Here is a 230,686-nt window from a genome sequence, read left to right on the forward strand (position 1 = left end):
TGCGTTGGCGATCCGGTTCGACCATGGGATCAGCGGGAAGCAGCCGAGCTTACCGGGCAGGCCGTTTTCCACGGCCTGGGGCGCGGGCGGGCGCAACAGCGGCTGGCCGCTGCCGCGCAACGTCCAACTGACCAGGCTGGCACCCAGGTGCGGGGCCAGGGTCAGGCGAGTCTGTTCGTCTTCGAGTTGGAGAAGAGGCGGGGTCATGTTGGCTTGTCTGCTGGGTTGGAAAAAACTTCGGGACGACTCTTGTGTGCATGCTTTTGTGGCGAGGGAGCTTGCTCCCGCTCGGCTGCGCAGCAGACGCACGGAGTCAAAAACCTATGGGCCTGCTTCGCAGTCCAGCGGGAGCAAGCTCCCTCGCCACAAGGGGGCTTGCTCATTTATAGGGTTACAACACCAGACGCGGCAACCACAGCGAGATCGCCGGAATGTAGGTCACGGCCAGCAACACCAGGAACAGCACGCCGTAGAACGGCAACAGGGCCTTGACGGTGCTTTCGATACTGACCTTGCCAATGGCGGAGCCGACGAACAGCACTGCCCCCACCGGCGGTGTAATGAGCCCGATACCCAGGTTCACCAGCATGATCATGCCGAACTGCACAGGGTCCACGCCGATGCCCATGATCACCGGCATCAGGATCGGGGTCAGGATCAGGATCAGCGGCGCCATGTCCATCACCGTACCCAGGACCAGCAGCATCGCGTTGATGCACATCAGGATCACGTAGCGGTTGTCGGAGATGGTCAGGAACAGGGTGGTGATTTTCGCCGGGATCTGCATCAGCGTCATGATGTAGCCGAAGCTGGCGGCGAAGCCGATCAGGATCATCACGATCGAGATAGTACGCACCGTGCGATGCATCAGTTTCGGCAACTCACTCCACTTGTAGTCGCGGTAAATGCACATGGTCACGAAGAATGCCCAGAGCACAGCGATGGCGGCCGATTCGGTGGCGGTGAAAACACCCGAGAGGATGCCGCCGAGGATGATGAACATGGTCATCATGCCCCACATGGCTTCCCGGCAGATTTTCAGCGCTTGCTTGAGGGGAATCACTTCGCCCTTGGGGTAGTTGCGCTTCTTCGCGAAGATCAGGCACAGCACCATCAGGCAGGCGTTCATCAGCAGACCCGGCACGATGCCGGCCATGAACAGCGCACCGATGGAAACCGTACCGCCGGCTGCCAGGGAGTACAGCACCGCGTTATGGCTGGGCGGGGTCAGCAGGGCTTGTACCGAACCACTGACGGTCACTGCGGTGGAGAACTCCCGCGGGTAGCCGCGGCGTTCCATCTCCGGGATCAGTACCGAACCCACCGAGGCGGTGTCGGCCACCGAGGAACCGGAAATGGCACCGAAGAACGTCGAGGCCATGAGGTTGACCAGTGACAGACCGCCGCGCACGAAACCCACCAGCACACCGGCGAAGGCCACCAGCCGGCGAGACATACCACCCTCGGCCATGATTGCACCGGCCAGGACGAAGAACGGAATGGCCAGCAACGAAAATTTATTCACCCCGCCCGCGACCTGGATCATCACGGCCTGGAATGGAATATCGATCCACCACGCGCCGATCAGCGCAGCGGCACCCAGGGCGTAGGCGACCGGCATGCCGATCAGGATCAACAGGAAAAAACTGCCCAGCAGAATCAGAGCGTCCATTAAGCGGCACCTTCACTTTCTTCGACCAGGTCGAACTGCACGACCCGGCGCTTGCTCTGATCACCGAGCAAGAGTTTTTCCAGGACAAAAATCAGGGTCAGAAAACCACCGACCGGTATGGGCATGTACGTGATGCCGACCCGCAGTGTGGGCAGGGCGCTCATGTACTGATTCCAGGTGGACAGGCAGAGTTTGGTGCCGCCGCTGATCATGAAGATGCAGATCACCGCCATCAGCAGTTGGGAAAACACCGATGCCGCGGTTTTCAAGTGAGGGGGCAGGCGGTTGGTGAGCATGTCCACAGCCATGTGCGCACCAGCGCGGTAACTGGCGGCGGCGCCGATGAACGTGAACACGATCATCAGCAAAATCGCGGTGGGCTCCGGCCAGCTTGAGCCGGTACCCAGCACGTAGCGGGCGAACACGCCCCAGGGAATCATCAGAGCAATTGCCAGGACAGAGAGGCCGGCGACCCAGATGCAAGTCATGTAAATCTTGTCGTTGATGCGCAGCAGCAAATTCTTCATCGGGTTCCACCGTAACCGGGCGCGCCCGTGACATCGGGCGCACCTGGCCTTTTCAAGTACAGATTGAGAGGTGTTACTGAACGGCTTCGATACGCTTGATCAGGTCGGCGTACGGAGCACCGTATTTGGCCCGGATCGGTGCGGTGGCGTCATAGAAGGGTTTCTTGTCGACGGTGATGAACTCAACGCCCGCGGCCTTGAGTTTCTCTTCACTGGCGGCAGTCTTCTTGTCCCACAATTCGCGCTCGTCCAGCTGGGATTGCTTGGCCGCTTTTTTCACCAGGGCTTGCTGCTCGGGGGTGAGTTTTTCCCAGGTGAACTTGGACATCACCACCGGCTCCGGCAGGATCAGGTGGCCGGTCAAGCTGTAGTACTTGGCGTTCTGGTAGTGGTTGTGCTCGAGCATGGTCGGCGGGTTGTTTTCCGCACCGTCGATCACGCCGGTCTGCAGAGCACTGAAGATTTCACCGGTGTCCATGGCAATCCCGTTACCGCCCATGGCGTTGAGGGTCTCGATGAACATCGGGTTGCCCATGACGCGAATTTTCATGCCATGCATGTCTTCGGGCTTGTGCACGGGTTTCTTGGTGTAGAGGTTGCGAGTACCGCCGTCCATCCAGGCCAGGGCCACGAGGTTGAATTCGGAGTTGGTGATCTTGTCGAGGATTTCCTGGCCGATTTCACCGTCGATGATCTTGCGCATGTGTGCCTGGTCACGGAACACGAATGGCATGTTGAAGACGTTTACGTCCGGCACCACCGGCCCAACGATGCCCAGGCTGACGCGGGCCATCTGGACGGCACCGACCTGAAGCTGCTCGATGACTTCTTTTTCCGAGCCCAACACACCGCCGGAATACATCTTGAAGGTGAACGGGTCTTTCTGGCCTTTGCTTTCCTCGACCAGCGTCTTGCCGAGGATTTTTTCCGCTTCCACGGTTGGATAGCCATCGGGGTGGATATCGGCAAACTTGATCTCAAGAGCCTGTGCCGCTTGCGCAAGGAAGGCCAGGGGGAGGGCTGCGATCAGAAGCGTGCGTTTGAAATTCATGGTCAATCTCCAGTGTTGTTGTTTTTATGTCTATCGAATGAAGCGGCAATGCAGGTCAGTTGGCGGCGGGTTTCGATCCTCCGAAAGCCGTTTCAGCAAGGCCCTTGACGCCGGGGTTGAGGGCAAACACGCCCCCGGCCAGGGACTGCGGATCAGTGTCGTCGCCAGGTCGGATCGAGGTGACGAACAGGGTGTCCAGACGGCTGCCGCCAAAGGCGCACATCGTCGGTTTCTTCACCGGCACCGCCAAAGAGCGATCCAGTCGGCCATCCGGGGTGAAACGATGGATGAGGCCGGCATCGTTGGCGCAGATCCAATAGCAACCTTCTGCGTCCACCGCCGCGCCGTCCGGGCGTCCGGCCAGGGGCATCATGTCGACGAACAGCCGTCGGTTGGAGGGCGTGCCGCTGTCGATGTCGTAATCGAAAGCCCAGATCTGCTGGATCAACGGATGTGAGTCGGAGAGGTACATCGTGCGCCCATCGGGGCTGAAGCCCAGGCCATTGGGCACGATGAACCCGCTCAGTTGTGCCTCGACCGGCCCGCGCTGTCCGCCATCGAAGCGGTACATCCGCCCCTGGTCGGCGTTGGCCCCCATGTTCAGCACCATGCTGCCGGCCCAGAAACGGCCCTGGCGGTCGCAACGGCCATCGTTGAGGCGCATGTCGGTGCGGGCGTGCTCGACGCTGGCGCACAATTCGCTGTCCAGGCTGCCGTCATCAAAGGGGTGCAGGCGAAAGAAACCACTCTCCATGCCGGCGATCCAACCCCCGTCCTGGTGACGGGCGATGCAGGCGAGCATTTCGGGGGTTTCCCAGCCTTTGAGCTGTCCGGTTCCGGCATTCCAGCACTGCAACCCACCGCTGGGAATGTCCACCCAGTACAGGGCGTTCTCCTCGGGAACCCACACTGGGCTCTCACCGACGGCGTTGCGTGCATCGACAATCAATTCGGCTTGCATGGCGATTCCTTGGTTCGTTCGTATCCCATGAAAAACAGGCGAATCAGTCGTCGAACGGGCCGGCTGCGACAAAGGCGCCACCCTGGTAGACCCTGGCGGGGTCATCGGCGGCCGGCATCGGTTGCGCTTCGACCTTGTCACGGAAGACTTCGGAGCTGTCCTTAGGCTGGTAGCCCAGGTGCGCGGCCTGGCTGTTGTCCCACCAGACGTCGCGGTTGGCGGACATGCCATACACCACGGTGTGGCCGACTTTCGGGGTATAGAGCGAGCATTCGATCAGTTGGGTGAGGTCGTCGAAGCTCAGCCAGGTGCTCATCATCCGGCGGTTTTGTGGCTCGGGGAACGACGAGCCAATGCGGATGCTCACGGTTTCGATGCCGTAGCGATCGAAGTAAAAACTGGCCATGTCTTCGCCGTAGGACTTGGACAAGCCGTAGTAGCCATCCGGACGGCGAGGGGATAGGGCGTCGAGGGCCTCGTCCTGCTTGTAGAAACCGATGACGTGGTTGGAACTGGCGAAGATCACGCGCTTGACGCCATGCTTGCGGGCGGCTTCATAGATGTGGAACACGCCGCTGATGTTGGCGCCGAGGATTTCTTCGAACGGACGCTCTACCGAAACACCGCCGAAATGCAAAATGGCATCGACGCCTTCCACCAGTTGATGCACCGCCTGTTTATCAGACAGGTCGCACGGCACCACTTCTTCACTTTCATCAATGGCCGGGGCCATGTTGGCGATGTCCGACAGGCGAATGTGGCGGGCGAAAGGCTTGAGGCGTTCACGCAAGACTTTGCCCAGGCCGCCGGCAGCACCGGTCAGCAGCAGACGATTGAAGGGGTGGCGAATGTGTGTCGTAGTCATGAAATTACCTGAGCAAACGGTGAGAGGTATCAGTTGTTATAAGTTGTCGTACGACCGAGAGGGAATATCCTTATCCTACCGCTACCTTGTCAACGTTTGATCGACGAATCGCTCTACAACGGCGTCCCTGCCTTTGGCTGTCGCGTCGCCATGGCCCTTTTGAAAAGCGGCCATGGCGACCGATCCCGGCTTAAAGAAGCGAGATCGGGTAGCTGACGATCAAGCGGTTTTCATCGAACTCGTTGTTACTGAAGTCTCGACGAATCGACGCGTTACGCCATTTCACATTGAGGCTCTTCAACGCACCGCTTTGTACGGTGTAGGCCAGTTCGCTTTCGCGACCCCATTCCTTACCGTCGGTGATGGTGCCGGTGTGTACGTTGTCACCGCTGATGTAGCGGTTCATCAGGGTCAGGCCCGGTACGCCGACGGCGGCAAAGTTGAAGTCGTGGCGCACTTGCCAGGATTTTTCCTGGGCGTTGTCGTAGCTGGAGTTGTAGCTGTCGTTGGCCAGGGTGCCGCCGCTGGTGCCGTTGACGCGCATCCAGCCATCGTCGCCGCTGAGTTTTTGCAGGCCGACGTAGAAGGTGTTGCCACCGTATTTGGCCGAGAGCATGGCGAAGGCGGTCTTGTTGTCCAGGTCGCCCGCCAGGGCACTGCCTTCTTCCTTGCCGATGAAGTAGCCCAGGTTGGCGCCCAGGGTCCAGTCACCGATGGGCTGGCTGTGGGTCAGGTTGAAATATTTTTGCTGGTAGATGTCCGACAGTTCCGCGTACCAGACGCCGACCTGAGTGCGCTTGTCGTTGAAAGCGTATTCGCCGCCGCCGAAATTGAAGCGGTCGGACGTGAACGCGCCGCGGCCGTTCATCGACATGTCTTCCATGCTCGCGTCGTTACGCGGGCTGTTGGCGCGGAACTGGCCGCCGTACAGGCTCAGGCCGTTGATCTCGGTGGAGGTGACCTGACCACCGCGGAAAGTCTGCGGCAGGGACCGGCCATCGTCAGAGCGCAGGATCGGCAGCACCGGCATCCATTCGCCCACTTTCAGCTCAGTTTTCGACACCTTGGCCTTGAGTGCGACACCCAGGCGACCAAAGTCATCGGCCGGGCGGCCATCGTCATGCACCGGCAACAAGGCGGTATTGGCCGTGCCGCGACCACCGTCGAGCTTGAGCGAGTACATGCCCAGCACGTCTACACCGAAACCGACTGTGCCCTGGGTGAAGCCGGACTTGGCGTCGAGAATGAAACTCTGGGTCCATTCCTCGGCTTTGCCTTGGGCGTTAGCCGGGTTGGTGAAGTTGCGGTTGATGTAGAAGTTGCGCAGGTTGAGATTGACCTTGGCGTCATCGACGAAGCCTTCGGCGCTGGCGGACATTGGCAGGAACGCGGCAAGGCTGCTGCAACCGAGAAGGACCAGGGCGGGGCTGGCGTTGAGAAAGGTACGGCGATTTTGACGGTGGTTGGGCGAAAAACGGACACGTGTGCTCACTATGACGCTCCCTACTTTTTTGTTGTTTTTATTTGTCATACGTCGTCGTACAACATGAGGTGGATTATTTGGAAGCTGCTCCTCGTTGTCAACTGGCCATTATCGGAATTGTCCAACTCGGGTGTGCTCAAAATGAGACGTTTCAATGGCTGGCGCTGGCCGAGCTCAAGATTGCAGGCCGTGGCGCCGTGTCGAAGCGTGGTTTGAGAGTAGCGGGGAGGGTGCTTGGTTGTGCGATGACTGGTCTAAGACATTAGTCGAATGCGCACGATCCAACGGACGGTGAAGTCCTTTGTGGCGAGGGGATAAATCCCCTCGCCACAAGGGTGTGTTGTTTAACCCTATGCCGGGTCCAAACGGGTTTGTGTTTATCCAGATGTAGGATCGTTCGGGGTCGGGCTACGTTGTCTTGCGCCGTTGCCTACAACTGCGCCAGAATCCGCCGGCTTGTGCGTCTGGGGGGCAGGGCTCTATCGTTTCCGGGTCGCTGATTGAATCAGTGATCGGGTTTGGTAGCCCGGCTTTTGACTTGACGCATAGCCCCTGTCATACAGTCCGTTTTGGTATCTGTTTTATGGCGGTCATGCGCAGGGCGTTTTCGGACGCGCCGGTTCTCCAAGTCACCGGTCTACCAACCCGCGTATGGCCGCCACCCTTCGTTTGGTAGCGAGAGTGATGGCTCCATTTTTCGATTTGGAGATTCACCAATGTTCAAAGTAACCCCCAACCCACCCGGTACAGATCCATCCAATTCCAAGGCGTTCGACAAAGCCGCCGACCGCATCCTCGACCACTACCTCAAGCCCAAACCCAGCAAATCCGAGGCCGATCCCGGCCAACTGTTCACCGTCGCCAATGGCGTCGACACCGAAACCCTGCTCGCCAACCTCAGCGAAAACCTGGCCTCGGCCAATGCCATGGTCAGCGACTTGGCCTTCGACCTGGAAGGTCCCAGGCGCCACATCGCCCTGGGCATCCAGCAATTGATCGAATTGAGCGGATTGCTGGCGAACCGTGCGCTGGATAACGTCGAAGCGCACTAGCTGACTCACCCCTTGAAACTGGCCTTTGAAGAACACCCCCAGAGGCCAACCCGAACCTGCTTTTGTGGCGAGGGAGCTTGCTCCCGCTGGGCTGCGCAGCAGCCCCAAAATGAACTGGCGCGGTTTTCCAGGGATACCGCGCCAGCCGGTTTTACGACTGCTGCGCAGCCGAGCGGGAGCAAGCTCCCTCGCCACAGAAGCTTTCCCACAAGCAGCGCCGGTGTTTTCAGAAGTGGGTGAATGCTAGTCTTGACCAACGCTGTCGTCAGGGAGCCCTCATGGGCAATCACAAGATCGAGATTCGTCGCAGTAACGTCGAGAAAATCCTGCTGGCCGCCGAAAAGGTCTTTGCCGAAAAGGGCTTCGGCGGCACCGCCATGGCCGACATCGCTGCCGAGGTGCAACTGCCCCGATCCAACCTGCATTATTACTTCAGCACCAAGAGCGAGCTGTACAGCGCCGTGCTGTTCGATCTGTTGGAGGTCTGGAAGCAGGATGCCTTGTGCTTCGAGATGTTCGATGACCCGCGGGTGGTGCTCAGCAGTTACATCCGCGCCAAGATGAACCACTCCCGTAGCCGGCCCTACGGCTCGAAGGTCTGGGCCAACGAAATCATCCACGGCGCCCCGACCCTGGGCCAGGCGCTGGATGCCAGCCTCTATGACTGGGCCAAGATGAAAGAGGCAAAAATTCGCCAGTGGGTGGAGGACAAACGCATCCTCCCCGTAGAGCCTTCAAGCCTGCTCTACATGATCTGGGCCTCGACCCAGCACTACGCCGACTTCGACCACCAGATCAACATTCTCAATGATCACCAGCCACTGTCCGACATGCAGTTCGAACGGGCGGTGCAGACGGTGACTAGTGTGATTTTGCGGGGGATTGGGTTGGAGCCCTGAGATCTGTGTTGAGGCTGATGGCCCTATCGCGAGCAGGCTCGCTCCCACAGTGGATTTCTGGCGTACACAAAATCTGTGAACGACACGATCCTCTGTGGGAGCGAGCTTGCTCGCGATGGCGCCCGGCCAGACACCGCAAATTTCAGACCGCTACATGATAGAGATTACGCGGATCATGGTTCCAATCCAGGAACGGCTTGCCCGTTTCCACCGTCACCATCTCGATGCAGTCCTGCACCGGGCAGGTGATCTGGCAGAGGTTGCAGCCTACGCACTCTTCATCGATCACTTCATATTTGTGCGTCCCGTCCGCTTGCTTGAGGCTGGCGATGGCCTGGTGGGACGTGTCTTCACAGGCGATGTGGCAGCGACCGCAGCCGATGCAGGCCGCTTGGTCGATCTTCGCGATGACTTGATAGTTGATGTCCAGGTACTTCCAGTCGGTGGTGTTGCCCACCGCGCGACCGGAAAATGCCTGCAGGTTGGCGTGGCCGTGGTCGTCCATCCAGCGTGACAGACCGTCCTTCATCTCTTCGACAATACGAAAACCGTGGAGCATCGCCGCCGTGCACACTTGCACGGCGCCACTGCCCAGGGCGATGAATTCCGCCGCGTCGCGCCAACTGCCGATGCCACCGATGCCGCAGATCGGCAAGCCCTGGGTCTGCGGGTCACGGGCGATTTCCGCGACCATGTTCAGCGCGATCGGCTTGACCGCCGAGCCGCAGTAGCCGCCGTGGGTGCTCTGGCTGCCGACGATGGGCAGGGCGACCATGCGGTCCAGGTCGACGCTGGTGATGGAGTTGATGGTGTTGATCAACGACACTGCATCGGCGCCGCCCCGATGGGCCGCGCGGGCAGCGACGCGGATGTCGGTGATGTTCGGCGTCAGCTTGACGATCACCGGCAGCGAGCAATAGGTCTTGCACCAGCGCGTGACTTGCTCGACGTACTCCGGCACCTGGCCGACGGCCGCGCCCATGCCCCGCTCGGGCATGCCGTGGGGGCAGCCGAAGTTCAGCTCGATACCGTCGGCACCCGTGGCTTCAACCAGGGGCAGGATGCGTTTCCAGGATTCTTCCACGCACGGCACCATCAACGACACGATCAGCGCCCGGTCCGGCCAGTCCTTTTTCACCTGGGTGATTTCCCGCAGGTTGATCTCCAGCGAACGGTCGGTGATCAGCTCAATATTATTGATGCCCAGCACCTCGCGATTGGCGCCGAAGTGGGCCGAGTAACGCGACGACACGTTCACGGCCGCCGGATCCTCTCCAAGGGTTTTCCAGACCACGCCACCCCAACCGGCCTCGAAGGCACGTACCACGTTGTAGGCCTTGTCGGTCGGCGGCGCGGAGGCCAGCCAGAACGGATTGGGGGCTTTGATGCCGGCGAAGACAATCGACAGATCGGCCATTTACGCAGCCTCCACGTTGAGCATGAGTTGAGCGTTGATCGCCTCGGCGGCAAGCTTGCCGTGCTGCACGGCCTGCACCGTCAGGTCCTGGTCCAGGCTGGTGCAGTCACCGCCGGCATACACGCCGGCGATGCTGGTGCGCAAATGCTCGTCTACCAGGATCCGTCCATCCTGGCGTTTGAGTTCACGGGCCAGCGGGTCCGCCAGCGCGTGGTCATCGAAGGCCTGGCCAATGGCTTTGAAAATCCCGTCAGCGGGCAGGTCGAAGGTGTCGGCGCCGGTGACCAACCGACCGTTCTCCAGGTGGGTGCGGGAGAAACGCATGCCCCGCACATTCCCGGCCTCGTCCAGCAGCACTTGTTGCGGTTGGGCCCAGGTCAGCAGACGCACCTGATTGGCCTTGGCGATGTCTTGCTCATGGACGGTGGCGCCCATGTCCTCAAGGCCGCGCCGGTACACCAGGCTGACGTCCCGAGCACCGAGACGGGCCATCTGCACGGCCATGTCGATGGCGGTGTTGCCGGCACCGAGGACGATGCAGCGGTCGGCCAGCGGCAACTGGCTAAGGTCGTTAGCCTGGCGCAGTTCGCGGATGTACTCGGTGGCGGCCAGCAGCCCCGGCGCCTGTTCATCGCTCAGGCCCAGTTGTTTGCTGGCGGCCAGGCCGAGGCCGAGGAACACAGCGTCGAATTGCTGATGCAAGTCGCTCAAGCTGAGGTTCTCGCCCAGCTTTTGCCCATGGCGGATTTCGATGCCGCCGATGCCCAGCAGAAAGTCCAGTTCGCGCTGGGCATAATCGTCCACCAGCTTGTATTTGGCGATTCCGTATTCGTTGAGGCCGCCGGCCTTTTCCCGGGCTTCGAACACCACCACATCGTGGCCGTGCATCGCACTGCGGTGAGCGCAGGACAACCCCGCAGGACCCGCGCCGACCACGGCAATGCGCTTGCCGGTGGCGGCGGCACGTTTGAACGGGTGCTCGCTGAAGTGGGCGTTGTCCACGGCGTAGCGTTGCAACAGGCCGATCAGTACCGGCGCGCACTCTTGAGCGTTGTTGCGCACGCAGGCTTGCTGACAAAGGATCTCCGTGGGGCAGACCCGGGCACAACTGCCGCCGAGGATATTGGCCGAGAGAATCTTCTGCGCCGCGCCCTGAACGTTGTCCTGATGGATGTTGCGGATGAACGAAGGGATGTCGATCTCGCTCGGACAGGCGTTCACGCACGGCGCGTCGTAGCAGTACAGGCAACGGGATGCTTCCAGGTGCGCCTGTCGTGGGTTGAGCGGCGGCGCCAGGTCGCTGAAACGCGCGGCCAGGGTGGTCGGGTCTTCCTGGGAATGGGGGAGGTGACTCAAGGGCTGGATCATGGAATTGGCCTCACGGTGTTTGAGGTGCTGCCTCTGGTGGGCAGTGTTTTTTGTGTCCGGACTGGCCTCATCGCGAGCAGGCTCGCTCCCACAGGGATCTGCGGTGCACACAGATTTTGTATCCATTCAAAATCCAGTGTGGGAGCGAGCCTGCTCGCGATAGGCCGTAGGCCGCTATCAGCGTTTCACTGCAACCGGCCGGTGCAACTCCGCCCGCTTGCTCAACAAATCGAACACCGCCGGGTAAGCCGGTCGTTCGATGTAGCGTCCCGCTCCGCGTTCGGCCCGCAGGTCGCCATCGACCCAGACCAGCCGGCCCTGGCTGATGGTGTGGCTGGGCACGCCGCGCACGGTTTTGCCTTCGAAGATGTTGAAGTCCACCTGTTGATGGTGGGTCTTGGCCGAAATCGTGCGGCTGCCTTGCGGGTCCCAGAGCACCAGGTCGGCGTCGGCGCCGACGCGAATGGCGCCTTTGCGCGGGTAAAGGTTGAAGATCTTCGCCGTGTTGGTGGAGGTGAGGGCGACGAAATCATGCATCGACAATTTGCCGCTGTTGACCCCTTCATCCCACAGCACCGCCATACGATCTTCGATACCGGCGGTGCCGTTGGGAATCTTGCTGAAGTCTTCGCGGCCGGCGGCTTTCTGCTCGGCGCAGAAACAGCAATGGTCGGTGGCGGTGGTGTGCAGGTTGCCTGACTGCAAGCCATGCCAGAGCGCCTCCTGGTGCCCGCGAGGGCGGAAGGGCGGGCTCATCACGTAACCGGCGGCGGTCTGCCAGTCGGGGTGGCGATAAACGCTATCGTCGAGCAGCAGATGCCCGGCCAGTACTTCACCGTAGACCGGCTGGCCCTGGCTGCGGGCATAGGTGATTTCATCCAGGGCTTCCTTGGTCGACACATGCACCAGGTACAGCGGCGTGCCCAGGGTCTGGGCAATACGGATGGCCCGGCTCGCAGCTTCACCTTCCACTTGCGATGGTCGCGACAGCGGATGGGCTTCGGGACCGGTAATGCCCTGGGCCAGTAACTTGCGCTGCAGGTGATCAACCAGCTCGCCGTTCTCGGCATGCACCGTGGGCACGGCGCCCAGTTCCAGGCAGCGCTCGAAGCTTGCCACCAAGGTGTCGTCGGCCGCCATGATCGCGTTCTTGTAGGCCATGAAGTGCTTGAAGCTGTTTACCCCGTGATGGCTGACGAGCTCGGCCATCTCTTCACGAACCTGTTCACTCCACCAGGTGATCGCCACGTGAAAGCCGTAGTCACTGGCGCTTTTTTCCGCCCAGCCGCGCCACTGGTGGAAGGCTTCCATCAGCGATTGCTGGGGATTGGGAATGACAAAGTCGATGATCGACGTCGTGCCTCCCGCCAGGCCTGCTGCCGTGCCACTGAAAAAATCTTCGCTGGCGACGGTGCCCATGAACGGCAACTGCATATGGGTATGCGGGTCGATGCCGCCCGGCATCAGGTATTGGCCACTGCCATCGAGTACTTCGACATCGGCGGGCACATCCAGGTTTTCACCAATGGCCTTGATCACACCTTCGGCACACAACACATCGGCGCGATAACGTTCATCATGGGTTATTACGGTGGCGCCACGGATCAACAAAGACATTCCGAGTTCCTCGCAGGCATGACCGACTGATGCCGGTTCTTTATGTTGTATAGATCATGATGGGGAAGTGATGAAGTCGTGCAGAGTTCTAATCCTGTCACAGCTGTCAGGATTAGAAGCTAGCTGGAGTTTTACGAATCGGCAAGATTATTTTTAATGGGTTGTTTGAATATATAACTCATTGAAAAATATCAATTTAATCTATAAATCACCAAAATGGTGAGCCGCCTCACCATTTTGACGCACTTGACAGGATCATTATTTGAGCGAGATTTATCATGCTAAATCAGCAGCTTGAAAGGCGTTAAAGTACGGTTTAGACGCTTCGCAATATTGTGGGGTGCACCACTTTGAATCTCGGACTCGACAGAACGTGCAGGTCATCTAGCCTCAAGGGCACTGGCGCGCAGTGCGAGCGGACAATGAAATTAAATTAAAGCGTTAAATATCATAAAGTTGTCAGTGTTATATCGTTCAACCGGTCAACCCGGCGAGGCAATCGGCACAGTTATTGAGTGCTGTCGCTGCCAGGCAGGGCCGCCGGTAGAACGCGCGCTTTACATGCAAGTACTCCGGCCATCGCCAGTCGATGAGCAAAAATAATGAAAACAGTGGAGCGGACATGACCAGATCAACAGTGACCGAGCGCGACGGGTTATTCGAGCTTGAAGCCGGCAGCGACGTTCTCGACAGCCCTCGTTACAACCATGACATCGCGCCAACCCAGGTGCACGAGCGAACCTGGAATAAATGGCACATCACTGCGTTATGGGTCGGCATGTCGATCTGTGTGCCGACCTACACCCTGGGCGGCGTGCTCACGGCCTATTTCGGGTTGTCGGTGGGTGAAGCGTTGCTGGCCATCCTGTTCGCCAACATCATCGTGCTGATTCCCCTGACCCTGAACGCCTTTGCCGGGACCAAATACGGCATTCCGTTCCCGGTGCTGTTGCGTTCGTCCTTCGGCGTCATCGGCTCCAACGTTCCCTGCCTGATCCGCGCACTGGTGGCGTGTGGCTGGTTCGGAATCCAGACGATGTTCGGCGGGTTGGCGATTCACCTGTTTCTCGGCTCGGTGTTCGAAGGCTGGAAGAGCCTGGGCGGCACCGGCGAAGTGATTGGTTTCATGGTGTTTTGGGTCCTGAACCTGTGGGTGGTGCTGCGCGGTGCCGAGTCGATCAAATGGCTGGAAACCCTGTCCGCGCCGCTGCTGGTGCTGGTGGGAGTCGGGCTGCTGATGTGGGCGTTGCCCAACGTCTCCCTGACCGAACTGATGGCGCAGCCGGCCAAGCGGCCCGAAGGTGCCGGCGTGACCAGTTATTTCCTGGCAGGGCTCACAGCGATGGTGGGTTTCTGGGCCACGCTGTCGCTGAACATTCCTGACTTCAGTCGTTATGCCAAGAGCCAGAAAGACCAGATCGTGGGGCAGATCATCGGCCTGCCGCTGACCATGTTCCTGTTCGCCGCCCTCGGCGTGGTGATGACGGCGGCCTCGGCGAAACTGGTGGGCGTGACCGTCTCTGACCCGGTGACCCTGATCGGACACATTCAGAGCCCGCTGTGGGTGGCCCTGGCCATGGTGCTGATCATCATCGCCACGCTCTCGACCAACACCGCCGCCAACATCGTCTCACCCACCAACGACTTCCAGAACCTGGCGCCAAAACTGATCGGCCGTACCAAGGCGGTGATGCTGACCGGGCTGGTAGGGCTGGCGCTGATGGCCCACGAACTGCTCAAGAAACTCGGTCTGATCGTTTCCGAGGTCAGCCTTGAGTCGGTCTATTCCAACTGGCTGCTGGGCTATTCGAGCCTGCTGGGGCCGATTGCCGGAATCATGGTGGTGGACTATTTCCTGATCAAGAAACAACAACTGGACCTGGCCGGGCTGTACCGCGACGACGTCTACCCGGCCTGGAACTGGAACGGCTTCATCGCCTTTGGCGTGCCCGTGGTGCTGACGCTGCTGTCGCTGGGCAGCGACGCATTCAGCTGGTTCTACAGCTACGGCTGGTTCACCGGCTCGGCACTGGGCGGGGTGATTTATTACGGGTTGTGCAGTATGCGGGCTAGCCCGTCCATCGCTAAAACTGCGGTGTAAAGGAGGGCCTCATCGCGAGCAGGCTCGCTCCCACACTGGATTGGGGGGAATGCAAGCCTGTGTGCACAGCAGATCCCCTGTGGGAGCGAGCCTGCTCGCGATAGCGGCCTCAAGTACAACGAGAAAATGCCTGAAAAAACTGGAGATCCCCCATGAACGCAGCCGTCGACGTTCTACAGTCCACCCAACAGCACATCAATCGCGACCGCTTGTGGCAGTCGCTCATGGACCTGGCGCAGCTCGGTGCCACGGTCAAGGGTGGGGTGTGCAGGCTGGCCCTGACCGATCTGGACCGCCAAGCCCGGGACTTGTTCGTGCAATGGACCGAGGCGGCCGGCTGCACCGTCAGCATTGACGCGGTGGGCAATATTTTCGCCCGTCGGCCGGGGCGCAATCCGAACCTGCCACCGGTGATGACCGGCAGCCACATCGACACCCAGCCTACCGGTGGCAAGTTCGACGGATGCTTCGGTGTGCTGTCCGGCCTGGAAGTGCTGCGCACCCTCAATGACTTGAAAATAGAAACCGAAGCACCGTTGGAGGTGGTGGTCTGGACCAACGAAGAAGGTTCGCGCTTCGCCCCGTGCATGATGGGCTCCGGCGTATTCGCCGAGAAGTTCACCCTCGAAGAAACCCTGGCCAAGACCGACGCCGAGGGCATTACCGTCGGCCAGGCACTCAATGCCATCGGCTACGCCGGGCCACGCCAGGTCAGCGGGCATCCGGTGGGGGCGTATTTCGAGGCGCACATCGAGCAGGGGCCGATCCTGGAGGACGAACGCAAGACCATCGGTGTGGTGATGGGGGCACTGGGGCAGAAGTGGTTCGATCTGACCTTGCGGGGCGTCGAAGCCCACGCCGGCCCGACCCCGATGCACTTGCGCAAGGACGCTTTGGTCGGCGCTTCGATCATCGTCGGTGCGCTCAACCGCGCGGCCCTCGGCCATCAACCCCATGCCTGCGGCACGGTTGGCTGCCTGCAAGCCTATCCCGGTTCGCGCAATGTCATCCCCGGCGAAGTGCGCATGACCCTGGATTTTCGTCACCTGGAGCCGGCACGCCTGGATTCGATGATCGCCGAGGTCAGGCAAGTCATTGATGACACCTGTCAGCAACACGGCCTGACGTATGAACTGACCCCTACGGCTGACTTTCCGCCACTGTACTTCGACAAGGGTTGTGTCGAAGCTGTGCGCGGTGCTGCCCAAGGGCTGGGCCTGTCCCATATGGACATCGTCAGCGGCGCAGGCCACGACGCGATCTTCCTCGCCGAACTGGGGCCGGCCGGGATGATCTTCGTGCCGTGCGAAGGCGGCATCAGCCACAACGAAATCGAAAACGCCGCCCCGGATGATCTGGCTGCCGGGTGTGCGGTGCTGCTGCGAGCGATGCTCGCCGCCTCACAGGCAATTGCCGAGGGACGCATGGCGGCTTGAAGCAGCTTGAGGATTAAAAGATCGCAGCCTCGTTGCACTCGACAGTTCCTATAGGGGAACGTGTCATCGCCGCGGATGGTCGTAATCTCCATGCTCCTCTGACCACATGGAGACCCGATGAGCCAGGATGTCCCGACTACCGATACCAATCGTCGTCAACTGCTGCAAATCATCGCCGGGCTGTCTGACGGGGTGATGTTGATCGAAGTCGATCAGACCATTGCCTGGGCCAACGAAGCGGCGTTGACCATGCACGGGGTCACTGACCTCAAGGAACTGGGGGCCAACGCCGAGGAATACGCCCAGCGGTTCAATTTGCGTTATCGCAACAACCACCCGCTGACCGCGGACAACTACCCCATTGCCCGGGTCGCCCGTGGCGATGAGTTCAGCGACGTATTGGTGGAGGTCACGCCCGAGGCCGATCCGGACCGCACCTGGGTTCATCGGATTCGCAGCATGGTGCTGACCGACCGTAGCGGCCAGGCGGAATTGCTGGTGCTGATTCTCAGCGATGCCACCGAGTGGGCCAGCGCCGAGCAGCGTTTTGAAAGAACCTTCGGTGCCAACCCGGCGCCGGCGGTAATCTGCCGCCTCAGTGACTTGCGCTATATCAAGGTCAACCAAGGCTTTCTGGAAATGACCGGCTACAGCCGCGAGCAGGTGATCGGGCGTTCGGTGTATGAGCTGGACGTGCTCGAGGCCGCCGAGAAACGTGACTTGGCCATTGAGCGCCTGGGGCAGGGCGCGACCATTCCGCAAATGCAGGCTGAGTTGAAACTGCCAGGGGGCGGCAGCAAGCAAGTGATTGTCGCGGGCCAGCCGCTGGATGACCTGCATGACGAAGACTGCATGCTGTTTTCCTTCATGGACATGGAGCCGCGCCGCAAGGCCGAAACGGCGTTGCGCCAGAGCGAGGAGCGCTTTGCCAAATCTTTCCGTCTCACGCCCGTGCCAACCCTGGTGTGCAGCGCCGAACAGCAACTGCTCGAGATCAACGAAGCCTTTCTTCAGACCACCGGTTATGCCAGTGAAGAGCTGCTGGGCAAAACCGTGGAGGAAATCGGCTTTCTCGACGCGGATGCCTGCGCCGCACTGTTTGCCACGCTGGAAAAAACCGCAACCGTGTCCAGTGTCGACGTCAAGGTTCACAAAAAAGGTGGGGAACAGATCGACTGCGAGATGGCAGCCGATACTGTCGTCATTCAGGATAAGCCGTGTTATTTGCTGGTGTTGATGAACATCACCGAACGCAAACGCTCGGAGTTGGAACTGGTGGCGGCTATCGAAGAGGTGATGAAAGATGCCTCCTGGTTCAGTCGGACCCTGATCGAAAAACTGGCCAATGTGAAGAGCATCAACGCCCAGTTGCCCAGCACTTCATTTACCGAGCTCACAGCCCGGGAGCGTGATGTGCTGGGGCTGATCTGTCAGGGCCTGGCCGACAAGGAAATCGCCGCGCGCTTGAAGCTGGCCCCCAATACCGTGCGCAATCATGTGGCGACGCTGTACTCCAAACTCGATGTTCACAGCCGCAGCGAGGCAATCGTCTGGGCGCGCGAACGTGGCTTGTTCGCCAACGAGTGGCGAATGAAGGCACCATGATGGCCAGTGCAAATGCACCGGGCGTGCTGGTGCAAATTCGGGTTTTGCCCGCGCCGTTGGCTCCTTAGGCTGTGAGGGTGCGGCATTCTCTGCGCAATGCCGCGTCCCCCACGAAACAGTCAAGGAACACGCCACAATGAGCAGTGAACGAATCAATCGTGCAATCGCCAGGACGCTTGCCGGGCCTATGAGCCCGCAGCTGCCCGCCGGTCGCTCGCGGCTACAGCGCTGAGGAGCAACGGATGACCCTACTGGCCCCCCTGCGCGCCCGACTCGAAGAAAGCTTCAAGCCACTGGCCTGCGAATGCAGCCTCAACGGCGACGGGACCCTTACCGTACGCCTGTATCACCGCGAAAGCGGGGAGGTGGATCTGGTGGTGAGCGGCATGAGCGTCGACAGCGTCCGCTCGGAAGAAAGCCTGGCAAAGCTGATCGATGAGTTGCGGTATGAGCTTGAAAACACCCCGCTGTATCGAAGTGACCCCGCCTGAGTGATCCGCTGAACTTTTCCGCTGAACTTGGCAGCCGCTACCTACAGCAGCGTCGCCCGGCAATCGAGTGCCAACCGAGCGCCGCCTTGCTCGCTGCTGCCCACTTCCAGCGTGAACCCGTGCAAGTTGACAATCGCCGCGACGATTGACAGTCCCAGGCCAAAGCCGCTCTGCTGGCTGCTGCCCTCGGCGCGGTAGAAGCGGCGAAACACAGCCTTGCGCTCCGCCTCGGGGATTCCGGGCCCGGAGTCGAGTACTTCGATGCGGCTGCTGTCGCCCTGATCAACGCCACGCAGGATCACCTCACCGCCCGGCGGGGTGAATTTGATCGAGTTGCTCAGCAGGTTGGACACCGCCTCGAACAGCAATGCCCGGTCGCCGTTGAGCAAGGGCAGGGCATCGGGTACTTGGAGGGTGAAGGTCAGTTCCCGCTCCTCGGCCAGCGGCAGATAAAAATCGTGCAGTTCCTGCAACAACTGCAACGGATCGAGGCGCACGAACCCTGAGCGTCGTTGCTGGTCTTCCAGCTCGGAAATCCGCAACAAGCCCCGAAACCTCGCCATCAGGGTGTCAGTCTCGGCAATCACCTGATCCATCTGCAACGCCTCGGGCGAGCCGTCCGGGGCTTGCTGCTGGATGCGATAAAGCTGGGCGCGCAGGCGAGTCAGCGGGGTGCGCAGGTCATGGGCGATGTTGTCGCACACGCCCTTGACCTCGTTCATCAAGCGTTCGATACGATCGAGCATGGCGTTGACGATTGCCGCCAGCATGTCCAGCTCATCGCGACGGCTCGACAGCGGCAGGCGATGGGTCAGGTCACCGGCCACGATGGCCTCGGCACTGGCCTGCAGTTTGCGGATGCGTTGCAACGGTCGCCGACGCAACAGATGCCAGCCGGCAATGCCCGGCAAAATGGTCAGGGACACGCCCCAGAACAACGCGTGCAGAATGATGCGCGTGACAGCGAACAGCGAGCCGTTGTCCCGCGCCAGGACCAACCAGCGGCCGTCCTGGGTCCGGGTCGCCACCGCGTCGCAACTGTCGGAAGGAATACCTGGATCCCTGGAATCGACGCAGCCGCCGAGCATATGAATATTGCCGTCCAGGGGCAGATCGGGGGGGACGTGCCGGATCGGTCCGCTCAAGTGGCGCAATTGCGGATCGAACAGGCCGTAGGCGTCGACGCCGCGTTCATCCAGGGTCAGGCTGGCCATGAGAGCATCTTCCAACTGATCGCCATGGATACGTGCGAACAGGTGCTGACGCTGCATCAGGGAGTGCTTGGCAAGGCTGTCGAGGTAACCGAACACTTCGTAATACATCACCCCCATCAGGACCGCGCTCCAGAGCACGAACAGCGAACTGTACAGCGCCAGCAGGCGACTGCTGGAGGAGCGCCAGCCCTTAGCGGGGTTCAGCAATGACATAGCCGGAACCTCGTACCGTGCGAATCAGCGGTTCCAGGCCCGGCGGGTCGATTTTCTTGCGCAGGCGGCCGATATGGACGTCGATCAGGTTGGTGCCGGGATCGAAGTGATAGCCCCAGACCTCTTCGAAAATCATCATGCGCGAGAGGATCTGGCCGCTGTTGCGCATCAGGAACTCCAGCAGCTTGTATTCGGTGGGCAGCAGGCTGAGCAGTTGCCCGTTGCGGCTGGCTTCGCGGCTGATCAGGTTGAGTTCCAGGTCGGCCACCCGCAGTGCGGTTTCCGGCTCGCGGGCACCGTTGTTGCGTCGTAGCAGGACTTCGACCCGGGCGGCCATCTCGTCGGTGGCGAACGGCTTGGTCAGATAATCGTCGCCACCGGCCCGCAGGCCGCGTACCCGCTCGTCCACATCGGAGAGGGCGCTGATCATTAGGATGGGCGTGGCCACGCCCATGGTGCGCAAGGTCGTCACGATCACCAGCCCGTCGAGTTCGGGCAGCATGCGGTCCAGGGTGATCAGGTCGTAATCGCCGCTCACCGCCCGTTCCAGGCCCTCGCGGCCGTTGTCGACCCAGTCGACATCCAGGCCATTGCGGGTTAGTTCGGCGACGATTTCACGGGCGGTCACGGCGTCGTCTTCGATGGTCAAAATGCGGTTCATGGGCGGTACCGGGTGAGAAATTGAAGCCATTGCGCAGCATTCTGCCAAAAAATAGCTGTCGGCTTTCTGAAAAAATGTTCATGGACGCCGACAGCGGTATTCACTGGCCTGGATCAACACTTGGTCACAAATAATCCCTAACATAAATTTAGTGCGCACCATCATGCTGCGTCCGTTGCCCTGCTTTGGCGCGCTGTCGCTGATGGGCACTGACACGAACCGGTGATGGTGTGCCGCAAGGAGCCGAGACCTCACTGAACCTTCAAGGAAGAGCAACATGATGCAACCTCAAGACCTTCTACGCCGAAAATTTGATATCCAGCCGCTGCAGCAGGCCGACATGACGGTGCACCTGGACGGGCAGTCCGTCAGCGCAGCGCAAGGTGAAACCGTCCTCAGCGTCATTCAGGCCCTGGGCCAGCGCCAGGTAGCACGCAACGATCACGACCAACTCAGTGGCGCATACTGTGGCATGGGCGTGTGCCAATGTTGCCTGGTCAAGATCGACGGCCGCCACAAGCGCCGCGCCTGCCAGACCCAAGTGCGTCCCGGCATGCAAATCGAAACCCGGGCCAATCGCATCGCCGAAAGGGAGGCACCATGAACCTCCATCCGGTGATTGTCGGCGGCGGGCCGGCGGGTATGGCCGCGGCCATCGAGCTGGCCACCCACGGGGTGCATTGCACCCTGCTCGAAGAAGCGCCGCGCCTGGGTGGCGTGGTCTACCGCGGGCCGCTGCGCGACGGGGTGAGCCTGGATTACCTCGGGCCGCGCTACAGCGAAGCCCTGAACAAACTCCACGGTGAGTTCCAGCGCTACGCCGGGCTGATCGATGTGCGACTCAACCACCGCGTCATCGGCGCCGAAGGGTTCAAGGCGCTGATGCTGCTGAACGCCGATGAACTACTGCGTCAGGTCAGCTATTCCCACCTGGTGCTGGCGGCCGGTTGTCACGAGCGCAGCGTGCCGTTCCCTGGCTGGACACTGCCGGGGGTGATGCTGCTCGGTGGCCTGCAATTGCAGATCAAGAGCGGAGCGGTCAAGCCGCCGGGGCCGGTGGTGATCGCCGGTACAGGCCCGTTGCTGCCGCTGGTGGCCTGTCAACTTCACGCTTCGGGCGTGGCCGTGGCGGGCGTCTATGAGGCTTGTGCCTTCGGCAAGATCGCCAGGGAAAGCCTGGCATTGCTGAACAAACCGCAATTGTTCCTCGACGGCCTGAGCATGCTGGCTTATCTCAAACTGCATCGCATCCCCGTGCGTTATGGCTGGGGAGTGGTGCAGGCCAACGGCGAGGGCGAGCTGGACATCGTCACCGTCGCACCGTATTCCAGTACCTGGGAGCCCGACCTCGAACGAGCCGAACAGGTCCCGGCCCAGACGCTGGCGGTCGGCTATGGTTTCATCCCGCGCACCCAATTGAGCCAGCAGATCGGCCTGGAGCATGGCTTCAGCGATGACGGTTATTTGCGGGCGGTGTCCGATGCCTGGCAACAAAGCAGCGAGGCGCACATTCACCTGGCCGGCGACGTGGGCGGGATTCGCGGTGGTGAAGCCGCCATGTTGAGCGGGCGCATCGCCGCACTGTCGATCCTGATGCAGGCCGACCTGCTGGACTCGTCCACTGCCCTGGAGTACCGCGACCGGTATAGGGCGCAACTGGAGCGGATCATTCGCTTTCGCGCCGCCGTGGACCGCTACACGCAACGCGGCGCCGGACAAACCGCGTTGCCGACCGCCGACACGGTCATTTGTCGCTGCGAACACGCGACCCGCGCCGACATCGACCGCGCCCTGGAGCAGGGTGTGCAAGACATGGCCAGCCTGAAAATGCGCACCCGCGTGAGCATGGGTGACTGTCAGGGACGGATGTGCGTGGGCTATTGCAGTGATCGCCTGCGCCAGGCCACCGGGCGTGCCGACGTTGGCTGGCTGCGGCCGCGTTTCCCCATCGACCCGATTCCCTTTTCAGCCTTTCAGAGCGTCGGCACGGAGGCCCTCCGGCATGACTGAGCATTCAGACCTCAAGCACTATGATGTCGTTATCGTCGGCGGGGGCGTGATCGGTGCGTCCTGTGCCTATCAACTGTCCAAACGCAAGCATTTGAAGATCGCCTTGATCGACGCCAAGCGCCCCGGCAACGCCACCCGCGCTTCGGCCGGCGGCCTGTGGGCCATCGGTGAATCCGTGGGCCTGGGCTGCGGGGTGATTTTCTTTCGGATGATGTCGGCCAACCGCAAGCGCCAGGCCCAGGGTGCCGCCGTGGCGGTTGATGCCAGCACGCCGCACATCCTGCCCCAGTCGTTCTTCGATTTCGCCTTGCAGTCCAACGCGATGTATCCCCGACTGCACCGCGAGCTGATGGACAACCACGGCATGGACTTCAAGTTCGAGGAGACCGGGCTCAAGTTCGTGATCTACGACGATGAAGACCGTTTGTATGCCGAGCACATCGTCGCCTGCATTCCCCACCTGGCCGATCAGGTACGCTGGCTCAACCAGGCCGCCCTGCGCGAGGCCGAGCCGAATGTCAGCCATGAGGCCCGCGGCGCGCTGGAGTTTCTGTGCGACCATCAGGTCAGCCCGTTCCGGCTGGCCGATGCCTACACCGAGGGCGCCCGGCAGAACGGCGTCGATATGTTCTTCAACACCAACGTGGCGCAGGTGCTTCGAGACGGGGCGCGGGTGACAGGGGTGAGAACCGCCGAAGCCGGGACGTTCAACTGCCGGACGCTGATCAATGCCGCCGGTGCCTGGGCGGCGGACCTGAGCGAGCAAGCCACCGGTGTGCGGATCCCGGTCAAGCCGGTCAAGGGGCAAATCCTGCTGACCGAGCGCATGCCGAAGATCCTCAACGGGTGCCTGACCACCAGCGACTGCTATGTCGCGCAAAAGGACAACGGCGAAATCCTCATCGGCAGTACCACCGAGGACAAGGGTTTCGACGTGACCACCACCTACCCGGAAATCGAGGGGCTGGTGCAGGGCGCGATGCGGTGCATACCGCAGTTGGCCGACATCAACCTGAAACGCACCTGGGCCGGTTTGCGCCCCGGCTCACCTGATGAGTTGCCCATCCTGGGCCCGATGCGCGGCGTGGAGGGGTACCTAAATGCCTGTGGGCACTTTCGCACCGGCATCCTGACCTCGGCCATCACCGGAGTGTTGCTGGACAAACTGGTGAACAACGAGCCCTTGCCGCTGGACATCACGCCGTTCCTGGCGGATCGCTTCGAGGTGGCGCCGGTGGTAAAGCCAAAGGAAATGGAGCTGACTTGAAGCAACTCTTTGTGCCGAACACAAATTTTGCAGTCCCCCGGCCCCAAACTGTGGGAGCGAGCCTGCTCGCGATGGCGTCGGATCAGTGCCATTGATGTTGATTGACCCACCGCTATCGCGAGCAGGCTCGCTCCCACATAGATCTGGGGGGGCCTCATCCGATGGTCGCTCAGGAACCAACTGTGGGAGCGAGCCTGCTCGCGATAGCGGTCTATCTGAGACGATGATGTTGAGTCTGCCACCGTCTTCGCGAGCAAGCCCGCTCCCACACAAGCCGCGCTCGTCCGCTATACCATCGGCGTGCTGACAAACGCCTCCAACCCTTCGGCATAGGCGGTAAACGCGCTGATCGACGGAAATGACTTGCCCTGCACCTGATCCGGCACCACCAGGTTGGTGAAGCTCCAGGCCACTGCCACGGTGATGCCCGCCTGATCGAGGGTGCCATCGGTGGTCAGGGGCTGTTTCACCAGTTCCTGTTCGAGCATGTCATAGGCCGCCGCCAGTTGGCCTTCCACGCGTTCGACCCAGGGGGCGTGTTGGATTTCTGTCGGCCGAAGGTTGCGTTCGTAGTAGATCTGCACCGACTTCTCGCACGCCGCCAGGGCCAGGCCAATCACGCGCAATGCGCGCAGCCGTTGCCCACTGTCGACCGGCATCAGGCTTTTGCCCGGCGCGGCCAAGGCTTCGAGGTAGTCGATGATCAACGTGGAATCCATCAGCACGTTGCCATCGTTGAGCACCAGGGTCGGTGCCTTGACCACCGGGTTGATGCGCTGGAACTGTTCGAAATGCCTGAACACCGAAACGGACTCGTGTTCCAGGGCAACCCCCAGGCACTTGGCGGAAATGGCGACGCGTCGCACGTAGGGCGAGTCCAGCATGCCGATCAGTTTCATGACGTCTCCTTCAGAAGAATCTTGCGGGGTTAATCCTCGAACCCGACCTGTTCATGGATTTCATCGACCTTGAGTTCCAGTCGGTAAGCCACGGCGATGAACAACGCCTGGCACAGGCACAACGTGGCACTCAACGAGCGGAAGGCGAAAGAGCTGCCTTCGTTCACCAACAGTACCGCATTGGCCCGTTTGGCCAGGGGCGACAGGTTGCTGTCGGTGATGATCAGCGTCTTGGCCTGATGATGCTGGGCAATGCGCAGGCAGTGCTGGGTTTCCTTGCCGTAGGGCGTAAAGCTGATCGCGATCACCAGGTCGTTGGCCCGCACGCTGCGCATTTGCTCGCGATAACTGCCCCCCAGGCCGGACACCAGATGGATGCGCTTGTTGGTGTGTTGCAGGTTATAGACCAGGTAATCGGCCACCGCGAACGAGCGTCGCACGCCGACCACATAGATGTTGTCGGCGTTGACCACCAGGTCTACGGCTTTGTCGAAGGCTTGATCGTCCAGCTCCAGGCCCAGACGCTCGATGCCCGAGAGGGTGGCGTTGACGCATTCGCGCGCCAGGTCGCCGCCGCTGGCTTTCTGCGACTTGTTGGCGATCATGCTGCGGATGCGCTGCTGGTAGTTCTGCACCGGCGTGGTCTTGTGGGTATAGGCCTCGCGAAACAAGGCCTGCATTTCGCTGAACCCGCTGAAGCCGAAGCGCTGGGAAAACCGCACGATGGCCGAGGGATGCACTTCGCATTCGCGCGCAATGTCGCTGATGCGATCGACCATGATCCGGTCGCTTTGCTGGCTCATGTAGCTGGCGATGCGTTTGAGCTGTCGCGGCAGGCTTTCATACTCGTCGGTAATCAGTTGCAGCAGGCGCTCGGCATTGATCGGTGGGCTTGAAAGGGCGGGTTCGGACGCGCTCTCGGACGGCGCCGGCAGATCGGGGCGGGTCATAGAAAATCCTTCTGGCTTGTTCTTATAGGGCGGCCCGGGAAAAGGGCCTGCCCTCGACAATAGGTTGGCTGATCGCAGTCTACAGCGTAGGCGCGGGGAAAATCATGAGCAGACAACGTTGCGACACCTGCTGAAACGATGCACCGCGTCTGGCGCGCTTCAGTGATAGCGTATTGGAAAAAATATTCCACGTAAAAAATTTATAGAATAATTATTGATTATTGGCCGCTGCTCGTTTTAGTCTGCATCCACCAAGAGCGTTGGCGCCGGTTTCGGTGGCAAGCGCGGGCTGATAAAAATAACAGGAGCCAGCATGGGCCAGACTCGTTTTGCCAGTGGGCGTCAATTGGATGTGATCTGCCTGGGACGCCTGGGCGTCGACCTCTACGCGCAGCAAGTCGGAGCGCGCCTGGAAGATGTCGCAAGCTTCGCCAAATACCTGGGTGGCTCGTCGGCCAACATCGCCTTCGGCACCGCGCGGTTAGGGCTCAGGTCGGCGATGCTGAGCCGGGTAGGGGACGATCATATGGGCCGTTTCCTGGTGGAGTCCCTGGCCCGCGAAGGCTGCGACGTCAGCGGCATCAAGGTCGACCCTGAACGCCTGACGGCCATGGTCCTGCTGGGTATCAAGGACCGGGAAACCTTTCCCCTGGTGTTCTACCGGGAAAACTGCGCCGACATGGCGCTGCGCGCCGTGGACATCAATGAAACGTTCATTGCCTCCAGCAAGGCGCTGCTGATCACCGGCACGCATTTCTCTACCGAAAGTGTCTACAAGGCCAGCACCCAGGCGTTGGATTACGCCGAGAGACACAACGTCAAACGCGTCTTGGACATCGATTATCGCCCGGTGCTCTGGGGCCTGGCGGGCAAGGCCGATGGGGAAACCCGTTTCGTCGCCGACCAGAAAGTCAGCCAGCATGTGCAAAGCATCCTGCCGCGTTTCGACCTGATCGTCGGCACCGAAGAAGAATTCCTGATCGCCGGCGGCAGCGAAGATCTGCTGAGCGCGTTGCGTACCGTGCGCTCGCTGACGGCGGCGACCTTGGTGGTCAAGCTCGGCCCGCAAGGTTGCACGGTGATCCACGGCGCCATCCCTAACCGACTTGAAGACGGCGCCATTTATCCCGGGGTTCGTGTCGAAGTCCTGAATGTATTAGGTGCAGGTGATGCGTTCATGTCGGGCTTTCTCGCCGGTTGGCTGGAGGACGCCAGTGATGAACGCTGCTGCCAGCTGGCCAATGCCTGCGGTGGCCTGGTGGTGTCGCGCCATGCCTGTGCCCCAGCGATGCCGACCCGGGCTGAACTCGACTATCTGTTCAATAGCCCGGTGCCGATTACCCGGCCGGATCGAGACGTGGCATTGCAACGTCTGCATCAGGTCAGCGTGCCGCGCAAACAGTGGAAGCAACTGTTCATCTTTGCCTTCGATCATCGCTGGCAACTGGTGGAACTGGCCCATAAAGGCGGGCGTGAGCTGGGCGCTATCAGCGAACTCAAGCAACTGTTCATCCAGGCCGTGGAACGGGTCGAAGCCGACCTGAAACGTCAGGGCATCGAGGCCGATGTCGGTCTGCTGGCCGACCAACGTTTCGGCCAGGACTCGCTGAACGCCGCCACTGGACGTGACTGGTGGGTTGCCCGACCAGTGGAGGTGCAGGGTTCACGGCCGCTGGCGTTCGAACATGGGCGCTCTATCGGCAGCAACCTGATCGCCTGGCCACAGGAACAGATCATCAAGTGCCTGGTGCAATTTCACCCCGACGACGAACCGCTGCTGCGCCTGGAACAGGAGGCGCAACTCATGGCGCTGTATCAGGCGTCCCAGGTCAGCGGCCATGAACTGCTGCTGGAAGTCATTCCACCCAAGGATCATCCGTCGCCGCACCCGGACGTGCTGTATCGCGCCCTCAAACGCCTCTACAACCTGGGCATCTTTCCGGCCTGGTGGAAAATCGAAGCCCAGACGGCAGACGAATGGAAGCAACTTGATGAGCTGATTCAACAGCGTGATCCCTATTGCCGAGGTGTGGTACTGCTGGGCCTCAACGCCCCGGCCGCCGTGCTGGCCGAGGGTTTCCGCCAGGCCAGCCAGAGCACAACCTGCCGTGGATTTGCCGTCGGACGGACAATCTTCCAGGAACCGAGTCGTGCCTGGCTGGCCGGGGAAATCGACGATGAAACGTTGATCCGGCAGGTGCAGGGTAGGTTTGTGGAGTTGATCGAAGCGTGGCGTGCTGCGCGAAGTTAGAAGCTGTGAACACTGATCCTGTGGGAGCGAGCCTGCTCGCGATAGCGGACTGATAGTCAACATTAAGTCGCCTGACACACCGCTATCGCGAGCAGGCTCGCTCCCACAGGGTTCATCGCCGCCTTCAATGGTTAGGTAAAAACAATAAAAGGTGCAGCCATGCCCGCAATTCGAATTGGCATCAACCCGATTTCCTGGAGCAACGACGATCTGCCATCGTTGGGTGGCGAGACGCCGTTGAGTACGGCGCTGAGCGAAGGCAAGGAAATCGGTTACGAAGGTTTCGAGCTCAACGGCAAATTTCCCAAGGATGCCAAGGGCGTTGGCGATGTGCTGCGGCCCTATGACCTGGCGCTGGTCTCCGGCTGGTATTCCAGTCGTCTGGCCCGGCGCTCGGCGGCCGAAGAGATCGATGCCATCGCCAGCCATGTCGAATTGCTGGCGCAAAACGGTGCGACGGTGCTGGTGTACGGCGAGGTGGCCGATTCCATTCAAGGCCAGCGCATCCCACTGATCGAGCGACCGCGTTTTCACACGGACGAAGCCTGGCAAGACTATGCCGAAAAACTCACCGAACTGGCGCGCTTCACCCTGTCCCGAGGTGTGCGCCTGGCGTATCACCATCATATGGGCGCCTATGTCGAATCGCCTTCGGACATCGACAAACTAATGGCCCTGACCGGCAGTGAGGTTGGCCTGCTGTTTGACTCGGGCCACTGTTACATGGGCGGCGGCGAACCCTTGCAGGTGTTACGCAAGCACATCGAGCGCATTTGCCATGTGCATTTCAAGGACGTGCGCAAGCCTGTGGTGCAACTGGCGCGCAACAACCTCTGGAGTTTCCCCGACTGCATCGTCAACGGCACCTTCACCGTACCGGGTGATGGTGACATCGACTTTGCCGCGTTGCTGGACGTGCTGCTGGCCGCCGACTATCACGGCTGGCTGGTGGTCGAAGCCGAACAGGATCCGGCCGTGGCACCGAGTTATGCCTACGCCAAGAAAGGCTACGACACCCTGCGCGCCTTGCTGCAAGAGAGGACTGCGTCATGAGCCTGTTGATCAAAAGCCAGCCAAGCGGCCAGACCATGGTCCAGCTACCCGCCGGCGAATTGGAGTATGTCGGGTTTGCCGCCTACCGCTTGAGCCTTGGTGAAAAGCTCCCGGTGGCTGCCGCCGACAAGGAACTGTGCCTGGTCTTGCTCAGCGGGCGCATCAGTCTCAAGGGTGAAGCACCGGGGCAGGGTGCCTTCGATTGGGACAACCTCGGTGATCGCCTGTCGGTGTTCGAGGATAAATCGCCCTACGCCGCGTATCTGCCGCCCGGCAGCCAGGCCCAGGTCACCGCCCTGAGCGATGTACAGATTGCCGTGTGTGCTGCGCCGGGTTCTGCGCAAAACAGTTACGGTCCGCGGCTGATCCGCCCGGACAGCATGAAGCGCAGCGTGCGCGGCAAGGGCGCCAACACCCGCTATGTCTGCGACATCCTGCCCGACAGTGAGCCGGCCCACTCGCTGCTGGTGGTGGAAGTGCGCACGCCGTCGGGGCATTCGTCGAGCTACCCACCCCACAAGCACGACACCGACGACCTGCCGCACCAAAGCTTTCTGGAAGAAACCTATTACCACCAGGTCAACCCGTCCCAGGGCTTCGTGTTCCAGCGGGTCTATACCGACGACCGCAGCATCGACCAGGCCATGGCCGTGGAAAACAGCGACCTGGTGGTGGTGCCCAAGGGTTACCACCCGGTCAGCGTGCCCTACGGGTACGAGTCGTATTACCTGAACGTCATGGCCGGCCCGAAGCGGGTCTGGCAGTTCCATAACGATCCGCAGCACAGTTGGCTGCTTGATCTCTGATTTCCACCCTTTGCACGGAGAACAAGAACAATGAGCGATGCCCCGGTAGTAGGCCATTACATCAACGGTCGAGTGCAGGACAGCGACACGGTGCGGTTCAGCAACGTCTTCAACCCGGCCACCGGCGCGATACAGGCCCGGGTGGCGCTGGCCGAACCGGGCACCGTCGAGGCCGCGGTGGCCTCGGCGCTGGCGGCATTCCCGGGCTGGTCCGAGCAATCGTCATTGCGCCGTTCGCGGGTGATGTTCAAGTTCAAGGAATTGCTCGACCGCCATCACGACGAACTGGCGCAGATCATCAGTCGCGAGCACGGCAAGGTGCTGTCCGACGCCCATGGCGAAGTCACCCGCGGCATCGAGATCGTCGAGTACGCCTGCGGCGCGCCGAGCCTGCTCAAGACCGATTTCAGTGACAACATCGGCGGCGGCATCGACAACTGGAACCTGCGCCAACCCTTGGGTGTGTGTGCCGGAGTCACGCCGTTCAATTTTCCGGTGATGGTGCCGCTGTGGATGATTCCCCTGGCACTGGTCGCCGGTAACTGTTTCATCCTCAAGCCTTCGGAGCGTGACCCGTCCGCCAGTTTGCTGATGGCTCGGCTGTTGACGGAGGCCGGGTTGCCGGACGGTGTGTTCAACGTGGTCCAGGGCGACAAAGTGGCGGTAGATGCGCTGTTGCAGCACCCGCACATCGAGGCGATTTCTTTCGTCGGCTCCACGCCGATTGCCGAGTACATCCACCAGCAGGGCACGGCGAACGGCAAGCGCGTGCAGGCGCTTGGCGGGGCGAAAAATCACATGATCGTCATGCCCGACGCCGACCTCGACCAGGCGGCGGACGCATTGATCGGCGCGGCCTACGGCTCGGCCGGTGAACGCTGCATGGCGATTTCCATTGCCGTGGCGGTGGGGGACGTGGGCGATGAATTGATTGCCAAACTGTTGCCGCGCATCGATCAGTTGAAGATCGGCAACGGCCAGCAACCCGGCACCGACATGGGGCCGCTGGTGACCGCCGAGCACAAGGCCAAGGTCGAAGGCTTCATCGACGCCGGGGTCGCCGAGGGCGCGCGCCTGATCGTCGACGGCCGTGGTTTCAAGGTGCCGGGGGCCGAGCAGGGGTTCTTTGTCGGCGCGACGCTGTTCGACCAGGTCAGCGCCCAGATGAGCATCTACCAGCAAGAGATCTTCGGCCCGGTGCTGGGCATCGTTCGCGTGGCGGATTTCGCCAGCGCCGTGGCCTTGATCAATGCTCACGAGTTCGGCAACGGCGTGTCCTGCTTCACCCGTGACGGCGGCATTGCCCGGGCGTTTGCCCGCAGCATCAAGGTCGGCATGGTGGGCATCAACGTGCCGATTCCGGTGCCGATGGCCTGGCATTCCTTTGGCGGCTGGAAGCGCTCGCTGTTTGGCGATCACCATGCCTACGGTGAAGAAGGTTTGCGCTTCTACAGCCGCTACAAAAGCGTGATGCAGCGCTGGCCCGACAGCATCGCCAAGGGCCCCGAGTTCAGCATGCCGACTGCCCAATAACCGTTTATGAATGCCGGAGGGATAACAACAATGAACAAGCCCCTGCGTTTTGCCTTGAACCGAATGGTTGCTCCGCGCCTGTCACTGCCCGATTTCATTGACCTGGCCCTGGCGCTGAAAACCGATGCCATCGAGATCCGTAACGATCTGAAGGGCGTCGAGATCGAAGACGGCATGCCGCCGGCCCGCGTGCGTGAGTTGTGCGAGGCGCGGGGCATCAAGGTGCTGTCGATCAACGCCCTGTACCCCTTCGACGTGTGGAATGAAGAACGCCGCGCCCAAGCCGTGCGCCTGGCTGACTATGCTCGCGAATGCGGCGCCGAGGGGCTGGTGATGTGCCCGCTCAACGAGCGCGACGACCCGCGCGGCGAGGTCGAACGCGCCGCGGGGCTGCGCACGGCCCTCAGTGAACTGGCGCCGATCCTGCGGGCTTTCGGCATCTACGGTTTCATCGAGCCGTTGGGGTTTGAAGAGTGTTCGCTGCGGCGCAAGCGCACGGCAGTGGAAGCGATCAAGGCCATTGGCGGGCTGGATGTGTTCCGTCTGGTGCATGACACCTTTCATCATCACCTGGCCGGTGAGCAGGAATTTTTCCCCGAGCTGACCGGGCTGGTGCACATCTCCGGTGTCGAGGATGCCCAGGCACCCTTGACGACCATCCGCGACGGCCACCGCGTGCTGGTGGGCGAGGCCGATATCCTCGGCAATGCCGCGCAGATCGAGGCGTTGCGGGCCGGTGGTTACGAGGGCTACCTGTCCTTCGAACCCTTTGCCCAGAGCATTCATGAACTGGCCGACATCCGCCAGGCATTGGGGGCGAGCATGAACCATCTGCAAAGCTCCCAGGCCTGACCCGACTTTCAAGTATGACGAAGCCCCCCTGTGGGAGCGAGCTTGCTCGCGATGGCGGCAGCACATTCAACAGATAAGTCGCCTGAAATACTGTTATCGCGAGCAAGCTCGCTCCCACAGTGGACTGAGCCAGCCGCCAAATTTGCATTCCAGACAAGGTGCAAGCATGACCACAACACGACTGACCATGGCCCAGGCCCTGGTGAAATTCCTCGATAACCAGTACGTCGAGGTCGATGGCGTCCAGAGCAAATTCGTCGCCGGGGTCTTTACGATTTTTGGCCACGGCAATGTGCTGGGCCTGGGTCAGGCGCTGGAGCAGGACAGCGGTGACCTGGTGGTCCATCAGGGTCGCAACGAGCAGGGCATGGCCCACGCTGCCATCGGTTTCGCCAAGCAGCATCTGCGCCGCAAAATCTACGCCTGTACTTCGTCGGTCGGCCCCGGCGCGGCGAACATGCTGACCGCCGCCGCCACCGCGACGGCCAATCGCATCCCGTTGCTGCTGTTGCCTGGTGATGTCTACGCCAGTCGCCAGCCGGACCCGGTGCTGCAGCAGATCGAACAGTTCCATGACCTGAGCATCAGCACCAACGATGCGTTCAAGGCCGTGAGCAAATACTGGGATCGCATCAACCGCCCCGAGCAACTGATGAGCGCCGCGATCCACGCCATGCGCGTGCTCACCGACCCGGCCGAAACCGGCGCGGTGACCCTGGCGTTGCCCCAGGACGTGCAGGCCGAAGCCTACGATTACCCCGATTACTTTCTGCAAAAGCGCGTTCACCGCATCGACCGTCGCCCGGCCACCGAAGCCATGCTCGGCGATGCCCAGGCGCTGCTCAAGGGCAAGCGCAAGCCGCTGATCATCTGCGGCGGCGGGGTGAAATACGCCGGAGCCAACGCAGCGTTGCAGGCTTTTGCCGAGCGCTTCGAAATCCCCTTTGCCGAGACCCAGGCTGGCAAGAGCGCGGTGGTGTCCAGTCATCCACTGAACGTCGGAGGCGTCGGTGAAACCGGTTGCCTGGCGGCGAACCTGCTGGCCAAGGAAGCGGACCTGATCATTGGTATCGGCACCCGCTACAGCGATTTCACCACCGGGTCCAAATGGCTGTTCCAGCATCCGGATGTGCAGTTTCTCAACCTCAACATCAGCCCTTGCGATGCCTTGAAGCTTGACGGTGTGCAACTGCTGGCCGACGCGCGCTCAGGCCTGCAGGCTTTGTCCGCCGCGATGGGTGACTATCGTGCCGAATGGGGCGGGCAGATCGCCGATGCCAAAGCCCAACTGGATGCCGAAGTGGACCGGATCTATCAGGCTGACTTCCAGACCCAGGACTTCGTCCCAGAGATCAACGATCACCTGGACCCGGCGGTGTTTCGTGAATTCATCGAACTCACCGGTTCCTGCCTGACCCAGAGCCGCGTGCTGGGCACCCTCAACCAAACCCTGGCCGATGAGGCGATCATCGTTGCCGCCGCCGGCAGCCTGCCCGGCGACTTGCAGCGCAGCTGGCGCAGCAAGGGGGTCAACACCTATCACGTCGAATACGGCTATTCGTGCATGGGTTATGAGGTAAACGCGGCGCTGGGCGTGAAGCTGGCCGAACCCGACAAAGAGGTCTATGCCCTGGTGGGTGACGGCTCCTACATGATGCTGCATTCGGAGCTGGCGACCTCGATCCAGGAGCGTCGCAAGATCAATGTGGTGCTGCTGGACAACATGACGTTCGGTTGCATCAACAATTTGCAGATGGGCAACGGCATGGACAGCTTCGGCACCGAGTTCCGCTTCCGCAACCCGGACACCGGCAAGCTCGATGGCGGCTTCGTGCCGGTGGACTTCGCCATGAGCGCGGCGGCCTACGGCTGCAAGACATACAAGGTCAAGACCCTCGACGAACTCCACGCGGCCCTGGCCGATGCGCGGCTGCAAACGGTCTCGACGCTCATCGATATCAAGGTCTTGCCCAAGACCATGATCCACAGCTACCTGTCCTGGTGGCGGGTCGGCGTGGCGCAAGTCTCCACCAGCGCGCGCACCGATGCGGCCGCCAAAACCCTCAATGAACGACTGGCCGAGGCTCGCCAGTATTAACAGCCCCAACCCTACGAAAGGAGTTTTTCATGTCTTTGAAGCTGGGCGTCATCGGCACCGGGGCCATCGGCCAGGACCATATCCGTCGTTGCAGCCAGACCTTGCTCAACAGCCAGGTGGTGGCGGTGACCGACATCAACCTCGCCCAGGCGGCGAAGGTGCTGGCCGACTTGAAACTGACCGCCGAGGTGTATCCCGACGGGCATGCCTTGATCAGTGCGCCGGACGTGGAGGCGGTCCTGGTCACTTCCTGGGGGCCGAGCCACGAAGAGTTCGTGCTGGCGGCAATCGCGGCGGGTAAACCGGTGTTCTGTGAAAAGCCCCTGGCGGTCACGGCCGAAGGCTGTCGCAAGATCGTCGAAGCCGAAGTCGCCCATGGCAAGCGGCTGGTTCAGGTCGGTTTCATGCGCCCTTACGATGAAGGCTATCGAGCGCTCAAGGCGGTGATCGACAGCGGTCAGATCGGCGAACCGCTGATGCTGCACTGCGCGCATCGCAATCCGAGCGTGGGGGAGAACTACAAGACCGACATGGCGATCACCGACACACTGATCCATGAGCTGGATGTGTTGCGCTGGCTGCTGGCCGATGACTACGTTTCGGTGCAGGTGGTATTCCCGCGCAAGACCAGCAAGGCGCTGGCGCACCTGCGCGATCCGCAGATCGTGTTACTGGAAACCGCCAAGGGCACGCGCATCGATGTGGAGGTTTTCGTCAATTGCCAATATGGCTACGACATCCAGTGCGAAGTGGTGGGGGAGACGGGCATCGCCAAACTCCCAGAGCCGTCCCAGGTGCAACTGCGCAGTGGCGCCAAGCTGTCCAATGCGATCCTGATGGACTGGAAGGATCGTTTCATCGCGGCCTACGACGTCGAATTGCAGGCCTTCATCGACGGCGTGCGCGCCGGACAGGTGGGCGGGCCGTCGGCCTGGGACGGGTTCGCCGCGGCAGTGGCGGCGGATGCCTGTGTTCAAGCGCAGCAGAGTGGGCAGATCGTCAAGGTCGAACTGCCCGAACGCCCGCGTTTCTACGGCTAACCACAATCCGCTGTGGGAGCGGATTGACCTGAAGGTACTCCCACAAGGATTCGGTGGCGGACGCCGAATCTGTGAGCAGCCAAGAGCGCCTGTGGGAGCCGAGCTTGCTCGCGATGACGGCGGCACACTCAGCATCAATGCAAGCTGATCCACCGCCATCGCGAGCAAGCTCAGCTCCCACAGGGGTTGCATTCATTCAGTGATTAACCAGGAGCTTTCATGCGAATCGGACTAGTAGGCTACGGCAAGGGCGGACGGTTTTTCCATGCGCCGCTGATCAGCAGTCTGCCCGGGGCTACGTTTGTCGGCGTGGTGACGCGGTCCGCTGAGCGGCGCCAGCAACTGGCGAGCGAGCACCCGCACGCCCAAGCCTTCGATACCCTCGAACAGTTGGTGGCCGCAGGCGTCGATGCGGTGGTGGTGTCCACGCCGCTGGACGGTCGCCCGGCCGTGGTCATGCAGGCCATTGAACTGGGTATTGCAGTGGTCAGCGACAAACCTTTCGCCCTTGATGCCGCACAGGCCGAGGCGATGGTCCTGGCTGCCGAGCAGCGCAACGTGCCGCTGACCGTGTATCAGAACCGCCGCTGGGATTCGGACTACCTGACCTTGCGCAAACTGTTGGAGTCCGGTGCGCTGGGGCAGGTCATTCGCTTTGAGTCCAGCGTCGAGCGTTATTCGCCAACATCGGTCGGCAAAGGCAGCGGCGGCGGGTTTTTGCGGGACCTGGGCAGCCATCTGGTGGACCAGGCGCTGCAACTGTTCGGCCCGGTGACCAGGGTTTACGCCGAGTTGGATTACCGGCAACCCGGCCAGGCGTTCGACAATGGCTTTTTTATCTCCCTGACCCATGCCAGCGGCGTGCTTTCCCACCTGAGCGGCAGTTGCCTGCAAAACGCACCGCGCCCGCGCTTTCGGGTCAGCGGCACCGGGGGCTGTTACACCGTCGAAGGCCTGGACGGCCAGGAGGCCCAGGCGCTGGCCGGGTTGAGCCCGGCGACCGAGGGTGAGCGCTGGGGGAGCGAAGAGCATCGGCGCTGGGGCTGGTTCGAGCAAGGCAGCGAGCGCGAGCGTGTGGCATCGGAGCGCGGCTGCTGGATGACGTTCTACCAGCGTCTGCAAACCGCGTTGCAAGGCGTTGGTCCTTTGCCGGTGGAGGCCCGTGATGCCCTGGCGACCACTCGCATCCTCGACGCTGCAAGGCTGAGCGCCGAGCAGGGCGAAGTGGTGGTTTTGGCCACGTCTGTCGGCCATGGAATAAAAAACGAATAAAATTCTAAAATTAGTTGATATGGAAAATATTTTCCAATAAAGTCGATTCCAGGTTACCGACACCCCTGTTCGTCTTTTGCCAAGTCAGCCTTGAGCAAATGACGGACAAAACAAAAACAAGAAACACAGCCAGGTACCGTCGATGAAAACCTTCAGCCGTTCTGCGTTTCACCTGCCACGCTCGCTGCGCCTTTGCGCAATCCTTCCCCTGTTCGAATCCCTGTGCATTCAGCGCAACGGCACCGTGGTGTGTTGCATGCCCGGTGCGCCCATCGTGCGTTTGCCCCGTTCCTGAGATCCATCACGCCTTATCCATAAAACCAACAAAAAAGTGGAGAAAGACCGTTCATGAAGACCAAGACCCGTATCGCCTCGCTGGCCCTGTCGTTGATGCTCACCAGCGGCGTCGCCCTGGCGGACCTGAAGATCGGCGTCAGCATGTCCCAGTTCGATGACACCTGGCTGACGTACCTGCGTGAGTCGATGGACAGCAAAGCCAAGTCCCTGCCGGATGGCGTCACCTTGCAGTTCGAAGACGCACGCAGTGATGTGGTCAAGCAACTGAGCCAGGTGGAAAGCTTTATCAGCCAGAAGGTCGACGCAATCATCGTCAACCCGGTGGACACTGCCGCCACCCAGCGCATTACCAAGGCCGCGGTCGCCGCCGGGATCCCGTTGGTGTACGTCAATCGCCGTCCCGACGACCTGAAACTGCCCGCAGGCGTGGTGACCGTGGCGTCCGACGATCTGGAAGCCGGCCGGATGCAAATGCAATACCTGGCCGACAAAATGTCGGGCAAGGGCAACATCGTGATTCTGCTGGGTGACCTGGCGAACAACTCCACCACCAACCGCACCAAGGGTGTCAAGGAAGTGCTGGCCAAGTACCCCGACATCAAGATCGAACAAGAGCAGACCGGTATCTGGTCGCGGGATAAAGGCATGACACTGGTGAACGACTGGCTGACTCAGGGCCGCGAGTTCAATGCCGTGGTCTCCAACAATGACGAAATGGCCATCGGCGCGGCCATGGCACTCAAGGGTGCCGGCAAGGAGAAAGGCAGCGTACTGATCGCCGGGGTCGATGGCACGCCGGACGGCCTGAACGCCGTGAAGAAAGGCGAGATGGCGGTCTCGGTGTTCCAGGACGCCAAGGGCCAGGCCGACGGCTCCATTGATACGGCGGTGAAAATGGTCAAGAAACAGCCGGTCGAGCAGGCCGTATGGGTGCCGTATCGCCTGATCACGCCGGAAAACGTCGATCAGTTCAAGTGACGTTTAACGTACTGCTACCACAACAATAAACAGGCGAGGTCGCCCACTGACCTTGCCGAGGGAGTACCTGATCATGTTCGCTTCAGCGACTGCTTCGAGCGCCCCGGCGATGACTTTCCGGCCGGACGTAATGCCTGATGAACCGTATCTGCTGGAAGTCGTCAACGTCAGCAAAGGCTTTCCCGGCGTGGTGGCCCTGTCGGATGTGCAATTGCGGGTGCGCCCCGGTTCCGTGCTGGCTTTGATGGGCGAGAACGGTGCGGGCAAATCCACCCTGATGAAAATCGTGGCCGGCATCTACCAGCCGGACGCCGGTGAACTGCGCCTGCGGGGCAAGCCGGTGAAGTTCGACACACCTCTGGCAGCCCTGCAGGCCGGCATCGCGATGATCCACCAGGAACTGAACCTGATGCCCCACATGAGCATCGCTGAAAACATCTGGATCGGCCGCGAGCAGCTCAACGGCTTGCATATGGTCGATCACGGGGAAATGCACCGCTGCACCGCCAAGTTGCTGGAGCGCCTGCGTATCAACCTCGATCCTGAAGAGCAGGTGGGCAACCTGAGCATTGCCGAGCGGCAGATGGTCGAGATCGCCAAGGCGGTGTCCTACGACTCTGACATTCTGATCATGGATGAGCCGACCTCGGCCATCACCGAGACGGAGGTCGCCCATCTGTTTTCGATCATCGCCGACCTCAAGTCTCAGGGTAAGGGCATCATCTACATCACCCATAAAATGAACGAAGTGTTCGCCATCGCCGATGAAGTGGCGGTGTTTCGTGACGGCGCCTACATCGGCCTGCAACGGGCCGACAGCATGGACGGCGACAGCCTGATATCAATGATGGTCGGGCGCGAACTGAGCCAGTTGTTCCCGGAACGGGACAAGCCCATCGGCGATCTGGTGCTGTCGGTGCGTGATTTGAGCCTGGAGGGCATTTTCAAGAATGTGTCCTTCGACTTGCATGCCGGAGAAATCCTGGGCATTGCCGGGCTGATGGGCTCGGGCCGGACCAACGTGGCCGAGGCGATCTTCGGCGTGACGCCCAGCACGGGCGGCGAGATCCTGCTCGACGGGCAACCGGTGCGCATCAGCGACCCGCACATGGCCATCGAGAAGGGGTTCGCGCTGTTGACCGAGGATCGCAAGCTCAGTGGCCTGTTCCCGTGCCTGTCGGTGCTGGAAAACATGGAAATGGCCGTGTTGCCCCATTACGTCGGCAACGGCTTCATCCAGCAGAAAGCCTTGCGCGCGTTGTGCGAAGACATGTGCAAGAAGTTGCGGGTCAAGACTCCGTCCCTGGAACAGTGCATCGACACCTTGTCCGGCGGCAACCAACAGAAGGCCCTGCTGGCCCGCTGGCTGATGACCAACCCACGCATCCTGATCCTCGACGAGCCGACCCGTGGCATCGACGTTGGCGCCAAGGCCGAGATCTACCGGCTCATTTCCTACCTCGCCAGCGAAGGCATGGCGGTGATCATGATTTCTTCGGAACTGCCGGAAGTACTGGGCATGAGCGACCGGGTGATGGTGATGCATGAAGGTGACCTGATGGGCACGCTGGACCGTAGCGAGGCGACCCAGGAGCGGGTAATGCAGTTGGCTTCTGGCCTGTCCTGATAATAGAGGGCGCAAGCTCGCCACAGAGAAAAAGGTGAATGCTATGAACGCGATACTGGAAAACAAACCCGCGGCCGCACCGGCCAGGACGCGTCGGCGGCTGCCGACGGAACTGAGTATCTTCCTGGTGCTGATCGGCATCGGCCTGGTGTTCGAAGTGTTTGGCTGGATCATGCGCGACCAGAGTTTCCTGATGAACTCCCAGCGCCTGGTGCTGATGATCCTGCAAGTGTCGATCATCGGTCTGCTGGCCATCGGTGTGACCCAGGTGATCATCACCACCGGTATCGACCTGTCGTCCGGCTCGGTGCTGGCGTTGTCAGCCATGATCGCTGCCAGCCTGGCCCAAACCTCGGATTTCACCCGGGCGGTGTTTCCCTCCCTGACTGACTTACCGGTGTGGATACCGGTGGTGGCGGGGTTGGGCGTTGGGCTGTTGGCCGGAGCGATCAACGGCAGCATCATCGCCATCACGGGTATCCCGCCCTTTATTGCCACCCTCGGCATGATGGTCTCGGCCCGCGGTCTGGCGCGTTACTACACCGAAGGCCAGCCGGTGAGCATGTTGTCCGATTCCTATACCGCCATCGGCCATGGCGCCATGCCGGTGATCATTTTCCTGGTGGTGGCGGTGATCTTCCATATTGCCCTGCGCTACACCAAGTACGGCAAGTACACCTACGCCATCGGCGGCAACATGCAGGCGGCACGCACCTCGGGCATCAACGTCAAACGCCATCTGGTGATCGTCTACAGCATCGCCGGGCTGCTGGCGGGGCTGGCCGGGGTGGTGGCCTCGGCGCGGGCCGCCACCGGGCAGGCCGGCATGGGCATGTCCTATGAGCTGGACGCGATTGCTGCGGCCGTGATCGGCGGCACCAGCCTGGCCGGTGGGGTGGGGCGCATCACCGGAACGGTGATCGGCGCGCTGATCCTCGGGGTCATGGCCAGTGGCTTCACGTTCGTCGGCGTGGATGCCTACATTCAGGACATCATCAAGGGCTTGATCATTGTGGTGGCGGTGGTCATCGACCAGTACCGCAACAAGCGCAAACTCAAACGCTGAAGGTCCTTACGCTGCGACAAAGCGCCACGCCTGACCCGCGTGGCGTTGCCATTTGTCTTCTTGATACAGCTATTGAATCGAATTTCTTGTTATAAACGCACTCCGATGACTGCCAAAAGCTTGTCAGAGAACATTTAGAAGGGTTGTCGGACATTTTCCCTATGTTTTCAGTTGCTGAGGCTTCGACTCGGCCTTAGACTGCCGCCCCTCGTAAATTGAGTGCCGGGTGGCGCTTGGAATAGACGGCGCCTTCCCGATGAGCGTGGCAGCGCGCTGCGGGACGCTTCATAATTCGCCTTAATGCACGTTTTTTTATAGAGAAATCAATGACAAAGGAAAAGTTGCTGGCCATGCCGGCGGATGACTACATGAATGCCGAGCAGCTGGCTTTCTTCACCAAGCTGTTGCAGAACATGAAAGTGGAAACCCACGAGCGCATCGAACAGAACCGAATCGCCATTGAGAGCCTGGATACCCCGGCCGACCCGGCGGACGCTGCTTCCGTAGAAGAAGAGCGGACCTGGCTGGTCAACGCCATCGATCGCGATCAGCGCATGCTGCCTCAACTGGAGCAGGCCCTGGACCGTATCAACGACGACAGCTTCGGCTGGTGTGATGACAGCGGCGAGCCGATCGGCCTCAAGCGCCTGCTGATCAGCCCGACCACCAAGTACTGCATCGAAGCGCAGGAACGTCACGAGCAGATCGACAAGCACCAGCGTCAGGCCTGATCCGCGTTTCAGAAAAGATCGCAGCTTTCTTCGGGAAGCTGCGATCTTTTGCTTTTGTCTGCGCCTGTTCGTCTACTTCCGTTGACCCCCCGCAAGAACGCGACTAATGGACCATGGATAATGGCTCCGTAGTGGCGTTTAATGCAGGCATAACAACGAGAAATGTGGGTGATCAACATGGCGACAGACGGTTCCGTGGCGAATGCGGCGCAGGTGCAGGTGCCTGTAACCAACAGCATGGCGCGCTGGTTGACGCCGACCTTGCAGAGTCTGGCGCTGACATTGCTGCTGTGCGGCATGACGTTGGGCGGCTGGTCGTTGTATCTGGGCCTGCCCCTGGCGATGCTCATCGTCTGGCTGCCGCGCCTGCGCTCGCGCCTGGCCGCCGCGCCTGAGCCGGTAGCCGCGGACAAGTTGGCCGAGCTGACCCGTGATCTGTCCTACACCACCAGCCATAACGCGTTGTCGGCGGCCGGCGTCGCCTATTCGGTCAAGCAACTGGCTGGCAAGGTCCAGTCGCAGCTCGACGCGGCGGCGCAGATCGTCGGTAATGCCGAATCGATGATCACCACTGAACAGGCCACCTCGCAACTCAGCCAGCAGGCCCTGAGTGCCGCCAGTGAGGCCCATCGCAGTAGCGTTGCCGGGCGCAGCGAACTGGTGGAGTCCATCAGCCGGATGCATCAGCTCAGCCAGCGCGCGAACGACAGCCGCGAGTTGATCGAGGCGCTGAGCGTGCGCAGCGATGAAATCCAGCGGGTCAGTCTGGTGATTCAGTCGATCGCCAGCCAGACCAACCTCCTGGCGCTCAACGCGGCCATCGAAGCTGCACGGGCCGGTGAGCACGGTCGCGGCTTCGCGGTGGTGGCGGACGAGGTCCGTGGACTGGCCGGGCGTACGGCCGCGGCAACCGGCGAGGTCGGGGTCATGGTTGCGGATATCCAGCAGCGCACCGCCCAGGTGGTGGAGCAGATCCGGCAACTGGCCAGCGACCTGGACAGTGGCGTGCAGCAGGTCGAGCACACCGGTCAGCACCTGGAAAACATAGCCCGGCTGGCGGCCGGCGTTGAAACCCAGGTCAGTGCCATCGCCCAAGGCACTGACACCAATCGCGAACAACTCGACAGCCTGTTTCACGCCATCGAACAGATGCGCAGTGACCTGTCCATCAGCGACCAGCAGACCCAGCGCCTGGCCCAAGCGGCAGTGCAAATGGAGGGCCAGGCCGAAACCATCAGCGAACGCCTGGCCGAGGTTGGCCTGGACGATTATCACCAACGGGTCTACGACCTGGCGCGCGAAGGGGCGAGCCAGATCGCGGCCCAGTTCGAGGCGGACATTGACCAGGGCCGTGTCAGCCTGGAGGACCTGTTCGACCGCAGCTACCAGCCCATCCCCAATACCCAGCCCGCCAAGTTCCAGACCCGTTTCGACCGCTACACCGATCAGGTCCTGCCAGCTATCCAGGAACCTTTGCTCGCCCGGCACGAAGGCCTGGTATTTGCCATTGCCTGTACCCAGGAAGGTTATGTACCGACCCACAACAAGGTCTTCAGCCAACCCCTGACCGGTGATCCGCAAGTGGACACGGTGAACAATCGCACTAAACGCAAATTCTCCGACCGCACCGGGATTCGTTGCGGTAGCCACCAGCAGCCTGTGCTGTTGCAGACCTACACTCGAGACACGGGTGAGCTGATGCATGACCTTTCCGTGCCGATCATGCTCAAGGGGCGTCATTGGGGTGGTTTGCGGCTGGGTTATAAGCCCGAGAAGCCGCGCTAGGCTGGCCAGCGCTGGGGGGCCTGGGCACGGCTGCTGCGCAGCCGAGCGGAAGCAAGCTCCCTTGTCACAGGGGTTAAAGGGTTGAGGGTTATTTACCGTCGTGCAAGCGGACATTCAATTGATCCACCAGCACTGCCTCCTCGCCGTCAGCGAGCAGCCATTCGCGCAGTAGATCCTTCTGTTGCTCCGACCAGAAGCCGGCCTCCACCAGTTTGATCTCCGGCTCCAGCGGATGGGCCATGATGAAGTCATCAATGGCTTTGTCATCCGAAGGCAGGCCGAGTTGATCGAACAAGGTACTCAGTTCGTGCGAGGGCTGTTCCATGGGGTTCTCCTTTGGGCGGGCGCCGTCATGGCGCCTCGGTTGCTTCCCTTTATCTGAGGCAAACGCCCGTCAGGAGTTCGATCGGGTTCAGGCTTTCAACGCGCCTTCATCCACCGCGAGTTTCAGGGCTTTTGCCGCTGCCCGCGCAGCCTCGGCGGCGAGTTCGGGGGTTTTGAACCAGCGATCCTTTTCCACCTGATGATAACGGGTGGTGGTCAAGGGGGGCTTGGCGCGCATCACGATGACAGCCTGGAATTCGCCTTCGACCTCTCTGGCCTCACCCCGGATGAAAAACTCGCCAATATCAAATTCCGTCACGTCGCGCCTTTCCTTCACAAGTCATAGTATGGGTGCGCGATCGTCAATGGGGGACGGTCTTCGCTGGGCAGGCAGTATGGCAGCAGTTGCCTGTCGTGGCTGAGTTAAGTGATGGGCGTGTGGTATCTCAGGTCAAACGCTTCGTTCCAGACGCCTGGCCAGGTAACAGGCCTCGTTATGATCGGTACGGAAACCTCTTACACGGCCAGTCGAGGTTTCTTCAATATGGAAAAAGCACTTGCCGGCCAGAACCACCCGATAACGCGGTTGAAACAAAGAAACCGGCAGGTAATGGACTTGGTCAAACCCGTCAGGCTTGTCAGCGATGCAAGGGGTGAGGGGTTGGGTCAGGGTTGTGAAAGTGGCCATGTGAATTCCTTTTCTATGGTTTACCGACGAATTACCGAGTGTTTTGAGTAGTCTCCACGCCTGCGGCTGCTCTAGAATCGGCAGCACCGTGTGGATGGCTGTGCCTATCTAAAGCAATTTTTTTTGCCCTCGATGTCAGAAAAATGCTTTTCTAAGTGAGAAATTTCCCTAAAGTTAGTAGTCCCACCTTTTCCGATGCTCAGAGTGGCGTTTTCCTTCAGCCTCTGACGACCCCGCGGGAAAGACGGCGAGAGTGGCAATCCTTTAGTCTTCTCTCGCCCCGGGGCAGGGCACGCCGTTCACTTCGAATTTTCAGTTACAGGTCCACTGCGACACACACAGTCGGCACGGGTTCTCGTGGTCCGTCCTTTTCAGAGGGCGGGCCGTTTACAAAGATGGGGATGTTTCCTTGGCAGTAAGTAATCTCGACATGCATGCGTTATTCGTACTTGGTGATCTGCGGGCAAAGCTGGTCAAGCAGTTCCAGTCGCGCTTCGTCTACATCACCGAGCAAACCGCCGAAGGTATTTATGTTGCCGAAATCGATACTGAATCGGCCCTGGTGGTCGATGACAAACCCAGGCTTGAACTCAAAGTCGGTGATCATTTTCGTGCAGCGGTATTGCCCAGCCGTGAAGGTGGCAAGTTTGAAATCCGCTTTCGCGATATCAAGCTGACGGTCTATGGCCTTGGGGATTACGCCTTCGTGGCCACCCCCGGTGGCCACGCGATCCTGTTCAAGGAAGGGCACAGCGTGCTGACTGTTTTCGCCGCCAACGAGCAGTTGCACGAGGGCCTGACCAAGACCCTCAAGGCCGTGACCGCCAAAGCCGCCAAGTGGCGCAAAGGTGAACTCGTCACCTTCAAGGCCAGCGAGTGATGTGCACCTCGTCTGCCCGATGGATGTGATAGGCGGGCTGACACAGCGTTCGGGTTTTGCGCCCTGCTAACGGTTTTCGCAAGGTCTGCGTGGAACCTCGGCTACAGTGAGTTGACTGAACTAATCAGAGGCTTGCGTCCGGTTACGCAGGACCGTTGAGCTATCGCTGTGTCTGGTACGAGGTGCAACGCATGAAACGAGTTAGACAGTGGCTGGCTGCCTGGGCCACCTGTGCGGTGTTGGTTTCGTCACTTCCGGCATCGGCCGCGCAGGCGCCGATCCATTTTGCCGACCTGAATTGGGAAAGCGGCAGTCTGATCACCGATATCCTGCGGGTCATCGTCGAAAAGGGTTATGGGCTGCCGACCGACACATTGCCGGGCACCACCATTACCCTGGAAACGGCGCTGGCCAACAACGACATCCAGGTGATCGGGGAAGAATGGGCCGGTCGCAGCCCGGTGTGGGTCAAGGCCGAGGCCGAAGGCAAGGTGATCGCCTTGGGCGATACCGTCAAGGGTGCGACCGAAGGCTGGTGGGTCCCGGAGTATGTGATCAAGGGCGACCCGGCCCGGGGCATCAAGCCTCTGGCGCCGGATTTGCGCAGCGTCGAAGACCTGGCGCGCTACAAGCATGTCTTCAAAGACCCGGAAAGCCCCAGCAAGGGTCGCTTCCTCAACAGCCCCATCGGCTGGACCTCCGAAGTGGTCAACAAGCAGAAGCTCAAGGCCTATGGGTTGTCCGACAGCTATGTGAATTTCCGAAGTGGTTCGGGGGCGGCGCTGGATGCGGAGATCAGCTCGTCGATCCGCCGGGGCAAGCCGATCCTGTTTTACTACTGGTCGCCTACACCGCTGCTGGGACGCTTCAAGTTGGTGCAGTTGCAAGAGCCTGCGTTCGATGCCGAGGCCTGGAAAACCCTGACCGATGCCGACAACCCCAACCCCAAGCCAACCCGCTCCCTGGCCTCGAAGCTGTCGATTGGCGTATCCGCGCCGTTTCAGAAGCAACACCCGGACATTGCCGAGTTCTTCAGTAAAGTCGACCTGCCGATCGAGCCGTTGAACAAGGCCCTGGCCGACATGAGCGAAAAGCACACACCGCCGCGTGAAGCCGCCGAGGCGTTCCTCAAGGCCCATCCACAGGTCTGGCAGGCCTGGGTGCCCAAGGAGGTTGCCGACAAAGTCGCCGACGGTCTGTAGCGCGTCAGGTTGAACTCTTGATCTTGAGCAATGCGTCATTCGCCGAAAACCGGCAGTCTGCGCCCGTGCGGCGAAATGCCGAATTCGAGCTAGGATGATTGTTCAACCTTTCAAGGAGGCTGGCGAATGACGCTTTTAGTGGCTCGGTCGCTGGTCGCAGTATTTGCGACCATCAGCTTGATTCATTTGTATTGGGCCCTGGGCGGGCGATGGGCGGCCCTGGCGGTCGTGCCTCAGGTTCCGGTGAGGCAAGGAGAGTCGCTGCGTCCGGCGTTCAACCCATCGGGATGGCTGACGCTGCTGGTGGCCCTCGCGTTGCTGCTGATTGCAGTTCTGGTGTGCCTGCGGGTCGGCTTGCTGGCACCGCCCGTCACCCATCGGGCGTTGCAATGGCTGATCAGCGCGATCGCCTTGCTGATGTTCGCCCGCGCCATTGGCGAATCGAACCTGGTGGGTTTCTTCAAGGAGGTCAAGGGCTCGACGTTCGCCAAGCTCGACACCTGGGTCTATTCACCGTTATGTGTCGTGCTTGGCGCCGGCCTGTTGACGGTTGCCTGGGCCTGAGCGCAGGGCGCTTGTCGTGTCATCAGGTCCCGGATCGAAGAGCCGTCCAGTGTTCCATCTCCTGGGCGATGAAGTGATTCACCAGGTCACTGTACATTTTCTCGATCGCATCCGGGCTAAGGCCCTCGGCCTCGGCCCACTGGCGCCGGGTCGCCAGCATGGCCTGGAAGCGCTCCGGCGCACGCACCGCCGTGGCTGAGGTCTTGAACTTCGACGCTGCCAGTACGTACTGAAAGCGTTGGCCCAGCAGTTTGATAACGGCCTGGTCAAGGGCATCGATCTCGCGGCGGATGTCTTCCATATTCGCGCAATCGCAGGGTTGTAGCTGAGTGTGGACTTCCATGCAGTCACTCCTTGTTGAAGTAGGAACGGCCCAATCCGAGCCGATCTTCGATAAGACAGGAAACACCTTGCGCAAGCAAGGCCCCGTCGCCACAGAGGTAAATTCCTACGAGATTTTCGGATCACCTCTTGCCGCACCGCTGTGAGTGCACGGCTTTCTGTGGGAGCAAAGCTTGCTCGCGATGCAGGCCCCTCGGCCCCCCGGAAGACCGCGTCATCTTCATCGCGGGCAAGCCTTGCTCCCACAGAAGGCTTGCGCTGAGATTTTTCGGAGTTTTTCTAGCGACAGCTGCGAAAACACAACTGTTCGTTTAGCCTTCGAGCCCGCGCTGTTCGATCACACCAAACACATCCGCCACGTCCTGTACCAGAATCCGGGCGACGTTGGTGAGGGTGTTGATGTCGCTCGTCGCTGAATCGCGCAGGCTGGAGCAGGCCACCAGCGTCAGATAGTCGAGCGTGGCGTGCAGGCGTTCGCTGGCGCAGGCATGGAGTTCGGGTAGTGGAGCGTGGGTGTCGATCAGCAGGACGGGGTGAGAGGTGGCGGTTTGGGTGAGTGGGGTGAAGCGTTGATCGTGTTTGCTCATGGCTTTAGTTACTCATCTTCGTATCAAAGAAAAAGCTACTACGATCCGCTGCGAAACGGTTGGGTGGTAGCTGCGCGCGGGTTCGCAGACCGAGGATACGAAGGAACCCGGCAGACCAGAAGGTCTCCCACGCACAGCCACCATAAAAATGACGTCGAACGCCAACGGCGCACATTGTTACTTTTATGATGCTTGGTTGCTACCGTATCCGTAGGGCTGCGAAACCCAACCACTGACCAAAGCCAGCCGAGCCCAACTATAGGAGGCGATTCCGGCAGCAACAACCACCCTGTAGGACGCACATGACCCCTGTGGCGAGGGAGCTTGCTCCCGCTCGGCTGCGCAGCAGCCGCAAAACCGCTGCCTGCGGTGTACCTGGCGAAACGAGGTGGCCAGTTTGGGGCCGCTTCGCAGCCCTGCGGGGATAAATCCCCTCGCCACAGAGGTAAATTCCTACGAGATTTTCGGAAGGCCAGGTCACCGACACAGCGTTCCCAGAAAGCACTCTACATTCCCTCGCGACACATATCTGGCCGTTATCTGGAAACCGCCATCCAACTGGCACAACCGGTGATCAGGCCCGCCGATGTTCGATTCAAACGCCGCATGGCGCTGGGCGACTGAATGGCGCCCTTGATCCTGATGCCAGTGAACACATAGCCCAACTGAATGATCAGGTCGATCGCGATGCCCAGGGCGGTAATCATCAATGCTTGCCCTAGAGTAAGCGACGCCAGGTCGAAAGCATGTGGCAGCACCGCGCCAAAGAAGATAACCGCCTTCGGATTGCTGAGAGTCAGCAGCGCACCGGCAAGTAACCCGCGACTGGCTGAGCGTTCGGCTGGAGCTTCGATAGCATGGCCACTCGCCGACCACAATTTCCAGGCGATGAATAGCAGATAAGCCACGCCGGCCCATTTCACGGCGATAAAAACGTGCTCGTATCTCAGCGCCAGCGCCGACAGGCCAGTGGTCGCCAACAACAGCCACAAGGCATTGCCGCCCACCATGCCGGCCACGAACGGCAGGCAACTCCTGCCCCCACGCGAGACGACCTGACCAATAAGCGCACCCTGCGCCGGGCCAGGAATCGCAGCGGCGATGGCGAAAGGGATGATAAACAACCAGATTGAAGACATGGCAGACATGGTTCGGACGCTCCCGATTAGAATCGGATCAATATGGCATCAAGCCTATGGATGGTCGAGTCTGCATCGCCTTTGGTCCGTGCCCGGTCAACGCCGCCCAGTCCGCGTACTCACATTCACCCTTACCGCCAGCACCAGAAGGTGAGCGTTACCTGGCATCTACAAATGACATGACATGGGTCGCCGTATCATCCTCGACCTGCTGGAATCCGCAGCGCAGGTAAAATTCGGCACCCTGCGGTGTATCCGTGGACAGGCGCACGACTTGGAAATTCAGCGCCGCATAGGCCAGAAGGTGCTGTACCAGTGCCTTCCCTGCGTGCTGGCCTCTGGCGGCGGGCATGATGTATACCCTGCGCAGCCGGCCGATTTCCGCTCCGGCGTAAGGATCATAAGAAAGACCGCCGATGCCGATCAGTTGCCCATTACGGAAGGCGCCAAAAAGGCCTTCACCGGGTTGATTGAATCGGTTGTAACCGTTCTTCCATTCTTCAACCAAGCGCGTAAGAAACCTGAAGCCTTCTGTTATTGCCTGGGCTTCGAGCACCTGGATTTCCTGGGGGAGCGCTGAGATTTGGCGTATCGCCAGTTCGTCCGTTGAATCAATCACTGGGTCTCCTTGGGGCTGAGCCCTTCGGCCGAAAATCGGTCCGGCAACATCAAGGGCAGGTATCCGTTTCTGGCGTCAGAGCCGTCGCATCCTGCCGGATATGAGAGAGCATCCAATCGACGAAAATCTGCGTTTCGGCCATGGCCTGCGGGGAGACGCCGTAATAGTAGCGGGTCAACGGCAGGCGCAAGGATGGCAGTGGACAGGCCAGGCGCCCGGTCAACAAGTCTTTACCCAGCAGCGACGCCGGACACAAGGCCACGCCCAGGCCATCGACGGCGGCTTGCAGCACCAGATGCATGTGATCGAACTGCAGGGTTGGCGGGTTGCCAAATCGTTTGATGCCGACGTGCTTTGCCCACGTCTGCCAGTCGCTGCTGCGGGTTCTTCCTGACAACAGCGTGTGCCGGGCCAGATCGTGGACGTTGTCCAGCGACACGCCTTGCAGCAGCGACGGAGCGGCGACCAGCAGCAGGTCATCCTCCAGCAATACCTGGGGTTGGACGGTGGCCGGCCAGCCGGAATGTCCGCGGCGGATGACCACATCAAACGTTTCTCCCGATTGATCCGGCGGCTGCGTGCGGGTGAGCACTTGGGGCTTGATGTCCGGATGGAGCGTCATGAACTCAGGCAACCGCGGAATCAGCCAGCGCACCGCAAAGGATGGACGCACGTTAATGGTGACCTTGCGCAGGGCAGCACTGCGGCTCAGGGTTGTGGCGGCGTTGGCAATCTGTGTCAGTGCCACGTTGACCTGTTCGTAAAAGCTCTGGCCCGCCGGCGTGAGCACAGACTGCCGGGTTCGACGCTCGAACAGCAGCACGCCCAGGCGTTCTTCAAGCAGCTTGATGTGCCGGCTGACGGCACTGTGACTGACGTGCAGTTCTTCGGCTGCGCGACTGAAACTCTGGTGGCGAGCGGCAGCGGCGAAGGCACGGACGGCATTCAACGGGGGGAGGTCGGCAATCATGCGTCTAATTTAGTCACATCAGCGGTGCAATTAAAGCGTTTGTCAGCGTCGCATCGCCACGCCAATCTGCAGGCCGGTTCAATGCGCCTTTCAACGTGGAGTGATTAATGGCCAGTTACGGGGTTTTTCTGATTCTGGCGACCCTGACCGTGCTCAGCCCAGGTCCGGGCGTGGTGTTGACGATTTCCAATGCCTTGCGCCATGGCTGGAGCGGTTCGCTGCCGGGTATCGTCGGGATCGCCTCCGGCGCTTTTATCGTGGCGGGCATTTGCGCCAGTAGCCTGGGGTTGATCCTGGCTGCCTCGGCGACAGCCTTCACGGTGCTCAAATACATCGGCGCGCTGTACTTGTTGTACCTGGGCATCAAGATGTGGCGTACCCAGCGTTTTATTCCCGAACTCAACGCCACGTCGCCACGTCCTTGGCGGCGTTTTATCGAAGCGTTGTCAATCCAGTTGCTCAACCCCAAGGCGGGTTTCTTTTTCCTGGCTGTATTTCCCCAATTCATCAAGCCGGCGGGTGACTACTACAGCCAGTTCTTCTTGCTGGTGTCGTCTTACAGTTTACTGGTTGTAGTGGTGCATTGCGGGTATGCCCTGATGGCCCAGGCCGCAAGAGGCTGGCTCTCCACAAACAAGGGCGCCAGGCTTGTCGGCAAGCTGTCGGGCGTCACTTTCCTGGGCTTTGGCGTGCTGATGGCTTCCGCCAGCAAGTGACGCATACAGGTCAACGCCGCCCCGTGCGTGTACTCACATCCACCCACACCGCCAGCACCAGAATGCTGCCCTTGACGATCATCTGCCAATAACTGTCGACGTCGAGCATGGACATGCCATTGTCCAGGCTGGTGATCACCAGCGCGCCGAGCAGGGCGCCGTAGACGGTGCCGGAGCCGCCGCGCATGGAGGTGCCGCCGATGAAGCAGGCGGCGATGGCGTCGAGTTCGCCCATGCTGCCGGCCGAGGGTGAGCCCGCGGCCAGGCGCGCGGTGTTGACCACGCCGGCGAGGGCGCACATCACGCCCATGATGCCGAAGATCCACAGCTTCACCGCCTGTACATTGATGCCGGACAGGCGCGTGGCTTCCATGTTGCTGCCCACCGAGTAGACCCGCCGTCCGAACACGGTCTGGCTGGTGACGTAGCTGAACACGCCGAGCAGCATCAGCAGAAGCAGCACGGGAACCGGAATACCGTCGTAGCTGTTGAGGGTATAGACGAACCCGGTCAGCACCGCGCCGATCAGCACCACGCGTAATACGTCACGCATCAGTGAGTGGGCCGCCAGGCCATGCAGGGCGCGATTGCGCCGCTGTTTCCAGGTCAGGAACAGGGTCAAGGCAAACAGCAGCACGCCCAGGCCCGTGCCGACGGAGTGCGGCAAATAACCCTGGCCGATGTAGACCAGCTCCGGTGACACCGGGGCGATGGTGGTGCCGTCGGTAATCCCCAGCAGAATGCCGCGAAAGGCGAGCATGCCGCCCAGGCCGACAATGAACGACGGGATGCGCAGGTAGGCGGTCATGTAGCCGTTACCCAGGCCAATCATCAGGCCGCACAAGGCGACCAGGCTCAGGTTCGCCAGCAGCGGGATGTGATAGATCACGTCGAGAATCGCCGCCAGGCCACCGAGCAATCCAAGCAGTGAACCCACCGACAGATCGATCTCGCCGCTGATGATCACCAGCACCATGCCGCAGGCCAGAATCCCGGTGATGGACATCTGCCGCAGCAGGTTGGAGAGGTTGCGCGGGGTCAGGAACCCGCCCTCGGTCTGCCAACTGAAAAACAGCCAGATCACCGCCACGGCGATCACCAGCGCGAGCATTTTGTAGCGGCTGAAGAGTTGCTTGACCTGATTCATCTACGCGGACTTCCGATCATTATTGTTATGGTCTTCGGGGTGGCTGAGGGCGGCGGCGAGCACCTGTTCCTGGGTGAGTTCGTGGTTGATGAAATCACCGCGCAATTGGCCTTCGCCGATCACCAGCACGCGGTCGGACACCCCCAGCACTTCGGCCAGCTCCGAGGACACCATGATGATCGACACGCCTTCGGCGGCCAGCGCGCCCATCAGCTTGTAGATCTCGTACTTGGCGCCGACATCCACGCCCCGGGTCGGCTCATCGAGAATCAGCACGCGCGGTTGGGTCAGCAGCATTTTGGCTAGCACGGCTTTTTGCTGGTTGCCGCCGGAGAGGCTGGTGATCGGCAGGAACGGGCTCGCGGTCTTGAGGTGCATGCGCGAGATTTCCCGGTCGATGCTGCCCAACTCCGCTTCGGTGTCGATGCGGGTCATTTTCGAGTAGTTGTCCAGCACCGCCAGGGTGATGTTCTGGCCCACCCCCAGGTCGGGAATGATGCCTTGGCGCTTGCGGTCTTCAGGCACCATGCACAGGCCTGCGCGGATTGACTTGAGGGGCGTGCGCGTGTCGATCGGTTGGCCGTCGAGCCAGACTTCGCCTTCATGGCGGCCGGGGTAGGCGCCGAACAGCGCCGACACCAGTTCCGTGCGACCGGCGCCGACCAGCCCGGCGATGCCGAGGATTTCCCCGCGCTTGAGGACGAACGAAATGTCGTCGACCCGTTTGCGTTTGGGGTTGTCGACGTCGTAGCAGGTGATATGGCGCGCCTCGAAAATCACCTCGCCGATGTCATGGGGTTCGGTGGGGTAGAGGTTGCTCATTTCTCGTCCGACCATCTGGGTGATGATCTTCGGGATGTCCATGTCGGTCATGGCGGTGGTGGCGATGTGTTTGCCGTCGCGGATCACCGCAATGGTGTCGCATACGGCGGCCACTTCATCGAGCTTGTGGGAGATGTACACGCAGGCGACGCCCTTGGCCTTGAGGTCGCGGAGGATGTCCAGCAGCACCTCGATTTCCGAGCGGGTCAGGGCCGAGGAGGGTTCATCGAGAATCAGCAGGCGCGCCTGTTTGTTCAGCGCCTTGGCGATTTCCACCAACTGCTGGTAACCCCCGCCGTATTGTGAAACCGGCAGCGAGACGTTCATGTCCGGCACCTTGAGTTCACGCATCAGGGCTTCGGCACGGTGGATCATTGCCGGGTAGTTCATGCGTCCGCCGGGCAGCGTCAGCTCGTGGCCCATGAAGATGTTTTCGGCCACCGACAGGTCGGGGACCAGGGTCAGTTCCTGATGAATGATGACGATCCCGGCAGCTTCGGTTTCGCTGATGGACTGCGCCTTTAGCGGCTGTCCGTCCCAGACAATTTCACCGTCCCAGGTGCCGTACGGGTAGACCGCCGACAGGACTTTCATCAGCGTGGATTTACCGGCGCCGTTCTCACCGCACAGGCCGACGCATTCACCCGGCCTGACCTTGATGTCGATGCCATTGAGGGCTTTGACACCGCCGAAGCTTTTGACGATGCCGTTCATTTGCAGCAGGTAGTCGGACATGGCGAGGGCTCATATGAAAAGGGCTCACACATAGGCAGAGGTGGTGACAGCCCTGGGGCCAGGCATCTCAGATGCAGCTAGCCAAGCAAAGCCCCTGTGGGAGCGAGCCTGCTCGCGATGGCGGCAGCACATACAACATCGATGCAAGCTGAACCACCGCTATCGCGAGCAGGCTCGCTCCCACAGGTCTCATTCACCCAGGGGTTGTCCCAGGATCACTGCCCAGCGATCTGCGCCTTGGTATAGAACCCATCTTTTTCCAGCAGGTCGATGTTGTCCTTGGTCAACGGGGTCGGGGTGAGCAGGATGGTGTCGACTTTCTTGCTGCCATTGTCGTATTGCGAGGTGTAGGTGGGTTTCTCGTTACGCGCCAGTTGCACCGAGAGCTTGGCCGCTTCGGTGGCGATCAGTTTCAGCGGCTTGTAGACGGTCATGGTCTGGGTGCCGTCGATCACTCGCTTGACCGCTGCCAGGTCGGCGTCCTGGCCCGAGATCGGCACCTTGCCGGCCATTTTCTGCGCGGCCAGTGCCTGGATGGCACCACCTGCGGTGGCGTCGTTGGAGGCGACGATGCCATCGATCTTGTTGTCGTTCCGGGTCAGGGCGTTTTCAACGATGCTCAAGGCTTCGGTGGGGTTCCATTCCTTGACCCACTGTTGCCCGACAATCTTGATATCGCCCTTGTCGATGGCCGGTTGCAGCACTTTCATCTGGCCTTCGCGCAGGACCTTGGCGTTGTTGTCCGTGGGCGCGCCGCCGAGCAAGAAGTAGTTGCCCTTGGGCGCGGCTTTCAACACGCCGCTGGCCTGCATCTCGCCGACTTTTTCGTTATCGAAGGAAATGTAGGCGTCGATATCGGCATTGAGGATCAGGCGGTCATAGGACACCACCTTGATCCCGGCCTTCTTGGCTTCGGCCACGGCATTGGTCAACACGGTGGCGTTGAACGGTACGATGACGATCACATCGACGCCCCGGGAGATGAGGTTTTCGATCTGGGAAATCTGTTTCTGCTCGTTGGCATCGGCCGACTGGACGAAGACTTTGGCGTCCATTTTTTCCGCCGCCGCGACGAAGTAGTCACGGTCCCGCGACCAGCGTTCCAGGCGCAGATCATCGATGGAGAAACCGATTTTCGGGTTGGTGGCGTCGGCCATGACCGGAAGCGAGAGCAGGGCGAGGGCGCCGGCGAGCAGCGTGAGTTTCAGTTTTTTCATGGTGGTGCGTCCTTTTATTGTTGTTCGAAAGACACTGCCTGACGATGAACGTGATGCGGGTAGAACTGTAGAGACTCCCGGCGTGCCGCGAGCAGAGATTTGTCGCGAGAATGTAACAACCTCTGCGCAGCGAACGGGGCCTGGTGTCAGGGGTAGATGAACCGGTTGACCACGTTTTCGAGCATCTCTTGCCGACCACTCACAGCCTGTGGATTGAGCTCGTTGTCGAAGGCGTGTTCGGCCAGTGAAGCGAGGCTGAACTCACCCGCCAGCACCGCCTGACCGAACGGTTGCTGCCAGCCGGCGTAGCGTTGGTCCTTGAACTGCTGGAGGCGGTCGTTCTGCACCATCGCCGCTGCACGTTCCAGGGCCAGGGCGAGGACGTCCATGGCCGCGACGTGGCCGTGGAACAGGTCAATCTCGTCCAGGCTCTGACGACGGACCTTGGAGTCGAAGTTGAAGCCGCCATTGCTGAACCCGCCGGCCTTGAGGATTTCATAGGTGGCCAGGGTCATCTCTTCGACGCTGTTGGGGAACTGGTCAGTGTCCCAGCCGTTCTGCGGATCGCCACGGTTGGCGTCGATACTGCCGAAGATCCCCAGGGAGACGGCTGTGGCGATCTCATGATGGAAACTGTGCCCGGCCAGGGTCGCATGGTTGGCCTCGATGTTGACCTTGATCTCCTTTTCCAGGCCGAACTGTTGCAGGAAGCCGAACACCGTGGCGCTGTCGTAATCGTATTGGTGCTTGGTCGGTTCCTGCGGCTTGGGCTCGATCAGCAGATCGCCCTTGAAACCGATCTTGTGCTTGTGCTCGACCACCATGCCCATGAAGCGGCCCAGTTGTTCGCGCTCGCGTTTCAGATCGGTATTGAGCAGGGTCTCGTAACCTTCACGACCGCCCCACAACACGTAGTTGGCCCCCTTGAGACGCTGGGTGGCGTTCATCGCGCTGAACACTTGGGCGGCGGCGCAGGCGAACACTTGCGGGTTCGGGTTGCTGGCGGCGCCTGCGGCAAAGCGCGGGTTGCTGAAGCAGTTGGCGGTGCCCCACAGCAGCTTGATCCCGGTTTGTTCCTGGTGACGCTCCAGGTGGTCGACCATCTGCGCGAAGTGGTTGCGATACTCCTTCAGCGAGTGGCCTTCCGGGGCGACATCGGTGTCATGAAAGCAGTAGTAGTCGATGCCCAGTTTGGAGAAGAACTCGAAGGCCGCTTCGGCCTTGCCGATGGCCAGTTCCATCGGGTCGCCGGCGTGCTGCCACGGGCGTTGGAAGGTGCCGGCGCCGAACACATCGGATCCCGGCCAGACAAAGGTATGCCAGTAGCACACCGCCATGCGCAGATGTTCGCGCATGGGCTTGCCGAGCACGAGTTTGTCGGCGTCGTAGTGGCGAAAAGCAAGAGGCGAGTCGCTGGCAGGGCCTTCGTAGCGAACCTTGTCGATGGCGGGAAAGTACGACATGGGCGATTTCCTTATTGTTCTTGGCGGTGTATCGATACTAACGCCGGCCCGGTGGCCGCTGATTATGAAAATCACCAAGGCACAGTGCGATTTTGAGTATTGAGATCCGACGGTCACGCGCCTAGTCTGTGGTCATCGGCCCAGGGTAAAAACCATGAAAACCGTCCCGCCCGTTCACCGCATTGCGTTGTTGTTCAACGGCAGCAAGATCTACGACCGAGGCATCATCAGCGGCATCGGCAACTACCTGAGCAGCACCCGCGCGTCCTGGGACCTGTTCCTTGAGGAAGATTTTCTCTGTCGGTTGAAAGGCATCGAACGCTGGCAGGGCGACGGGATCATTGCCGACTTCGATGACCCGCTGATCGGCGAAGCGCTGACCGGGATCGGCTTGCCGGTGGTGGCGGTGGGCGGCTCTTACCAGGATGAGCGCGCTTATCCGAAGGGCATTCCCTATGTCGCCACCGACAATGAGGCCTTGATGAAGCTGGCGTACGAGCACTTGATCGAGGCCGGGTTGACGCGCTTTGCCTGCTTCAGCCTGCCGCAAGCACAAGCCAATCGCTGGGCCCAGGAACGGGAAAACGCCTTTCGCCGGCTGCTGCAACGCGATGGTCTGCACGCCGAGGTCTATCGCGGCATGGGCACCAGCGCGCCGCTCTGGGACAGCGCCGTCGAACAACAGATCGCCTGGCTGCAAAGCCTGCCCAAACCCATTGGTATCATCGCCGTCAGTGACGCCCGTGCCCGGCAACTGCTGCAGGCCTGCCTGACCGCCGGAATCGCCGTGCCGGAGCAGGTGGCACTGATCGGCATCGACAACGACCCCCTGACCCGCACCCTGACGCGGGTGCCGCTGAGTTCGGTGATCCAGGGCACCGAAACCATGGGTCGGACCGCCGCGCGCCTGCTCCATCAGATGCTGCACGGCATGCCGTCCACGGGTACGCAGGTGCTGATACCCCCGGATGCGATCAACGTCCAGGCCTCGAGTCTGCACCAACCGTTAGGCAACCCTTACGTCATGCAAGCGCTGCTGTTCATTCGCCAATATGCCTGCCAGGGCATCAAGACCGCTCAGGTGGCGGCCTATGTGGGCGTGTCGCGTTCCTCCCTGGAAGCGCACTTTCGCAAGGCGCGGGGCTGCAGCGTGCACGACGAGATCCTGCGCTTCAAACTGGCCGCCGCCGCCCAGGGCTTGGAAAACACCGACTCGGCGATTGCCGACATCGCCCAGAACTGCGGCTTCAAATCGGCGCAGTACCTGCACACGGTGTTTCGTCGAGAGTTTGGCTGTACGCCCCGCGAATATCAGCAGGGGGGCGGCACAGGCCACTGAACCGGTCTTCACCGCCCGCAACTATTGCTGGAAGCAATAGTGATCATTACGAAACACAAGTTCTGTTTTGTCGGCAATGCCTGGAAAATCCCCCCCCATCGAACAGGTAACTCAAGCAGTTGGGCGATGAGGTTTCACTCATCTGACCGCCACACACCAGATGCACTTGGCAGTGGCGGCAACCCGTAACGCAGTTCCGTTGCCTGATGAACCAACCTTTTATTTTCAGGACCAGACCAATGCGCCTTTTATTTGCGTCTTCCATGGCGTTTGCCTCCTTGTTGCTCGCCGGTTGTGCCAGCGCGCCGAACGACCCGACCCTGACCTTGCAGACCAGCAAGACGCCGGCCCAGTACGCCGACTGTGTCGTGCCGAAATTGCAGGACCACGCGATGAGCCCGACCGTCTCCCAGTCCCAACGCAGCTACCGGATCGTGGTGCCAAGCAAGGTGTCGGCGGACAACGTGCTGGAAGCCTACAAGACCGGGAACGGTGGCAAGGTATTCATCTACGAGCGGCGTCTGTTGGCTTCCAGCTTCCTGCCTTCGAGTTTTGAACGTGCCGCACAGGACTGCATCTGAGGCCGGCCCGTACAGGTTTTTCACCGTGCTCCTTTGGTTGGCCGCAACCAACCATTTTTTTACCCCGCACCGCATTCGGTGGCGGGGTTTTTTTTGCCTGTGGGGAAGAGGGGGCAGATTCACTTGGGTCCGCTGCCCCGGCGTTGAGGTTTGACGAGAGGCTCTGCAATCGGCATATTTGCTCGTTAGTGATAATTAGTGCTCGTTTATGAAGGTTATAGATGCCATGACTTCAACTCACGAAGTGTTCCCCGGTGAACGCCAGCAACGGATCAGCGAGCGTCTGGCCCTGTATGGTCGGGTGATTGCGGCCGATCTGGCCAGCGAATTCAATGTCTCCGAGCACTCGATACGGCGCGATCTTGGCGTATTGGCGGCGGCGGGGTTATGCAAGCGCGTCTATGGCGGCGCGATCCTGTTGCCGGCCGTGGAACGGCCGATGGCCGTTCGAGTACGGCAGAACGTCGAGCGCAAGGACAGTCTCGGCCTGGCGGCGGCCTCGTTGCTGAGGGCGGGCCAGCATGTGTTCATCGATGCCGGCTCGACCAACCTGGCGATTGCCGGCGCCATCGATCCACGCCTTAAGTTGACGCTGAGCACCAATTCGCCGTTGATTGCCGTGCAATTGATGAAGCTGCCCTGCGCCGAGGTGATCCTGTTGGGCGGACGCGTGAACACGGCGTCGGGCGGAGTGATCGGGCTGGCGGCTGTGCAGCAACTGCGGCAGTTCAATGTTGACCTGTGTTTTCTCGGCGCTTGCGCCATCGACCCGGACAATGGCATCACAGCGTTCGGCCTGGATGACGCGGAGTTCAAGCGCGCGGTCGTCGCGGCGAGCGGTCAGGTGGTGGTGGCCGTGACCAATGAAAAACTCTCCAGCATTGCCCACTATCAGGTGGCGTCGTGTGAAGAAGTCACCGCCCTGGTGGTGGAGCACGACGCGCCGGGTGAACGCCTGGAGCCGTTCTTGGGCAGGATTGCCAACGTCATGAGCGCGCCCTGCGAACCTCGGCAGGCGTGAAGCGTGTGCTGTAGCGCCCACGACAATCAAGCGCATGTGTGGCGAGCCATTGTCGGCCACGCGATTTACCGCTAGTTTGCTGGCCCATCAAAAGTACAAAAATAATCAGGAGTCATCGATGCAACCGATTCGTCTCGGTCTGGTGGGCTACGGCAAGATTGCCCAGGATCAACACGTTCCCGCTATCCTCGCCAACCCTGCGTTCCAGTTGGTGTCTGTCGCCACCCAAGGGCAGCCCTGCGCCGGTGTGGAGAATTTCCGGTCCCTGGGCGAGCTGCTTGAAAACGGCCCGCAGGTCGATGCGATTGCGTTTTGCACACCGCCGCAAGGGCGATTCGCATTGGTGCAACAAGCGCTGGCCGCGGGCAAACACGTGCTGGTAGAAAAGCCGCCCTGCGCCACGCTGGGTGAAGCGATGGCGTTGGTGGATCAGGTACGCGAGCAAGGTGTCAGTGGTCTGTTCGCCTGGCATTCACGCTACGCGCCCGGCATCGAGGCGGCCCGTGACTGGCTCGCCAGCCGCACCCTGCAAAGCGTCAAGATCGACTGGAAGGAAGACGTACGCAAGTGGCACCCCGGCCAAGCCTGGATCTGGCAGCCTGGAGGCCTGGGTGTTTTCGATCCCGGCATCAACGCGTTTTCAATCGTGACCCATCTGCTGGCGCTGCCGCTGTTCGTTGAGTCCGCCGAACTGCGCGTGCCGAGTAACTGCCAATCGCCGATCGCCGCCAGCATCAAGATGTCCGATGCGCAACACCTGGATGTCCGCGCGGAGTTCGATTTCGACCACGGTCACGACGAACTCTGGAGCATCGAGATTCGCTGCACCGAAGGCCTCCTGCGTCTGGACAACGGTGGGGCAGTGCTGAGCATCGACGGCGTTCGCCAGACCGTTTCCCAGGAAGGTGAATACGCGGCGGTGTATCGGCATTTCCAGCAGTTGATTGCTGACCAGGCCAGCGACCTGGACCTGCAGCCGTTGCGTCTGGTGGCGGACAGCTTTTTTCTTGGCAGTCGGACCTTGGTTGAGCCGTTTTACGACTAGCCACTGAGGGGGGAGGCGATTCTGGCCGTGCATACCCCATCCGGATCAGATCCCTCTGCCGCAAGTCATCCGAGCAAAATTCCGGCCGCTTCGCACCCGGCAGTCCCAGCTATCATTCACCGATACGAATACTCGGTGTGACCGACATGCCTACCCGCAGTTTTGCCGCAGCGCTCTGGTCGGGATCGATGCGGATGCGCACCGGCAAGCGTTGGACGATCTTGGTGAAGTTGCCCGTGGCATTGTGCGGTGCCACGGTCGAGTAGCTGACGCCGCTGGCCGGTCCCAGGCTTTGTACGGTGCCTTGCAGCGCCTCGCCCGGTAACGCATCCACCTCGATTTCCACGGTTTGACCTGTCTTGACGCGGGCCAGTTGTGTCTCGCGAAAGTTCGCGCTGATGTACACGGCCTCCAGCGGAACGATTGCCAGCAAAGGTTTTCCCGCGTTGACGAAAGCCCCGATGCGCACCGATTTTTGCCCGATCGTGCCGCTGATCGGTGCGGTGATTCGGGTATAGGACAGCTTCAGTCTCGCGAGGTCCAGCGCAGCCTGCGCGTGGGCGAGGGTTGCCTTGGCTTTTTCCAGGTCGGCCTTGAGAACGTCTACCTGCTGGCGAGCCGCCCGAAGACCCGCCTGGCTTTTATCCCGACTGGCCAGTTGCACGCTCAATTGCGCTTCGGCCTGTTGCTGCGCTTGCACGGTTCCCGAGCCGTCGGTGGCCAGGTTGCGATAACGGGCATGATTGACCTTGGCCAACTTGAGCGCAGCCTTGTCCGCGGCGACCGCTGCCTGTGCCTGGCGTATGACGGTGTCCTGTTGGATCAGGTGTGCTTGCAAGCTGGCGACTCCGGCACGGGCGCTGGCGAGCTGGGCTTTGGCGGCGTTCACGGCGGCAACGAAATCACGGTCATCGAGGGTTGCCAGCAGGTCGCCTTTGTTGACCGGCTGATTGTCTTCGACCAGCACCGTCTCAACCGTGCCCGATACCTGTGGCGCGACCGTGGTGAAGTCCGCGTGGACGTACGCATCGTCCGTGGACTGGATCGATGCACTGGATTCGGGACGATTGAAATACAGCACGCCGCCGATTGCCCCGACGAGCAACACGGCACTGATGATCTGGGCTTTCTTTGGTAAGGCCATGGTGGGTTACCCGTGTGAGGAGGAAGGTGACGGGGCTACTTGCGTGACAGGCGGGGGGATGCAGGTCAGCCGCAGCACGAGAGGAATCAGCAACAGCGCGAGCAAACCCAGTACGCGATAGGCGTCGGCGATCGATAGCACCAGCGCCTGCTGGCTGATGATGCCCATCAGCTGTGCCGGCTCAGGCGCAACCGCAGAGATGTTGCTGACCAGGGCGGTTTGGTCCAGCAACATTTCCCCATGGAAACGACTGCGCACGGTGATCAGTTGGGTGACCGCCGCCGCGCCGATCAGCGAGCCGAAGGCGCGTAGCGTATTGATGGTGCCGGACACATAAGGTCCTTCGGAGGGCTGTACCACGCTGGTGATCAGGAACAGCATCGACACCACCGCCATCGGTTGCCCAAGGGCTTGCAGTGTTTGCGCCAGGACGAACTGGTCGCGATTCCATTCGCTGGTCAACTGCGCGCCGCACAGACACGCCAGCGCGATCAGCAGCAGCCCCAACGCGAATACCACGCGGGCATCAACCCACTTCTGGTACAGCAGCATTGCCACCAACGGCCCAAGGATCAGTTGTGGCAGCGCGACGATCAGGCCGATGGACGCCATCTGCAACGGTCGATACTGCTGAAGCGGGGTGAGATAGCTTGCCGGTAACAGTGAACTGGACATCAACACTACCAGCAGGGAAACGAACAGTGTGCAGCCCAGTCCCAGGTTGCGGCGTCCCAGGATTTGCAACTTGATGAACGGTGAAGGGTGATACCACTCGCTCACCAGGTAGATAGCCAACAGGGCCAGGCCAGCCACTAGCGATGAGATGATCAACGGCGAATGAAACCAGTCCAGCCGTACACCTTGATCCAGGGCGATGGCAATCAGGCCGAGCGCCGGTACACCGCAAGCCATGCCGAACCAGTTGGCCTGTGGAAAACGGTGCTGCTGGATGGATTCCTTCGGCAGGCCCCAGGCGATCAGGCATCCCGCGATGAGCGCCAGGGGAATGATTTGCCAATACACCCACCGCCAATCATTCAGACCATCGGTCCAGTGTCCGGTCAACCAGATGGACAGATTGGGCGCGAAGGTCGCGGTCATCGCATACAGCGCCAAACCATATAGGCGGATGGGCGGTGGCAGGAATTTCAGGGCCGCCATCATCAGCAACGGAATCGTCGTGCCGCTGGCAATGCCTTGCACAAAACGCAAGGCCAGCAGCAGGTCCAGGTTATGGATCAAGGGCAGGATTGCCGCCAGCAGTGCACAGATGCCGAGCATCCACAGTTCCAGGCGTCGTACTGAAAGGGTAATGGCGAACCAGGCTGAAAAGGGCATGGCAATCAACTCCCCGGCACTGTACGCCGTGGTTAACCACGAGCCGTCGTCGAAGCCCAGGCCCATGGCCCCCCTGATGTCAGCCAACGCCAATGCGCCGACCCGGATATTCAACCCAGCCATCATCGCGGCGATGAAAATCCCCAGCAGACCCACCAGCGGACGTTTTGAAGGCGTGGCCTGGGGGGCTATGCTGGCCGTGACGGTTGCTGGCAACAATGTGGCGCTATTCATGGGGCGGCCCTTGAGCGAGCTGAGCGAGGCGAGACACGGACCAGCGGGTCATCCGATGAAGACGCGGGCGACTCATCGATGCTCGCTTGCGGCGTGCTCTGCAGTGTCGCCGCCTCCCAACCACCCCCCAGCGACTTGTAGAGATTGACCACGGTGAGGGTGGCGTCGGTTGCGCTGGCATTGAGGCGGGTCTGACTGGCAAGCAGGTTGAGTTGCGCGGTCAGCACGCTCAGATAGTCGGCTGCACCTTGTTCATAGCCTCGTTCGGCGGCACGTAATGCCTGCCGGTTCTGTTCATAGGAAACCAGCAAATCCTCGTGCTGGCGCTGTTGGGCAGCCCAGGCATCCAGGGCATTGTCCACCTCGTGCCAGGCTCGCAATACGGTTTGCCGATAGGTGATCGCCGCCGTTCTTTGCCGTGATTCGTTCAAGGCCAGGCGTTGCGTCAATCGTCCGCCCTGGAAGATCGGCAAGTAGACCGTCGGGCCGATGGAAAAAACACGGGAGTCCCAACTGGAGAGATCACCGCTTTCGAAGGCTTCCACGCCGATTCGACCTTTGAGCCCGATACGCGGGTAAAAGTCAGCCTTGGCGACACCGATGGCTGCGGTAGCGGCATGCAGCTGCGCTTCGGCGCGCTGGATGTCGGGGCGTCGGTGAGCCAATTCGGAAGAGACGCCAACCGGAACGTGGGTTGGAAGCGACGGCAAGGGCATGGCTTGACGCAGTTGTACATCCAGTGCGCGGGGCTGCTCTCCCAGCAGCAACGCCAGTGCGTTCATCTGTGCATTGCGGTGTTGGGTCAGTTCGGGAACCGTGGCCTTGATTGTCGCCAATTGCGCGCGAGCGGACGAGGTTTCGAAGCGCGTGGCAACACCATTGCGCTCACGGCTTTCGGCAAGCCCCAGCGTGCGCTCGGCAATCGTCAGGTTTTGCTGGGCGATGTCCAGTTGCGCCTGGGTTCCGCGCAATTGCAAATAAGTTCTGGCCACTTCGGCGGACAAGGCTACCTGTGCGGCTTCGCGATCATGGATGGTGGCTTGCAGGGTCGCCGCAGCGCCCTCGCGCCCGCGTTGCGCTCGGCCCCAAAGGTCGATTTCCCAACTGGCATCGAAGCCTAGTTGCCAGAAATTGCCGGGGCCCACAGGCGCACCCAGCGCGGCGAACTTGCCATGTTCGCTGAGCCTCTCACGGGCGTAGCTGGCGTTGGCATCCACGCTGGGTAACAGGCGCGAAGAGGCGATGCCCAGTTGCGCTCGGCTTTGTTCAATGCGTTCGCCGGCTATCTGTAAATCAAGATTGCCCGCTTGGGCACGCGATTGCAGTTGGGCGAGTAACGTGTCGTTGAACAGCAACCACCATTGGGAGGGCACTGCCGCATCGGACATGGGGGCGACAATCGCGTGTTCTGGCCGCGGTGCCAGCTCTACGGCCCTCAGCCCGCTTTCCGGTTTCATGAAGTCGGGGCCTGCCGTACAACCGGCCAGGGACAACACGCCAAGCGTTGCGATTGCGCTCGTGAACTTCAGGATGCGTGGGGGTGACTCTCTGAAAGCCGACATTGCCTGTTCCTGAAAGGTTGCAGCGTTGCCCGGCGAGCGTGCGCCATGGCGTCGATAAATCTTCGGCAGCGACATGCTCGCTGTGAATTCATGTTATTGACGCGGGCGTGCAGGCGCACTTCTACATGGGTTCAGCAAAGCCATACCTCAGTGGCGGGGAGATATACGAAGGTATGGTGAGGCGAGGGGCTTACTGGGATCAGTGCCGTTGCAGCACAGCAGTTTCGATGCAGCCTAACAATCGGCCGGCTTCACAGGGTTTGGGCAGGCAGGCAACCAGTCCCGGTGTGTCGGCACCCAGGTGCGGGTAAGCGGTAATGAATATGGTGGGGATCTGAAAACCCATCGCGTTCAGTTTTTCGTGCAACTGCACACCGCTCATTCCCGGCATCTGGATATCGGAAATCAGGCAGTGCGTCTCTGCGAGGGTGTTGGCGTCGAGGAACGCCAGGGCGTTGCGATAGGTTTGGACTTGATAGCCGCTGGAGCGCAACAAGCCTTCCAGAGCTGTCCGAACGGATTCGTCATCATCCACGACGGCTATCGTCGCGGTATTGCGTTTTGGGGTGTCGTGCATAGTGGGTCGCTCGTGACAGCGCCTGTCGTCATTACACGATACGCGGTCTCGAAGGGCGCAAAAGTATACCTACGTATAGCGTGTTAAGACTAAAGGCTCGACGTTGGCCTGATTCGTTCACTCACGGTCGGCGGCGCGTAACCCAGGGGATACTTGCACTGTACCCGGGTACAACTGACCTCGGCTGGTTGCCTGCGTAGACTGGCGCCCATCGCCGGGTGCAGATTCGCCACCGCCGGTCTGCGCGCATTGCCGATTAATCCGCTGTCGCTCAATGAAATCACTTGAAGGGCTTTGATGAGGCGCTAATCTAGGCTTTGACAACACGACCCGTTCTGGATCCCGGTACAGCCTCATCAACGGTCCTCCAGCCAAGCCACGGAAGCCGCCCCACGCGACGACATCGGCACTTGCGATATGACACAGGACGACAGCCCAACGGCAGCGTGCGGCCTATAACACAACTGATTGATCCGTGCCGATGGATAACCACATGCAAGTATTATGGGACGATGGCGAGCGAATTTTCTGTCGCGAATCACGACTGGGCGTAGAGGGCGATCGCAACGTCCTGATAGCGCGGCCTGCCGCCGAACAACCGCCTCCCGGCTGTATTGACCGTCTGGCTCATGAGTTTAGTCTCAAGGATGAACTGAACAGTAGCTGGTCGGTGCGGCCTCTGGAAATGGTGCGCGACGGCACCCGAATGCAGTTGGTGCTCGAGGATCCAGGGGGCGAACCGCTTGTGCAGTTGCTCAACGTCCCCATGGACACGGCAATCTTTTTACCCCTCGCCGTGAGCATCGCCTCGGCGCTGGGCAAGCTCCACCAGTGCGGCCTCGTCCATAAGGACATCAAGCCCAGCCATATCCTGGTGAACTGCACCGACGGGCAAGCCCGGCTTACCGGCTTTGGTCTTGCCTCGCGGCTGCCGCGGGAGCGGCAGGCGCCCGAGACCCTGGCCGGTACGCTCGCCTATATGGCACCGGAGCAGACCGGCAGGATGAATCGCTCGATCGATTCGCGCTGTGATCTCTATTCTTTCGGCGTCACGCTGTACCAGATGTTGACCGCCTCGTTGCCGTTCACGGCAGCCGATCCGATGGAGTGGGTACACTGCCATATCGCCAAAAAGCCCTTGTCACCCCGCGAACGGGTCGCCTCTGTTCCCCAAATGCTTTCTCGGATCGTCATGAAGCTGCTCGCCAAGACCGCCGAGGAACGTTACCAGACGGCCGCCAGTGTCGAGCATGATCTGCGACGGTGCCTGGCAGACTGGCAGCAGTTGTGCCAGATCAATGTCTTCGTCCTGGGCGAGCAGGGGGCATCCGAGCGGCTGCTGATTCCGGAAAAGCTCTACGGGCGTGAGCGTGAGGTCGCTACCCTGGTTGCGGCGTTCTCCCGGGTCGTTGAAAGCAGTGCACCGGAGCTGGTGCTGGTCACGGGTTACTCCGGTATTGGCAAGTCCTCGGTGGTCAATGAGCTGCACAAGGTGCTGGTGCCGCCACGAGGGCTTTTTGCCAGTGGCAAGTTCGATCAGTATCGGCGTGACGTTCCCTATTCAACGCTGGTGCAGGCTTTTCAGAGCCTGGTGCGCACGCTGTTGGGCAAGAACGACACGGAACTGGCGAGCTGGCGTGACGCTTTGCTGCAAGCGCTGGCTGCCAATGCGCGGCTGATGACCGATCTCATTCCCGAGCTCAAGCTGATCATCGGTGAGCCACCGCCGGTGCCGCCGCTTGATCCTCAACAGGAGCAACGCCGTTTTCTTCTGGTGTTCCGGCATTTTATTGGTGTATTTGCCTGCCAGGAGCATCCGCTGGCGCTGTTTCTCGACGATCTGCAATGGCTCGACGCTGCCACGCTCGATCTGCTGGCGGATCTGTTGACCAGTTCGGACGTGCGGCATTTGATGCTGGTAGGGGCATACCGCAGCAACGAGGTGGACGCCTCGCATCCGTTGACTGCCAAACTCGAGGCCATTCGCCGCGCAGGTGGCAAGATCGGTGAGATCTCGCTGGCGCCGCTGGGCAAAGTTCATGTCGAGCAACTGATCGGCGATGCGCTTCATGACGAACCTGAACGCATCGAGCCCTTGGCGCAGTTGGTTCTGGATAAAACCGCCGGCAACCCGTTCTTTGTGATCCAGTTTCTGCAAGCATTGGCCGATGAGCAACTGCTGACTTTCGATCATGAAACTCGGCAGTGGTGGTGGGACCCCGATCGTATTCATGCCAAGGGCTACACGGACAACATTGTGGACTTGATGGTTGGCAAACTGGTTCGCTTGCCGAGCGAAACGCAAGATGCGTTGCAGCAGCTTGCCTGCCTGGGCAGCGTCGCCGGGTTCAAGGCGCTGTCCACCGCTCTGGGCGTGCCCAAGGCTCAGGTCCGCGCGCTTTTTTGGGAGGCGACTCGCCAGGAACTGGTCGAGCGGCGCGACGGTGGTTATGGGTTTGTTCACGATCGTATTCACGAGGCCGCTTACACACTGATCCCCGCCGACTTGCGCGCCGCTGCTCACTTGCGTATCGGTCGGCTGCTGGTGGCGCAAACGTCCGCTCAGGAGCGCGAGGAAGCGATTTTCGAGATCGTCGGCCAGCTTAATCGCGGCGCTGCGTTGCTCACTGACCAGGACGAGCGAGAGCAACTGGCGGCGTTCAACCTGATGGCCGGTCAACGGGCCAAGGCGTCGACAGCCTTTGCTTCAGCGCTCAACTACCTCACCGCCGGGGCGCAGATGCTGGGCGACGATGCCTGGGGGGCTCGCCATGAGTTGATCTTCGCCCTGGAACTCAACAGGGCCGAGTGCGAGTTTCTCTCCGGGCAACTGAGTGTCGCGGACGAGCGCCTGAGTGCGCTGGCCAAGCGTGCTGTGACGGTGATCGAACGCGCCAGCGTCGCTTGTCTGCTAATGGACGTCTACCTGCTTCTGGATCGCAGTGACGGTGCGGTCGCTGTCTGTCTCGACTACCTGCGACATGTGGGGATCGTATGGTCGGCCCATCCGAGCGACGATGACGTGCGCCACGAGTATGATCGAATCGGGACTTTGCTGGGAGAACGGACCATTGAGGAGCTTATCGATTTGCCTCTGATGGAAGACGCGACCGCCCTGGCGACCCTCGACGCGCTGGGCAAGCTCTTCGCGCCAGCCTTGCAGAGCGAAGCGAACCTGGCGGACCTGTTGATCTGCAAGGCGGTCAACCTGAGTCTTGAGCATGGCAACTGCGATGCGTCCTGTGTGCTCTATGCCAATTTGTTCAGGGTCGCTGGTAGACGTTTCGGTGATTACCAAGTGGGTTTGCGGTTTGGTCAGCTGGGCTGCGAACTCGTCGAAAAGCGCGGTCTGACGCGATTCGAGGCCAGCACGTACTTGTGCTTTTCCTGCTTTGCCGTGCGCTGGATGAAGCCTGTGGAGCAGTGCCGAGACCTGTTGCGCCGCTCGTTTGTGGCGGCGAACCGGATCGGTGATCTGCCCTATGGCGCCTACGCGGGCAACAACCTCACCGCTGATCTGCTCTTCGCCGGTGAGCCGCTGGCCGGTGTACAGGACGAGGCCGAACGCGGCCTGGCCTATGCCAGGAAGGTGCGCTTCGGGCTGGTGACCGATTTCATCCTCACGCAACTGGCGTTGATCCGGATGCTGCGAGGGTTGACCCGCGGCTTCGGCCGCCTGGATGGCGGCCCGTCAAACGAAATCGACACCGAAGCCCACTTGTCCAGCAACCCGGATCTGGTATTGGCTGAGTGTCTGTACTGGGTCCGAAAACTGCAGGCCCGCTATCTGGCCGACGATCCTGTATCGGCCCTTGAGGCGGCCACCAAAGCGCAGCGTTTGCTCTGGGTTTGCCAGGCGTTCTTCGAGGAAGCCGAATATCATTTCTATGGCGCCCTGGCGCGGGCCGCCTGCTGTGACAGCGCCCCAATGGATGAGCAGAGGCAGTATCTGGTCGCGATGGCCGCCGATCACCGCCAGCTCCAGACCTGGGCGCAGCAGTGCCCGGAGAACTTCGCGAGTCGCGCCGCGCTGGTCGGCGCCGAAATTGCCCGGGTCGAAGGGCGCGTGATCGACGCCGAGCTACTCTACGAGCAGGCCATCGACGCCGCGCAGCAGAGCGGTTTCGTGCATATCGAGGCGCTGGCCAATGAACTGGCGTCGCGCTTCTACGCGGCGCGCGGCTTTGCCAAGATCGCTCGCGTCTATCTGCAGGACGCCCGTTACGGTTACCTGCGCTGGGGGGCCGAGGGCAAGGTGCGACATCTGGAGAGCAAGTACCCGTCGTTGAGCACTGAAGAACCTGCGCTTGGGCCGACGACGATGACGACTCTCGTCGACCACCTTGATCTGGCCACGGTTCTCAAGGTCTCCCAAGCCGTGTCGGGAGAAATCGTCCTGGAGAAGCTGATCGACAGGATCATGTTCACGGCGATTGAACAGGCTGGTGCCGAGCGTGGGCTGCTGATTCTCCCGGATGGCGGTGAGTACCGGGTAGCGGCGCAGGTCACCACCGGCGGCGACACCACACAATTGCACGACGTTGCGGTGAGCGCGACGCTGTTGCCAGAGTCGATCCTTTATCACGTCCTGCGCACCCAAGAGACCGTTTTTCTTGATGATGCGCTGGTTGCCGGGACGTTTGCCGAAGATCCTTACATCCGTCAGCAACAAGCTCGTTCTATTCTCTGTCTGCCCTTGATGAATCAGGCCAAGCTCGTCGGCGCGCTCTACCTGGAAAACAACCTTGCCGCCCGCGTGTTCAGCCCGACCCGGATCGCCGTGTTGAAACTGGTGGCTTCCCGGGCGGCAATCTCGTTGGAAAATGCCCGGCTTTACCGCGAGGTCGCCGAACGCGAAGCGAAGATCCGGCGCCTGGTGGACGCCAATATCATCGGGATTCTGTTCTGGAATGCCGAGGGCGACATCATTGAGGCCAATGATGCGTTCCTGCGCATGGTGGGCTATGCGCGAGAGGACCTCACCTCGGGCCGTCTGCGCTGGAGAGACCTGACCGTACCGGAGTTTCTCGAACTCAGCGAGCGCTCGTTGGCCCAGGCGCTGCTGACCGGGCAAGCCAGTCCCTATGAGAAGGAATATTTCAGGAAGGATGGCAGCCGCGTGCCGGTCATCGTCGGGCTGGTGACGTTCGAAGCCAGCAGCAGGGAAGGGGTCGCCTTCGTGCTGGACCTGACCGAGCGCAAGCTGGCGGAGGAAAAAATCCGTGAGAGCGAGCGTCGCTATCGCGAGGTGCAAACCGAACTGGCCCACGCGAACCGCGTCGCGACTATGGGGCAGTTGGTTGCCTCGATCGCCCACGAAGTCAATCAGCCGATCGCTGCGGCCATTCTCAACGCTGATGCCGCGCTGCGCTGGTTGAACGCCCAACCACCGGAGATCGAGGAGGTCCGGCAGGTCCTTGGTCGCCTGATCGTCGATGCCAATCGAGCGGCGGATGTGCTTGGCCGCATTCGCGGGCATATCCGCAAGGCGCCGCCGCAGAAGGGGTTGGTGGATATTAACGCTGCGATCAGCGAGATGATCGAATTTACCCGCAGTCAGATCATCAAGAGCGGTGCTTCAATACAGACGCAATTGATGGACGGTATGCCTTTTATCGAAGGCGACCGTGTCGAGCTGCAGCAGGTGTTGCTCAACCTGATCATGAATGCGTTGGAGGCGATGAGTGCTGTCGGCGAAGGTGAACGGCAGTTGCTGATCCGCGCGGCGCCGGGCGATGGTGGAAATGTGGTCGTGAGTGTGAGCGATTCAGGGCCAGGTTTCGCCTCGCAGAGTACCGATCTGGTTTTCACTTCGTTCTATACCACCAAGCCCACCGGTCTGGGGTTGGGATTGTCAATCTGTCGTTCGATCATCGAGGCCCACGGCGGTTGCCTGCGGGCGCACGCAAACCAGCCTCGGGGCGCCACTGTGCAATTCACGCTGCCCATCGCTCAGCAATGAAGGCCATACCCAGCTTTGTCAGCGCCAACATTGGGCTGACAACGGCCTGCCTAACAGGTTATTCATACTTAGGTTTAAAGACCGTATATAAAGAGGTCACTTAAACCAATCGCATGTACAAATGAAGCGCCGCCAGCCCCGCGATAGAGTACCGGTCAAGGGTTGCGGAGTATTCAACATGAATCATTTAACGCTCAACACCGTTGATAAGTTGTCCTCGCTACGCTCGTTAGTACTGATTGGCATGGCACTGTTAACGACGAGCGTTTTCTACCGCTTGAGTGTGCCGCTGCCTGAACGTCATCTGTGTTCCGCAGCCCGTTACGGCAGCAATCTGCCTGGGCGCATGGTAGATGTCCCGTTGAAGCTGGTCGATATCGAGAGGTCCGCAGACAGCATACCCGTCGGTGCGCATTTGATCAGTCCGCGCCGATTCTATATCCACCATGGAATTTATCTGGGCGGCGGAGAGGTGGCTCATTACTCGGGTTTCAGCAGCTCGTTTAGATCGGGTCCTATCGAAGTGACTGATCTGGAACACTTCGCTCTGGGCAAGCCGGTCTGGCGGTTTCAAGAGCAATGCAACTATTCCAGCCGTGAGATCGTTGATCGGGCGCGTTCAAGACTCGGTGAAAACCGCTATCGGGTGTTCTCCAATAACTGCGAACACTTTTGCAGTTGGTGCATCAGTGGAGAAAGTTACAGCGCCCAAGTCAGTGCTTACTTGCGTCGACCCCGAGATGTATTGGCGTTGATTGATGCATTGAAACCACACTTTATTGCATAGTTTATTGCTCTCCGAGCGCACCCGCCGGGGCGAACTCTGCAAGCAAAAACGCTGTGCTACACTTTTTTCGTCCCCTCCCAAGAGGATCGTGCATGAATGGCAATCCCTCGTCAGATGAGCCGGGCAGCCAGGGTTCTGTTGTGTTTGTGGTGGATGACGATGCCTCCATGCGTGAGGCGTTAAGTAATCTTTTGCGCTCCGTCGGCATCCGTGTCGAGACGTTCGCCTCCACGACGGAGTTTCTGCGTCAACCCAGGACAGCGGGCCCCAGTTGCCTGGTGCTGGATGTCCGGCTCCAAGGCAGCAGTGGCCTGGATTTCCAGAGCCAGTTGGCCGCCTCCAACGCCAGTATCCCCATCATTTTCATTACCGGTCACGGTGACATCGAAATGTCGGTCAAGGCCATGAAGGCCGGCGCCGTGGATTTCCTGGCCAAACCCTTTCGCGAACAGGATCTGCTGGACGCTGTAACTGCCGCGCTTGAGGCCGACGTTCGGCGGCGCGAGATCGAACAGCAGTTTGCGGACCTGCACAGTCGCTATGCAACGTTGACCACCCGCGAAAAAGAGGTGATGGCCCTGGCCGCCAAGGGCCTGATGAACAAGCAGATTGCCGGGCAGATGAACCTCAGCGAAATCACCGTGAAAATCCACCGCGCCCATGCCATGAAAAAAATGCAAGCCAAGTCTTTCGCCGACCTCGTTCGGATGGCCGAGTCTTTGGGTACCGCGCAAGGTCATTGACCTGCGCCAGCGCATCCCCCCCTTCGGTGCCGGTTCAAGATCACACGCCGTCTGTCTTGATTGCCCCATCTTGCCCGTATTGAGGTGAAAACACCGGCCCCACGCTGGCACTAACCCGTGGTTACGTTGTCAGTACTTGGCGTCTGTAGCGGCGAGGATCGACCCAGATAGCTGCACGTCAGCGACATGACGCACTTTTTTTGACGCCTTCGGGCAAATAACTCGCGATGGATTGCGCCGGGACCGACTATTCCTTTGCGGGTTGATTCTCTATGCGCTTTCTACTCGATCCGCGTCATGACATTGATGCTGCCTTATTAAGTTACCGCCGGGTGTTCTGGTCGCTGGCGCTGTTCAGCGGCGTGATCAATCTGTTGGTGCTGGTGCCATCGCTGTACATGATGCAGGTGTACGACCGGGTCCTGACCAGCCGCAACGAAACCACCCTGTTCATGCTGACCTTGATCGCCCTGGCGCTGTTTCTGTTCAGTGCCCTGATCGAGTGGGTTCGCGGCGAGGTGATGATTCGCATGAGTGCGGGGCTGGACGACGCCCTGGGCGAGCGTATTTTCGACGCCGCTTTCGCCCGCAGCCTGCGCGAGCACAACGCCAACCCGGCCCAGGTGCTCACTGATTTGGCGACGTTGCGCCAGTTGATCACCGGCCAGGGCCTGATCGCTTTGCTGGACGCGCCGTGGTTGCCGATCTTCCTGCTGGTGGCTTTTATCTTTCACCCATGGTTCGGGGTGTTGACCCTGGTGCTCGCCCTGGTGCTGATCGGCCTGGCGTTGTGGGGGGAGCTGGCGACTCGCGCCCGGTTGGGTGAAGCCAATCGCCTGGGGGTGCAGTCGTCTGTCTATGTCAACAGCACGCTCCACAATGCCGAGGTCATTCAGGCGCTGGGCATGCTCGGGCCGTTGCGCCAGCGCTGGAGCCTGCTGCAACAACGCATCATTGCCGCGCAGGCCCACGCCAGTGATCGTGGTGCCCGTATCACTTCTGCAACCCGTTTCGTGCGCATATCGGGACAGTCGCTGGCTCTGGGCCTGGGGGCGTTGCTGGTGCTCGAGGGGCAGATGTCGGCGGGCATGATGATCGCCATGTCGCTGCTGCTGGGCCGCGCCCTGGCACCGGTGGAAATTGCCATCGGCTCCTGGAAACAATTCAACGCCGGACGCCAGAGCTATCAGCGTCTGAGCCAGCTACTTACCCAGCACCCCCGCGAGCGCCTGCGCATGCCCTTGCCGCCGCCCACCGGCGCGGTGCGCCTGGAGCAACTGTATGTCGGCCCGCCCGGCGCCTCGCAACCGATTGTGCGCGGGATCAATTTCAGCCTGGCCAAGGGCGAAGTGCTTGCCGTAGTCGGTCCCAGCGCCAGTGGCAAGTCGACGCTGGCCAGGGCGCTGGTCGGGGTATGGCCGGCCATCGGCGGTTCGGTGCGCCTGGATGACGCCGAGATCAGCCAGTGGTCCCATGATGCCCTGGGCCCGTACCTGGGTTACTTGCCCCAGGACATCGAGCTGTTCGATGGCAGCGTTGCCGACAACATCGCCCGCTTCGGCGAGCAGGATGCCGACAAAATCATTGCCGCCGCTCGTCACGCCGGCATTCACGAGATGATCCTCAGATTCCCCAAAGGTTATGACACGCCACTGGGCCCCGGTGGGCTGGGTTTGTCTGGCGGGCAGAAGCAACGCCTGGGCCTGGCCCGGGCACTTTACGGGCGCCCGTCGCTGATTGTGCTCGACGAGCCCAACTCCAACCTCGATGAAGCAGGTGAGCTGGCGCTGGTACAAGCGATCAATGCGCTCAAGGCCGCCGGCAGTACCGTGGTGCTGATCACCCATCGACCCAATGTGCTGGCGGTGGTCGATCACATCCTGGTACTCAAGGACGGCGCCCAACAAGCCTTCGGCCCACGGGACCGGGTGCTCAAGGCATTGATGCCGGGGCCCAGGCCCGCTGCGGTGAGGGAGGCTGGCGAAGATGCGTGATCTGACCCCGGCTGCATCGGCGCACAGCGAGCAGCAACTGAGCGTGCTCGACGCCAATACCCTGCCCAGCGCCAGTACTGATGCCAGAGGTGCTGCGCGGTATGGTGTGGGCTTCCTGGTCCTGACGCTGGGAGGCTTTTTGCTCTGGGCCTTCCTGGCACCCCTCGACCAGGGTGTCGTGGGCAGTGGCACCGTGGTGGTGGCGGGCGAGCGCAAGGCAGTGCAGTCGTTGGTCGGCGGGGTAGTGGACCAACTGCTGGTCAGCGATGGCGATCGAGTCAACCAGGGGCAGTTGCTGGTGCAGCTCAATACCGTGCAGGCGCAGTCGCAACTGGACGTGACCCTGGGCAAGTTGCTCAACGATCGCAGCATTGAAGCGCGGTTGATTGCCGAGCGCCTGGGCAGCGCCGAGATCCAATGGCCGGCTGAACTGCTGGCGCGCGCCGACGAGCCGCGGGTCAAGGCCGCCATGGCCTTGCAAAACCAGTTGTTTCTGACCCGCCGCGCGGAGCTGGGCAGCCGTTTGCAGATCATCGAACACGAGGTCGCGGCGCTGCAGCAGCAATTGCAGGGCTATGAAGGCGTCAAGCGTAACTACGACGCGCAGATGCGCTTTCAGCAACAGGAGCTCGAAGGCCTGCGCGAGCTGGCCCGTGAGGGTTATGTTCCGCGCAACAAACTCTTCGAGGCCGAGCGCAACGCCGCTCAACTGGCCGGCCAGATTGCCTCCGGCGTGGGTGATGTCGGGCGGACCCGCCAGGCCATCAACGAAAGCAGGCTCAAGGCGTTGCAAGTGCAGCAGGAGTTTCGTCGCGATGCTGAAACCCAGCTCAGCGAGGTCTCCGCCGAGGCGGCCGGTTATGCCGATCAGATGCGTGCCTTGCAATTTGAAGTCGACAACGGCGCTATCCGTGCGCCAGTGGCCGGGCAGGTCATGGACGTGAGCCTGCATACCGTTGGCGGCGTGGCCCAGGCCGGACAAACCCTGATGCAGGTGGTACCGCTGGATGCGCCAATGGCGATTACCGCGCGTTTCGAGCCGTTGATGGCCAACAAGTTGCGTCCGGGGTTGCCGGTGCATGTGCATTTCACCGCGCTGCAACGGGTGGATACGCCGACGGTAACCGGCACCGTAAGTACGGTGTCGGCCGACCAGTTGATCGATGAACAGACGCACTTGCCGTACTTCTCCGCCAAGGTCGAGATTCCCGCCGACACGGTCGCCTCGTTGCAGGCCGCCGGGTTGTGGGTGCGTCCGGGCATGCTGGCCGATGTGACGGTGGTCACGGGGGAGCGCACCTTCATGAATTACCTGATGAAACCGTTGCGCGAACGCTTGCTGGCAGCCTTCAAAGAGGAATGAGCATGATCGACCGATGCCGTTACAGCGCTCGCGTGCTGCTGAGCCTGTGCTCCAGTTGGGCGATGCTCAATGTCGCCTGGGCCGCCGACGGTGGCCTGAGCCTGACCGCGGCGTACGATGCCTCCCGCCTCAACGACCCGACTTTGCAGTCAGCCACCCATGCTTATGATGCCTCGCGGCAGGAAGAAGCGATTGGCCGTGGCGGCCTCTATCCGCAAGTGTCGCTGACTTCGCGTTATGGCCGCGGTGGGCGGACCGATGGCGGTGACGACAGCGGTTACGTCAACAGCAACGATTACCAGGCCAACAACGTCACCCTGGCGGCGCAGCAAGCGCTCTACGACAAGGCGCGCTGGGCGGCGTATCAGGAAGGCAAGGCACGAGGGCAACTGGGCAGCCAGCTTTTCGACGTCGCCGGCCAGACGCTGTTCGACCGGGTTGCCAAGGGCTACTTCGACGTCGCCCGGGCGGAAAACGAGATCAAGTTGATCGCCCAGCAAAAAGCCGCCATCCACGGGTTGGTCATCCAGAGCAAAAAACTCTTCGAGGGTGGCCAGGGCGCGATCACCGATATCGATGAAGCCCAGGCGCGGCTTGATCTGGTCGAGGCCCAGGAGGCCGAAGCCGAGGCTCGTCGCGTGGCCGCGCTGCGGGCGTTGTCCGGTCGTGCCAATGTGCCCATCGATGACATTGCGCCGATGCGCGAGGAGCTTGCCGCCGGCAGCCCGATCCCACCCGAGCAGGATCTGCCGTACTGGACGGCGATTGCCCGCGAGGCCAGCCCCGAGCTGGCGGCCCGGCTGGCGGCGGTGAAAGTGGCCGAGGCCCAGGCCGACAGCCAGCGCGCCGGGCATTATCCGACCTTGGCACTGACCACTCAGTTGACTCGCCGGGAAACCCGCCAGTACCAGGAACTTGACCCGCGCCAGGACACCTATTACGTGGGGCTGCAGTTGGATATTCCGTTGTATCGCGGTGGGGCGGTGCGAGCGTCGGTGGCCAAGGCCCAGGCGCAACTGGCCGGTGCGCAGTCGGACTATGACGTGCAACGCCAGCAGTTGGCCGAGACGATCGAAACCGATTACCTGGGCGTGGTGGCCGGCTTCGCCAAAAGCAAGGCGATGCAGCGCGCAGTGGAGTCCAACCAGCGGGCACTGGCTTCGACGGAAAAAGGCTTCCAGGGCGGTGTGCGCTCCACGGTGGACATCCTTGATGCGCAACAACGGTTATTCCAGGCCCGTCGGGACCTGCTCAACACCAAGCTGGACATGCTGCAAAGCTATGTGAGCCTGCATACCCACACCGGCCAGATGAACCGCGCAGTCCTGGAGCAGGTGCAAAGCCTGTTTTGAGGTGCGTAGGGGCTCCAGCACTTTTAACGTTGCAACGCACTCCTGCGGCCAAGGAGCAAGTTCCCTGGCCACAAACAGGGGTTATCTGGGCAGCGGCGAGGGGCTGGCCGGGACCGGCGGTCTCTGGGGCTTGACCGAGGTGCCAAACGTATTACCCATGCGCACGCTGGTGGCCGCTGGGGTCGCCAAGCCGATGCTGTTCGGCGCGCGTTTGTTAACGGGCACATTCAAGGCCTCTTGCGTGCGTTGCGCGGCCGCCGCGGCCTGCGGATCATTGCCCATTTGTCGGCTGAGGCAGTTGTAGTCCGCGGTTCTGTAGCCACCCACGGTCACCTCGATACACGCCGGTACCTCTTCGCCATGGGCCCAAGGCTGGGCCATGAGCAGTCCGAGGCCCGCCATCATTTTCATCCACTGTTTCATTGTCGACCTCCTGGCCCGCCCAGAAGGCGGTTCGCTGTCAGAGCACGAGTTTAGTGGGGTCCGAGGGATTTGTATCAGTTGTCATACGACATTCATAAACAGCCCTCAGGATGACGGTTTTCAACGGATACGTCAGTCGTGCAGCAAGGCAGAGCCGGGGGCGGACGCAGGCGTGGATTGGCCAGGTCACCCTTGGGGGGGCTGATGGCGTTGTTGTGGTTGCTGGCCGCGCCGATCCAGGCGAACAGCCTGGTGGAGCTGGACATCGCCCCGCAGGAACTGACCACGGCGCTGGAGCAATTCAGTCGGGCGACGGGTATGGCGGTGCTGGTGGATCAGCAACTATCCAGCCAGCGCCATACGCTGGGCGTCCAGGGACTGTTCACCGCTTCTCAAGGGCTCAATGTGTTGCTTCGCGGCACCGGGCTCGCGGCGCATTACGCCCGAGCGGATGCGTTCACGTTGCAACCGGTGCGGGTCCGCGAGGTACCGCTGCCTTCCGGTGCGGCCCCGGGCTTGAGCGACAGCAACTATGCGGCGGCGATCCAAACGGTCATCCAGCGCAACTTGTGTCGTTCACCACTCACCCGCCCGGGAAGTTTTCGGGCGGTGCTGCAAGTGTGGATCGGCCGGGACGGCGTGGTTCAGCATAGCCGCCTGGTCAGTTCCACGGGCGATCCGATGCGTGACAAGGCCTTGGTCAACAGTTTGCAAAACCTCAGGATCGACCGCCCGGCGCCCAGTTCATTGCGCCAACCGGTAACCCTGCTTTTATTACCCGACTCATCAGGAACAAGCATGGAGTGCACAGCAGGGGAAGGGGTTTTGGGGCGATGAAACACTCTGGCCGCAGCCCGTTGGTCAAGTTGTTCCTCACCTCTTATGAGGATTTCAAGGTGCGCCTGCGCAAGCGCCTGGGCTCCGAGGAACTGGCCAACGATGTGCTGCATGAAACCTACTTGCGGGTCGATCGCATGGTCGAGACGCCGGACATCGCCCAGCCCAGTGCCTATCTCTATCGCATGGCGCTGAACATTGCCGCCGACCGTCGGCAGGCCGATGCTCGCCTGCTCACCGGCAGCGAAATCGAGGACTTGCTGCAGATTTCCGATGAAGCGCTGGATCCGGCCCGGGTGGTGGGGGGGCAGAAGGAGTTGCAGGCCTTGCTCAAGGCCCTGTATGAGCTGCCGGCGCGGCGTCGCAGGATTTTCATTGCCGCGCGTCTGGAGGAAGCGCCGCACCTGGAAATATCCCAACGTTTCGGCATTTCCACGCGCATGGTCGAGAAGGAAATCAAGGCCGCGCTGGGGCATTGCGCCCTGCGCCTGGAAAGAAAAGTGATTCAGCGGTTCGGTCCCGGCGCGGGAAAACAGTCTTGAGAGTAGAGACCAGACCAATTCGTGAGTATGTGTGCGCTTGAACATCTTCAGCATTGCTTCCCCTGATGCCACGCCTCAGGCCCGACTGGCCAGCGAGGCCCAAGACTGGTTGGTCCTGCTGACCTCGGGCCGCGCCACCGTGGCCGATGCCCGGGCCCTGCGCCAATGGTGCGGGCAAAGCCCCGAACACGCTCAGGCGTTCGAGCAAGCCAAGGCGCTGTGGCACGGGCTGCAACCGGCTGCCGAGGCGTTGCAGGCGCCGCGACATTTCGGACGACGGGCGTTGCTCGGCGGCGCGATCGCGGCGTCGGCAGGTTTTCTGTTGATCCGCGCCACGGTGCCCGGTGGGGTTTCCGGACTCGCTGCCGACTACGTCACCGAGGTTGGCGAACAGCGCCGGGTGGAACTGGCCAAGGGTGTCAGTCTTGAGCTGAATACCCAAACCCGCCTCAGCCGCCGTCAGTTGGCCGATGGAGGGGAAGGATTGGAGTTGCTCGGTGGTGAAGTTGAAGTGCTGGGAAGCAGTGCTTCGACGGTCAGTGTCCAGGCCGGCGCGGGCTGGATCAGCGCCGCTCGGGCTCGGTTCAATATCCGCTACATCGACCAGAGTGTCTGCGCGACCTGCCTGGAAGGTGTGGTGCAGGTCCAGGTGCGCGGCCAGAGTTTTCAACTGGAGTCGGGCATGCAACTGACCTACGACAGCGGCCGGGTGGGCACTCCAAAGAACGCAGATGTGTCGGCGGCCACTGCCTGGCGCGAGCAGGTGCTGGTGTTCAACGACGCGACTCTGGCCAGCGTCATCGACGAAATCAACCGCTACCGTCCCGGCATGTTGCTGTTACTCAATCGCGAATTGGGCCAGCGCAAGGTCCAGGCGCGGTTCCGTCTTGATCAACTGGCTGGCGTGGCGCTGTTGATCCGCGATGCCTATGGCGCCAAATGCACCGAGTTGCCGGGCGGGGTGGTGGTGCTGAGCTGATTCAGCGCTATCCGGATGAGCCTCATCGCGAGCAGGCTCGCGGCCACACTGGGTTTGCTCTCACTCCAGCGGCCCCAACACCTGTCGATACTTTTCCATTCCTTGTGGCGTCTGCCGTGTCAGGCTGATTTCGATGCCCAGCGGGTTTTCCTGGCGATTGCCGCTGAGCTTGCGCCAACCTTTTTCCCTGTCCCAGTAACGCAGTCCGGCGTTGCTGACTTCGCTGAGCACCGCCACGCCCGCGCCGGGTGCCGGCAATGGGTAGCGGCTGCGGGCCTGGCCTTGGGCTCGGTAAAGCGTGTCTCCCTCGAGCCACCAGCGCACCCTTTGCAACGTGCCTTCTTGAGCGGCGGCCACCCGGATCACATCCAGGCGAAACCCCCGACCTTCGGTGCTGCGTACGGTGAGGGCGGGTGGTGCGGTCCAGGGCTGGTCATCGACTCCAGGGTTTAACGGTTCGCTCAACTCGATGCTGGCGCGTAATGCTACGTCGCGTTCCAGCTGATTCAACACTCGCAGCAAGGCTTCGGTCTGTTCGGTGCTGGCCTGCAAATGGCTGTCGGCCCGGGTGACGCTGTCCAGTCCGCGCCAGGCAATCAGGCTGACCACCGCCATCAGCAGAATCGCCACCATGACTTCAAGCAGGGTGAAGCCCATCTCCCGGCCGTTCATTGAATCTGCACCCTGCCAGCGGCGCTGCGCTGGACGTTTATGCTGCTCTGGCCGTCCGACAAACGAATGTTCAGGGGCGCGCCGATCCACTCGGCGCTCAACACGACCCGCTGCCTAGGTTCCACATGAACCTCCATGGACGGGCTCTGCCACCGGCGTGGGTGCAATTGTGGATCCTCCTTGAAGCGATCCAGCCCTGGCCCTTGATCCTGCCGACGGCTGAAACCGAACCCCTTGGCATCCCAGCGCCAGCTAATCGGCCGGCCGTCGACGCGGGCTTCGGTTTGAGCGAGCTGTAGCAGTTGCGCCAGCCGCTCGGCGTCCTGGCGCAGCAACTTCAGCGGGTCGGGTTTGATGCTCAAACCTACCGCGGCACTGGCGATGCCGATGATCACCAGTACCACCATCAATTCGATCAGGGTGAAACCGCGTTGCTTGCCAAGGTTCATGCGCGCTCCTTTGCGTCGGTATTCATCCTGCACGGTGAAGATGATAAGGATGTGAAATAAAACGGAGAGAATCGAGGCGTACGCTGGAGACCGGATAAAAAAAGGAGAGCCAGACCATGGTGTTCATCGACCGAGTTTCCCCGGCGCAACTCCTCCAGGCACTCGGTCTGTTGGCGGCATTGGCCGGGGTGGCGACCTGGTCTTCGCTGCTACTGACATCGGCTGAATCCCGCACGCCGGATGTTGCCCCGCAACGATTGGCCGAGCGTTCCGATAACCCTGCACGGCAATGGTTCTCCAACCAGCCGGCGCCGGTGGATATCAAGGTCAGCGGTGTGCTGGCCGGCGCTCGCGGGGCTGTGGCGATCCTCAGTCTCAACGACGGCCCACCTCGTAGTTTCCTGGCTGGAGAGCGGGTGGCTCATGGGGTGCGGCTGGTGTCGATCGAGGCGCAAGCGGTGGTGATCGAGCGGGGCAATCAGCAAACGCGGCTGGCCTTGGCCCGATTGCCGGATTCGGTGGCTTTACCCTCACTCACCCGTCCTTGAGATCACGACGAACCCTTGCGGCGAGGGAACAAGCTCCCTCGACAAAAGGGACCGTGTATAGCCGCTATTTTTCCCGGCTGACCAACGTCTCCAACCGCGCTAACGGCGGTGCTTCGTGGCTGCGATCCGACACGGTCAGTTCAACCCGCAACATGCGGCCATTTTCCGCCGGGCGCAGGTTCTGTTCGCAACGCAGCAGCAACCGTCCCTGATCGCATTCAATGACTTTTGAACCCTGCACAAAACGCCCCTCCAAGTGCAGTTGCGCCAGTTGGCTGCGGGCCGCCAGCAGTGCGATGGACTTGTCTCGCAGCAGCCCATTGCTTTGGGTCATCACCGCAGCCACGCGCACCGCCGCCGACATGGCCACGGCGATGATCGCCAGGGCGACCAGCACTTCGATCAGGGTGAAGCCGGCTTGTGGGGCGTGACGTGGCATCGCGCGAGCTCTATGGGCGGAGGCAGCCCCCGAGCTTAACCGCCATTGTTGACCGATTGACGACGTAAGCTCCTGAGCATTTTCAATATCACTGACATATTTTCTTGCAACACTGCGCCACGAATTGAATCCAGCGAAGGACCGTCGAGATGCAGATCGCCCGTTACAACGCCCGTCTCCAAGGCCCACGCGGGCAGCAGGGTTTCACCCTGATCGAAATCATGGTTGTGGTGGTCATTCTTGGCATTCTGGCGGCGATGGTGGTGCCCAAGGTCCTCGACCGGCCGGACCAGGCTCGGGCGACGGCGGCAAAACAGGACATTGGCGGTTTGATGCAGGCGTTGAAACTCTATCGCCTGGACCACGGCAGCTACCCGAGCATGAACCAGGGGCTCAAGGTGCTGGTGGAACGGCCCGCTGATGCAAAAAACAGCACATGGCGTTCCTACCTGGAGCGCTTGCCCAACGATCCATGGGGCCGTCCCTACAACTACCTCAACCCGGGCGCCAATGGTGAAGTCGATATCTTTTCCCTGGGGGCCGACGGCCAGCCTGACGGCGATGGTGTAAATGCCGACATCGGCTCCTGGCAGTTATAAGGGCCGTGATGCGAACGGATTCGCCCTTCGCGGCGAAGCAGCGGGGCATGGCGGTCATCAGTGCCTTGCTGATCGCCGCCGTGGTGGCGGTCATCGCCGGGGGCATGCTCACCCGCCAAACCCTGTTTACCCGCAGCCTGGAGGCCGAGCAGTTGCGTATCCAGGGCACGGCGCGGTTGCAGGGCGGCCTGCAATTGAGCCGCCAGTTGTTGTGGGATGCACGTCAGCGCGATCCGCTCACGCGCTTCGGTCAGGCTTGGGCCAACCCTTTCGTGATGGCCGGTTCCAGCCTGGCTGACATCCCCTTCGAAGGGCGACTGGAAGATGAGCAAGGCAAATTCAACCTGCGCAATCTGGTCGCCAATGAACGTGTGGATCAGGAACAGGTGCGCACCTTCGAACGGTTGTGCGAGCAACTGGGTATCGCCGCGACGGTACGTGCGCGCATCGTCGCGCGGGTGATTGCCGCGTACCCACGGCTGTTGAACCCAGAGTTGGCGGACAAGGCCGCGGTGAGCAGTACGTTCGACAGCGGTCGCAGCACCTCGCCGGATGCTTCCGGTACGCCGTTGGCGCCGACACGCCCCATGCTGCGCACGTTGCAGGATTTGCGCAGCATCAAGGGTGTCACCCCGCAAGTGCTAGAAACACTGGCGCCTTATGTGACGATTCTGCCGGCCAATACCTGGCTCAACGGCAACACCGCCAGCGCCCCGGTGCTGGCTGCTTACGTGCCGGGGTTGTCGTTGCAACGGGCCCAGACGCTGATCGCTGAGCGAGACGGCGGCCACTGGTTTATCAACCGTGGGGATTTCGTCAATCGTCTGCGCATGCCTGAGCTGGAAATGGCCTCCGTCAAGGTCGGCATTACCAGCGACTGGTTCCGCCTGCGGGGTCAGGCGCGCAGTGGGCAGCGGCGGGTCGTGCTGGATGCTTTGCTGCAACGCAGCCAGGACCGGATGCCTCAGGTGATCTGGTCACGGGTGGGCGTATGACTCGCTTGCGCATAGCGTTGATGCCACTGGGCAGCTTGAGCCTCGACAGCCCGGTGGCATTCGCCTGGCTCGATCGCCAGGGCCAGGTCCGCGACCAGGGGCACAGCAACCTCCGGGACCTCGGTCAGGGTGCAAAGAAGCAGCGGGTCGAATGTTTTCTCCATCCGCGCGACAGCTTGCTCACCCGTCTGGAACTGCCGCAGTTGCCGGCAGCGAAAATCACCGCCGCGGTGAACTGCGCCGCCCAGGCGCTGATGCTCGGTGCCAGCGAGCGCATGCAGGTGGCTCACAGCGCGCGCGGTGCCGACGGGCAGGTGCACATTGCCTGGCTCGACCGAGAGTCACTCGATGCCCTGGGCCGGATGCTGCGCCAGGCCGGCCTGCACTTGCACGGGCTGTACCCGGCGGCCTACGCCCTGCCAGTGTTGTCCGGGCCGGTGGCCTGCGTCGACGACGGCCACCTGCTGGTGCGTTACAGCGTGCAGCACGCGGTGGTGCAGCCGCTGCTGGACGAGGCGTTGGATGAATGGTTATTGGAGGCAGGGGCCGGGCTGCAGTGGGTGGGCGATTCGCCGCCGCAGGTTTCGATCAAAACCTTGCCCGCCCCCCAGCGCTGGACTGGTGCCGCGCCGGGCTGGGGCTTGCATGCTGGCCTGACGCATGGCCCGGCCGAGCGTGGCGGTTGGGGCAGGGCGGCGACGCTTTGCGCGGTGGCGCTGGCGGTGTGGGTGGTCGGCCTCAATCTCTACGCCACCCGTGAGGCCACCCAGGGCCAACGACTCAAGGCGCAGATGAGCCAGCGGGTAAAGCAGGCGTTTCCCGAACTGCCGGTGATTCTCAACCCCTTGCAACAAGCCCGACAGCAAATCGCCGCGCGCCAAAGCGGCACAGCGGCGGACCCGGCGCAACGCTTCGCCAGCCTGGTGCAACAGGCGGGCAGCGCCATGCCGTTCATGAGCGGCAACGTGCAGGAACTGGTGTTTGAAAACGGTGAGTTACGCCTGACGCTCGTGGCCGAGGCACAAAAAGCATCCGCCGCAGACGACTGGAAAATCCCCCTGACCGAGGCCGGCATCGACGTTGCGGCCAATGACCAGGGCTGGACCTTGCGTGCTGCTTTGCCCGGACAGGGCGCGCAGGACACCTCCGAACACCCCCCGGAAGCCGACGATGAATAAGCCATTCCCGGCACGGCTATGGGCGCAGTGGCAAACCCTGCGCGCGCGTGGCCGGACGTCCTGGCAGGGCCTGGCGGTGCGCGAGCAGCGCGCCGTGTCGCTGGCGGCGCTGGTACTCGGCGGGCTGCTGGTCTGGTTGCTGTTGATCCAGCCACCGCTCCAAACCCTTGCGTATTGGCAGGTCGAAACGCCGAAGTTGCGCGCGCAGACCCAGGCCCTCGAAGTGTTGTTGCGGGACGTCGGCGGCCCGGCGCCAGGCCAGCCTCTGGAAGCGGCTCTGCGCCAGGCCCTGGATGCCGGCGGCTTGAGCGAGCACTACCAGTTGCAGGCCGTGGACGCGGCTTGGCAACTCACTTTCAACGACGCGCCGGCCGATGAGGTGATGGGCTGGCTGTTGAGCAGTCCACGGCAATTTTCCCTGCAAGTGCTTGAAGCCCGTTTGCGGCGCACGGCCCCGGCCAACACCGACAACATCGAAAACACTGAAAACACCGCCGGCACCCTGTCCGGAACCGTTCGCATGGATCAGGCGCAAGGCGCTAAGGAAGCTTCATGAAGGGGTCCCGATACCCGCGTCATTGGCGCAAGAGCGTGCCGTTTCTGTTGCTGGCATTGAGCGCCTGCAACAGCACACCGCCAACGTCGCAGCCACCGTTGCTGGTGGACAGTGAACTGGGCATTCCGCTGGGCAGTACTCAGCGCAGCGGCGATGCGCTGCTGGACCGTCAGCGGGCCCAGACCATGCGTGAACAGAAACCGCCGGTGCGACACCCGGTCGATCTCACCGCCCGTGCCCGCGAGCCCCGCAGCAGTACGCCTGCACGCAGCCCGCTGGGTGACCAACCGGTGACCCTGAACTTTGTCGAGGCCGACATTCAGGCGGTGGTGCGGGCCTTGTCCCGTTCCACCGGCCAACAGTTTCTGGTGGACCCTCGGGTCAAGGGCAACCTGACGCTGGTGTCCGAAGGTCAGGTGCCGGCGCACCAGGCCTATGACATGCTGCTGGCCGCGCTGCGCATGCAGGGCTTTAGCGTGGTGGACGTCGGTGGCGTGGCCCAGGTGGTGCCTGAGGCCGACGCCAAGTTGCTGGGCGGGCCGATCTACAGCGCCGACAGACCGGCCGGCAACGGCATGTTGACCCGCACCTTTCGCCTGCAATACGAAAACGCGGTGAACCTGATCCCGGTGTTGCGCCCGATCGTGTCGCCCAACAACCCGATCAATGCCTACCCCGGCAACAACACCATCGTCATCACCGATTACGCCGAGAACCTGTCGCGGGTGGCGCAGCTCATCGAAGGCATCGATACCCCCAGCGCCATCGACACCGATGTGGTGCCGATACACAACGGCATCGCCGTGGACATCGCGCAGATGGTCTCCGAGTTGCTGGAAACCCAGGGCGGAGACCAGACCCAGAAGATCAACGTGATCGGCGACCCGCGCTCCAACGCCATCATCATCCGCGCCGGCAGCCCCGAGCGCACCGAGCTGGCGCGTAACCTGATCTACAAGCTCGACAACGCCCAGAACAACCCGAGCAACCTGCACGTGGTGTACCTGCGCAATGCCCAGGCCGGCAAACTGGCCCAATCCCTGCGCGGCTTGCTCACCGGGGAAAGCGAAGGCGAGGGCAGTGATAACTCGCGCTCGGTGCTCAGCAGCATGGGCGCCAGCACCAACGGCCAGAGCAGCGGCGATGGCGCCAGCACCAGCGGGACCACGGGCGGTAGCGCTTCGACCTCTGGCAATGGTTATGCCCAAGGCAGTAGCGGACAAAGCTCGGCTTCGCCGCAGGACGATCAGAGCACCGCCTTCAGTGCCGGCGGCGTGACCATCCAGGCCGACGCCACCACCAATACCCTGCTGATTTCCGCGCCGGACCCGCTGTACCGCAACCTGCGGGAAGTCATCGACCTGCTCGACCAGCGTCGCGCCCAAGTGGTGATCGAGAGCCTGATCGTTGAGGTCGGCGAGGACGATGCCAGCGAGTTCGGCGTGCAATGGCAGACCGGTAACCTGGGCGGCAGCGGCGTGATCGGCGGCGTCAACCTCGGTGGCACCGGGCTCAACCTCAACGGCAAGACCAGCATCGACGTGTTGCCCCAGGGCTTGAACCTGGGCCTGGTCAACGGCACGGTGGACATTCCCGGCATCGGCAAGATCCTCGACCTCAAGGTCCTGGCCCGGGCGTTGAAGAGCAAGGGCGGCACCAACGTGTTGTCGACGCCGAACCTGCTGACCCTGGACAACGAAGCGGCGAGCATTTTCGTCGGCCAGACCATTCCGTTTGTCAGCGGCAGTTACGTCACCGGCGGCGGTGGCACCAGCAACAACCCGTTCCAGACCGTGACCCGTGAAGAGGTGGGTCTGAAGCTCAACGTCCGCCCGCAGATTTCCGAAGGCGGGACGGTCAAGCTCGACATCTATCAAGAGGTCAGCAGCGTCGACAACCGCGCTTCGAGCGCCAGCGGGATTGTCACCAACAAGCGTGCCATCGACACCAGCATCCTGCTGGACGACGGGCAGATCATGGTCCTTGGCGGGTTGTTGCAGGACGGTTACAGCCAGAGCAACGACGCGGTGCCGTGGCTGTCGACCATCCCCGGTATTGGTGCGCTGTTTCGCAACGAGCGGCGGCAGATCACCAAGACCAACCTGATGGTGTTCCTGCGCCCCTACATCATCCGCGACACGGCGGCGGGGCGCGGCATCACCCTCAACCGCTACGACTTCATGCGCCGCGCCCAGGGCCTGCTGCAACCGGAGCGCAGATGGGCGATGCCGGACATGCAAGCCCCGCAACTGCCGGCCTCGGCCCGGGCAATTCCGGGGGCGGCGCCCGTGAGCCTGCAAACGCCCAGGGCGGCGATCAAGGCAGTGCCGGTCGAAGGAGGCGCTCGCTGATGAACACCCAACCTATGGGAGTTCGCGGTATGCACAATACTGAGGCCACCCCAAGACACTGTGGGAGCGAGCTTGCTCGCGATGACGGCAGTTCGCTCAACATCATTGCAACTGACCCACCGCTATCGCGAGCAAGCTCGCTTCCACAGGGGACATATGTGTTTCTTGGGTCTGAGGTGTCAGCATGAACACCCTCCCATACGCCTGGGCCAAGGCCCAGCGCCTGGTGCTGCGTGAGTCGGATGAAGGCGCGGTGTTGATGGTCTGTCCCTCCACGCCAGGCTGGTCCATCAGTGAAGTGCGCCGCCAGTTCGGCGAGGTGCGGCTGGAGCGGGTGCGTGACGAGGAACTCGACGGGTTGCTCAACAGTGCCTACGCCGACACCGGCAGCGCCGCCGCCGTGGTGGGCGCGGCAGAGAACGAGGTGGACCTCGACCGCCTGATGCAGGACATTCCCGAGATCACCGACCTGCTGGACACCCAGGACGGCGCGCCGGTGATCCGCATGATCAACGCCTTGCTGACCCAGGCCGCGCGGGATGAGGCCAGCGACATCCACATCGAGCCTTACGAAAGCCATTCGGTGGTGCGCTACCGGGTCGACGGCACCCTGCGTGACGTGGTTTCGCCACGCAAGGCCCTGCATGGCGCGCTGGTGTCGCGGATCAAGATCATGGCCCAGCTCGACATCGCCGAAAAACGCCTGCCCCAGGACGGCCGCATTGCCCTGCGTGTGGCCGGGCGCCCGATTGACATCCGGGTTTCGACGGTGCCCACCGGCCATGGCGAACGAGTGGTGATGCGCCTGCTGGATAAACAGGCCGGGCGCCTGCAACTGGAAACCCTGGGCATGGACCCGGACGTACTGGGCAAACTCGATCACCTGATTCGCCAACCCCACGGCATCGTGCTGGTCACCGGCCCCACCGGCAGCGGCAAGACCACCAGCCTCTACGCCGCCCTGGCTCGGCTCGACGCCAGCGTACACAACATTCTCACGGTGGAAGATCCGGTGGAATACGACCTGCCGGGCATCAGCCAGATTCAGGTCAACGCCAAGATCGACATGACCTTCGCCCTGGCCCTGCGAGCGATTCTGCGCCAGGACCCGGACATCATCATGATCGGCGAAATCCGTGACCTGGAAACCGCACAAATTGCCGTACAAGCGTCCCTCACCGGTCACCTGGTGTTGGCGACGCTGCACACCAACGACTCTGTGTCGGCCATCAACCGCTTGATCGACATGGGCGTCGAGCCGTTCCTGCTGGCCTCGTCGATGCTCGGCGTGCTCGCCCAGCGTCTGGTGCGCAGGCTCTGCCCGCAGTGCAAACAAGCTGACCCGGCAACCCCCGGCACCTGGCGCCCGGTGGGCTGCCCGAGCTGTAATCAGACCGGTTACAGCGGTCGCACCGGCATCCATGAATTGTTCTGCATCGACGATGATATCCGCACGCTCATTTACCAAGGGGCAGGGGAGCAGGCACTGCGCGCCGCCGCCCGCCAGGCCGGGATGTTCAGCATGCGCGAGGACGGTGAGCGCTGGGTGCGCAGTGGCGCCACCGCCCCTGAAGAAATCCTGCGCGTGACCCGGGACGCCTGATGAATCGCTACCGTTATGAAGCCGCCGACGCCAACGGCAAGATCGAGGTCGGGCACCTGGAAGCCGACAGCCAGAGTGGCGCCTTCAGCCTGCTGCGCAGTCGCGGGCTGACGGCATTGCAGGTGCAGGTCGAGCGCAACACAACGCAAGCCCATGGCGGCGGCCTGTTCAGCGCCAAACTCTCGGACAACGACCTGGCCTGGGCCACCCGGCAACTGGCGAGCCTGCTGGGAGCCAGCCTGCCATTGGAGGCCGCGTTGAGCGCCACGGTGGAACAGGCTGAGCGCAAACACATCGCCCAGACCCTCAGCGCAGTGCGCGCCGATGTGCGCAGCGGCATGCGCCTGGCCGAAGCCCTGGCGGCGCGACCCCGGGACTTTCCGGACATCTACCGGGCACTGATCGCCGCCGGTGAAGAGTCCGGCGACCTCGCCCAGGTGATGGAGCGGCTGGCGGACTACATCGAGGAGCGCAACAACCTGCGGGGCAAGATCCTTACGGCGTTCATCTATCCGGGCGTGGTGGGGCTGGTGTCGATTGCCATCGTGATTTTCCTGCTCAGCTACGTGGTGCCGCAGGTGGTCAGCGCGTTCTCCCAGGCCCGTCAGGACCTGCCCGGGTTGACCGTGGCGATGCTGACCGCCAGCGATTTCATCCGCGCCTGGGGCTGGTTGTGTTTTGGCATGCTGGCCGGTGGGTTCTGGGGTTGGCGGCTGTATTTGCGCAACCCGCAGGCGCGGTTGAACTGGCACAGTCGCATCCTGCGCCTGCCGCTGATCGGGCGTTTCGTGCTGGGCCTCAACACCGCGCGTTTTGCCTCGACCCTGGCGATTCTCGGCGGCGCCGGGGTGCCCTTGCTGCGAGCCCTGGAGGCGGCGCGCCAGACGCTCTCCAATGATCGCCTGAGCCTGAGCGTCAGCGATGCCACGGCCAAGGTCCGCGAAGGGGTCAACCTGGCGGCGGCGTTGCGGGTGGAAAAAGTCTTCCCGCCGGTGCTGATCCACCTGATCGCCAGCGGCGAAAAAACCGGCTGCCTGCCGCCGATGCTCGAACGCGCCGCGCAAACCCTGTCGCGCGACATCGAACGCCGGGCCATGGGCATGACCGCGCTGCTGGAACCGCTGATGATCGTGATCATGGGCGGCGTGGTGCTGGTGATCGTCATGGCGGTGTTGTTGCCGATTATCGAGATCAATCAGTTGGTTCAATAAACCGCTGGTGAATACCCACCTTGTGGCGAGCACGGCCCCTGTGGCGAGGGAGCTTGCTCCCGCTGGGTTGCGCAGCAGCCCCAAACCCTGCGACCTCGGTGTATCAGGCGGATCGCGTTCGACCTTTTGGGGTCGCTGCGCAACCCAGCGGGAGCAAGCTCCCTCGCCACAAGAGCTGCCTCGCCACATAGAGCAAGCATTTATTTTTGCAACGCCGCAACACCTCCCGACCCTCGCCAACGCCAAACTCGGGTTCCTCGTTCTGTCATCTTCCATCGTCAGACAACCACCCGTCGCCATCTCCACGCCCACCCTGCGCAGCACCGTCACAAAACCCGTCTGAAACCCCAACCCAGAGCCCTCGAACACCCGAGGAAAAACCCAAAAAAACAGCCTCCAGCTCCCGAGGTTTTTTCCTTTATCTGTCACCGGAAACTGCGAGTTTCTAACCCATGGCCTCACCCCATCGCCATCGGCACAGGACCGAGCGCCATGACGGCAAGCACGCGTCACCCAACCTACGTACGAACACGATGAAAGGAGATTCTTCATGTTTAAGCGCAACGTTCTCGCGGTATCCCTGACCCTCGCCGGCCTCTGCGCCGCTCAGGCCGCCATGGCTGATGTCAACGGTGGTGGCGCTACCTTGCCTCAGCCGCTGTACCAGACCCCCGGTGTATTGACTGCCGGCTTCGCCCCTTACCTCGGTGTGGGCAGCGGTAACGGCAAGTCTGCTTTCCTGACCAACGACTACACCAAGATCAAGCCGGGTGACACTAGCAACCCACCGAAGAACGTGCACTGGGCCGGTAGCGATTCGAAGCTCACCCAGGCTGAGTTGGACGCCTACGTCACCAACCACGGCACCGCCTGGGGTCCATTGATCCAGGCGCCTTCGGTCGCCACTTCGGTTGCCATTCCGTTCAACAAGACCGGCACTGCCAACGTCGATCTGAGCGTCAACCAGCTGTGCGGCGTGTTCTCTGGTCGTCTGACTGACTGGAGCCAGATCACCGGTTCTGGCCGTACTGGTGCGATCACTGTGGTTTACCGCAGCGACCTCAGTGGCACCACAGAATTGTTCACTCGCTTCTTGAACGCCAAGTGCGCTGAAACCGGCACCTTTGCCATCACCACCAACTTCGCTAACAGCTACAGCGGTGGCGTACCGGCCGGCGCCGTTTTCGCCTCCGGCAGTGCGAACGTCATGACTGCGCTCAACGCAGCCCAAGGCCGTATCACCTACATGAGCCCGGATTACGCGGCAACTACTCTGGCAGGTCTGGACGACGCCACCAAGGTTGCCCGCGTCGCCGGTGTTTCCCCTGCTCCAGCCAACGTGTCGGCCGCGATTGCAGCTGTTGCCGTGCCTGCTGCTGCCAACCGTGCCAACCCGAATGCCTGGGTACCGGTGTTCGCCGCTACCACCAACCCGAACGACCCAAGTGTCGTGGCTTACCCAACCAGCGGCTATCCAATCCTGGGCTTCACCAACGTGATCTTCAGCCAGTGCTACGCCAACGCCGCGCAGAGCACCCAGGTACGTGATTTCTTCACCCGTCACTACGGCGCTGTCGCTGCCAACAACAACGACGCGGCTATCACCGCCAACCGCTTCGTGCCGCTGCCAACGACCTGGAAAAATGCCATTCGTGGCAGCTTCCTGACCACTTCCAGCGCTCAAAGCATCGGCAACACCAACGTCTGCAACGGCATCGGTCGTCCGCTGTAACACCGCGCCTGAGCGACACGCAGCACCGATCAGCAACGGCGAAAGCCGTTGCTGATTTTTTGCTTTGATGCCGCGACGAACACAGCCACATGAAATTTTCATGACAACCGTTCGGTCCCGTCCCCCTGTAACCGCCTAACCCCTATAACCAACGCTGGCAGCTTGATACCACCGCGTTGCGACCCTTAAGAAGCGAACCCGAAAGGATGAGTAGGATGCTGCGCAGCAAACCCCAGACGAACCTGTATGCTCCACGTCGCGATGGCGAGTTGTCGATGTTGCGGCTCAAACCGCTGGCCCAGGCCATTGCCCTGCTGATGGTGGCCGGCAATGCCCACGCGGCGACGGCATTCAGTTCGGCCTGGTTTGCCGCCAAGGGCGCGTCTCAGGCCGGTGGCGCGGGGCGGCCCGCGACGGCGCAGCCAGGCATGCCGCCACCCTTAGCGCAACAGCAACGGGCCAATGCGCAGTTGCAGCGTTCGTTGACCAACCTCAACAATACTGTGGCCGCCATCGCGGCCCAGCAGGCGGCCCAGGCCGCGGGGCGGCAAGCCGCGTTCGGGCAGGTGCAGACCGTGCCCGACGGTTTGGGCGAGGGCGGGCTCAAGGTCGATAACAGCCTGACCCAGGGCTGGCTCAACGCCAAGGGACCGCAGCAGACCCAGGCCGGTGGCAGGACCACGGTGAAGATCGAGCAGACCGCCGACAAGGCGATTCTCAACTGGGAAACCTTCAACGTCGGCCGCAACACCACGGTGGATTTCCAGCAGCAGTCGGACTGGGCCGTGCTCAACCGGGTCAACGATCCCCAGGCGCGACCGAGCCAGATCCAGGGCCAGATCAAGGGCAATGGCACGGTTATGCTGGTCAACCGCAACGGCATCATTTTCAGCGGCAGCAGCCAGGTCAACGTGCGCAACCTGGCGGCGGTGGCGGCCAACATCAGCGATGAGCAATTCGACAAGCGCGGCTTGTACGTCGATGCCACTGGCACCCAGCCGACCTTCACTGACGCCGCCGGCAAGATCGAAGTGCAGCGCGGTGCGCGGATCGAGACCCACCGCGCCGCCACCTCCACCGCCGGGGGCGGCTATGCCTTGCTGCTGGGTAGCGAAGTGGAGAACGCCGGTTCCATCATCACCGCCAAGGGCCAGACCACCCTGGCAGCGGGCGACAGTTTTTATATTCGCCGGGGTCAGGGCACCAGCGGCAACCCGCGTTCCACCACCCGTGGCAACGAGGTCGCGACGTCCCTCAAGCCGGGCAGCAGCGCCGGCACGGTGATCAACAGCGGCCTGATCCAGGCCAGCACCGGCGACATCACCCTTACCGGGCACAATGTGCAGCAGAACGGCGTGGCCGTGGCCAGCAGTTCGGTGGACACCCGCGGCACCGTGCACCTGCTCAACGCCTTCAGCGACAGCACCGGCAGCGTCACCCTGGGGCAGGGCAGTGCCACGGCGGTGCTGCTTGACGCCGCGGGCGGCAGCGCCCTGGACAGCCAGCGCGATGCCGGACCCGCCGGCCTGGACGGTACGCCGAACAACCTGATCACCGGTCGGTTCAACAACCTCAGCAGTGTGGTCGACCGCACCGACCAGTCGCGGGTCGAGATCGTCAGTGGCGGCAGCGTCGACTTCCAGAACGGCTCCATCACCCTGGCCACCGGCGGTCAGGTCGCGGTCAGCGCCGCCGGTCGCAGTCTGGTGCGCGATGGTGCGGTGATCGACGTGTCCGGCGCCATCGGCGTCAAGGTGGCAATGGAATCCAATTCCATCAAGGTCAACGTGCAGGGCAACGAACAGCGTGACGCACCGGTCAACCGCGGGGGCGGCAAGCTGACCAACAACGATGTCTGGGTGGACGTGCGTGATTTGATCTACGTGCCGGCGGGCACCAACGGTTATGCCACTGATCGCTGGTACACGGCGGGTGGGCTGTTGGAAGTCGGCGGTTATTTGGGGACCCGAGGCCACAGCGCCGGTGAATGGGCTGCTCAAGGTGGCACCCTGACGTTCACCGGCAACGACGTGGTGACTCAGCAGACGGCGCAACTGAACCTGTCTGGCGGCACCCTGGATGTGCAGAGCGGCTACTTGCGCCAGTCCTGGCTCAAGGGCCCCAATGGGCGTTTGTATGACTTGTCCAAGGCGCCGGGGGACATCCTCTACACCGGGATTTACAAGGGCTACGAAGACCACAGCCAGCGTTGGGGCCAGACTGATTACTACTACAACCCGTTGATCGCCCCGCGCGAGCGCTTCGAAGCCGGCTACACCGTTGGCCGCGATGCCGGCAAGCTGGTGGTGTCGACCCGCAACGCGGTGCTGGAAGGCCAGATCGTTGGTGAGGTCTACCAGGGCGAACGCCAGACCCAGGCCCCCAATCTCAATCTCGACGGCTACCAGCAATCGCAAAACGCCGTGGCCCGACGGGCGCAATTGTGGGTGGGCAGCTACACGCCGATCTATGACAAGACCAGCGGTGTGATCAACAGCGCCTTGAACCCCACGCTTGATCAGGTCACCGTCGGCAAGGTGACCGAGAAAATTGCTGCGGGGCTGGACCTGACCTCGGTGGTTGGCACTGATCGGCAAGGCAAGCTGGTGCTGGATAACGAACTGATCAATGGGTTCCAGCTCGGTGCGGTCAAGGTGGCGGCGCTTGACGGCATCAAGGTCGATGGTGCGCTCAAGATGGCCGACGGCGGCGACATCACGCTTTATGCGCCGAAGGTGGAAGTGAACGCCAACCTGACGGCCCGCAGCGGTCGCATTGCCTTGGGTAACGTGCTTAAACAGATCAGAACCGATAATTTCCAGATGGGCGATGTCGTGCTTTCGCCTGCCACCGGTCAGCGTGCCGAGGTCACATTGGGCGAGGGCGTGACGTTGAACGCCGCTGGCCGCTGGAGCAATCTGTTGCTTGACGGCAACGACCGTCAGAACCTGCCGTTTATCAACGGCGGTGCCGTGGTCGTGCGCAGCGACAATATCGATGTACGCCAGGGCAGCCTGATCGACGTCAGCTCCGGCGCCGCGGTCATGGCCGATGGCAAGACCCGCGGCGCTAAGGGCGGGGACCTGACCCTGACGGCGGCTATCAATACGTCGTCAAGCAGCGGTGACTTGAACCTGGACGGTGAACTGCGCGGCACCGGGGTGAGCGGTGGCGGGACCCTGAAGCTGGCGGCCAATAAAGTGCTGATCGGCAACAGCAGCGCGCCCCTCGAGCCCGGCACCCTGCAACTGGGCGGCGATTTCTTCGACAAGGGCTTCTCGGCCTATGACATCACCGGCAACGAAGGCCTGACGGTGGCCGACGGGACCCGGGTCGATGTGACGATGCCGGTGTACCGTTTCGGCGAGCAGGCGTTGAGTACGGGCAGTGGCGCAGAGCCGGCGGACGCTTTGCAGCGCTGGACGCCGCAGCTGTACCAGGAAGATGCGATCAAAGGCGTCCTCACCCAGCGTCGCGGCGCGAGCCTGAGCCTCACTGCCGGTACCGCGAACTCCAGCGCCGCCGACATGGCGAGCACGGTGTTGAACCTGGGCAAGGGTAGCGTGATCAGCGTCGATCCGGGGCAGGGCATCGATGTGCGCAGCATTGGTCAACTGACTGCCAACGGCACCCTTAATGCGTGGGGTGGGCGGGTCAGTCTCACCGAGTTGAGCGTCACGGGTGCGGACGGCGAAGGGGTCAATGCCCAGGGCCACGGTCGTTCCATTTGGCTCGGCGAACAGGCGCTGATCGACGTCTCCAGTCGCGCCGTGACTGCCCAGGATATGCGCGGCCAGACCTACGGCCTGGTGCGCGACGGCGGCCAGATTGTCATCGGCGGCCAGATCGATGCCGCGAAAGGTTCTGCTTCCGCATCCGAACTGTTTGTGGTGGTGCGTGACGGCGCACGTCTGCAAGCGGATGGCAGCCAGGCGGTGCTGGATATCCCCGGCCAGGGACGCACGTCGGTGGCGAGTAATGGAGGCAGTATTTCCCTGGCATCGGCCAATGGTTTGTACCTGGACGGCGACTTCAGCGCTCGTTCGGGTGGCGCAGGGGCGGCAGGCGGCAGTTTGTCAGTAGCCCTGGAAACGCCCTATTACCGCAACGATGCGGTCAGTGATCGGGTCTTGCAAGTGCGTGAGCTGGTGCTGGGGCAAAACGCCCAGGCGACCCTACTGGGCGACTCAGCCGAAACCTCGGCGGATTCACTGGTCTACGGTCACGGTCGCTTAGGCGTGGATCAGGTGCAGTCGGGCGGCTTCCACAGCCTTGCCTTGTTGAGCAATGGCCTGTTGAGCGCCGATGGCGACGTGTCACTGTCTCTCGGCCAAAGCCTGAGTCTGTATGCCCGCAGCTTTGGGCCGAGTGCAAATGCGCCAGCCAATACCCGGGTCCAACTCAATGCCTCCCATGTGCTGCTGTCCGGGCCTGCGGCCGCGCGACCGAATATGGACGGGTATACTCGGCCCGCAGTCGAGGGCGGCGGTGTGTCGCTGTTGGCAAACAAGACAGTGTTTTCCGTTAACGCAGACCTGCTGGATGTACAGGGTAGTGTGATATTTAGCGGCAAAGGCACGCTGAGGCAGGCCGACGGTACTACCGTCGAGCTGGAGCGCGCCGGTTTCGACCGGGTCCAGCTAAGCAGTCGGGGTGATTTACGATTCCTGGCCGGGTTCTCTGGCGGCGGTATGCCTGAAGGCTTCACTACCCAATTGCTGACCCCTTCGGACATGATCTTGCAAGCGGCGCAGTTGTATCCCGCGACCGGGGTCGGCGCACGGATATTGGCAGGATATGGCTGGGGCACTGAACCCGGTAGCGGCATGATTCTCTATGATCCGGCGCGTAGCCTGGTCATCGGACGCACCACACAGGTAGCACCTCAAGTGCCTTATTCGGTGTTCGGTCGCTTGCAACTGGGTAGCGCCAAGATCGAACAAGGTGGTGTTGTCCGTGCACCTTTGGGGTTGCTTGAAATCGGTACAAACAACAGCTTGGCGGGTGTATCGGCTCGAGTAGACTTGTTGCCGGGCAGCCTGACCTCGGTCAGCGGCCTGGGGTTGGTGCTGCCTTATGGTGGCACTGTCGATGGGCAGAGCTATCAGTACGCTGGAAAGAAGGTTGTGTTGCTAGGGCAAGGAGCGGTGCCCTCCAACAACGGCGACCTCAACATCGGCGTGATTCTCGGCGGCAAGTCTGTGGAGGGCCAGGAAGGCTCGGTGCTCGATCTTTCGGGTGGTGGTGAATTGCTCGGCGCCGGTTTTATCTCTGGCCGAGGCGGTTCCACCGATGCTCGCTTCAACCCGCTGGTACAAATCGGTGCGAACGGCGGTTTCACCTTGCCGGGATTGTCCAGCAACCCGGTCTACGCCATCGTGCCGGGCAATCAGAGCCAATACGCGCCGGTCGCCGCCGAAGGTGGCGCGGTCGATCCGAGGGTAGGTCAGCAGATCACCATCGGTGCCGGTGTGCCCGGGCTGGTTGCCGGCACCTACACCCTGATGCCATCCACCTACGCCTTGTTGCCGGGGGCGTTCCGAGTCGAGGTCAATGGCTTGGCGGGGCAAGGTGTCACAACGGGCGCGCAACAGATGCGCAACGGTTCCTGGACCACTGCCGGCGTGCTGTCGGTGGCCAATACCGGGCAGCGCAACAGTTTGTCCAGCCAAGTCATCCTGACCTCGGGCGATGTGCTGCGTCGCTACTCGCAATACAACGAAACCAGCTACGCCCAGTTCGCCGTGGCCGACGCCGCGCGTTTGGGCGTTCCCAGGGCTTTGTTGCCGGTAGATGCCAAGACGTTGAAGTTGAACCTGGCCAAGGGCGCCGCAGATCAGGCCTTCTCTTTCAAGGGGATCGGCAAGTTCGCGCCTCAGACCGGGGGGTTCGGCGGCACCGTCGCGGTGGTTGCCAGCAATGGCACTGCGCTCGAAGTGGTCGCCGAAGGACGGGGGGCTACGGCTGGCTTCGAAGGTGTGACCCTCAATGCCGAAAGCCTCAATGCTCTAAATGCCTCACGCCAAGTGATCGGCGGCCAGTTTTCAGTGCTCTATGGCCAGGGCGGTAACTACATCACGCCGCAACGCGTGTCCCGCAGTGTCGCGCTGCGTGAAGGTGCGACCCTGTCGGCGCCTGAGGTATTCCTCCTGGCCGACGGCGGCGAGCTCTTGGTGGAACAAGGCGCCGCCATCAACACCATTGGACGGGGCAAGGCCGCTTATGATGCCCGTGATGGTTTTATCTATAACCTCAATGTGACGTTCCAAAACTACAGCTTGCTGGCCGCCTCCAATGGCTTGCTCAATGTATTGGCCCCTGTGTCAGGCACCAGCGGCACGGTCAACATTGGCGGATGTAGCCTGACGCCGTGCAGCGGCGTGACCCGGATCCACTCCGAAGGCAGCATCGTTGCTGCCTCCGGCAGCAGCCTGGAGTTGGGCGACCAGGTGCGTTACGGCACCCGTCACCTGACCCTGGCCCTGAGTAACATCAACGTCGGTACCGCCCAGGCCCTGAGCAACGCGGCGACGCGCCAGGTCCTGCCAGCCGGTCTGACCCTGAGCCAGACCGTGCTCGATCGCCTGTTGCGCGGGGACACCGAATACGGTGCTCCGGCCCTGGAAACCCTCGAACTGTCGGCCAGTCAGGCGCTGAATTTCTACGGCACCGTCAGCCTGGACACCTATGACCCGACAACAGGCAAGTCGCGCCTGAATAACCTGATGCTCAGCACCCCGGCCATTTATGGCGCCGGCAGCGTCAACGACGTGGCGACCATCCGCACCGCCAACCTGATCTGGAACGGCGCCGTTGGCGCGCCGGGTTCGGTGATTGCCGGTGGGGCCGGCACCGGTGCCGGTCGCCTGGACATCCAGGCTCAGCGCATCGAATTCGGCTATGGCGATTTCGCCCAACCGAGCTCGATCACTACCCTGGACCGTCTTGCACTGGGCTTCGCCAACGTCAACCTTAGCGCCAGCGAACGCCTGACCGCCAACCACAAAGGCAGCCTGGCGGTGTATCAACGCCAGGGCGCCTATGACGCGAAAACGGGCTACGCCTACAGCGGCGGCAACCTGAATATCCTCACCCCGTTGCTGACCGGTGAAGCCGGCTCGGTCAACCGCATCACCGCAGGCGGCGCGGTCAACGTAGCGGGTACAAGCGCTAAGCCGGGCACTGTCTCCGGGCTTGGGGGCGAGTTGTCCATCAAAGGCGCGAGCCTAAACCTTGCCAGCGCGGTGATGCTGCCCAGCGGCAAGCTGACCCTGAGCGCAACGGATGACCTGACCCTGGCCGATGGGGCACTGATCGACGTGGCGGGCCGCACCGTCACCTTCAACGATGTGACACGCTACAGCGCCGGAGGCGAGGTGATCCTGCAAAGCCGCAACGGCAACATCCGCCAGGCTGATGGTTCAAGCATCGACCTCTCGGCCCGCAACAACCAGGCCGGTCGGCTCAGTGCGGTGGCTCTGGACGAGGCGGCCGGGATCGTTGATTTGCAGGGGCGGATTCTCGGCAGCAGCACAGGCGAATATGACGCCGGTGGCACCGCCATGCCGTACCTGGCCGGCGGCGTGGAGATTCAGGCCCAGCGCCTGGGCGGCAGCGGCAACCTCAGTGAACAGTTCGCGGCGTTGAACCAACGGTTGAACGACGGGCAGGTATTCGGCTCTCGCAGCTTCCAGCTCAAGCAAGGCGACCTGGTGATCGGCAATGAACTCAAAGCCTCGTCCATTAGCGTTTCCTTGGACAATGGCAGCCTGTTGGTCAACGGTAAGGTGGACGCTAGTGGTGAGCGGGTCGGCAGCATCCGGCTCGCGGCCGGGCGTTCCCTGACCCTGGGCAGTAATGCGGTGCTTGACGCTCACGGTAACCGTCTTCGCGTGGACAGTTACGGCAAGATCATCGACTCACCGAACCGCGCCATCGTCGACCTGACTTCCCGCGCCGGTGTGCTGACGCTGGCCGACGGTGCTCGCATCGATTTGCGCCATGGCACTGCGGCGCCTGCCGGGCAGCACGACGGTCGTGTCCGTGGCACGTTGGAACTCAATGCACGCCGTGCCGGCTCGGATCCGACCCAGGGCGACATTGCCATTGATGCACGCGGTGGTCTGGATATCCAGGGCGCCCGGTCCATCGCGGTCAACGGTATGTGGCAGTACAACGATGCAACCTTTGGCAGCGATCCGGCGGCCAGCGGTCGTCCTTATCAGGTGATCGACCAGGCGTACCTGGATGGCAAAGATAGGGACAGCACTGCCTTCATCAAGGCGGCGCTGAACAACAGCGACCTGATGCAACGCAAGCTCGCCGGGCTCAATAACGCTCGTTATGCCGATGCCTTTCACCTGCGGCCCGGTGTGGAGATCGTCAGCGCCACCGCCGACGGTGATCTGGTGGTGCAGGGCGACTTGGACTTGTCCGGTTATCGCTACGCCAGTGTGAACCCGCACACGCAGAAAACCGACGTGTACGGTTCCGGCGAGGCCGGTGCGCTGACCCTGCGCGCCGGTGGCGACCTGAGCATCTACGGCAGCATCAACGACGGATTTGCTCCACCGCCCCCTACCCAAGACGACAAAGGCTGGGTGCTGCTGCCTGGCATCGACTTCACCGGTGGCGACATCGTTGTGCCCGGTGCCGGCGTGACCCTGGCCGACGGCACGGCGTTCCCGGCGGGAACCACCTTGAACTACGACTTGCCGATCAAGGGCGTGACCCTGGCGGCGGGTACTCGACTGCCAGTGGCCGCAGTCCTTGACCAACCGTTGCAACTGCCGGCCGGCATGGTGTTGGCAGCTGCGGTGCACGATGCGTCCGGCAACCTGTTGTTTGCCGCAGGTACCTTGCTGAGCCAGGCCCAGACCCTGCAGGCTGGCTCGCAGTTGGGTGCCGGCAGCGTGTTGAGCGGCGCCACCGCACTGCGTGGCTTCACCTGGCCCAAGGGCGTTGCGCTGCCGAACGTGGCAAACGCGGGCAATGCGCAGACCAATATCCTCAAGCTCGAAGGCAGCCTGGTCTTGAACCGCGGTTCGCTGCTTCCGTCCGGCACCGACGTGAAGTTACCGGATGGCGTCGAATCGGTGCAGTTGCGTCCAGAGATTGCGGGCAGCGATGGCCGCATGTGGGCCATCGCCCCCATGCTCGCCGAGGGTTCTCAATCCTGGTCGTTGAGATTGGTGGCCGGGGCCGACACGACGGCTGCGGACAGCCGGATCGTCCAGCCTGAACCGGTCCATGGCGACTTGCGTCTCGCCGACAGCCACTACGGCATGTTCGGTGTGCTCGTACCCGGAAAGGGCAGCCTCCTATGGACCGAGGCGGGCGTAGAGGACATGTTGAACAACGGGATCACGGTCGAACTGGGCCAGCCTGTCGACGAAACCATCTTTCGCGATATTTTCGGTTACGAATCGGCCGAAGCTTTTTGTGCTGATTTTGGTGGCAATTGCACGCTCCAGGCTTCTTACAAATGGACCAAGTCAGCAGAGGAACAGCTGGCAAATTCAGGCTTCGAGGTCAAGGCCGGTGAGCTGATCAGCCAGGCCGCGGCGCAATTTTTCAAATTCGATTCAGTCCAGTCGTTTTGCGACGCAGTACCGGAAATTTGTACACCCGCTGACGGGGAATACAATCCGGTTGCCGGCAGTGTCCGTCCAAGTGTCCTCCGTACCGGCACCGGCGACCTGGAACTGCTGAGCGGTGGCAGCCTGCGCATGGATTCGTTGTTCGGGATCTATACCGCCGGCACCTCGTCGGCGCCGACGTTCCCAGGCGATCCCTACAACCAGCCCAAGGCCTTGGGCGGCAACGACACGGTGCTCAACGACGAGGATGGCAACAATGAAAGGCTGGTCGATGGCGGCACTGAAAGTCTCTATCGCGCCTGGTATCCGGACGCGGGCGGTAACCTGTTGCTTAAGGTCGGCGGTGACCTCAGTGGTAATCTGACCGCGCCTGTCAACTCTAACGGGCGACCGAACCCTACCGACATGGGCCAGGATTCGGCCAATGTGGGCAATTGGCTTTGGCGCCAGGGCAATGGTGATTCAGCGAACAGCCAGCCGACCGCTTGGTGGATCAACTTCGGTAGCTATACCGCGTCGACGGTGTCGGGTGGCGCTGATCAAATGGCCGCTTTCACCGGATTCGGGACCTTGGGCGGCGGTGATCTGGATGTACAGGTGAAGGGTGACGCGGGCGTGTTGAACCGACTCGCCGGTAGCGACTTCAATTCAAACATCAACGCTCGTAGCCAGGGGCTGCTGCTGGCTGTGGGCAGCACCGGGCGCGTAGGCGCCGATGGCAGCCTGCAACTGACCGGTGGCGGTGATCTCAATCTGCGAGTGGGTGGCGCTTTGAATCCCGAGAGCCTGTTCGTGAACGGACATCTCAACGGCGCGGTCATCAACCTGCGGGGGCACGCGCAGATCGATAGCGGCGCCATCGGTCGAATCGACCTTCAATATGGCAATGCTGTCTCAGCACAGTCCCCTGGAGAAACGCGGGCCTACGATTCCTTTAAGTCCACACGAGGATCTGCAACGGGTGGGCTGACCCTCATGCCGGGCGACGCTACCTTTGATTTGACAACTTTGGGCGACCTTGTCGTGATGGACGTCGCCGACCCGGGCCGGGCGCCGATGATGAGTGTGTCGCCCTTCAAAAATGGTGCGACTAACGGATCGGGTGTGAGCTGGTTCACGCTGTGGACGGCCAATACCGCGATCGACTTGTGGTCGTCGGGAGGTAACCTGACACCTTTCACCTTCAGTACCGCAACGGATTTGGCGGTGGTCTACCCATCGATCCTGAGAGCTGTGGCGGCCAGTGGCAGCCTTTACTATGGGGAGTCCTCGGCATTGTATGGAACAGCCTACAACGGCAACAATCGCCCAGCCCTGCTGCTCGCTCCCGGCATCAACAGTGAGTTGCAATTCATGGCCGGCGACTCCATCTACGGCGGCGACATGTCGGTCAGTCGCTCCGGTGCTGCCTCCGTGGCCCTGGCCACACCGTTACGGCCAGCCTTTGTCGGTATCGTCGATGGTTTCGTCATAAAGGCCAGCAACCTTTCAGCCGACGGCAATTTCGCACGTCCTGATGCGAACATATTGCCGCTGCTTGCCTTCGACACCAGCAGCGCCTCCAGTGAGTGGGCTCTCAATGTCGATCCTGCTCGCTTCTATGCGCTTGAAGGTGACTTGCTGGCAGTCACCACTGGACGGTCGATGACATCAGCCTCTACAGGCAGATGGCCGGGGCGAATCGCATACGAAGGCGCCGGGCCTGTACGGATGATGGCTGGGCGAGACATTGTCAGCAGCGGCATACCGCTGGGCGGGTCTCTGAATGAGAACCCCTACGCGGGTAACTACACCAGCAACGGCAACCTCTTCATCCACAACAACCCCACCGACATCTCCATCGTCTCGGCCGGGCGCGACATCCTCTACAGTGCCTTCAACGTCGCCGGCCCCGGCCTGCTGGAGATCACCGCCGGGCGCAATCTGCTGATGGACGACAAGGTCAGCATCAACAGTATCGGCGCCGTGGTGCCGGGGGATTCGCGCCCTGGCGCGAGCCTGGTGCTGCAAGCCGGCGCGGGCCTCAACGGCGCGGATTACCAGCGCTTCGTCAAGGCGTACCTGGACCCGGCCAACCAGGCTTTGGCCGGTGTGCCCCTGGCGAACCAGGACGGTAAAGTCGCCAAGACCTACGAGGCGGAACTGGTGGATTGGCTCAAGGAACGCTTCGGCTTCAGCGGCGACACCGAGCAGGCCCGCAACTACTTCGCGGCGCTGCCGGCCGAGCAGCAGCGGGTGTTTGCCCGCGATGTGTACTTCGCCGAGCTCAAGGCCGGTGGCCGTGAGTACAACGAAGCCGGTGGCGTTCGCGAGGGCAGTTACTTGCGGGGCCGGGAGGCTATTGCATTGTTGTTCCCAGACAAGGACGTGGCGGGCAATGCGATCACCTACAAGGGCGATATCACGATGTTCGGCGGGGCGGGTGTGCACACCGATTTCGGCGGTGGCATCCAGATGCTCACGCCGGGCGGCGGGCAGACGTTCGGCATCGAAGGCAACGCACCGCCGTCCACCGCCGGGGTCATCACCCAGGGCGAGGGCGATATCCAGTTGTATGCGCAGAACAGCATCCTGCTGGGGCAGAGCCGGATCATGACCACTTTCGGCGGTTCGATTCTCGGCTGGTCGGCCCAGGGCGATATCAACGCCGGTCGCGGTTCGAAGACCACCGTGGTCTACACGCCGCCCAAGCGCTTGTATGACACCTGGGGTAACGTGACGTTGTCGCCGTCGGTGCCAAGCACCGGCGCCGGTATCGCCACGCTCAACCCGATTGCCGAAGTGGCGCCGGGCGACATCGACCTGATCGCGCCCTTGGGCACCATCGATGCGGGCGAGGCGGGGATCCGGGTGTCGGGCAACGTCAACATCGCGGCATTGACCGTGGTGAACGCGGCCAACATCCAGACCCAGGGCAAATCCTCCGGTGTGCCACTGGCGGCCACGGTTAACACCGGGGCCATCACCTCGGCCAGTTCGGCGGCGTCCTCGGCGACACAAGCGGCGGAAGACGTGGCGCGCCAGCAGCAGAACGCGGCGCGACAAAACCAGGCGTCGGTGTTCACCGTGCAGGTGGTGAGCTTCGGCTCCGAGCAACTGGCCCCGTCCCGCGACGGTGCCAGCCGCGACACGCCACGGGCCTACGACCCGGCCAGCCCGGTGCAAGTGCTGGGAGCCGGCCCCCTGGATGAACAGACCCGGCAGCGCTTGACCGAGGAAGAGCGGGGGCGGTTGAGCTTGTAGCGATCGGCTGGCACCGAGTCGCCGGCATCGCGAGCAGGCTCGCTCCCACAGGGTTGCTGGACACCCAGTACCCGTGGCGAGGGAGCTTGCTCCCGCTGGGCTGCGCAGCAGCCCCAAGCCAATCACCGCGGTGTGTCAGATACTCCCCAGCAGCCTTTTTGGGGCCGCTGCGCAGCCCAGCGGGAGCAAGCTCCCTCGCCACGGGAGCCGCGCTCAAGTTCCCATCGACGTCCATCCAAATGAAGCTTTCATGACAAAAGTTCGGTAGCACATCGCCATTCCCGTCAAGCCTGTGTGACGTGTTCGAGGGGACCTGCAAGGTCGTTTGGAACCGGGGCAGGCAGCCGGGAGTGAGGCGATGGGAACTATGGAACGTTATTCGAAAGTGGGCATGCAGGAGCTTGACCAGCGGTTGTCGAAGATCGTCGAGGCGGCGCGCAAGCAGCCGGTCTCGGTGTATCGCTACGGCGCACCGTGGGTCTGGATCGTTTCCCAGGATGACTGGCAGGGCGCACTCAAGGAAGTGTCCAGCTACATCCCGCAAGGCCATTCACTGGTGTTGCTGCGTCCGCAAATCGACGACCTGCTGGACGACCACCGCGACGTGCTGCAAGGCCTCACCGCAAGCGCTGAGATGCTGATCGCACCGCAGACCGTCATGCACATCCTTTTACTGCAACTGCTCTATTCGGTGCCCAGCGAGCAGCAACTCTACGAACAACTCAATTACAACCTGCTGTTCCGTTGGTTCGTCGGCCTGGACCTGAACCAGAAGGTCTGGCGCTTCGACGTTTTGAGCAAAGACCTCGCCACGCTGTTGGGCGATGCGCGGGCGGTGAGGCTCATCCAGAAAATAATCGGTGAAGTGTTCTGCGGTGCCTTGCTGCAAATGCCGGAGTTCTCCTTGAATTTCGCGCTGCTGCACACCTGGCTGGCGCGGCACGCCACGACATCGACTGCAAGCAATTGAGCGGTACTTTGAATTCAGGGGGTGGTGTGGAGCATTTCTTCAAATCGCGGCCAGCGCTGTGGGGCTGGTTGGTGTTGACGGTCGGGGGGCCGTCGGCGTTCGCCGCGCAAGCGCAGCAGGCAGTCGAATCGGCCCCGGCTCGCCTGGTGGACGTGAACGAGTATTTCGTGCGTGGCAACACCGTGCTCGATGCCCGGGCCATCGAGGAGGCGGTGTACCCGTTCCTCGGCCCACAAAAGGCCTTGAGCGATATCGAAGGTGCCCGGGAGGCGCTGCAGAAGGCCTATCAGGCGCGCGGTTATCAATCGGTGTTCGTCGAGTTGCCGGAGCAGAAAGTCGAAGACGGCATCGTCTACCTGCAGGTCAGCGAGACCAAGGTCGGCCGAGTCCGCGTGGTGGGTGCCAAGCATTATTCGCCCGTGGAGATCCGCGAGGACGTGCCCGCGCTCAAGGAAGGCGAGGTGCCCGATTTCGCCCAGGTCCAGACCGAGTTGGCGCAGTTGAACAAGACCCCGGGGCGCCAGGTCATGCCGTTGGTACGCGAGGGCCAGCGGCCCGGCACCATGGATGTGGACTTGCAGGTCGAGGATCAGAACCCGTGGCAAGCCAGCCTGGGGCTCAATAACGATTACAGCGCCGACACCGAGAAGCTGCGCACAGTCGCCAGCCTGGGCTACAACAACCTTTGGCAATTGGGTCACAGCCTCTCGCTGACCTTCTTCACCGCGCCCCAGGACACCGAAAACGCCAAGGTCTGGTCGGGCTCCTATACCGCACCGCTGGACGAGCACTGGAGCGTGCAGTTCTCCGGTTACCAGTCCGACAGCAACGTGGCGACCATCGGCGGCAGCAACGTCTTGGGCAGGGGCCATTCGTACGGTGTCTCGGCGATCTACACCTTGGCGTCCAGCGCCGCCTGGGCCAATACGTTTTCCATTGGCGTGGATTTCAAAGACTTTGAGGAAGAGCTGAATCTGGGCGGCGCCAGCGACAAAGTACCGCTCAAGTACGCGCCGTTCACCTTCGCCTACAACGGCTTTCGCTACACCGAAAACAGCCAGTTGGGCCTTGGCCTGAGCCTGGTGGCGGGCACCCGCAGCCTGTTGGGCTACGGCAGTTCCGACGAAGACTTCGACTACAAGCGCTACCGCGCCAGCCCCAGTTTTGCCGTGCTCAAGGGAGACGGCAATTACACCTTCACCTTCGCCAACGACTGGCAGACCGCGTCCAAAGCCGCGTTCCAGCTGGCGTCCGGGCCGCTGGTTTCCAACGAACAGTTCTCTGCCGGTGGCGCGACATCGGTCCGCGGTTATCTGGCCGCCGAGCGTACCGGGGATGACGGCTACCTGCTGTCCCAGGAGTTGCGTACACCTTCCATTGCCAAGTTCCTCGGCAGTTATGTCCAGGAGTGGCGGTTCTACGCCTTCGCCGAAGGCGCGCAGTTGTACTTGCGCGACGAACTGCCCGATCAGGACGCGGATTACAGCCTGGCCAGTGTCGGCCTCGGCACTCGCGCGAGCCTGAGCAAATGGCTGTCCGGCAGCCTCGATTGGGGCTACCCGCTGCTCGAAGGGCCGAACACCTCGAAACAGGAATCGCGCCTGCATTTCAACCTGCAAGCGACGTTTTGAACCTAGGAGTCATGTCCATGCAACGCTTATTGTTATCCCTGTTTATCTGCCTGGGGCTGGTGCTTCCAGCCACGGCCAATGCTTGGTGGCAGGACGACTGGCACTACCGCAAACAGATTTCCGTGGACACCACGCCCCAAGGCGCGGCGATCAGCCAGGCCCTGGGCCGCACCGCATTGCTGGTACGCCTGCACACCGGCAACTTCACCTTCGACGGTGTCAAGGATGATGGCTCGGACCTGCGTTTTGTCAGTGCCGATGACAAGACCGTGCTCAATCACCAGATCGAAAGCTTCGACCCGTTGATGGGGATGGCCTTGATCTGGGTCGATGTACCGAACGTGGAGGGTGGCCAGCGTCAGGATCTGTGGATGTACTACGGCAACCAGAAGGCACCGGCCACCGGCAGCGGCCAATTGACCTTCGACCCGGATTACACCGCTCTTTACCACTTCGATGGCACCACCGGTGTACCGCCCCGGGATGCCACGGCGTATGGCAACAATGCCCAGGATGCCGCTGGAACCAGCATCGATGGCGTGATCGGTCGTGCCTTGCAATTCAACGGTCAGCCGCTGCTGTTGCCGGCCAGCCCTTCATTGCAGCACAGCGCCGGCGCGGCGTTCACATTCAGCGCCTGGCTGCGCCAGGATCAGGCCAGCGGTGAGCAGGTGATCCTGGCCCGCCGTGAGGCCGCCGCCAGCCTGTTGGTGGGGGTGAACCAGGGTGTGCCATTCCTGGACATTGACGGTCAGCGTGCCGTCTCGACTCAACCGTTGAACCCCGGCCAATGGCAACACCTGGCGTTGACCGCCTCGGGCGACCGGGTCGTGCTGTACGTCAACGGTCGTGAAACCGCGAGCCTGGCGGTGGCGATGCCGGCGTTCAATTCGCCGATGGCCCTGGGGGCCGATCTTTCTACGGGGCTTGCCTCCGACCCTTCAACTGATCTTCCCACCGGGGCTTTCGTGCCGTTCAGCGGGGCCATGGACGAGGTGCGGCTGTCCAAGGTCGCCCGTGCGGCGCCGCTGCTGTTGGCTGATGCCAATGCCCAGGGCGCCGAATCAAAACTGGTGGCCTATGGTGTCGATGAAGAGCAGTCCGGCTTCGGTTTCGGCAGCCTGGGTTTCCTGCTCAACGCTGTGCCGCTGGACGCCTGGGTGATCATCGCGGTGCTGGTGCTGATGATGTTCCAGTCGTGGGTCATCATGATCCGCAAGAACCGTATGGTCAGCCGCCTCAGTGCCGCCAACGAAGCCTTCCGTGAGCAGTTCGCCACGATCGGCACGCGCCTGGAAATGTTCGCCGACGATCAGGACCTCGCCCAGCGCCTGCAACATTCGTCCCTGTGGCGGTTGTACCTGGTGGCGGTCAAGGAGATCCGCACCCGTCGCGAGCAGGGCGCCGATACCTCGTCGGTGTCGGCCGCCACCATCGAAGCGATCCGCTGCTCCATGGACGGTGTGCGCACCCGGGAAAACCAGCAACTGAGCTCGAAACTCTCGACCCTCTCCAACGCCATCGCCGGCGGGCCGTACATCGGCCTGCTCGGCACGGTGCTGGGGATCATGGTGGTGTTCCTCGGCACGGCCATGGCCGGTGACGTGAACATCAATGCCATTGCCCCGGGCATGGCCGCGGCCTTGCTCGCCACTGCCATGGGCCTGTTCGTCGCGATCCCTGCGCTGTTTGGCTACAACCGGCTGATCACTCGCAACAAGGAAGTCAGCGCCGACATGCGGGTGTTCGTCGACGAGTTCATCACGCGCCTGGCGGAGATGCACGGCGAAGGTCAGTCCGGTGAAGCGGCGCATCGCCGTGACCATCACGTTCAATCGCCCGTACCGGCCTGAGGAGCGCAGTCATGGCTAGCGTAAACGCTTCACACGATGACGACGATGACGCCGCGGTGGACAGCATCAACGTCACTCCGTTGGTGGACGTGCTCATGGTGGTGTTGGTGATGTTCATCCTCACCGCTACGGCACAGGTGTCGGGTATTCAGATCAACCTGCCCAAGGCCAGCGCCTCGGTGTCGCTGTCCGAAGCCAAGACCAAGGCCATTTCGGTGAATGACGGCGGGCAGGTGTTCCTTGATGCCTATCCGGTGACCCTGGGCGAGCTGGAGGAGCGTCTGCGTATCGAAAAGGCCCAGAGCCCGGACTTTCCGGTGATCGTGCGCGGCGACGCCACGGTGCAGTACCAGAAAGTCATCGAAGTGCTGGATCTGTTGCGGCGCCTGGAATTGTCACAGGTCGGTCTCGTGACCGGCAAACCGAGCCAGGGCTGACCATGACCGCCAAACTTCCCATCAACCCGCCCCCGGTGAAGAACGCGCCGCTGTGCCTGCTCAAGTGGGCCGCCGCCTTGGTGCTGGGTGGCGTGGCGGCCTGGCTGCTGTGGCAATGGGCCAATGACATGAGTGGCGTGCGCCGTGAAGCGCCGAAGGTGCCAACCATTATTCCGCTGCCACCGCCGCCCCCGCCGCCGCCGGAAAAACCCAAGGAGCCGGAGCCCCAGGTCGAGGAGAAAGTGCTCGAGCCAGAACCGACCCCGGAGCCCGAAGAGATCAAGCCCGAAGAAGAAGCGCCGCCGTCACCGGTGGATGACCTGGAGAACCCCATGCAAATGGACGGTGATGCCCAGGCCGGCAACGACGCGTTCAACATCGGTGCGGGCAAGGGCGGTGGCATGGCCGGGGCTGGAGGTGGACGGCTGGGTAACGGCACCTACAGCCAGTTCCTGGCGTTCACCTTCCAGCGCCTGCTTCGGGAAAACCCCGAACTGCGCAGCCTGGCCTTCTCACTGCAGGCCGACGTCTGGCTGAGCGCCGTGGGCGAGATCACCCGGGTCGAGCTGGTCAAGTCCAGCGGCAACGGGCAAGTGGATGAACAAATCATCACCGCCTTGCGCACCGCTCCCCCTCTGAGTGAACGGCCACCGGCCTCCCTGACTTTGCCCGTGCGCCTGTCCTTGCAGGGACGGCGTCCGGGTTAACCGAATATTTGAAAGTTTGCCAACAGGAGTTGTGTGCAGATGATTTCCAATGTGAATCGATTGTCTTGGGCAATCGGCCTGGTTGTATTGAGCCTGGCCGGGCACGCGGCCGCCGCCCCGGCGCCGTCGGAAAACGCCACGATCAATCTGATCCGCCTGCTGGTACAGCAGGGCGTCTTGAAACAGGACCAGGCCGATGGCTTGATCGCCCAGGCCGAACGGGAAGCCGTGCAGGCCCGCCAGGCGGCCACGGCGGTTGCCGCAGCGCCGACCGGTGCACCGGGGGATGTGCGGGTGCAATACGTGCCAAACATCGTGCGCGAGCAGATTCGCGATCAGGTCAAGGCTGAAGTGATGGCCACCGCCAAGCAGGAAAACTGGGCCCAGCCCAACACCTTTCCGGATTGGGTCTCGCGGATCAGTTTTGATGGCGACATTCGCCTGCGCGATGAGTCGCGCTACTACTCGGGTACCAACAGCAACGAAATCGTCGACTTCGCCCGGCTCAATGACCGAGGACCGTACGACGTCAACCCCAACAGCAGCTCCAGTCTGCCGCCGTTGCTCAACACTCGCGAAGACCGGGAAAACCTGTTCCGCCTGCGCGCACGCCTGGGCATGAAGGCGGTGATCGCTGCGCAATGGACCGCCGGCATTCGCATCGGCACCGGCTCGGACAACAATCCGGTGTCCACCACCCAGACCCTGGGCGGCGGTTTCGGCAAGAAGGACATCTGGCTCGACCAGGGTTACCTGACCTGGAAACCCTCGGACGACTTGACCCTGACCGGCGGGCGAATCGCCAATCCGTTTTACTCCACCGACCTGTTGTATTCCGGTGACCTGAACTTCGACGGCGTGGCGGCGATTTTCAACCGCAAGCTCAATCAGGACTGGGGCCTGTTCGGCACCGTCGGTGCGTTCCCGGTGGAGTACACCAACGACACCAGCACCAGCAACGGTTCCGACAAAGAGGAGAGCGACAACAAGTGGTTGTACGGGGCGCAACTGGGGGCCAATTGGGCGATCAACGACAGCAACCGCGTCAAGGGCGCGCTGGCCTATTACCGCTTCGACGATATCGAAGGCCAGCGCTCCTCGCCGTGCGAGCCGTGGGCCGGTGACCCGGGTTGCGACAGCGATGGCTCGCGCGTGGCGTTCATGCAGAAGGGCAACACGGTGTTCCTGCTGCGGGACATCACGCCCAATCCTCTCAACCCGTCCACCACGCCACAGCCGCAGTATGTCGGCCTGGCCTCGGAGTTCAACCTGCTGGACCTGAATCTGCAGTGGGACACCGATCTGCCGCAAGACCTGAAACTGCGCAGCCAGGCCAACTACGTGCATAACCTGGGCTACGACGAAGGCGAGATGCGCAAGCGCTCCGAAGGGCAGTTCGCCAATAACCTGGACGAAAACGGTGAGGTGGAAAGCGGCGCCAACGCCTGGATGCTCCAGTTCACCTTGGGCAACTCACTGGAACTCAAGCGCCAGGGCGACTGGAACCTGTTCGCCGGCTACAAGTACATCCAGCCGGATGCCTTGCCGGACGGTTTCAACGATTCGTCGTTTCACCTGGGTGGCACCAATGCCAAAGGTTACTTCCTGGGCGGCAACTACGGTCTGGCGAGCAACGTCTTCGCCACCGGTCGCTGGCTGAGTTCCGAAGCGGTGTACGGCGCGCCGTATGACATCGATGTCTTGCAGCTTGAAATCAACACGCGCTTCTAAGCGCAGGGAGGCCTCATGAAAAGGCGAGCCATGAACCATTGTCCGGTAGCGTTGCTGGTGCTGGGCCTGCTGTTAAGCGGCACGGCCCACGGCGAAGGAATGGAAGAACGCTTGCGGGCGCAATTGCGCAGTACCACCGCGCAGTTGCAAACCTTGCAGAGTGAACAGGCCCAGGCCAGCGCCGCCCGGCAGGCGGCACAAGACCAGGCCCGGCAAGCCCAGGAGCAGATCAAGCAATTGACCGCGCAGTTGAGCAAGGCCCAGGCCCTGAACGAGCAATTGGCCGGGCAAGAGCAGAGCCTGCGCAGCCAGGCCCAGGCCCAGGTGGCGGCCAGCAACGACCAGATCGGCAAGTTCAAGAAAGCCTATGACGAGTTGCTGGTCCTGGCCCGTGGCAAGGAAGCCGAACGTGCTCGTCTGGAAGCTCAACTGAGTGAGCGTGACACACAAGTGCAGCAATGTTCGGTCAAGAATCAGCAGATGTACGAAGTCGCCAAGACGCTGCTCCACGCCTACGAAACCATTGACGTCACCGACGTCATGAAAATCCGCCAGCCCTTCGCCGCCAAGACCCGGGTGCGTTTCGAAGAGCTGGCCCAGGGCTTTGGCGATGACCTCTACAAGAACCGTTTCGATGCGCCCCAGGCCTCGATCACCCATTGATAGCGCAAGGAAGAGTCGACCATGACTTCATTGATTGAACACGTCAGCCCAACGTCCCTGACCGAGCTGTTGCAAGCCGCCGGCTACCGGGTCAACGAAACGGAACAGAACGGCATCGTGCAACTGCTTAGCGCCAGCCAGGGCATCGGTTATGCGGTGCGCTTCGGCAACCTGTCGGCCGCGCCTGATCAGTATCTGGACTTCACCTTCAGTTGCGCCTTGCGGGTACAGGGTGAGTTGCCGGCCGGTCTGGCCGAGCTATGGAACGCTTCGCGGCGTTTTGCAAGGTTGTCGGTGCAGGGCGAGTTCCTGGTGATGGAAATGGATGTCGTGGTCGCCGCAGGTGTCAGCGCAGATCACTTGCGCAGCAACCTGGAGTTGTGGGATCGCCTGTTGCAGGAGTTCATCGTTTATCTGCGCGAGTACAGCCAGAACGCGGCACGGATGCAGCCCCAGGTTGAACCCGCCGAGCAGCCGTTGGAGGAGGCCACCGCATCGTGAAAAAACCGACCTTTGTTATCAGCGCCGCCGCGTTGGGCCTGGTCGCCGTGGCTGTTGTGCTTGGCCTGAGGCCGGGCAGCGATCCGGTAGCGGCGGTGCAGACCGTCACAGTTGCCTCGGCCGATTCGCCGAGTCTGGCCCGCTTGGGCAACCAGCAAGTCAGCCCGCAAGAGCTCAAAGTGTTGCTGTCAGCGCTGGCGCCGGAAGTTCGTCAGCAGATGCTCGGTAACCGAGCGGTCCTGGAGGGTTGGATCCGTACGCGGCTGGCGGAAAAAGCCGTGCTGGAACAGGCCGATGCCCAGGGCTGGCGTCAGCGCCCGGAGGTGGAACGCCAGACCCGGGCGGCGGCCGAGCAGATTGTGTTTCGTGATTACTTGCAGTCGGTTAGTCAGGTGCCGGCCGAGTATCCCAGTGAGGAGGAATTGCAGCAGGCTTACGAGGCAGGGAAAGCCAACTGGGCAGTGCCGGCGCTGTACCGGGTCAGCCAGATATTCCTGGCCGCGACCGAGCCGCAAACAGTGGAGGCGGCGCGCCGCAGAGCCGTCGAGTTGAGCCAGAAAGCCCAGGCGTCGCCGGCAGAGTTCGCCGCCCTGGCGACCCGGTTTTCCCAGGATCGCACCAGTGCCGAGCGCGGTGGCGACAGTGGCCTGCAACCGTTGCAGCAACTGGTGCCGCCAGTGCGTGAGGCTGTGGCGCGTTTGAAACTCGGTGCCGTATCGGACCCGGTGCAGAGCGCGGCGGGCTTCCATGTGATCAAACTCACTGAACAACAGCCGCCCCGGGAAGCAACCCTGGAGGAAGTACGCGAGCGCCTGACCCAGGCCTTGCGTGCCCAGCGCCAGGAACAGATTGCCAAGGCTTACCTGGACGGCATGCTTGACACCGCGACCCTGAGCATTGATGGCGCGCAGTTGAGCAAGGTGCTGGAGGAGGCGCGTTAACCAAGCCCGCACCGAGCTTTTGTGGCGAGGGAGCTTGCTCCCGCTGGGCTGCGAAGCGGCCCCAAAAAGCTATATCCAGATTCCCGCTGGAGGACCGCGGCAACCTCATTGGGGCTGCTGCGCAGCCCAGCGGGAGCAAGCTCCCTCGCCACGGGAATTATGCTTGGCTGGAATGTGCATCAACGCTTATCCCGTACAACCGACAGGGAGTCACCTATGTCATTCATCGAGCCCGCAGGACGCCAGGCTGTCACCGAGTATCGCTCACCGTCGCGCATCGCTGAGCCCTGGCTGGTCCAGGCATCCGGCATTTCGCCTCAGGTGGCGCAGTGTTTTCTGGTCAGTGCCCGTTGCGGCTGTTTCATGCAGGCGGCTCGCAGCCTGAACGTCAAAGCGACCTGGCTGCGCAAGCAGTTGGCGCAGCTGGAGGCGACGCTGCAACGCTCGTTGTTCAGTTTCCAGGGCAGCGCCTTGACCCTCAGTCGCGAGGGCCGGCAGCTGCAGGCGCGATTGATTGCACAGGTCCACGAAAGCTCAGTGCCGCACAATGATCAACCACGGGTCCGCCTGGCCGTGGCCGAGTCGATTCTGCACGACATCCTGGGCCGTGACCTGATCTCTTTGCTGCGGCGCAACGCCAGTGTGCGGTTGCAGATTATCACCCTGGACAGTGAGCTGGCGCTGCAAGCCATCAGTGCCGACCTGGTGCTGTGGTTGAGTGATTCGCACGCGTTGGGATCGGGGCCGAGTTTTCCCACGCAATCACCCGAACGACTGGCACGGCTGGACTATGTGCCACACATCGCCAAGCGCTACTCACGCCCGGCTACCCGCCCCGAGTGCCTGGACGACCTGAGCGACTACATGCTTGTGCAATGGCAGCCAGACGGTCAGGTGGACAGCTTCGCGCCGTGGAACGCTCTGATGGAGCAACGCCGCGCGGGCGTGGTGCAGGTGCAATCCTACGCGTTGATGCTGGAAATGATTCGTTGCAGCGCCTGCATCGGTCTGTTGCCTCAGTACATGAGTCGCTTGGACCGTGGCCTGATCGCGTTGCCGAGGGTATTCGAACACCCGATGCAGCGTCAGTTATGGATGGCCGTGGGCAGTCACGCCCTGGACATGCCGCAAGTGCAGATGCTTGTCGAATTGATTCGGCACACGCTGGATGAGCGCAAAGAGTGGTTTCAAGTCATCCAGAACGATGCCCTATAACCACCGGGGTGTTGTAAAGAACGAGGCCATTTCCGAGCGGGCCAGGGCCGAGCCGAAGTAGGGGCCTTGTACGTGGTCGCAGGCCACGCTGCGCAATTGGCTGAATTGCCGGGCGTTTTCGATGCCTTCGGCGGTGACCATGAGACCTACGCTGCGGCTGAGTCGGATCATCGCCAGCACGCCTTCGCGATCATGTTCCAGGCCCAGCTGCGACAGGATGTTGCGATCAAAGCGTATGCCATCGAACGGTTGGTTCAGTACTTCGCGAAGGGAGGCGATGCTGGTGCCGAACTTGTCGATATTGATGCGCACGCCCAGGTCCTTGAGCGCATGAAGGGTACTGGCGACCGCTTTGTGGTCGATCAGCAGAACCCCTTCGGCCACTTCCAGGGTCAGGCGCTGGGGGACCAGGCCACTTGTCTCAAGGGCCGTTCGCACCTGATTGAGCAAGAAGCTGCTGCTGAACCACTTGGGCGAAACCGCGACGGAAACGTTGACAGCGGTGGGCCAGGTCACTGCTTCTTCGCAGACGTTGATCAACATCCAGGTTCCCAGCTCTTCCAGTTGGCCAGACGCTTCGGCGATCGGGATGAAGTCCGCTCCACCCAGTTCACCTTTCTCGGGATGGTGCCAGAAAGTCTGGGCCTCGAAGCCGTGCAGTTGTTCGGCGCACACATCGAAGCGAGGCAAGTAACGCAGCTCCAGTTGTTCGCGTTGCATGGCGTCGCGCAGTTGCTGCTCATAGCGCCGACGGTCGCGGGCCATGTTGCCCATGGCCTCCTCATAGACCCGCCAGGTATTGCGGCCCGCCGCCTTGGCCGCATACAAAGCGATGTCCGCGTGACGCAACAATTCAGTGGCGCGCTCGTCACCGGGTTGCGACCAGGCCACACCGATGCTCACGCCCAGGTACAAGGTGTTGCCGTCCAGGTGCATGGGGCGCTGCATGCAATCGATCAGGCGCTCACAGAGTTGTTCCAGGTCCCGGGGACTGCCGGGATCGGGCATGACGATGACAAACTCATCACCGCCCAGACGGGCCACCAGGTCGGAACTGCGCACGTTCTGCTGAAGGATATGGGCCACTTCCCGCAGCACTTTGTCGCCTACGGCATGCCCCAGGGAATCGTTGACCGGCTTGAACCGGTCCATGTCCAGGTTCAGCACCGCCAGCGGTGCCCCGTCGGCCGGGTCCAGGTGTTCGCTGAGGCAATCGAACAACCGGTTTCGATTGGCCAGCCCGGTCAGCGGGTCGTGCAGCGAGAGGTGCTTGATCTGGGCCAGCGCCCGCAGCTCCTCGGTAATGTCGGTGGCGGTGCCCCGAAAGCCCAAGGTGCCGGCTTCGATGGCGCGGACCGAAAGTTTGCACGTGCGGATACGCTGATTGCGCGCGGTGTACTCGCATAACAACGGGGCCGACGAATCGCTGTTGGCCCCGCCGAGCAGCCATTGGGCAATCGAAATCGAGCCACCGTGGGGATGGAGCAACCGATGCAGGGGCTTGCCCAGCCATTGTGTGGGGTTGAAGCCGGTCACTTGTTCAAAACGTTCCGACAGGTAGGTCAGCGTCCCGGTCGAATCCACTTCCCATAACCAGTCGGAGGACACTTCGGCAATATCCCGAAAACGTTCTTCGCTACGTTCCAGTGCCTTGCGGTGGGCCAACAGGCTGGCGTATTGACGTTCCTGGGCGCGAAGCATGACCAGGGCATGGCGCAGCACCGCCAGCGCGAGGATGGCCAACACCAGCAGCGCCAGGACCAGCAAGGGCAGCAGGGCCTTGCGCAGGTCGTTGCCAGGGGTCTCCGGACGCCACGTCAAAGCCTCGCCGGTCTGGCCGTCAAGGGATATCCGGGCCGTGTCCATCTGCTCCGGCGCATGGGTGATGTGGGCATCCGGCAGGGCAAAGTCTCGCGCCAGGTTTTGCAAAGAGGCGGCATCAAGGACTTTCACGAACAGCAGCAAACTGGGCGGCCCCGGGATTTCGGGCACGCTGTCGTCGGTGCCGACAGTGAGGGCCGAGGCGGCGACGAACGCAGGTGCGCCGTCGTGATGCAGCAGCTCGACGATGACTTCATCGCGGTTCTGCGGGTCGCTGGCTTTCTTCGCCAGCCCTTGCAGGTCACCGGCCAGCCACGTGTCGGCGTCGACCTCACTCATATCGCCATTGATCACCGAATAGACGGTTTTGCCGGTCGGGGAAATGACAAACACCGCCTGGTAGCCGTAGAGCCCGAAAACGCTGCTGCCGACGTTTTCCTGGTCATAGGCCCAGTCTTTGTCCATTTCGACATGCAGATGCCGGTAGGCGTCGCTCCACTTGGAATAGTCACTCAGGTCCCGCCCGATGCCGGCGCGGATACCGTCGATGGCGCGCTGGGCGAAAAACAGGCTCTGTTCACGGGCGCGCCTATCCTGGGCCCCGGTAATGCTGAGCAACAATGCGATAGCCAGTGCTGACATGACGAACAGCAAAAGCATGATGGCCGGGAAGGTGCGACGGGTGAAGCTCTGGCTGGGCAGGCCTGGGGGCGAAACGGTGGAGTCGTTGCCAGCATCTTCAGTCATAAACAAGCCATCAGCTAAACGCGAAATATCCCGCACGTCCCTGTATCGGCTGTCGGCTCAATTAACTTAACCGTTCCGACAGTTGACACGGCGCAGAGGCGCTTGGCTATTGGCCTTCAGGCAAAACGGTCGTCGCAGAGGCCTGGCTCATTCCTTGTCCTGGCGATTCCCCGGCAGCTGTTTGGCGATCTGCACAACGATGCCGCGCTCGTTCGGATCGGCCGGCCGCGCGCGAATGGGCGTGTATCCCAGTGTGTAGCAGGGCGGCCTGGATACATTTGCTTGTTTTCACCTCGGCTGGCGACACAGCCCGGATACACATCGACGGTTAACTACGCCTGCCAGCCGACACCGATCCCCGGTGCTGGTGACTGGCGTATTTGATCTTTCGAGGAACACCCCATGCTCAACTTCTCCAGCAGTTCGTCTCTTGCACTCGGTCTGGCCCTGGTCGGCGGCCTTGGCCTTTCCACCGCAGCCTCGGCCCTGACCATGAACGATCTGGCCCAGGGCTACACCCTGGCGGCGGCCGATACGGTGAAGAAACCCGCTGAGGGCAAGTGCGGCGAAGATAAATTCGCCAAGACCGATACCAACCACGACGGCAAGGTTTCACGCGAGGAGTTCATTGCGGCGGCGCCGGAGCGCGCGGCTGAATACGACAAGATCGACGCCAACCATGATGGCGGCATCTCGTTGCCTGAGGCCGAGAAATACCTGGCGGGCCAGGCCAAGAGCGCCGAAGGCAAATGCGGCGAGGGCAAGTGCGGGGCGGCTATCGAGTCCTGACTTTCACCGGTGGGAAGCCTGACGGGGCAGGCGCCAGTGATGCCCTGTCGAGCGAACAACTGTGGCCAGGGAGCCGCTCCCTGGCCACAGGGTTTGGTTTTTACAGACTGATTGGCAATCGCCCTTCATGGCTTCCCATCTCTTACCCCAAGGAGATGTGCCATGCCTCAACATTCAGGCCTGAAAGGCCCCGCCGTACAGGTCACCCCCTCAATTACCAAACCCTCAGTAGGCCTGGGTCTGCGCCGCGCCTTGCTCGATGAACTGCGCGAGGCGCCCGCTGGGGATTTCGACTTTCTCGAAGTGGCCCCGGAGAACTGGATCGGCATTGGCGGCGCTCACGGCGCCGCTTTGCATGGGCTGGCCGAACTCTATCCGTTGTCGTGTCATGGCCTGTCGCTGTCTTTGGGCGGACCGGCGCCGCTGGACCTGGCGTTTCTGGCGCAGGTGCGCGACTTCCTGGAGCGCTTCAATGTACCGATGTACAGCGAGCACCTGAGTTACTGCGGCGATGAAGGGCACTTGTATGACTTGCTGCCGTTGCCCTTTACCGAGGAAGCGGTGCATCACGTAGCGGCACGGATCCGGCAGGCCCAGGACGTACTGGGGCGCCGCCTGGCCGTGGAGAACGTTTCCTATTACGCCGCCCCGCAACAAGACATGACGGAGCTGGAATTCACCCGCGCGGTATTGCACGAAGCCGATTGCGACCTGCTGCTGGACGTCAACAATGTCTACGTCAACTCGGTCAATCACGGCTTCGATCCCCAGGCATTCCTGACTGGCCTTGCGCCTGAGCGGGTGGTGGGCATGCACGTGGCCGGGCACTACGACGAGTCCGACACCTTGAAAATCGACAGCCATGGCGCGCCGGTCAAACCGCTGGTCTGGGCCTTGCTGGCCCAGGCCTACGCGCGTTTCGGCGTCCAGCCGACCTTGCTCGAGCGGGACTTCAATTTCCCGCCCTACGCCGTGCTGGCCGCCGAACTGCAGACTATTCGCCGATTGCAGGATCAGGCCGAGCCGGGGCAGGCGGTGGCCCATGGCTGAAATCATGCAGACACTGCAGCAACAGCAACAGGCGTTGACCCGCTACCTGCGCGATCCTGATCACTGCCCGATTCCGCCGGGCATGGACGTGGCTCGGGCGCAGGTGTATCGGGACCTGATTTTCGAAAACATGCGTGCGTTGCTCAGCGGCACATTCCCGGTACTGGTGAGCGTGCTGGGGCAGGAGGCGTGGCGGGCCTGCGTACGCCGTTTCTTGCGTGAGCATCGTTGCGTAGCCCCCCGCTTTGCAGACATTGCCGGAGAGTTCGTGGGCTATCTCGCGGCCCGGCAGTCGCCTGACGAACCGGCGTTCGTGGCCGAGCTGGCTCACTACGAGTGGGTCGAAATGGCACTGCTGCAAGCGCAAGCCGAGTCGCTGCCGGCCAGTGACGAGGCAGCATTGCTCGATCAGCCTTTGCGTGTTTCACCTTTGGCCTGGCCGCTGGCGTACCTTTGGCCGGTGCATCGCTTGGCGCCGGGCTACCAACCCACGACGCCACCGCCGCAACCGACGCTGCTGCTGGTGCGGCGAACGCCTGGGTTTGCGGTGCGCTTTTCCGAGCTCAGTCCGTTGGCCTGGCGGCTGTTGCAGCGTATCGAGCAGTTTCCCGGGTTGGCTGGGCGCGACCAGTTGTTTGCGCTGGCGCGGGAGGCGGGGGTGGATTCAAACGAATTCATGGACAACGCGGTGATGTTGTTGCGCCAGATGCACCGGGAAGGGGTGGTCGGCGTGCAAGCGCAATCCGGCGGTTAAACTCAGATCCTGTGGGAGCGAGCTTGCTCGCGATAGCGGTGGACCAGTCACATTGAGGTTGGCTGGAATACCGCTATCGCGAGCAAGCTCGCTCCCACAGGAGTAGGGATCAGGCGATGTTATCGGCGGTATCCCCGAGTGAGCAGCGCATCGACACTCAACTTCCCGGCCCCCTGCAACAGCAGCGGCAACAACGCCACCAGATAGATCAACGGCAGTTTGAAGTTGCCGTGGCCTTTGTTGGTGATGGCGTACCCCTGGGCCAGTTCACTCAAGGTTGACCAATCCGCCGGCCAATGCACGGCGGCGGTGGCGACGACCGTGACGACCATCAACACCAGCGCCGAAAGGCGAGTGCCCAGGCCCATCAGCAGGGCGAGGGCGCAGAGCAGTTCGGCCCACATCGACAGTTCCCAGTTCCAACTGGCCGGCAAGTGGTTGAAGGGGAAGGGGAACGCGGCCTGGATTTGGGCAAACCAGTTGTCGCCCTGCCATTTCTCCCAACCGGATTCGAAAAACTCCCAGGCCAGGAACAGGCGCAGGCCCAATGGCCCGAGCCACGTTCCGGTCTGATCGAGTGTTGTGCGCAGGCCTTTCAAAACATCTGCAGACATGATCGATCTCCCAGGGGCTCAATTCGAGTGGTCAGTGGCAACCAGAGGGGCGGCTGCGCGGCCCGACGGCGATGAACTCCTTCGGCGCGCGTTGGCTTGGGCGAGCTTGCCCACCAGACGAATCGCGATGGCTGCGCAGGTCAGGCCGAAGGGCAGCACGTACCAGGCACTCATGGGAATGCGCTTGAAGTTGGAGTAGGCAAAGATCGCCACCAGCACCCACATGCCGCTGACGTGCAAGCGTTTCCAGGCTTTGCCGCCAATCAGGCGCGCGGTGCTTTTGAAGGAGGTCAGGGCCAGCAGCAGGATGAATACGTATCCGACGGAGCCGGGGATATTGCCAACGGTGGTGCGACCCGGCCAGAACTCGGGGTTGAGCTGCCCATAGCTGTAGATCAGCACGGCGTGCACCAGATGGGAAAACGCGAAGGCCAATCCGATGAAACGTCGCTCGCGGACCAGGGACCGGCTCAGGTGCGACGGCACCAGTACGGCAAACGCCGAGGCGGTAAAGGCCAGCAGAAACAAGGCGAAGGATGAGCGGGCTGTGGCGCGGATGGCGCTGCGCACGCCCTCGGTCAGGTCCGGGTTGAGCGCCAGGGTCAGTGCGGTCATCAACAGCACCAGGGCGGCAAGCAGGCTGAACAGCGACCAGCCCTGGAAACGAAACGTGGAAGCAGGCATGAGAAGGCTCCTTGGGTGTGGGGCCCGGTCGTGAATAGCGACCGGGAACACAAGGGAGTTTTTCAAACGGGTGTAAGTGGGGTGTGTCTGGAATTCGGGCGTTTGCAAGCCTGTGTAACCGTGCCTGTGGCGGACACATTGGCATACAAAGCCCGAGTACATTAAAGCCTGGGGCTGACCTTTGTGGGAGCGAGCCTGCTCGCGATAGCAGTGGTGCAGCTTGCAGAGATGTTGGCTATACCGACGCCATCGCGAGCAGGCTCGCTCCCACAGGTGGATCGGGGTTAAATTTCCCGGCTGAGCCGCAACTCGGCACACAACCCGCCGCCGTCACGATTGCTCAAGGTCAGCGAACCGCCCATGGCGATCGCCAGTTGCTGGGCGATGGCCAGCCCTAACCCGGTACCACCGGTTTCCCGGTTGCGCGAGCTTTCCACCCGGTAGAACGGTTTGAGCACCTCGGCCAGTTCCTGCTCATTGATGCCGGGGCCACGGTCCAGCACTTGAATCGCCAGTTGTCCGTTGTCAGTGCGCTGCACCTGGATCTGCGCCGCGCCGCCGAACTTCAAGGCGTTGTCCACCAGGTTGACCAGCACCCGGCGCAGGGCATGGGGCCGGGTGTCGATGACCGCGGCGTTTTTCCCGGATAGCTGTACGTCCTGGCCGATGTCCTGATAGTCGAACACCAGGCTGTCGAGAAACGCATCCAGGTTGATGCGACAGCTGGCTTCGGTGGCGCCATGGATGCTGCGGGCATAGGCCACACCTTCGCGCACCAAGTGCTCCATTTCGCTCAGGTCGCTCCACAGCTTGTCCTTTTCGATGCCGTCGTCCATGAACTCGGCGCGCAGCTTCATGCGCGTGATGGGGGTTTGCAAGTCATGGGAAATCGCCGCCAGCAACTGCATGCGCTCCTTGAGGTAGGCGGCGATACGGTCTTGCATGGCATTGAATGCCTTGGCGGCATGCACCACTTCGGTCGGGCCTTTTTCGTCGAGGCGGACGCTGTGGGCATTGGGGTCCAGGGTTTCCACCGCCTGGGCCAGTCGGGTCAGCGGACTGACGGCGATGCGCACGGCCAGCCAGGTGCAGCCGATCAACAGTGCCAGTTGCCCCAGCAACACCACCGGGAGCCAGGGGGAGAGGGGCATCATCGCCGGGCGCACGTCGATGGTCAGCGGGCTGCCGTCGGCCAGGCGCAGGTGCGCCTGGTAGTGCTGCTTGGGTCCGGGAATGTCGGTGAACGTCAGGGCGTAGGCCTGACCGATCGCCTCCTGGATTGAAGTCACCGACACCGGGGCGTTGTCAGGAAGCATTCGCTGGCCTGGCTGACCTTCATCGAGCAGGTAGCCATAGTTGCGTCGGGCGAGTTTCGGCAGCCAGGCCTGGCGCTCGGCAGCCGGCAGGCGGTCGAGAATGGCGACCGAGGTCGAGACGTCGGTTTCCAGGTTGCCGAGCATGGTGGTCTTGGCACTCTGGTAGCGTTCGTAATACTGGGCGCCGAACGACAGGCCCTGGGCCAGGATCAGGCCGATCAGGAAGATCAGCGACAGGCGCGAGGCGAGGGTGCGCGGCCAGCGCAGCGGCAGGGTCATACCGACGCCTCAAGGATCTCCACCGGCAACGAGAACACATAGCCTTCGCTGCGCACGGTCTTGATGTAGGCCGGCTCCCGGGCATCATCCAGCAACCGTTGACGCAGGCGGCTGACCAGCAGATCGATGGAGCGATCGAACAGATCGGCGTCCCGGCCCTGGGTCAGGTTCAGCAACTGATCGCGATTGAGCACCCGCTGCGGGTGGTCGAGGAACACCCGCAACAGGCGATATTCGGCGCCGCTCAAGGCGACCATGGTGCCGTCAGTGTCCAGCAGGTGCCGTGCAGTGGTGTCCAGGCGCCAGCGGCCGAACGCCAGCAGGCGACCGCTTTCGGTGACCACCAGGTTGGGCGGCAGCATGCGGGTACGCCGTAGCACGGCGTTGATCCGCGCCAGCAACTCCCGGGCGGCGAAGGGTTTGACCAGGTAATCGTCGGCGCCCATTTCCAGGCCGATGATGCGGTCGGTTTCATCGTTGCGGGCGGTGAGCATCAGTACCGGTGTGGCCTTGTGTTTACCGGCGCGCAGTTCCCGGCACAGCACCAGGCCATCATCGCCCGGCATCATGATGTCCAGCACGATCAGGTCCACCGGGGTCGTTTCGAGAAAGGCACGCATCTGTCGGCCATCGGCAACTACGGTGGTACGCAGGCCGTTCTTTTTCAGGTAGTTGCCCACCAGTTCTCTGATTTCGCGATCGTCATCCACGATCAACACATGATCGACGTGATCCATGGTGTTCTGCCCCTTGGCGTTTCGTTGTGATCAGTCTACAGGCGCCGGCCAGCCCGGCTCGCGGCGGTTTGTATTGCAGTGTATCTGGCGCGCGGCGGATACACAGGGATTCAAAAAGCCGCGTTGCCCGATACAGACGCGATACCTCACGGGCATTCAATGGCATCCATCGAGGCGGCACAACACGCCCCGGCCGAAAAACACACCCATTGAATGCATCGAGGATACCGCCATGAACACCAAAGCCGTCTACGCTGCCTGCCTTTTCGCCGCGCTGAACATCTGCACCTTGTCGGCCCGGGCCGAGAGTCACGTCCAGGCTCAGACCTACGCCTATGGCACCCACCTGGATATCCAGAAGGTCCTGTCCCTCAGCGAAGATCCGACCCCGGCCTGCGGCGTGGTGAATGCCCGCATGACCTACCTCGACTCAGCGGGCCACAAGCAGGCGCTGGACTATCGCAAGCTGGCTGACAACTGCAGCAACCAGAACTGACTCGCCGTGGCAGCCAACCTGTGGCAGTAAATCTGTGGGAGCAAAGCTTGCTCGCGATGCAGGCGCCTCGATTCCTGGCAATACCGCGTCATCGTTTATCGCGAGCAAGCTTTGCTCCCACGGAGGCGCCGCCCGATTTGGTGTGTTCAGTCTATCTACCTACCGTTGAGGTGTTGCCATGCTTTTGATCGCTTTTCTGGGCGGGATCCTGACGATCCTCAGTCCCTGCATTCTTCCGGTGGTGCCGTTTCTGTTTGCCCGGGCCAATCGCTCACGGGGCTCGGTACTGCTGACGCTGGCCGGCATGGTGCTGACGTTTGCCCTGGTTTCGAGTCTGGCGGTGGTCAGCAGCGAGTGGGTGGTGCGAGCCAGCAGCGTTGGCCGGCAAATCGCTCTGTGGGTGATGGTGCTGTTCGCCTTGTCGCTGATGTTCAGCCGCGTCGGTATATGGCTGGCGCGGCCGCTGGTGAGCCTGGGCAACCGTATCGATAACGGCGCCGGACGGATGGCCGGGCCTGTGGGCTCGGTGCTGATCGGGGTCGCCACCGGGCTGCTCTGGGCGCCGTGTGCCGGGCCGATACTCGGGGTGATTCTGACCGGGGCCATGCTGCAAGGCGCGAGCGCTGAAACCAGTCTGCTGCTGCTCGCTTACGGGCTGGGCAGTGCCTTGTCGCTGGGTGTGCTGATCCTGGCCGGGCGCGGATTGGCCGACCGCCTCAAGCTGTCATTGCCGATCACCACCTGGCTGCGCCGGGGTACCGGTGTCGTGGTATTGCTGGCAGCCGTGGCGATTGGCACGGGTGCCGATGATCGCCTGTTGGCCAGTACCTCCTCCCAAGGGGCTGCGACCCTGGAGCAGGGGGTACTGAAGAATGTGCCCAAGGCCATCGATTACCTGGTCGAAAAGGCGAGCGCGGCCCCCCTGGAATCGCTTCAGCCTCAGGGCGAGATGCCGTCCCTGGAGGGCGCCGTGCAATGGTTGAACTCGCCACCCTTGAGCAGCGAGTCACTGCGGGGCAAAGTGGTGCTGGTGGATTTCTGGACTTATGACTGCATCAACTGCCAGCGCACGCTGCCCTATGTGAACGATTGGGCGCGCAAGTACGAGAAGGAGGGGTTGGTGGTCATCGGCGTGCACACACCTGAGTACGGCTACGAGAAAATCATCGACAACGTGCGCGAGCAGGTTCGCAAGCTGGGGATCAACTACCCGGTGGCCATCGATAACCAATATGCAATCTGGCGCGCCTTCAACAATCAGTACTGGCCAGCCCACTACTTCATCGATGCCAAGGGGCAGGTGCGCTACAGCCACTTTGGCGAAGGGCGGTATGCCGAGCAGGAACGGGTGATTGGGCAATTGTTGGAGGAAGCCAAGGCCAGCCAGTAACCCGTGGCGAGGGAGCTTGCTTGTGGCGAAGGGATCTGTGGGAGCAAGGCTTGCCCGCGATGAACGATAACGCGGTTCAGTTGTTCGACCGCGGTGCGGCTATCGCGGGCAAGCCTTGCTCCTACAGATAAATCCCTCTCTACAAAAAATTGCGTAGCCGTGCTGGCCCCTTGCTCTTTCCAAGGTTGTCAAACTTCTTTTATTTCAGAAAGTTGGGCGACAAACCTATGCGGATTTCTATGTGGGTCGTGGTGACGTGTCTCCTGGTCGCCGTTTCGCTTGAGGCTCAGGCAAAGGCCCTGACGAAAAACCAGCAGTCGGTGTGCCGCTGGGGTTCGGACATTGCCGCCGGCGCCCAGGCGTCGAAGCTTTCCGGGATCACCTTGTACGGCGCGCGCAAAAGGTTGCAGGTGCGCAAGTTTCCCCGGCCGTGGATGCGCATGACCGCCCTGGGCATCACCGAACAGACCTATAACAGCGCTTCACGTCTCAAGCCCGCGGCTATCAAGCAGACCTACTATGAACAGTGCGTGCGGCATGCGCTGGCGCGAAGATAAGCGTTGGTTCACGCCGGGCTTCTGCCGGGCATTTCGATGCCATGCAGGTGAACCCTTCGATACAGGGTCGCTCGGGAAATGCCCAGCGCCCGTGCAGCGGCGGTGGGCTTCCAGCGATGCCGCACCAGCGCATCGAGCAGCATCTGACGCTCCGGGCTGGCGCTGGGTTGTGGTGCGTCGACAGGCGCTTGTGTGCAGTGCAATGACTCGGGCAGGTGACTGAGCTGGATCACACTCGCCTCGCTCACCGCGCAGGCGTAGCGCAGCACATGACGCAACTGACGGATATTGCCCGGCCAGTGATAACCAAGCAGGCATTCCAGGGCTGCGCCGCTCAATTGCGCCATCCCCCCGCACTGCGCCGATTCCTCCTCAAGGATGCGGTTGATCAACGCCAGCCGGTCACTGCGCTCACGCAGCGGCGGCAGTTGGAAGCGGGCGCCGCCGAGGCGAAAGTACAGATCCTCGCGAAACCCGCCGGCGGCGACCAATGTCTCCAGGTCGCGGTGGGTGGCGCAGATCACCTGAATGTCCACGGCCCTGCGCCGTGACGCCCCCAGTGGCGCCACTTCACCTTCGGCCAATACCCGTAGCAGGCGCGTTTGCAAAGCCAGCGGCATGTCACCGATTTCATCCAGAAACAGTGTGCCGCCATCGGCTTGTTGCAGCAGGCCCTGCATACCTTTGGCCGAGGCCCCGGTGAAGGCCCCGGCAACGTAGCCGAACAACTCGCTTTCGATCAGGCTTTCGGGAATCGCCGCGCAGTTCAATGCCACGAACGGCCGGTCACGACGCTGGCTGGCCTGATGCAGTTGGCGGGCAAATACCTCCTTGCCAGAGCCGGTTTCGCCTTGGATCAGCACCGGCAAGTTGCGATCCTTGACCCGTACCGCCAGACGCAGGCTGTCGGCCAATCGAGGATCCAGCTCCACCGGGGCCATGGCAACCCGGGGGCGCGGATTGGCCCGCTGTCGCGGCGCGCTCAAGCGACCATGCAAAGGCGACTCGATGCCGGGACTGGACAGCGGATAAAGACGCTCGTCGCGGGCACGGTGCAGCAGTTGCTGGTCGAACACCTGGCTGATGTGCTGCGGCAGTTGGCCGTAGTGTTGCAGCAGGTACTGGCGGGCTGCGGGGTTCAGGGCTTGCAGGCAACCGTCGTCGTCCCAGGCGAACAGCAAGTCCGGCTGGCTGTCGACGTAGCCGGCGTTGCGATGGGCCCGCAGCACCCAGTAGCCCTGGGCGCTGCTCATGAAAAACGCCTGTTCGATTTCCCGAGCGCTCTGGACCACCATCTGCCGGATCAGGTGCTGTGAGCGTCGATCATCCGGTGAACGCACCGCCGAGACATCCAGAACCCCGAGCAACTGCCCTTGCGGGTCGAAAACCGGCGCGGCGGAGCAGGTCAGGCCGATGAACGCCGCCCGGAAATGATCGCGCTTGTGCACCGTCACCGGGGCTTTGGCCGTGAGCACCGCCGCCACGCCGCAGGTGCCTTCTTCCCCCTCCGACCAGCAGGTGCCCAAGTACAGCCCGGCCTTGCGGCAGTCATTGCGAATGGTGGTTTCCACCCGGTAATCGATGGTCTGGCCCTGGGCATCGGTGAGCAGCACGCAGTAGTCGGCATCCCGCACCCGACCATGCAGCCGGGCGACTTCTTCGCTGGCGATATTAAGGAACAGTTCCGAGCGCTCGCGGCATTGCTTGAGCACGTCCTGGGACAGGATGCGCGGGCCCTGCAGCGAACCGGGGTCCAGATGATGTTGCTCCATGGAGCGACGCCAGGAGTCGAGGATCAGGTCCGGGACGGGCAGCTGTGGCAGTTGCGCCGCGTTTTTCAGTACGCGGCTGACGCAATCCACATGCGCCCGGGAGTGAGCGGAAAGCATACGGGCCTCCGTTTCAGCTTCTTATCGTTGTGCGCTCATTAAGCGCCGTTCGTTGTGCGCAGACAAGCTCGGCGAGCCGCACCGGCAAGTGTGAGACGCCACGTCTCACGGTCTCGCCAGAACCTCGTGCAGGCTGACATGTCGCGTCTCACAGCGCGTGGGTGGATTCCCTCGGAGGAGGCGCTGCGAGGGCTCTGTTCCGGGCCTTTCGCCGGTTCTATCGGTATCTGGCACCGCCCTTGCTCTAGCGTCTGCAACCGACCCGTTCGGACTGCCAATAATAAAAAACGAGGTGTCCCATGTCTCTGCACCGAGGGTTTTGCTGCCCAGGTCGTCCATCTACTCAACTGCCGGTGGCGCCATGAGTCGCCGTCCACTGACCGTGGGCATCATTGCCAACCCGGCGTCGGGGCGCGACGTGCGACGCCTGACCGCCAACGCTGGGCTGTTTTCCAGCACCGACAAGGTTTCGGTGATCCAGCGGCTGCTGGCCGCCTTTGGTGCCACCGGTATCGAGCAGGTCCTGATGCCGACCGACATGACCGGCATTGCCGCCGCCGTGCTGAAGAACAGCCACAGCCGCCAGGCGCGCAGCAGCCATTGGCCGGCCCTGGAATTTCTCGACCTGACGCTGCGCCAGACCGTCGAAGATACGCGTCAGGCCGCCCGCCTGATGGCAGAACGCGAGGTGAGCCTGATCGCCGTGCTGGGCGGCGACGGCACCCACAAGGCCGTGGCCGCCGAAGTCGGTGATATCCCGCTGCTGACCCTCTCCACGGGCACCAATAACGCCTTCCCCGAACTGCGCGAAGCCACCAGTGCCGGATTGGCTGGTGGGTTGTACGCCAGCGGCCGGATACCTGCGCAGATCGGCCTGCGTCGCAACAAACGCCTGTTGGTCTGCGATGCCGGACGCGGTTTGCGCGAAGTCGCCCTGGTGGACGTCGCCGTGTCGCCGCTGCGCTTTGTCGGCGCCCGGGCCATCAGTCGGGCGCAGGACCTGGCCGAGGTGTTCGTGACCTTCGCCGAGCCGCAATCCATCGGCCTGTCGGCGCTGTGCGGCTTGTGGTTCCCGGTGTCACGCCAGGCAGCGGGTGGTGCCTGGATGCGCCTGGACCCGCAATCGCCCGAAGCGTTGCTGGTGCCGCTGGCCCCTGGTCTGTTGCAAGGCTGTGGCGTGCTCGCCGCCGGCCCTTTGGAGCCCGGCGTCGCCCACAGTCTGTCGCTCTCCAGAGGCACCCTGGCCCTGGACGGCGAACGGGAAATCGAATTCAACGCGCAGGACCGGCCCACGGTCACTCTCGATGCCGGCGGCCCGCTGAGCATCGATGTCAATGCGGTGCTGGCCTACGCCGCGCAACAGCGTTTGCTGGCCATCGGCCGCGAACACCCGCAACACCCTCTGAATCTTCAAGAAGACACCCCAGGAGAATAAAAATGTCGACACCGCTCACCCACGATCAACTGCTGCACGCCTATCAGGTGATGCGCACCATCCGCGCTTTCGAAGAGCGCCTGCACGTGGAGTTCGCCACTGGCGAGATTCCCGGTTTCGTCCACCTGTATGCCGGCGAAGAGGCGTCGGCCGCCGGCGTCATGGCCCATTTGGGCGATGACGATTGCATCGCCTCCAACCACCGAGGCCACGGTCATTGCATCGCCAAGGGCGTGGACGTGTACGGGATGATGGCCGAGATCTACGGCAAGAAGACCGGCGTCTGCCAAGGCAAGGGCGGCTCCATGCACATTGCCGATTTCGAGAAAGGCATGCTCGGCGCCAATGGCATTGTCGGGGCGGGCGCGCCCCTGGTGGTGGGCGCCGCGCTGGCCGCCCGGCTCAAGGGCACCGACAGCGTCGCCGTGGTGTTTTTCGGTGATGGTGGCTCCAACGAAGGCGCGGTATTCGAAGCCATGAACATGGCCTCGGTGTGGAACCTGCCGTGCCTGTTCATCGCTGAAAACAATGGCTACGCCGAAGCCACCGCGTCCAATTGGTCGGTGGCCTGCGATCACATTGCCGACCGCGCCGCCGGTTTCGGCATGCCCGGGGTGACGGTGGATGGCTTTGACTTCTTTGCCGTGCATGAAGCCGCCGGGGCCGCCGTCGAACGCGCCCGTGCCGGGGAGGGGCCTTCGCTGATCGAGGTCAAGCTGACCCGTTACTACGGCCACTTCGAGGGCGATGCCCAGACTTATCGGGCACCCGACGAGGTCAAGCATTTTCGCGAGAACCAGGATTGCCTGATGCAGTTTCGCGAGCGCACCACGCGGGCCGGATTGCTCACCGTCGAGCAGTTGGACCAGATCGACAAGGAGATCGAGTTGCTGATCGAAAACGCCGTGTACAAAGCCAAGTCCGATCCCAAGCCCACCGCGGCGGACCTGCTGACCGACGTCTACGTCTCCTATCCCTGAACGCTCTTCATAAAACAAGAACAGAGAATCCCATCATGGCGAGAAAAATCAGCTATCAGCAGGCAATCAACGAAGCCTTGGCCCAGGAGATGCGCCGCGACTCCAGCGTCTTCATCATGGGCGAAGACGTCGCCGGTGGTGCCGGCGCGCCCGGTGAAAACGACGCCTGGGGCGGTGTACTCGGTGTCACCAAGGGGCTTTACGACCAGTTTCCCGGACGTGTGCTGGATACGCCGCTGTCGGAAATCGGTTACGTCGGCGCGGCGGTCGGGGCGGCGACCTGTGGCGTGCGCCCGGTGTGCGAACTGATGTTCGTCGACTTCGCCGGGTGCTGCCTGGACCAGATCCTCAACCAGGCGGCGAAGTTTCGCTACATGTTCGGCGGCAAGGCCTCCACGCCGCTGGTGATCCGCACCATGGTCGGCGCCGGCTTGCGTGCCGCCGCCCAGCATTCCCAAATGCTCACCTCCTTGTGGACGCACATTCCGGGGCTGAAAGTGGTGTGTCCGTCATCGCCTTACGACGCCAAGGGCCTGCTGATCCAGGCGATCCGCGACAACGACCCGGTGATCTTCTGCGAGCACAAATTGCTCTACAGCATGCAGGGCGAGGTGCCGGAAGAGCTCTACACCATTCCCTTCGGCGAGGCCAATTTCCTACGCGACGGCAAAGACGTGACCCTGGTGTCGTACGGGCGCATGGTCAACACCGCGATGGACGCGGCCCGCAGCCTGGCCGGGCGCGGCATCGACTGCGAGGTCATCGACCTGCGCACCACCAGCCCGATGGACGAGGACAGCATCCTGGAAAGCGTCGAGAAAACCGGGCGCCTGGTGGTCATCGATGAGGCCAACCCACGCTGCTCAATGGCCACCGACATTTCCGCGCTGGTGGCGCAAAAAGCCTTTGGCGCGCTCAAGGCGCCGATTGAAATGGTCACCGCGCCCCATACCCCGGTGCCGTTCTCCGATGCCCTGGAAGACCTGTACATCCCTGACGCGGCGAAGATCGAACAAGCCGTGCTCAACGTGATCGAGTGGAGCAAGCGCTGATGAGCCAGATTCATACCCTGACCATGCCCAAGTGGGGCCTGTCGATGACCGAAGGCCGGGTCGATGCCTGGCTCAAGGAGGAGGGCCAGGCCATCACCAAGGGTGATGAAGTGATGGACGTGGAAACCGACAAGATTTCCAGCAGCGTCGAAGCGCCGTTCTCCGGGATCTTGCGGCGGCAGGTTGCCCGACAGGACGAAACCCTGGCGGTCGGCGCCTTGCTCGGGATTGTCGTCGACGGTGAAGCGAGCGATGCCGAGATCGATGCGGTCATCGAGCAGTTCCAGTCGTCCTTTGTGCCCGGCGACGCTGCCGACGAAGACAGCGGCCCGAAACCGCAGAAAGTCGAACTGGATGGCCGGGTGATCCGCTTTTTCGAGCGTGGCGAAGGCGGCACGCCGCTGCTGCTGGTGCATGGTTTCGGCGGCGACCTGAACAATTGGATGTTCAACCACGAAGCACTGGCGGCCGGGCGTCGGGTCATCGCCCTGGACCTGCCGGGCCATGGCGAATCCGCCAAGACACTGCAACGCGGTGACCTGGACGAACTGAGCGGCGTGGTGCTGGCCTTGCTCGATCACCTGGACATCAACGCTGTGCATCTGGTGGGGCATTCCATGGGTGGGGCGGTGTCGCTGAACGCCGCGCGCCTGATGCCCCAGCGAGTGCGGTCGCTGACCTTGATCGGCAGTGCCGGGCTGGGCGCGCAGATCAATGGCAGCTACCTCAAAGGTTTTGTCGAAGCGGCCAACCGCAACGCCCTCAAGCCGCAACTGGTGCAACTGTTCTCCAATGCCGAGCTGGTCAACCGGCAGATGCTCGATGACATGCTCAAGTACAAGCGCCTGGAGGGTGTGGACGCTGCGCTGTTGCAACTGTCAGCGACGCTGTTCGCCGACGGCCGCCAGCAGGTGGATTTACGCGAAGTGGTGCAGGCCGGCCACGTCCCGACGCTGGTGATCTGGGGCAGCGACGACGCGATCATCCCGGCGGTCCACAGCGATGGGCTGAGTGCCCAGGTCGAGGTGCTGCCCGGCCAGGGGCACATGGTGCAAATGGAAGCGGCCGAGCAGGTCAACCGGTTGATCCTCGGGTTCATTGAGCAGCACTGATCAAGCGGGCGGCGCGGTGATTCGTCGCCCCTACAAAATTCTGGAGGCAACGCTATGAACGTTTCAATCAAGCCTACCCGCAGCATGCGCGCCGCTGTCTGGCATGGCCGCAACGACATCCGCGTCGAAGACGTGCCGCTGCCCGTAGCGCCGCCCGCCGGCTGGGTGCAGATCCGCGTGCAGTGGTGCGGCATCTGTGGTTCTGACCTGCATGAATATGTGGCCGGGCCGGTGTTCATTCCGGTGGACGCGCCGCATCCGCTGACCGGCATCAAGGGCCAGTGCATCCTCGGCCATGAGTTCTGCGGTGAAATCGTCGAATTGGGGGCTGGTGTCGAGGGCTTCAGCGTCGGCGAGCCGGTGGCGGCCGATGCCTGTCAGCACTGTGGCACCTGCTATTACTGCACCCACGGGCTCTACAACATCTGCGAAAACCTGGCGTTCACCGGGCTGATGAACAACGGTGCGTTCGCGGAGCTGGTCAATGTGCCGGCCAATCTGCTTTACAAACTGCCGGCTGATTTTCCCGCCGAAGCCGGCGCGCTGATCGAGCCGTTGGCGGTGGGTATGCATGCGGTGAAAAAGGCCGGCAGCCTGCTGGGCCAGAACGTGGTGGTGGTCGGCGCCGGCACCATCGGCCTGTGCACCATCATGTGCGCCAAGGCCGCCGGCGCGGCGCAGGTGATCGCCCTGGAAATGTCCGGTGCGCGCAAGGCCAAGGCCCTGGAAGTCGGGGCCAGTCAAGTGATCGATCCGAACGAGTGCGACGCCCTGGCCGAAGTCCGCCGCCTGACCGCTGGCCTGGGTGCCGATGTCAGTTTCGAGTGCATCGGCAACAAACACACCGCCAAACTTGCCATCGACCTGATCCGCAAGGCGGGCAAATGTGTGCTGGTGGGGATTTTCGAGGAACCGAGCGAGTTCAACTTCTTTGAACTGGTCTCCACCGAGAAGCAGGTACTTGGCGCGCTGGCCTACAACGGTGAATTCGCCGACGTGATTGCCTTCATCGCCGATGGGCGCCTGGACATCTCGCCGCTGGTGACCGGGCGTATCCAGCTGGAGCAGATCGTTGGCCAGGGGTTCGAGGAACTGGTCAACAACAAGGAGCACAACGTGAAAATCATCGTGTCACCCGCACGGATCTGAGCGCGCCTGAGGTGGGCGATTGGCGATGGCCGGCAAGGCCATCGCACTTTTTATCTCAGGTATAGGCCAGCAAGCGCCCACACAACACCACCGTGAACCATATCGCCACGGACAGCACCGCCTGCGCTTTTGCCAGTCCTGGTGCCGCGCTGGCGGTGTTCCATTGGCTGACCGTGCGATAAATCCCGAGGTGAAACGCCAGGGCGTTGAGGCCCGCCGCCGCAATCAGGCACAGCTTGAGGATAAACACGCCATTGCCGGCGAAGTCATGGGGATGGGCGCTGAACATCATCAAACCGGCGGGTACGATCAACAGCAGGGCCGCAAGGGCCCAGGGCAGTAGGTGGCGGGCCAGCGCCGTCACGGCAATGTCCTTGGACACCCCAAGCACCCGCAAATCGAACATCACCACCGCGCCCACCAACAGCGAAAACCCGATGATGTGCACCACCTCCACCAACGGGTAGAGCCACAGTTCGCCGCGCATGGCCAGCGCCAGGGACGAACCTTCCAGTTGGTCCAGCCAGCCCTGCGGGTCGTTGCCTGCCTCGATGGCCTGCATCAGCGCAACTCGACGGTCTTGTTGTCGACGGTGATGCGTTCTGCGCGCAACTCATCGGGTTTGTTGCGGTTTGCATAGCCGCCCACGCCCACCTGGTTGCCAGGCTTGAGCATGTCCTTGCTCAGGCCTCGGTTCTCCATGCGTGACGGCGGGGCGAGGACCACGGTCCAGGTTTTGTCCGCCGTTTTCAGGCGCACGAAGCCATGGGGATGCGAATAGCCGGATTCTTCTATCGTTCCGTTGAGTTGCAGGGTGTTGTCAGTGTCGTACTCGCTCCAGCCGTGATGGGCCAGGGCTGTCGTTGCCACCAGCATCAACGATAAGCCGATGCAACCGAGTATGTGTTTCATGGCAGGTCTCCTGTTGGATCATCGGTTCAGCCCGGCAGGTAGTTGCGCCAGACGCGGTCTTCGCCGAGCTGCAGTGACTGCTCGTCTTCTTCGCGAAACCTGCGGTCGCAGTCGAGGAAGAACTCATCGAGTTGCGGCGGCTTGACGTGGGTGGCACTGAGCATGGTGTGGACCTGTCCGCGATGATGGATCTGATGTTCGAACAGGTGCAACAGCAGTCGGTCGATTCGTTCGCGCACCACCTCGTCGACACGCACCAGATCGACGGAGCGGGCGAGGTCGGTTTCCCGCAGGGCTTCGCAGAATGCCACCAGTCGCTGGTCGGTTTGAGTCTGGTTGTGCAGCAATTGGGCAAAGGCCAGGGTCTCGGAAAAATCCTTTATCTGGCCGTCACGGTCGCCTTCCAGGGCGGTGAGGTAATAGCGGTCCACTTCCAGGATGTGGCAAAGCGTGGCCTGGATGGACGGGAAGAACCCCGTGCGCGGTGCCTGGTATTGGGCCTCGCTCAACGGCGCGCAGGCAGTGAGTAGTCGGTGATTGGCCCACTGATTGTTCAGGGCCTGGGCCAGGAAATAGTTCATGGGGCACCTTGTGTGCGAGCTGGCTCACGATGAGGGCGGCACATCCAGCATAGTCGATTCAGGCAGACCGCTATCGCGAGCAGGCTCGCTCCCACAGGGATTTGTGGTGAATGTGGGAGCGAGCCTGCTCGCGATGGCGGCGGCGCTATCACCGCCGGTCAGCGCCATGTCCTGCGGTCAAAGCCCCACATCCGGCAACACCGGCCGATTGGCCAGGGCCTTGGCCATGATCTGCTCGACGTACACGCGATCCTCCTCCGGCAGCGCCAGGCGCGGTGGGCGGGTGAGGGCGCTGCCGCGACCGGCGATGGCTTCGCACAGTTTGATGCACTGCACCAGGTCGGCGCGGGCGTCCAGGTGCAGGATCGGCATCAACCATTCATAGATCGGCATTGCTTCGGCAAAACGTCCGGCGCGGGCCAGGCGGAAAATGGTTTCGCCCTCTTGGGGGAACACGTTGGACATCCCCGAGACCCAGCCTTCGGCACCCACGGCCAGGCTTTCCAGCACTACGTCGTCCAGGCCAGCAAACAACACAAAGCGGTCGCCGACTTCATTGCGCACGTCGATGAAGCGCCGGGTGTCGCCGGACGAATCCTTGAAGCACACCACGTTGTCGCAATCGGCCAGGGAAATCAGGATGTCCGGGGTCACGTCATTCTTGTAGATCGGCGGGTTGTTGTAGACCATCAACGGCACGTCGGCATGCCGGGCCACGTAGCGGAAATGCTCGGCGGTCTCGAACGGCTTGGAGCCATAGACCAGCGCTGGCATCAGCATCACGCCGTCGACGCCGACCCGGCGCACTGCGTTGGCGACCTTGGCCGCCTGCACGCTGGTGAACTCGGCCACGCCGCAGATCACCGGCACCCGGCCCCGGGCAGCATCCACCGCCACTTCGGTCACGGCAATTTTCTCCTCGGCGCTCAGGGAGGTGTTTTCCCCCACCGAGCCGCAGACCACCAGGCCTGACACGCCATCGCGGATGACGTTGGAAATCACTTGATGGGTTTTTTCCAGGTTGATGGAAAAGTCATCGTTGAACTGCGTGGTGACGGCGGGGAATACGCCGCTCCAGTTGATGCGTTTGCTCATGGTTGTCTCCGGTTATGGTGTTTCGTATGCGCAAAAATTTAATTCACTACAAATCCCCTGTGGCGAGGGAGCTTGCTCCCGCTGGGGCGCGAAGCGGCCCCAACAATGACCTGACAACTCGATGTGTCAGGCAATCCAAGAGGGCTGCTGCGCAGCCCAGCGGGAGCAAGCTCCCTCGCCACAGGGAGATGTGCAAAGTTCGAAAGTCATGCGCCAGGCCAGGTATCCGAAAGCCGATACCCCTGTGGCCAGGGATCTGCCGGGTCGAGCAGCAACTGATGCGTGCCGGTGATCCACGCGCGCCCGGCGATGCACGGATAAATCGCCGGGCGCCCGGCCACTTCGGTCAATGAATCGATACGACAGTGGAACTCGGAGCCGATGATCGAGCGGCCGATGAAGCGCTCTCCCTCTTGCATCAACCCCTTGGCGTGCAACACCGCCATGCGCGCCGAGCAACCGGTGCCGGTGGGGGAGCGATCGATTTTGCCGGGCTGGATCACCACGGCGTTGGCACCGCTGGCGATGCCGTTCTCCAGGACGATGGGCGCGGCGATCTGGCAAAACGAGATATGCGACCAGTCCGGGTTCAACGGATGGACAAAGCCCAGTTGCTCGTTGGCGGCCCGGGTGATTTTCAACCCCACGGCCACCAATTCGGCCGCTTCATCAGGACGGATAGCAAAACCCAGGCGCTGGGCGTCGACGATGACGAAACTGTCGCCGCCGTAGGCAGTGTCCACCTGCAGCGACCCCAGTCCCTCGACTTCGATCCAGGCATCGAGGCGGTCGGCGAAGGAGGGCACGTTCTTGATTTCCACCCGTTGGACTTTACCGTCGCGGCAGTCGGCCACCGCTTCGATCAGCCCGCCGGGCGCTTCGAGGACCAAGCGCGTCTGGGGCTCGGTCATGGGCAGGATGCCGCTATCGAGCAACACAGTGGCGACGCACAACGAGTTGGAACCGGACATCGGCGGTGTGTCGGCCGGTTCCATGATGATCCAGGCCATCTGTGCCCGCGGGTCCTTGGCCGGCACCAGCAGGTTGACGTGACGGAACACGCCGCCACGGGGCTCGTTGAGGACGAAGTTGCGCAGGGTCTGGTCCTGGGCGATCCAGCGTGACTGTTCCCATACGGTGGCGCCGGGCGGTGGTGCGACGCCGCCGACGATCACATCGCCGACTTCGCCTTCGGCGTGGCAGCTGACGACATGGATGATTTTTGATGAGCGCATTGGCTGCTCCTTGGGTTGTCTGGTCGGGCCTCATCGCGAGCAGGCTCGCTCCCACAAAGGGTTCTGTGGTGTACACGAAACAGTGTGGGAGCGAGCTTGCTCGCGATGGGGCCATCGCTATTTCACCGACTTGAGAAACGCCGCCGTCTCCGGCTGCACAGGGTGGCCAATCACCTGATCCGGCGGCCCGATCTCATGGACCCGCCCGTCGCAGAAAAACGCCACGCGGTCGGACACGTCCCGGGCGAAGCGGATCTCGTGGGTCACCAGCACCATGGTCATGCCGTCTTCGGCGAGCATGCGCATGGTGTCCAGCACTTCGCCCACCAATTGCGGGTCCAGGGCCGAGGTGGCTTCGTCGAAGAGCATGTAGTCCGGCGACATCGCCAGGGCCCGGGCGATCGCCATGCGCTGTTGTTGACCACCGGAAAGCTTGCCGGGGAAGGCCTTGAGTTTGTCTCCCAGGCCCACATGTTCCAGCTGTTGCAGCGCCAGCGCTTCGGCCTCCTGCTTGCTTTTTCCCAGCACTTTGCGAGGCGCCAGCATCACGTTTTCCAGCACGGTCAGATGGGGGAAAGCGTTCCATTGCTGGAACACGATGCCGATCTTTTGCCGCAAGCGGTTGAGGTCGGTGGCGCGGTCGTGAACCTCGATGCCGTCCACGCGGATGCTGCCTTTGTGGATCGGCTCAAGGCCGTTGATGCACATCAGCAGGGTCGATTTGCCGGAGCCGGAGCCACCGATGATCGACACCACTTCCCCTTTGTCCACCGTCAGGCTCACGCCCTTGACCACTTCCAGCTCGCCAAAGGATTTGTGTACGTTCTCGATCTCAATCATTTTCCTGCCACCTTCTTTCCAGACGTGCGCCAAGGCGGGCGACCACCAGGCTCATGACGTAGTAAATGAGGCCCGCGATGCACAGCACCAGCAACGGTTCCTGGATGCGGGTGACGATGGTTTGCGAGGCGCGCAGCAGTTCGACGATGCCGATCCACATCACCAGCGCGGTGTCTTTCATCACGCCCAACACCAGGTTCAGCCAGCCAGGGAATGCGACCCGCGTGGCAATCGGCAGGACGATGTAGCGCAGATCCTGCAGGTAACTCAGGCCCAGGGAGCGACTGGCCCGCCGGGTACTCAACGGCACCGCCAGCACGCCACCGCGCACGATCTCGGTGAAGTAGGCGGCGGCGTAGACGCCGAGCACGATGCAACCGACCGCGAAGGCGCTCAGGTTCAGGCCGACGATGCTCTTGAGGGCGTTGAACAGCACGAACTGGATCAGCAGCGGAACGCTGCGAAACACGTCCAGTACCCAGGCCAGTGGCAGGCTGGCCCGCGGCAGCAATGCCCGCAGCAGGCCGAACAGCAAGCCGGCCAGGGAGCCCAGCAGGATCGACCACGCGGTCAGTTGCAGCGTGACCCAGGCCCCGTCGAGCAAGAACAGCAGGTCGTTAAGGGTGAGGCTGGTTTCAAACATGACGAGCCCTCAATAACGAAACACTCAATAACGGAATAGGCGCCAGGACAACAGCCGGGCCAGCCCGACGATCAGCTTGGCGATCAGGTAATACAGCACCGCCGCGAGGGCGAAGTATTCGAAGGTGCGGAAGGTCTTGACGTTGTATTCCTGGGTGACGCCGGTCAGGTCGTTGTTCAGGCCCACGACCACACCCAGGGAAGTCATCAGCACCGCCCAGACCATCTGGTTGGTCAGCGGGTAGAACACGATGCGCAGCAGTTGCGGCACGATGATCATCCGGTAGGCCTGCCAGGCGCTCATGCCCAGGGAGCGGGCGGCGCGCATCTGGGTACTCGGCACGGCCTTGAGGCCGCCGCGAAAGTTTTCCGCCAGGTAACCGGCGTTGTTGAAGGTGATCCCGGCCAGCAACGCCAGCCAGGAACTGACGTGCAGCCCGAGAGAGCCGAGGCCGAAGTAAAGGATGTAGATCTGGAACAGCGAGGGCGTGTTGCGGGCGATCGACACCCAGCCATTGCCCACGCCGCGCAGCAGCGGATGGCGGGCCTGGCGCATCACCGTCAGCACCAGGGCGATCAGCACGCCGAAGATCATCGACAGCGCCGCGGTCTCGAAGGTGACCCAGGCCCCGGCGAGCATGTCGGGCAGGGCACGCAAGGCCGGGCGCCACTGGAAGCTGTAGTCAAACATCGGTCAGGCCCCCCGTATGGACAGTCGGTTGCAGCCACGTCGGCGGTTGACCGCTGGCCGTTGCGCTGCACGCAGCTTCAACGCACTGCGCAAGGCTGGCGAAGTGCACGCCGCGACCGACCAGACCCGGTGCGTAATGGGCGTACTTGCCGGAGTTGGTCATCAGGGTGGTGGCCTCAGGCGGAATGACCGGCTCGCCCAACATGCACCAGCAGGTGTCGGTGACCAGGAGCGCGCCGAAGGCTTCGATGGCCTGCAGATGGCCCGCTTCGCGAGCCTGTTCCAGTACCGCTCGGCCACAGGTGATCGCCAGCACCACCTCCGGATGCTTGTGGCGGCCGGCGCACAAGGCCGACAGGGCGGCGAATTCGCTGAGGGAAAAATGCGGGTTGCCCAGGGAGACCACGTCCACCTGGCGGTGCCGGGCGCTGTTGAGTTCACGCCAACTGGCGAGCAGGCCGGCAGCGCTGACAGTGTCCTGCGGCAAACTGACTCCCGGTTCCAGGACATCGACCGGGTCGAGGGCCTCGGGCGTCACCCCGGCGATGTGGAACAGCGGCGCGGCGCTGGTGGTGGCGAACGCGGCGCCGAAGGCTTTCAAGTCATCCCGCGTCGGGGCGGCGTGCTCCAGGCCGCGGATCAGGGGGATGAGACGGCCCGTCAGGCTGCCGATGTGATAACCCAGCAGCGGATAGAAACTGTCGTCTACGGGCCCCAACGGCGGCACATCGATGATCAGCGCGGCTTTGCGCTGCGCGTCAAGATGGCAGCCGGTCAATGGCGCGCGGCCGCAGAGGGCGATGCAGATGTCCAGGAAGTCCGGATACTTCTGCGTGCGGGCACCGAGCACGCTGTTGGCGTAGACCACGGCGTTGGATTCGGCCCAGACGATCTGCTCGCCAGGCTTGGGCGCGCTGTCGAGCAGGTAGGGGGCACAAGTGAAACTCAACTGCGCACCCATTGCCATGTAGGCATCCCCCAAGGCGCTGGCCGGCTCACCCAGGGCGGGATCGACGCCCAGTTCCCGCCAGCGCCGCTGGTCCACGGAGATCGAATTGAGCGTGGTGGGCACGCGCACCTTCGCGCCCCACTGCACCAGTTGTTCGGCAAAACGCAGGCTGGCCGGGCCGGTATAGATGCAGCCATCGATGTGGGCCTGGGTCACATCCAGTAGTTGTGTAGCGCCCTGGATCTCGGCCATGCGCAATACAATCTGCATTGCGACCTGGGCCGCCTTGCCGTGTCTGCCGTCCAGCAGCGCTTGGTCCGGTTCGCTGAGGCTGATGGTTGAACAGTTGAGCGCGGGGGTTGGAAAGTCCAGCCCATGCCAGCCATCGGCGGGGCGCTGACCCGACAAGGTCAGGCAAGCGCCTTCAATGCGCACAAAACCCTGGCCGCGCAACCGCTTGAAGGCCTCGTGCCCGACACACACCACCGGCAGGGAACGCTGGAAAATCACCTGCGCCACCAGCACGCCCAGGGTCAGGATTTCATCGGCCTCGGCCAGCACCAGGGCCGCAGGGGCGTGGCCGTTGCTGATCAGTTCCATCAGCACGCTGCTGCCGGTGCAGGAGCCACGCCCGCTGGGAATCGCCAGCACACGCCCGGCCAGGCGTTCGCCGCTCAACGGATGATGGCGGTCAATCACCTCGCCGCTGGCCGGATCGACCCCGCCCCAGAAACTCAGGCCCACATCGGCGTACAGCAGGGGGCCCTGGGCGGCACCCTCCACCAGACTTCGGCCCGTCACACGGGTAGGCGTGCTTGGCATGCTTCAATCCTCAGTAGTAAACCTGCGGCACCACCAGGTCGGCCGGCGGGATATCGGTGCCCACCCATTTGACGAACAGCTCCTTGTAACGGCCAGTGCGCACCTGCTGGTTGACGAAGAGGTTGAGGTAGTTGATCAACCCGTACTCGTTGCGCTTGGCACCCAGGGACACGTAGTCGATGACATAGGGCGCGTTGCCCGCGATTTTCAGGTTCTTGTACTTGCCCGACTTGATGGTCGCGGCCGCCACGGTGTTGGTCACCACGGTCGCATCGATGTGGCCCTGGGCGACGGCCAGCAGCGTGTCGTTCTGCGACTGGTAGGCGCGGAAACTGCCGCTGCCCCAGCTTTTCTGGTCTTTTTCCAGGGCGATGGCTTCGTAGGTGCCGCTGGTGTTACCCAGAGGTTTGCCCTTGAGGTCGTCGTAGCTGTTGATGCCGGTATCGTCGCGGGTCAGCACTACCATCTGGAACGCGAAGTAGGGCACGGTCAGGCCCACGGTCTTGGCCCGCTCCAGGGTGTCGGAGGTGGAGGCGACGATCACGTCCGCACGGCCGGAAACCAGCGCCGGGATCCGGTCCGGGAACGGTGTTTCCACCACTTCGGGTTCCACGCCGAGGACTTTCGCCAGGTCGTGGCAATAGTCCACGTCAAAACCAGCGGGTTTATTGCCAGCGTCACGAAAACCCATGGGCGGGAAGTCCAGGGTCACGGCGCAGCGCAGCTTGCCGGAGCCGATGATGTCGTCGAGTTTGTCGGCGTGAGCGGGGGCGATGAAAAGGGGCGTGAGGGCAACGCTCAGGGCTACAGCCAATGCAGGGTTTTTCATAAATGCCTCGCTGTCGAATAAATGCGGATGAAATATCGTATTGAGGATTTCGTATACGATATTGAATAAAGCAAGCAGCGTGCCGGTTTGAGGTGGAGTCAGTGGTCATTGGTAAGGCTTTGATGTGTATGCATTAAAAGACGTGGAGCTGCGTCAGAGGCGAACAACACTTGCGTGCGGTGTTACAGATAGGAGCAATCGCGGTCCCCATGCCCCACCAGGGAACACCCGGTCAGCGCTGATTTTCGCGATACTGGCTGGGCGAAAGGCTGGTCAAGGCGCGGAACTGCCGGCTGAACGCGCTGTGATCGGTGTAGCCGCAGCGCAGGGCGATTTCGGTGATGGGCAGGTCGTGGTCCAGTAACAACCGCGAGGCTTCTTCCAGCCGTGCCTTGTGAATCATCTGCCGAGGCGTGAGCTGGAAGATGCGTTTGCAGTGGCGCTCCAACTGCGCCACCGACAACCCGGCGATAGCGGTCAGGTCGGCAAGGCTGATGGGGTGGGCGAAGTGCTGTTTGATATGGGCATCCACCGCCGCCAGTTTGTGGAACGCGGGGTGACTCGACTGCGGCAGTTGCAGGTCCCGGGAAATCCCGGCCAGGCCGACGATCTGGCCGTTGGGCGCATGCAGGGCGAGTTTATGGGTCAGGCACCACACCGGCTGGTTGCCGTAGTACAGGTGCAGTTCGAGCTGGTCGGCCAGTTCCCGGCCGCTGGCCAGCACCCGTCGGTCCTGCTCGGTGTACAGCGGGCCGAAACGCTCGGGAAAAACCTGCTCGGCAGTGAGGCCCAGCAGGTCAGCGCTTTGTTTGAAGCCACAGCGCCGGGCCAGGGTCTGGTTGACGAAGGCATAGCGGGCTTGCCTGTCCTTGATGAAAAACACCACGTCCGACAGGGTGTCGAGCAACGGCGCGATGGGTTGCAGGCTGTTGAGCAGGGTCGGTAAATCGCAGGGGGCGAAGGAAGTGAGCGTGGGGTACATGGCGTCAGGTTTCTGAGGGGACGCAGGGATCATAGGGGCAAAGTCATCGAGGCAGGAAGTCCAGGCCTGACGCGGTCCACTGTGGGAGCGAGCTTGCTCGCGAAAGCGGTGGGTCAGCTTGCATCGATGCTGGATGTGCCGACGCATTCGCGAGCAAGCTCGCTCCCACAGAAGGATCTGGTGTGGCCTCAGGTTGTCGGGGTTTCTTGCAGGTGCAGCAAAGTCTCGATCCGCGCCGGGCTGAAGGGCGGGCGCGGCGTGGGTGAGGGCCAGCCGAACAGATGTTCCAGCGCGGCAGCGCAGACCCGCCCCTGGCAGGCCCCCATACCGCACCGGCTCGCCAGTTTCGCTGCGCGCCAGTCCGGCTGGCCGACCAGCTCGCCATACGGCACGTCTTCGCAGCGGCACACCAGTGTGTCGTCCCGAGCCAGGGTCTTGAGTCGCGCGTCCAAGGCGAAGGCCTTGTTCAACGCCCGGGCGAAACCTTGCCAGCGTGCCCGGCGAGGCCACAAGCGTTGCGCGGCGACACTATTGCCGACGGCGCTGTGGCCGGCGATGGCGCCTTCCACCAGCGCCAGTTCGCTGCCGCCGAAACCGGTGCATTCACCGGCGGCGTAATGGTCGTGGCGGGTAGTCGCTTGCCAGGCGTCAACGGCCAGCGCCTGGCCTTCAAGACCACAGCCCAGGGCCTGGCCGAGCTGAGTATTGGGAATGAGCCCGAACCCACAGGCAAGACGGTCGCAGGCCAGTTCAAGTGTCTTGCCCTGTTGCAGCAAGCGCACGCCCTCAAGCCGCTCGCGACCCAGGGCCTCCAGCACATGCGTGCCGGTGCGGTAGTGTGGATCGAAAAGGCTGAACGACTGCAAAAACTTGCCCGGCCAGCGCGGCAACTGCGCGGCGAAACCGGCGACGGCGCCACGACTGGCCTGCTCGGCGACTCGCAGTACCTGCGCCCCTTGATGCTTGGCGGTGGCGGCGCTGGCCAGCAGCAACGGACCGCTGCCGGCGATCACCAGCCGTTCGCCGCGCACTGGCAGGCCACTCTTGATCAATGCTTGTAAACCACCGACGGCGGTCACCCCCGGCAGCGTCCAGCCGGGGAAGGGCAGCAGCAGTTCGCGCGCGCCGGTGCACAGGATCAAGCGCTGGTAGGTGATCTGCCAGCCGCGTTCGGCATCTTCCACCAGCAGGGTTTTATCGGCGGCGCAGGCGATGACTCGGGTGCCGGCGTGGCAGCGCACATTGGCGCATGCCTGTAATGAGTTGCGCAGACGTCGGGCCTCGGCGGGGAGGTGAGCCTGGGGGCCGTCGCGCCAGATCTGCCCGCCCGGCAATGGATTATCGTCCAGCAGCACAATGCGCATGCCGCTGCTTGCCGCGGCCAGGGCGGCGGCCATGCCGGCGGGGCCGGCGCCGATGATCAGCAGGTCGGTGGTTTCGTTCATGGTCGTGTTTGCACCTGCATGCCATCGCGGCATAGCGTCTGGCAGGCCAGGCGTCGATGGCCATCGATCATCACCCGGCATTCCTGGCAAATGCCCATGCCGCACAGAGGCGCGCGGCGCTGGCCGCTGACCGAAGTGCGGCTGCAACCGTCGGCTCCCAGGGCAAGGGCGGCGGCGACGCTGGTGCCGCTGACGACCGTGAGCGGGCGACCATCGAGAAACAGATCAGGCATGGGCCGGTTCTCCCAGAAAACGCTGTGGCAGGTACGGTTGTGCCGCCAGCGGTGAGGTTTCGTTGAACAGTTGCGCGGCCAACAGATCGGCCGTTGCGGGTGCCGTCGTCACGCCCAGGCCTTCGTGACCCACCGCCAGCCACAGGCCCGGGCGTTGCGGATGTTGCCCCACCAGCGGCAGGCCGTCGGGACTGGCGGCGCGAAAACCGGTCCAGGCGCGGATGCCGTTGAGGTGTGCCAAGCCTGGCATGTAGTCGACAGCACGCTTGAGCATCTTTGCCAGCATCCAGCCTTCCACCTGCGGGTCGACGGTGCCGAACTGTCGCGAGGCACCGATGAACAGCTGCCCGGTCGGACGCGGCTGGATATTGCACGCCACCGATGGACCGCTGGCGTTGTGAGCGCTGGTGACATACCCCAGCTCCACCAGGGTGTGGCAGATGGTGGCGGGGTAACGATCGGTGATCAACAAATGGCCCTTCTTGGCTTCGATCGGCAACTCCGGGCACAGCTCGGTGGCCTGGATGCCATTGGCGAGAATCACCGCTTCTGCGTTCAACCAGCGACCGTCCTCAAGACGCACTCGATGGCCATCCACTTCAACGACCTGGGCGCGTTGCTGAGCAATATTGGCCTCCTCCAGCATCCAGCGCGCGGCAGCCGGGGCGTACAGGATCCCGTCGCCCTTGATCAGCAGGCCGCCCTCCAGGCCTTCGCGCAGTTGCGGCTCACGCTGCTGCAGGGCCGCACGCCCGATCAGCTCGCAGTCTTCACCATGGGCCAGCAGGTTCAGGTACTTGCTATGGGCAACGGCCATTTCCTCGGCATTGGCCGCCAGCCACAGGGTGCCGTTGTTGCGCCAGGCACAGGCTTCGGGCAGGGCCGGGGCCAACTGGCGCCAGCGCTGCAGGGAATACTGACTGAGGGCCAGTTCCGCCGGGTTGTCGTCCAGCACCAGCAAGTGGCCCATGCCGGCGGCTGTGGCGCCGTGCCAACCGGCATCGAGTACCAGGACCTTCAAGCCTCGCCGGGCCAACGTTCGGGCGCAGGCGGCGCCGATGATGCCGGCACCGATGATGATCACATCGGCGACGTGGCCGGCGTTCACGGGACGATGCCCCAGGCGAACGGATCATCCGGCTCAATGACCAGCGTGGTTTCGGCGCTGATGTAGGCGCGGCCGCGAATGGTCGGCACGATGCGCTCGCCGTCGAACTCATAGGAGCCTTCGAATTCACTGCCAATGACACTGGCCTGGCGCCAGATCTGCCCGGGTTGCAGTTTTCCGTCAGCGGCCAGGCACGCCAGTTTGGCGCTGGTGCCGGTGCCGCATGGGGAGCGGTCATACGCCTTGCCGGGGCAGAGCACGAAGTTGCGGCTGTCGGCGTGCGGGTCATCGGCGAACAGTTCGATGTGATCGATCAGGCCACCGTCCTCACCCCGCAGACCTTGCCGTTCCAAGGCCTGCTGCACGGCGTAGGTATAGGCGGTCAGCGCGTCGAGGTTGTCGCCCGCCACGCGCTGGCCATGGTCAGCGATCAGGAAAAACCAGTTGCCGCCCCAGGCCACATCGCCCACCACCGGGCCGATACCGGGCACCTCCAGGCTCAGGGCCTTGCGGTAACGGTAGGCCGGCACATTGCGTACGCTGACCGAACGGTCCTCATGCAAGGTCGCTTGCACCGTGCCCACCGGGGTTTCGACGGTGTGCACGCCAGGGCCGATCTTGCCCAGGTGTGCCAGTGACGTCACCAGGCCGATGGTGCCGTGGCCGCACATGCCCAGGTAGCCGCTGTTGTTGAAGAAGATCACCCCGGCACAGGCGCTCGGGTCCTGCGGCTCACAGAGCAGCGCCCCCACCAGCACATCGCTGCCCCGTGGTTCCAGCACGCAGGCGGTGCGCCAGGCGTCATGCTGTGTCGCTAGACGCTGGCGGCGCTCGGCCATGCTGCCTTGGCCCAGGTCGGGAAAACCGTCGGTGACCAGACGGGTCGGTTCGCCGCCGGTATGGGAATCGATCACGGTGATGCGTTTCATGGGGGGCCACGTCCGTTCAGATGAGTGACGGCAAGCGTGGCCCGCGCTGGGGGGGGACGGCTTGATGGATTTATCTGTCACTCATGACGAAATCGGCACAGCAGCGGCGCATCAATGGCTCGAAGGCAGGAACTCGAACAGCGTCTTGCAAACGCCGGCGATGTGTTCGTCCAGTAACTTCACCGCCCGCTCCACATCACCGGCGCGGCAGGCCGCAAGAATTTCCCGGTGTTCGTGGTCGGCGCGTTCCTTGCCGGCCGAAAGGCTCATCTGCATGCGCAGGTAGCGCTCCAGCTTGTCGTGCACCGAGCGGATCAAACCCACCAGAAAGGGGCGTTGCGCCGGCTCGTAGAGACAGGCATGCAATTGCCAGTTCAGTTCAGCCCAACGACCCACGTCGTCTTCACCGATGAACTCACGGCAGATGCTCTCGGCGCGGACGAAGGTCTCTTCGGTCATGTTGGGAATCGCCAGACGCAGCACTTTGTCTTCCAGCAGCATCCGCACCTCGAACATCTGCGCCAGCTCCGCCTCGGAAATGCGCGTGACCATCGCCCCGCGATTGCGCTGGAACATCACCAGCCCCTCGGCTTCCAGGCGCTTGAGGGCTTCGCGCACGGGAATCTTGCTGACGTTGAACTGCCGGGCGATGTCGTCCTGGCGAATGGGCTCGTCCTCGGCAAAATGCCCGGCCACGATGGCTTCGCGCAGATGACGGGTGATGATTTCCGAAGTGGAAGGGGTGTTGCCCAGATCAGGCAGATTGAACTTGGATAAGGTCACGGCGGCGGTCGTTTGGCTTGGTTGGGGATATGGTATACGACTTTGCCAGCAGTCGCGTTGTGCAGTTGGCACGTGCCAGGAAGGGGTATTTTGCAGGTTGTGAATGGGAATTTGTGTCAAACAAGAATGAGTTGCTGTATCTTTCGCGACACATTCTTGTCGGCCTCTGGGGGGCTGACGTATTTTCGTTAGGATTGTGCATCGATGCGTCGGATTCTCGTTTCACTGTGTGTGCTCCAGGCTTATTCCGTATCCACGTGGGCAGACGAGCCCATGGCCGCAACCTCCGCACCGGTGGAACTGCAAGCCACGGACATCGTGGGTCTTTCGGATATCGAGTCCGCGCAGGGGCCCGTCAAGGGATACCACGCGACCCGCTCGGCCAGCGCGACACGTACCGACACCGCGATTCATGAAACCCCACAGTCGATTTCCGTGGTTTCGCGCGACGTGGTGGAAGACCTCAGCGCCACCCGGCTGCAAGACGCGCTCGATTACGCCGGCGGGGTCGGCAGGGCGAACAACTTCGGAGGCCAGGGCCTGACCACGTTCACGGTCCGCGGCTTTACCACGGGCGAGTTCTACCGCAACGGTTTCCCGATCAACCGCGGTTACCCGAACATGCCAGATGCCAACACCATCGAGCGCCTGGAAGTGCTGCGCGGCCCGGCGACGATGTTGTACGGTCGCGGCGATCCAGGCGGCACCTTCAACGTGGTGTCCAAGCAGCCATTGGCCGAACGCACGGTGACCCTGGGCAGCCAGGTCAGCGACCAGGGCATGCGTCGCGGGACCCTCGATGCCTCGGGCCCGCTGGACGAAGAAGGGCGCCTGGCGTATCGCCTGAACGTGATCGGCGAGGGCGGCGATACGTTCCGCGACCACGTCGAGACCGAACGCTACGGCATTGCGCCGGTGGTGACCTGGCAGGTCAACGACACCACGCGCCTGACCTTCGAAGGCGACTTCATGCGCAACAATGCGCCGCTGGACCGTGGCCTGACCCATTACGCCGGTCAGCGCGGCACCGCCTCGCGCGATACGTTCTTCGGCGAAAAAGACGCCGGCAAGTTGCACAACGACAACAACATGCTGCAGGTGCGTTTCGAGCACATGCTCAACGACGACTGGACCTTGGCCGGCGGTACCCAATGGCTGGACGGCACCCTGCAGGGCAACGCGGTGGAAGGCAACGGTATCGCCGCCGACGGGCGTACCCTGGGGCGCAATTTCAACTATCGCAAGCTGGAGTGGACTGACCGGGACACCCAACTCAACCTCACCGGGCATTTTTCCACTGGCGGGTTCGAGCACACGCTGTTTACCGGCATCGAGTATGAAGACTACGACTACCAGTCCATCATCAAACGTTCCGCCGCGGGGAGCAGTGCTTATCCGATCGATATCTTCGATCCGGTGTATGGCCAGCCACGCCCGGCGCTGACACGCACGCCCACCGATGATCAGGAAAACCTCAAGACGTTTGGCGTATTCGTGCAGGATCAGGTGGCGCTGACTGAGCGCTTGAAGCTGTTGGCCGGGGCACGTTTTGAGCGGTTCGAGCATCAGTACGAGAGTTTCGTCCCTCAGACCCCGCCTGGTAGTCGGAACTGGGACGTCACCGACAGCGCGGTCACCCCGCGCCTGGGTGTGATCTACGATTTGACCGACACCGTGGCTGTCTATGCCAATACCGCACGCTCGTTCAAACCCAACAACGGTGCCAGTCGCGAAGGCGGCGGGTTCAAGCCGGAAGAGGGCAAGTCTTATGAGATGGGGGTCAAGTGGGAAGCCTTGGATCGTCAGTTGAGTGTCGATGCGGCGGTGTACCAGATCGAAAAACGTAATGTGCTCACCACTGACCCAGTGGATTCCACCTTCAGCGTGGCCGCTGGCGAAGTGCGCAGCCGTGGTTTTGACCTGAACATGGCGGGCAATTTGACGCCGGAGTGGCGCGTGATTGGTGGTTACGCGTATGTGGATGCCGAAGTGACCAAGGACATCAATATCCCGTCCGGCACCCGCTTGCTCAACGTGCCCAAAAACACCTTCAGCCTGTTGAACGTCTATGAGTTCCAGGATGGCGGCCTCAAAGGGCTGGGCCTGGGACTAGGCGCCAAGTATGTGGATGAACGGGCCGGCCAGACGGCGGCGACTGCGTTCTCCATGGACAGCTACACGGTGGTGGACCTGCTCGGCTACTACAAGGTCAACGAGCGGATCCGCCTCAACCTGGACCTGAAGAACCTGTTCGACGCCGACTACGAAGAAGGCGCTTTCGGTAACGTCTATGCCTACCCAGGTGCACCGCGAACCGTGCAGGCCGGCATCTCCTATACGCTCTGAACTCCAGGCGTCATGAAAACCCCGGAGGTTGTGCCTGCGGGGTTTTTCTTTTTACCACTTGCCTGTTTACCACTTGCCCGTGCTCATCCCGCCGTCTACCGGCAGTATCGCGCCGGTCGTGAAATCAGCGCGCGCCAGGTACAACACGGCCTCGGCAATTTCCTCGATGGTGCCCACGCGACCGGACGGGGCCAGGTTGTTGAGGAAGTCGCGGTGCGCCGGGTCATGCATGGGCGTGTCGATGATGCCGGGGGCGACCGCGTTGACCTTAATGTTGTGGGGCGAAAGCTCCAGCGCCAGGGCACGGGTCATCTGGTTGACCCCGCCTTTGATCAACACCGGCAGCGCCGCCGGCACCTGGATGTTCGGTTGCAGGGCCACGGCGGCGGAGATGTTGATGATGAAACCCTGCTGACGACCGATCATGTGTGCGGCAGCCGCCTGGCTGGCGTAGACCAGACCCTTGAGGTTGGTGTCCAGCAGCGCTTCCAGGTCCTGGGGGCTGTATTCGATGAAAGGTTTTGGCAGGAAGAAACCGGCGTTGTTCACCAGCCCGTCCACGGCCCCGAAGGTTTCGATGGCTTTGTTGATGAGACGGGTTGAAGTCGCCGGGTCAGCGATATCACCGGCCACGCCAATGAAGTTCGCCGGATGGCCGAGCTGTTGCGCCGCGCTGTCCAGGCCGGACTGAGAGCGGGCATTGCCCACCACGTTATAGCCCCGATCCAGGAACGCCTGGACCAGACCCAGGCCGATGCCACTGGAGGCGCCGGTGATGATGACGGTTTTGTTGAGGCTCATGATTGGACTCCTGATCAATTGAATTGAAACCGTTGCACCGATGTTGGCGGTGGTTGAGATCAGGGTATTGATGCGCTTGGGTTTGATAAATGCGGGGGCTGGTACTTGAGTTGATACGTCATGTAATTAATTCAATGTGGGAGCGAGTCTGCTCGCGATGACGGTATTCCAGCCAACATCAATGTGACGGGTCCATCGCCATCGCGAGCAGGCTCGCTCCCACAGGGTTAATCATCAGGCACAAAAAAGCCCGGTCAGTTGGACCGGGCTCGGGAAGGTAGAACCGTCACTCTTTGGGCAAGCTTCGGTATTGCGTCGTCGTCATACCCGCGTAACCCCAGTTATCGGTGTCGACTTCCTCGATCACGATGTGGGTCAAGTGCGGGTCCTTGCCCAGCACCCGTTGCAGGGTTTCGGTGATCTCGGAAATGACCTGGGCTTTCTGTTCGCGAGTGACGCCGTCGCGGGTTATACGCACATTGACGAAAGGCATGATGCACTCCTGCTGATGAGAAATGAGCGCAGGAGGTTCCCGCGCCACGGGGGCCACTATATTTATACGCCTGCGGCTGATAAACAGGTGTCTGGAACTTTCAGTTGATACGCGGTGTAACGAATCATGAAGCGTCATTTCGAAGACCTGCAGTTGGGCAGCATAGAACTGTTCTGCCTGGCGGCGGAGGCAGGGAGTTTCACCGCGGCGGCCCAGCTTGCCGGTGTGACTCCGGCGGCGGTGAGTCGCTCGATTTTCCGTCTGGAGGAGCGTCTGGGTTCGCGTCTTTTCGTGCGCACCACACGCAGCATTCGGCTGACGGAAGCCGGCAGGACCTATTTCGAGCAATGCCGGCAAGCGCTGACGCAACTGGTGGAGGCGCAACAGGAAATGATGGGCGCGCAATCGGTGCCGTCCGGGCAACTGCGCATCAGCCTGCCCACCACCTACGGTCATCACCGCATCCTGCCCTTGCTGCCGGCCTTTCGGGCGCTGTACCCGCAAGTGACGGTGGACCTGCACCTGAGCAATCGAAACATCGATTTCGTTGCCGAAGGTTATGACCTCGCCATCCGGGTGCGAGCGCAACCCGACTCATCGATGATCGCTCGGCTGCTGGAAGACGCGAAACTGGTGGTGGTCGCGGCCCCGGATTACTTGCGCAAGGCCGGCACGCCGCAGGTCCTTGAAGACTTGGACGATCACGAGTGCATCCAGTTCGAGCTGCCCAGCAGCGGGCGGCGGATTTCCTGGTTGTTCAATGTCGACGGCAAGGAAAAGGAGGTGTTCGGCGAAGGGGGTTATTGCTGTTCGGACGATGTGCTCGGCGGCGTGACGCTGGCCAAACATGGCGCCGGCTTGTTCCAGACCTACAAATTCATCGTGGAGCAGGAGCTGGCCAACGGGCAATTGGTGGAGGTACTTGCGCCTTTCGCGGGGCGCTCACGTCCGTTCACCTTGCTGTATCCCCACGGTCGGTACGTGCCGCAGCGGGTGCGCGCCTTTGTCGATTTCCTGCTGCAGTACCGGGAGCAGTGGGCGGCGGATTGAAGTAACGGTGACCTGTGGCGAGGGGATAAATCCCCTCGCCACATTGAATCCCTGCCGCTTCACGTTAACTAACGGCGCCCACGGAGATTTTTAGCTCAGAACCGAAACGCCTGCCGCCCAATCAGCAGCCACTTGCCATTCTTCTGCTTCTGCCAGATCTGAAAGTTCTCAATTTCCGTCGGAACCACTTCGGTGCCTTTGAGCGCTTGCGCGGAGAAGTGGTGACGCACCAGGGCCACATCGCCTGACAGGGTGATTTTCTGATCCTTCATCTCCAGGGTCTTGAACGCGCTCTTGCCGGTTTCGATGTCGGCAATGAAGGCTTTCTTGTCCTGAATCTTCCCGCTGGAGTGCCCGTAGGTCAGGTTTTCGGCGGCCAGTGCCTGGAGTTGTGGGATGTCTTTGTGCAGCATGGCTTGGGTCAGATGGTCGACGGCCTGGGCCACTTCCTGCTCGGCCGATGAAGAGGCAGCCGCGACGTAGCCGCTGAACAGGCACAGAAAGCTGATGACCAATGTGGCTTTTTTCATGGGTATTTCCTTATTTTTGTAGGTATCGGAGCGGATTAGCGTTTTCGGCTGATCTCGTCTGTCATCGTACAACTTGTTTGGAGTGACGGGAATAGGTCGTCAAGTTTGGTCACTGCGGAGGGCGACATCGGTAGGCTTCAGATTCAGAGACCCTCGCGAACCGCCCCGCGAATGCCCTCCAGCAACATGGCAAACGCCGGGTTGTCATTGTCCTGGCGCCATATCAGGTGCAACTCGCTTTGTACCCCTTCACCCAGATCGATCTCACGAAACACCACCTGCCTGAACACCACGCTGGTGGCACACCGGGGCACCAGTGCCAGACCCATGCCGGCGTTGACCAGCGCCAGGATCGTCAGCGACGACCCCAGCCATTGCACGAACTGCGGTGCAACGCGGGCCGAGCGCAGCATGCCTGTGAGCAGTTCGTTGAAAGGTGGGTAGGCGGAGTGGGAATACATCAGGAAGGGTTCACCGTCGAGATCTTCGACGCCCACCGAATCGGCACTGGCCAGGGGATGCCCGACGGGCACAGCCAGGACGAACGGTTCGCGCACCAGGCACTCGGTGGCGTAGCCGGTTTCCAGCAGTGGCGAGCGGACGATCCCCAGGTCGATGCGGCGAGCGCGCAGGGCCTCGTGTTGCTGGTAGGTGTTCATCTCCGACAGAACGATTTTTACCTGGGGTTGCTTCAAGCGGGCTTCGGCGATGACTTTGGGTAGAAACTCATACACCGCGCTGCCGACGAAGCTGATGGTGACTGAGCCGATGTCGCCCTGGGCAAACCGCTTGGCGGCCACGGCGGCTTGTTGCGCCTGCTCCAGCAGGTTCTGCGCTTCGATGAAAAACGCCCGTCCGGCGGCGGTGAGCGCCACGCTGCGAGTGCTGCGGGTGAACAGTTCGACACCCAGGTGATGTTCCAGCAACTGGATCTGCCGACTCAGCGGAGGCTGGGTCATGTTCAGACGTTCGGCGGCGCGACGGAAGTTGAGTTCGGTCGCCACCGTAGTGAAGCAGCGTAGCTGGGCCAGTTCAAACATTGATTCAATCCAGGTATCAATCAAGTGCCAAGTTAGATTAGACGGGAACAATACCCTCCGTCCATCATCGGCCCGTTCTCTACAAAAACAATGATCGGAGCCGCTGCATGAAGATCACCCGCGTCACCGTCACACCCATCGCCTTTCGCGATCCGCCGCTGCTCAACGCCAGCGGCATTCATGAGCCCTACGCGTTGCGTTCGATCATCGAGATCGAGAGCGACAACGGTTACATCGGCCTGGGCGAGAGTTACGGCGATGCGCCTGCCCTGGCGATCCAGCAGCAACTGCAAAGCCAGTTGATCGGGCTGGACCCGTTTAACCTCAACCAGTTGCGGGCCATCGTCCAGGCCACCGTGGCCGCCCACCGGCCCGCCAGCGTTGCCGGTGCGGAGCTGGCGCCGGGTTCCCATGCGAGCAAGGCGGTGAGCAATGCTTACTCAGCGTTTGAAGTGGCCTGCCTGGACCTGCAAGCCCATTACCTGAACGTGCCGCTGGTGGATCTGCTGGGCGGGGCGATTCGGGATGAGATCCCGTTCAGCGCCTATCTGTTTTTCAAGTACGCCGAGCACGTCGATTCGCCGTATCCGCCGGACAGCTGGGGCGAGGCGCTCAACGAACAGCAGATCGTCGCCCAGGCCCGGCGCATGATCCAGGACTACGGCTTCAAGAGTATCAAGCTCAAGGCTGGCACCCTGGAGCCGGAGCACGAGGTTTCCTGCATCAAGGCGTTGAAGCAGGCGTTTCCCGGCTACCCGCTGCGCATCGATCCCAATGGCAACTGGTCGCTGGAAACTTCCATTCGCATGGCCGAGCTGCTGGGCGATGACCTGCAATATTACGAAGACCCTACACCAGGGCTCGAAGGCATGGCCGAACTGCACAAGCGCACGGGCCTGCCGCTGGCGACCAATATGGTGGTCACCGATTTCGACGAGTTCCGTCGCAGCGTGGCGTTGAACAGTGTGCAGATCGTCTTGGCCGACCATCATTACTGGGGCGGGCTGCGAGACACCCAGGCGCTGGCGAAAATGTGCGACACCTTTGGCCTGGGCGTGTCGATGCATTCGAACTCCCACCTGGGCATCAGCCTGATGGCCATGGCCCACGTCGCGGCTTCGGTGCCGAACCTGGATTACGCCTGTGACACCCATTACCCGTGGCAGGAACCGGATGAAGAGGTGATCAAGGGCGGCAAGCTGCCGATTGTCGATGGTTGCGTGAAAATCACCCGTGCGCCGGGGCTTGGACTGGAGCTGGACCGCGATCAACTGGGCAAGCTGCATGAGCAGTTCCTCAGTTGCGGCATCCGCCAGCGCGACGATGTGCGGCAGATGCAGCGCTACAAGCCGGACTGGAAAACCGTCAAACCGAGGTTCTGATTCAAGGATCCTGTGGGAGCGAGCCTGCTCGCGATGGCGTTGGGTCAGCAGCATTTAGGGTGGCTGACACACCGCCATCGCGAGCAGGCTCGCTCCCACCTTAGTTTCAGGGTTAGGCCCTAAGTATTGCCCCTCCGTCACATCGCAGTCTTACACCCAAACTGCCGCGCCGGGCCGGCGCCTCCAAAGCATCCGCCAATTGCCTCCAAGGCAGCGTATGACGCGGCCTGTCGCCTTTCGATAATCGCCTCCGACATCCCGTCTCATGTTGCGGAGCGCGCCATGCACAACAATAAAAATACTCGCCACCGTTTTTTGCCTGCGGTCATCGCCGGCCTTTCGAGCCTTAGCCTGACGTCGTGGGCCCAGGCTGAAATCATGCTGTACGACAAGGACCAGACCACCTTTTCCACCGACGGCTATATCAACGCCTTTTACGTCAATAGCGATGTTGACCGGGCAGGGGAGCAGTTCGACCGTCGGCAGGCGCGGGTCAAGATGGGCTTCTTGCCCAACTACCTGGGCTTCAACATGGGCAAGCAGGTCGATGACCTCAAGCTTGGCGCCCGTGCCTCGTTCTGGGTGACCATCAACGACAGCGAAACCAACGGCACCGACACCGCCATCGACGTGCGGCAGTTCTACGGCACCGTCGCCAATCCGCAGTGGGGTGAAGTGCTGGTCGGCAAGGACTTCGGTCTGTTCGCCCGTTCCAACATTCTGCTGGACGAGTTACTGGCCGGTTACGGGCAGGTCAGCGACACCCTCGGGTTGGTGGACGGCGGCGGGGTGTCGTTCGGCAACATCGGCAGCGGCTACCCATATCCGTTCCCGACTTCGCAGATCACCTACCGTACGCCGGTGATGGATGGGCTGCGGGTGGCGGTGGGCATCATGGACCCGGTAGACACCAACGACAGCAGCGCCACCGGCAAGGCCTACCAGGAAAATCCGCGTACTGAAAGTGAGGTGACCTACCAGTTCGACCTGGGTGGGGCGAAGATCTACAGCTGGCTCAACGGCAGCTACCAGACCTCGGACAACACCGACACCACGGTCGACTCAGTGACCTCCAAAGGCCTGGGCTATGGCGTACAGGCGAAGATGGGCGGCCTGTCGCTCACCGGTTCCGGGTTCCAGGCCAAGGGTATCAACCCGTTCTTCACCAACAACGCTGGCGAAGCGACGTTGCGCAATGTCGACAGCACCGGCTACCTGTTGCAGGGCTCCTACAAACTGGGCAAGAACCGTCTGGCGCTGTCCTACGGCAAGACCGAGGACGACGGTAATGGCGTGGTGGGCAGCGGCGCCGACTATGAAACCCGCGGCATCGCACTGTTCCATGACGTCAACGACAACCTCAAACTCGTGGCCGAGTACAACCAGTTCGAAATCAACGGCCACGACACCAGCGCCCAGAACGAAGACACCGACACCTTTGCGGTGGGGGCGGTGTTGACTTGGTAAAGAGGAACCATCGGCAGCTATGCACAACCCTGTGGTGAGGGGATAAATCCCCTCACCACAGGAGCATTCCAGCCGAAGCCCGGGGGTTTTTGTGGTGGTCCCTGCCGTGCGCATCGCGGCAGGGGCCGCCACTGTTCTCCTCCCATGGAAGCGTCTACCCGCTACCCAAGTAGCATTCGTGAGTCGGGCGCCGCTTCGTACACTCAAGGCTTCTGTCACGCACCCGTCGGAGGCGAAGATGCTAAAGGCCCAGAGCGAAGGTGTGATAAGCGCCATGTCCCAGGCAACGAACGTCCAGCAGGTTGCCCAGGAGCTGGCGCGGCAGTTGCTGCACCCGCACTTGGGCTTCGTGCTGTTTTTCTGCTCCGCTGAATACGACTTGCCGGCTCTTGGCCAGGCGCTCTCCCAGAGCTTCGGCGGGATTCGCCTGGTGGGCTGCACCAGCGCCGGAGAAATCACCAGTCAAGGTTATGGCCGCAACTGCGTCACAGCGGTGGGTTTCGATCATCGGCATTTTTCCATCGCTGCCGAGCTGATCGGGGAAATGGAGCACTTCAGCCTGATCGACGCCCAGCAGATGGTCGAACGACTGGCCAGCGGTTGCCGCAGCAATGCGCTGGCGCCGATCAAGGGCCACAGTTTTGCCCTGACCTTGCTCGATGGGTTGTCCAGTCGCGAGGAGATGGTGCTGGCGGCGTTGAGCGCGGCGCTGGGGGACATTCCGCATTTCGGCGGTTCGGCCGGCGACGACAACTACCTGACTCACACCCACGTGTACTACGAAGGTCAGTTCCACAGCGGCGCGGCAGTGGTGGTGCTGATCAACACCTGGCTGGATTTCGAGGTGTTCACCACCCATCACATCCTGCCTCGGGAGGAGAAGTTGGTCGTGACCGGGGCCGACAGCACCTCGCGGCGTGTCTACGAGCTCAATGCCGAGCCCGCCGCCGAGGAATATGCCCGGCACATCGGTGTGCCGGTGAACGCGTTGAACTACCGGGTCTTCGCCGCCCATCCGCTGGCGGTGCGCATCAACGACCAGTATTACGTGCGGGCGATCCAGCAGGTGCACCCAGACCTGAGCCTGAGTTTTTACTGTGCGGTGGAGAACGGCATCGTGCTCACGGCGATGACCCCGGGCCCTTTGCTGCACAACCTGCAAGAACTGTTCAGCGGCTTGCAGGGGCGCCTGGGTGACTTGCTGCTGACCATCGGCTGTGACTGTTTTCTCAGGCGCATGGAACTGGAAGATCGCGGTGGCCTGGAGCAGATCGGCCAGTTCCTGCGCGACCATCGCGTGATGGGCTTCAACACCTACGGAGAGCAGTTCAATGGCATGCACATCAACCAGACCTTCACCGGAGTTGCCATTGCCCGCCATCGCGTCCCCGGCCATCGCTGACCTGCAGGCGCAGATCGCCAGCCTGCAGCACGAAAACCGCAAACTGCGGCGGATCAACGACGCACTGATCGAACGGGTGGAGTCCGGCGTGACCCGGGGCAACGACCCGTATGCGGCGTTCCAGCATTCAGTGGTGCTGGCCGAGCAGGTTCGCGAGCGCACCGATGCCCTGAACCAGGCCATGGCCGAACTCAAGGCCGGTAATCACCTGCTGGGCGAAGCGCGGCTGCGCGCGGAAACCGCCCACCGGCACCTGATCGATGCCATTGAGAGCATTTCCGATGCATTTGTGCTGTTCGACGAACAACAGCGCATCGTCCTGTTCAACAGCCGCTTCAAGGCATTCTGGGCCCACAGCCGCGTGCGTATCATCGCCGGGATGCGCATTTCCGAGGTCAAGCGACTGATGACCGCCAACGGGTTGTTCAGCGAAGAGCCGCGTGGCCAGGCCGACGAGCATGTGCTTTACCGCTTGCAGAACGGGCGCTGGCTGCAAGTCAGCGAACGACCAACCCAGGAAGGCGGTCGAGTGATTCTGTTTACCGACATCACCGACGTCAAACTCAGTGAAACCGTGCGTCGCGAACAGGCCATCGCGCAGAAATCGCACTTGTTGCAACGGGCCGTGGACAACCTTTCCCAGGGCGTGGCCATGGTCAATGCCCAGGGTGTGCTGGAGTTGTGGAACCGTCGCTTCCTGGAACTCAGCGGTCTGGCGCCAGTGGCGGCCCATCGGCCGTTTTCCGAGGTGATCGCCGACAGTGAACTGCAACTGCTGACCCCGGCCAGTCGCGACAGCAATGGCCGGCTCATCCACGAAAGCGAGCAGCGCCTGTCGGATGGCCGGGTCCTGGAGATTCGCACCCATCCGCTACCCACCGGCGGCTACGTCAACACCTTCACCGACATCACCGAGCGCTACCAGCACGCCGAGGCCCTGAGTGAAAGCGAACGCTGGATCCGCCTGATCACCGACCATGTGCCGGCGCTGATCGCCTACCTCAATGCCGACTTGGTCTACGAATTTACCAACAAAGTCTACGAGCAATGGTATTGCTGGCCCCGTGGCGTGATGCTCGGCCAGAGCCTGCGCGAGGCCCACAGTGAACAGCATTACCAGCGCCTGGAGGCCTACGTGGCCCGGGCCTTGGCCGGTGAGAGTGTGACGTTCGAGTTTGCCGAGACCAATATCAACAACCAGGAACGCTATATGCTGCGTTCCTACGTGCCCAATCGGCTGGCCAATGGTGAAGTAGTGGGAATCTTCGTGCTGATCCGCGACATCACCGAGCGGCGTCGCACCGCCGAGGCGCTGCACCAGGCCTACCAGAACCTGGAACAGCGCGTCCAGGAACGCACCGCCGAACTGACCACCCTCAATGACCAGCTATTGCGCGAAATCGACGAGCGCAGCCGGGTGGAGTTGCGCTTGCGCGAGGCCAAGCGCGAGGCCGAGCAGGCCAACCTGTCGAAAACCAAATTCCTCGCGGCGGTCAGCCATGACCTGCTGCAACCGCTCAACGCCGCGCGGCTGTTCACCAGCGCTTTGCTCGAGCGCCGTGAGCCGGTAGCGAACGCGCAACTGGTGCGCAACGTCAGCCACTCGCTGCAGGACGTGGAAAACCTGTTGGGCACGCTGGTGGACATTTCCAAGCTCGATGCCGGGGTGATCAAGGCCGATATCGCGCCGTTCGCCCTCAGCGAGTTGCTCGACAACCTGGCCGCCGAATACGTCCAGGTGGCGCGCAGTGAGGGGCTGGAACTGCACTTTGTGCCGTGTTCGGCCCTGGTGCGCAGCGACATGCAGTTGCTGGCGCGGATCCTGCGCAATCTGCTGAGCAATGCCATTCGCTATACCCCCAGCGGGCGGGTGGTGTTGGGCTGTCGCCGGCACCGTCAGCGCTTGTCCATCCAGGTCTGGGACAGCGGCATCGGCATTGCCGAAAACCGTCTTGAAGAGATCTTCCAGGAGTTCAAGCGCGGCGATGTGCAGCGCCCGGATCAGGATCGAGGGTTGGGCCTGGGGCTGGCGATCGTCGAGAAAATCGCCGGGATCCTTGGGCACCGGATCCAGGTGCGTTCATGGCCGGGCAAGGGCTCGGTGTTCTCCATCGACGTGCCCCTGAGCGCCACCGCGCCCAAGCCGTTGCCGAGCCTGGAGATGAGCGAACCGATGCTTGAGCGCTTGCGCGGGGCCCGGGTCTGGGTGCTGGATAACGACGCGGCCATCTGCGCCGGCATGCGTACGTTGCTCGAAGGTTGGGGTTGTCGGGTGGTGACTGCGCTGTCGGAGCAGGACCTGGCGCGCCAGGTGGACAATTACCATGCCGAGGCCGACCTGCTGATTGCCGACTATCACCTGGACAACGAGCAGAACGGCGTCGACGCCGTGGCCCGGATCAACGCCCGCCGGGCCTCGGCGATCCCGGCCATGATGATCACCGCCAACTACAGCAACGAACTCAAGCAGCAGATCCGCGAACGCGGCCACACCCTGATGCACAAGCCGGTGCGGCCGATGAAACTGAAGATTGCGATGAGTCATTTGTTGAGTGGGCCCAAGAGTCATTGAGCCGAACCGCTTCTGTGGCGAGGGAGCTTGCTCCCGCTGGGCTGCGAAGCAGCCCCATCCAGCTTACTGAGTAAGCCTGACTCACCGAGGTGCCTGGGTTTGGGGGCGCTTCGCGCCCCAGCGGGGATAAATCCCCTCGCCACAGGGATGTGTGTCAGCGGTTCAACGACGCAGATAAGCCCCGAAATCAATATCCCCGGCACTGAGAATCGCTTGCACCCGATTGTGCACATTGAGCTTGCGCAGGATGGCCGAGACGTGAGCCTTGACCGTGGTTTCGGCGATCTCCAGCGTGTAGGCGATCTGTTTGTTCGACTCGCCCTTGGTCATGCGTTCCAGCACCAGCAATTGTTTACGGGTCAGTGCCTGCAGCAGCTCGGGCGCAAAGGCCGGGGTTTCGTTCAGGCGGCGGCCCATCGGGCTTTTCTGCGTGCGGATGATGTCCGGTGGCAGGTACACGTTGCCGTTGAGAATCTGCTCGATGGCGTCGGTCATCTGCGAGCGCGGCGAGGACTTGGTGATGAACCCCACCGCGCCGTAGGTAATGGCTTGCAGCACCACCTGTTTGTCCTGTTCGGCGGAGACGATCACCACGGGGATGGTCGGCGCCTCGTTGCGCAGGTTGATCAGGCCATTGAGGCCGTGCATGCCGGGCATGTTCAGGTCCAGCAGGATCAGGTCGAGGTCGTCGTGCTCGCGGGTCAACGCCAGGGCGCTGTCCAGGTCGGCGGTTTCCATCACCTCGCTGCCAGGAAAACCGTCGCTGATGACGTTGTGGATGGCTTCGCGAAACAGTGGGTGATCGTCGGCTATCAGGATCTTATACATGGCCATTCACCTCGTTATTGTCGTGTGGGTGGAGCGGGGGCACGCACTCATTGAAATCAGGGAAAGGGTTCGGGCCGCGCCGCTTGCAAGGGCAGGCGGGCCGCCTCCCAGGCGTCGAGGCCGTCGCGGTACCAATACAACTGTTTATAGCCCATGGCGGCGGCGCGTTTTACCGCGTTCCAGCTCAACCAGCAATCAGATCGGCAATAAAAGACCAGCGGTTGATCCGCTCGCCCGCCCGTGGCTTTCCCCAGGTGATGGTTGAAGTAATCCTGCCAGGTCGGGTCGAGTTCGCCGTCGCCGGTATTGGCCAGCCACAGGCTGCCGGGGAGGTTGGCGTGGGGCTCGTTGTCGATGAAGCGTCCCTGGAGCCAGGGGCGGCGATAGACGTCGATCAGGATCGCAGATGGCGTTTGCCCCATCAGTTGTTGCAGTGCCTGGGTATCGAGTGTCTTTGCGCCATCGACGGTGGCGGGCGTCGGGCTGCGGTACTGGGCAATGCGATAGCCCTGCGCGGAGAACAGCGCAGTGTCAGCCTGGGCGACATTCAGCCACAGGCCCAGCAAGACGATCACCAGCAAACGGGGCATGGGAATTTATCCTTTTTGTTATGCGCCCATTACATGCCAGGGTCGAGGTCTTGTGAATGCGACCATAGACAGGAAAACCGGTACTAAAGTAGTAATTTCGAGCTCAAAGACAAGCGTGAAACCTAGGTCATGCACAATCCCCTGTGGGAGCGAGCCTGCTCGCGATAGCGGTGCGTCAGTCACGTCTCTGCCAACTGAACCACCGCTATCGCGAGCAGGCTCGCTCCCACAAGGGATATTCGTCGTGCAATCAGCCTGCTTTGCGCAACGCCGCATGCTGCGGATTGAAGGTCCACACCGCCAGTAGTGCGAACACCAGGGTCAAGCCCGCGCACACCACCATCGCCAGCAGATTGAACCGTTCATACAACGCATAACGCACCAGCTCCACCCCATGGGTGAACGGACTCACCGCGCACAGCCAGTACAGCCAAGGGCTGGCCTCCAGCATTTTCCACAATGGATACAGTGCCGAGGACAGGAAGAACATCGGGAAGATCACGAAATTCATCACCCCGGCAAAGTTCTCCAGTTGCCGGATGGCATTGGACAGCAGCAAGCCTAGGGCGCTGAGCATCAGGGCCACCAGCAGCAGCGCCGGAAACGCCAGCAGCAGGCCCATGGCCGGTGGCTGGATGCCGTACAGCCAGGCAATGGCGAGAAATGCGTAGACCTGCAACAACGAGATCAGCGAGGTTGCCAGCAACTTGCTCGCCAGCAGGAAGGCCCGCGGCAGGGGGCTGGTGAGCAGCACGCGCATGCTGCCCATTTCCCGGTCATAGACCATCGACAGCGAACCCTGCATGCCATTGAACAACAGGATCATGCAGGCAAGGCCAGGCACGATGTACACCTCATAAGGGATGTAGGTGTCATAGGGGGCAATGATGGCGATGCCCAGTGCCGCACGAAAGCCGGCGGCGAACACCAGCAGCCACAGCAGCGGCCGCACCAGGGCACTGAGAAAGCGCGTGCGTTGTAGCACGAAACGCAGCCATTCACGCACCACGATGCCGCTGAAGCATTGCCAATACGCGTTCATGAGTGAACTCCCGCTGCGGTCAGGTGGGTGAAGGCCGAACCGAGGGTGCCGCCGTGTGCCTGGCTCACGGCGTCGGCGCGTGCGCTGGCGACGAGGCGGCCTTGATGCAGGATCAGCAGATCGTCGCTGGGCTGTACTTCGTCCAGCAGGTGCGTGGTCCACAGCACGCTGATGCCCTCGTGGCACAACTGGCGGACGTGTTGGTTCAGGGCCAGCCGGCTGGCCGGGTCAAGGCCAACGCTGGGTTCATCGAGCAGTAACAGGCGCGGTTCATGCAGCAGCGCCCGGGCGATTTCCACCCGGCGACGATGGCCGCCATTCAGGGCGCGCACCCGTTCGTGGCGCCGCTCGGTCAACTGCTGGCGGGCCAGTTCCGCGTCGATGCGCACACTGCCCTGGCGCCGCGACAGGCCATGCAGCGCGACGTGGTAACGCAGGTTCTGCTCGACACTCAGGTCCAGGTCCAGGGTGCTCTGTTGGAACACCACACCCAATTGGCGCAAGGCCGGCCGCGGCGAGGTCTGCAACGAATGGCCGCCGACCCGGACCTCACCACGCTGCACGTCATACAGGCGCGTGAGCAAAGCAATCAGCGTCGATTTGCCGGCGCCATTGGGGCCCAGCAACGCGGCGAAGCGCCCGGCTGCGAAGTTGAAACTCACCTGCCTGAGGGCTTCGCGCGCGCCGTAGGCGAAGCTCAGGTCGCTGACTTCCAGGGCGTTCATGGCGTCACCACTACACCCCAGGGGTAACGCCCGACTTTCACCGACTTGAGCACTTTGCGGCTCTGCACGTCGATCACCGACACATCGCCGCTGACGCCATTGGTTGCCAGCAGTTGGCGTTGATCGGGGGTGAATGCCAGTTGCCAGACGCGCCGCCCCACCAGCAGGTAATCCAGCACTTCGAAGGTCTTGGCATCGATGACGGCGACGTGATTGGCCGGGCCCAGGGCGACGAAGGCGAGTTTGCCGTCGGCGCTGAGCTTGATGCCCACTGGCTGTACCTTGTCGGGGTGAACGCCCTTGATCTGGAACGTCAGCGTCTTGAGCACCTGGCGACTGGCGACATCGAGAATCGTCAGCGTGCCGCCGATTTCCGCCGAGGCCCAGAGCTGCGAACCGTCACGACTGAACTCGACGAAACGCGGCCGTTGGTCCACCAGTGTGTTGTCGGCCAAGGTCTGGGTGCTGGTGTCGATCCAGTGCAGCATGTTGGTGGTTTCACTGGTGTTGACCGCCCATTTGCCATCGGGGCTGACGGCCATGCCTTCGGGCTCGACGCCGACGCCGATCTGTCCCAGCACCTCGGAAGTCTGGGTGTCGATCACGGTCACCAGGGCATCGTCTTCGTTGGACACGTAGAGCCAGCGGTCATTGGGGTGCAAGGCGAACTGTTCCGGGTCCTTGCCGGAGGGCAATTCCTTGATGATCTTGCGGGTGGCGACGTCCATCACCTGGACCCGGTCCGAATCGCTGGCGCAGATGTACAGCAGGCGGTTGTCGTGGGACAGCAACAGGCCTCGGGGGCGTTGGCCCACCGGCAGGGTCTCGATGACCTCCAGGCTCTGCATGTCGATCAGGCTCAGGCTGTTGTCTTTCTCATTGGAAACCCAGGCGATGCTGGCGGCGGCGGGTCCGGCGACCAACAACGCCGCCGCCAGGGTGAGGGTCTGGCAAAGCAGGGCAGGTTGGAACCGGGTCGGGTCAAGCAGGGGGCGGCGCATGGCGGTTTCCTTATTGTTGTTCTTGAAGGGATCAGGGGTAGCGGCAGCTCACTTCGGGCCGGTCGTAGCCCAGGCTGTCCATTTCGTTGGTAGGGTGCAGAAAACCGTCCTGGGGCGAGGTGCTCACCAGCGCCCGCGGCTGAACCAGGGGAATCGGCTGGCGCAGTTGCCCGTTCCACGGCCGGTAACTGAGCTTGCGCCCCTTGAAACCGTCCAGCGGCAATTGCTCGCTCAGGGCCAGTTGGCGGATGGCCAATGGGTCGTCCTGGCGCAGTTTGCTCACGGCACTGGCGATGCTGCGCACGGCGATCCAGGCGGCGAAATCACGATCATTCATCCAGCGCCCGGCCAGGGCTTCAAAGCGTTTTTGCAGCTGTGCCGCGCCGTAGGTTTCCACGGTCTTGTGCCAGGCGGTGGGGGTCAGGCCTTGCGTGCCGGCCACCGGACGCGGGTACCAGGTCTGGTAGGGCACGTATTCGCCGAAGTCGCCGCGCTCGTCGGCCACCAGCACCACGTCGTATTCGGCGGTCTGGGTGAACAAAGGCATGTCGGCCTGGGCGCTGCGGCGCTGGTCGTTGTCGAACTGCCAGTCTTTTTGCGCGACGACCTTCATGCCGAAACGCTTCATGGCTCGTCGTAGCGCAGCAGCATAGGCCTGGTCCTCGGCCGTCTGGCCGACGATCAGTAATGCCCGCCGCCATTTGCGTACGACGCTGAACTGCACCAGGGCATCGGCGAGCATCGCCCGGTCGGGCAGGCTGTGGAGCACGTTGCCCAGGCAATCGGTGGTGCGCAGGCTGTCGTCGGCGCTGCCGGCATTGAACAGCAGGCTGTCGGGCAGGGCGGCACTGAGTTGGCGCAGGCTGGCGGATGGCGCGTTGACCACAAACAACCGCAGACCCTGGTCATGCTGCGCTCGGGCGGCCTGGAGCAAGGCTTCGGGGCTGTCGACGCTGGCGCTTTGCAGTTGGTAATCGTGCTTGAGAAAACGCCCGGTGCTGTTGCTGTCGACAATCGCCAACTGCGCCCCGCGCAGCCCGGCATCGGCGGGCTCTTCAATGACGTTGGACAGCAGCGGGCCCGGGTCGGGGCGGTAACCCAGGTAGCCGATGCGCACTTGCAGCGGCGCGCCGTCGCCAGCCTGGGCGGCGACCGGCAACCCGGCGCTGGCCGCTGCGAGCAAAGGGATCAAGGCGTAACTGACGAGCCGGCGCATAACACCTCCATTTGCGGGTAGCGCCAGCATAGGAAGCCTGTGTCCAGGGGGAAATATGCAGAAAGTACCGCCGGGCCAGTACCAAGGTAGTAACCCGCTGTCGACGCCGGGGTTTTAGGATGCCAGTCATCGTCATTCATCGGGAGCGGACAGACCGTGCGGATTCTCAAAGCCCTGCTGCTGCCGTTGTTGCTGATCTTGAGTCTGATTGGCGTGGATCGGTTGTCTGGCAAACCAAAGAGCTGCCGCGAACACAAAACCTGCGAGCACAGAGGTTCCCCTGTGGGAGCGAGCCTGCTCGCGATAGCGGTGGTTCAGTCGACAGCGCTGTTGAATGTGCCGATCTCATCGCGAGCAGGCTCGCTCCCACCGGGGTTCTGTGCCGGCCAGGGAATGGGCCGCTAACCATGTCGGCCCTCTGGCGAATCAACCTCTGGGTGACGGCGTTTTTCGCCCTGGTAACCCTGGCTTGTGCGGTCCTGTTGCTGCATCAAGCCACGGCCGATGTGAAACGCGAGCTGCAATCGGCCGAGTCCGTGGTGCATTACCTGAGTGAAACCGCCGAGCGCAACCCGGCCAGTCTCCAGTCGCGGCTGACCGGCAGTCTGCGTCATGTGCGGGTGCACTGGTTGGCGGAGGGGCAGGTGCAGCCGGGGAACAGCGAGGGCGGGGTAACCGCCTGGCTTGGTCGCTGGTTACTGGGCGACGCTCCGGCTGCCGCGGTGGTGGATTTGCGCGACGGTCGCCGGGCCTGGATCGCGGTCGATCCTCGGGACGAAATCGAAGAAGTCCTCGATTCCCTGGTGCAACTGCTCGGCGTCTGTGCGCTGGCGCTGTTGGTCAGCCTGTTGGTGATCCGCTGGGCGGTGCGCCGGGGTATGGGATTGCTCGATGAATTGCTGCGGGCCTTGCGTCAGGTCTGCGCCGGCGATCTGCAGGTGCGGCTGGCCGCTGATGCTATCCCGGAGGCCCGGCAATTGGCGGTGCATTTCAATCGCATGACCGCTGCCCTGACTCAGGCGCAGGCCGATAACACCCGGCTTACTCAAGCCCTGCTGGCTGTGCAGGAGCAGGAACGCACGCAGCTGGCTCGGACCCTGCACGATGACCTGGGCCAATACGTGGCAGGGATCCGCGCCCGGGCATGCTTGCTGCGGCTGGTGATCGATCAGCCGTCGATGCTGGAGCAGACCGTCAGCCAGCTCGAGGATCATTGCGAGCATCTGCAACAGGGATTCCGTGCGCTGGTGCAAGACCTGTATCCGGTGGTGCTTCAGCACCTGCCGCTGTCCGAGGCCATCGAGCTGCTGGTGGCTCAGTGGCAACAAAACCAGGGCATCGCCTGTCAGCTGCGGATCAAGGCGCCGTTGCCGCCGTTGTCGGGCTCGAACAAGACCCACCTGTATCGCCTGTTGCAGGAAGCGCTGACCAATGTCGTCCGGCATGCCGGCGCCACGCAGGTGCGGATTCGCCTGCACCATCGGGCCGGGCGTTTGCGGGTGTTGGTGCGTGACAACGGTCGAGGAGCGACCGGGCCCCATCGAGCGGGCGTTGGCCTGCACTCGATGTCCGAGCGCGCCCGCAGCCTGGGTGGCGAACTGCGCATCATCAGCCAGCCCGGTGCCGGTTGGGCGCTGGCCTTGAATATTCCCCTGGAGGCGTGATGAACATCTTGTTGGTCGACGATCATGCGGTGGTTCGGCAGGGCTATGCCAGCCTATTGCGGGCGCTGATGCCGGAGCTGCAAGTGCGCGAAGCCGCCACCGGTGAAGAGGCGTTGAGCCAAGTGCTGGAGCAGGTGCCTCATCTGGTGATCATGGACTTCGGCCTGCCCGGTATCAGCGGGCTGGAAACCACCCGGCGCCTGCGCCAGCGCCTGCCGCAACTGCGGGTGCTGTTCTTCAGCATGCACGATGAACTGCCATTGGTCCGTCAGGCGCTGGACGCCGGTGCTGCGGGCTACCTGACCAAGAATTCGGCACCCCAGATACTGGTGGAGGCCGTGCGCCGGGTGCTGGCCGGCCATGCCTACATCGAACAAGCCCTGGCCACCCAGTTGGCCTGCGCCAGTACCCGACACGACACCGACCCGCGCTTGCAATGCATGACCCAGCGCGAGCTGGAGATCTTCGTCATGCTCGCCAGGGGCACCCCGGCGCGCACCATTGCCGAACAGCTGTGCATCAGCGCCAAGACCGTGTCCAATCACTTGACGCTGCTCAAGAGCAAGCTGCAGGTCAGCTCCCATGCCGAACTGGTGCACCTGGGGATCGACATGGGCGTGGTGCGGGTGGCGGGGTGAATCCCATCCTTGAAAGCAATACACAACTGTGGCGAGGGAGCTTGCTCCCGCTGGGCTGCGAAGCAGCCCCAATACCAATCGCTTCGGTGCATCAGGAAGATTGAGTTGTCTGGATGGGGGCTGCTGCGCAGCCCAGCGGGAGCAAGCTCCCTCGCCACGGGATCTGTGTCGGTCCTTGAATGGGTACTAATCCCAAGTCGTCGGGCAACCCGTACACCCTTGCATATTCGCATCCTGAAAATTCCCGTAATGCTGGCGTGAACCGCTCATGTTGGCGTCTTCCAGGTTGCTTTCGCCAAGCTTGGCTTCCTGCAGGTTGGCGTCGCGCAGGTCGGCGCCCTTGAGGTCTGCCTTGCTCAGCCAGGCCATTTCCAGGTCGGCGGCTTGCAGGTTGGTTTCGTGCATTCGGGCGCCGGACAGCCGGGCGAATTGAAGATACGCGGCGCTCAGGTCGGCTTTCTGGAACTGCGCGCCCTGGGCAAACAGGCCCCAGCCCTGGATAGCCTTGAGCGTGGCCCCACTGAAGTCCGCCAGGCGCAGGTTGCTTTGCTGCAAGCTGGCACGGGTCAGGTTGGCGCCTTGCAGACGAGCCTTTTCCAGATTGGCCAGGTCCAGCCGCGCATGGCGCAAATCGGCGCCCCGCAGGTCGGCACCGCTGAGGTTCATTTTGCGCAGGTCCTGGTTGGCCAGCCGGGCCCCGCGAAGGTCGGCGCCGGGGCATTGGCTGGACTCGGCGATGATGCAGCCGTTGATGGTCAGGGGCATGTCGAGGTCGTCGGCGCTGGCATTTGCGGCGAACACGATCAATAAAACCAGTGGATAGTTCATGGCAGGAACTCGAGTTAACTGTGGGAGCGAGCCTGCTCGCGATTGCGGCGGTACATTCAACATCACTGCCAACTGAACCACCGCTATCGCGAGCAGGCTCGCTCCCGCAAGGGTTATTGGCGGGCCACCTTGTTATCCCAACTCGGAATCTTGAACACCCAGAACGACCCGCCCTGGGCCACCGGCTTGGTCAGCTCGGCCATGTCGCCGCCCCACAACGGCACGGCGCCGCCGTAGCCGACGGTCACGCCGATGTACTGTTCGCCGTCCTGTTCCCAGGTGATGGGCGGGGAGACGATGCCGCTGCCGGTCTGGAACTTCCACAATTCCTGGCCGGTCTTGGCGTCGAAGGCCTTGAAGAAGCCGTCGCCGGTGCCGGTGAACACCAGATTGCCCTTGGTGGCGAGCACCCCGGCCCACAGCGGCAAGGCTTCTTTGTGTTCCCAGACCACCTTGCCGGTGGTGGGGTTCATCGCCCGCAGGCTGCCGACGTGATCGTCATACATGCGCTTGATGCGAAAGCCCATGCCCAGGTAGGCCGAGCCTTTCTTGTAGTTAACCTCTTCGGTCCAGTATTCCTCCTTCCACTGGTTGCCCGGCACGTAGAACAGCCCGGTGTCCTGGCTGTAGGCCATGGGATTCCAGTTCTTGCCACCCAGGAAAGGCGGTGAGACTTCCACCGGTTTGCCCTTGGTTTCACCCGGCAGTGGCTTGGCCGGACGCTGACCTGGATTTTCCACCGGGCGGCCGGTCTTCAGGTCGATGTGGCTGGCCCAGGTGATGTTGTCGACGAAAGGGAAGGCGTTCTGCAGCTTGCCGTTGTTGCGGTCCACGACGTAGAAAAAACCGTTGCGGTCGGCGTGAGCGGTGGCCTTGACCAGCTTGCCGTCCTTGTCTTTGTAGTCGAACAGCACCAGCTCGTTGTTGCCGGAGAAATCCCAGGCATCGTTGGGTGTGTGTTGGTAGAACCACTTCACCTCGCCGGTACTCGGGTCGACGCCCACCTGGCCGGAGGTGTAGAGGCTGTCGTAATCCTGCGGGTTGCCATCCTTGGCCGTGCGCGCCCAGGTGTTCCATGGCCCCGGGTTGCCGGCGCCGACGATGATGGTGTTGGTTTCGGGGTCGAAACTGGCGCTCTGCCAAGGTGCGCCGCCGCCGTGGCTCCAGGCCTCGACCTTGCCGGTTTCGGTGGTTTTGTCGTCGGGCCAGGACGGTGCTTTCACATCGCCGGTCGGCGTGCTGTCCTTGCCGTTGAGACGGCCCATGTGGCCTTCGACGAAAGGCCGCATCCAGACTTCTTCACCGGTGTCCGGGTCCCGGGCGAACAGTTGCCCGACCACGCCGAACTCATCCCCGGAACTGCCATGGATCAACAGCACCTTGCCGCTGGTCTTGTCCTTGATCAGCACCGGGGCTCCGGTCATGGTGTAGCCGGCCGCGTGATCGCCGAACTTCTTGTTCCACACCACTTTGCCGGTGTTTTTATTCAGGGCGACCACCCGCGCATCCAGCGTGCCGAAGTAGATCTTGTCGCCGTAAATGGCCGCGCCCCGATTGACCACGTCGCAGCACGGGCGAATGTTGTCCGGCAGCCGATGGCTGTAGGTCCACAGGCGTTTGCCAGTCTTGGCGTCGAGGGCGAACACCCGCGAGTAAGAGCCGGTGACGTACACCACGCCGTCGCTGACGATGGCCTGGGACTCCTGGCCGCGCTGCTTTTCGTCGCCGAATGAATAAGACCAGGCCGGCGTGAGCTTGAACACGTTCTTGTCATTGACCTGGGCCAGCGGGCTCCAGCGCTGGGCGTTGGTGCCCATGCCGTATTGCAATACGTCGCGGGTGGTCAGGTGGTCGTTGGCGATGTCTTCCCAGGTGACTGCGGCGTTCGCCTGCGGAGTCAGGGACAGGCTGCCGGCCAGCAGCAAGGCCACGGTCAGGGAAGAGAGGGCGGGGAGCGTTTTTATTGTCATGGTGGGCATTCCCAGTGAGGTTTTGGCCTGACTAGGTTGGGTCGCGTCAGGGCTCTACCGATACGGAAAAAGTCCCGCCCTTGCCGGGAAGACTTCCCGAACCGGCTGTCTTTGCGAACCGCGCCGGATGACCCGCTACCAAGGAACTAGAGTGCGGCCACCAAAGCAGCATTCGGCTGGGGTGCAGGCGTTCCTAAGATGACGGCACGGCCTCTGTAGAGAGGTCTTGCGTGCAAATTCGAGGGCATAACAATGACAACAAAACGCAACGCCATCATCGCTACCGCATTGCTGATAGGGCTGACCGGCGCAGGCTCCGTGTGGGCCCATGGCAACGTAGTGCCCCAGGCAGTGGAAACCAAAGGGCTGACCCCGATCAAGGACACCGGCCTGCCAACAGATGGCGATGGTTGGCTCGCCCAGAACCCTTACCGCAGTTCTCCCGAGCGAGACAAAGCGGTGGAAATCGGCGCCTCGGCCTACAACCAGAACTGCGCCGCGTGCCACGGCCTGGAAGCCAAGTCCGGTGGGATTGCGCCGGATCTGCGCATGCTGGACGCCGCCGAAGCCGGAGATGAGTGGTTTGTCGAGCGCGTGCGTCACGGCGCGGTGCGCGACGGCCGGGTCTACATGCCGAAAATGGCGGACTACTTAAGCCAGGAAGCCTTGTGGGCGGTGCGCACCTATCTCGACAGCGTGCACGTCGAGGAGTGATCGCCATGCGCCTGTTCGCGTGGATATTCTGCAGCCTGTTGCTGTGTGGCCAGACGGTTCAGGCACAGGTGCGTAACTACGACGAAATGATCGCCGCCGGCGAGCTGAAAGTGGCGGTGTATAAGGATTTTGCCCCCTATAGCTTCGAAGACCACGGCCAGCCCCGGGGCGTGGACGTGGAGTTGGCCCAGGCCCTGGCCAAAGCCCTTGGCGTGCGCCTGCGATTGATCTGGGCGCCGCCCGGCGAAAAGCTCGATGACGACCTGCGCGATTACATCTGGCGCAGCAGTGCCCTGCATGGTCGGCAACTGGCCGACCTGATGATGCGCGTGCCTTACGATCGCGACTACGTACAAAAGCGCAACGACATCGGTGAACTGGAAAACGCCCAGGTCGCCATGTTCGGGCCTTATCAGCAGGAGTGCTGGCAAGTGGCGTACGACCGCCGCCGGCTTGAAAGCGTAGGCAGTGTCGCGGTATTCCAGCAGCACCCCATTGGCGTTGAAGTCGACAGCGTGCCGTCGTTCTACCTGACCTCGGTGTTCAACGGCATGCTCAGCGCCAGGACCCATCACTTCCCCGGCGTAGGCCAGGCGTTCAAGGCCATGCGGGCCGGGCAGGTCGACGCGGTCATGGCCATGCGCGGGGAGATCGACTGGCAACTGCATGAGGCAGCCGATCCGCAACTGGCATTGGCCGAAAATGCTTACCCGAACATGGGCAAGCAACGTTGGGAAATCGGCATGGCGGTGCATGAGAGCAACCGGCAGCTGGCTTATGCGGTGGAAGAAGCGCTGGAAGGGTTGATCCGCGACGGTAGTCTCAAAACCATCTATGCCCATTACGGCCTGCGTTACGAAGTGCCCGAGATGTATCAATAGGAGCGCAGGGATGAACTGGCGAGCGTGGGGTCTGCTGTTGTGCTGCCTGCCGTTGACGGCGACGGCGCTCGAGACCGGGAAGGACCCGGTGCCCTCGGTGATGTGGGCCTTCTATCACAAACAATTGCTGGGTGAGGCGCCGTTCGTGTTCGACGACCGGGTCCGGTTGCTGGCGCCGCCTTTTGCCGAAGACGCGCGCCAGGTGCCATTGCAGATCGATGCCCGCGCATTCACCGGCGACGTGGTGCGCATGCTGGTTTGGGCCGAACTGAACCCGCTGCCCAAGATCGTCGATTTCCAGCCGGGGGAGCGGGTGCTGCCCTGGCTGTCGATCCGCATTCGCATCGAGCAGGCCACGCCGTTGCGCGCTGCCGTGCAGACCCGTGACGGGCTGTGGCACGTCGGCTCGACACTGATCGACGCGGCCGGTGGCGGCTGCACCGCGCCAAGCGTGGTGCGGACCCAGCCGGGCTGGGAAGAACACTTGGGCGAAGTGCTGGGAGCTCGTTACCCCCGAGGTGAAGACAGCCGCCTGCGCCTGCAAGTCGCCCACCCGATGGACAATGGGCTGGTGAGCGGCATCCCGGAGTTTTACCTCAACCAGGCGCAGTTGCTGGACGCCGACGGCCAGGTGCTGGCGCGCCTGGAGCTGTTCCCGGCCGTCAGCGAAAACCCCAACCTGAGCTTCGACATTCAAGGCCCCGGGCAGACCCGCCTGTTGTTGCGTGACAACAGCGGCAATGAATTCGAGGCTACGGTCCCCTGACCACAAGGAGCGCGCCATGCGTTGGTTGTTGCTGATCTGGCTGGGCCTGTGCCTGCCGACATGGGCCGCAGCGGACTATTCACTCAAGCCCCGGCAGATCGCCGAAGGCACCTGGCTGCTGGAAGGCAGCACGGACAATTTTGCCAAGGCCAACGGCGGCAACATCGTCAACACCGCTTTTATTGTCACCGAGGCCGGCGTGGTGGTCATCGACAGCGGCCCGTCCCGGCGCTACGGGCAGGCCTTGCGCCAGGCGATTGCCGCGATCACCGATAAGCCGGTAGTCCAGGTGTTGCTGACCCATCATCACCCCGACCATGTCTTGGGCAACCAGGCCTTCAGCGACGTCTCCATCGGCGCGCTGGCGGGGACCACGGATCTGTTGCGCCAGCAGGGCGATGCCATGGCCGAGAACATGTACCGGCTGGTCGGTGACTGGATGCGTGGCACCGAAGTGGTGTTGCCAAACCAAGTGCTGGTTCCCGGTCCGCTGAAGGTCGGCAACCATTCGTTGCGTCTGCTGGCATTGGCCGGGCACACCGGGGCGGACCTGGCGATCCTCGATGAAACCACCGGCGTGTTGTTTGCCGGCGATCTGGTGTTCTACGAACGAGCCCTGACCACCCCGAACAGCCCCGGTCTGGAGGTCTGGCTCAAGGATCTGGACACCCTGCAAAGCCTGTCGTGGAAGCAGATCGTACCCGGCCATGGTCCAGTGGCGAGCGATGCCCGGCCTTTCTTGCAAATGCGCGACCACCTCAGCTGGCTCGACCAACTGATGCGCGACGGCGCGGCCCGGGGCGATGACATGGCCGAGATGATCCGCAGCCCCATCCCCGAGCGTTTTGCCGGGATCAGCCTGAGTCGCTATGAATTGATTCGCAGTGTCAGTCATCTTTATCCGCGTTATGAGCGGGTAGGGATGAAGCGAGTAGATGCCAAGATTGAGTAGTCCCGGCAAATCCCCCGGCTAGCGCCAAAAATGAAAAAAAGCGGGCCTTGGTCTAAGGTCATTGTTAAGGACACAGCAGGGGTGTGGTGCCTGAAAAAATAGCCGAAGTCGCGGAACCGAAGATGTCATGGCCGCAGAGTGCTTTCTACGCAAGGCAGAACTCTGGAGCAGCGATGAAATGACCATCACAAAAATCCTCCACGACAAAGTCCACGCCAATGGCATCGAAATGCACTATCGGTTTACCGGGCAAGGGGCACCGATCGTCCTTCTCCATGGCTGGCCACAACACTCTCTGATGTGGAATCGGGTCATGGCGGAACTCGCCGACCAGTATCTAATCATTGCCCCGGATCTGCGCGGGGCCGGAGGATCGTCGATTACGCCCGGGGGCTACGACAAGCGGACCATGGCGCGCGATCTACGAGCCCTCATCGAGAAGCTCAACCTGGGGCCGGTCTTCCTTGTGGGCTACGATCACGGTGTTGGCGTTGCTTACCAATATGCCGGCGCGCACCCCAACGACGTTCGACGGCTGGCCCTCGCCGAATATGCGCTGCCGGGGTTCGGCTACGAGGCCAAGCTGACGCCGTCTCGAGACTGGGACGTTGCCAGCAGCTGGCAACTCAGCTTCTTCACCCAGCCCGATGTTGCGGAACTGTTCATTCGCGGAAAGGAGCGCGAGCTGCTCTCCTGGTTCTTCTGGAAGATGTCCGCCAACCCTGAGGGCGTGAGCGGCGAGGACTTCGAGGAATATGTCCGGCAGATCATCAAACCAGGCGCGCTGCGAGCGGGCCTCAATTACTACGCTGCGGTCTGGCAGGACATGGACGACCATTCCGAAACCGCTCGGCGGGGCAAACTGCAGATGCCCGTGCTCGGCATTGGTGGTCGATGGGGGTTCGCCGAGAAGACCAGCCTGCTCCTCGAACCGGTGGCGCAGCACCTGAGTGGGACCGTCATTGAAGGTGCCGGACACTGGCCGGCCGACGAACGTCCCGACGAATTCGCCCGAATCTTGCGCGATTTTTTCCAAGCCGACTCGCCCTGAAGCCGGCATGCCGTTCACGCAAGGCTGGCGCCACCTTATCGGCTTCCTGAGGGAACAGCGTTGTAACGGTCCAATCCCGTCTTCACATGTACCAAGGAACTAGAAAACTCAACACAGCGGGCAATTGTTGACGACGGCCCCAAGGCCAAGAATCTGCGGCAGACCGGGAAAATTTCCCGGGTATAACAATAACCGCAGAGGTAGCCGTCATGACTCATCCCGCACGTCGCCAGCCCTTCGCCGTGAGCCTGCTGCTCAGTGCCATGCTGCTGTCCGGTTCGGCCTTGGCCGCCGTGACCGATCAGGAAATTCTCCAGGACCCGAAAAACCCGCAGCAGGTCGTGACCAACGGCCTCGGCGTGCAGGGCCAACGCTATAGCCCGCTCGACACGCTCAACGTGAATAACGTCAAGGATCTGCGTCCGGTCTGGGCGTTCTCCTTCGGCGGTGAAAAGCAGCGCGGCCAGCAGGCCCAGCCGATGATCAAGGATGGGGTGATGTACCTCACCGGTTCCTACTCTCGGGTGTTCGCGGTGGATGCACGCACCGGCAAGAAACTCTGGCAATACGATGCGCGCCTGCCCGATGACATTCGTCCTTGCTGCGACGTGATCAACCGTGGCGTGGCGCTGTATGGCGACCTGGTGTATTTCGGCACCCTGGACGCCAAGCTGGTGGCGTTGAACAAAGACACCGGCAAAGTGGTGTGGAGCAAGAAAGTCGCTGACCACAAGGAAGGTTATTCCATCAGCGCCGCGCCCATGATCGTCAATGGCAAGCTGATTACCGGCGTGGCGGGCGGCGAGTTCGGCGTGGTGGGCAAGATCAGCGCCTACGACCCGAAAAACGGCGAGCTGCTGTGGACCCGTCCGACCGTGGAAGGGCACATGGGTTATGTCTACAAGGACGGCAAGGCTATCGAGAATGGCATTTCCGGTGGCGAAGCCGGCAAGACCTGGCCGGGGGATCTCTGGAAGACCGGTGGTGCGGCGCCCTGGCTGGGCGGCTACTACGACCCGGAAACCAATCTGCTGCTGTTTGGCACCGGTAACCCGGCACCGTGGAACTCCCATCTGCGCCCTGGCGACAACCTCTATTCCTCGTCGCGCCTGGCCCTTAACCCAGACGACGGCAGCATCAAATGGCACTTCCAGAGCACCCCTCACGACGGCTGGGACTATGACGGCGTCAACGAACTGATCTCCTTCAACTACAAGGAAGGGGGCAAGGACATCAAGGCTGCGGCCACCGCCGACCGCAACGGCTTCTTCTACGTGCTCGATCGCACCAACGGCAAGTTCATCCGCGGCTTCCCGTTTGTCGACAAGATCACCTGGGCCAGCGGCCTGGACAAGGAAGGGCGGCCGATCTACAACGAGGCCGGCCGTCCGGGCGCGCCGGGCAGCGAAGCCAAGGGCAGCTCGGTGTTTGTCGCGCCGGCGTTCCTCGGGGCGAAGAACTGGATGCCGATGGCCTACAACCAGGACACCGGGTTGTTCTACGTGCCGTCCAACGAATGGGGCATGGACATCTGGAACGAAGGTATCGCCTACAAGAAGGGCGCGGCGTTCCTGGGGGCCGGTTTCACCATCAAGCCGCTGAACGAGGACTACATCGGTGTGCTGCGGGCCATCGACCCCAAGACTGGCAAGGAGGTCTGGCGTCACAAGAACTTCGCGCCGCTGTGGGGCGGAGTGCTGACCACCAAGGGCAACCTGGTGTTCACCGGCACGCCTGAAGGATTCCTGCAGGCCTTCAACGCCAAGACCGGGGAAAAGGTCTGGGAATTCCAGACCGGCTCCGGTGTGCTCGGTTCGCCCATCACTTGGGAAATGGATGGCGAGCAATACGTCTCCGTGCTCTCGGGCTGGGGTGGCGCGGTGCCGTTGTGGGGCGGCGAAGTGGCCAAGCGCGTGAAGGACTTCAACCAGGGCGGCATGCTCTGGACCTTCAAGTTGCCGAAAGAGTTGGTGGCCAAGCGCTGAGCCAACCTTGGCAAATGTAGAACCTGTGGGAGCGAGCTTGCTCGCGATGGGGCCAGAACATCTTGCATCGATGGTGACTGATCCGCCGCCATCGCGAGCAAGCTCGCTCCCACATAAAAGCTCCGATTCATCCTCGGATCGCGGCAAAACCTACGACCAAATAACGAGAGCCCCCCTGCCAATGACGCATTCGTCCAGCATGCGGGGCTCTCTACCATCGGCCTATCGCCTGTCCCGCGACAGGCATCGACCAGGCAGAGGCCCATTATGATCTATGCACAACCCGGAACCCCAGGCGCCGTCGTTACCTTCAAGCCGCGCTATGGCAATTTCATCGGCGGCGAATTCGTCGCGCCGGTTAACGGCGAGTATTTCACCAATACGTCCCCGGTCAACGGCGAGGTCATCGCCGAGTTCCCACGCTCCAGCGCCGCTGACATTGACAAGGCCCTGGACGCAGCCCACGCCGCTGCCGATGCCTGGGGCAAGACTTCGGTGCAGGATCGCTCCCTGGTGCTGTTGAAAATCGCCGACCGCATCGAACAGAACCTGGAACGCCTGGCTGTCAGCGAGACTTGGGACAACGGCAAAGCCGTGCGCGAAACCCTCAATGCCGACGTACCGCTATCGGCCGACCATTTCCGTTATTTTGCCGGCTGCATCCGCGCCCAAGAGGGTGGGGCCGCCGAGATCAATGAACTGACCACCGCCTATCATTTCCACGAACCGCTGGGCGTGGTCGGACAGATCATCCCGTGGAACTTCCCGCTGCTGATGGCCGCCTGGAAACTCGCCCCGGCCCTGGCCGCGGGTAACTGCATCGTGCTCAAGCCAGCGGAGCAGACGCCGTTGTCGATCACCGTGTTCGTCGAGCTTATCGCCGACCTGCTGCCGCCCGGTGTGTTGAACATCGTCCATGGCTTTGGCCGCGAAGCCGGTGAAGCCCTGGCCACCAGCAAGCGCATCGCCAAGATCGCCTTCACCGGCTCGACCCCGGTGGGCTCGCACATCATGAAATGCGCCGCCGAGAACATCATCCCGTCCACCGTGGAGCTGGGCGGCAAGTCGCCGAACATCTTCTTCGAAGACATCATGCAGGCCGAGCCGGCGTTCATCGAAAAGGCCGCCGAAGGCCTGGTGCTGGCGTTCTTCAACCAGGGCGAAGTCTGCACCTGCCCATCACGGGCGCTGGTGCAGGAGTCGATCTACGCGCCATTCATGGCCGAGGTCATGAAGAAGATCGCCAAGATCAAGCGCGGCAATCCGCTGGATACCGAAACCATGGTCGGCGCCCAGGCGTCCCAGCAGCAGTACGACAAGATTCTTTCGTACCTGGACATCGCCCGGGAGGAGGGCGCCGAGCTGCTCACGGGCGGCGCGGCGGAACATCTTGAAGGGGATTTGTCGAGCGGCTATTACATCCAGCCGACCCTGCTCAAGGGCCACAACAAGATGCGCGTGTTCCAGGAAGAGATCTTCGGCCCGGTGGTGGGCGTGACCACGTTCAAGGATGAAGCCGAAGCCCTGGCGATCGCCAACGACACCGAGTTCGGTCTCGGCGCCGGTCTCTGGACCCGCGACATCAACCGCGCCTACCGCATGGGCCGGGCAATCAAGGCCGGGCGTGTCTGGACCAACTGCTACCACCTGTACCCGGCCCACGCCGCGTTCGGTGGCTACAAGAAGTCTGGCGTGGGTCGTGAAACCCACAAGATGATGCTCGACCATTACCAGCAGACCAAGAACCTGCTGGTGAGCTACGACGTTAATCCGTTGGGCTTCTTCTAACCCAGAAACACCCCCCTGTGGGAGCGAGCTTGCTCGCGATAGCGGTAGATCATTCAACCTCTATGTTGAATGTTCCGACGTCATCGCGAGCAGGCTCGCTCCCACATTTGGATTTGTGTGATTGCAGCATTGCTACCAACGCACCCCACCCACCGCTTCGAAAGTAGCATTCGAACGCCGGGTACAGCGTGCATTAATGACGTTGCCGGAATGGCCCGGTACAAGAAGAGGAAAGACCCATGTGGACTAAACCCGCGTACACCGACCTGCGTATAGGCTTTGAAGTGACGATGTACTTCGCCAACCGATGAGCGTTGGCCCGGCCTGAGATGTTCAGGCCGGGCTACCCATTTGGTCTGATTGCAATCACGGTGGGATGCTTTAGGCTCAGGGTATTCCCGGAACAATAAGAACAGGCTTACCGATGAGCCAGAGTCTCAGCCCGCTGCGCAAGTTCGTTTCACCTGAAATCATGTTTGGCGCCGGTTGCCGGCACAATGTCGGCAATTACGCCAAGACGTTCGGCGCACGCAAGGTGCTGATCGTCACCGATCCCGGCGTGATCGCCGCAGGATGGGTCGCCGATGTCGAGGCCAGTCTCCAGGCCCAGGCCATCGATTACTGCATCTACAGTGCCGTCTCGCCCAATCCCCGGGTCGAAGAAGTCATGCTCGGGGCCGAGCTGTACCGGGAAAACCACTGCGATGTCATCGTCGCGGTCGGTGGCGGCAGCCCCATGGATTGCGGTAAAGGCATCGGCATCGTCGTTGCCCATGGTCGCAATATCCTGGAATTCGAAGGCGTGGACACCTTGCACGTGCCCAGCCCACCGTTGATCCTGATTCCCACCACCGCCGGCACCTCGGCGGACGTGTCGCAGTTCGTGATCATTTCCAACCAGCAAGAGCGCATGAAGTTTTCCATCGTCAGCAAGGCCGCGGTGCCGGACGTGTCGCTGATCGACCCGGAAACGACCCTGAGCATGGACCCGTTTTTGTCCGCCTGCACCGGCATCGATGCGCTGGTGCATGCCATCGAGGCGTTTGTATCCACCGGCCACGGCCCGCTCACCGACCCCCATGCGCTGGAGGCCATGCGCCTGATCAACAGCAACCTGGTGCAGATGATCGCCAACCCGGCGGATGTCGCCCTGCGGGAAAAGATCATGCTGGGCAGCATGCAGGCCGGCCTGGCGTTCTCCAACGCGATTCTCGGTGCGGTGCACGCGATGTCCCACAGCCTGGGCGGGTTCCTGGATTTGCCCCATGGCTTGTGCAACGCGGTGCTGGTGGAGCATGTGGTGGCGTTCAACTACAACTCGGCGCCCGAACGTTTCAAGGTGATTGCCCAGACGCTGGGTATCGATTGCCGGGGCCTCAATCACCGGCAGATCCGCACCCGGCTGGTGGAACACCTGATTGCCCTCAAACGCACCATCGGCTTTCACGAAACCCTGGGGCTGCACGGGGTGAGTACTTCGGATATTCCGTTCCTGTCGCAACATGCTATGCATGACCCGTGCATTCTCACCAACCCTCGGGAGTCGAGCCAGCGGGATGTCGAGGTCGTCTATGGCGAAGCCCTCTGACGAACAGCAAAAAGCCCTGGCCGGGCTGCTGGGACTGGGCAATCACTCCACGCGCAAGAGCCACTATCCGGAACTGGCCGCGCGCCTCGATGAGCTGGAACAGGCTCGGCAACACCTGCAACAGCTCAACGATCAGTTGGAACAGCGGGTGGCCGAACGTACCGACGCACTGCTGGAGGCCAACCGCAACCTGCAACAACAGATCACCCAACGCGAGCTGATCGAACAACAACTGCGCGACGCTCGGGACGCTGCGCAGGCGGCCAACCGCAGCAAGGACAAATACCTGGCCGCCGCCAGCCATGACCTGCTGCAACCGCTCAACGCCGCACGCCTACTGATCGCCACATTACGCGAACGCTCGCTGCCCACCTCCGAACACGTGCTGGTGGAGCGTACCCACCAGGCGCTCGAAGGGGCGGAAGACCTGCTCACCGACCTGCTGGACATCTCCCGGCTGGACCAGGCTGCAGTCAGGCCGGACCTGGCGCCGTATCGGCTGGATGAGTTGCTCGCGCCGCTGGCTTCGGAGTTTCAATCGGTGGCTGGCGCTGCCGGCTTGGAGCTACGGGTACGTTTCGGCGACGAAACAGTGATGACCGACCTGCGGCTGATGACCCGGATCTTGCGCAACCTGCTCAGCAATGCCTGTCGCTACACCGCTCAGGGCGGCATCCTGTTGGCCGCGCGGCGTCGGGGCGAGCGGTTGAGCCTGGAGGTCTGGGACACGGGGCGCGGTATTGCTGCCGACTGCCTGGAGTCGATCTTCCTGGAGTTCAACCAGCTGGACGTAGGTCGCGCTGCCGATCGCAAGGGTGTCGGCCTGGGTTTGGCGATTGTCGAGCGTATCGCCCACATTCTCGGTTATCGGGTCCAGGTACGTTCCCGCCCGGGGCGCGGTTCGGTATTCAGCATCGAGGTGCCGTTGTCTGCTGAAAGACTGCTGCCCATGGCCCAGATGCCCGCCCAGGCCGTCGCCGGTAACCCGCTGCCTGGCCGCCGTCTGCTGGTCATCGACAATGAGCTGAGCATTTTGCAAAGCATGGCCGCGCTGCTGGGGCAGTGGGGGTGTGACGTGTTGACCGCCACGGACGAGGCGGGTGCCTTTGACGTGCTGCAAGGCCGCGCGCCGGAACTGATCCTGGCGGATTTCCACCTGGATCATGGCGTCGTCGGGTGCGAAGTGGTCAAGCACTTGCGCGAGCATTTCCAACAGACGATCCCGGCGGTGATCATCACCGCCGATCGCAGCGACCAGTGCCGCCGCGCCTTGCGCAAACTCAATGCGCCACTGCTCAACAAACCGGTCAAGCCCGGCAAATTGCGGGCGGTGTTGAGTCAGTTGCTCGGGTAGCGGGTGGAGAGGTGACGCCAGATTTCACCAACAATCCCTTGTGGGAGCGAGCCTGCTCGCGATAGCACTGGGTCAGCTTGCATCACTGTCTAATGCGCCACCGCCATCGCGAGCAGGCTCGTTCCCACATTTTTCAGCCAGTGCGCCATCAAAACGCCGTCATTTGGTCGGTGTTTATGCCTTGAATGAAAAAAGAGGCTTCGGTCTGTTTAGTTCATTCTGTAAACTCCCCCCGCTGCGACAATCGGGCGCGGCCATGTCTGGCCCGATTACAAGCGTTTTGCAGTGTCCCTCACCCAGCTGAAGCCAAGACCTACAAGAAGTCAGCGCCGGAGAGACATAAAAGCGAGGCCGACGATTCTCGGCCCCTGTAGGTCCATCCTCCAGTCTCGTCTCGACCCCAGTCATGCCGTATGCCGGCCATGGCGTGGTCTATCATTGCCGGACTGGTGGGCGGAATGGCGTTCTACCCTAGGGATACACACATGTTGAAGAAAACACACACGGCGCTGCTGGGCCTGGCGATGGCGATGGGTCTTGCGACCACGCACGCCGCCGAGGCAAAAAAAGTGGATGTCCTGCTCATTGGTGGCGGCATCATGAGCTCGACACTCGGCGTTTGGCTCAATGAGCTGGAACCGGACTGGACCATGGAAATGGTCGAGCGCCTGGACGGTGTTGCCCAAGAGAGCTCCAACGGCTGGAACAACGCCGGTACCGGTCACTCCGCGCTGGCCGAGCTGAACTACACGCCCGAAGACAAGAATGGCAAGGTCGAAATCGCTAAGGCCATCGAGATCAACGAAGCGTTCCAGGTTTCCCGTCAGTTCTGGGCCTGGCAGGTCAAGAACGGCGTGCTGAAGAACCCGCGCTCGTTCATCAACTCCACCCCGCACATGAGCTTTGTCTGGGGCGAGGACAACATCGCGTTCCTGAAGAAGCGCTACGAAGCCCTTCAGGCCAGCCCGTTGTTCGCCGGCATGCAGTACTCCGAAGATCGCGAGCAGATCAACAAGTGGGTACCGCTGATGATGCAAGGGCGTGATCCGAGCCAGAAAGTTGCGGCCACCTGGAGTCCCTTGGGCACCGACGTGAATTTCGGCGAAATCACCCGTCAGTTTGCTGCTCACCTGCAAACCAAACCGAACTTCTCCCTCAAGCTGTCCAGCGAAGTGCAGGACATCACCCGCAACGAAGACGGCACCTGGCGCGTTGCGTACAAGAACCTGAAGGACGGTAGCGAAACCGAGACCGACGCCAAGTTCGTGTTCATCGGCGCTGGCGGCGGTGCCTTGCACCTGCTGCAGGAAGCCGACATCCCCGAAGCCCGTGAATACGCCGGCTTCCCGGTGGGCGGCTCGTTCCTGGTGACCGAGAACCCAACCATCGCCCAGATGCACCTGGCCAAGGCCTACGGCAAGGCTTCGGTTGGCGCACCGCCGATGTCGGTTCCGCACCTGGACACCCGCGTGCTCGACGGCAAGCGTGTGATTCTGTTTGGCCCGTTCGCCACTTTTTCCACCAAGTTCCTGAAGAACGGTTCGTACTTTGACCTGCTGACCAGCACCACCACCCACAACGTGTGGCCGATGACCAAGGTGGGTATCGAACAGTACCCGCTGGTTGAATACCTGGCCGGCCAGTTGATGCAGTCGGACGAAGATCGCTTCAACGCCCTGAAGGAATACTTCCCGGACGCCAAGCAGCAAGACTGGCGCCTGTGGCAGGCCGGCCAGCGCGTGCAGATCATCAAGCGTGATGAAGAGAAGGGCGGCGTTCTGAAACTGGGTACTGAAGTGGTCGCCTCCCAGGACGGCAGCATCGCCGCTCTGCTGGGTGCTTCGCCAGGTGCCTCGACTGCTGCGCCGATCATGCTGACGGTGCTTGAGAAGGTCTTCAAGGACAAGGTCGCCACCCCGGCCTGGCAGGAAAAACTGCATCAGATCGTGCCAAGCTACGGCACCAAGCTCAACGAAAGCCCTGAGCGTGTGGCTCAGGAGTGGGCTTACACCAGCGAAGTCCTGCAGCTGGACACGCCACCGACGATCGGCCAGCAGCGCACCGCGCCTGCACCGACTGCGCCGGTCGCTGCCCCGCAAAGCAACCCGGCGGCCGACATGGCGCTGTAAACCGGACGTTGTCTGGTGAATAAAAAACGCCGCTCATCGAGCGGCGTTTTTTTTCGTCTATGATTTTTCGATCCCCGAAGAGGATCAAACCATGACTCGCCTGACCGCCAAGGACTTTGCCCCCGAACTGCTCGAGCTTTACGATTTTTACGCCCACGGCCAGATATCCCGAAGGATCTTCCTGGAGCGGGCCAGTCAGTTTGCGGTGGGCGGGCTGACGGCCGGCGCACTGCTGGCGTCGTTGAGCCCCAACTATGCCCAAGCGATGCAGGTGAACTTCACCGACCCGGATATCGTGGCGCAGTACATCACTTATCCCTCTCCCAACGGTCACGGTCAGGTGCGCGGCTATCTGGTCCGGCCAGCCAAGGCTAGCGGCCCGGTGCCCGGTGTGGTGGTCGCCCATGAGAACCGTGGCTTGAACCCCTATATCGAGGACGTCGCCCGGCGTGTGGCCAAGGCCGGTTTCGTGGCGCTGGCGCCGGACGGCCTGACCTCGGTGGGCGGGTATCCGGGTAACGATGACAAGGGGCGCGAGCTTCAGCAGCAGGTTGATCCCGAGAAGCTGATGAACGATTTTTTCGCTGCTGTTGAGTTTCTGATGAAACACGACGCCATTGGCGGCAAGAAAGTCGGCATCACCGGTTTCTGCTACGGCGGCGGGGTGGCCAATGCCGCCGCCGTGGCGTATCCCGAGCTCGGCGCGGCGGTGCCATTCTACGGGCGCGGGCCCAAACCTGAGGACGTGCAGCGAATCAAAGCACCGTTGCTGATCCACTACGCCGAACTCGACACCCGCATCAACGAAGGCTGGCCGGCCTATGAAGCAGCGCTCAAGGCCGGGAAGAAGACCTATCAGGCCTATATCTATCCGGGCGTCAACCATGGCTTCCACAACGACTCGACCCCGCGCTATGACGAAGCGGCTGCCGAACTGGCGTGGGGGCGCACCCTTGAGTGGTTCAAGCGTTACCTGGGGTGAGCGCCACGTCGCGGCTCAGTAGCGAATCATCACGGACTTGAGTTCCGTGTAGTCGTCGATGAAGGCGCTGCCGAACTCCCGGCCCATCCCCGAAGACTTGCTGCCGCCAAAGGGCACGGCCGGGTCGAGCAGGGTGTGCATGTTCACCCATACGGTGCCGGCTTCGATGGCGGGCACCATGCGCAGGGCCTTGCCCAGGTCATTGGTCCAGAGGCTGGCACTCAGGCCGAACGGCGTGTCGTTCATCAGCTCCAGTAGTTCTTCTTCACTGTCGTAAGGCAAGAACGTGGCGATCGGGCCGAAGGTCTCTTCGTGAAGCAAGGTATCGCTGCGACTGTTGGCAAGGATGATGGTCGGCTCGACATAACAGCCCGGTCCGTCGATCAACTTGCCGCCGTGAATGATGGTGTTGTCTTGCGCCCGGGCCTTGGCAAAGAACTCACCGAGTTTGCGCTGATGCTGGCGGTTGGTGACCGGGCCGAACTCGGTGGCTTCGTCCAGGGGCGAGCCGATATTGAGTTTGCTCAGGCGCTGGGCCAGTTTGTCCATGATCGGTTCAAGCTGCGAACGATGGACAAAGAACCGCTCGGCCGCCGCGCAGATTTGCCCTGAGTGCAGAAAACCCGCTTCGATGATGCCGTTGACCGCCACGTCCGCCGCCACGTCCGGCAGAAAACCCGCCGCATTCTTGCCGCCCAGTTCCAGTGTGGCACGGGTCAGCCCGGCGCCCATGGCGCTCTGGCCGACGGCGAGGCCGGTTGGCACGGAACCGGTGAACGAAACCTTGTTTGTGCCAGGGTGCTCGATCAACCCTTTGCCTACTTGACCACCGCCGGTCACCACGTTGAGGGCACCCGGTGGCAGGCCCGCGTCCATGGCCAGTTCGGCGATGCGCAGGATGGTCAGCGGCGTGAACTCGCTGGGTTTGATGATGATGCTGCAGCCGGTCACCAGTGCCGAGGCGAGTTTCCAGATGGCAATCATGGTGGAGAAGTTCCACGGCACGATGCCGACCACCACGCCCACCGGTTCGCGCAGCGTGAACGCGGTGTAGCGTTCACCAGCGAAGGAGGGCAGCGACGGGGTGATGGTCTGGCCGCTGATCTTGGTGGCCCAGCCGGCGTAATAACGCAAAAAATGCGCGGCCTGGTCGACCTCGAAAGCGCGGGATATCTGGATGATCTTGCCCGACTGGCAGGTTTCGATCTGCGCCAGTTCTTCGCGATGGCGCTCCAGCAGGTCCGCCAGCTTGAGCAGCACGTGACCGCGCACCGCCGGTGCCACCGCAGACCACTGCTTGAACCCGCGCCGCGCCGACTCCACCGCCGCATCGATATCGCCTGGCGAGGCTTCGCTGACCTGTGCGATGACCTGGCCGGTGGCGGGGTTGACGACGTCCAGCGTCTGCGCGCTTTGGCTTTGGACATAACGACCGTCGATGAACAGCGCGTGGTGTCGGGCGAGAAAAGCTTCGACCTGAGGCAGCAGGGCAATATCGCTCATGAGGGTTTCCTGATCGCGGGCAAGGGAAAGTCTGGAGGTTAATCCCTGGGGGCCGATGCGGCTTGACTGTGCCTGCCGCGGGGTATGTCTGTGGCTGCCAGTTTCCGGGAGGGGCTGGCAGCCAGGAGCAAAAGCCATTGCAGCCATGTACAAGCCAGCGCGACCGGTTTGCGTTCAGATCAGTGTTTCGACTGACGGGCAAAGGGGCGGGCGATGTTTCTCCAGACCAACAAACAGAAGCTGGCGTTGATCGCGCAAATACAACGCGCATTGGCCGGAGAGGGCGGCGACGCCCCGATGCTGGAGGTGTATCCGTCACTGCGGGACTGTCTTGAGCAACACGCACGGCAGATGACGCAGGCAAGCGAAGACCTGCACAATGCCCAGGCACAGGTGAGCGAGCAGAGCGCGCGAGGCCGGCAACGTGAGCATGAACTTGAGGTGGCTCGCCAGCAGTTGGAACAGACCCTGGAGCGCGAGCATCGGCTTGAAGCACGCCTGGATGAACACCGCCAGCAGTTGCAGCAACTCCAGCAGCAAGCGCACATCTGGGAGCTGCTGCAATCGACCCTGACCGAAGGCTGCTGGGACATCACGGTGGTCAATGGCGATCTGCAGCACCCCGCCAGCGCCATGCGTTTTTCCAGTCAGTTCCGCTCGCTGCTGGGCTACACCGCCGATGAGTTACCCGATGGCTGGGATGCCCAGGTCAGCATCACCCACCCTGACGACCTGCCAAAGATCATGGCGATTTTCGAGCGGGAAATCCTTGGCTCCCAGGGCAGCGGCGAGTACGTATTCGAATACCGGATGCGCCATAAAAGCGGGGATTACATCTGGTGTCGCGAGCGTGGTCGGGCGTTACGGGATTCGCACGCACGCCTGGTTCGGGTCATCGGTGCGGTGCGCGATATCAGTGATGAACGCTCGGCCCAATCCACCCACCAGCGCATGCTGGAGCAGAACCAGGTGACCTACGCCCAGATTGCCACCGTGGTGGGGGTGATCAAGGGCATCGCCGAGCAGACCAATCTGCTGGCCTTGAACGCCGCCATTGAAGCGGCCAGGGCGGGCGAGGTCGGGCGCGGTTTTTCCGTGGTGGCCGATGAGGTGCGCAAACTGGCAGAAAGCACTCGCCAGGCGACCCATCAGATCCAGACCATGTTGCATCAGCACAAACAATAATTCGCCCGGGAGCTGCCTTCGGGGCAGCTCCCGGTTGCTTCAGAATGGAACCGCTACCACCAGTTGGCTGTAGACATTGGTGCCGTTGCCACTCACTTGATTGCCGCCGTTGCTCGCGTCCTTTTCCGGCTTGTACAGACCCACCAGTGGCGTGACGATCAGGTGTTCGTTCACGGCCCATTCCACATACAGGTCCAGCTCCCGTCCATCGAGATTCAGCGCGTCGCGGGTGTGCAGGGTCTTGTAGTCGAAGAATAGCGCGCCGATAGTCACTGCCTCTGTTGGCTTGAGCTTGAGCCCCAGGTGCTGGACAGCGGTGTTGCTGTTGAACGGCCCGGAATAGTTGCCGGTGACTTCGCCCTGGAACCAGGTGCCATAGCCGCGACTCGTGCCGTTGAACATCGAGTCCCAGTCCTTGGAGTAGCGGCTGTAGCGATAGGTCAGGTCCGGGGTCCAGGGCAGCTCAGCGAAGGTGTAGCCGGCTTCGGTGTACCAGGCTTTCTCCGGGCCGGCGTCCTTGTCCTGCCAGGCGTATTCGAAGGCAAAGTGGGCATTGTCGATGCCGGCATTCCCCGCGCCCCGCAGGCTGTAGATGTCCATGCCTTCGCGCTGCTTCTGGAACTCGCTGGCGTAGCGATCATCGACGTCGATGCCATGGATGTAGGTCAGCCCCAGGGTGCCTGGTGCGGCGCTGTATTGCAGGGTACCGGCGGCCATTTCGGTATTGGCCTGGGCGCGGTTGTCGGACTTGATCCACATCAGGCTGCCGTGTACGCCTTCCTGGCCGCCCAGGCGCAGCACGGCGGTCTTGTCGAAGGCATGACGGGCCGCCAGGTAATAGGCGCCGCCGCGGTTGAACTCACCGTCGGCCACGCCTTTGCCCAGGTTCAGACCGTCGTCATTGATGATGAAACCATCGCCGAGGGTAATGACCTGGCGACCGTAGGACAGGTCGACGCCGTCCTTGCCCAGCGCCGGGAACAGATCCCCTGAACGCCAGCCGGCAAACGCTTCATCGAACTTGGTGGTGCGTTCGGATCCGTCGCTCAGGCCCGCGGCATCGCCGTCGCCCCAGGTACCGGAGCTGACCAGATTGGCCGTCCCGTAGACGCTGCCCATGGCGCCGAGTGTCTGGTCGATACTCAGGCCATACTTGATAAAACCCTCACGCCAACTTGAGCCGCCGCGGGTGCCGTCATAGTTCTTGCGACTATTGAACATCCCGTAGACCGCCAGGAAGTTGCCGGTAACCGTGGTGTCGTCGTCGGCGTAAAGCTCATAGGCCTGGGCCGACGAATCAGCCACCAGCAGGGCGATTCCAAGGCCGATGGCGTTGCGCAGCAAAGGTGTATTGCGGGTGTGCTCCATGGTGTTTTCCCCAGTGTGATAGGACATCAGAGCGCCCATTAAGGGGAGACCGGGGCAGGGAAGTCTTTTACCTGCCTGCCAGATAATTGATCCAGCCCGCCAAGGCGCGAGCGCTGGCAGGCAGCAACAAAACCGGCGGCAGACACGGGCAAGACGCTCGGGCCGAGGGCGGCGCACAGTGATCCTGCACGCGACGCCGTTTCGATCAGGGACTGGCTGGGGAAGGCTTGAGCGCCGGCTCCTGGACGGCAGTGGCATCCATACTAAAAATCCGCTTTCGAGGATCTTCACGATGTCGATCAATGACAGGCTCACCGAGCACTTGAACCGGGGTACGGTGGGCTTTCCCACCGCGTTGGCCAGCACCATTGGCCTGATCATGGCAAGCCCGGTGATTCTCACCGCCACCATGGGCTTCGGTATTGGCGGCAGCGCCTTTGCCGTGGCGATGTTGATCGCCGTGGTCATGATGCTGGCCCAGGCGACCACCTTCGCCGAAGCCGCCTCGATCCTGCCCACCACCGGCTCGGTCTACGATTACATCAACTGTGGCATGGGACGCTTTTTTGCAATCACCGGTACGCTGTCGGCCTACCTGATTGTCCATGTGTTCGCCGGGACTGCGGAAACGATCCTGGCCGGGGTCATGGCCCTGGTGAATTTCGAGCACCTCAACACCCTGGCCGAATCGGCGGGTGGCTCCTGGCTGTTGGGTGTAGGGTTCGTCGTGGTCTTCGGCGTGCTGAACGCGTTTGGTGTCAGCGCCTTCGGCCGGGCCGAGATCATCCTCACGTTCGGCATGTGGACGACCCTGATGGTGTTCGGCGTATTGGGCTTGATCGCCGCTCCGGCGGTGGAGCTGGAGGGGTGGTTTGGCGCATCCGTGGTGGGCACCGACCTGGTGACGGTGCTGTCGCTGGTGGGCATGGCCATGTTCATGTTTGTCGGTTGCGAGTTCGTCACGCCACTGGCGCCGGACCTGCGGCGCTCGGCCACGACCATGCCGCGGGCCATGATGCTGGGGTTGTTCGGCGTTGCCACGTGCATGTTCATTTATGGCGCGGCGATGAAGCGCCAGGTCGAAAACGTGCTGCTCGATGCCACCAGCGGCGTGCACTTGCTGGACACGCCCATGGCGATTCCGCGATTCGCCGAGCAGGTCATGGGCGATATCGGCCCGATGTGGCTGGGGATCGGCTTCCTGTTTGCCGGAGCGGCGACCATCAACACCCTGATGGCCGGTGTGCCGCGGATTCTGTATGGCATGGCGGTGGATGGTGCGCTGCCGCGGTTTTTCACCTATCTGCACCCTCGTTTCAAGACCCCCGTGCTGTGCATCCTTGTGGCGATGCTGATTCCCTGTCTGCACGCGCTGTGGCTCGGCGGCAATACCGACAACATCATGCACCTGGTGCTGGCTGCAGTGTGTGCCTGGAGTTTTGCCTACCTGTTGGTGACCGTGTCGGTGATCAGCCTGCGGATCCGTCGTCCGGATCTGCCACGGGCCTATCGCTCACCGTTTTTCCCGCTGCCTCAGATCCTGTCCAGTGTCGGCATCGTCATCGGCATGTGGTTCATCACTCCACCAGGCATGAATCCGGCAGACATTTACGTTCCATTCGCGGTGATGCTCGGTGGCACTGCGGCCTACGCCTTGTTCTGGACCCTGGTGGTGCAGAAGGTCAATCCATTCAAGCCCGCGTCGGTGGAAGACGTGCTGGCCAAGGAGTTTTCCCATGAGCCAGGGCAACCTGTCAGCGAGTTTGACGAACGTGCTGCGAAGACTGTCTGAGCTGTTCAGTGCCCACCGTGCCCCGGTCGGTTATCGTCCCGGGGTGACGCTGGAACACTTGCGGCGCAACCTCGGGCTGGCGCGATTCGAGATGTCCGGCCCGGTGACGGCGATGGCCGTCACCGATGATGGTTGCTTGCAGGTGGAGATCGTCGAGCGCACCGAGTCGCAGTTGTTGATGCACCTGGTGATGACCGAGTTCGTGCTGCGCGTGCCTGCGTCGAGAGAGGGCACGGCCCGCGTGGAACTGCACCATGGCGGGGCCGTGCGTCGCCAGGGTATTCGTTGTCGGCTCAAGGAAGGGGACAATCAGCTGTCGGCTCGTTTGAAGACGGCCATAGAGGGCGATCCGGCGCTGTACCAAGCCCTCATGCCGCTGGACTTCAAACGCCTGCGCATCGATCTGCAAGACCACCAGTGGTGCGTGCGGCTGGAGCACATGGGCGGCAGTGAGGTGGTGAATCGGATGCCGGCCTTTCGGCGCTACATTGCTTTGAGCCGCGAGCAACGGATTGCCTTGTGGGCGGTCTTGAGCGGCTTGCAAAGGGTGCTGGGAACACTCTGATTTGTGGGCTTTGCCCTGGCATCAATTGTGCTACTGCTCTGGCGATCAGGTACTTGTTGCGTGCATATAGATAACATGTTAACTATTGCCGTACAAAAACAATAAGCCACTGCGGAGAGCGCCATGAGCATGCATCAGGTTGGGCAAGACGGGCTGGAGACCTGGAACCGGGATCTGCGCGCGACTTGCGGCCATTTCGAGACGGAACTGGCCTTTAATCGCGCGCTGTTTATCGGTGAGGTGTCGAATTTCTTCCGTGGCGGTCTTTCCCTCGCCAACTTGCGTACCAACGCTGGCTGTATCAAGCGTCACTCGCCCAATCCCGACCACGATGACGACCAGGATTGCTTCCTGGTCAGTCAGCGCAGTGGATATTCACGCATTACTCAGAACGGCCTGAGCATCCAGCTGGCGCCCGGCGAACTGCTATTGATGGATTCGGTGGGCTCGCTCGAGATCAGCCCGTTCGGCCTGATAGAACACGCGGTGTTGTCTCTGTCCCGCCAGGATGTGTCCAGGAAACTGGGCGGGGAAACCCGGACCTTCGGCAAGATCTCCTCGCGCAAGGCTTGTGGGCGCATGTTGCACGTCTTGATGGATCAGCTGTGCAAGGACACTCCCGACGGTGAGGGCGCCACAGGAGAAGGCGAAGCTTTGCAGAATGCGTTTGTTTCGCTGCTCGGTTCGGCCCTGGAGCAGGGCACCGGATCGGAGGATGACGGCGTTGCGTTGCAAGGCAATCACTTGCGCAGTTATGTGCAGAAAGTCATCGACGAGTCCCTGACCCAGCCCGGCTTGAGCCCGGTGGGCCTGGCCAACCGTCTGAACATTTCGGTGCGACATCTGTACCGATTATTCGAAGAACAGGATGACAGCGTCTGCCGCTACATCCAGCGGGCCCGGCTCAAGCGCAGCGCCGATGACCTGACCAATCCGTTCCTGCGGGACGAATCCATCACTTCGATCGCCTACAAATGGGGCTTCACCGATTCGGCCCATTTCAGCCGTTCGTTCAAGAAACAGTTCGAGCTATCGCCCAAGGAATTTCGTGCCAGCCATCTGCAACAGGTACAGGGGGTGATTTGAGTGGCGGGCGCATTCAGGGTCGGCTCAAGCTGACCTTCGGCTATCGCGAGCAGGCTCGCTCCCACAGTGGATGGGGGGAGGATGGGGCTGTGGGAGCAGGGCTGCCGGTGATGACGGCTGCGTCGACAGCATCGCCAGCCGACGCATCGCTCCCACACGCTCAAACCTCGGGCAAGGTCGAGCCGCCGTCCACCACCAGGGTTTGTCCGGTCACATACGCGGCCAGGTCCGATGCCAGAAAGAGCATGGCGCCGGCGATGTCGGACGGGGTGCCCAGGCGTCCCAGCGGTACCCGACGGGCGATGTCTTGATTGACCGCATCATCCCCCAGGTTCGCCATGGCCGGTGTCGCGATCATCCCGGGTTCGACGCCGTTGACCCGGATATGCTCACTCGCCAGTTCCAGTGCCGCATTGCGGATGAACCCGTTGACTCCGGCCTTGGACGCCGCATAGTGACTGAGCCCTGGATAAGCCACCCGCGGGCCGGTGACCGAGGAGGTCACCAGCACGCAGCCCTGGCCCTGCCGACGGAACATCGGCAATGCTCCCTGAGTCAGCCAGAACAGCGCCGAAAGGTTGACTGCCAGCGTGCGCTCAAGCATCGCTGGTGTGATCCCGGCAAAGGGTGTCAGGGGAAAGTACCCGGCGTTGTGCACCAGAACATCCAGCCTCCCCAGACGCTGCTCCAGATCAGCCATCAGCGTACTGATCGCCGTTGCATCGGCCAGGTCCACGCCCACGGCCTGTACCTGACAACCTGTAGCGGTCAATTCGCTCGCCACCGCCTCGGCCTGTGCCAGGTCCAGGTCAGCGATCACCACACGGCCCCCACGCCAGGCGAAGGCTTCGACGATGGCCCGGCCTATACCCTGGGCACCGCCTGTGACCAGCACCGTTTTTGCGCTGAAATCCAGATCATCAGGCATCCGTGACCTCCATCCGGCTGAAGGCCAGGGTTGGTACGTCTACGATGCTGGAGCCACCGTCGGCCACCAGTGCCGCGCCAGTGATGATCGAGGCTTGATTCGAGGCCAGGAAGCGACACACATGGGCAATCTCCAGCGCGCTGGCGGGCCTGCGCAATGGCACGTCCGCGCAGACCCTGTCGTAGGCCTGCTGCAGCGTTTCGCCGTGAAACTGCATCAAGACCTGCATTTCCTCATCAGCCATCGGCGTGCGCACCCAGCCCGGGCAGACGGCGTTGACCCGCACCCCGCGCGGGCCGTAATCGCGCGCCAGGGAGCGGTTCAGCCCCAGCAGCGCGTGCTTGGCGGTGGTATAGCCGCAGACTTGCGGGCCTGCCGCCAACGACGCGATGGATGCGATCAGCACAATGTTGCCAGCGCTTTCCTGCAGCAGCGGCAGGCACGCCCGGGCGCTGTAGAAGGCGCTGTCGAGATTGCTGCGCATGGCCGCTTCCCAGGTCTGCGGGCTGGTCTGGGTGGCGCTGCCCAGGCCCATGCCGCCAGCGCAGGCCAGCAGCACATCGAGCCGGCCATAACGCTCGCGGATCTGTGCGACGAAGCCGTCCCAGGTCGTCGGGCACGCGGCATCGCCCACCAGCACCAGGCCGCCTATTTCCTCGGCCAGTTGCGCCAGGGGTTCGCGGCGTCGGCCGATCAGCACCAGGTTGGCGCCCTCAGCGGCATACAACCGGGCGCAGGCGGCACCGATGCCAGTGCCCGCGCCCGTGATCACGATGGTGCGCAATTCAGGCATCGGGATATTCCGTCCGGTTGAGAACCTGGCAGTAGGAGCTGACGGGGAAATTGGAAAACTCATCGAAAGACGCGCCGGCATAACCGAAAATCTTGCCGTCGCTGCGGTGCTGCTGCATGTCGATCAGCACCAGGCCCAGGGTCGGGATGATCTTTTCCCGCCAGACGAACAGGTACAACTGATCGGCGATCTTGTAGGTGTCACACCGGTCGGTATCGCACAGGCCCTGTTCGACACCCTTGAGGCACTGCCAGGAATAGAACCGGTCGTTGAGATAGATGTGTTCGTAGACTTCGCTGGGGCTGTAGCGATACAGGTTGCGCAGGCCCACCAGTTCGGTGGTCGGTGCATGTGGGCACAGGCCCTGCTGCCAGGGGCGGTCGAGACTGCCGTGAAGGAACTCTACCTTGACCCCCGTCAGTGGCTGGCCGGCCAGTGCGCGTCTGTACAGACCTTCGCGAGTTTGTTCCTGCTCGGGCATGCTGCCGATCACTGCGGTGAACGCCGCGTGAGCGGTATCAAGTACCAGGCTGACCGACCAGGCTTGTGCACCTTCGTGCTTGACGAAATCCACCAGGTAGAGGCCTGGACGCACCGACGTGGCCCGATAAGGCGCGGTGCCGCTGGAATGACCATCGGCCGCGTTCCATGACAGGGTTTGCTGTTCGAAGCGGTGTTCGATCTGCCAGCCATTGGCGAAATTCAGCGTGAAGGTCTTACCGTTCAGGTCGGCCAGGTTCGGCAGGATGAACGCTTCAGGGGCAAAGCCGTCGGCCAGGGCGCCGACGGTGATCCAGTCTGTAGGTGTGGTCATTGCAAGACTCCGGTTGGATGAGATAGCCACCCGGATCATGGCGCCTTGCGCGGGGCTGGCCCATCAACCGAATGGTTGAACCGGCACAGGCAATGGCTTAGAGGAACAGGCTGCTGACCAGCTCGGTTCGATTGCTCACGCCGGTCTTGCGAAACAGGTTGATCAGATGCGTCTTGACCGTGGGCAGGCCGACTTCCAGCTCTCGGGCCAACTCTTTGTTACTGGCGCCCTGGCGCAGCAGCAACGCTATCTGGCGTTCCTTGGGGGTCAGGCTACTGAGCAAGTCGTCCTGCGGTGGCAGGTTGGCGACGGCCAGTTGCAGCAACGCTTGCAGCGCTGCGAGCTGCGTCAGTTGCTCGCTGGTGAAGACGCCTTGCTCGGCGGTGCGCAACAAGGAAATAGCCGCTTGAGGCCGACTGCCCCGATGGGCGAAGACTTCCACCACATCCACCACGTCGTAGCGCTGTAAAAAATGGCGGTAGCGATGGCTGTCACGGATTGGCTGGCGGGCCATGGCCAGCCCAAGAGGCACCACGGCCAGGTGGCTGGAAACGTAGTTGCGCGGCTGCAACGGGTCGAACTGGCGATAATTGTCCAGATAGTCGCGATGCATCTCGCCGCTCATGCCATGCAGGCTGAAGTCATGGGCTTGCAACTGTCGGTCGACGCAATAGAAGGCCGCTCGACTGGCGGGAACGAGCTGGGTGAACGCGTGCAGGCAATGGCCGGCGATGTCCTGGGAGGGGATGACGTACATGCTCGCAACCTTCGCCAAGAGGGCTGCCGGTGAATCCGGCAGCCGGGTCCGGTCAGACTACCGCGAAGTAGTGTTTGACAAAACTTTCGCTGACCACTTCCCACAATACCGGCGTACCTTTGGTCACGAACCAGCTGTCGCCGGCCTTGTAGCGGGTGCTCTGGCCGCTGGCTTCATCGGTCAGCACCACTTCGCCAGTGACCACGGTGGCCTGTTCGGCGAACGGATAAACCATTCGGAACTTGCCCTTGGTCGTGCCGAAGTAGGCGCTGCTGACCGCATCGGTGGGGGCGCCGAAGGTCATTTTGCCGAAGGCTTTGACTTCGCCTTCGAGAATCTGCGAACCGAGATCGGCGACGGTGCCCCAGGCGTCCAGGTCGGACAGCTGGATGTCTTTCTTGAGGTTGATAAGGGGCATGGCAGTGACTCCTGATGAGTGAAAAAAACAGCGGGTATGTATGTCTAGTACCGGTCCGTGAAGGCGCTGGGATCTGTGGGAGCGCCTAACTGACTGGCATCATGGCCATCAGCGACGGCCATTCCAGTAACCCGACAGCTGGTGCCAGGACTTGCCGGCGGTCAGCAGCAGTGGACGGATGGCGTCCTTGCCGATGATGGTCGGACGCCTGACGGAGCTGACCAGGTCGTAGCGCGCCGAGCCTTCGCTCATGCCTTCGGCCAGCACCTTGCAGATGATGTGGCTGGGGGTGACGCCAAAGCCTGAATAGCCCTGGACGAAAAACGCATTGCTGCGGCCGGGCAGGGTGCCGATCTGCGGAAACAGGTTCGGGCTGCACGCCATCGGGCCGCCCCAGGCCAGGTCGATCTTCACGTCCTTGAGGTACGGGAAAATCTTCAGCATCAGGCGCCGATTCCAGGCCTTGAGGTCCTGGGGGATGTGTTCTATCAACGGCGTCGCCGCACCGAACAGCAGGCGGTTTTCATTGGTGACGCGGTAGTAGTCGATCACCGGGCGAATATCGCTGTAGGCGCCGCGAATCGGGCTGATGCGCTGGATCAGCTCCTCCGACAATGGCTCGGTCATCATCTGGAAGGCATAGGTATTGATGGTCGAGCGATGCAGCTCCGGCTCCAGTTTGTTGAGGAAGCTGTCGCAGGCCCACAACAGCTTGCTGGCCTTGACCGAGCCACGCCCGGTGCGCACGGTGATGCGCTCGCCGTAGCTGACTTCCAGGGCCGGACTGTTCTCGAAAATCCGCACGCCGTGGCTGACCAGTGCCTTGGCTTCGCCCAGCAACAGGTTCAGCGAATGCACGTGCCCGCCGCCCATGTGCAGCAATGCACTGCTGTAGGCCTTGGACCCGATGATTTGCTGCACGTCGGAACCGCCGAGAAAGCGGATCTCATGCTTGCTGTTGATCGACTTGAAGTCTTTTTCCCAGGCTCGCAGGGTTTTTTCCTGGCGAGCGTTGAAGCCCATGTAGCCGTAGCCATGGCAGAAGTCGGCATCGATGTCGTACTTGGCGATGCGATCCTTGATGATGTCCGCGCCCAGATCGCTGATCTCGAAGACCTGCCGCAGCCCGTCTTCCCCCACGTCCTTCTTGATTTTTTCCAGGTCATGGCCGATGCCGGCCATGATCTGCCCGCCATTGCGCCCGGTGCCGCCGAACCCCAGGTAACGCGCCTCCAGCACCACGATATTGGTAATGCCTTTTTCAGCGAGTTCCAGCGCGGTATTGATGCCGGAGAAACCGCCGCCAATCACCACGACGTCGGCTTCCACGTCCTGTTCCAGGGTTGGGAAACTGAGGTTGTATTTCTTGGTGGCGGTGTAATAGGTGGGCGTTTCGATATTGATCATGACGCAACCTGACAAAGTGAAAAGAAACGCCGTGACAAGCGCCTTCGCAAGACACTGCACGCGATGGCCCTATTAAGAGCCCTGGTGCTGGCGCCTGTCTTGATCATCCGTGCCGGCGGATTTGATCGAGCGCGCCATGGCAGTGAAGGTCGCACCGTGGAAAGTACAATCTTGGGTCTGGAAGGTGCATTTTTCAGTTGCCCCGGATTACCCATACTGAACGGGCCTTAATCACTGATTCCGCCATTTCTGCAGCACCGGGTTGCCGGGCAAAGGCGGGATCGGCAGATGCCAATAATAAAAGAGCCCGTCCATGAAAAAGCCAAATCCGTTGCTCGAAGATCTCAAGCCTATCCTGCCGGTCATTGCCGCCAATGCCTTCCAGGCAGAGAAGGACCGTAGCGTTCCTGTCGAAAATATAGCCTTGCTCAAAGGTATCGGCATGCACCGGGCTTTCCAGCCGAAAAAATACGGCGGCATGGAAATATCGCTACCGCAGTTCGCCGACTGCATCGCGTTGCTGGCCGGCTCCTGCGCCAGCACCGCCTGGGCCATGAGCCTGTTGTGTACGCACAGCCATCAATTGGCAATGTTCCCGGCCAAAACCCAGGAAGAAGTCTGGGGTGACGATCCCGATGCGACTGCCAGTAGCAGCATTGCACCTTTCGGTCGCACCGAGGAGGTTGAGGGCGGTGTGATGTTCAGCGGCGAAATGGGCTGGAGCAGCGGCTGTGACCATGCCGAGTGGGCGATCGTGGGATTTCGCCGCAAAAATGCCGAAGGAACCCAGGACTATTGCTTCGCGGTGCTGCCTCGCAGCGATTATGAAATCCGCGATGACTGGTACGCGGTGGGCATGCGCGGCAGTGGCAGCAAGACCTTGATCATCGGCAACGCGTTTGTGCCGGAACACCGGATTCAGAAAGCCAAGGACATGATGGAAGGCAAATCCGCCGGGTTTGGCCTGTACCCCGACAGCAAGATTTTCTACTCGCCGTATCGCCCGTATTTCGCCAGCGGTTTCTCCACCGTGAGCCTGGGTGTGGCGGAACGCATGCTGGAGGTTTTTCGCGAGAAAACCCGGACCCGCGTGCGCGCCTACACCGGCGCGGCAGTGGGCGCCGCCACCCCGGCCCTGATGCGCCTGGCCGAGTCCACTCATCAGGTGGCGGCAGCCCGGGCGTTTCTGGAGAAAACCTGGCAAGAGCATGCCGAGCACAGTGAGCGCCACCAATACCCCAGCCGCGAAACCCTGGCGTTCTGGCGGACCAACCAGGGGTACGCCACCAAAATGTGCATTCAGGCAGTGGATCGCCTGATGGAAGCAGCCGGGGGTGGCGCCTGGTTCGAGACCAATGAACTGCAACGACTGTTCCGCGATGCCCATTTGACCGGTGCTCACGCCTACACCGACTACGACGTCTGCGCGCAGATTCTGGGCCGTGAACTGATGGGCCTGGAGCCCGACCCCACCATGGTTTGACCGCCTGCTCGCTGAGGCTGGCTCATATAAAAACAATTGAGGCCGTCGACTGAGGCGGCCGGGAGTCTTGTATGTCTGATGTGTGCGATAGCGCTTTCGACACCCGTGCGTTTCGCCGGGCCCTGGGTAACTTTGCCACTGGCGTGACCGTGGTCACCGCGGCCGCCGAAGATGGTCGCAAGGTCGGTGTGACGGCCAACAGTTTCAACTCGGTGTCCCTGGATCCGCCGCTGATTCTCTGGAGCATCGACAAGCGCTCCAGCAGTCACGGTGTGTTCGAGGCCGCCAGCCATTTTGCGGTGAACGTGCTCGCCGCCGATCAGATCGACCTGTCGAACAACTTCGCTCGGCCCAAGGAGGATCGGTTCGCCGAGATCCAGTTCGAGGCCGGGGAGGGAGGTGCTCCGGTGTTTGTCGATTGCTCGGCGCGTTTTCACTGTGAAAAATTCCAACAGGTCGATGGCGGTGATCACTGGATCATGATCGGTAAAGTCGTGGCGTTTGATGATTACGGCCGCTCACCGTTGCTCTATCACCAGGGCGCCTACTCGATGATCTTGCCCTACACCCGCATGACCAAACGGGAGGAGGGACAGTCCCCCAGCAGTCACTTCCAGGGCCGTTTGAGCCACAACCTGTATTACCTGATGACCCAGGCGCTGCGGGCCTATCAGGCCAGTTACCAGCCGCGCCAGCTGTCCACCGGGCTGCGCACCAGCGAAGCACGGATGTTGATGGTGCTGGAAAACGATGCAGGGCTGAACCTGTGCGACCTGCAACGAGAAGTGGCGATGCCGGCGCGTGAGATCGAAGAGGCCGTGGCTAACCTCAAGCGCAAGGGCCTGGTCACCGATGAGGGCGAGCGAGTGCGTCTGACCGTCAAGGGCGTGGACGAAACCGAAGGACTCTGGGCAATTGCCAAGGAGCAGCAGGACAAGGTATTCGGCCAGTTCAGCGAGCAACAGGTGGAGCATTTCAAGGCCGTGCTCAAAGGCGTCATCAAAGGCGCTTGAGTTGTTACAGGGGTTCAGGCGCGACAATCAGCCTTGTGGCGAGGAGAGAAATCCCTTCGCCCCAAGGTAACTTGGCGCCGAAGCTGTTAAGATTTAGTTAACTCATTAACTAAATTCCCTCGCGAACTCACCTATGCCCAAACCGCGCCAATCCTTGACCCTCACCCTTCTACAGGCCCGTGAAGCGGCCATGGGTTTTTTCCGTCCCTCCCTCAACCAGCACGGTTTGACCGAACAGCAATGGCGAGTCATCCGTATCCTCAGCCAGCACGACGAGCTGGAGATCAATCGCCTGGCTGAACTGGCCTGCATTCTCAAACCGAGCATGACCGGCGTGCTGACGCGCATGGAAGCGGCGGGCATGGTGGAACGGCGCAAGGCCGAACAGGATCAGCGGCGGGTGCTGGTGCGCCTGGCGCCGCAGGGGCAGGCGAGCTTCGATTCGATGAGCCAGAGCATGGAAGAGAATTACCAGCGTTTGCAGGGCAAGTTGGGGGAGCAGAAGTTGCAGACGTTGCTGGAGTTGCTCAATGACCTGAAAGCGATCAGGCGTTGAGATCCCGGGTTGGTTAACGTCTGTGGGAGCAAAGCTTGCTCGCGAAATCGGCACCTCGGTTTCTGAGAGACCGCGGTGCCTTCATCGCGGGCAAGCCTTGCTCCCACAGGCCCCCCTCGCCACAGAGGTTTGTGTTGCTATCAGTACACACCGCTAGCCGCAGGTTTTGGTGCGTCTTTGAACGTCGCCGCAAGGCTTTGCAAACCGCGCATCAGTACGGTCGTATCCACCCCCACCGCGACAAACGCCGCGCCCAGTTCGATGTAACGCCGGGCGAGCTTTTCATCGGCGCTGAGAATCCCGGCCGCTTTGCCGGACTGGCGGATGCGGGCGATGGCGTCCTCGATGGCGGCTTGCACGGTCGGATGCCCGGGATTGCCACGAAAACCCATGGACGCGCTCAGGTCCGCCGGACCTATGAAGACCCCGTCAACACCTTCCACTGCCGCGATGGCATCCAGGTTGGCCAGGCCCTCGCGGCTTTCGATCTGCACCAGCAGGCACATCTGTTCGTCGGCCTTATCGAGGTAACCGGCAATACTGTTCCAGCGTGATGCACGGGCCAGCGCACTGCCGACGCCTCGGACGCCTTGAGGCGGGTAGTGAATGGCGCGCACCAGTTCGCGAGCCTGGCCGGCGCTTTCGACCATCGGCACCAGCAAGGTTTGCACTCCGATGTCGAGCACCTGCTTGATCAATGCGGTGTCGCCGACCACCGGGCGGATCACCGGTTGGCTGGGGTAGGGGGCCACGGCCTGGAGCTGGCCGAGCATCCCGCGCACATCATTGGGCGCGTGTTCGCCGTCGATCAGCAACCAGTCGAAGCCGGCGTTGGCCGCCAGTTCCGCACAGTAGGCGTCGGCCAGGCCCAGCCACAGGCCAATCTGCGCCTCACCGCTGCGCAGCCGTTGCTTGAAGGTATTGATGGGCATGTCCATGAGTCAGTCTCCGATCAGACGAAACGGCAAGCGATGGAACCGAGCATGTCGTAGTCGACATGGAAGGTATCCCCCGGGTTGGCCGCCACGGGACGGGTGAAGGAGCCGCCGAGAATGATTTGCCCCGGTTGCAGCGTGACGTCGTAGGCCGCCAGTTTGTTCGCCAGCCAGGCTACGCCTTTGGCCGGGTGATTGAGCACCGCGGCCGAGACGCCGGATTCCTCGATCACGCCGTTGCGGTAGAGCACCGCAGGCACCTTGCGCAGGTCGATTTCAGTGGGGCGCACCGCGCGCCCGCCCATGACCACGCCGGCGTTGGCGGCATTGTCGGAGATGGTGTCGAAGACTTTGCGGGTGGCCTTGCTTTGTGGGTCGATCTGCTGGATGCGGGCATCAATGATTTCCAGTGCCGGGATCACCCATTCGGTGGCGTCCAGCACGTCGAATACCGTCACGTTCGGGCCTTTCAACGGCTTGCCGAGGATGAACGCCAGTTCCACTTCTACCCGGGGCACGATGAAGCGCTCGAACGGGATGTCGGTGCCCTCGTCGAAGAACATGTCATCGAGCAGGGCACCATAGTCCGGCTCAGTGATGTTCGACGAGACCTGCATGGCCCGGGAGGTCAGGCCGATCTTGTGGCCGACCAGCTTGCGGCCGTCCTTGATCTTTTGCGCAACCCAGGCGCGCTGGATGGCGTAAGCGTCGTCCAGGGTGATATGCGGATGGTCGAGGGAAAACTGCCGCACCTGTTCGCGCGAACGTTCTGCGTGGTCGAGGCGGGCGGCGGCCTGCTGGATGAGGTTTTGATCGAGCATGAAGAGCATCTCTTATTGAGGGTTGACGATGGCGGCCTGGGTGCGAAGCACCAGCAGGCCCCCCACGGCGATGAGCAGCGCCAGCACATAAAGGGCCAGGCTGGCGCTCTGGGTGGTGTCGCGCATCCAGCCGATCAGATAGGGCGCCAGGAATGAGGCAATGCTGCCGAAGGAGCTGATCAGTGCGATGCCGGCGGCCTGGGTGCTGTTGGACAGGAAGGCCGGTGGCAGTTGCCAGAACATCGGCAACGCTGCACTGGCACCCATACCCGCGATGATCAGGCCACCCAGTACCAGGGTTGGGCTGGTGGGTGAGAGACCGGCGATGGCAATGCCTGCCGCCGCCATCAGCAGCGGTACGCAGAGGTGCCAGCGCCGTTCGCGATGGCGGTCTGACGAACGCCCGCAGCCGATCATGAAAAAGCAGCCGGCCAGATACGGCACGGCGCTGAGCAATCCAACCTGACCGTCGCTGCCGATTCCGGCGCCGTGAATCAACGTGGGCATCCAGAAAGCCAGGGTGTTCACCGCCAGCATCACGGCGAAATACACCGCCACCAGCAACCAGACCTGCGGGTTGTTGAGAATCGCCGAGAACGAGGTGACGGATTTGCGTTGTTCTTCAACGCTCAGTTGCGCGCGCAATTGCTGTTTGGCTTGCGGTGTCAGCCAGTTGACCGTCTCGAAACTGTCCGGCAGGCACTTGAGCACCACCAGGCCGAGCAGAATCACCGGCAGCCCTTCGATGACGAACATCCACTGCCAGCCGCGCAGGCCACCGAAGTCATGGAAGTGTTCAAGGATACCTCCCGACAAGGGCCCGCCAATCACGCCGGCCATCGGCACGGCAATGGCAAACAGCGCGGTCACCTGGGCGCGGCGCCGTGCCGGGTACCAACGGTTGAGAAAGACCAGAATGCCCGGGAAGAACCCGGCTTCGGCCACCCCCAGCAGAAAGCGCAACACGTAGAACCCGGCGGCGCTTTCGATCAGGAACATGCCGGTGGACAAAGCCCCCCAGACCACCATCAGTGTGGCGATCCAGCGGCGCGGGCCGACCCGGTCCAGGGCGATGTTGCTCGGCACGCCGAACAGCGCGTAGGCGATGAAGAACAGGCCCGCGCCGAAGCCGTAGACCGTGTCGCTGAACTGCAGGTCGGCGCTCATCTGCATCTTGGCAAAGCCAATGTTGATGCGGTCCAGGTGGGCGAAAAGGTAGCAGACCAACAGCAATGGCATCAGTCGCCAGGTGACGGTGGCATGGGTGCGGTCGTGGGCGATTGTGCCGGCAGTGTCGGCGGTATTGGCTGTGCTCATGATTTTGTACTTTTTGTCAGAGAGGCCGAAGGGCGAACGGGCAGGCGGGTTTAATGGGCCTGGGCGTTGAGGAAGGCGTGAACGTTGTTGGCCTTGAAGTTGAGCTGTTCGTGCAGCTCGATCATCTCGAACGACAGCGCCAGCAAGCGCTGGGCCTGGAGTTCGGCGAAGTGCGCGGTGATCACTTCAAAGAGCTTTTGCGCCACTTTCTGGCGGGTAGCCAGGTCACGGCCATGGCCGACCTTCAAGGTCATGTGGACGAAGGCATAGTCGTGCTTGCCGTCGGCCATGCGCCAGGTATCCAGGCGCACACCACGGCTGCGGATACCACCCAGGGGAAACACGCCGCTGTCACCCAGCAGGGTGTGAACCTTTTCAAACAGGCCGGGCAGATCGGCCTGTTGTTCGATGTTGTCGGTGTATTCGGCGATGAAGTGGGGCATGGCGACCTCCTGCGTCGGCAGCTGTGAGTGGCAAGCTTCAAGCGGCAAGTCGAGGGTGGTCGGCTGCCGCTGTGGCTCAAACTGGAAAAATGGCGTTGATCTGGCCCGTACCGGAACTGCCGAAAGGTTCGGTGATGATTTCGGCGGGTTTGGCATAGTCCGGCCCACCGAGCAGCCCCAGAAGCATGGCGGTGTCATGCATCTTGCCCTCACCGAAACAGTGCTCGGCGTAATCGGGCAGCATGGCGCAGAACTCTTTCCAGCGACCCTGGCGCCACAGCTCCACGACATGCAGGTCGACCTGTTTGTCGAACTCGCGCGTCCAGTTGTGGATGTTGGCTTCGGCATTGCGATCATCGGAAAAGCGGTGCGACAGCGAGCCGGAAGCCAGCACCAGCACCTTGCGATCACTTTTTTCGATGGCCCGGCGCACGGCGGCACCGAAGGTGAAGCTGTCTTGCAGACGGTGCCAGGCGCACCAGGCGGCAACCGACACCACGTTGAATTTCTGGTCTTGCGGAACATCCATGTGCATGTAGCGCATGGGCACCAGCGTGCCGTATTCCAGCTCCAGGCTCGGGATGTTGTGGGCCAGGGTGCGCACGTCGGCGGCATTGGCCTCGGCGGCGATCAATTCGCCCAGTTCCGGAGCGCCGGAGTATTCGTACTCCATGTTCTTGATGAAGTGCGGCAACTCGTTGCTGGTGTAGATGCCTTTGAAGTGCGCGCCACTGTTGACGTGGTAGGCGCTGTTGACCAGCCAGTGCACGTCAAACACCACGGCGGTGTCGGCGCCCAGTTCACGGGCGCGGCGACCGATTTCCTTATGGCCGGCAATGGCCGCTGCGCGGCAGCCGTGGTGTTTGCCCGGCAGCTCCGACAGGTACATCGAGGGAACGTGGCAGATTTTCGCAGCCAGGACGACTTCGCCCATGATGATTCTCCTGAAAAATTGTTCTTGTTGAATTTCGGGACAGCGGGTGAATCAAGTCTTGATGCTTTGGGTGGATCGCTGCACTTGTGGCGAGGGAGCTTGCTCCCGCTCGATTGCGCAGCAATCGCCAGGAAAAGCCGGGGCCGCTTCGCAGCCCAGCGGGAGCAAGCTCCCTCGCCACAGGGGTATCACTCGGCCTGGGTCATGCCCCCCAGCGCGGAATGTGATGCCCGCCCATGGAGATGCAGACGTTCTTGATCTCGGCGAAGACTTCAAAGCTGTACTGTCCACCTTCGCGGCCGGTTCCGGAACCCTTCACGCCGCCGAAAGGCTGGCGCAGGTCGCGCACGTTCTGGCTGTTGATGAACACCATGCCGGCCTCGATGCCATGGGCCAGGCGATGGGCCTTGCCGATGTCCTGGGTCCAGATGTACGACGCCAGCCCATATTCAGTTTCGTTGGCCAGTTGCAAGGCTTGTGCTTCGTCCTTGAACGGGATCAGGCACACCACCGGGCCGAAGATTTCTTCCTGGGCGATGCGCATGTTGTTGTCCACGTCGGCGAACACTGTCGGCTGGATGAACTGGCCGCGACTCAAGTGCGCCGGCAGGTTGGCCGGGCGCTCCAGACCGCCGGCCAGGAGCGTGGCGCCTTCTTCGAGGCCGATCTTGATGTAGCCGGTGACCTTGTCGTAGTGGGCCTGGGTGATCATCGAGCCGACCTGGGTTTTCGGGTCTTGCGGATCACCGACAATCAGGCGTTTGGCCCGGGCGGCGAACTCGGCCACGAACTGTGGGTAGACGCTTTCCTGGATGAAGATCCGGCTGCCAGCGGTGCAACGTTCGCCATTGAGCGAGAAGATGGTGAACAGCGCTGCGTCGAGGGCCCGTTCAAGGTCGGCGTCTTCGAAAATCAGTACCGGCGACTTGCCGCCCAGTTCCATCGAATACTTTTTCAGCCCGGCGGTCTGCATGATCTTCTTGCCGGTGGCGGTGCCGCCTGTGAAGGAAATCGCCCGCACATCCGGATGCCGCACCAATGCGTCGCCGGCCGTGGCACCGTAACCCTGGATCACGTTCAACACGCCGTTGGGAATGCCGGCTTCCACCGCCAGGCGCCCCAGCTCGTTCGCGGTCAGCGGCGACAGCTCGGACATTTTCAGCACGGCGGTGTTGCCCAGCGCCAGGCACGGCGCGGTCTTCCAGGTTGCGGTCATGAACGGCACGTTCCAGGGCGAGACCAATGCACAGACACCCACCGGTTGGTACAGGGTGTAGTTAAGCATCTGGTCGTCGACCGGATAGGTGTGGCCGTCCATCCGCGTGCAGACTTCGGCGAAAAAGTCGAAGTTGTGGGAGGCGCGCGGGATCAGCACGTTCTTGGTCTGATGAATCGGCAAGCCAGTGTCGAGGGTTTCCAGTTCGGCCAGTTTCGGCACGTTCTGCTCGATCAGTTCACCGAGCTTGCGCATCAGTCGGGCGCGCTCCTTGGCCGGCGTGTTGGCCCACTTCGGGAAAGCGTCCTTGGCCGCAGCCACGGCCTGGGCAACTTCTTCGGCGCCGCCGCTGGCAACTTCGCCAATGGCTTCACCGGTGGCCGGGTTGTAGTTGACGAACACATCTTTGCTTTCGACCTCACGGCCGTTGATCCAGTGCTTGATCATGCTGCTCACGCCTCTTTACGGGATGCGAAGAACTCGGCTTCGCTGACAATTCGATTGACCAGGCGGCCGACGCCTTCCACTTCCACCACCACTTCATCACCGGGCACTACGTCCGCCAGGCCTTCGGGCGTGCCGGTGGCGATCATGTCGCCGGGTTGCAGGGTCATGAAGCTGGACAGGTATTCGATCAGGTAGGGGATGTCGAAAATCATGTCGCGGGTCGAGCCTTCCTGGCGCAGTTCGCCGTTGATCCAGGTACGCAACTTCAGGTTGCCGGGGTCCGGTACATCGGCCACATCGACCATCCACGGGCCGACAGGTGTGGTGGCATCACGGTTTTTCACCCGCAGGTTGGGGCGGTAGTAGTTTTCCAGGTAGTCGCGGATCGCATAGTCGTTGCACACGGTGTAACCGGCCAGGTAACCCAGCGCGTCCTCGCGCTTGACGTTGCGCGCGGCTTTGCCGATGACCGCCACCAGCTCGCACTCGTAGTGCATGTAGGCGACGTTGTCGGGGCGCCAGGTCATCTGGTTGTGGCCGGTGTAGGTGCCCGGGGATTTGATGAACGCCAACGGTTCGGTTGGCGGCTTGAACGCCAGTTCGGCGGCGTGATCGGCGTAGTTCAGGCCCAGGGCGAACATGCTGCCGGTGGCCGGCGGCAACCACTGGACCTGATCCTCGGCCAGCAGCCGACCGTCGGCCAGGCGAACGGCGTTGTGAGCTTCAACGGTGACCGTGTGGACCTGGCCTTCAAAACCAATGCGCGCGTGTTTCATGAACGTGCTCCTGTGTGCTCGGCCACAACGCTATTGACGAGGCGGCCCAGGCCGCTGATCTCCACTTCGACGCGATCGCCAGGCACGACATCAACCCGGCCCTCGGGCGTGCCAGTGATCAGGACGTCGCCGGCATGCAACGTCATGAACTCGCTGATCTCGGCGATCAATTGGGGAATGTTGCGAACGAAATTGGCCGTGTTGTTGTGCTGGCGCACCTCGCCGTTGACGTACAGCCTGATTGTCAGGCTATGGGGGTCGGCAACGTTGGCCGTGGGCACCAGTTCAGGCCCGATGGCACAGAAGCCGTCCCGGCACTTGGCCTTGACGGCGGGGCGGTAATAGCTGTCTTCCGGCAGGCTGAATTCATTGACCACGGTATAGCCGGCGACGTAGTCCAGTGCTTCGGCGGCGCTGACACGACTGGCCGACTTGCCCATCACCACGCCAAGCGCGGGCCCCGGTTGCAGCCGCTGGCCGTGACCCGGGTGAACCACGTCGGCGTCGTGCCGGTTGCGGGTGTTGGGTGTCTTGATGAACAACACCGGTTTGACCGGCGGCTTCTGGTAAGGCGGTTGCTCGAACTCGGCGAGGCGCTGCTTCAGCAGCCCCTGATAGTTCAGTGCAACCCCAAACAGGGTGCCGGTCGCGACGTCATGCAGGGCACGGCTCATGCTTGTCTCCTGGCAGCGGCAGAGATGAGGGCTCTGCAGATATTGTTAATGTATTAACAGTTATAATTAAGATGTTAACTATCGTCAAGCGTGGCAGAATCACCGGACACTGGTTGCCCTCGGGAAATCGGCGCAGGATGAATCCAAGCCGCTGCCTGAATCAGAATAAAAAACGAGAAATGCGTGATGACTGACCGTCAGCCAATCCCCAACATCAACATTGGCCAGGTGTACGACCAGCGTTACAGCGATGCCGAGGTTCACTACGATCGGCTTGCCAACCTGGCGGGTTTCTTCGGTCGCAATATGCCGGTGCATCGGCATGACCGTTTCTTTCAGGTTCACTACGTGAAAAGCGGCGCCGTACGGGTGTATCTGGACGACCAGCAATACGTCGAATCCGGGCCTATGTTTTTCCTTACGCCACCCACCATTCCCCATTCTTTTGTGACCGAAGCCGACAGTGACGGGCATGTGTTGACCGTTCGTCAGCAATTGGTGTGGCAGTTGATCGACGCTGATCCGAGCCTGGCGCCGGCGGGTGTGCAAATGCCTGCGGCCTGCGTTGCGTTGGCGCAGTTGGGGCCGGAACAGGCGGGGGAGGTGCGGCGACTGGAGTACCTGTTCGAGGAGCTGAGCGAGGAGGTCTGTGCCGAGCGGCCGGGGCGCAGCGCGGCGCTGGACGGTTTGACGCGGCTGATCATGATCAGTCTGCTGCGTCTGTGTTCCAATTCTCTGCAGGCACGACCGGCCCGGCATGAGGACCTGAAGATTTTCCACCGCTTCAATGAGCTGATCGAAGCTCACTATCTGCAACATTGGCCGTTGTCGCGCTACGCCGAGGGCATCGGCGTCACCGAGGCGCGGCTCAACGATGTGTGCCGACGGATCGCCGACCTGCCTTCCAAGCAGCTGATCATGGAACGGCTGATGCAGGAGGCCAAGCGGTTGCTGTTGTTTACCGGCAGTTCAGCCAATGAAATCTGCTACCAGCTCGGGTTCAAGGACCCGGCGTATTTCAGTCGTTTCTTCCAGCGCTACGCCCGGCTCACACCAGGGGAGTATCGCCAGCGGCAATCGGGGTTGCGTTGAGCGTTGTTGCTGGTGGAGCACTCGCCACCGGCGTCATGCAGCCGTCCAGTGCGCGGCGTTGTTTCTTGCAGCCGCTTGTCCGCAACACTAAGCTGCCAGCTCGTCCATCCAAACAGTCCGAACATGGCCAACCCCAGACCTTCATTGACACTGACCCTGTTGCAAGCGCGCGAAGCGGCCATGGCTTTTTTTCGCCCGGCGCTGAACCAGCATGATCTTACGGAACAACAATGGCGAGTGATCCGTATCCTGCATCAGCAAGGAGAGCTGGAGAGCCACCAGCTCGCTCATCAGGCCTGCATCCTCAAACCCAGCATGACCGGTGTGCTCAGCCGTCTGGAGCGTGATGGGCTGGTGCGTCGGCAGAAGTCGAGCCAGGATCAGCGTCGGGTTTTCGTAGGGCTGACCGAGCGTGGGCAGCAGTGCTTTGTGTCGATGAGTGAGGGGATGGAAAGCAACTATCGCCGCATCGAAGAACAATTTGGCGAAGAAAAGATGCAGCAACTGTTGGCGCTGCTCAATGAACTGAAGAACATCAAACCGTGAGTCAGGCAAACATTCGGGGTGAGAGGGCAAGCTCCCTCACCCCGAATAATCCATTGCGCTGAGACTTCGATCCAAACTCGGCACGGCTATCGGCAACGCTTAAGCGTTGCGTTCGCGCAGTTCCTGAAGACGATCAGCGCCACCTTCAGCCACGCGGTTTTGAAGCAGACGATCGGAGCCACCTTCAGCCACGCGGTTCTGAAGCAGGCGATCGGAGCCTCCTTCGGCTACGCGGTTCTGAAGCAGGCGATCGGAGCCTCCTTCGGCTACGCGGTTCTGGCTCAGACGATCGGAGCCGCCTTCAACCACCAACTGTGCAGCCTGACCCTTCGCCGCTGCACTCATGGCTGTGGCCGAAGCGATGTTCGACAGGCCGAGCCCGCCCATCAGTGTCAGAGCGATTGCCAGGGACGAAACTTTCGAGAAAGTGAACATGGTGATTCTCCTTGCGCTTGATTGAGTGGGCCGGTGGCAACGGGTGTGCTGCTGTCCGGTGATCACAGTTAAACGCGAAGGTGTATCGACGTTGTGTGTCGGCAAGGCTCGAAGTCAGCGATTTCGTATCAACTCGCCGTTCATATACACAGCGATACAAATCTATGGGGCCAGGCCAGGACGAAGGCCTCGAGCCATGATCACGGCTTGGCCAAGGATTGCTCCAGCTGCTCCACCAACTCAGGCGTCAGATAATGGGGGCCGTCGAACAGGTACAGCGGATAGCCGGCATAGGCGGCCAGTTGGGGTGTGAGTTCGGCAACCGTGGCCGAGCGAAAGCCGCCGCCGAACTTGGGGCGGAAGGCTTCGACGATGATCCGCACGCGATCCTTCCCGAGCCGGTCACGCAGGGTGTCGGCGTAGTCCCGGGCCACCGGGGCGGTGCGGGCGTAGACGCCGACGCCATCCTGGAAGAACACGCCAATATCGTCCGGCAACCATTGCTTGAGCCAGTCGGCAGTGGCGGCGGGGCCGATGTTGGCGCCGTCGTAGACGCTGATCCACAACGGGCGCGGCAGCTTGGCCAGCAAGGCGGGCAGTTCCTTGGCGCGAGACCAACTGGGATCGACCTCGGCCGGAAAGTACCACCCGGTCACGTGCAGTGGCGTCGGCAGTTGCGCAATGCGCTCCGACACCGTGGCCAGTTGCTCGATGTTGTCCCTGGAGCGGTTTTCACTGAAATGGCCGGCCAGCCCGAGGATGACATCCTGGGCCCAGGGCGCCTTGGCGATGCGCGCCCAGTCAGGCAGTAGCGGCACGCTGGGCAGGCCGGTGCCGGGCACGAAGGCCTGGTCATCCACCACCGTCCATTGCACCAGCAGCTCGCGCACCCCCAGCTTTTCCCAGTCGCCTTTGATGCCCACGGTCTGGTTGTCTGGCTGCCAGACGATGCCAACGATGTTCGGTGCAACCTCCTGATTCATCATGTAATACATCCCTGTGCCTGCGCCGAGGGCCGTGGCCAGCGAGAGCGCCGCCACAGCCGTGCGACTGATGATATGGCCGAAGATTTTCAAGCGAACGTCTTCCTGCAATTGCACATCACATCAACGGCCTCAATAGGAGTAGGTCAAGCGAGCGAACACGCCTTTGGCGCGTTCCTCGCCAAATACCTTGGCCCTGTACTGCAGGGAAAAATCCACATAGGAGCGCGGGGCGTTGTAGGCGTCTTCGCGGAACCAGTAGCGTACGTTGTTGCCCACGCCGATCCCGCCGGCGTTGCCTGACGAGAAGTCACCGTCGGCGCCGCTTTTCATCTTGGAATCGTAGTCGACCGCCGCCACGACATGGGGGAAGGTCACCCAGCGCGAGCCGGTACCGCCGATGGCATAGCTGCGTCCCACTTGCCATTCGCTGTTGAAATAATTGCGTTCGTCGTTGATGTATCGACCGACTTCGGCGTACAGCTGCGAAGTCCACCAACTGGGCGCATCGACCCGCAGGTCGGTGCCGATACTCGAACCGTAGCCCAGGCGCGCGAGCCAGTCGCCCTCGACGTTCGAGGAGCCCAGGGGAAAGGTGCGTTCAAAGGCGGCCATGATGTTGATGGAGCTGAAGGGTTTGATCCTTACCCCCAGCGCCCCTTGCAAGGCATCCGCACCGGTGTCCGAGTCGCTGTTCTTGCTCCACAGGGTGTCGGTGACGCGCCCGTAGAGTTCGACGAAACGCGCATTGCGATACCCCAGCGGCCGCCAGGACAGCTCAGTGCTGTTCTGCAGTTGGTCATTGCTTTGGCTGCCGCTGTTGCTGGTGCCCGGAGCAGCGCTCAGGCCACTGGAACTGTTGCCGCGATAGCTGGTGGTGCTGGTCAGGCCCATGGTGCGTGAAATGTCGCCCACGGCACGACGGGTATCGAACAGCTGTTGTGCAGACATGGGCGACTCAGCGGTTGCCTGGGCATCGATGACGCGCTTGAAATACGCCACCGCTTCGTCGTCTTCATGAACGCGCATGGCGTTGTAGGCTGCATCCTGAGCCGCTGCGGGGGCGAGCCGGGTGCTGGCATCGGCCCTGCGGAACGCGGCGTGGGCCGCCTCGTCGTCACCGGCCCGGACTGAATCATAGGCCAACTGCAAATCACTGACCGGTGCCTGTCCTTCGGTGTTCTCCGGTCGGGTGGCGCACGTCAGGCCGAAGGTACTTTCCTGGCACTCGAGAATCGGTGCGTCGCGATCCTCGGCCGTCAGCAGTGCACTGTTGAGCAATTGCTGGTTGGCGGTGATCTCCGGGGCCCAAGCCACGGCTTGCCGAGCCTTGTCCACGGCCAGCACCGCATCGCCTTGCTGCAAGGCACGGTAGCCCTGGACCGCCAGCGGCGCCGCCAGTTGGCGACGAATCGCCGTTCGACGCATCAGGAGCGCGTCATCGTTGGCGAAGACCCTGAGCGCCTCGCCCACAGCCTGGTCGGCTTCGACCAGAAGATGCTGGCGCTGCAAGGCGTCGATCAGCAATAGCCGGTACTCCCTGCGACGGGAAGCCTGGGCAATCGCCTTGCGAGCCGATTGCGCGGCCAGACCGAACCGTTCGCGATCATAGGCCCTGTACCCTTGGGTGGCGGCCATGAAACCCGGTGCCGCGGCCACGGCGGACGAAGCGGCGGTCCGGGGCTGGTCGCGCCGTTTCTTGTCACGTTCGGCCATGGCGATCAGGGTGTGCAGACGCGTCACGTCGGCGCGCAGGCGCAGGGCCTCGCGCGCCTTGGCGATGGCCAGGTCGTAGTCCTTGCGCTCGTAGGCGCTGTAGGCCTGGTCGGCGGCGGTATAGGCCGGTCCGGTCAATGGCAGCGGCAGCGTCTCGGCCGGTGCCAGCGCCGGTATCAGGCTCAGCCCCGTGGCCAAGAGGGTCAGAAGGGCGCGGTTCATGCCGGAAGCTCCATGGGGTAGACGCTGTGCTGACGCGCCGCCACCTGTTCGATAGTGGCCCGGGGCAGCACGCCGCTGTCGACCAGGTAATCGCCGATCCGACCGTGGTGCTGCGGTCGATACTGCAACATGGCGCGGCTGAACTGATCGCGATCGAGCAGGCCCATTTCGATCAGCAAGTCACCCAGCAGCGGTGCACTGGCATTCGGTACGGCGTGGCCGTTGCGTTCCGGCAATTGGCGCAGCAGCGCGAGAATTTCACTTTCCCTGGCAATCAGTTGCACCGGCTCGCTGCCCAGTTCGGCGGCGATCTGTTGCAGGCCTTCGTCGGACAGGGGGTTGGCAACGGCGATCTGTTCGCAGCCGTCAGCGTTGCGGCCCAAGGGAATGACCCGCCAGCGCAGGGCAAACTCGCCGGTCAGTGACGAGGTCGAGGCGGCGGCTTTTTGCGCCACGTCGAAGACCCGGGGCAGGTCATTCTGGAACGCGATGGCTTCGGCCAGGGTTTCGTCGTCCAGCCAGCCGTTGTTGAGCAAAATGCGCCCCAGGGGCATGTTGCGTGATTGTTGCTGGTCCAGGGCACTCTGCAGGTGGGTGTCGGTAATGGCCTGCCAGGACAGCAACACGCTGCCCAGGCGGCGGGGCGCGATGGCCACCAGGTCGGTGGAAGGGAAGTCGTGCATGGTCTTGTCCCAGACCAGTTTGCGATTCATCACCTTGCCCACCAGGAACATCCGCCAGGCTCTGGATGCGGCCATGAAGTTGACGAAGTTACCCACCAGCATGCGCGGGATCGACAGCAAGCCATGCTGCCAGCCGTACAGCACGGTGGTGAAATAACAACGGTGCAGGATCCGCCAGAGCAGGGCAATGCCGTTGGCCACCAGCAGGTATTTGATCAGGTCGTTGGTTTCAAAGGGCGTTGGGAAGGTGACGTCCCACCAGCCGCTGTTGCGCAGAATGATCAAGCCCAGCAGTTGCACCAGAATCACGTAGGCGATGATGCTGACGAACGCCGTCACCACGCCCTTGCGGTCGCGAAACAGCAGGTAGCGGTTGGCCAACGAGCCGCTCCAGCCCATCTGTTCCCAGCCTTGCAGGCCGATGCCCAGAGTCCAGCGAGCCTTTTGTCGGAACGCCGTGCGGAAGGTGTCCGGGAAGAACTCGCGCACGCACAGTGGCATCGTCAGGGTCGATTCGTAGGGCTTGCGGAACCAGGATTTGCGCAGCACCCGAAACTGCACCGGGAAACGCACGAAGATGGCGTTCATGCCGACCTTGGCCAGCCGCGCGCCGACGTCGTAGTCCTCGGTGAGGCTGTCGGTGTTGAACGGCTGGTTTTCGGTTTCGCCGGCCAGTACCCGCAACGCGCGATGGGAGAAACAGGTGCCGACGCCGGCCGAGGGCACGGTGTCGGTCATGCTTTCACGCACCACCAGGTCCTTGCCGTGCCATTCGGCGAACTCGTCCATGTAGACGCCCGCCACCCATTCGTACCAGTTGCGCTCCAGCGACACCACGGGCAACTGGATCATGTCCTTGCGCGGCAGCAGGTAGTTGAACAGTCGCAATTCCAATGGATGCAGCACGTCTTCGCTGTCGTGCAACACCACCCCGGCGAAGGTCATGCCATGGGTTTTCTCGTGCAGGAAGATCGCCTGGATCACCCAGTTCAGGCAGTCGGCCTTGCAGGTCGGTCCGGCATGGGGCACTTCCACGCGGTGCAGTTGCTTGTAGCGCCGGCGCATCCGCTCGACTTCGTCGATGGTGCGCTGGTCGTTGACATAGGTGCCGACGAAGACCACGTAGTTCTGGTAATCGAGCGTCGAGACCATGTTCTCGATCATCGGTGCGATGACGTCGTATTCCAGCCAGGCCGGCACCATGATCGCCAGGGGCTGTTCGTCCCGGGCCAGCAGTTGGTCGACGGTCAGCGACCGGTATTTACGGTCCGCGGTGAGCTTGCGGTACAGGCGGCGAGACCAGTACCACAGGTCAATGATCAGGTCGTCCAGGCTGGAGATCAGGATCACCACCGCGACGACGATGGTCGCCGCTTCCAGGTAGTTGTAGTAGTGGGCCAGCCAATAGGGCCAATAAAGCGACGTCATCGAAGGGTACCGTTACTGGCGATTGCGACGGGCGCTACGGCCAGCCAGCAACAGGAGAAGGAACAACACAATGGCGCCAGGGATCAGCCAGAGCAGCGAGGGTTTACGCCAGGCATCCAGCCCTTTGGGTTCTTCACGGCCGAGCAACCGACTGCCGCTGGGGTCCTTGCTGTCGATGATCGTCACCGCGCCGCTGTCGCCGAGAATCGCCACATCGCCACGGGTCAGCACAATCGGCTGGGCGAAGTCGGGCGCTTGGCTGCCCAGGGTCCGATACACCAGGCCATGCTGTCCCGAGGCTTGCACCACTTGTAGAGAAGCCAGTTGGTTGAGAGGCTGCACATCCAGCAGCAAGTGATCTTCATGGTTGATGCGCAGACGTCCCTGTTCATCGACCAGGACCGATTCCTTGCTGTCCTCAAGCGGCAACTCGAACGCCAGGAAGGCTTTGTCCGGGCTGACCACGGCTTTGGGATCGGAGCTGACGTTCAACTGCGCGCGCAACGGTGAAACACCGGCGGCATCGGCCACCGAGATCACCCGGGCCAGACTGGCGGCCGGTTGGTCGAGGTATGCCTGGGGAACGAGTATCTGGGTCGCCACGGCGAAGCGCGCGGCCATGCCGGAGAAACCGTCGTCCAGGGCAATTTTTTCCAGCACGATATGGCTGCTCGGCAGCACCGCTACCGGGAAGGCCTGGGGTGTTTCCAGGCAGCGATCGCTGACAGGCTGGCGCTGGAACGAGACGCGCAATACGTTTTTTGAACCCAGGGCATAGCTGGGGATATGGGCCTGGATGCGTTGTGACTGACCATCGGTGGTCAACTGCTGGGCCCCGATCAGGAAATCGTTAAAAAACAGCGAGGCCACGGGCGGGGTGTGTGAAGCCCCCGGTGCTGCGGACAGGTCCACCACGGCTGTCACCGGCAAGCGACCGTCATACGCCACGCTGCCCAAGGGGAACGAAGTGCTCCAGTCGAATCGGGAGGCCACGTCATAGGTGCCAGGTGCGCCGCCCAGTCGCGACAGGGCCACGCGGCCATCCTTGCTCAAAGGCGTTTGCGCTTGGCTGACGGTCAACTGACGGCTGCGCGCCAGTTTGTTCCACGCTGAACCAAGCAACGACAGGGCTTTGCCGGTGGCGTGCGGGGCGATCATCAGGACCGGGCGAGTACCCAGCAGCGCCAGGCGCACATCGTCCGGACCGGCGCCTGCCGTGGCTGCGTTGACGTGTTGTGCGCGCCATTGGGTCAATGCACTGGCCGCCGTTGGGTCGACGCTTTGGACCTGACTCTGCAGCGCGTCCAGGGACTGATTGATGGCCTGGAGCAATTGCGGGTCGTTGATGGCCAGATCGGCCTGTACATTCGGGGTTTGCCCCAGCATCAGCAGCGCGCCGATCTCTGCCGGGTTGGCCAGGCGATGCTGGCCCTTCGCGTTGAGGCTGGCGAAGGCCGGGAGGCTCAACAGTTCGGCCGGGATGCGCAGAGCGCTCAAATCCACACTGTCTTGTACGGCAGGGAACGGCAAGATGCGGCTGTGCTTGCCCATTCGCTCCAGGGCCACGCCTAATCGCCAGGCCGCGTCATAGCTGTCGGCGGACAACGAACCCGGTGCAACCAGGATCCCGGGTTGAGCAGGCAATGCCGTCCAGGCGGCACCGACATCCTGCAGTTGGCTGGCGTCGTAGCTGTAGTTCAGGCGTGTGTCGGGCTGGATGCGCAGCACGTTACCGATGACCCGGTCGTCTTCGCACAACGGCCGGGAGACCACCGAAGACCAGGCAATGCCCAGCCGCACCAGGCCGTTGTCGCGCGCAGCCTTGTCGACGCCCAGTGTGGCGCTGGCACTGCCCTGAGGTTCGCTGAGTCCTTCGGCGCGCACCGGATAGCCATCGAGCGACAGCAGCAGGGTGTTGCGGCCCCCTTCGCCATTGAGATAGCTGGCGTCCAGTTGCAGGGTCGCCTCATTGAGGGCAACCCCGGCCGGCACGGGTAGATACAGTTCCCGTCGGGAATCGCTGGCGCCCAGCAGGATCGGCGCACTGATGCCCAGGTCGCTCAAGCGGACTTCGCGCTCCTGGCGGGTATCGGCGTTGAGCCGATGGATTGCCTGGGTAAGCGGGCTATCGGCAGCCAAGGCAAAGGTTGGCATGAGCGCAAGCAGGCTCAGGCCACAGGCAAGGGCGCTGAGCGCACCCGTAGAGATGGCAACGGAAGGCTTCATTCAGGTAAATCTCGATTCTGATAAGGGGGAGCAGCGATTAGGAGGCGAGCAACTGGCGTGGCGCGTACATCGGTGGGTGAGCCCAGCCTTGGGGCAATTGCGACTGGCCCACGAGAAATTCGTCCATCGGGCGCCCCATCAGGGTATCGACGATGCGCTGGCTGGCCTTGCCATCACCATAGGGGTTGGCTGCCTGAGACGCGCGGCGCCACAAGGCCTTGTCGTCGAACAGTGCGTCCACGCCGGCAATGATCGAGGCCGGGGAGGTGCCGACCAGACGCACCGTGCCCGCAGCTACGGCTTCGGGGCGTTCGGTGACGTCGCGCATCACCAGCACCGGTTTGCCCAGGGACGGCGCTTCTTCCTGCACACCACCGGAGTCCGTGAGGATGACGTGGGCGTGTTGCATCAGGCGCACGAACGCCAGGTAATCCAGGGGCTTGATCAGGTGCACGTTGAGCAGGTCACCCAGTTGTTCGGTCACCGGGCCCAGTACGCTGGGATTGAGATGCACCGGGTAGACGATCTGGATGTCGGGACGCTGGGCCAAGTGACGCAAGGCCTTGCAGATGTCCAGGAAGCCTTCGCCAAAGTTCTCCCGGCGGTGGCCGGTGACCAGCAGCAGCTTGCGTCCGGTTTGCAGGAACGGGAACTGTTGGTCCAGTGTTTGTCGCAGTTGTGCATCCTGCTCGATGCGCCGGGCGGTCATCTGCAACGCATCGATGACGGTATTGCCGGTCACCAGGCAGCGGCCCTGCAGACGTTCGTCCAGCAGGTTATCGCGAGATTGTGCGGTGGGGGCAAACAGCAGGTCGGCGCTGAGGTCGATGCAACGACGGTTCATTTCTTCCGGCCATGGGCTGTAGATATCGCCGGTGCGCAGCCCGGCTTCCACATGCCCCACGGGAATGCGTCGATGAAAGGAGGCCATCGAAGCCACCATGGCCGAGGTGGTGTCGCCATGGACCAGCACCCGATCCGGCCGGGTCTGTTCCAGTACCGGGTCGATTGCGCCGTACAACGCAGCCGTCAGCGAGTTGAGCGTCTGGTGCGGCGTCATCACGTTGAGGGTGAAATGGGCCTTGAGATCGAACAGGTCCAGCACCTGCTCAAGCATGCTCTGATGCTGGCCGGTGACACAGATCAGCGACTCAATGCCCGGTTCGGCGGCGAGGGCCTTGACCAAAGGTGCCATCTTGATGGCTTCCGGACGGGTACCGAAGATCGAAAGAATCCTGATCCGTGACTGATGAGTAGCGATGACGCCCTTCCTCGCGCAGTTTGCTGCGCTGCACAGCCGTTCGCCCAAGCGCGATCATGCGTCTGAGTAAACAAGCAAGTTGAATTAAGTGGGATCCAATATCAGGCAGGCGCGTTACGCACGCGGAAAAGTTGCGTAATGGCCTATTGCAGTTTGGAGCGGCGAAGTAATAACACCAAAGAACACGGGCGCAAAGTTTTATTTGAAAGGTATTTTGTTGTTTTGACTAAGAAGGGTTGGGGGGAGGTTGGAAAGTTGCGCTCTTATTCTGAAATTATAATAGTGTAAGATTTTGAATAATAAGGTTTTTTCGTGATTTACTGAGTGCTGGAAAGGGCATCCTGATCACGCCAAGTCTATCGAGGTCTTATTTCTGGCGCCGCTTTATATAAAGGTGCCTGGATGTTTGTCATTGAAATGACGCCTGTTTGTTGTCGAGGTTGGAAGTATTATCGAGTTGGCGGGTTGCCGGTGAAGTGCAGAAGTTAAATAAGGTTCAATTTTATTATTGGATTTTCAGATCAGCGGAGTTGAACAGTTTTGTATGGCGCTAGTTCATAATTAAAGTTGTCTGTTGATAAATAAAAAAACGCATTGGGCACGGTGTCGAACACCAAAAATACCGGATAAGCCGGCCCACACGCTTATCCGATAATCGCACGCTTTGTGTGGGCCTCCCGCCAAGGTGATTGACCGAACTAACCGGTTGGTACATTTTAGGCGCAACACCTCTTGCTCAGCTTGACCAAGACCATAATAAAAAATTGAGGAACCCCCATGCGTACCCGTCTGCAAGCGCTCAGCCCCTATCCCTCGCTTCGTTGCTCCGGACCCGGAACAACGCTCAGTCGCTGTGTCCTGACCCGATAGCTCCCCGCCCATCGTTGCGGTCCTATCGCGCCGGTTGCTGGATGCTGGCGCTCGACAAGTCCGGGAGGTCTTCAAGATGACAAAGGTCGTCGATCTGTATTTCAAACTGCTCAAACTGCTGATTGTGCTGTGCATGGTCGCAATGATCGTGCTGGTGTTCGGCAATGTGGTGCTGCGTTATGCCTTCAACTCAGGCATCAGCGTCTCGGAGGAACTGTCGCGCTGGTTCTTCGTCTGGATGATTTTTCTCGGCGCCTTGGTGGCGCTCAAGGACCGTGCCCATCTGGGGCTCGACAGTCTGGTCAAACGCCTGCCTCCGGCCGGCAAGCGCCTCTGCCTGGTCATCGGGCACCTGATGATGTTGTACATCTGCTGGCTGATCTTCAGCGGCAGTTGGCAGCAGGCGGTTATCAACCTGGATGTGGTCGCGCCAGCCTCGGGTATGTCGATGGCAGTGTTCTACGCTGCCGGCCTGGTGTTCGGCGCCAGCGCCGCCGCCATCCTGGTCTATGAGCTCTACCTGGCGCTGTTCGGCAAGCTCAGGGATGACGAAATGGTCATGGTCAAGGACAACGACGCCGCCGAAGTGATCGCCCATAACCCCATCAAGAGTACCCGCCCATGACACTGGTTATTTTCCTCGGGTCATTGATAGGCAGCATGGCGCTGGGCATTCCCATTGCCTTTGCCTTGCTGGTGGTCAGTGTGGCGTTGATGTTTTATCTGGATCTGTTTGACGCACAAATCATCGCCCAGAACCTGCTTAACGGTGCCGACAGTTTTCCGTTGATGGCTGTGCCGTTCTTCATGCTGGCCGGCGAAGTGATGAACTCCGGCGGCCTGTCCAAACGCATCGTCAACATCGCCATGGCGCTGGTGGGACACAAACGTGGCGGCCTGGGTTACGTGGCGATCATCGCGTCCTGCCTGTTGGCATCGCTTTCGGGGTCGGCGGTGGCCGACGCGGCGGCGCTGGCGGCCTTGCTGGTGCCGATGATGGTGCTGGCGGGGCACAACCGGGCGCGTTCGGCCGGCTTGATTGCCGCCGGAGGCATCATTGCCCCGGTCATTCCGCCGAGCATTGGCTTCATTGTGTTTGGCGTGGCGTCCGGGGTATCGATTTCCAAGCTGTTTTTGGCCGGGATCGTGCCGGGTCTGATGCTCGGTGTCGCCCTGGCCATCGCCTGGTGGTTCATCTCCCGCAGCGAGCATGTGCAGACACCACCCAAGCGCTCGCGGGCCGAAGTGATGCGGGCCCTGGTCGAGGGCAGTTGGGCCATGGGCCTGCCGCTGATCATCATCCTGGGTCTCAAGTTCGGCATTTTCACCCCGACGGAAGCAGCGGTGGTGGCAGCGGTCTATTCGTTGTTTGTGTCCTTGGTCATCTACCGGGAAATGAAAGTCAGCCAGCTGTACGAAGTGATCCTGTCCTCGGCCAAGACCACCTCGGTGGTGATGCTCCTGGTGGCGGCGGCCATGGTGTCCTCGTGGCTGGTGACCATTGCCGACTTGCCGGGCCAGTTGGCGGCAGTGCTCGAACCGTTCATGGACAGTCCGACCTTGCTCCTGGTGGTGATCATGCTGTTGATCATCATGGTCGGTACGGTCATGGACATGACGCCCACCATCCTCATCCTCACCCCGGTGCTGATGCCAGCGGTGACCCAGGCGGGTATCGATCCGGTTTATTTCGGCGTGCTGTTTCTCATCAACACTGCCATCGGCCTGATTACGCCACCGGTGGGTACCGTGCTCAATGTGGTGAGCGGGGTTTCGAAACTCAATATCGAAGAGATCGTTCGTGGCGTGTGGCCGTTCCTGCTCGCGCAACTGGCGGTGCTGTTCCTTCTGGTCCTGTTTCCGCAACTGGTTCTGGGACCTTTGAAATTCTTCACCGGTTGACGCCGGTGCAAGCGGTAGTAGCTCGACTTCTAAAACAATAATGATCGGAGAGTGACATGGGACAACTGATGAAAACCTTGTTGGCCGGGGCATGTGCAACGGGGCTGCTGCTGGGCAGCGTGGTCAGCCACGCGGACGAGATCCGCGAGCGTACCCTGCGATTTGCGTTCCAGAACGTCAAGGAGCACCCCCAAGGGCAAGGCGCACAGAAGTTCGCCGACCTGCTGAGCGAGAAGAGCGGCGGCAAGCTCAAGGTCCGTCTGTTCCCCGGCGGAACCCTGGGTGGTGACGTGCAGACGGTCTCGGCCCTGCAGGGCGGTACGCTGGACATCACCGTGCTCAACTCCGGCATCCTGGCCGCCCAGGCAGCGGATTTCGCGATGCTCGATTTCCCCTTCCTGTTCAACAACGCCGAAGAAGCCCACGCGGTGATCGACGGGCCGGTCGGCCAGAAGCTGGCGGCGCAATTGGACAGCAAAGGGCTGGTTGGCCTGGGCTACTGGGACCTGGGTTTCCGCAACCTGACCAACAGCAAGCATCCAGTGGCCAAGCTTGAAGACATGCAGGGCTTGAAGATTCGCGTGATCCAGTCACCGATCTACCTGGAAACCTTTACCGCCCTGGGCGCTAACCCGGTGCCGATGGCGTTTCCCGAGGTCTACACTGGCCTTGAGCAGCACACCATCGACGGCCAGGAGAACCCCTTCACGGTGATTGAGGGCAACAAGTTCTTCGAGGTGCAGAAGTACCTGTCGGTGACCGGCCACATCTTCAATCCCCAGTCGCTGATCATCAGCCAGAAAACCTGGAACCGTCTGAATGACGATGAAAAAAACCTGATCCGCCAGGCCGCCGCCGAGGCGCAGAAGTACCAGCGGGAAGTCACTGCCGCGAGCATGGACAAGGCCAAAGCTGCGCTGGCCGGCGCGATGACCGTGAACGAGATCACCCCGGCCGAGAAAGATCGCTTTCGCGAGCGTGTGCAACCGGTGATCGACAAGTTCGCCAAGTCCCTGGATGCCAATCTGGTGAAGATGATGTACGACGAAATTGCCAAGGTACGCGCCGCGCAGTGAGCTGAGCGACACACAGGCTGATCAAAGGGCGCCGGGGCAATCCCGGCGCCTTTTTTTCTTTGCGATTCAGGCTTTTCCCAGCCGTGATGCCGGTCCCCTGAGGGCTCGCGCACGGGCCATTTTCCCAGCCGGGGAACGCTTGAACGGCCGCAATGTCCCAGACTGGCTCATAAGCTTGTTAAGATACATGCGCACACATCTCGTTTTTACCATAGGAACAGCGGGGCTTATCAGACCATGCGCGCCCAAGCGCGCGGATAACAAAAGGAGGTTCTCGTGGGAAAAAACCCTGTAGACGATCTATCAGGACAACCCCAGTCAACCGGCACAGAGGGGATACCAGCCCCCAGCGGCAAAGCCAATCTCATCGACACCGACTACGTGATCGGGCAAGACAATATCCGAGGTCAGTTCTCTTTCTCTCTGGATATCCACGGCAAAGTTTTCATCATCTCCGCGGCGACCATTCTGCTGTTCGTCATCGTGACGCTTGCACTGCAGAATGAAGTCGAACCGCTTTTCAGCGCCATGCGCAGTTGGTTGACCAAGCATCTGGCCTGGTTCTTCATGAGCGTGGCCAACATCTTCGTAGTGCTGTGTCTGGCGCTGATCGTCTCGCCCTTGGGCAAGGTTCGATTGGGCGGTCAGGATGCCACGCCGGACCACACCTATGTGGGCTGGTTCTCCATGTTGTTCGCCGCCGGGATGGGCATCGGCCTGATGTTCTACGGTGTGGCAGAACCCATGTCCCATTACGCTGCCGCCATGGGCGGTGTCACACTCGACGCCAGCGGGGCGCGTACCGACTGGGCGCCTCTGGGCGGTGCGGCGGGCGATGTGAAAGCCTCCGCCGACCTGGCCATGGCCGCGACCATTTTCCACTGGGGTCTGCACCCTTGGGCCATCTACGCCATCGTCGCGTTGTCCCTGGCCCTGTTCTCCTTCAACAAAGGCTTGCCGCTGTCGATACGCTCGATCTTCTACCCGCTGCTGGGTGAGCGCGTTTGGGGATGGCCGGGCCATATCATCGACATCCTGGCGGTATTCGCCACGCTGTTCGGGCTGGCGACGTCGCTGGGCATCGGTGCCGAGCAGGCCGCTGCGGGGATTGAACACCTGTTTGGCATTCAATCGACCAGCGTGAGCAAAGTCGTGCTGATCATCGGCATCACCCTGATTGCCCTGTGGTCGGTGCTCGCCGGGTTGGAGAAGGGCGTCAAGCTGCTATCCGAAATCAACATGGGCCTGGCCCTGTTGTTGCTTGTGTTCATTATCGTGGTGGGACCAACCCTGGCGATCCTCACCGGCTTCTTCAAGAACCTGGTGACCTACGCCGAGTACCTGCCGGCTTTGTCCAACCCCTTCGGTCGCACAGACACTGAATTCACCCAAGGCTGGACGGCGTTCTACTGGGCCTGGTGGATCAGCTGGTCGCCGTTTGTGGGGATGTTCATTGCCCGCGTCAGTCGCGGCCGTACTGTTCGCGAGTTCCTGATCTCGGTGCTGCTGGTACCTTCGCTGGTGTCGGTATTGTGGATGACCACCTTTGGCGGGACAGCCATCGACCAGGCCACCCTCCAGGGGCTGAGTGGGGTCAAGGATGCGGTGTTGGAGCTCAAGCTGTTTGCCATGCTCGAAGGGCTTCCGCTCAAGGAGATCACGTCACTGCTCGGTATCGTGCTGGTGATCGTGTTTTTCATCACCTCTTCGGATTCCGGTTCGCTGGTCATCGACACCATCACCGCTGGCGGCAAGGTCGATGCGCCCGTTCCACAGCGGGTGTTCTGGGCCATCATCGAAGGTGTGATCGCTATTGCGCTGTTGTTGGGTGGCGGTTTGATCGCGTTGCAAGCCATGGCGGTTTCCACCGGCTTACCGTTTGCCATCGTCCTGCTGCTGGGCTGTATTTCTCTGGTCAAGGGATTGATGTCGGAACCGCGCACCTGACCTTTTAATCCCACAGCTGGCCGATAGGGACGGACGGGCTGTAGTGAGTGGCTATTTGCGCTTGCAACAGCTCGGCCGTCGCCAGGGCATCGGTCAAGGCATGATGGGCGTGATAGGGCGGCAGGTGGTAGCGCAAGCGACTGTCCGCCAACCGGATGGACTCGGGTGGACGGCGTAACAGCCGGTCCAGCCAACGGCGCTGACCGCGCACCTGCCGCGCTTCCAGCTGCATCGTGTCAATCACCGGAAATTGCAGGCCCTCCCCAAGGTGATTGCGTAACGCCTGATCCAGGAAGTTGCGTTCGATTGCCCGGTAATGCACCACCATGATCTTCCCTGCCATGGCTTCCAGCACTTTCTCCATGACGTCCGGCAATCGGGGAGCATGACGGATGTCGGAGTGTGTGATGTGGTGAAACGTCACCGACTCATGACTGAGCTGCGAGGGCTTGATCACCCAGTACAGGGCTTCACCGCAGCGTATGCGCCTGAGGGTGAACGGCAGCAGGCCGATGCTGACGATACTGTCGGTGCGCGCGTTCAGACCGGTGGTTTCAAGGTCCATGGCCAGCAGTTCCACCTGCTCCAGCGCAGTCCCGGCGTCGATGACACCCTGTTGGTAGAAGCGTTGCAGCAGCGGGTGTCGGGCTTGCTGTTCCAGACGTTTGAAACGTGCCGCCCAATCCAGCGTTTCTTGCCCCTTCGGATTGTTCATCGGGATGGCCGAGCGTGACCGGGGTAGCGGAATCGCAGGAATTTCTGCGCATTGCTCAATACCTGAAACGCTTCCTTGAGGTTGTGCCGCTCAGTGGTGGAAAAGCGCTCCGGTTCGATGTAGTTATCCGGTTTCTGGCCCTGTTCGATGGCGTCGACCTGGTGTCGGATACGCACCATCGACAGGAATTCCAAGGCATAGCGCAGATGCTCAATGGCCTGCGGTTGCACGAGCTGTGTGGTGCTGATGGCTTCGAGACGATCAAAGGAATTCTGCGCCGTGGTCCCGCAGGCCAGGGCGTGGATACGGATCAGATCGGTCAATGGCGCCGTGCCACGGCCCTTGAGGTTGATGATCTGTTTTTGCTTGCCGTCGGTTTCCATTACGAAGGTGCGAAAGAAACCCAAGGGGGGCGTGCGGTTCAAGGCATTCCGGGCCATCGCCGCCAGGAAGGCGGGGGTCACCCTGGATTTTTCAGCGCAGAGCACCTTGAGTTCGTTGACCATTTCCAGTTGCCCATAGACCCCGTCCAGGTCAAAGAAGATGCAACTGTTGAGCAGGGTGGCGGCATTGGGCTTCTCGATCCACTGGCTGAAATACTCGCGCCATACTCGCAACGGCTGCCGCCATTGCGCGTTGGTGGCCATGATGCCGCCCTTGCAGTAGCTGTAGCCGCACTCTGCCAGGCCGTCGCTGACGAAGGTTGCCAGGCTTTTGAAGTATTCGTCGTGCAGGGCCGGGTCGAAACGATCATCCAGCACCAGGGCGTTGTCCTGGTCGGTCACCAGCAGTTGTTCGTCCCGCGCCATCGATCCCAGCACCATGAAGCAGTACGGAACCGGCGGCGGCCCCAGTTCCCGCTCGGCCAATTCGAGCAACCGCTGGGTGAAGGCGCGGCCAATGCCCGAGATGGCGCTGCCGATCATGTGAGCCGTCGCACCGTCGCGCACCATGCGAATGTAGGTGCCGCGCAGATCCCGCAACAACGAGCGCAAGCCCTCGACAGAGGTCTGGTTGGAGATGCTGTTGACCAGGTACAGGCTGCTCTGGGACTCGTGCCGGATGATGTCCGACAGGTTGATCAACCCCAGCGTGCGCCCCTTGTGCACCACCGGCAGGTGGTGGATGTTGCTGCGAAGCATGCACAACATGGCTTCGAACAACGAGTCGTCGGCCTGGATGACCACCGGATCGGTCGACATCACTTCACCGATGCAGGTATCGCCGCTGCGGTTGGCGGCCACTACCCGGGTGCGCAGGTCGCGGTCGGTGACGATGCCGAGCATTTTTTCCGGGTGATGCCCGGCAGGTTCCAGGACGACGACGCAGGAAACGCTTTCCTGGGACATCAACCGTGCTGCTTCGTGAACGCTGGTGTGCGGGGTGACCCAGACCAGGTCCCGGGAAATCAGCGCGCGAGATTTCAATTGGATCAGTTCGCTGGCGCGGCCCTGGGCCTCGACGGCGGATTTGAGCCTGGAGTGTCCTTCGGCCTCGACAAAGTCGGCGAAGCTGTCATGTTGCTCGCACAGCTGGGCAAACACATCCGCCGGGATGAAGTAGATCAGGCTGTCTTCAAGGGCCCGCGCCGGAAAACGCACTTTGTTGCTGCGCAGCAGGCTGGCCTGACCAAAGATGTCGCCTTCCACCAGCCGGTTGTACAACTGGCCGTTGCGCCGGTAGATCTCGACTGCGCCACTGCGCACATAATGCAGGTCGTGGACGATGGAGCCGGCCTCGAGAATATCGCTGCCGGCCTTGAAGTAGCTGACTTCGACGCGCTGCGCTATGGCCTCCAGGGTTTGCTGGGGCAGGGCATCGAAAGGGGGAAAACGATGCAGGTGCTCGCTGATTTCCAGTAACTCGATCTGCATGGAACCTCGTGGCTGATCAATTGAGAGACCAACATGCCAGTTCCAGGGGCCGCACACAAACCCTGGGTGAGTGAGTCGTGTGCGGCGCAGGCATTGTCACTGTTGCTGGGGCACCGCCAGCCACTGGCTGATGACCTTCTGGTAGCTGCCATTTGCCTTGCTCAGGTGCAGCCACTGATCGACGTACATTTTCCAGGTGATGTCGTCCCGTGGCAGCAGGTAGGCCTTCTCGCCATACTGCAAGTAGCGGCTGGGGTTGACGGCGCAAAGACCGGGTTTGAGTTTCTGCTGATAGAGCGCTTCCGAGGCATCGGTGATCATCACGTCGGCCCGCTTGTCTAGCAGTTCCTGGAAGATGGTCACGTTGTCGTGGAACTTGAGTTGCCCTTTGGGCAGGAACGCCCGGACGAAAGCTTCGTTGGTGCCGCCCGCCGGTTCCACCAGGCGCACCGAAGGCTGGTTGAGCTGCTCAATGGTCTGGTAGCGCGCCTGGTCCTCGCAACGCACCAGCGGGATTTTGCCATCCACATCCAGGGTGGTGCTGAAGTTGGCTTTTTTCTGACGCTCCAGGGTCACGGAAATCCCACCCATGCCGATATCGCATTTACCGGCGACCATGTCCGGCATCAGGGTTTTCCAGCTGGTCTGCACCCATTGAACCTTGACCCCTAGGCTGGCGGCCAGCGAACGGGCCATGTCAATGTCGATCCCCTCGTATTCACCTGTTTCGGCTTTGTAGGTGTAAGGCTTGTAGTCGCCCGTCGTACACACTTTCAGCTCGCCGCGCTGCAGGACCTGATCAAGGTGCGAAGGGACTGGCTCGGCAAGGGCGCTGCCGCAGAACGCCAGCAGGCCACAGAACGTCATTGTGTTTGTTATGTTTTTCATAGGGATTGCACGTCTCGCAAGGGAGGGGACAAGACGGGCAGTGTAGTGAAAAGGTTGGCGGGCTGTCATTGGCGCCTCAAACTTCGCAGGTGTGCTGCCTTCGCCTCTGTCATCATGGGCGATGGCAGACTTGGGTCAGGGGAGAAACACGTTTCGGATGGACGCATCAGTCGTCAGAATTACGCTTATGTTGATGGTCCCAGGGATCCTGTCGGTCTTTGGGGTTGCGTTCGTCTGCGCCTGGTTTATCGACAAAAAACGCGACTATCTGCTGCTCCTGGCTGGTGGCTGTGGCCTGTTCGCGTGTGGCGCCACGTCGCAGCTTTTCGGCTGGCCTCCCGGGGTCGGGCCCAATGCCATTGTGTCCGGCGCGCTGTATACCTCGGCGGTCCTGGCGGTGGCCGAAGGCGTTTTGCTGCGCTCGCAAAAACGCCTCGGCTGGCGGCTGGACGTGGCCGTGGTGTGCGTCATTTCCCTGGCACTGGCCTGGTTCTTTTATATCGACCGCAACCTGCTTGCGCGCATCTACATCCAGAACTTCGGCTATGGTGCGATTTTGCTTTTGGCGGCGGTCAAGCTCAGATCGCTGTTACGCGGGCGACTCGTCGACAAGGCGCTGTTCTGGGTGTTGCTGGTCTTCGCGTTGCATTTCTTTCCGCGGACCCTGTTGACTGTCGGG

Annotated in this window: 198 protein-coding genes (2 of these 198 cut by a window edge); 105 read left to right on the forward strand and 93 right to left on the reverse strand. The window is 61.8% G+C overall.

Features of this window, described 5'->3' with window-relative positions; genetic code table 11:
• The 7 genes from QOM08_RS11030 to QOM08_RS11060 all read right to left on the reverse strand — a co-directional run.
• Positions 1-207, reverse strand: the beginning of a protein-coding gene (locus tag QOM08_RS11030) for an aldose 1-epimerase (protein ID WP_310663000.1). It extends 663 nt beyond the left edge of the window; only the first 207 of its 870 coding nucleotides appear in the window; it begins with the start codon at positions 205-207; its stop codon lies off the left edge, out of view.
• Between the two features lie 184 nt (positions 208-391).
• Complete coding sequence (locus QOM08_RS11035) at positions 392-1,672, reverse strand: TRAP transporter large permease (protein ID WP_047227601.1); 1,281 nt, start codon at positions 1,670-1,672, stop codon at positions 392-394.
• On the reverse strand, positions 1,672-2,199 hold the full coding sequence (locus QOM08_RS11040; protein WP_047227600.1) for a TRAP transporter small permease: 528 nt from the start codon (positions 2,197-2,199) through the stop codon (positions 1,672-1,674). The genes QOM08_RS11035 and QOM08_RS11040 overlap by 1 nt, the downstream gene beginning before the upstream one ends.
• 73 nt (positions 2,200-2,272) lie before the next feature.
• Positions 2,273-3,250, reverse strand: coding sequence for a TRAP transporter substrate-binding protein (locus tag QOM08_RS11045; protein ID WP_047227599.1), 978 nt, complete (start codon positions 3,248-3,250; stop codon positions 2,273-2,275).
• Between the two features lie 55 nt (positions 3,251-3,305).
• A complete protein-coding gene (locus QOM08_RS11050) occupies positions 3,306-4,211 on the reverse strand; it encodes an SMP-30/gluconolactonase/LRE family protein (protein WP_076385292.1) in 906 nt (301 codons plus the stop codon).
• A gap of 43 nt (positions 4,212-4,254) precedes the next feature.
• A complete protein-coding gene (locus tag QOM08_RS11055; protein ID WP_160891782.1) occupies positions 4,255-5,076 on the reverse strand; it encodes an NAD-dependent epimerase/dehydratase family protein in 822 nt (273 codons plus the stop codon).
• A 190-nt stretch (positions 5,077-5,266) separates the two neighbouring features.
• Positions 5,267-6,454 carry an OprD family porin gene (locus QOM08_RS11060; RefSeq protein ID WP_410479140.1) on the reverse strand — a complete coding sequence of 396 codons (1,188 nt, stop codon included), beginning with the start codon at positions 6,452-6,454 and terminating at the stop codon, positions 5,267-5,269.
• A gap of 821 nt (positions 6,455-7,275) precedes the next feature.
• On the opposite strand from QOM08_RS11060, the gene QOM08_RS11065 reads away from it, so the two are divergent.
• Positions 7,276-7,611 (forward strand): DUF6124 family protein, encoded by a 336-nt coding sequence (locus tag QOM08_RS11065; protein WP_316912951.1) that lies wholly within the window; start codon positions 7,276-7,278, stop codon positions 7,609-7,611.
• Positions 7,612-7,889: 278 nt separating this feature from the next.
• Entirely contained in the window at positions 7,890-8,510 is a 621-nt protein-coding gene (locus tag QOM08_RS11070; protein ID WP_047230182.1) for a TetR/AcrR family transcriptional regulator, read from the forward strand.
• Between the two features lie 142 nt (positions 8,511-8,652).
• On the opposite strand, the gene preA is transcribed toward QOM08_RS11070, so the two are convergent.
• The 3 genes from preA to hydA all read right to left on the reverse strand — a co-directional run bounded on the left by preA (position 8,653) and on the right by hydA (position 12,912).
• Positions 8,653-9,927, reverse strand: coding sequence for an NAD-dependent dihydropyrimidine dehydrogenase subunit PreA (gene preA / locus QOM08_RS11075; protein ID WP_316912952.1), 1,275 nt, complete (start codon positions 9,925-9,927; stop codon positions 8,653-8,655).
• On the reverse strand, positions 9,928-11,295 hold the full coding sequence (locus tag QOM08_RS11080; protein ID WP_139050530.1) for an NAD(P)-dependent oxidoreductase: 1,368 nt from the start codon (positions 11,293-11,295) through the stop codon (positions 9,928-9,930).
• A gap of 177 nt (positions 11,296-11,472) precedes the next feature.
• Positions 11,473-12,912 (reverse strand): dihydropyrimidinase, encoded by a 1,440-nt coding sequence (gene hydA / locus QOM08_RS11085; RefSeq protein WP_160892436.1) that lies wholly within the window; start codon positions 12,910-12,912, stop codon positions 11,473-11,475.
• A gap of 622 nt (positions 12,913-13,534) precedes the next feature.
• On the opposite strand from hydA, the gene QOM08_RS11090 reads away from it, so the two are divergent.
• The 4 genes from QOM08_RS11090 to QOM08_RS11105 all read left to right on the forward strand — a co-directional run bounded on the left by QOM08_RS11090 (position 13,535) and on the right by QOM08_RS11105 (position 18,545).
• Complete coding sequence (locus QOM08_RS11090; protein WP_047230186.1) at positions 13,535-15,013, forward strand: NCS1 family nucleobase:cation symporter-1; 1,479 nt, start codon at positions 13,535-13,537, stop codon at positions 15,011-15,013.
• A gap of 152 nt (positions 15,014-15,165) precedes the next feature.
• Complete coding sequence (locus QOM08_RS11095) at positions 15,166-16,449, forward strand: Zn-dependent hydrolase (protein ID WP_316912953.1); 1,284 nt, start codon at positions 15,166-15,168, stop codon at positions 16,447-16,449.
• A 117-nt stretch (positions 16,450-16,566) separates the two neighbouring features.
• Entirely contained in the window at positions 16,567-18,054 is a 1,488-nt protein-coding gene (locus QOM08_RS11100) for a helix-turn-helix transcriptional regulator (protein WP_160892438.1), read from the forward strand.
• 242 nt (positions 18,055-18,296) lie between these two features.
• A complete protein-coding gene (locus tag QOM08_RS11105) occupies positions 18,297-18,545 on the forward strand; it encodes a DUF1652 domain-containing protein (protein ID WP_047230189.1) in 249 nt (82 codons plus the stop codon).
• A 41-nt stretch (positions 18,546-18,586) separates the two neighbouring features.
• Here the strand turns inward: QOM08_RS11105 and QOM08_RS11110 are convergent, their stop codons facing one another.
• Both QOM08_RS11110 and QOM08_RS11115 read right to left on the reverse strand, forming a co-directional pair.
• Positions 18,587-19,972, reverse strand: coding sequence for a HAMP domain-containing sensor histidine kinase (locus QOM08_RS11110; protein WP_316912954.1), 1,386 nt, complete (start codon positions 19,970-19,972; stop codon positions 18,587-18,589).
• The gene (locus tag QOM08_RS11115; protein ID WP_047230191.1) at positions 19,950-20,633 is read right to left on the reverse strand and encodes a response regulator transcription factor; all 684 of its coding nucleotides are present in this window, start codon (positions 20,631-20,633) and stop codon (positions 19,950-19,952) included. The genes QOM08_RS11110 and QOM08_RS11115 overlap by 23 nt, the downstream gene beginning before the upstream one ends.
• Before the next feature lie 280 nt (positions 20,634-20,913).
• On the opposite strand from QOM08_RS11115, the gene hcnA reads away from it, so the two are divergent.
• Genes hcnA through hcnC form a run of 3 tightly spaced genes read left to right on the forward strand, consistent with a single transcriptional unit; the run spans position 20,914 to position 23,910 of the window.
• Positions 20,914-21,237, forward strand: coding sequence for a cyanide-forming glycine dehydrogenase subunit HcnA (gene hcnA / locus QOM08_RS11120; protein ID WP_076386697.1), 324 nt, complete (start codon positions 20,914-20,916; stop codon positions 21,235-21,237).
• Complete coding sequence (gene hcnB, locus QOM08_RS11125) at positions 21,234-22,643, forward strand: cyanide-forming glycine dehydrogenase subunit HcnB (protein ID WP_316912955.1); 1,410 nt, start codon at positions 21,234-21,236, stop codon at positions 22,641-22,643. The genes hcnA and hcnB overlap by 4 nt, the downstream gene beginning before the upstream one ends.
• Entirely contained in the window at positions 22,636-23,910 is a 1,275-nt protein-coding gene (gene hcnC, locus QOM08_RS11130) for a cyanide-forming glycine dehydrogenase subunit HcnC (RefSeq protein WP_316912956.1), read from the forward strand. The genes hcnB and hcnC overlap by 8 nt, the downstream gene beginning before the upstream one ends.
• A 287-nt stretch (positions 23,911-24,197) precedes the next feature.
• Here the strand turns inward: hcnC and QOM08_RS11135 are convergent, their stop codons facing one another.
• Positions 24,198-24,809: a glutathione S-transferase gene (locus QOM08_RS11135; RefSeq protein WP_139050522.1), complete on the reverse strand. Its 612-nt coding sequence runs from the start codon at positions 24,807-24,809 to the stop codon at positions 24,198-24,200.
• 29 nt (positions 24,810-24,838) lie between these two features.
• The gene (locus QOM08_RS11140) at positions 24,839-25,759 is read right to left on the reverse strand and encodes a MurR/RpiR family transcriptional regulator (protein WP_047230196.1); all 921 of its coding nucleotides are present in this window, start codon (positions 25,757-25,759) and stop codon (positions 24,839-24,841) included.
• Positions 25,760-26,072: 313 nt separating this feature from the next.
• On the opposite strand from QOM08_RS11140, the gene QOM08_RS11145 reads away from it, so the two are divergent.
• The 14 genes from QOM08_RS11145 (at position 26,073) to QOM08_RS11210 (ending at position 43,148) form a co-directional block, all read left to right on the forward strand.
• Positions 26,073-28,010: a bifunctional 5-dehydro-2-deoxygluconokinase/5-dehydro-2-deoxyphosphogluconate aldolase gene (locus QOM08_RS11145; RefSeq protein WP_316912957.1), complete on the forward strand. Its 1,938-nt coding sequence runs from the start codon at positions 26,073-26,075 to the stop codon at positions 28,008-28,010.
• A gap of 159 nt (positions 28,011-28,169) precedes the next feature.
• Positions 28,170-29,063, forward strand: coding sequence for a myo-inosose-2 dehydratase (gene iolE, locus QOM08_RS11150; RefSeq protein WP_047230198.1), 894 nt, complete (start codon positions 28,170-28,172; stop codon positions 29,061-29,063).
• A complete protein-coding gene (iolB, locus tag QOM08_RS11155) occupies positions 29,060-29,869 on the forward strand; it encodes a 5-deoxy-glucuronate isomerase (RefSeq protein WP_310662889.1) in 810 nt (269 codons plus the stop codon). Before iolE ends, iolB begins: the two co-directional genes overlap by 4 nt.
• 30 nt (positions 29,870-29,899) lie before the next feature.
• Positions 29,900-31,402, forward strand: coding sequence for a CoA-acylating methylmalonate-semialdehyde dehydrogenase (locus QOM08_RS11160; RefSeq protein WP_316912958.1), 1,503 nt, complete (start codon positions 29,900-29,902; stop codon positions 31,400-31,402).
• 30 nt (positions 31,403-31,432) lie between these two features.
• The gene (locus QOM08_RS11165; RefSeq protein ID WP_316912959.1) at positions 31,433-32,254 is read left to right on the forward strand and encodes a TIM barrel protein; all 822 of its coding nucleotides are present in this window, start codon (positions 31,433-31,435) and stop codon (positions 32,252-32,254) included.
• Between the two features lie 166 nt (positions 32,255-32,420).
• The gene (gene iolD, locus QOM08_RS11170; RefSeq protein ID WP_173407061.1) at positions 32,421-34,352 is read left to right on the forward strand and encodes a 3D-(3,5/4)-trihydroxycyclohexane-1,2-dione acylhydrolase (decyclizing); all 1,932 of its coding nucleotides are present in this window, start codon (positions 32,421-32,423) and stop codon (positions 34,350-34,352) included.
• A 29-nt stretch (positions 34,353-34,381) separates the two neighbouring features.
• On the forward strand, positions 34,382-35,392 hold the full coding sequence (locus QOM08_RS11175; protein ID WP_310662892.1) for a Gfo/Idh/MocA family oxidoreductase: 1,011 nt from the start codon (positions 34,382-34,384) through the stop codon (positions 35,390-35,392).
• Between the two features lie 219 nt (positions 35,393-35,611).
• Entirely contained in the window at positions 35,612-36,664 is a 1,053-nt protein-coding gene (locus QOM08_RS11180) for a Gfo/Idh/MocA family oxidoreductase (RefSeq protein WP_316912960.1), read from the forward strand.
• A 142-nt stretch (positions 36,665-36,806) separates the two neighbouring features.
• On the forward strand, positions 36,807-36,959 hold the full coding sequence (locus QOM08_RS11185) for a hypothetical protein (RefSeq protein WP_177193354.1): 153 nt from the start codon (positions 36,807-36,809) through the stop codon (positions 36,957-36,959).
• A gap of 53 nt (positions 36,960-37,012) precedes the next feature.
• Positions 37,013-37,939: a sugar ABC transporter substrate-binding protein gene (locus QOM08_RS11190; RefSeq protein ID WP_076385258.1), complete on the forward strand. Its 927-nt coding sequence runs from the start codon at positions 37,013-37,015 to the stop codon at positions 37,937-37,939.
• 73 nt (positions 37,940-38,012) lie between these two features.
• Positions 38,013-39,566 carry a sugar ABC transporter ATP-binding protein gene (locus QOM08_RS11195; RefSeq protein WP_047230206.1) on the forward strand — a complete coding sequence of 518 codons (1,554 nt, stop codon included), beginning with the start codon at positions 38,013-38,015 and terminating at the stop codon, positions 39,564-39,566.
• Between the two features lie 43 nt (positions 39,567-39,609).
• A complete protein-coding gene (locus tag QOM08_RS11200) occupies positions 39,610-40,632 on the forward strand; it encodes an ABC transporter permease (protein WP_047230207.1) in 1,023 nt (340 codons plus the stop codon).
• Positions 40,633-40,958: 326 nt separating this feature from the next.
• Positions 40,959-41,363, forward strand: a complete 405-nt coding sequence (locus QOM08_RS11205; RefSeq protein ID WP_003202859.1) for a TraR/DksA family transcriptional regulator — start codon at positions 40,959-40,961, stop codon at positions 41,361-41,363.
• 561 nt (positions 41,364-41,924) lie between these two features.
• Positions 41,925-43,148 carry a methyl-accepting chemotaxis protein gene (locus QOM08_RS11210; protein ID WP_370695191.1) on the forward strand — a complete coding sequence of 408 codons (1,224 nt, stop codon included), beginning with the start codon at positions 41,925-41,927 and terminating at the stop codon, positions 43,146-43,148.
• Positions 43,149-43,236: 88 nt separating this feature from the next.
• Here the strand turns inward: QOM08_RS11210 and QOM08_RS11215 are convergent, their stop codons facing one another.
• From QOM08_RS11215 to QOM08_RS11225, 3 genes are all read right to left on the reverse strand, one after another.
• Entirely contained in the window at positions 43,237-43,473 is a 237-nt protein-coding gene (locus QOM08_RS11215; RefSeq protein WP_139050515.1) for a DUF2789 family protein, read from the reverse strand.
• An 87-nt stretch (positions 43,474-43,560) separates the two neighbouring features.
• Positions 43,561-43,791 (reverse strand): hypothetical protein, encoded by a 231-nt coding sequence (locus QOM08_RS11220; protein WP_047230209.1) that lies wholly within the window; start codon positions 43,789-43,791, stop codon positions 43,561-43,563.
• 132 nt (positions 43,792-43,923) lie between these two features.
• The gene (locus QOM08_RS11225) at positions 43,924-44,160 is read right to left on the reverse strand and encodes a hypothetical protein (protein ID WP_139050514.1); all 237 of its coding nucleotides are present in this window, start codon (positions 44,158-44,160) and stop codon (positions 43,924-43,926) included.
• A gap of 430 nt (positions 44,161-44,590) precedes the next feature.
• Between QOM08_RS11225 and QOM08_RS11230 the strand changes: the two genes are divergently transcribed.
• From QOM08_RS11230 to QOM08_RS11240, 3 genes are all read left to right on the forward strand, one after another.
• On the forward strand, positions 44,591-45,040 hold the full coding sequence (locus QOM08_RS11230; RefSeq protein ID WP_047230210.1) for a hypothetical protein: 450 nt from the start codon (positions 44,591-44,593) through the stop codon (positions 45,038-45,040).
• 191 nt (positions 45,041-45,231) lie between these two features.
• Positions 45,232-46,242, forward strand: a complete 1,011-nt coding sequence (locus QOM08_RS11235) for an ABC transporter substrate-binding protein (RefSeq protein ID WP_139050513.1) — start codon at positions 45,232-45,234, stop codon at positions 46,240-46,242.
• A 126-nt stretch (positions 46,243-46,368) separates the two neighbouring features.
• On the forward strand, positions 46,369-46,806 hold the full coding sequence (locus QOM08_RS11240; RefSeq protein ID WP_047230212.1) for a DUF3995 domain-containing protein: 438 nt from the start codon (positions 46,369-46,371) through the stop codon (positions 46,804-46,806).
• 22 nt (positions 46,807-46,828) lie between these two features.
• On the opposite strand, the gene QOM08_RS11245 is transcribed toward QOM08_RS11240, so the two are convergent.
• From QOM08_RS11245 to gcvA, 5 genes are all read right to left on the reverse strand, one after another.
• Positions 46,829-47,149, reverse strand: a complete 321-nt coding sequence (locus tag QOM08_RS11245) for an isochorismate lyase (protein WP_139050512.1) — start codon at positions 47,147-47,149, stop codon at positions 46,829-46,831.
• A gap of 310 nt (positions 47,150-47,459) precedes the next feature.
• Positions 47,460-47,735: a fructose-bisphosphate aldolase gene (locus QOM08_RS11250; RefSeq protein WP_139050511.1), complete on the reverse strand. Its 276-nt coding sequence runs from the start codon at positions 47,733-47,735 to the stop codon at positions 47,460-47,462.
• A 536-nt stretch (positions 47,736-48,271) separates the two neighbouring features.
• Entirely contained in the window at positions 48,272-48,883 is a 612-nt protein-coding gene (locus QOM08_RS11255; RefSeq protein WP_047228911.1) for a LysE family translocator, read from the reverse strand.
• Between the two features lie 148 nt (positions 48,884-49,031).
• Positions 49,032-49,493 (reverse strand): GNAT family N-acetyltransferase, encoded by a 462-nt coding sequence (locus QOM08_RS11260; protein ID WP_047228912.1) that lies wholly within the window; start codon positions 49,491-49,493, stop codon positions 49,032-49,034.
• 49 nt (positions 49,494-49,542) lie between these two features.
• The gene (gcvA, locus tag QOM08_RS11265; protein WP_316912961.1) at positions 49,543-50,463 is read right to left on the reverse strand and encodes a transcriptional regulator GcvA; all 921 of its coding nucleotides are present in this window, start codon (positions 50,461-50,463) and stop codon (positions 49,543-49,545) included.
• A gap of 107 nt (positions 50,464-50,570) precedes the next feature.
• On the opposite strand from gcvA, the gene QOM08_RS11270 reads away from it, so the two are divergent.
• Positions 50,571-51,179 carry a LysE family translocator gene (locus tag QOM08_RS11270; RefSeq protein ID WP_047228914.1) on the forward strand — a complete coding sequence of 203 codons (609 nt, stop codon included), beginning with the start codon at positions 50,571-50,573 and terminating at the stop codon, positions 51,177-51,179.
• Positions 51,180-51,189: 10 nt separating this feature from the next.
• Here the strand turns inward: QOM08_RS11270 and QOM08_RS11275 are convergent, their stop codons facing one another.
• The 4 genes from QOM08_RS11275 to xylA form a co-directional block, all read right to left on the reverse strand.
• The gene (locus QOM08_RS11275; RefSeq protein WP_316912962.1) at positions 51,190-52,326 is read right to left on the reverse strand and encodes a sugar ABC transporter permease; all 1,137 of its coding nucleotides are present in this window, start codon (positions 52,324-52,326) and stop codon (positions 51,190-51,192) included.
• Complete coding sequence (gene xylG / locus QOM08_RS11280; protein ID WP_316912963.1) at positions 52,327-53,883, reverse strand: D-xylose ABC transporter ATP-binding protein; 1,557 nt, start codon at positions 53,881-53,883, stop codon at positions 52,327-52,329. It abuts the gene before it with no gap.
• 215 nt (positions 53,884-54,098) lie between these two features.
• Complete coding sequence (gene xylF, locus QOM08_RS11285; protein WP_047228917.1) at positions 54,099-55,100, reverse strand: D-xylose ABC transporter substrate-binding protein; 1,002 nt, start codon at positions 55,098-55,100, stop codon at positions 54,099-54,101.
• 146 nt (positions 55,101-55,246) lie between these two features.
• Positions 55,247-56,563, reverse strand: coding sequence for a xylose isomerase (xylA, locus tag QOM08_RS11290; protein ID WP_316912964.1), 1,317 nt, complete (start codon positions 56,561-56,563; stop codon positions 55,247-55,249).
• A gap of 154 nt (positions 56,564-56,717) precedes the next feature.
• Here xylA and QOM08_RS11295 point away from each other — a divergent pair, with 154 nt between their 5' ends.
• The 4 genes from QOM08_RS11295 (at position 56,718) to QOM08_RS11310 (ending at position 60,549) form a co-directional block, all read left to right on the forward strand.
• Positions 56,718-57,902, forward strand: coding sequence for a XylR family transcriptional regulator (locus QOM08_RS11295; protein WP_047228919.1), 1,185 nt, complete (start codon positions 56,718-56,720; stop codon positions 57,900-57,902).
• A gap of 239 nt (positions 57,903-58,141) precedes the next feature.
• Positions 58,142-58,483: a hypothetical protein gene (locus QOM08_RS11300; RefSeq protein WP_139050507.1), complete on the forward strand. Its 342-nt coding sequence runs from the start codon at positions 58,142-58,144 to the stop codon at positions 58,481-58,483.
• 226 nt (positions 58,484-58,709) lie between these two features.
• Positions 58,710-59,504 carry a DeoR/GlpR family DNA-binding transcription regulator gene (locus tag QOM08_RS11305; RefSeq protein ID WP_076385256.1) on the forward strand — a complete coding sequence of 265 codons (795 nt, stop codon included), beginning with the start codon at positions 58,710-58,712 and terminating at the stop codon, positions 59,502-59,504.
• Between the two features lie 118 nt (positions 59,505-59,622).
• Positions 59,623-60,549 carry a Gfo/Idh/MocA family protein gene (locus QOM08_RS11310; RefSeq protein ID WP_047228922.1) on the forward strand — a complete coding sequence of 309 codons (927 nt, stop codon included), beginning with the start codon at positions 59,623-59,625 and terminating at the stop codon, positions 60,547-60,549.
• A gap of 112 nt (positions 60,550-60,661) precedes the next feature.
• Here QOM08_RS11310 and QOM08_RS11315 read toward each other — a convergent pair whose 3' ends face one another.
• From QOM08_RS11315 to QOM08_RS11330, 4 genes are all read right to left on the reverse strand, one after another.
• Positions 60,662-61,693, reverse strand: coding sequence for an HlyD family secretion protein (locus tag QOM08_RS11315; protein ID WP_139050506.1), 1,032 nt, complete (start codon positions 61,691-61,693; stop codon positions 60,662-60,664).
• A gap of 6 nt (positions 61,694-61,699) precedes the next feature.
• Positions 61,700-63,265: an MFS transporter gene (locus QOM08_RS11320; RefSeq protein WP_139050505.1), complete on the reverse strand. Its 1,566-nt coding sequence runs from the start codon at positions 63,263-63,265 to the stop codon at positions 61,700-61,702.
• Positions 63,262-64,827, reverse strand: coding sequence for an efflux transporter outer membrane subunit (locus QOM08_RS11325; protein ID WP_139050504.1), 1,566 nt, complete (start codon positions 64,825-64,827; stop codon positions 63,262-63,264). Before QOM08_RS11325 ends, QOM08_RS11320 begins: the two co-directional genes overlap by 4 nt.
• A gap of 199 nt (positions 64,828-65,026) precedes the next feature.
• Positions 65,027-65,404, reverse strand: a complete 378-nt coding sequence (locus tag QOM08_RS11330) for a response regulator transcription factor (protein WP_107321664.1) — start codon at positions 65,402-65,404, stop codon at positions 65,027-65,029.
• 493 nt (positions 65,405-65,897) lie between these two features.
• On the opposite strand from QOM08_RS11330, the gene QOM08_RS11335 reads away from it, so the two are divergent.
• From QOM08_RS11335 to QOM08_RS11360, 6 genes are all read left to right on the forward strand, one after another.
• Positions 65,898-71,366 (forward strand): AAA family ATPase, encoded by a 5,469-nt coding sequence (locus tag QOM08_RS11335; RefSeq protein ID WP_139050503.1) that lies wholly within the window; start codon positions 65,898-65,900, stop codon positions 71,364-71,366.
• A gap of 178 nt (positions 71,367-71,544) precedes the next feature.
• Complete coding sequence (locus QOM08_RS11340) at positions 71,545-72,153, forward strand: lecithin retinol acyltransferase family protein (protein ID WP_139050502.1); 609 nt, start codon at positions 71,545-71,547, stop codon at positions 72,151-72,153.
• A 92-nt stretch (positions 72,154-72,245) separates the two neighbouring features.
• Complete coding sequence (locus QOM08_RS11345; RefSeq protein ID WP_139050501.1) at positions 72,246-72,896, forward strand: response regulator transcription factor; 651 nt, start codon at positions 72,246-72,248, stop codon at positions 72,894-72,896.
• A 272-nt stretch (positions 72,897-73,168) separates the two neighbouring features.
• Positions 73,169-74,890, forward strand: a complete 1,722-nt coding sequence (locus QOM08_RS11350) for a type I secretion system permease/ATPase (RefSeq protein WP_076385254.1) — start codon at positions 73,169-73,171, stop codon at positions 74,888-74,890.
• Entirely contained in the window at positions 74,883-76,253 is a 1,371-nt protein-coding gene (locus QOM08_RS11355) for an HlyD family type I secretion periplasmic adaptor subunit (RefSeq protein ID WP_310662899.1), read from the forward strand. The genes QOM08_RS11350 and QOM08_RS11355 overlap by 8 nt, the downstream gene beginning before the upstream one ends.
• Before the next feature lie 2 nt (positions 76,254-76,255).
• Complete coding sequence (locus tag QOM08_RS11360) at positions 76,256-77,605, forward strand: TolC family outer membrane protein (RefSeq protein WP_076385252.1); 1,350 nt, start codon at positions 76,256-76,258, stop codon at positions 77,603-77,605.
• An 81-nt stretch (positions 77,606-77,686) separates the two neighbouring features.
• Here the strand turns inward: QOM08_RS11360 and QOM08_RS11365 are convergent, their stop codons facing one another.
• Positions 77,687-78,028, reverse strand: a complete 342-nt coding sequence (locus tag QOM08_RS11365; RefSeq protein ID WP_047228926.1) for a hypothetical protein — start codon at positions 78,026-78,028, stop codon at positions 77,687-77,689.
• Positions 78,029-78,232: 204 nt separating this feature from the next.
• Here QOM08_RS11365 and QOM08_RS11370 point away from each other — a divergent pair, with 204 nt between their 5' ends.
• Genes QOM08_RS11370 through QOM08_RS11380 form a run of 3 tightly spaced genes read left to right on the forward strand, consistent with a single transcriptional unit; the run spans position 78,233 to position 80,386 of the window.
• Positions 78,233-78,865, forward strand: coding sequence for a TonB C-terminal domain-containing protein (locus tag QOM08_RS11370; RefSeq protein WP_139050497.1), 633 nt, complete (start codon positions 78,233-78,235; stop codon positions 78,863-78,865).
• Positions 78,862-79,407 carry a sigma-70 family RNA polymerase sigma factor gene (locus QOM08_RS11375; protein WP_316912965.1) on the forward strand — a complete coding sequence of 182 codons (546 nt, stop codon included), beginning with the start codon at positions 78,862-78,864 and terminating at the stop codon, positions 79,405-79,407. The genes QOM08_RS11370 and QOM08_RS11375 overlap by 4 nt, the downstream gene beginning before the upstream one ends.
• Positions 79,408-79,444: 37 nt before the next feature.
• Positions 79,445-80,386 (forward strand): FecR family protein, encoded by a 942-nt coding sequence (locus QOM08_RS11380; protein WP_316913222.1) that lies wholly within the window; start codon positions 79,445-79,447, stop codon positions 80,384-80,386.
• Positions 80,387-80,446: 60 nt separating this feature from the next.
• On the opposite strand, the gene QOM08_RS11385 is transcribed toward QOM08_RS11380, so the two are convergent.
• Together QOM08_RS11385 and gspH are read right to left on the reverse strand one after the other, a co-directional pair.
• Entirely contained in the window at positions 80,447-81,058 is a 612-nt protein-coding gene (locus QOM08_RS11385) for a type II secretion system protein GspJ (protein ID WP_316912966.1), read from the reverse strand.
• On the reverse strand, positions 81,055-81,507 hold the full coding sequence (gene gspH / locus QOM08_RS11390) for a type II secretion system minor pseudopilin GspH (RefSeq protein ID WP_139050495.1): 453 nt from the start codon (positions 81,505-81,507) through the stop codon (positions 81,055-81,057). The genes QOM08_RS11385 and gspH overlap by 4 nt, the downstream gene beginning before the upstream one ends.
• A gap of 116 nt (positions 81,508-81,623) precedes the next feature.
• Between gspH and QOM08_RS11395 the strand changes: the two genes are divergently transcribed.
• Entirely contained in the window at positions 81,624-82,055 is a 432-nt protein-coding gene (locus QOM08_RS11395) for a type II secretion system protein N (protein WP_047228931.1), read from the forward strand.
• A 64-nt stretch (positions 82,056-82,119) separates the two neighbouring features.
• On the opposite strand, the gene gspI is transcribed toward QOM08_RS11395, so the two are convergent.
• A complete protein-coding gene (gspI, locus tag QOM08_RS11400; protein WP_047228932.1) occupies positions 82,120-82,494 on the reverse strand; it encodes a type II secretion system minor pseudopilin GspI in 375 nt (124 codons plus the stop codon).
• Positions 82,495-82,643: 149 nt separating this feature from the next.
• On the opposite strand from gspI, the gene gspG reads away from it, so the two are divergent.
• The 19 genes from gspG (at position 82,644) to QOM08_RS11495 (ending at position 116,210) form a co-directional block, all read left to right on the forward strand.
• Positions 82,644-83,093, forward strand: coding sequence for a type II secretion system major pseudopilin GspG (gspG, locus tag QOM08_RS11405; RefSeq protein ID WP_076385242.1), 450 nt, complete (start codon positions 82,644-82,646; stop codon positions 83,091-83,093).
• Positions 83,094-83,101: 8 nt separating this feature from the next.
• Entirely contained in the window at positions 83,102-84,088 is a 987-nt protein-coding gene (gspK, locus tag QOM08_RS11410) for a type II secretion system minor pseudopilin GspK (RefSeq protein ID WP_310662901.1), read from the forward strand.
• Entirely contained in the window at positions 84,085-85,266 is a 1,182-nt protein-coding gene (gspL, locus tag QOM08_RS11415) for a type II secretion system protein GspL (RefSeq protein WP_316912967.1), read from the forward strand. The genes gspK and gspL overlap by 4 nt, the downstream gene beginning before the upstream one ends.
• Positions 85,259-85,822 carry a type II secretion system protein GspM gene (gene gspM, locus QOM08_RS11420; protein WP_316912968.1) on the forward strand — a complete coding sequence of 188 codons (564 nt, stop codon included), beginning with the start codon at positions 85,259-85,261 and terminating at the stop codon, positions 85,820-85,822. Before gspL ends, gspM begins: the two co-directional genes overlap by 8 nt.
• Positions 85,819-88,173, forward strand: coding sequence for a type II secretion system secretin GspD (gspD, locus tag QOM08_RS11425; protein ID WP_316912969.1), 2,355 nt, complete (start codon positions 85,819-85,821; stop codon positions 88,171-88,173). The genes gspM and gspD overlap by 4 nt, the downstream gene beginning before the upstream one ends.
• A 184-nt stretch (positions 88,174-88,357) precedes the next feature.
• Positions 88,358-89,776, forward strand: a complete 1,419-nt coding sequence (gene gspE / locus QOM08_RS11430) for a type II secretion system ATPase GspE (RefSeq protein WP_316912970.1) — start codon at positions 88,358-88,360, stop codon at positions 89,774-89,776.
• On the forward strand, positions 89,776-90,987 hold the full coding sequence (gene gspF / locus QOM08_RS11435) for a type II secretion system inner membrane protein GspF (protein ID WP_316912971.1): 1,212 nt from the start codon (positions 89,776-89,778) through the stop codon (positions 90,985-90,987). Before gspE ends, gspF begins: the two co-directional genes overlap by 1 nt.
• 550 nt (positions 90,988-91,537) lie before the next feature.
• Positions 91,538-92,719, forward strand: coding sequence for a substrate-binding domain-containing protein (locus QOM08_RS11440; RefSeq protein ID WP_139050488.1), 1,182 nt, complete (start codon positions 91,538-91,540; stop codon positions 92,717-92,719).
• A gap of 215 nt (positions 92,720-92,934) precedes the next feature.
• Entirely contained in the window at positions 92,935-105,561 is a 12,627-nt protein-coding gene (locus tag QOM08_RS11445; protein WP_316912972.1) for a filamentous hemagglutinin family protein, read from the forward strand.
• 367 nt (positions 105,562-105,928) lie between these two features.
• Positions 105,929-106,531 (forward strand): transposase, encoded by a 603-nt coding sequence (locus tag QOM08_RS11450; RefSeq protein WP_047228943.1) that lies wholly within the window; start codon positions 105,929-105,931, stop codon positions 106,529-106,531.
• A gap of 74 nt (positions 106,532-106,605) precedes the next feature.
• Positions 106,606-108,162, forward strand: a complete 1,557-nt coding sequence (locus QOM08_RS11455) for a ShlB/FhaC/HecB family hemolysin secretion/activation protein (RefSeq protein WP_409936847.1) — start codon at positions 106,606-106,608, stop codon at positions 108,160-108,162.
• Positions 108,163-108,179: 17 nt separating this feature from the next.
• The gene (locus tag QOM08_RS11460) at positions 108,180-110,015 is read left to right on the forward strand and encodes a DUF2341 domain-containing protein (protein WP_316912973.1); all 1,836 of its coding nucleotides are present in this window, start codon (positions 108,180-108,182) and stop codon (positions 110,013-110,015) included.
• 11 nt (positions 110,016-110,026) lie between these two features.
• On the forward strand, positions 110,027-110,452 hold the full coding sequence (locus QOM08_RS11465; protein ID WP_092455456.1) for an ExbD/TolR family protein: 426 nt from the start codon (positions 110,027-110,029) through the stop codon (positions 110,450-110,452).
• Between the two features lie 2 nt (positions 110,453-110,454).
• On the forward strand, positions 110,455-111,159 hold the full coding sequence (locus QOM08_RS11470; protein WP_316912974.1) for an energy transducer TonB: 705 nt from the start codon (positions 110,455-110,457) through the stop codon (positions 111,157-111,159).
• 39 nt (positions 111,160-111,198) lie between these two features.
• Positions 111,199-112,890 carry a putative porin gene (locus QOM08_RS11475; protein WP_316912975.1) on the forward strand — a complete coding sequence of 564 codons (1,692 nt, stop codon included), beginning with the start codon at positions 111,199-111,201 and terminating at the stop codon, positions 112,888-112,890.
• 15 nt (positions 112,891-112,905) lie between these two features.
• Positions 112,906-113,553, forward strand: coding sequence for a DNA repair protein (locus QOM08_RS11480; RefSeq protein WP_316912976.1), 648 nt, complete (start codon positions 112,906-112,908; stop codon positions 113,551-113,553).
• 21 nt (positions 113,554-113,574) lie between these two features.
• Positions 113,575-114,054 carry a YbjN domain-containing protein gene (locus tag QOM08_RS11485; protein WP_107321679.1) on the forward strand — a complete coding sequence of 160 codons (480 nt, stop codon included), beginning with the start codon at positions 113,575-113,577 and terminating at the stop codon, positions 114,052-114,054.
• Positions 114,051-114,995 (forward strand): peptidylprolyl isomerase, encoded by a 945-nt coding sequence (locus QOM08_RS11490; RefSeq protein WP_316912977.1) that lies wholly within the window; start codon positions 114,051-114,053, stop codon positions 114,993-114,995. The genes QOM08_RS11485 and QOM08_RS11490 overlap by 4 nt, the downstream gene beginning before the upstream one ends.
• A gap of 216 nt (positions 114,996-115,211) precedes the next feature.
• On the forward strand, positions 115,212-116,210 hold the full coding sequence (locus tag QOM08_RS11495; protein WP_139050482.1) for a LysR family transcriptional regulator: 999 nt from the start codon (positions 115,212-115,214) through the stop codon (positions 116,208-116,210).
• On the opposite strand, the gene QOM08_RS11500 is transcribed toward QOM08_RS11495, so the two are convergent.
• Positions 116,205-118,778 carry an EAL domain-containing protein gene (locus QOM08_RS11500; RefSeq protein WP_139050481.1) on the reverse strand — a complete coding sequence of 858 codons (2,574 nt, stop codon included), beginning with the start codon at positions 118,776-118,778 and terminating at the stop codon, positions 116,205-116,207. The genes QOM08_RS11495 and QOM08_RS11500 overlap by 6 nt on opposite strands.
• Positions 118,779-119,180: 402 nt before the next feature.
• On the opposite strand from QOM08_RS11500, the gene QOM08_RS11505 reads away from it, so the two are divergent.
• The 3 genes from QOM08_RS11505 to QOM08_RS11515 all read left to right on the forward strand — a co-directional run bounded on the left by QOM08_RS11505 (position 119,181) and on the right by QOM08_RS11515 (position 121,371).
• The gene (locus QOM08_RS11505) at positions 119,181-119,567 is read left to right on the forward strand and encodes an EF-hand domain-containing protein (RefSeq protein WP_047228954.1); all 387 of its coding nucleotides are present in this window, start codon (positions 119,181-119,183) and stop codon (positions 119,565-119,567) included.
• A gap of 162 nt (positions 119,568-119,729) precedes the next feature.
• Complete coding sequence (locus QOM08_RS11510; RefSeq protein WP_139050480.1) at positions 119,730-120,617, forward strand: DUF692 domain-containing protein; 888 nt, start codon at positions 119,730-119,732, stop codon at positions 120,615-120,617.
• Positions 120,610-121,371 (forward strand): DUF2063 domain-containing protein, encoded by a 762-nt coding sequence (locus tag QOM08_RS11515; protein WP_107321683.1) that lies wholly within the window; start codon positions 120,610-120,612, stop codon positions 121,369-121,371. The genes QOM08_RS11510 and QOM08_RS11515 overlap by 8 nt, the downstream gene beginning before the upstream one ends.
• A 119-nt stretch (positions 121,372-121,490) precedes the next feature.
• On the opposite strand, the gene QOM08_RS11520 is transcribed toward QOM08_RS11515, so the two are convergent.
• The 4 genes from QOM08_RS11520 to QOM08_RS11535 form a co-directional block, all read right to left on the reverse strand.
• A complete protein-coding gene (locus QOM08_RS11520; protein WP_047228956.1) occupies positions 121,491-121,985 on the reverse strand; it encodes a DoxX family protein in 495 nt (164 codons plus the stop codon).
• Between the two features lie 18 nt (positions 121,986-122,003).
• Positions 122,004-122,669, reverse strand: a complete 666-nt coding sequence (locus QOM08_RS11525) for a ferric reductase-like transmembrane domain-containing protein (RefSeq protein ID WP_139050479.1) — start codon at positions 122,667-122,669, stop codon at positions 122,004-122,006.
• A gap of 284 nt (positions 122,670-122,953) precedes the next feature.
• The gene (locus QOM08_RS11530) at positions 122,954-124,264 is read right to left on the reverse strand and encodes an ATP-binding protein (RefSeq protein WP_160892476.1); all 1,311 of its coding nucleotides are present in this window, start codon (positions 124,262-124,264) and stop codon (positions 122,954-122,956) included.
• Positions 124,261-125,001: a response regulator gene (locus QOM08_RS11535; RefSeq protein WP_003202589.1), complete on the reverse strand. Its 741-nt coding sequence runs from the start codon at positions 124,999-125,001 to the stop codon at positions 124,261-124,263. The genes QOM08_RS11530 and QOM08_RS11535 overlap by 4 nt, the downstream gene beginning before the upstream one ends.
• 232 nt (positions 125,002-125,233) lie before the next feature.
• Here QOM08_RS11535 and QOM08_RS11540 point away from each other — a divergent pair, with 232 nt between their 5' ends.
• The 3 genes from QOM08_RS11540 (at position 125,234) to QOM08_RS11550 (ending at position 127,444) form a co-directional block, all read left to right on the forward strand.
• Positions 125,234-125,497: a DUF2790 domain-containing protein gene (locus QOM08_RS11540; protein WP_047228959.1), complete on the forward strand. Its 264-nt coding sequence runs from the start codon at positions 125,234-125,236 to the stop codon at positions 125,495-125,497.
• A gap of 178 nt (positions 125,498-125,675) precedes the next feature.
• Positions 125,676-126,887 (forward strand): cytochrome c biogenesis protein DipZ, encoded by a 1,212-nt coding sequence (locus QOM08_RS11545; protein ID WP_316912978.1) that lies wholly within the window; start codon positions 125,676-125,678, stop codon positions 126,885-126,887.
• A 227-nt stretch (positions 126,888-127,114) separates the two neighbouring features.
• Complete coding sequence (locus QOM08_RS11550) at positions 127,115-127,444, forward strand: hypothetical protein (RefSeq protein ID WP_047229012.1); 330 nt, start codon at positions 127,115-127,117, stop codon at positions 127,442-127,444.
• Positions 127,445-127,452: 8 nt separating this feature from the next.
• On the opposite strand, the gene QOM08_RS11555 is transcribed toward QOM08_RS11550, so the two are convergent.
• Positions 127,453-129,333 (reverse strand): sigma-54-dependent Fis family transcriptional regulator, encoded by a 1,881-nt coding sequence (locus QOM08_RS11555; RefSeq protein WP_107321687.1) that lies wholly within the window; start codon positions 129,331-129,333, stop codon positions 127,453-127,455.
• Positions 129,334-129,694: 361 nt separating this feature from the next.
• On the opposite strand from QOM08_RS11555, the gene QOM08_RS11560 reads away from it, so the two are divergent.
• The 5 genes from QOM08_RS11560 to QOM08_RS11580 all read left to right on the forward strand — a co-directional run bounded on the left by QOM08_RS11560 (position 129,695) and on the right by QOM08_RS11580 (position 135,061).
• Entirely contained in the window at positions 129,695-130,768 is a 1,074-nt protein-coding gene (locus QOM08_RS11560) for an ATP-NAD kinase family protein (RefSeq protein ID WP_047228962.1), read from the forward strand.
• A gap of 2 nt (positions 130,769-130,770) precedes the next feature.
• Positions 130,771-131,748 (forward strand): thiamine pyrophosphate-dependent dehydrogenase E1 component subunit alpha, encoded by a 978-nt coding sequence (locus tag QOM08_RS11565; protein ID WP_047228963.1) that lies wholly within the window; start codon positions 130,771-130,773, stop codon positions 131,746-131,748.
• A gap of 35 nt (positions 131,749-131,783) precedes the next feature.
• On the forward strand, positions 131,784-132,800 hold the full coding sequence (locus tag QOM08_RS11570) for an alpha-ketoacid dehydrogenase subunit beta (protein WP_047228964.1): 1,017 nt from the start codon (positions 131,784-131,786) through the stop codon (positions 132,798-132,800).
• Positions 132,800-133,912: an acetoin dehydrogenase dihydrolipoyllysine-residue acetyltransferase subunit gene (locus QOM08_RS11575; protein ID WP_316912979.1), complete on the forward strand. Its 1,113-nt coding sequence runs from the start codon at positions 132,800-132,802 to the stop codon at positions 133,910-133,912. Before QOM08_RS11570 ends, QOM08_RS11575 begins: the two co-directional genes overlap by 1 nt.
• Before the next feature lie 84 nt (positions 133,913-133,996).
• Positions 133,997-135,061, forward strand: coding sequence for a 2,3-butanediol dehydrogenase (locus tag QOM08_RS11580; RefSeq protein ID WP_316913223.1), 1,065 nt, complete (start codon positions 133,997-133,999; stop codon positions 135,059-135,061).
• A 55-nt stretch (positions 135,062-135,116) separates the two neighbouring features.
• On the opposite strand, the gene QOM08_RS11585 is transcribed toward QOM08_RS11580, so the two are convergent.
• The 16 genes from QOM08_RS11585 to QOM08_RS11660 form a co-directional block, all read right to left on the reverse strand.
• Positions 135,117-135,623, reverse strand: coding sequence for a DUF6644 family protein (locus tag QOM08_RS11585; RefSeq protein WP_047228967.1), 507 nt, complete (start codon positions 135,621-135,623; stop codon positions 135,117-135,119).
• The gene (locus QOM08_RS11590) at positions 135,623-135,973 is read right to left on the reverse strand and encodes a DUF6152 family protein (RefSeq protein ID WP_139050472.1); all 351 of its coding nucleotides are present in this window, start codon (positions 135,971-135,973) and stop codon (positions 135,623-135,625) included. Before QOM08_RS11590 ends, QOM08_RS11585 begins: the two co-directional genes overlap by 1 nt.
• Positions 135,974-135,999: 26 nt before the next feature.
• Positions 136,000-136,554, reverse strand: a complete 555-nt coding sequence (locus QOM08_RS11595; protein WP_139050471.1) for a DinB family protein — start codon at positions 136,552-136,554, stop codon at positions 136,000-136,002.
• Positions 136,555-136,731: 177 nt separating this feature from the next.
• Positions 136,732-137,649 carry a dihydrodipicolinate synthase family protein gene (locus tag QOM08_RS11600; RefSeq protein WP_047228970.1) on the reverse strand — a complete coding sequence of 306 codons (918 nt, stop codon included), beginning with the start codon at positions 137,647-137,649 and terminating at the stop codon, positions 136,732-136,734.
• A gap of 206 nt (positions 137,650-137,855) precedes the next feature.
• Positions 137,856-138,884 carry a trans-3-hydroxy-L-proline dehydratase gene (locus QOM08_RS11605; RefSeq protein ID WP_316912980.1) on the reverse strand — a complete coding sequence of 343 codons (1,029 nt, stop codon included), beginning with the start codon at positions 138,882-138,884 and terminating at the stop codon, positions 137,856-137,858.
• Between the two features lie 117 nt (positions 138,885-139,001).
• Positions 139,002-139,724 (reverse strand): amino acid ABC transporter ATP-binding protein, encoded by a 723-nt coding sequence (locus tag QOM08_RS11610; protein WP_316912981.1) that lies wholly within the window; start codon positions 139,722-139,724, stop codon positions 139,002-139,004.
• On the reverse strand, positions 139,717-140,367 hold the full coding sequence (locus tag QOM08_RS11615; protein WP_139050468.1) for an amino acid ABC transporter permease: 651 nt from the start codon (positions 140,365-140,367) through the stop codon (positions 139,717-139,719). Before QOM08_RS11615 ends, QOM08_RS11610 begins: the two co-directional genes overlap by 8 nt.
• Positions 140,368-140,391: 24 nt before the next feature.
• Positions 140,392-141,057 carry an amino acid ABC transporter permease gene (locus QOM08_RS11620; RefSeq protein WP_047228974.1) on the reverse strand — a complete coding sequence of 222 codons (666 nt, stop codon included), beginning with the start codon at positions 141,055-141,057 and terminating at the stop codon, positions 140,392-140,394.
• Positions 141,050-142,828, reverse strand: coding sequence for an aconitase family protein (locus QOM08_RS11625; RefSeq protein ID WP_316912982.1), 1,779 nt, complete (start codon positions 142,826-142,828; stop codon positions 141,050-141,052). Before QOM08_RS11625 ends, QOM08_RS11620 begins: the two co-directional genes overlap by 8 nt.
• 10 nt (positions 142,829-142,838) lie before the next feature.
• A complete protein-coding gene (locus QOM08_RS11630) occupies positions 142,839-143,657 on the reverse strand; it encodes a transporter substrate-binding domain-containing protein (RefSeq protein WP_047228976.1) in 819 nt (272 codons plus the stop codon).
• 232 nt (positions 143,658-143,889) lie between these two features.
• Positions 143,890-144,639 (reverse strand): AraC family transcriptional regulator, encoded by a 750-nt coding sequence (locus QOM08_RS11635; RefSeq protein WP_076385191.1) that lies wholly within the window; start codon positions 144,637-144,639, stop codon positions 143,890-143,892.
• Between the two features lie 188 nt (positions 144,640-144,827).
• Positions 144,828-146,084, reverse strand: coding sequence for an FAD/NAD(P)-binding oxidoreductase (locus QOM08_RS11640; RefSeq protein WP_316912983.1), 1,257 nt, complete (start codon positions 146,082-146,084; stop codon positions 144,828-144,830).
• Positions 146,081-146,317: a 2Fe-2S iron-sulfur cluster-binding protein gene (locus QOM08_RS11645; protein WP_047228979.1), complete on the reverse strand. Its 237-nt coding sequence runs from the start codon at positions 146,315-146,317 to the stop codon at positions 146,081-146,083. The genes QOM08_RS11640 and QOM08_RS11645 overlap by 4 nt, the downstream gene beginning before the upstream one ends.
• The gene (locus QOM08_RS11650) at positions 146,310-147,425 is read right to left on the reverse strand and encodes an NAD(P)/FAD-dependent oxidoreductase (RefSeq protein ID WP_274090825.1); all 1,116 of its coding nucleotides are present in this window, start codon (positions 147,423-147,425) and stop codon (positions 146,310-146,312) included. The genes QOM08_RS11645 and QOM08_RS11650 overlap by 8 nt, the downstream gene beginning before the upstream one ends.
• Positions 147,422-148,354 carry a 4-hydroxyproline epimerase gene (locus QOM08_RS11655; protein ID WP_274090826.1) on the reverse strand — a complete coding sequence of 311 codons (933 nt, stop codon included), beginning with the start codon at positions 148,352-148,354 and terminating at the stop codon, positions 147,422-147,424. The genes QOM08_RS11650 and QOM08_RS11655 overlap by 4 nt, the downstream gene beginning before the upstream one ends.
• A gap of 111 nt (positions 148,355-148,465) precedes the next feature.
• Complete coding sequence (locus tag QOM08_RS11660; protein WP_047228982.1) at positions 148,466-149,137, reverse strand: GntR family transcriptional regulator; 672 nt, start codon at positions 149,135-149,137, stop codon at positions 148,466-148,468.
• 204 nt (positions 149,138-149,341) lie between these two features.
• On the opposite strand from QOM08_RS11660, the gene QOM08_RS11665 reads away from it, so the two are divergent.
• Complete coding sequence (locus QOM08_RS11665) at positions 149,342-151,483, forward strand: TonB-dependent siderophore receptor (protein WP_316912984.1); 2,142 nt, start codon at positions 149,342-149,344, stop codon at positions 151,481-151,483.
• Between the two features lie 66 nt (positions 151,484-151,549).
• On the opposite strand, the gene QOM08_RS11670 is transcribed toward QOM08_RS11665, so the two are convergent.
• Positions 151,550-152,284 carry an SDR family NAD(P)-dependent oxidoreductase gene (locus QOM08_RS11670; protein ID WP_047228984.1) on the reverse strand — a complete coding sequence of 245 codons (735 nt, stop codon included), beginning with the start codon at positions 152,282-152,284 and terminating at the stop codon, positions 151,550-151,552.
• A 286-nt stretch (positions 152,285-152,570) separates the two neighbouring features.
• Positions 152,571-152,777 carry a tautomerase family protein gene (locus QOM08_RS11675; protein WP_003202537.1) on the reverse strand — a complete coding sequence of 69 codons (207 nt, stop codon included), beginning with the start codon at positions 152,775-152,777 and terminating at the stop codon, positions 152,571-152,573.
• Positions 152,778-152,903: 126 nt separating this feature from the next.
• Here QOM08_RS11675 and QOM08_RS11680 point away from each other — a divergent pair, with 126 nt between their 5' ends.
• Positions 152,904-153,827 carry a LysR family transcriptional regulator gene (locus tag QOM08_RS11680; protein ID WP_274090827.1) on the forward strand — a complete coding sequence of 308 codons (924 nt, stop codon included), beginning with the start codon at positions 152,904-152,906 and terminating at the stop codon, positions 153,825-153,827.
• Between the two features lie 95 nt (positions 153,828-153,922).
• Here QOM08_RS11680 and QOM08_RS11685 read toward each other — a convergent pair whose 3' ends face one another.
• Both QOM08_RS11685 and QOM08_RS11690 read right to left on the reverse strand, forming a co-directional pair.
• A complete protein-coding gene (locus QOM08_RS11685) occupies positions 153,923-154,357 on the reverse strand; it encodes a nuclear transport factor 2 family protein (protein ID WP_047228987.1) in 435 nt (144 codons plus the stop codon).
• Positions 154,358-154,500: 143 nt separating this feature from the next.
• Complete coding sequence (locus QOM08_RS11690; RefSeq protein ID WP_188251616.1) at positions 154,501-155,397, reverse strand: LysR substrate-binding domain-containing protein; 897 nt, start codon at positions 155,395-155,397, stop codon at positions 154,501-154,503.
• A 107-nt stretch (positions 155,398-155,504) separates the two neighbouring features.
• Here QOM08_RS11690 and QOM08_RS11695 point away from each other — a divergent pair, with 107 nt between their 5' ends.
• From QOM08_RS11695 to nahK, 4 genes are all read left to right on the forward strand, one after another.
• Entirely contained in the window at positions 155,505-156,779 is a 1,275-nt protein-coding gene (locus tag QOM08_RS11695) for a glucarate dehydratase family protein (protein WP_047228989.1), read from the forward strand.
• Positions 156,780-157,061: 282 nt separating this feature from the next.
• Complete coding sequence (locus QOM08_RS11700) at positions 157,062-158,246, forward strand: porin (protein ID WP_316912985.1); 1,185 nt, start codon at positions 157,062-157,064, stop codon at positions 158,244-158,246.
• 238 nt (positions 158,247-158,484) lie between these two features.
• Positions 158,485-159,648 (forward strand): nitric oxide-sensing protein NosP, encoded by a 1,164-nt coding sequence (nosP, locus tag QOM08_RS11705; RefSeq protein ID WP_047228991.1) that lies wholly within the window; start codon positions 158,485-158,487, stop codon positions 159,646-159,648.
• Positions 159,578-162,220, forward strand: coding sequence for a hybrid sensor histidine kinase/response regulator NahK/ErcS' (gene nahK / locus QOM08_RS11710; RefSeq protein WP_080962912.1), 2,643 nt, complete (start codon positions 159,578-159,580; stop codon positions 162,218-162,220). Before nosP ends, nahK begins: the two co-directional genes overlap by 71 nt.
• 162 nt (positions 162,221-162,382) lie before the next feature.
• On the opposite strand, the gene QOM08_RS11715 is transcribed toward nahK, so the two are convergent.
• From QOM08_RS11715 to QOM08_RS11740, 6 genes are all read right to left on the reverse strand, one after another.
• On the reverse strand, positions 162,383-163,048 hold the full coding sequence (locus tag QOM08_RS11715) for a response regulator transcription factor (protein WP_047229013.1): 666 nt from the start codon (positions 163,046-163,048) through the stop codon (positions 162,383-162,385).
• Positions 163,049-163,104: 56 nt separating this feature from the next.
• Positions 163,105-163,638, reverse strand: coding sequence for a PQQ-dependent catabolism-associated CXXCW motif protein (locus QOM08_RS11720; protein ID WP_076385173.1), 534 nt, complete (start codon positions 163,636-163,638; stop codon positions 163,105-163,107).
• Between the two features lie 250 nt (positions 163,639-163,888).
• Entirely contained in the window at positions 163,889-164,680 is a 792-nt protein-coding gene (locus QOM08_RS11725; RefSeq protein ID WP_076385171.1) for an ABC transporter permease, read from the reverse strand.
• Positions 164,677-165,405, reverse strand: a complete 729-nt coding sequence (locus QOM08_RS11730) for an ABC transporter ATP-binding protein (RefSeq protein ID WP_316912986.1) — start codon at positions 165,403-165,405, stop codon at positions 164,677-164,679. Before QOM08_RS11730 ends, QOM08_RS11725 begins: the two co-directional genes overlap by 4 nt.
• Positions 165,402-166,406, reverse strand: coding sequence for a YVTN family beta-propeller repeat protein (locus tag QOM08_RS11735; protein ID WP_047228996.1), 1,005 nt, complete (start codon positions 166,404-166,406; stop codon positions 165,402-165,404). Before QOM08_RS11735 ends, QOM08_RS11730 begins: the two co-directional genes overlap by 4 nt.
• Before the next feature lie 31 nt (positions 166,407-166,437).
• A complete protein-coding gene (locus QOM08_RS11740; RefSeq protein WP_274090830.1) occupies positions 166,438-167,622 on the reverse strand; it encodes an ABC transporter substrate-binding protein in 1,185 nt (394 codons plus the stop codon).
• A gap of 407 nt (positions 167,623-168,029) precedes the next feature.
• On the opposite strand from QOM08_RS11740, the gene QOM08_RS11745 reads away from it, so the two are divergent.
• Complete coding sequence (locus tag QOM08_RS11745; RefSeq protein WP_316912987.1) at positions 168,030-169,286, forward strand: sensor histidine kinase; 1,257 nt, start codon at positions 168,030-168,032, stop codon at positions 169,284-169,286.
• Complete coding sequence (locus QOM08_RS11750; RefSeq protein ID WP_139050454.1) at positions 169,286-169,924, forward strand: response regulator transcription factor; 639 nt, start codon at positions 169,286-169,288, stop codon at positions 169,922-169,924. Before QOM08_RS11745 ends, QOM08_RS11750 begins: the two co-directional genes overlap by 1 nt.
• Positions 169,925-170,110: 186 nt before the next feature.
• Here the strand turns inward: QOM08_RS11750 and QOM08_RS11755 are convergent, their stop codons facing one another.
• Both QOM08_RS11755 and exaA read right to left on the reverse strand, forming a co-directional pair.
• Positions 170,111-170,752: a pentapeptide repeat-containing protein gene (locus QOM08_RS11755; protein WP_316912988.1), complete on the reverse strand. Its 642-nt coding sequence runs from the start codon at positions 170,750-170,752 to the stop codon at positions 170,111-170,113.
• Between the two features lie 113 nt (positions 170,753-170,865).
• Entirely contained in the window at positions 170,866-172,722 is a 1,857-nt protein-coding gene (exaA, locus tag QOM08_RS11760) for a quinoprotein ethanol dehydrogenase (protein WP_047229002.1), read from the reverse strand.
• A gap of 252 nt (positions 172,723-172,974) precedes the next feature.
• Between exaA and pedF the strand changes: the two genes are divergently transcribed.
• From pedF to yghX, 12 genes are all read left to right on the forward strand, one after another.
• Positions 172,975-173,436, forward strand: coding sequence for a cytochrome c-550 PedF (pedF, locus tag QOM08_RS11765; protein WP_076385155.1), 462 nt, complete (start codon positions 172,975-172,977; stop codon positions 173,434-173,436).
• A 5-nt stretch (positions 173,437-173,441) separates the two neighbouring features.
• A complete protein-coding gene (locus QOM08_RS11770) occupies positions 173,442-174,317 on the forward strand; it encodes a substrate-binding periplasmic protein (protein WP_047229004.1) in 876 nt (291 codons plus the stop codon).
• Between the two features lie 10 nt (positions 174,318-174,327).
• Complete coding sequence (locus QOM08_RS11775; RefSeq protein ID WP_139050450.1) at positions 174,328-175,083, forward strand: quinoprotein dehydrogenase-associated SoxYZ-like carrier; 756 nt, start codon at positions 174,328-174,330, stop codon at positions 175,081-175,083.
• A 16-nt stretch (positions 175,084-175,099) separates the two neighbouring features.
• Entirely contained in the window at positions 175,100-176,035 is a 936-nt protein-coding gene (locus tag QOM08_RS11780; RefSeq protein ID WP_316912989.1) for a quinoprotein relay system zinc metallohydrolase 1, read from the forward strand.
• A gap of 178 nt (positions 176,036-176,213) precedes the next feature.
• Positions 176,214-177,086 (forward strand): alpha/beta fold hydrolase, encoded by an 873-nt coding sequence (locus tag QOM08_RS11785; RefSeq protein WP_274090835.1) that lies wholly within the window; start codon positions 176,214-176,216, stop codon positions 177,084-177,086.
• Between the two features lie 209 nt (positions 177,087-177,295).
• Positions 177,296-179,071, forward strand: a complete 1,776-nt coding sequence (locus QOM08_RS11790; protein WP_076385149.1) for a PQQ-dependent methanol/ethanol family dehydrogenase — start codon at positions 177,296-177,298, stop codon at positions 179,069-179,071.
• A 267-nt stretch (positions 179,072-179,338) separates the two neighbouring features.
• Positions 179,339-180,859, forward strand: coding sequence for an aldehyde dehydrogenase family protein (locus QOM08_RS11795; RefSeq protein WP_316912990.1), 1,521 nt, complete (start codon positions 179,339-179,341; stop codon positions 180,857-180,859).
• A 239-nt stretch (positions 180,860-181,098) separates the two neighbouring features.
• Positions 181,099-181,170: a pyrroloquinoline quinone precursor peptide PqqA gene (gene pqqA, locus QOM08_RS11800; RefSeq protein ID WP_003243383.1), complete on the forward strand. Its 72-nt coding sequence runs from the start codon at positions 181,099-181,101 to the stop codon at positions 181,168-181,170.
• Positions 181,171-181,283: 113 nt separating this feature from the next.
• Positions 181,284-182,447: an alcohol dehydrogenase-like regulatory protein ErcA gene (gene ercA, locus QOM08_RS11805; protein WP_076385145.1), complete on the forward strand. Its 1,164-nt coding sequence runs from the start codon at positions 181,284-181,286 to the stop codon at positions 182,445-182,447.
• Positions 182,431-183,801 carry a hybrid sensor histidine kinase/response regulator gene (locus QOM08_RS11810; RefSeq protein ID WP_047229924.1) on the forward strand — a complete coding sequence of 457 codons (1,371 nt, stop codon included), beginning with the start codon at positions 182,431-182,433 and terminating at the stop codon, positions 183,799-183,801. Before ercA ends, QOM08_RS11810 begins: the two co-directional genes overlap by 17 nt.
• Before the next feature lie 485 nt (positions 183,802-184,286).
• Positions 184,287-185,930 carry a malate dehydrogenase (quinone) gene (mqo, locus tag QOM08_RS11815; RefSeq protein WP_316912991.1) on the forward strand — a complete coding sequence of 548 codons (1,644 nt, stop codon included), beginning with the start codon at positions 184,287-184,289 and terminating at the stop codon, positions 185,928-185,930.
• Between the two features lie 91 nt (positions 185,931-186,021).
• Positions 186,022-186,912: a YghX family hydrolase gene (yghX, locus tag QOM08_RS11820; RefSeq protein ID WP_160892512.1), complete on the forward strand. Its 891-nt coding sequence runs from the start codon at positions 186,022-186,024 to the stop codon at positions 186,910-186,912.
• A 15-nt stretch (positions 186,913-186,927) separates the two neighbouring features.
• On the opposite strand, the gene QOM08_RS11825 is transcribed toward yghX, so the two are convergent.
• A complete protein-coding gene (locus tag QOM08_RS11825) occupies positions 186,928-188,415 on the reverse strand; it encodes an aldehyde dehydrogenase family protein (protein ID WP_274090838.1) in 1,488 nt (495 codons plus the stop codon).
• Positions 188,416-188,628: 213 nt separating this feature from the next.
• Here QOM08_RS11825 and QOM08_RS11830 point away from each other — a divergent pair, with 213 nt between their 5' ends.
• Entirely contained in the window at positions 188,629-189,600 is a 972-nt protein-coding gene (locus tag QOM08_RS11830) for a methyl-accepting chemotaxis protein (protein WP_316912992.1), read from the forward strand.
• Between the two features lie 39 nt (positions 189,601-189,639).
• On the opposite strand, the gene QOM08_RS11835 is transcribed toward QOM08_RS11830, so the two are convergent.
• On the reverse strand, positions 189,640-190,968 hold the full coding sequence (locus QOM08_RS11835; protein ID WP_107323238.1) for an alginate export family protein: 1,329 nt from the start codon (positions 190,966-190,968) through the stop codon (positions 189,640-189,642).
• Between the two features lie 292 nt (positions 190,969-191,260).
• Here QOM08_RS11835 and QOM08_RS11840 point away from each other — a divergent pair, with 292 nt between their 5' ends.
• From QOM08_RS11840 to feaR, 3 genes are all read left to right on the forward strand, one after another.
• On the forward strand, positions 191,261-192,760 hold the full coding sequence (locus tag QOM08_RS11840; RefSeq protein WP_139050442.1) for an APC family permease: 1,500 nt from the start codon (positions 191,261-191,263) through the stop codon (positions 192,758-192,760).
• Positions 192,705-193,325 carry a DUF3156 family protein gene (locus QOM08_RS11845; RefSeq protein ID WP_076385135.1) on the forward strand — a complete coding sequence of 207 codons (621 nt, stop codon included), beginning with the start codon at positions 192,705-192,707 and terminating at the stop codon, positions 193,323-193,325. Before QOM08_RS11840 ends, QOM08_RS11845 begins: the two co-directional genes overlap by 56 nt.
• A 123-nt stretch (positions 193,326-193,448) precedes the next feature.
• Complete coding sequence (gene feaR, locus QOM08_RS11850; RefSeq protein WP_188251606.1) at positions 193,449-194,411, forward strand: transcriptional regulator FeaR; 963 nt, start codon at positions 193,449-193,451, stop codon at positions 194,409-194,411.
• A gap of 160 nt (positions 194,412-194,571) precedes the next feature.
• On the opposite strand, the gene QOM08_RS11855 is transcribed toward feaR, so the two are convergent.
• The 6 genes from QOM08_RS11855 to QOM08_RS11880 form a co-directional block, all read right to left on the reverse strand.
• Entirely contained in the window at positions 194,572-195,339 is a 768-nt protein-coding gene (locus QOM08_RS11855; RefSeq protein ID WP_274090842.1) for an SDR family oxidoreductase, read from the reverse strand.
• Positions 195,332-196,132, reverse strand: coding sequence for an SDR family oxidoreductase (locus QOM08_RS11860; RefSeq protein WP_316912993.1), 801 nt, complete (start codon positions 196,130-196,132; stop codon positions 195,332-195,334). Before QOM08_RS11860 ends, QOM08_RS11855 begins: the two co-directional genes overlap by 8 nt.
• Complete coding sequence (locus QOM08_RS11865) at positions 196,125-196,946, reverse strand: molybdenum cofactor biosynthesis F family protein (RefSeq protein WP_316912994.1); 822 nt, start codon at positions 196,944-196,946, stop codon at positions 196,125-196,127. The genes QOM08_RS11860 and QOM08_RS11865 overlap by 8 nt, the downstream gene beginning before the upstream one ends.
• Before the next feature lie 97 nt (positions 196,947-197,043).
• Positions 197,044-197,703, reverse strand: a complete 660-nt coding sequence (locus tag QOM08_RS11870; RefSeq protein WP_310662933.1) for a helix-turn-helix transcriptional regulator — start codon at positions 197,701-197,703, stop codon at positions 197,044-197,046.
• Positions 197,704-197,755: 52 nt separating this feature from the next.
• Positions 197,756-198,121, reverse strand: a complete 366-nt coding sequence (locus tag QOM08_RS11875) for a cupin domain-containing protein (protein WP_047229912.1) — start codon at positions 198,119-198,121, stop codon at positions 197,756-197,758.
• Positions 198,122-198,229: 108 nt separating this feature from the next.
• Entirely contained in the window at positions 198,230-199,528 is a 1,299-nt protein-coding gene (locus QOM08_RS11880) for an NAD(P)/FAD-dependent oxidoreductase (protein WP_047229911.1), read from the reverse strand.
• A gap of 313 nt (positions 199,529-199,841) precedes the next feature.
• On the opposite strand from QOM08_RS11880, the gene QOM08_RS11885 reads away from it, so the two are divergent.
• The 3 genes from QOM08_RS11885 to hpaR (QOM08_RS11895) all read left to right on the forward strand — a co-directional run bounded on the left by QOM08_RS11885 (position 199,842) and on the right by hpaR (QOM08_RS11895) (position 202,580).
• Positions 199,842-201,011: a p-hydroxyphenylacetate 3-hydroxylase oxygenase component gene (locus tag QOM08_RS11885; protein ID WP_316912995.1), complete on the forward strand. Its 1,170-nt coding sequence runs from the start codon at positions 199,842-199,844 to the stop codon at positions 201,009-201,011.
• A gap of 71 nt (positions 201,012-201,082) precedes the next feature.
• Entirely contained in the window at positions 201,083-202,024 is a 942-nt protein-coding gene (locus tag QOM08_RS11890) for a p-hydroxyphenylacetate 3-hydroxylase reductase component (RefSeq protein ID WP_316912996.1), read from the forward strand.
• A gap of 133 nt (positions 202,025-202,157) precedes the next feature.
• Positions 202,158-202,580: a homoprotocatechuate degradation operon regulator HpaR gene (gene hpaR, locus QOM08_RS11895; RefSeq protein ID WP_047229908.1), complete on the forward strand. Its 423-nt coding sequence runs from the start codon at positions 202,158-202,160 to the stop codon at positions 202,578-202,580.
• 140 nt (positions 202,581-202,720) lie between these two features.
• On the opposite strand, the gene hpaI is transcribed toward hpaR (QOM08_RS11895), so the two are convergent.
• The 8 genes from hpaI to QOM08_RS11935 form a co-directional block, all read right to left on the reverse strand.
• Entirely contained in the window at positions 202,721-203,518 is a 798-nt protein-coding gene (gene hpaI / locus QOM08_RS11900) for a 4-hydroxy-2-oxoheptanedioate aldolase (protein WP_310662935.1), read from the reverse strand.
• A 14-nt stretch (positions 203,519-203,532) separates the two neighbouring features.
• The gene (gene hpaH / locus QOM08_RS11905; RefSeq protein ID WP_047229906.1) at positions 203,533-204,336 is read right to left on the reverse strand and encodes a 2-oxo-hept-4-ene-1,7-dioate hydratase; all 804 of its coding nucleotides are present in this window, start codon (positions 204,334-204,336) and stop codon (positions 203,533-203,535) included.
• A gap of 12 nt (positions 204,337-204,348) precedes the next feature.
• Positions 204,349-205,653: an MFS transporter gene (locus tag QOM08_RS11910; RefSeq protein WP_316912997.1), complete on the reverse strand. Its 1,305-nt coding sequence runs from the start codon at positions 205,651-205,653 to the stop codon at positions 204,349-204,351.
• 50 nt (positions 205,654-205,703) lie between these two features.
• Positions 205,704-206,096 (reverse strand): 5-carboxymethyl-2-hydroxymuconate Delta-isomerase, encoded by a 393-nt coding sequence (locus QOM08_RS11915; protein ID WP_047229904.1) that lies wholly within the window; start codon positions 206,094-206,096, stop codon positions 205,704-205,706.
• 76 nt (positions 206,097-206,172) lie between these two features.
• A complete protein-coding gene (gene hpaD, locus QOM08_RS11920; RefSeq protein WP_107321714.1) occupies positions 206,173-207,030 on the reverse strand; it encodes a 3,4-dihydroxyphenylacetate 2,3-dioxygenase in 858 nt (285 codons plus the stop codon).
• Between the two features lie 202 nt (positions 207,031-207,232).
• Positions 207,233-208,693, reverse strand: a complete 1,461-nt coding sequence (gene hpaE / locus QOM08_RS11925; protein ID WP_310662936.1) for a 5-carboxymethyl-2-hydroxymuconate semialdehyde dehydrogenase — start codon at positions 208,691-208,693, stop codon at positions 207,233-207,235.
• A 5-nt stretch (positions 208,694-208,698) separates the two neighbouring features.
• Positions 208,699-209,469, reverse strand: coding sequence for a fumarylacetoacetate hydrolase family protein (locus tag QOM08_RS11930; RefSeq protein WP_107321715.1), 771 nt, complete (start codon positions 209,467-209,469; stop codon positions 208,699-208,701).
• Positions 209,466-210,143 carry a fumarylacetoacetate hydrolase family protein gene (locus QOM08_RS11935; RefSeq protein ID WP_047229900.1) on the reverse strand — a complete coding sequence of 226 codons (678 nt, stop codon included), beginning with the start codon at positions 210,141-210,143 and terminating at the stop codon, positions 209,466-209,468. The genes QOM08_RS11930 and QOM08_RS11935 overlap by 4 nt, the downstream gene beginning before the upstream one ends.
• Before the next feature lie 186 nt (positions 210,144-210,329).
• Here QOM08_RS11935 and hpaA point away from each other — a divergent pair, with 186 nt between their 5' ends.
• Together hpaA and hpaR (QOM08_RS11945) are read left to right on the forward strand one after the other, a co-directional pair.
• Entirely contained in the window at positions 210,330-211,235 is a 906-nt protein-coding gene (hpaA, locus tag QOM08_RS11940) for a 4-hydroxyphenylacetate catabolism regulatory protein HpaA (protein ID WP_076385117.1), read from the forward strand.
• 123 nt (positions 211,236-211,358) lie between these two features.
• On the forward strand, positions 211,359-211,781 hold the full coding sequence (gene hpaR, locus QOM08_RS11945; protein WP_003201625.1) for a homoprotocatechuate degradation operon regulator HpaR: 423 nt from the start codon (positions 211,359-211,361) through the stop codon (positions 211,779-211,781).
• A 99-nt stretch (positions 211,782-211,880) separates the two neighbouring features.
• Here the strand turns inward: hpaR (QOM08_RS11945) and QOM08_RS11950 are convergent, their stop codons facing one another.
• From QOM08_RS11950 to wecB, 6 genes are all read right to left on the reverse strand, one after another.
• Positions 211,881-212,216, reverse strand: a complete 336-nt coding sequence (locus QOM08_RS11950) for a hypothetical protein (RefSeq protein WP_316912998.1) — start codon at positions 212,214-212,216, stop codon at positions 211,881-211,883.
• Between the two features lie 200 nt (positions 212,217-212,416).
• Positions 212,417-213,292 carry a hypothetical protein gene (locus QOM08_RS11955; protein WP_047229896.1) on the reverse strand — a complete coding sequence of 292 codons (876 nt, stop codon included), beginning with the start codon at positions 213,290-213,292 and terminating at the stop codon, positions 212,417-212,419.
• Positions 213,293-213,331: 39 nt separating this feature from the next.
• On the reverse strand, positions 213,332-215,137 hold the full coding sequence (locus QOM08_RS11960; RefSeq protein ID WP_316912999.1) for a bacteriophage N4 adsorption protein A: 1,806 nt from the start codon (positions 215,135-215,137) through the stop codon (positions 213,332-213,334).
• Positions 215,134-217,248 carry a glycosyl transferase family protein gene (locus QOM08_RS11965; RefSeq protein WP_076385113.1) on the reverse strand — a complete coding sequence of 705 codons (2,115 nt, stop codon included), beginning with the start codon at positions 217,246-217,248 and terminating at the stop codon, positions 215,134-215,136. The genes QOM08_RS11960 and QOM08_RS11965 overlap by 4 nt, the downstream gene beginning before the upstream one ends.
• Before the next feature lie 12 nt (positions 217,249-217,260).
• On the reverse strand, positions 217,261-219,474 hold the full coding sequence (locus QOM08_RS11970; protein WP_316913000.1) for a hypothetical protein: 2,214 nt from the start codon (positions 219,472-219,474) through the stop codon (positions 217,261-217,263).
• A gap of 37 nt (positions 219,475-219,511) precedes the next feature.
• Positions 219,512-220,669, reverse strand: coding sequence for a non-hydrolyzing UDP-N-acetylglucosamine 2-epimerase (wecB, locus tag QOM08_RS11975; protein WP_047229892.1), 1,158 nt, complete (start codon positions 220,667-220,669; stop codon positions 219,512-219,514).
• Positions 220,670-221,681: 1,012 nt separating this feature from the next.
• Between wecB and QOM08_RS11980 the strand changes: the two genes are divergently transcribed.
• The 4 genes from QOM08_RS11980 (at position 221,682) to QOM08_RS11995 (ending at position 226,530) form a co-directional block, all read left to right on the forward strand.
• Positions 221,682-222,230: a TRAP transporter small permease gene (locus tag QOM08_RS11980; RefSeq protein WP_076385109.1), complete on the forward strand. Its 549-nt coding sequence runs from the start codon at positions 221,682-221,684 to the stop codon at positions 222,228-222,230.
• The gene (locus QOM08_RS11985; protein ID WP_047229890.1) at positions 222,227-223,507 is read left to right on the forward strand and encodes a TRAP transporter large permease subunit; all 1,281 of its coding nucleotides are present in this window, start codon (positions 222,227-222,229) and stop codon (positions 223,505-223,507) included. Before QOM08_RS11980 ends, QOM08_RS11985 begins: the two co-directional genes overlap by 4 nt.
• A gap of 56 nt (positions 223,508-223,563) precedes the next feature.
• On the forward strand, positions 223,564-224,583 hold the full coding sequence (locus QOM08_RS11990) for a TRAP transporter substrate-binding protein (RefSeq protein ID WP_316913001.1): 1,020 nt from the start codon (positions 223,564-223,566) through the stop codon (positions 224,581-224,583).
• 276 nt (positions 224,584-224,859) lie between these two features.
• Positions 224,860-226,530: a BCCT family transporter gene (locus QOM08_RS11995; RefSeq protein ID WP_316913002.1), complete on the forward strand. Its 1,671-nt coding sequence runs from the start codon at positions 224,860-224,862 to the stop codon at positions 226,528-226,530.
• Between the two features lie 4 nt (positions 226,531-226,534).
• Here the strand turns inward: QOM08_RS11995 and QOM08_RS12000 are convergent, their stop codons facing one another.
• The 3 genes from QOM08_RS12000 to QOM08_RS12010 all read right to left on the reverse strand — a co-directional run bounded on the left by QOM08_RS12000 (position 226,535) and on the right by QOM08_RS12010 (position 230,007).
• On the reverse strand, positions 226,535-227,245 hold the full coding sequence (locus QOM08_RS12000; RefSeq protein ID WP_076385105.1) for a 3'-5' exonuclease: 711 nt from the start codon (positions 227,243-227,245) through the stop codon (positions 226,535-226,537).
• Positions 227,242-229,119, reverse strand: a complete 1,878-nt coding sequence (locus QOM08_RS12005; RefSeq protein WP_076385103.1) for a DUF294 nucleotidyltransferase-like domain-containing protein — start codon at positions 229,117-229,119, stop codon at positions 227,242-227,244. Before QOM08_RS12005 ends, QOM08_RS12000 begins: the two co-directional genes overlap by 4 nt.
• A gap of 96 nt (positions 229,120-229,215) precedes the next feature.
• On the reverse strand, positions 229,216-230,007 hold the full coding sequence (locus tag QOM08_RS12010) for a transporter substrate-binding domain-containing protein (protein WP_316913003.1): 792 nt from the start codon (positions 230,005-230,007) through the stop codon (positions 229,216-229,218).
• Positions 230,008-230,194: 187 nt separating this feature from the next.
• Between QOM08_RS12010 and QOM08_RS12015 the strand changes: the two genes are divergently transcribed.
• Positions 230,195-230,686 carry the 5' portion of a GGDEF domain-containing protein gene (locus tag QOM08_RS12015; RefSeq protein ID WP_316913004.1) on the forward strand. 669 nt of this gene lie beyond the right edge of the window, so the window shows 492 of its 1,161 coding nt (coding positions 1-492); it begins with the start codon at positions 230,195-230,197; the stop codon falls past the right edge of the window.

The sequence above is a fragment of the Pseudomonas sp. P105 genome (assembly GCF_032614175.1).
GTDB lineage: Bacteria > Pseudomonadota > Gammaproteobacteria > Pseudomonadales > Pseudomonadaceae > Aquipseudomonas > Aquipseudomonas rhizophila.

What these genes read in the sequence shown, in the direction of transcription:
- QOM08_RS11035 (WP_047227601.1), bottom strand. Translation starts at nt 1,672, where the DNA reads ATGGACGCTCTGATTCTGCTGGGCAGTTTTTTCCTGTTGATCCTGATC.
- QOM08_RS11040 (WP_047227600.1), bottom strand. Translation starts at nt 2,199, where the DNA reads ATGAAGAATTTGCTGCTGCGCATCAACGACAAGATTTACATGACTTGC.
- QOM08_RS11045 (WP_047227599.1), bottom strand. Translation starts at nt 3,250, where the DNA reads ATGAATTTCAAACGCACGCTTCTGATCGCAGCCCTCCCCCTGGCCTTC.
- QOM08_RS11050 (WP_076385292.1), bottom strand. Translation starts at nt 4,211, where the DNA reads ATGCAAGCCGAATTGATTGTCGATGCACGCAACGCCGTCGGTGAGAGC.
- QOM08_RS11055 (WP_160891782.1), bottom strand. Translation starts at nt 5,076, where the DNA reads ATGACTACGACACACATTCGCCACCCCTTCAATCGTCTGCTGCTGACC.
- QOM08_RS11060 (WP_410479140.1), bottom strand. Translation starts at nt 6,454, where the DNA reads ATGTCCGCCAGCGCCGAAGGCTTCGTCGATGACGCCAAGGTCAATCTC.
- QOM08_RS11065 (WP_316912951.1), top strand. Translation starts at nt 7,276, where the DNA reads ATGTTCAAAGTAACCCCCAACCCACCCGGTACAGATCCATCCAATTCC.
- QOM08_RS11070 (WP_047230182.1), top strand. Translation starts at nt 7,890, where the DNA reads ATGGGCAATCACAAGATCGAGATTCGTCGCAGTAACGTCGAGAAAATC.
- preA (WP_316912952.1), bottom strand. Translation starts at nt 9,927, where the DNA reads ATGGCCGATCTGTCGATTGTCTTCGCCGGCATCAAAGCCCCCAATCCG.
- QOM08_RS11080 (WP_139050530.1), bottom strand. Translation starts at nt 11,295, where the DNA reads ATGATCCAGCCCTTGAGTCACCTCCCCCATTCCCAGGAAGACCCGACC.
- hydA (WP_160892436.1), bottom strand. Translation starts at nt 12,912, where the DNA reads ATGTCTTTGTTGATCCGTGGCGCCACCGTAATAACCCATGATGAACGT.
- QOM08_RS11090 (WP_047230186.1), top strand. Translation starts at nt 13,535, where the DNA reads ATGACCAGATCAACAGTGACCGAGCGCGACGGGTTATTCGAGCTTGAA.
- QOM08_RS11095 (WP_316912953.1), top strand. Translation starts at nt 15,166, where the DNA reads ATGAACGCAGCCGTCGACGTTCTACAGTCCACCCAACAGCACATCAAT.
- QOM08_RS11100 (WP_160892438.1), top strand. Translation starts at nt 16,567, where the DNA reads ATGAGCCAGGATGTCCCGACTACCGATACCAATCGTCGTCAACTGCTG.
- QOM08_RS11105 (WP_047230189.1), top strand. Translation starts at nt 18,297, where the DNA reads ATGACCCTACTGGCCCCCCTGCGCGCCCGACTCGAAGAAAGCTTCAAG.
- QOM08_RS11110 (WP_316912954.1), bottom strand. Translation starts at nt 19,972, where the DNA reads ATGTCATTGCTGAACCCCGCTAAGGGCTGGCGCTCCTCCAGCAGTCGC.
- QOM08_RS11115 (WP_047230191.1), bottom strand. Translation starts at nt 20,633, where the DNA reads ATGAACCGCATTTTGACCATCGAAGACGACGCCGTGACCGCCCGTGAA.
- hcnA (WP_076386697.1), top strand. Translation starts at nt 20,914, where the DNA reads ATGCAACCTCAAGACCTTCTACGCCGAAAATTTGATATCCAGCCGCTG.
- hcnB (WP_316912955.1), top strand. Translation starts at nt 21,234, where the DNA reads ATGAACCTCCATCCGGTGATTGTCGGCGGCGGGCCGGCGGGTATGGCC.
- hcnC (WP_316912956.1), top strand. Translation starts at nt 22,636, where the DNA reads ATGACTGAGCATTCAGACCTCAAGCACTATGATGTCGTTATCGTCGGC.
- QOM08_RS11135 (WP_139050522.1), bottom strand. Translation starts at nt 24,809, where the DNA reads ATGAAACTGATCGGCATGCTGGACTCGCCCTACGTGCGACGCGTCGCC.
- QOM08_RS11140 (WP_047230196.1), bottom strand. Translation starts at nt 25,759, where the DNA reads ATGACCCGCCCCGATCTGCCGGCGCCGTCCGAGAGCGCGTCCGAACCC.
- QOM08_RS11145 (WP_316912957.1), top strand. Translation starts at nt 26,073, where the DNA reads ATGGGCCAGACTCGTTTTGCCAGTGGGCGTCAATTGGATGTGATCTGC.
- iolE (WP_047230198.1), top strand. Translation starts at nt 28,170, where the DNA reads ATGCCCGCAATTCGAATTGGCATCAACCCGATTTCCTGGAGCAACGAC.
- iolB (WP_310662889.1), top strand. Translation starts at nt 29,060, where the DNA reads ATGAGCCTGTTGATCAAAAGCCAGCCAAGCGGCCAGACCATGGTCCAG.
- QOM08_RS11160 (WP_316912958.1), top strand. Translation starts at nt 29,900, where the DNA reads ATGAGCGATGCCCCGGTAGTAGGCCATTACATCAACGGTCGAGTGCAG.
- QOM08_RS11165 (WP_316912959.1), top strand. Translation starts at nt 31,433, where the DNA reads ATGAACAAGCCCCTGCGTTTTGCCTTGAACCGAATGGTTGCTCCGCGC.
- iolD (WP_173407061.1), top strand. Translation starts at nt 32,421, where the DNA reads ATGACCACAACACGACTGACCATGGCCCAGGCCCTGGTGAAATTCCTC.
- QOM08_RS11175 (WP_310662892.1), top strand. Translation starts at nt 34,382, where the DNA reads ATGTCTTTGAAGCTGGGCGTCATCGGCACCGGGGCCATCGGCCAGGAC.
- QOM08_RS11180 (WP_316912960.1), top strand. Translation starts at nt 35,612, where the DNA reads ATGCGAATCGGACTAGTAGGCTACGGCAAGGGCGGACGGTTTTTCCAT.
- QOM08_RS11185 (WP_177193354.1), top strand. Translation starts at nt 36,807, where the DNA reads ATGAAAACCTTCAGCCGTTCTGCGTTTCACCTGCCACGCTCGCTGCGC.
- QOM08_RS11190 (WP_076385258.1), top strand. Translation starts at nt 37,013, where the DNA reads ATGAAGACCAAGACCCGTATCGCCTCGCTGGCCCTGTCGTTGATGCTC.
- QOM08_RS11195 (WP_047230206.1), top strand. Translation starts at nt 38,013, where the DNA reads ATGTTCGCTTCAGCGACTGCTTCGAGCGCCCCGGCGATGACTTTCCGG.
- QOM08_RS11200 (WP_047230207.1), top strand. Translation starts at nt 39,610, where the DNA reads ATGAACGCGATACTGGAAAACAAACCCGCGGCCGCACCGGCCAGGACG.
- QOM08_RS11205 (WP_003202859.1), top strand. Translation starts at nt 40,959, where the DNA reads ATGACAAAGGAAAAGTTGCTGGCCATGCCGGCGGATGACTACATGAAT.
- QOM08_RS11210 (WP_370695191.1), top strand. Translation starts at nt 41,925, where the DNA reads ATGATCACCACTGAACAGGCCACCTCGCAACTCAGCCAGCAGGCCCTG.
- QOM08_RS11215 (WP_139050515.1), bottom strand. Translation starts at nt 43,473, where the DNA reads ATGGAACAGCCCTCGCACGAACTGAGTACCTTGTTCGATCAACTCGGC.
- QOM08_RS11225 (WP_139050514.1), bottom strand. Translation starts at nt 44,160, where the DNA reads ATGGCCACTTTCACAACCCTGACCCAACCCCTCACCCCTTGCATCGCT.
- QOM08_RS11230 (WP_047230210.1), top strand. Translation starts at nt 44,591, where the DNA reads ATGCATGCGTTATTCGTACTTGGTGATCTGCGGGCAAAGCTGGTCAAG.
- QOM08_RS11235 (WP_139050513.1), top strand. Translation starts at nt 45,232, where the DNA reads ATGAAACGAGTTAGACAGTGGCTGGCTGCCTGGGCCACCTGTGCGGTG.
- QOM08_RS11240 (WP_047230212.1), top strand. Translation starts at nt 46,369, where the DNA reads ATGACGCTTTTAGTGGCTCGGTCGCTGGTCGCAGTATTTGCGACCATC.
- QOM08_RS11245 (WP_139050512.1), bottom strand. Translation starts at nt 47,149, where the DNA reads ATGGAAGTCCACACTCAGCTACAACCCTGCGATTGCGCGAATATGGAA.
- QOM08_RS11250 (WP_139050511.1), bottom strand. Translation starts at nt 47,735, where the DNA reads ATGAGCAAACACGATCAACGCTTCACCCCACTCACCCAAACCGCCACC.
- QOM08_RS11255 (WP_047228911.1), bottom strand. Translation starts at nt 48,883, where the DNA reads ATGTCTGCCATGTCTTCAATCTGGTTGTTTATCATCCCTTTCGCCATC.
- gcvA (WP_316912961.1), bottom strand. Translation starts at nt 50,463, where the DNA reads ATGATTGCCGACCTCCCCCCGTTGAATGCCGTCCGTGCCTTCGCCGCT.
- QOM08_RS11270 (WP_047228914.1), top strand. Translation starts at nt 50,571, where the DNA reads ATGGCCAGTTACGGGGTTTTTCTGATTCTGGCGACCCTGACCGTGCTC.
- QOM08_RS11275 (WP_316912962.1), bottom strand. Translation starts at nt 52,326, where the DNA reads ATGAATCAGGTCAAGCAACTCTTCAGCCGCTACAAAATGCTCGCGCTG.
- xylG (WP_316912963.1), bottom strand. Translation starts at nt 53,883, where the DNA reads ATGTCCGACTACCTGCTGCAAATGAACGGCATCGTCAAAAGCTTCGGC.
- xylF (WP_047228917.1), bottom strand. Translation starts at nt 55,100, where the DNA reads ATGAAAAAACTGAAACTCACGCTGCTCGCCGGCGCCCTCGCCCTGCTC.
- xylA (WP_316912964.1), bottom strand. Translation starts at nt 56,563, where the DNA reads ATGTCGTACTTTCCCGCCATCGACAAGGTTCGCTACGAAGGCCCTGCC.
- QOM08_RS11295 (WP_047228919.1), top strand. Translation starts at nt 56,718, where the DNA reads ATGAAAACCGTCCCGCCCGTTCACCGCATTGCGTTGTTGTTCAACGGC.
- QOM08_RS11300 (WP_139050507.1), top strand. Translation starts at nt 58,142, where the DNA reads ATGCGCCTTTTATTTGCGTCTTCCATGGCGTTTGCCTCCTTGTTGCTC.
- QOM08_RS11305 (WP_076385256.1), top strand. Translation starts at nt 58,710, where the DNA reads ATGACTTCAACTCACGAAGTGTTCCCCGGTGAACGCCAGCAACGGATC.
- QOM08_RS11310 (WP_047228922.1), top strand. Translation starts at nt 59,623, where the DNA reads ATGCAACCGATTCGTCTCGGTCTGGTGGGCTACGGCAAGATTGCCCAG.
- QOM08_RS11315 (WP_139050506.1), bottom strand. Translation starts at nt 61,693, where the DNA reads ATGGCCTTACCAAAGAAAGCCCAGATCATCAGTGCCGTGTTGCTCGTC.
- QOM08_RS11320 (WP_139050505.1), bottom strand. Translation starts at nt 63,265, where the DNA reads ATGAATAGCGCCACATTGTTGCCAGCAACCGTCACGGCCAGCATAGCC.
- QOM08_RS11325 (WP_139050504.1), bottom strand. Translation starts at nt 64,827, where the DNA reads ATGTCGGCTTTCAGAGAGTCACCCCCACGCATCCTGAAGTTCACGAGC.
- QOM08_RS11330 (WP_107321664.1), bottom strand. Translation starts at nt 65,404, where the DNA reads ATGCACGACACCCCAAAACGCAATACCGCGACGATAGCCGTCGTGGAT.
- QOM08_RS11335 (WP_139050503.1), top strand. Translation starts at nt 65,898, where the DNA reads ATGCAAGTATTATGGGACGATGGCGAGCGAATTTTCTGTCGCGAATCA.
- QOM08_RS11340 (WP_139050502.1), top strand. Translation starts at nt 71,545, where the DNA reads ATGAATCATTTAACGCTCAACACCGTTGATAAGTTGTCCTCGCTACGC.
- QOM08_RS11345 (WP_139050501.1), top strand. Translation starts at nt 72,246, where the DNA reads ATGAATGGCAATCCCTCGTCAGATGAGCCGGGCAGCCAGGGTTCTGTT.
- QOM08_RS11350 (WP_076385254.1), top strand. Translation starts at nt 73,169, where the DNA reads ATGCGCTTTCTACTCGATCCGCGTCATGACATTGATGCTGCCTTATTA.
- QOM08_RS11355 (WP_310662899.1), top strand. Translation starts at nt 74,883, where the DNA reads ATGCGTGATCTGACCCCGGCTGCATCGGCGCACAGCGAGCAGCAACTG.
- QOM08_RS11360 (WP_076385252.1), top strand. Translation starts at nt 76,256, where the DNA reads ATGATCGACCGATGCCGTTACAGCGCTCGCGTGCTGCTGAGCCTGTGC.
- QOM08_RS11365 (WP_047228926.1), bottom strand. Translation starts at nt 78,028, where the DNA reads ATGAAACAGTGGATGAAAATGATGGCGGGCCTCGGACTGCTCATGGCC.
- QOM08_RS11370 (WP_139050497.1), top strand. Translation starts at nt 78,233, where the DNA reads ATGGCGTTGTTGTGGTTGCTGGCCGCGCCGATCCAGGCGAACAGCCTG.
- QOM08_RS11375 (WP_316912965.1), top strand. Translation starts at nt 78,862, where the DNA reads ATGAAACACTCTGGCCGCAGCCCGTTGGTCAAGTTGTTCCTCACCTCT.
- QOM08_RS11385 (WP_316912966.1), bottom strand. Translation starts at nt 81,058, where the DNA reads ATGAACGGCCGGGAGATGGGCTTCACCCTGCTTGAAGTCATGGTGGCG.
- gspH (WP_139050495.1), bottom strand. Translation starts at nt 81,507, where the DNA reads ATGAACCTTGGCAAGCAACGCGGTTTCACCCTGATCGAATTGATGGTG.
- QOM08_RS11395 (WP_047228931.1), top strand. Translation starts at nt 81,624, where the DNA reads ATGGTGTTCATCGACCGAGTTTCCCCGGCGCAACTCCTCCAGGCACTC.
- gspI (WP_047228932.1), bottom strand. Translation starts at nt 82,494, where the DNA reads ATGCCACGTCACGCCCCACAAGCCGGCTTCACCCTGATCGAAGTGCTG.
- gspG (WP_076385242.1), top strand. Translation starts at nt 82,644, where the DNA reads ATGCAGATCGCCCGTTACAACGCCCGTCTCCAAGGCCCACGCGGGCAG.
- gspK (WP_310662901.1), top strand. Translation starts at nt 83,102, where the DNA reads ATGCGAACGGATTCGCCCTTCGCGGCGAAGCAGCGGGGCATGGCGGTC.
- gspL (WP_316912967.1), top strand. Translation starts at nt 84,085, where the DNA reads ATGACTCGCTTGCGCATAGCGTTGATGCCACTGGGCAGCTTGAGCCTC.
- gspM (WP_316912968.1), top strand. Translation starts at nt 85,259, where the DNA reads ATGAATAAGCCATTCCCGGCACGGCTATGGGCGCAGTGGCAAACCCTG.
- gspD (WP_316912969.1), top strand. Translation starts at nt 85,819, where the DNA reads ATGAAGGGGTCCCGATACCCGCGTCATTGGCGCAAGAGCGTGCCGTTT.
- gspE (WP_316912970.1), top strand. Translation starts at nt 88,358, where the DNA reads ATGAACACCCTCCCATACGCCTGGGCCAAGGCCCAGCGCCTGGTGCTG.
- gspF (WP_316912971.1), top strand. Translation starts at nt 89,776, where the DNA reads ATGAATCGCTACCGTTATGAAGCCGCCGACGCCAACGGCAAGATCGAG.
- QOM08_RS11440 (WP_139050488.1), top strand. Translation starts at nt 91,538, where the DNA reads ATGTTTAAGCGCAACGTTCTCGCGGTATCCCTGACCCTCGCCGGCCTC.
- QOM08_RS11445 (WP_316912972.1), top strand. Translation starts at nt 92,935, where the DNA reads ATGCTGCGCAGCAAACCCCAGACGAACCTGTATGCTCCACGTCGCGAT.
- QOM08_RS11450 (WP_047228943.1), top strand. Translation starts at nt 105,929, where the DNA reads ATGGAACGTTATTCGAAAGTGGGCATGCAGGAGCTTGACCAGCGGTTG.
- QOM08_RS11460 (WP_316912973.1), top strand. Translation starts at nt 108,180, where the DNA reads ATGCAACGCTTATTGTTATCCCTGTTTATCTGCCTGGGGCTGGTGCTT.
- QOM08_RS11465 (WP_092455456.1), top strand. Translation starts at nt 110,027, where the DNA reads ATGGCTAGCGTAAACGCTTCACACGATGACGACGATGACGCCGCGGTG.
- QOM08_RS11470 (WP_316912974.1), top strand. Translation starts at nt 110,455, where the DNA reads ATGACCGCCAAACTTCCCATCAACCCGCCCCCGGTGAAGAACGCGCCG.
- QOM08_RS11475 (WP_316912975.1), top strand. Translation starts at nt 111,199, where the DNA reads ATGATTTCCAATGTGAATCGATTGTCTTGGGCAATCGGCCTGGTTGTA.
- QOM08_RS11480 (WP_316912976.1), top strand. Translation starts at nt 112,906, where the DNA reads ATGAAAAGGCGAGCCATGAACCATTGTCCGGTAGCGTTGCTGGTGCTG.
- QOM08_RS11485 (WP_107321679.1), top strand. Translation starts at nt 113,575, where the DNA reads ATGACTTCATTGATTGAACACGTCAGCCCAACGTCCCTGACCGAGCTG.
- QOM08_RS11495 (WP_139050482.1), top strand. Translation starts at nt 115,212, where the DNA reads ATGTCATTCATCGAGCCCGCAGGACGCCAGGCTGTCACCGAGTATCGC.
- QOM08_RS11500 (WP_139050481.1), bottom strand. Translation starts at nt 118,778, where the DNA reads ATGACTGAAGATGCTGGCAACGACTCCACCGTTTCGCCCCCAGGCCTG.
- QOM08_RS11505 (WP_047228954.1), top strand. Translation starts at nt 119,181, where the DNA reads ATGCTCAACTTCTCCAGCAGTTCGTCTCTTGCACTCGGTCTGGCCCTG.
- QOM08_RS11510 (WP_139050480.1), top strand. Translation starts at nt 119,730, where the DNA reads ATGCCTCAACATTCAGGCCTGAAAGGCCCCGCCGTACAGGTCACCCCC.
- QOM08_RS11515 (WP_107321683.1), top strand. Translation starts at nt 120,610, where the DNA reads ATGGCTGAAATCATGCAGACACTGCAGCAACAGCAACAGGCGTTGACC.
- QOM08_RS11520 (WP_047228956.1), bottom strand. Translation starts at nt 121,985, where the DNA reads ATGTCTGCAGATGTTTTGAAAGGCCTGCGCACAACACTCGATCAGACC.
- QOM08_RS11525 (WP_139050479.1), bottom strand. Translation starts at nt 122,669, where the DNA reads ATGCCTGCTTCCACGTTTCGTTTCCAGGGCTGGTCGCTGTTCAGCCTG.
- QOM08_RS11530 (WP_160892476.1), bottom strand. Translation starts at nt 124,264, where the DNA reads ATGACCCTGCCGCTGCGCTGGCCGCGCACCCTCGCCTCGCGCCTGTCG.
- QOM08_RS11535 (WP_003202589.1), bottom strand. Translation starts at nt 125,001, where the DNA reads ATGGATCACGTCGATCATGTGTTGATCGTGGATGACGATCGCGAAATC.
- QOM08_RS11540 (WP_047228959.1), top strand. Translation starts at nt 125,234, where the DNA reads ATGAACACCAAAGCCGTCTACGCTGCCTGCCTTTTCGCCGCGCTGAAC.
- QOM08_RS11545 (WP_316912978.1), top strand. Translation starts at nt 125,676, where the DNA reads ATGCTTTTGATCGCTTTTCTGGGCGGGATCCTGACGATCCTCAGTCCC.
- QOM08_RS11550 (WP_047229012.1), top strand. Translation starts at nt 127,115, where the DNA reads ATGCGGATTTCTATGTGGGTCGTGGTGACGTGTCTCCTGGTCGCCGTT.
- QOM08_RS11555 (WP_107321687.1), bottom strand. Translation starts at nt 129,333, where the DNA reads ATGCTTTCCGCTCACTCCCGGGCGCATGTGGATTGCGTCAGCCGCGTA.
- QOM08_RS11560 (WP_047228962.1), top strand. Translation starts at nt 129,695, where the DNA reads ATGAGTCGCCGTCCACTGACCGTGGGCATCATTGCCAACCCGGCGTCG.
- QOM08_RS11565 (WP_047228963.1), top strand. Translation starts at nt 130,771, where the DNA reads ATGTCGACACCGCTCACCCACGATCAACTGCTGCACGCCTATCAGGTG.
- QOM08_RS11570 (WP_047228964.1), top strand. Translation starts at nt 131,784, where the DNA reads ATGGCGAGAAAAATCAGCTATCAGCAGGCAATCAACGAAGCCTTGGCC.
- QOM08_RS11575 (WP_316912979.1), top strand. Translation starts at nt 132,800, where the DNA reads ATGAGCCAGATTCATACCCTGACCATGCCCAAGTGGGGCCTGTCGATG.
- QOM08_RS11580 (WP_316913223.1), top strand. Translation starts at nt 133,997, where the DNA reads ATGCGCGCCGCTGTCTGGCATGGCCGCAACGACATCCGCGTCGAAGAC.
- QOM08_RS11585 (WP_047228967.1), bottom strand. Translation starts at nt 135,623, where the DNA reads ATGCAGGCCATCGAGGCAGGCAACGACCCGCAGGGCTGGCTGGACCAA.
- QOM08_RS11590 (WP_139050472.1), bottom strand. Translation starts at nt 135,973, where the DNA reads ATGAAACACATACTCGGTTGCATCGGCTTATCGTTGATGCTGGTGGCA.
- QOM08_RS11595 (WP_139050471.1), bottom strand. Translation starts at nt 136,554, where the DNA reads ATGAACTATTTCCTGGCCCAGGCCCTGAACAATCAGTGGGCCAATCAC.
- QOM08_RS11600 (WP_047228970.1), bottom strand. Translation starts at nt 137,649, where the DNA reads ATGAGCAAACGCATCAACTGGAGCGGCGTATTCCCCGCCGTCACCACG.
- QOM08_RS11605 (WP_316912980.1), bottom strand. Translation starts at nt 138,884, where the DNA reads ATGCGCTCATCAAAAATCATCCATGTCGTCAGCTGCCACGCCGAAGGC.
- QOM08_RS11610 (WP_316912981.1), bottom strand. Translation starts at nt 139,724, where the DNA reads ATGATTGAGATCGAGAACGTACACAAATCCTTTGGCGAGCTGGAAGTG.
- QOM08_RS11615 (WP_139050468.1), bottom strand. Translation starts at nt 140,367, where the DNA reads ATGTTTGAAACCAGCCTCACCCTTAACGACCTGCTGTTCTTGCTCGAC.
- QOM08_RS11620 (WP_047228974.1), bottom strand. Translation starts at nt 141,057, where the DNA reads ATGTTTGACTACAGCTTCCAGTGGCGCCCGGCCTTGCGTGCCCTGCCC.
- QOM08_RS11625 (WP_316912982.1), bottom strand. Translation starts at nt 142,828, where the DNA reads ATGCCAAGCACGCCTACCCGTGTGACGGGCCGAAGTCTGGTGGAGGGT.
- QOM08_RS11630 (WP_047228976.1), bottom strand. Translation starts at nt 143,657, where the DNA reads ATGAAAAACCCTGCATTGGCTGTAGCCCTGAGCGTTGCCCTCACGCCC.
- QOM08_RS11635 (WP_076385191.1), bottom strand. Translation starts at nt 144,639, where the DNA reads ATGTACCCCACGCTCACTTCCTTCGCCCCCTGCGATTTACCGACCCTG.
- QOM08_RS11640 (WP_316912983.1), bottom strand. Translation starts at nt 146,084, where the DNA reads ATGAACGAAACCACCGACCTGCTGATCATCGGCGCCGGCCCCGCCGGC.
- QOM08_RS11645 (WP_047228979.1), bottom strand. Translation starts at nt 146,317, where the DNA reads ATGCCTGATCTGTTTCTCGATGGTCGCCCGCTCACGGTCGTCAGCGGC.
- QOM08_RS11655 (WP_274090826.1), bottom strand. Translation starts at nt 148,354, where the DNA reads ATGAAACGCATCACCGTGATCGATTCCCATACCGGCGGCGAACCGACC.
- QOM08_RS11665 (WP_316912984.1), top strand. Translation starts at nt 149,342, where the DNA reads ATGCGTCGGATTCTCGTTTCACTGTGTGTGCTCCAGGCTTATTCCGTA.
- QOM08_RS11670 (WP_047228984.1), bottom strand. Translation starts at nt 152,284, where the DNA reads ATGAGCCTCAACAAAACCGTCATCATCACCGGCGCCTCCAGTGGCATC.
- QOM08_RS11675 (WP_003202537.1), bottom strand. Translation starts at nt 152,777, where the DNA reads ATGCCTTTCGTCAATGTGCGTATAACCCGCGACGGCGTCACTCGCGAA.
- QOM08_RS11680 (WP_274090827.1), top strand. Translation starts at nt 152,904, where the DNA reads ATGAAGCGTCATTTCGAAGACCTGCAGTTGGGCAGCATAGAACTGTTC.
- QOM08_RS11685 (WP_047228987.1), bottom strand. Translation starts at nt 154,357, where the DNA reads ATGAAAAAAGCCACATTGGTCATCAGCTTTCTGTGCCTGTTCAGCGGC.
- QOM08_RS11690 (WP_188251616.1), bottom strand. Translation starts at nt 155,397, where the DNA reads ATGTTTGAACTGGCCCAGCTACGCTGCTTCACTACGGTGGCGACCGAA.
- QOM08_RS11695 (WP_047228989.1), top strand. Translation starts at nt 155,505, where the DNA reads ATGAAGATCACCCGCGTCACCGTCACACCCATCGCCTTTCGCGATCCG.
- QOM08_RS11700 (WP_316912985.1), top strand. Translation starts at nt 157,062, where the DNA reads ATGCACAACAATAAAAATACTCGCCACCGTTTTTTGCCTGCGGTCATC.
- nosP (WP_047228991.1), top strand. Translation starts at nt 158,485, where the DNA reads ATGCTAAAGGCCCAGAGCGAAGGTGTGATAAGCGCCATGTCCCAGGCA.
- nahK (WP_080962912.1), top strand. Translation starts at nt 159,578, where the DNA reads ATGGCATGCACATCAACCAGACCTTCACCGGAGTTGCCATTGCCCGCC.
- QOM08_RS11715 (WP_047229013.1), bottom strand. Translation starts at nt 163,048, where the DNA reads ATGTATAAGATCCTGATAGCCGACGATCACCCACTGTTTCGCGAAGCC.
- QOM08_RS11720 (WP_076385173.1), bottom strand. Translation starts at nt 163,638, where the DNA reads ATGCCCCGTTTGCTGGTGATCGTCTTGCTGGGCCTGTGGCTGAATGTC.
- QOM08_RS11725 (WP_076385171.1), bottom strand. Translation starts at nt 164,680, where the DNA reads ATGAACGCGTATTGGCAATGCTTCAGCGGCATCGTGGTGCGTGAATGG.
- QOM08_RS11730 (WP_316912986.1), bottom strand. Translation starts at nt 165,405, where the DNA reads ATGAACGCCCTGGAAGTCAGCGACCTGAGCTTCGCCTACGGCGCGCGC.
- QOM08_RS11735 (WP_047228996.1), bottom strand. Translation starts at nt 166,406, where the DNA reads ATGCGCCGCCCCCTGCTTGACCCGACCCGGTTCCAACCTGCCCTGCTT.
- QOM08_RS11740 (WP_274090830.1), bottom strand. Translation starts at nt 167,622, where the DNA reads ATGCGCCGGCTCGTCAGTTACGCCTTGATCCCTTTGCTCGCAGCGGCC.
- QOM08_RS11745 (WP_316912987.1), top strand. Translation starts at nt 168,030, where the DNA reads ATGTCGGCCCTCTGGCGAATCAACCTCTGGGTGACGGCGTTTTTCGCC.
- QOM08_RS11750 (WP_139050454.1), top strand. Translation starts at nt 169,286, where the DNA reads ATGAACATCTTGTTGGTCGACGATCATGCGGTGGTTCGGCAGGGCTAT.
- QOM08_RS11755 (WP_316912988.1), bottom strand. Translation starts at nt 170,752, where the DNA reads ATGAACTATCCACTGGTTTTATTGATCGTGTTCGCCGCAAATGCCAGC.
- exaA (WP_047229002.1), bottom strand. Translation starts at nt 172,722, where the DNA reads ATGACAATAAAAACGCTCCCCGCCCTCTCTTCCCTGACCGTGGCCTTG.
- pedF (WP_076385155.1), top strand. Translation starts at nt 172,975, where the DNA reads ATGACAACAAAACGCAACGCCATCATCGCTACCGCATTGCTGATAGGG.
- QOM08_RS11770 (WP_047229004.1), top strand. Translation starts at nt 173,442, where the DNA reads ATGCGCCTGTTCGCGTGGATATTCTGCAGCCTGTTGCTGTGTGGCCAG.
- QOM08_RS11775 (WP_139050450.1), top strand. Translation starts at nt 174,328, where the DNA reads ATGAACTGGCGAGCGTGGGGTCTGCTGTTGTGCTGCCTGCCGTTGACG.
- QOM08_RS11780 (WP_316912989.1), top strand. Translation starts at nt 175,100, where the DNA reads ATGCGTTGGTTGTTGCTGATCTGGCTGGGCCTGTGCCTGCCGACATGG.
- QOM08_RS11785 (WP_274090835.1), top strand. Translation starts at nt 176,214, where the DNA reads ATGACCATCACAAAAATCCTCCACGACAAAGTCCACGCCAATGGCATC.
- QOM08_RS11790 (WP_076385149.1), top strand. Translation starts at nt 177,296, where the DNA reads ATGACTCATCCCGCACGTCGCCAGCCCTTCGCCGTGAGCCTGCTGCTC.
- QOM08_RS11795 (WP_316912990.1), top strand. Translation starts at nt 179,339, where the DNA reads ATGATCTATGCACAACCCGGAACCCCAGGCGCCGTCGTTACCTTCAAG.
- ercA (WP_076385145.1), top strand. Translation starts at nt 181,284, where the DNA reads ATGAGCCAGAGTCTCAGCCCGCTGCGCAAGTTCGTTTCACCTGAAATC.
- QOM08_RS11810 (WP_047229924.1), top strand. Translation starts at nt 182,431, where the DNA reads ATGGCGAAGCCCTCTGACGAACAGCAAAAAGCCCTGGCCGGGCTGCTG.
- mqo (WP_316912991.1), top strand. Translation starts at nt 184,287, where the DNA reads ATGTTGAAGAAAACACACACGGCGCTGCTGGGCCTGGCGATGGCGATG.
- yghX (WP_160892512.1), top strand. Translation starts at nt 186,022, where the DNA reads ATGACTCGCCTGACCGCCAAGGACTTTGCCCCCGAACTGCTCGAGCTT.
- QOM08_RS11825 (WP_274090838.1), bottom strand. Translation starts at nt 188,415, where the DNA reads ATGAGCGATATTGCCCTGCTGCCTCAGGTCGAAGCTTTTCTCGCCCGA.
- QOM08_RS11830 (WP_316912992.1), top strand. Translation starts at nt 188,629, where the DNA reads ATGTTTCTCCAGACCAACAAACAGAAGCTGGCGTTGATCGCGCAAATA.
- QOM08_RS11835 (WP_107323238.1), bottom strand. Translation starts at nt 190,968, where the DNA reads ATGGAGCACACCCGCAATACACCTTTGCTGCGCAACGCCATCGGCCTT.
- QOM08_RS11840 (WP_139050442.1), top strand. Translation starts at nt 191,261, where the DNA reads ATGTCGATCAATGACAGGCTCACCGAGCACTTGAACCGGGGTACGGTG.
- QOM08_RS11845 (WP_076385135.1), top strand. Translation starts at nt 192,705, where the DNA reads ATGAGCCAGGGCAACCTGTCAGCGAGTTTGACGAACGTGCTGCGAAGA.
- feaR (WP_188251606.1), top strand. Translation starts at nt 193,449, where the DNA reads ATGAGCATGCATCAGGTTGGGCAAGACGGGCTGGAGACCTGGAACCGG.
- QOM08_RS11855 (WP_274090842.1), bottom strand. Translation starts at nt 195,339, where the DNA reads ATGCCTGATGATCTGGATTTCAGCGCAAAAACGGTGCTGGTCACAGGC.
- QOM08_RS11860 (WP_316912993.1), bottom strand. Translation starts at nt 196,132, where the DNA reads ATGCCTGAATTGCGCACCATCGTGATCACGGGCGCGGGCACTGGCATC.
- QOM08_RS11865 (WP_316912994.1), bottom strand. Translation starts at nt 196,946, where the DNA reads ATGACCACACCTACAGACTGGATCACCGTCGGCGCCCTGGCCGACGGC.
- QOM08_RS11870 (WP_310662933.1), bottom strand. Translation starts at nt 197,703, where the DNA reads ATGTACGTCATCCCCTCCCAGGACATCGCCGGCCATTGCCTGCACGCG.
- QOM08_RS11875 (WP_047229912.1), bottom strand. Translation starts at nt 198,121, where the DNA reads ATGCCCCTTATCAACCTCAAGAAAGACATCCAGCTGTCCGACCTGGAC.
- QOM08_RS11880 (WP_047229911.1), bottom strand. Translation starts at nt 199,528, where the DNA reads ATGATCAATATCGAAACGCCCACCTATTACACCGCCACCAAGAAATAC.
- QOM08_RS11885 (WP_316912995.1), top strand. Translation starts at nt 199,842, where the DNA reads ATGAAAAAGCCAAATCCGTTGCTCGAAGATCTCAAGCCTATCCTGCCG.
- QOM08_RS11890 (WP_316912996.1), top strand. Translation starts at nt 201,083, where the DNA reads ATGTCTGATGTGTGCGATAGCGCTTTCGACACCCGTGCGTTTCGCCGG.
- hpaR (WP_047229908.1), top strand. Translation starts at nt 202,158, where the DNA reads ATGCCCAAACCGCGCCAATCCTTGACCCTCACCCTTCTACAGGCCCGT.
- hpaI (WP_310662935.1), bottom strand. Translation starts at nt 203,518, where the DNA reads ATGGACATGCCCATCAATACCTTCAAGCAACGGCTGCGCAGCGGTGAG.
- hpaH (WP_047229906.1), bottom strand. Translation starts at nt 204,336, where the DNA reads ATGCTCGATCAAAACCTCATCCAGCAGGCCGCCGCCCGCCTCGACCAC.
- QOM08_RS11910 (WP_316912997.1), bottom strand. Translation starts at nt 205,653, where the DNA reads ATGAGCACAGCCAATACCGCCGACACTGCCGGCACAATCGCCCACGAC.
- QOM08_RS11915 (WP_047229904.1), bottom strand. Translation starts at nt 206,096, where the DNA reads ATGCCCCACTTCATCGCCGAATACACCGACAACATCGAACAACAGGCC.
- hpaD (WP_107321714.1), bottom strand. Translation starts at nt 207,030, where the DNA reads ATGGGCGAAGTCGTCCTGGCTGCGAAAATCTGCCACGTTCCCTCGATG.
- hpaE (WP_310662936.1), bottom strand. Translation starts at nt 208,693, where the DNA reads ATGATCAAGCACTGGATCAACGGCCGTGAGGTCGAAAGCAAAGATGTG.
- QOM08_RS11930 (WP_107321715.1), bottom strand. Translation starts at nt 209,469, where the DNA reads ATGAAACACGCGCGCATTGGTTTTGAAGGCCAGGTCCACACGGTCACC.
- QOM08_RS11935 (WP_047229900.1), bottom strand. Translation starts at nt 210,143, where the DNA reads ATGAGCCGTGCCCTGCATGACGTCGCGACCGGCACCCTGTTTGGGGTT.
- hpaA (WP_076385117.1), top strand. Translation starts at nt 210,330, where the DNA reads ATGACTGACCGTCAGCCAATCCCCAACATCAACATTGGCCAGGTGTAC.
- hpaR (WP_003201625.1), top strand. Translation starts at nt 211,359, where the DNA reads ATGGCCAACCCCAGACCTTCATTGACACTGACCCTGTTGCAAGCGCGC.
- QOM08_RS11950 (WP_316912998.1), bottom strand. Translation starts at nt 212,216, where the DNA reads ATGTTCACTTTCTCGAAAGTTTCGTCCCTGGCAATCGCTCTGACACTG.
- QOM08_RS11960 (WP_316912999.1), bottom strand. Translation starts at nt 215,137, where the DNA reads ATGAACCGCGCCCTTCTGACCCTCTTGGCCACGGGGCTGAGCCTGATA.
- QOM08_RS11965 (WP_076385113.1), bottom strand. Translation starts at nt 217,248, where the DNA reads ATGACGTCGCTTTATTGGCCCTATTGGCTGGCCCACTACTACAACTAC.
- QOM08_RS11970 (WP_316913000.1), bottom strand. Translation starts at nt 219,474, where the DNA reads ATGAAGCCTTCCGTTGCCATCTCTACGGGTGCGCTCAGCGCCCTTGCC.
- wecB (WP_047229892.1), bottom strand. Translation starts at nt 220,669, where the DNA reads ATGGCACCTTTGGTCAAGGCCCTCGCCGCCGAACCGGGCATTGAGTCG.
- QOM08_RS11980 (WP_076385109.1), top strand. Translation starts at nt 221,682, where the DNA reads ATGACAAAGGTCGTCGATCTGTATTTCAAACTGCTCAAACTGCTGATT.
- QOM08_RS11985 (WP_047229890.1), top strand. Translation starts at nt 222,227, where the DNA reads ATGACACTGGTTATTTTCCTCGGGTCATTGATAGGCAGCATGGCGCTG.
- QOM08_RS11990 (WP_316913001.1), top strand. Translation starts at nt 223,564, where the DNA reads ATGGGACAACTGATGAAAACCTTGTTGGCCGGGGCATGTGCAACGGGG.
- QOM08_RS12000 (WP_076385105.1), bottom strand. Translation starts at nt 227,245, where the DNA reads ATGAACAATCCGAAGGGGCAAGAAACGCTGGATTGGGCGGCACGTTTC.
- QOM08_RS12005 (WP_076385103.1), bottom strand. Translation starts at nt 229,119, where the DNA reads ATGCAGATCGAGTTACTGGAAATCAGCGAGCACCTGCATCGTTTTCCC.
- QOM08_RS12010 (WP_316913003.1), bottom strand. Translation starts at nt 230,007, where the DNA reads ATGAAAAACATAACAAACACAATGACGTTCTGTGGCCTGCTGGCGTTC.